We start from the raw sequence: 225,603 nt of genomic DNA on the forward strand, positions 1-225,603 counted from the left end.
CTTCGCGGGCGAGCTGGATGCCGTCCGCGATCGACTCGGCGACGTTCGCCGCATAGAGCGCGGTGCCCGCGTTCAGCGTGACGATTTCGCGTGCGACGCCCGGCTGGTTGTCCAGCGCGCCGAGCAGCATCGTGCGCGATTCGTCGGCATTTTCGACCTTCAGCGTGCGGTTCGACACCATCTGCAGGCCGAAGTCTTCCGGATGGATCTCGTATTCGTGCACCTTGCCGTCGCGCAACTCGCCGACGAGCGTCGCGGCGCCGAGCGACACCTCGTCCATGCCGTCCTTGCCGTACACGACGAGCACGTGCTGAGCGCCGAGGCGCTGCATCACGCGCACCTGGATGCCGACGAGGTCGGGGTGGAACACGCCCATCAGCTGGTTCGGCGCGCCGGCCGGATTGGTCAGCGGGCCGAGGATGTTGAAGATCGTGCGCACGCCGAGCTCGCGGCGCACGGCCGCGATGTTCTTCATCGCCGGGTGATGGTTCGGCGCGAACATGAAGCCCATGCCGGTTTCGGCGATCGACGCCGCGACCTGCTCTGACTGCAGGTCGATGTTCACGCCGAGCGCCTCGAGCACGTCGGCGCTGCCGGATTTGCTCGACACGCCGCGATTGCCGTGTTTCGCGACCTTCGCGCCGGCCGCGGCCGTGACGAACATGGACGCGGTCGAGATGTTGAACGTGTGCGAGCCGTCGCCGCCGGTGCCGACGATATCGACGAAGTTCGAGTTGTCCTGCACCTCGACGTGGTGCGCGAATTCGCGCATCACGGTCGCGGCGGCGGCGATCTCGCCGATCGTCTCCTTTTTCACGCGCAGCCCGGTGATGATCGCGGCCGCCATCACGGGCGACAGGTCGCCGCGCATGATGAGCCGCATCAGGTGCAGCATTTCGTCGTGGAAGATCTCGCGGTGTTCGATCGTGCGCTGCAGCGCTTCCTGCGGGGTAATCGTCATCGTGAGGCTCCCGTCAGGCGGCTTGCGCGGCCGCGGCGCGGGCCAGCTTCAGGAAATTCTCGAGCAGCGCATGGCCGTGCTCGGACAGGATCGATTCCGGGTGGAACTGCACGCCCTCGATCGGCAGCGTCTTGTGGCGCACGCCCATGATTTCGCCGTCGTCGGTCCAGGCGGACACCTCGAGGCAGTCGGGCAGCGATTCGCGCTCGATCGCGAGCGAGTGGTAGCGCGTGACGTCGAAATGCTTCGGCAGGTCGGCGAACACGCCGAGGCAGTCGGTTTCGATCCGGCTCACCTTGCCGTGCATGATGGTCGTCGCGCGCACGACGCGGCCGCCGAACGCTTCGCCGATCGCCTGATGGCCGAGGCAGACGCCGAGGATCGGCTTCTTGCCCGAAAACTCACGCAGCACGTCGAGCGTAATGCCTGCGTGTTGCGGATTGCTCGGGCCCGGCGACAGGCAGATCGCGTCGGGATTCAGGCGCGCGATCTCGTCGAGCGTGATTTCGTCGTTGCGGTAGGTACGCACGTCCTCGCCGAGTTCGCCGAAGTACTGGACCAGGTTGTAGGTAAACGAGTCGTAGTTGTCGATCATGAGCAGCATGGTCAGTCTCCGGTCAGAAGTCGCTATCGAGGCCGTCCTGGACCTGTTCGGCCGCACGCAGCACCGCACGCGCCTTGTTCTCGGTCTCTTGCCATTCGGATTCGGGCACCGAATCCGCGACGACGCCGGCCGCCGCTTGCACATACAGGTTGCCGTTGTGGATCAGGCCCGTGCGGATCGCGATCGCGAGATCCATCTCGCCCGAGAACGACAGGTAGCCGACCGCGCCGCCGTACAGCCCGCGCTTGACCGGTTCGAGCTCGTCGATCAGCTCCATCGCGCGCACCTTCGGCGCGCCGGACAGCGTGCCGGCCGGGAACGTCGCGCGCAGCACGTCGTAGTTCGTCATGCCGGGCTTCAGCTTGCCTTCGACCGAGCTGACGATGTGCTGCACGTGCGAGTACTTCTCGATCACCATCTTGTCGGTCACCTGCACCGAGCCGATTTCCGCGATGCGGCCGACGTCGTTGCGCGCGAGGTCGATCAGCATCACGTGCTCGGCGATTTCCTTCGGATCGTTGAGCAGCTCGGTCGCGAGCTCCGCATCGCGCTCGGGCGTGTTGCCGCGCGGGCGCGTGCCGGCGAGCGGACGGATCGTCACGATCTGGTCTTCGCCGCGCTTTTCCTGGCGCACCAGGATTTCCGGCGACGCGCCGACCACGTGGAAATCGCCGAAGTTGTAGTAGTACATGTACGGCGACGGGTTCAGCGAACGCAGCGCGCGATACAGCGACAGCGGATTGTCGCGATACGGCTTCGTCAGCCGCTGGCCGACCTGGATCTGCATCAGTTCGCCGGCCGCGATGTATTCCTTCGCCTGGCGTACGGCGGCCAGATAGTCGTCCTTCTTGAACTCGCGGAACGTCTCGGTGCGCACGCTCGCCGACGTGACGGGCGGCTGCACGGTCGTGCGCAGGCGCTGCTTCAGCTCACGCAGGCGGTGTTTCGCCTTCGCATACGCTTCGGGCTGGCCCGGGTCCGCGTAGATGATCAGGTACAGCTTGCCGGCGAGGTTGTCGATGACCGCGACTTCCTCGGTCAGCAGCAGCTGGATGTCGGGCAGGCCGAGATCGTCGCGCGGCGCGGTGTTCGCGAGCTTCTTCTCGATATAGCGCACCGCGTCGTAGCCGAAGTAGCCGGCGAGACCGCCGCAGAAGCGCGGCAGGCCCGGGCGCTGCGCGACCTTGAAGCGCCCCTGGAACGATTCGATGAACTGGAACGGGTCGCCGTCGTGCGTCTCGACGACCTGGCCGTCTCGCACGACTTCCGACACGCCGTTGCGGGTGCGCACGAGCGTACGGGCAGGCAGGCCGATGAACGAGTAGCGGCCGAAGCGTTCGCCGCCGACAACCGATTCGAGCAGGAACGAATTGGCGCCCGCGCGTTCGGGCTGGGCCAGCTTCAGGTAGAGGGACAGCGGCGTTTCGAGATCGGCGAGGGCTTCCGCGATCAGCGGGATGCGGTTGTAGCCTTCGTTCGCGAGCGATTGGAATTCGAGTTCGGTCATGTTCCGGTCCTGTTCGGGACGAGCGGCGCGTGCGCCAGGGATCACGTGACGCTGCGCGGGTTGCCGTCGGCGAAAGGGCGGTCGATCGAGAAGTGCCTGTTGCCGGCCGGCACTCCGGGCGTGAACGTCGCGAGCCTGCGGCCGATCCTGAACGCAAGCGTTCGGGCGCGGTGGAACTCGAGGTGGTGCGACGGTCGGCGCGCGGATGCGCAGCGAGATAAAAAACGGCGCTGAAGACGTGCTTCAGCGTACCTCATCGAAGAGGTTAGCGCGACCAGCGACGCCAGGGCCAGGCTCCCCGGTCGATGCTGCTCAGACTCCGTTTTTTATTCAGAAACATGCAGATGGAAGAAATAATCAGAGGGTTGGCCGGCCGGCATTGTGCGCGGAAATGGCGCGAGCCGCGACCAGCAACGAATCGACTATACCATCCGAATTTATCGTTTGTATAGCTTTGCCGTGGTTGTAGCCATACGGCACCGTCAGCGTCGCCATCCCGGCCGCGCGGCCTGCCAGCGCATCGTTTTCCGAGTCGCCGATCGCGACCGCCGCGTCCGGTGCGACGCCGAGCGCATCGCAGGCCGTCAGCATCGGCAGCGGATCGGGCTTCTTGCGCGCGACGCTGTCGCCGCCCAGCACGACGCCGAAGCAGCCGGCCAGCCCGTATTGCTCAAGCAGTTCCACCGCGAAGCGGTGCGGCTTGTTCGTCACGCACGCGAGCCGGATGCCGGCCTCGCGCAGCGCGTCGAGCCCGGCTGCCACGTCCGGATAGAGGCGCGTGTGGCGGCCGTTGATCTTCGCGTACTCGGTCTGGTAGATCGCCAGCGCGTCGTCGAAGCGCATATGCGCTTCGTCGGCCGGGAAGCGCGGCTTCAGCACGCTCTGGATCAGGTGCTCGGAGCCCTTGCCGACGTAGCCGATCACCTCGTCGCGCGACGTGGCCGGCACGCCGAGCTGCGCGAGCATTCCGTTCAGTCCGGCCGTGAAATCGTCGGCCGTGTCGACCATCGTGCCGTCGAGGTCGATCAGCGCCGCGTCGATGCGCGGTGCGGCGAAGCGGATCGGGGCGGCCCCGGCCGGCGCGTGGCCGGCGAACGACGATTCGGCCACGGCGTCAGCTCCGCTCGACGGTGGCGAGCGCGGCGCGCATCTCGTCGATCACCTTGCGATAGTCGGGCTTGCCGAAGATCGCCGAACCTGCGACGAACGTGTCGGCGCCGGCCGCCGCGATTTCCGCGATGTTGTCGGTCTTCACGCCGCCGTCGACTTCGAGCAGGATCTCGCGGCCCGTGCGCTCGGTGTACGCGTCGATGCGTGCACGTGCTTCGCGCAGCTTGTTCAGCGTCTCCGGAATGAACGACTGGCCGCCGAAGCCCGGGTTGACCGACATCAGCAGCACGAAGTCGAGGCGATCCATCACGTGGTCGAGATAGTTCAGCGGCGTGGCCGGGTTGAACACGAGGCCGGCCTTGCAGCCGTGGTCGCGGATCAGCGACAGCGTGCGGTCGATGTGATCCGAGCCTTCCGGGTGGAAGCTGATCAGGTTCGCACCGGCCTTCGCAAAATCGGGCACGATCCGGTCGACCGGGCGCACCATCAGGTGCACGTCGATCGGCACCTGCACGTGCGGGCGGATCGCCTCGCAGACGAGCGGGCCGATCGTCAGGTTCGGCACATAATGGTTGTCCATCACGTCGAAGTGGATCCAGTCGGCGCCGGCGGCGACCACGTTGCGGACTTCTTCGCCGAGCCGTGCGAAATCGGCCGACAGGATGCTGGGAGCGATGCGGAATTGAGTCATGACAAGGGACCGGGGACGGTGCGGCGCAAAACCGCCATTCTACCGTCCGGCGACCCGGTGCGCGGCGGCAGGCCGTGCGGTTGCGGCCCGATTGCGCATAGAATGCCGAACCAATGCGGCGCGCCCGCGGCCCGGCCGCTCGAGTCGGCGCGCGCGGTTACCTACAGCGGAAACACCATGAGTCAGTATCAGTTCACCGTTTCGGTGAAAACCAGCTACTTGCCGGAACAATCCGACCCCGATCACCGTCAATATGCATTCGCGTACACGCTGACCATCCGCAACACGGGGCAGGTCGCGGCGCAGCTGATCGCACGTCACTGGATCATCACGGACAGCGAAAGCCACGTGCAGGAAGTGAAGGGGCTCGGCGTCGTCGGGCACCAGCCGCTGCTGCAGCCGGGCGAGCACTTCGAATACACGAGCTGGGCCGTGATCGCGACGCCGGTCGGCACGATGCGGGGCGCCTACTTCTGCGTGGCGGAGGACGGCGAGCGTTTCGAGGCGCCGGTCGACGAGTTCGCACTGCACATGCCGCGCACGCTGCATTGAGCGTGCGAAGCGCGTCAGCGCGGCTGGCGGTCGTTGTTGCTGCGGGCGTGCTTCTTTCTGCCCGACGACGTCCACACGACGATGAAGATCAGCAGGGCGAGCGCTACGAAGGCTTCGAGCGCGAAGATGAGCATCGGATATTGGTCGAGAAAATCTGACATGGCGGTTTCCATCAAGAACGGACATTGTATGTGGTTTGGGCCCCGGTTGGCCGGGTGGGTGGCGGCGGCGGCTGCGGCGGCGCTGCTTGCCGCGTGCGGCAGCGCACCGACGCGGACGTCGTCGCTGAAGCCGCCGACCGGCGCGGCGATCGTGCCGGGGCAGATCGCCGCGAAGCGGCTCACGCCGGTCGCGTGGCAGCAGGTGCCGGGCTGGCAGGACGATGCGCTGATCGGTGCGACAGCCGCGTTGCGGCAGAACTGCGTGCGGCTCTCGCGCCAGCCGGCCTGGGCGCGCGCCTGCGCGGCTGCCGACCGGCTCGACGAGCTCGACGTCAGCAGCGCCCGCGCATTCTTCGAAACGTATTTCACGCCGTTCCAGCTCGCGAATACCGACGGGACGCTCGACGGGCTCGTGACCGGCTATTACGAGCCGCTGCTGCATGGTTCGCGCGTGCGCCGCGGCCCGTATCAGTACGCGCTCTATCGCTGGCCTTCCGGCTATCGCGCGGGCGCCGCGCTGCCGGTACGCGCGCAGCTCGAGCGCGCGGGCATCCTGAACGGCAACGAACTCGTGTGGGTCGACGACCCGATCGAGGCGTTCTTCCTGCAGGTGCAGGGCTCGGGGCGCGTGCTGCTCGACGACGGTTCGGTGATGCGGGTCGGCTTCGGCGGCACCAACAACCAGCCGTACCGTTCGATCGGCAAGTGGCTGCTCGATCGCGGCGAGCTGACGCCCGCCCAGGCGACGATGCAGGGCATCAAGGCGTGGGCGAAGGCGAACCCGACCCGTGTCGACGCGTTGCTCGACACGAATCCGCGGTTCGTGTTCTTCCGCGACATGCCGACCAAGGAAGATGCGCCGCATGGCGGCGCGGACGGTCCGATCGGCGCGCTTGGCGTGCCGCTGACGCCGGAGCGTTCGATCGCGGTCGATCCGTCGTCGATTCCGCTCGGTACGCCCGTGTTCCTGCAGACCACGCGTCCGCTGACGAATACGCCGATGAACCGGCTCGTCTTTGCGCAGGATACGGGTTCGGCGATCAAGGGCGGCGTGCGGGCCGACTATTTCTGGGGGCTCGGCGACGACGCGGGCGACCAGGCCGGCCGGATGAAGCAGGTCGGCCGGATGTGGCTGCTGTTCCCGAATTCGTGATGCACGGCGGCTGTGTTGGCCGCCCGCGTGCCGCAGCGCAGGCGGTCGAAGTGCAGTAACTGACGTGATGCGACGGGGCCATGCCCGAAACGAAACAGCCCGACCGGTTTTGGCCGATCGGGCTGTTTTCATTGGGTGCGGCGGATTGGCTGGCTTCGCGCGGGCGATGCCCGGCGTCAGCCCTTGCGCTTGTCGACGACGCGGCGCGCCTTGCCGACCGAGCGCTCGATCCCGTTGACGGGCAGCACGTTGATCACGGCCGTCACGCCGATCAGCGACTTGATGTCGTACGCGAGCGCCTGTTTTGCCGCATGGATCGCCGCGGTATCGGGCGCGGTCTCGGGGCAAGGCTCGACGTTGAGCGTCAGCACGTCGAGCGGGCCTTCCTTCGTCAGCACGATCTGATAGTGCGGCGCGAGCGCACGCTGCTTGAGCAACTGCTCCTCGATTTGCGTCGGGAACACATTGACACCGCGCACGATCATCATGTCGTCCGAACGGCCGGTGATCTTTTCCATCCGGCGCATCGTGCGGGCGGTGCCCGGCAACAGGCGCGTGAGGTCGCGGGTGCGGTAGCGGACGATCGGGAGCGCTTCCTTCGTCAGCGACGTGAACACGAGCTCGCCAAGTTCGCCGTCCGGCAGCACTTCGCCGGTTTCAGGATCGATGATTTCCGGATAGAAGTGGTCTTCCCAGATGGTCGGGCCGTCCTTGGTCTCGACGCATTCGGACGCGACGCCGGGGCCCATCACTTCGGACAGCCCGTAGATGTCGACGGCATCGATGCCCATGCGCTGTTCGATCGCGACGCGCATGTCGTTGGTCCACGGCTCCGCACCGAAGATGCCGATGCGCAGCGAACTCTGCACCGGGTCGAGGCCCTGACGTTCGATTTCATCGGCGATCGACAGCATGTAGCTCGGCGTGACCATGATGATGTCGGGCCGGAAATCCTGGATCAGTTGCACCTGCTTTTCGGTCTGGCCGCCGCCGAACGGGATCACGGTCAGCCCCGCGCGTTCGGCGCCGTAGTGCGCGCCGAGCCCGCCGGTGAACAGGCCATAGCCGTAGCTGATGTGCACCTTGTCGCCGCGGCGCGCACCGGCGGCGCGGACCGAGCGCGCGACCAGATTCGCCCACGTGTCGATGTCGCCGGCCGTATAGCCGACGACTGTCGGCTTGCCGGTCGTGCCCGATGACGCGTGGATGCGCGAGATCTGGTCCTGCGGCACCGCGAACATCCCGAACGGGTAGCTGTCGCGCAGGTCGCCTTTCGTCGTAAACGGGAAGCGCGACAGGTCGGCGAGCGTCTTCAGGTCGTCCGGGTGCACGCCCGCGTCGTCGAACTTTCGGCGATAGACGGGCGAGTGGTCATACGCATGCCGGAGCGACCACTTGAGGCGCTCGAGCTGCAGCGCGGTCAGCTCGTCGCGTGAGGCGGTCTCGATCGGCTCGAGCGGTAGCGGGGTAGTCATGCCTGTCTCCAGTGTTTGTTATGTGCGAGCCGTCGACGTCAGCGGTCTTCCGGGATGACCGTGCCCTTGATCTGGGCGGATTTGCCGCGAAACATCGCGACCGTTTCGCCCGTCTGATTCGTGACGCGGATGTCGTAGATGCCGTGGCGGCCGGCGCGCGCCTGTTCGATCGCCTCGGCCGTCAGCTCGTCACCGCCGTGCACCGGGCGCAGGAATTCGATCGAGCAGCCGGCCGCGACCGTATTCAGGTTGTACGAATTGCATGCGAATGCGAACGTCGAATCGGCGAGCGTGAAGATGATCCCGCCGTGGCAGGTCTGGTGTCCGTTCAGGAATTCGGGGCGCACGCGCATCTGCAAGCGGGCGTAGCCGGCGCGGACTTCGGCGATTTCCATGCCGAACGCGCGACTGCAGGCGTCGGCGTCGTACATGGCCTGCGCCGTGGCGCGGGCCAGCGAATCGGGATCGAGCGTGGCGGTGGCGTTCGTCATGTCAACGCCCCTCGAAGCGCGGCGCGCGCTTCTCGATGAATGCCCGCACGCCTTCCGCGTAGTCGTGCGACTGGCCGAGCTTGCGCTGAAGGTCGCGTTCCTGGTCGAGTTGCTGGTCGAGCGTGTTCGTGACGCTGTCGCGCATCGATTGCTTGATCGACGCGATCGCGAGCGTCGGCTGCTGCGCGAGCTGGGTAGCGAGCTGACGGACCGTCGCGACGAGCGCGTCGTCGTCGACCGCGCGCCAGATCAGGCCCCATTGCTCGGCCTGTTCGGCACCGAGCTTGTCGCCGGTCAGCGCGAGCCCCAGCGCGCGTGCCATGCCGACGCGTTGCGGCAGGAACCACGTGCCGCCTGAATCCGGTACGAGCCCGATCTTGACGAAGGCCTGGATGAAACTGCTCGAGCGGGCGGCGAACACGAGATCGCAGGCGAGTGCGAGATTCGCGCCGGCGCCGGCCGCCGTGCCGTTGACGGCGGCGATCACCGGAATGGGCAGACGCTGCAGGCGGCGGATCAGTGGATTGAAGTGCTCGTCGATCAGCGTGCCGAGGTCGGTGGACGCGCCTGGCGTGAAGTCGAGATCGGCCAGGTCCTGGCCTGCGCAGAAGCCGCGCCCCGCACCCGTCAGAATCAGCGCACGTGCGCCGGCTGCTTCGACTTCATCGAGCGCCGACTGCAGTTCGCGATGCATCGCCCGCGTGAAGCTGTTCAGCTTGTCGGGGCGGTTGAGGGTGATCGTGGCCACGCGCGCGGCCTGATCGATATCCAGCTGAATCGCCTGATAGGACATGCAGTGTCTCCTTCATGACTTCGTTATAGGCGCGCGGCGCGTCGGTTACACACGTTCGATCGCGATCGCGATGCCCTGGCCGACGCCGATGCACATCGTACAGAGCGCAAAGCGGCCGCCCGTACGCTCGAGTTGATGAAGCGCCGTGGTCACGAGCCGTGCGCCCGATGCGCCTAGCGGGTGACCCAGGGCAATGGCGCCGCCGTTCGGATTCACGCGCGGGTCGTCGTCGGCGACGCCCAGCATGCGCAGCACGGCGAGGCCCTGCGACGCGAATGCCTCGTTCAGCTCGATCACGTCGAACTGGTCGATGGTCATGCCGAGCTGGCGCAGCAGTTTCTGTGTGGCTGGCGCGGGGCCGATGCCCATCACGCGCGGCTCGACGCCGGCGGTTGCCATGCCGACGACACGCGCGCGACGGCGCAGGCCATACTGGTCGGCGGCCTGCGCATTGGCGAGCAGCAGCGCGCACGCGCCGTCGTTGACGCCCGATGCATTGCCGGCCGTGACCGAGCCGTCCGGTCGCACGACGCCCTTCAGCTTCGCGAGTGCTTCGAGCGACGTCTCGCGCGGGTGTTCGTCGCGCGACACGACGATGGCGTCGCCTTTCTTCTGCGGAATCGTGACCGCGACGATTTCGTCGGCCAGCGTGCCGTCCTGCTGTGCCCGCGCGGCCTTCTGCTGGCTGCGCAGTGCGAACAGGTCCTGGTCGGCACGGCTGATGTTGTAGTCGACCGCGACGTTCTCGGCCGTTTCCGGCATCGAGTCGACGCCGTACAGCTGTTTCATCAGCGGATTGACGAAGCGCCACCCGATCGTCGTATCGAAGATGTCGGCCTGGCGTGCGAATGCGCTCGCGGCCTTGCCCATCACGAACGGCGCGCGCGTCATGCTCTCGACGCCACCCGCGATCATCAGGCGCGCTTCACCCGCCTTGATCGCGCGCGCGGCCGTGCCGACCGCGTCCATCCCGGAGCCGCACAGCCGGTTCAGCGTCGTGCCCGGCACGTCGGTCGGCAGGCCCGCGAGCAGCGCCGACATGCGCGCGACGTTACGGTTGTCCTCGCCGGCCTGGTTCGCGCAGCCGTAGATCACGTCGTCGATCGCCGCCCAGTCGACGTTCCGGTTGCGCTCGATCAGCGCCTTGAGCGGCACCGCGCCGAGGTCGTCGGCGCGGACGTCTTTCAGGGCGCCGCCGTAGCGGCCGATGGGGGTGCGAATCGCGTCGCAGATGTAGGCGTCTGTCATGGGCGTATCGATGAGCAACGAACCCGCCGGGTGGCGGATTCGTTCATGGTAGAGAACGTGGCGGCGTTTGCACGTCGGCCATTCGGGTTATGCCGTCTGGCCAGCTTCCGCAGGGACTGCCTTCGGGGCAACATGGACGCGGCTTTGCACCACACGGAACCGGTTGGCGACGAACGCCGGGTCGGCTAGCGCCGCGTTGGCCGCCGGGTTTGCACCGGTGCCGTGGAAATCGGAGAACGCGGCCGACTGGTTGACGAATACGCCGCCCGTCAGGTTGATCGACAGCGCGACACCGCCGCGCACCGCTGCGTCATGTGCAGCGTCGACGATTGCGTCGTCGGTGCTGTAGACGGAGAGGGTCAGCGCGCCATGTTCTGCCGCGACTTCACCGGCGAGATCGAGCGACTGCGCTGTCGAATCGGTTGCGATCACGAACGAGATCGGGCCGAACCACTCCTGCGTGAATTTCGCGCGGTCGGCCACGTCGAGTTGCAGCACGAGCGGTGTGCGCACGCGGGCATCGGGGAAGGCCGGGTGCTGGAGCGTCAGGCTGTCGGCGAGCACGCGACCGAGCTTGCGCGCGTCGTCGATGCGCGCGGACACGCCTTCGTTCTGGATCGCGCCGATCAGCTCGACCGAGCGTGCCGGGTCGCCGGTGAGCTTTTGCACGGCAACCGCGATGGCTTGTGCGACTTCGTCGAAGCTCGCATGGCCGTCAGCCGTGCGGATGCCGTCGCGGGGCACGTAGATGTTTTGCGGGGCCGTACACATCTGGCCGGAGTACAGCGCCAACGAGAACGCGATGTTCTTGGCGGCGGCCTTCAGGTCGTCGGTCGAGTCGATCACGATCTGGTTGACGCCTGCCTTCTCGGTGTAGACCTGTGCCTGATGGGCATGGCGTTCGAGCCACGTGCCGTTCTGCGTGCTGCCGGTGAAGTCGATCAGCTTGATCTCGGGGCGCAGCGCGAGATCCTGGACGAGGGCGCCGTCGTTGGGTTCGGTCGCGAGGAGCGTGACGACGTTCGGGTCGAATCCGGCTTCGCGCAGCACGTCGCGGGCGATCCGGACCGTGATGGCGAGCGGCAGGATCGCGCCCGGATGCGGTTTGACGATCACGGTATTACCGGTTGCCAGGTCGGCGAACAGGCCCGGGTAGCCGTTCCAGGTCGGGAACGTGCAGCAGCCGAGCACGAGGCCGGTGCCGCGCGGCACGATCGTATAGCGCTTGCGCATCGCGAGCGGCGGGTTCTTGCCTTGCGGTTTTTCCCAGTGCGCATCGGCCGGGATGCGGCGCAGTTCGTCCCATGCATAGGCGACCGCCTCGAGCGCGCGGTCCTGCGCGTGCGGGCCGCCGGCCTGGAACGCCATCATGAAGGCCTGCCCGGTGGTGTGCATCACGCTGTAGGCGATTTCGAAGCTCGCACGATTCAGGCGCGCGAGGATTTCGAGGCTGACACCGACCCAGGCGCTCGGGCCGGCTTCGCGCCACGTGCGTTGCGCGGCCGCTGCGGCAACGATCAGCGCGTCGGGCGTCGACTTCGGATACTGGATGCCCAGGGCGATGCCATACGGCGAGCGCTCTGCGCCGATCGTTTCACCGGACGCCGGCTGGTCGAGCACGAAGGTCTTGTCGAGGTGCGACTTGAACGCGGCTTCGCCGTCTGCGCTTGCGCTTTCCCCGTACACTTTGGGACTCGGCATTTCGGCGAACGGGCTCCAGTACCCGCGGCTCTCGATGGCGGCGAGTGCGTGCTTCAGCGTGTCTTCGTGCTTCGTGAACAGTGCATGGGTCATGGCGGCAGCCTGATGAACGTTGAGAGGGATCGGATCGATTAATTAACCGACCGGTTGGTCGGAGAATGGTAGCATCAAACTATTCGCATGTGCGAGGCGTTTCTCATTTCATTGATCGAGGAGAAATAGATGGCTTACGAGAACATCCTGGTGGAGACCCGGGGGCGTGTCGGTCTGGTGACGCTGAACCGTCCGAAGGCGCTGAATGCGCTGAACGATGCGCTGATGGACGAGTTGGGTGCTGCGCTGAAGGCGTTCGATGCGGATGACGGCATCGGCGCGATCGTCGTGACCGGGAGCGAGAAGGCGTTCGCTGCGGGCGCGGATATCGGCATGATGGCGACCTACTCCTATATGGATGTTTACCGGGGCGACTACATCACGCGCAACTGGGAGACGGTCCGCGAGATCCGCAAGCCGATCATTGCTGCGGTATCGGGCTTTGCCTTGGGTGGCGGCTGCGAACTCGCGATGATGTGCGACATCATCTTCGCGGCGGACACGGCCAAGTTCGGCCAACCGGAAATCAAGCTGGGCGTCATGCCGGGCGCAGGCGGAACGCAACGTCTGCCGCGTGCGGTGTCGAAGGCGAAGGCGATGGACATGTGCCTGACCGCGCGCTTCATGGACGCCGCCGAGGCCGAGCGTGCAGGACTCGTGTCGCGGGTGCTGCCGGCCGACAAACTGCTCGACGAGGCGATTGCCGCTGCGACGACGATCGCCGAGTTTTCGCTGCCGGCGGTCATGATGGTCAAGGAGTCGGTGAACCGGGCGTACGAGACGACGCTGGCCGAGGGCGTTCACTTCGAGCGCCGGCTGTTCCATTCGCTGTTCGCGACCGAAGACCAGAAGGAAGGGATGGCGGCATTCGTCGAGAAGCGGAAGCCGGAGTTCAAGCACCGTTGATTGTGCAGTGTGGCGGTAGGCGCCTGGCGATTGGTTGGCGGCGGTTGCCAGCATGATCGCCGGGCCCGTCGAGCCCCAAGCCCCCGTGCGCGTGAGCGCACGGGGGCTTTTTCAAATTTCTTCACAAAGGGGCTTGCGTAGATCGGGGCAGATGCTTAGAATCACGCCTCTTTCGCGCTAACGGAAACGCGGCGCGGGAGGGAAGGGAAGCGGTGCTGTTGAGGTCCGGTAGTAGCGGCCTCGGCGGTACAGGAAGTTGAGCCCCGCAGTCGCAACGATGTAGTAAAAAAGTTGTTGACGAGCTGCGAAACACGGTTCATAATCTCGCTTCTCTGCTGCTGAAAACGCAGCGCTGCTGAGAAACACGAAGTTCCTCGCAGAAATGCTCTTTAAAAATTAACAGCCGATAAGTGTGGGCGCTTGATGGAAGCGAGCTGATCCTCGGATCAGATAGCGAAAGTATCAAGAGTCTCACACTAAAGTAAGTCAGGTTTATGAAGCAATTCATATTCCTGTCAGCTTTGAGTGAGCGACCGGTTCTTAACCGAACCGAAAACAGTAACAGGTTTAAACTGAAGAGTTTGATCCTGGCTCAGATTGAACGCTGGCGGCATGCCTTACACATGCAAGTCGAACGGCAGCACGGGTGCTTGCACCTGGTGGCGAGTGGCGAACGGGTGAGTAATACATCGGAACATGTCCTGTAGTGGGGGATAGCCCGGCGAAAGCCGGATTAATACCGCATACGATCTATGGATGAAAGCGGGGGACCTTCGGGCCTCGCGCTATAGGGTTGGCCGATGGCTGATTAGCTAGTTGGTGGGGTAAAGGCCTACCAAGGCGACGATCAGTAGCTGGTCTGAGAGGACGACCAGCCACACTGGGACTGAGACACGGCCCAGACTCCTACGGGAGGCAGCAGTGGGGAATTTTGGACAATGGGCGAAAGCCTGATCCAGCAATGCCGCGTGTGTGAAGAAGGCCTTCGGGTTGTAAAGCACTTTTGTCCGGAAAGAAATCCTTGGCCCTAATACGGTCGGGGGATGACGGTACCGGAAGAATAAGCACCGGCTAACTACGTGCCAGCAGCCGCGGTAATACGTAGGGTGCGAGCGTTAATCGGAATTACTGGGCGTAAAGCGTGCGCAGGCGGTTTGCTAAGACCGATGTGAAATCCCCGGGCTCAACCTGGGAACTGCATTGGTGACTGGCAGGCTAGAGTATGGCAGAGGGGGGTAGAATTCCACGTGTAGCAGTGAAATGCGTAGAGATGTGGAGGAATACCGATGGCGAAGGCAGCCCCCTGGGCCAATACTGACGCTCATGCACGAAAGCGTGGGGAGCAAACAGGATTAGATACCCTGGTAGTCCACGCCCTAAACGATGTCAACTAGTTGTTGGGGATTCATTTCCTTAGTAACGTAGCTAACGCGTGAAGTTGACCGCCTGGGGAGTACGGTCGCAAGATTAAAACTCAAAGGAATTGACGGGGACCCGCACAAGCGGTGGATGATGTGGATTAATTCGATGCAACGCGAAAAACCTTACCTACCCTTGACATGGTCGGAATCCTGCTGAGAGGTGGGAGTGCTCGAAAGAGAACCGGCGCACAGGTGCTGCATGGCTGTCGTCAGCTCGTGTCGTGAGATGTTGGGTTAAGTCCCGCAACGAGCGCAACCCTTGTCCTTAGTTGCTACGCAAGAGCACTCTAAGGAGACTGCCGGTGACAAACCGGAGGAAGGTGGGGATGACGTCAAGTCCTCATGGCCCTTATGGGTAGGGCTTCACACGTCATACAATGGTCGGAACAGAGGGTTGCCAACCCGCGAGGGGGAGCTAATCCCAGAAAACCGATCGTAGTCCGGATTGCACTCTGCAACTCGAGTGCATGAAGCTGGAATCGCTAGTAATCGCGGATCAGCATGCCGCGGTGAATACGTTCCCGGGTCTTGTACACACCGCCCGTCACACCATGGGAGTGGGTTTTACCAGAAGTGGCTAGTCTAACCGCAAGGAGGACGGTCACCACGGTAGGATTCATGACTGGGGTGAAGTCGTAACAAGGTAGCCGTATCGGAAGGTGCGGCTGGATCACCTCCTTTCCAGAGCTATCTCGCAAAGTTGAGCGCTCACGCTTATCGGCTGTAAATTTAAAGACAGACTCAGGGGTCTGTAGCTCAGTCGGTTAGAGCACCGTCTTGATAAGGCGGGGGTCGTTGGTTCGAATCCAACCAGACCCACCAATGTCTTGTCTGACTGTAGGTACCTGAGGTCATCTGTACATGGGGGCATAGCTCAGCTGGGAGAGCACCTGCTTTGCAAGCAGGGGGTCGTCGGTTCGATCCCGTCTGCCTCCACCAATCCTCAATGCTAAGAGTTTGCTGAAAATTCAGCGAGCGCTTTGCATTGGCGATTGAGCCAGTCAGAGGATATCAACAGATATCGGCTGTCGTTCTTTAACAATCTGGAAGAAGTAAGTAATTTGGATAGCGGAAGCGTCTTGAGATGGACGTGAAAACTATCCGGGTTGTGATTGTATCGATGTATCTCAAGATGATTCGAACTCTATGTTTGACTCAATTGGAATACGGCACAAATGCGAGAACTCAACCTGTAGCGACTGTAGCGTCGAAAGATGAGACAGACTCGTTATAGGGTCAAGCGAACAAGTGCATGTGGTGGATGCCTTGGCGATCACAGGCGATGAAGGACGCGGTAGCCTGCGAAAAGCTACGGGGAGCTGGCAAACGAGCTTTGATCCGTAGATGTCCGAATGGGGAAACCCACTCCTTTTGGAGTATCCATGGCTGAATACATAGGCCATGCGAAGCGAACGCGGTGAACTGAAACATCTAAGTAACCGCAGGAAAAGAAATCAACCGAGATTCCCAAAGTAGTGGCGAGCGAAATGGGATGAGCCTTGCACTCTTTATTTGTATTGTTAGCCGAACGCTCTGGAAAGTGCGGCCATAGCGGGTGATAGCCCCGTAGGCGAAAACGGTATGAAAGAACTAGGTGTGCGACAAGTAGGGCGGGACACGTGAAATCCTGTCTGAAGATGGGGGGACCATCCTCCAAGGCTAAATACTCGTGATCGACCGATAGTGAACCAGTACCGTGAGGGAAAGGCGAAAAGAACCCCGGGAGGGGAGTGAAATAGATCCTGAAACCGCATGCATACAAACAGTCGGAGCCTCGTAAGGGGTGACGGCGTACCTTTTGTATAATGGGTCAGCGACTTACGTTCAGTAGCAAGCTTAACCGTATAGGGCAGGCGTAGCGAAAGCGAGTCCGAATAGGGCGTTCAGTTGCTGGGCGTAGACCCGAAACCAAGTGATCTATCCATGGCCAGGATGAAGGTGCGGTAACACGTACTGGAGGTCCGAACCCACTAACGTTGAAAAGTTAGGGGATGAGCTGTGGATAGGGGTGAAAGGCTAAACAAACTTGGAAATAGCTGGTTCTCTCCGAAAACTATTTAGGTAGTGCCTCGTGTCTCACCTTCGGGGGTAGAGCACTGTCATGGTTGGGGGGTCTATTGCAGATTACCCCGCCATAGCAAACTCCGAATACCGAAGAGTGCAATCACGGGAGACAGACATCGGGTGCTAACGTCCGGTGTCAAGAGGGAAACAACCCAGACCGCCAGCTAAGGTCCCCAAATATAGCTAAGTGGGAAACGAAGTGGGAAGGCTAAAACAGTCAGGAGGTTGGCTTAGAAGCAGCCACCCTTTAAAGAAAGCGTAATAGCTCACTGATCGAGTCGTCCTGCGCGGAAGATGTAACGGGGCTAAGCTATATACCGAAGCTGCGGATGCGTGCTTTGCACGCATGGTAGGAGAGCGTTCCGTAAGCCTGCGAAGGTGCGTTGAAAAGCGTGCTGGAGGTATCGGAAGTGCGAATGCTGACATGAGTAGCGATAAAGGGGGTGAAAGGCCCCCTCGCCGTAAGCCCAAGGTTTCCTACGCAACGTTCATCGGCGTAGGGTGAGTCGGCCCCTAAGGCGAGGCAGAAATGCGTAGCTGATGGGAAGCAGGTCAATATTCCTGCACCATTGTTAGATGCGATGGGGGGACGGATCGCGGAAGGTTGTCCGGGTGTTGGAAGTCCCGGTCGCTGCATTGGAGAAGGCGCTTAGGCAAATCCGGGCGCGGAATTCAAGGGTGTGGCGCGAGCTCCTTAGGGAGCGAAGCAATTGGAAGTGGTTCCAAGAAAAGCCTCTAAGCTTCAGTCTAATGATGACCGTACCGCAAACCGACACAGGTGGGCGAGATGAGTATTCTAAGGCGCTTGAGAGAACTCGGGAGAAGGAACTCGGCAAATTGGTACCGTAACTTCGGGATAAGGTACGCCCTTGTAGCTTGATGCCCCTGCGGGCAAAGGGTGAAGGGGTTGCAATAAACTGGTGGCTGCGACTGTTTAATAAAAACACAGCACTCTGCAAACACGAAAGTGGACGTATAGGGTGTGACGCCTGCCCGGTGCCGGAAGATTAAATGATGGGGTGCAAGCTCTTGATTGAAGTCCCGGTAAACGGCGGCCGTAACTATAACGGTCCTAAGGTAGCGAAATTCCTTGTCGGGTAAGTTCCGACCTGCACGAATGGCGTAACGATGGCCACACTGTCTCCTCCCGAGACTCAGCGAAGTTGAAGTGTTTGTGATGATGCAATCTACCCGCGGCTAGACGGAAAGACCCCATGAACCTTTACTGTAGCTTTGCATTGGACTTTGAACCGATCTGTGTAGGATAGGTGGGAGGCTATGAAACCGGAACGCTAGTTTCGGTGGAGCCGTCCTTGAAATACCACCCTGGTTTGTTTGAGGTTCTAACCTTGGCCCGTGATCCGGGTCGGGGACAGTGCATGGTAGGCAGTTTGACTGGGGCGGTCTCCTCCCAAAGCGTAACGGAGGAGTACGAAGGTACGCTAGGTACGGTCGGAAATCGTGCTGATAGTGCAATGGCATAAGCGTGCTTAACTGCGAGACCGACAAGTCGAGCAGGTGCGAAAGCAGGTCATAGTGATCCGGTGGTTCTGTATGGAAGGGCCATCGCTCAACGGATAAAAGGTACTCTGGGGATAACAGGCTGATACCGCCCAAGAGTTCATATCGACGGCGGTGTTTGGCACCTCGATGTCGGCTCATCTCATCCTGGGGCTGTAGCCGGTCCCAAGGGTATGGCTGTTCGCCATTTAAAGAGGTACGTGAGCTGGGTTTAAAACGTCGTGAGACAGTTTGGTCCCTATCTGCCGTGGGCGTTGGATATTTGAAGGGGGCTGCTCCTAGTACGAGAGGACCGGAGTGGACGAACCTCTGGTGTACCGGTTGTCACGCCAGTGGCATCGCCGGGTAGCTATGTTCGGAAGAGATAACCGCTGAAAGCATCTAAGCGGGAAACTCGCCTTAAGATGAGATATCCCTGGGGACTAGATCCCCTTGAAGGGTCGTTCGAGACCAGGACGTTGATAGGTCAGGTGTGTAAGCGCAGTAATGCGTTCAGCTAACTGATACTAATTGCCCGTAAGGCTTGATCCTATAACAAGTCTGCCTTGTAGATGAGCGCCGTGCGATGCACGTGCAGCCATCCGAGAGACTGGTTGGATTCTCGTGTGTGATACACACAACTCAAAATTACTGCTTCTTCCAAGATTGGTTGTGCTGCGAAGCCAGCACAACAACCCTCTTTGCCTGATGACCATAGCGAGTCGGTCCCACCCCTTCCCATCCCGAACAGGACCGTGAAACGACTCTACGCCGATGATAGTGCGGATTCCCGTGTGAAAGTAGGTAATCGTCAGGCTCCCTAAGCCAGAAACCCCCGCCCGAAAGGCGGGGGTTTTTGCATTTGAGCGACGGAAATGTGCGATGCCGGCCACGCGAAATGCGCCCGGCGCTGCCAGCGTCACCTTCCCGCCAATGCTATCAAGCAATAGCGGCGTCGAATTCTCTCCATTGCCGCTATCTTTCGCGATTCAATCGATTATTGATCGTATCTTCGATTAAGACCGCAACTCCTTCTCCGTAGACCACCGGCAAACGCAATCGTGTGACCAGCTTTTCGCTCGCCACGACCCGCTGTTTCCTCCACTGGATCTTCGGTCAGAGAACCGGGAATCGACGCGAAATGAGCGCTTTATTCGGCGCGTCCACGTAAAATTTGCGAACCCCCATCTCTGCATTCAAAACGATGAACGCCGCCATTCAGGTAGCCCGGGCCGTCTGCCCGCATGATTGTCCGGACACGTGCGCAATGCGTGTGACCGTCGAGAACGGCAAGGCGATCAAGGTCACGGGCGATCCCGACCATCCGCCGACGCAAGGCGTGTTGTGCACGAAAGTCAGCCGATATGCGGATCGCGTTCATCATCCCGATCGCCTCACTGTCCCGCTCAAGCGCGTCGGCGCGAAGGGCGAAGGGCGCTTCGTGCCGATCAGCTGGAGCGAGGCACTCGACGAGATCGGACGCCGCCTGGGTGAAATCGCTGCGCGTTCGCCGGAAGCGATCGTGCCGTACAGCTACGCGGGAACGATGGGGCTCGTGCAGGGCGAGGGCATCGCCCAGCGCTTCTTCCACAAGCTCGGCGCATCGCGGCTCGAGCGTGCGATCTGCGCGGCCGCCGGCGCGGCAGGGCTGCGATACACCTATGGCGGCAGCCTCGGCATGCACCTCGAGCACTTCGAGGAAAGCGAGCTGATTCTGATATGGGGCGCGAATCCAATCGCGTCGAGCCTGCACTTCTGGACGCGCGCACAGGAAGCGAAGCGCCGTGGCGCGCGGCTTGTCGCGATCGACCCGTATCGTTCGCTGACCGCAGAGAAGTGCCATCAGCACATTGCACTGAAGCCCGGTACCGATGGCGCATTTGCGCTCGGCATGATGCATGTGCTGATCACCGAAAACCTGCTCGATCACGACTACATCGCGGACCACACGCTTGGTTTTGATGCGCTGAAGGCCCGCGCGATGTCCTATCCGCCGGAACGCGTTGCGCAGATCTGCGGCGTCGACGCGTCGGAGCTGATCGATCTTGCGCGCCGCTATGGGGCGACCCGCAAGGCATCGATCCGTCTCAACTACGGCATGCAGCGCGTTCGCGGCGGCGGTAATGCGGTGCGCGCGATTGCGAGCCTGCCTGCGTTGACGGGGGCGTGGCGGGACCGGGCCGGCGGGGTGTTGCTGTCGTCGTCGGAGTCCGCGCCGGTCAACCAGGCTGCGCTGTTGCGTCCGGATCTGATGCCGGGCTGGCCACACAAGCTGCCGCGCATCATCAACATGAACGCGATCGGTGACGCACTGCTGCATCCGGGTGACGCGACGTTCGGGCCGAAAGTCGAAGCGGTGATCGTGTACAACTCGAATCCGGTCGCGGTCGCGCCGGATTCTTCGAAGGTTGCAGCCGGTTTTGCACGTGACGACCTGTTCACCGTCGTTCTTGAACATTTCAAGACAGATACGGTCGATTTCGCCGACCTTGTGTTGCCGGCGACCACGCAGCTCGAACACCTGGATGTCCATAAATCGTACGGCCATACCTACGTGATGGCGAACCTGCCGTCGATTCCGCCGGTCGGCGAGGCGCGACCGAATACGGAGATCTTCCGTGGTATCGCGCGCAGCATCGGGCTCGACGAGCCCGCGCTGTATCACAGCGACGAAGATGTCGCGCGTGCGGCGCTTCGCTGGGACGATCCGGCGCTCGATAGCGACTGGGACACGTTGAAGCGGGAAGGGTGGCTGAAGCTCAAGCTGCCGGAGGCGCCGTTCGCGAACGGCGGTTTCCGTACGCCATCGGGCAAGTGCGAGTTCTACAGTCCGCGGCTCGAGCAGATGGGCATGGACCCTGTTCCCGACTACCTGCCGCCGTTCGAATCGGCCGAAGCGGCGCCCGAGCTCGCCGCACGCTATCCGCTCGCGATGATTTCGCCGCCGGCCCGGCACTTCCTGAACAGCACGTTCGTGAACGTCGACAGCCTGCGGACGACGGAAGGGGAACCGCACCTCGATATGCACCCGTCTGACGCGGATGCGCGCGGCATCGCGGAGGGCGACATCGTCCGCATCTTCAACGACCGCGGCTCGATGCAGGCGCTCGCCCGGATCACCGATCGCGCACGCGCGGGGCTCGTCGTCGGGCTGTCGATCTGGTGGAAGAAACTGTCGCCGGACGGCAGGAACGCGAACGAGGTCACGAGCCAGGCGCTGACCGATCTGGGTAATTCGGCGACGTTTTACGATTGTCTTGTGGAAGTTGAGCGAATTTGATCGAATATCACCGTATGATCAGACAAATCGACGCGGAAGTTCGAAGTGGACATCTAACCCTGTTGTCTCGGGGCGGGGGAGCCGTTACGATGCGTTTTAGCACGACCATTCGAAAATCTGTGAGGAGACGCGCAGTATGGACAAAATTTGGCTGAAATCGTACCCACCCGGCGTTCCAGCCGAAATTGACTCGTCTCCTTATCCCTCTGTCCCGGACCTGCTCGACGAGAGCTTCCGGCAGTATCGCGACCGTACCGCGTTCGTCTGCATGGGCAAGGGCATCACGTACGGCGAACTCGACAAGCTGTCCCGCCAGTTCGGCGCCTGGCTGCAATCCCGCGGTCTGGCCCGCGGCGCACGCGTCGCGATCATGATGCCGAACGTGCTGCAGTACCCGGTGACGATCGCCGCGGTACTGCGTGCCGGCTACACCGTCGTCAACGTCAACCCGCTCTATACGCCGCGCGAGCTCGAGCATCAGCTGGAGGACAGTGGTGCCGAGGCGATCGTCATCCTCGAGAATTTCGCGTCGACGCTGCAGGCCGTCATCGCCAATACGGCTGTCAAGCACGTCGTCGTCGCCTCGATGGGCGACCTGCTGGGTATCAAGGGGTGGCTCGTCAATTACGTCGTGCGCAACGTGAAGAAGATGGTGCCCGCGTGGCAGTTGCCGTCGTTCACGCGCTTCAAGGCTGCGCTGTCGGAAGGCGCGCGGCAGACGTTCAAGCCGCAGAAGATCGGCCCCAACGACGTCGCGTTCCTGCAATACACGGGGGGTACGACGGGTGTTGCGAAGGGCGCGACGCTGCTGCACCGGAACATCGTGTCGAACGTGCTGCAGGCTGGCGCCTGGCACCATCCGGCGCACGAGAAGTACCCGGACGTGAAGCAGTTCGTGACGGTTGTCGCGCTACCGCTGTATCACGTGTTTGCGCTGACCGTCTGCGGCTTCCTGACGATGCGCACGGGTGGCATGGGCATCCTGATCCCGAACCCGCGCGACATCGCCGGCATGATCAAGGAGCTGAAGGGCTACCAGATCTCGACGATTCCGGCGGTCAACACGCTGTACAACGCGCTGCTGAACCATCCCGAATTCAATCAGCTCGACCTGTCGAAGCTCGTGATCGCCAATGGCGGCGGCATGGCGATCCAGGAGGGCGTCGCGAAGCGCTGGTATGAAAAGACCCGTACCGCGATCATCGAAGGATACGGGCTGTCCGAAACGTCGCCGGTGGCGACCTGCAACCCCGTGACGGCAACCGAGTACAGCGGGACGATCGGCCTGCCGCTGCCGTCGACCGAAGTCGCGATCCGCGACGATGCCGGTAACGACGTTGCGCTCGGCGAGCCGGGCGAGATCTGCATCCGCGGGCCGCAGGTGATGGCCGGCTACTGGAACCGGCCGGACGAGACCGCGAAGGTCATGTTCCCGGACGGCTTCTTCAAGACGGGCGATGTCGGCGTGATGGACGCGCGCGGTTACGTGAAGATCGTCGACCGGAAGAAGGACATGATCCTTGTGTCCGGCTTCAACGTGTATCCGAACGAAGTCGAGGACGTCGTGGCGTCGCATCCGGGCGTGTTCGAGGTGGCAGCGGTCGGGGTGCCGGACGAGCATTCCGGCGAGGCAGTGAAGCTGTTCGTCGTGAAAAAGGATCCGGCGCTGACCGACAAGGACATCCTTGCCTACTGCAAGGAGCGGCTCACCGGGTACAAGCGGCCGAAGCTGGTCGAGTTCCGCACGGAGCTGCCGAAAACGAACGTCGGCAAGATCCTGCGGCGCGAATTGCGCGACGGTCGCGCGTAACGAAGACGGTTGAACGAAAAAAGCCCGGTAGAAGCCGGGCTTTTTTGTTTGCGGCTACCGGCGGGTGTCCGGGAGCGGTTGCTTCCCTTCCTGCGGAGATCGGCAGCCTTGCATTTCAATCTGATGGCGGTCGCAGCGCGCATGCGCTGCGACCTGCCGACCTGCCGACCTGCCGACCTGCCGACCTGCCGACCTGCCGACCTGCCGACCTGCCGACCTGCCGACCTGCCGACCTGCCGACCTGCCAACCTGCCAACCTGCCAACCTGCCAACCCGCCAACCCGCCAACCCGCCAACCCGCCAACCCGCCAGCCCGCCGGCGTTGCCGCCACTCCGGAAAAGAAAAAGGCGCCCGAAGGCGCCTTCAATATGCTGCGGCTTGTCAGGCAAGCTGATTAGAACTTGTGACGGATACCGACGCGCGCTGCGACCTGGTTGGCGGAGCTCGAACCTGCGAGACCGTTGATCGCTGCGGTTGCCTTCAGGACGTTGCCGTCCGCGTCGAGCACGCTGCCCGAAGCGTGTTGGTACACGCCGATTGCGTAGACGTCCGTGCGCTTCGACAGGAAGTAGTCGACGCCCAGCGAGCCTTGGTGGTACTTGGCTGCCGAGTTACCGTCGATCTTGCTGCCTTGCGTGTAGTCGTACGCTGCGCCGAGAATCAGCGCCGGGGTCAGCTGATACTTGAAGTTGATTTCGCCGTTGTTGAACGTCGCGGTCTGGTTCACGAACGGGCCTGCCGAGAAGCCCTTGAACTTCGTGTTCGAGTACGTCGCGCCGATCGTTGCTGCGCCGAACGTGTAGGCGCCGCCTGCACCGATGACCTGGTACGTGTTCGCGTTGTTCGCGTACGCGCCGTAGATCGGCGACGAAACCGACGACGATGCCGAGCCGTTGTTGAACATGCCGCCGAACTGGTTCGGCGTACGTGCGTTCAAGTAACCGACGCCGAGGACCAGCGGGCCGTTGTTGTAGCCTGCGCCGAGCGACCAGACCTGGTTCTTCGAGAACTGGCCTGCCTGGCCGCCGAAGCTGTACAGGCCGCCGAACGTGATGCCGCCGTAGCTCTGGCTCGTGAACTTGACCGCGTTGTTCACGCGATACGCGTTGTTGAAGTTGTCCAGGTCGCCCGGGTGAGCGGCGATGTAGCCGCCCCACTGGTCGCCTGCCTCGAGCGGGCCGACGAAGTCGACGACGGAGTCGTACTGGCGACCCAGCGTGACCGTGCCGTACGGGCTCGACAGGCCGACGTAAGCCTGGCGACCGAACATCAGGCCGCCCTGACCGAGCTTGCCGCTGTTCACGTCAAAACCGTTTTCGAGAGTGAAGATCGCCTTCAGGCCGCCACCGAGGTCTTCGGTGCCGCGCAGGCCGAAGCGGCTGCCTTGCATCACGCCGCTTGCCATGCTGTAGAGGTGCTTGCCGCCTGCGTTGTTGTTGAAGAGCAGGCCTTCATCGATGATGCCGTAAAGCGTCACGCTGCTTTGCGCTTGGGCAGCGCCAGCGAACGCGCCCAGCGCGACGAGCGCGAGAAGCGACTTTTTCATTAACGGATCTCCAAGAATCACTGAATTTTTTTGGCGGGGCAGATAGTTATGTTCTGTTGACGGGCCCCATCAACTTCGCAAGAAGTCGGACGTAATGTAGCAAAACCGTTTTTTGCCACAAAGCGAAATGCCGCAGCTCAAGGCCGCCATGTTTCCTTTATGCAACAATGGTTAAAATCACGGGTTAACCGCAATTTCCGCTGAATAATCAAGTCGGTTACGCAGCGGACTCGTGCCCTTGCCGCTCGCGGCGGCACCAGCAGCCAGGAGAACAGGAACGTGTTGGATGAACTGATCAGCGAATTCGATCGCGGCTTGCGATCGCTGACCGGCATTAGCCGGATGAGCCGCCCGGTGCCCGCGCCGGCCGTGGTGCCGGACGTCGAGCTGACGCCCGCGGAGCGCACGCATGCCGCCGGGCTGATGCGCGTGAACCACGTTGGCGAGGTCTGCGCGCAGGCGCTTTACCAGGCGCAGAAACTCACTGCGCGCACGGCGTCGGCGAAGGCGATGTTCGAGGAGGCCGCGCGCGAGGAGGAAGATCACCTCGCATGGACCGCGCATCGCCTGAAGGAGCTCGACTCGCGCCCGAGCCTGCTGAACCCGCTGTGGTATGCCGGCGCGCTCGCGATCGGCGTGGCGGCCGGCACGCTCGGCGACAAGGTCAGCCTCGGCTTCATGGCCGAGACGGAGCGGCAGGTCGAGAATCACCTGGAAGGCCACATGTCCGAGCTGCCGGCGACCGACGCCGCGTCACGCGCGATCGTCGACCAGATGCGGATCGACGAGGTGAAGCACGGCAAGGCCGCGACCGATGCCGGCGGCATCGAGCTGCCGCTGCCCGCGCGGATGCTGATGCGCGCCGCGTCGAAAGTCATGACGAGCACTGCGTACTATCTCTGAGATTTGCGCCGGGGTGGCGTGGGACGCCGCCCCGGTTCGCCACCCCCGATACCGCCCGCGTACTCCTCGTTTTCCCGCCCCCGAAAGCCCCGTCCGCACGCCTGTCTGGCTCGTCTTTCTCACGTATCACCTTCACAAGTTGCACTAGCTCATTCATTTATAACGGTTTTTGAAATGAGGGGCCGCATGAGCATGTGCGCGTAAGTCCTTGTTCTAACTAACAAAATTCGTCAAAAAAGCGGGCCGCTCCCTTGACCGTGCCACACCCTTCCTCTAAAGTGGGAGACAGTGTGAGAAAGTGTATTTTTGTGTGATTTAGCGGGCTGTTCCGGCTAAATTCTCAGCATTGAGCGGGTGCTTCGGTGCCCTGAACGGGAGAGCGGAAAGTGTTCCAAGGGGCGTCGGCGCTGACGCTCGATGCGAAAGGGCGGATGTCGGTGCCGGCTCGCTATCGCGAAGCGCTGCAAGGACAGGCAGAAGGACGGGTGACTGTGACCAAGCACCCGGACGGCTGCCTGTTGCTGTTTCCGCGCCCCGAATGGGAAGTATTCCGCGCCAAGATCGCCGCGCTGCCGATGGACGCGCACTGGTGGCGGCGAATTTTTCTCGGCAATGCGATGGATGTCGATCTCGACAGCGCGGGCCGGATTCTTGTATCGCCCGAGCTGCGCATGGCAGCCGGACTGGAAAAGGAAGTCATGTTGTTGGGAATGGGTAGTCACTTCGAGCTGTGGGATTCGCAAACCTACAACGCGAAGGAGCAGGCGGCGATGGCGCAGGGCATGCCCGACGCGCTGAAGAATTTCACGTTCTGATTGCGGTGACGGAGACGCCCGCGATGGGAAATGAACTGCGGCATCGGACGGTGCTGTTGGATGAGGCGGTCGAGTCGCTCGTGACGCGGCCGGACGGCGTGTACGTCGACGGAACGTTCGGGCGGGGCGGTCATAGCCGCGCGGTGCTCGCGCGGCTGGCGTCGGCCGGACGGCTGATCGCGTTCGACAAGGATCCGAGGGCGATCGAGACGGCGCAGGGCATCGAGGATGCGCGCTTCTCGATCGTGCATGACAGCTTTGCATCGATGCGCGACGCGCTTGCGGCGCGCGGCGTCGAGAAGGTGTCGGGTGTGTTGCTGGACCTGGGCGTGTCCTCGCCGCAGGTGGACGATCCGGCGCGCGGCTTCAGCTTCCGCGCCGATGGTCCGCTGGACATGCGAATGGATCCGACGCGTGGCGAGTCGGCGGCCGAATGGCTCGCGCGGGCTTCGGTGCAGGAATTGACGGAGGTGATACGGGATTATGGGGAAGAACGGTTTGCTTTTCAGATTGCAAAGGCGCTTGTTGCTCGCCGGGCAGAGTCCGACCGTCTTGGGCCTCTCGACACCACGGGCGAGCTTGCCCAAATCGTGGGTCACGTCGTCAAAACCCGTGAGAAGGGCAAGGATCCGGCAACCCGCACCTTTCAGGCTATACGGATTCACGTCAATCAAGAGCTTGCGGACCTGCAAGTCGTACTAGACGCGGCACTGTCGTTGCTGGAGCAAGGGGGGCGGCTGGTGGTCATCAGCTTTCATTCACTCGAGGACCGGATCGTCAAGCGATTCATGCAGGCGCACGCGAGTGCGCCTGCGGTCGATCGCCGCCTGCCGATCCGCGCCGTCGACCTCCCGAGCCCGCCGCTCAAGATCATCAGCCGCCAGTTTCCGAGCGACGCGGAAGTCGCGGAGAATCCGCGCGCCCGCTCGGCCGTGATGCGCATCGCGGAGCGCGTCACGCCATGAGCCGCTTCAATATCTTCCTGCTGATCATCGTGATGGGGTGCGCGCTGTCGGTCGTCAACTCGACGAACCAGCAGCGGCAGATCTTCATCCAGCTGCAGCGCGCGCAGTCGCAGGAGCGTCAGCTCCAGCAGGACTACGCGCAGCTTCAATATCAGCAGAGCGCGCTGTCGAAGACGTCGCGCATCGAGCAGCTCGCGAACGATTCGCTGAAGATGCAGCCGATCTCGACCGGCCGCACGCAATACCTGACGCTGGCGCCGGGCGCCGCGAAGGCGATCGACGCGCCGATCCCGGCTTCGGCCGACACGGCAGGCAAGGGCAAGGGGGGCGCGCGATGAAGCCATCCCAGAAGCGCCAGAACGTGAAGTTCTCGTCGAGTCCCGTGCTGGGCGTGCATCTGCCGATGTGGCGCTCGAAGTTTGTCGTGTTCCTGCTGTTCATGGCGTTCGTCGCGCTGGCCGCGCGGGCGTTCTGGATCCAGGGGCCCGGCAACGCGTTCTACCAGAAGCAGGGCGAGAGCCGCTACCAGCGCACGCTCGAACTGCCCGCGACGCGCGGCAAGATCCTCGACCGTAACGGGCTCGTGCTCGCGACGAGCCTGCCCGTGCGCGCGATCTGGGCGATTCCCGACGCGGTGCCGGACGATCTCGACACCGACAAGGTCAACCAGCTCGGCAAGCTCCTCGGCATGACGCCGAAGGAACTGCGCGTGAAGCTGTCGGAAGACAAGGGGTTCGTGTACGTGAAGCGCCAGGTGCCGCTCGACGTCGCGGACAAGGTCGCTGCGCTCGACATCCCCGGCATCTACCAGCGCAACGAATACAAACGTTTCTATCCGGAAGGCGAGATCACCGCTCACCTGATCGGCTTCACGAACGTCGAGGACGAAGGGCAGGAAGGCGTCGAACTCGGCGACCAGAAGATGCTGTCCGGCACGTCGGGCGTGCGTCGCGTGATCAAGGACCGGATGGGGCACATCGTCGAGGACGTCGCCGAGCAGATCCCGCCGCACAACGGCACCGACGTCGACCTGTCGATCGACAGCAAGATCCAGTACATCGCGTACGCGAACCTGAAGGCCGCCGTCGAGAAGTTCAAGGCGAAGGCCGGCGCGGCGATGGTCGTCGACGTGCGTACCGGCGAAGTGCTCGCGCTCGTCAACTATCCGACGTACAACCCGAACGACCGCTCGCGCATGACGGGCGAGCAGCTGCGCAACCGGATCATGACCGACGTGTTCGAGCCGGGCTCGATCATGAAGCCGTTCACGGTGTCGCTCGCGCTCGACCTGCATCGCGTGACGCCGAACACGCTCGTCGAAACGGGCAACGGGCACTTCGTGCTCGACGGCGCGCCGATCACCGACGACGCGGGCTTCGGCACGCTGACGGTCGGCGGCGTGATCCAGAAGTCGAGCAACATCGGCGCGACGAAGATCGCGATGACGATGCGGCCCGAGGAAATGTGGAATATGTATACGAGCATCGGCCTCGGCCAGGCGCCGAAGGTCGGGTTCCCGGGCGCGGTGGCCGGCCGCCTGCGTCCGTGGAAGAGCTGGCGCCGCATCGAGCAGGCGACGATGTCGTACGGCTACGGCCTGTCGGTGTCGCTGTTCCAGCTCGCGCGTGCATACACGGCGATCGCGCACGACGGCGAACTGATGCCCGTGACCATTTTCAAGACCGACCCCAATCAGCCGATCGTGGGTACGCAGGTGTTCAACCCGACCACCGCGCGCGAAGTGCGCGCGATGCTCGAGACGGTGGTCGCGCCGGGCGGCACGTCGCCGGACGCGGCCGTGCCGGGCTATCGCGTCGGCGGCAAGAGCGGTACCGCGTACAAACATGAAGGGCACGGCTATACGCGCAAGTACCGCGCGTCGTTCGTCGGGATGGCGCCGATGCCGAATCCGCGCATCGTCGTTGCGGTGTCGGTCGACGAGCCGACCGCCGGCAGCCACTTCGGCGGCCAGGTGTCCGGCCCCGTATTCTCGGCGATCGCCGGCGACACGATGCGGGCACTGAACGTGCCGCCGAACATGCCGATCAAGCAACTCGTCGTGTCTGACGATTCGCCGGCAGCGCCGACCGCAACCGGGCCGCAAAAGCTGGCCGCGGGGAGCGGTGCGAAGCATATGATCGTGTCCAGCACGACGCGTAATTCACCAGGAGTTGTTCGATGAGCGCCGCCCGCAGTTCCCATCCGGCGCATCAGCAGATCGCAGCCGCGCTTGCGTGGCTGCGTCAGCATGTGACCCCCGCGGCGCACCTGCATGCCGACACGCGCAGCCTCAAGGTGGGCGACGTGTTCGTCGCGTATGCGGTCGACGGGGCAGACAACCGTGCTTTCATCGGCGACGCCATTGCACAAGGTGCGGCCGCCGTGCTGTATCAGCCGGAAGGGCTGGCCGCCGCGCCGGCCGCGCCCGTCGCGTTCGCGGTGCCGGCGCTCGACCAGCTCGCCGGCGAGATCGCCAGCGGCTGGTACGGCGATCCGAGCGACAGCCTGCTCGCGGTCGGCGTCACCGGCACGAACGGCAAGACGTCGTGCACGCAATGGATCGCCGCCGCGCTGACGGCGCTGCACCAGCCGTGCGCGCTGATCGGCACGCTCGGCACCGGCATGCCGGGCCATCTCGTGCCGACCGGTTTCACGACGCCCGACGCGTCGCAGCTTCAGCGCAGCCTTGCGCAGTTGCGCGACGCGGGCGCGAAGGCCGTGGCGATGGAAGTGTCGTCGCACGCGCTGCATCAGGGCCGCGTGAACGGCACGTCCTTCGATATCGCGGTGTTTACGAACCTCACGCAGGATCACCTGGATTATCACGGCACGTTCGATGCGTACGAAGCCGCCAAGGCGAAGCTGTTCGCGTGGCGCGGCCTGCGCGCGGCGGTGATCAACCGCGACGATGCAGCCGGCCGGCGCCTGCTCGAAAAGCTGGCCGGCCGCGTGCGCACGATCGCGTACGGAATCGGCGACGCATCGGCGCCCGAGGCCGATCGTGAGTTGACTGCGCTCGACGTGCGCGCCACCGCGACCGGCACGGCGTTTCGCCTGCGTTCGTCGTGGGGCGACGCGGACGTCGAAGTCGGTACGCTCGGCACGTTCAACGTCAGCAACCTGCTTGCCGTGCTCGGCTCGCTGCTCGCGGCCGACGTGCCGTTCGATGCGGCGCTCGCCGAGATCGAGCGGCTCGAGTCCGTCAACGGCCGGATGCAGCGGCTCGGCGGCCGGCTGCAGAACGACGAGCCGCTCGTCGTGATCGACTACGCACACACGCCCGACGCGCTCGAAAAGACGCTCGACGCGCTGCGCCCGATCGCCACGGCGCGCGGCGGCCGGCTCGTCTGCATGTTCGGCTGCGGCGGCGATCGCGATGCGACGAAGCGCCCGCTGATGGGCGCGATCGCGGAACGGCTCGCCGATGAAACCGTCGTCACCAGCGACAACCCGCGCAGCGAGGATCCGCAGCGCATCATCGACCAGATCGTCGCGGGCATGACCGCGCCCGGTCACGCACGCCGCATCGAGGATCGCGCGAGCGCGATCCTGCAGGCCGTGCGCGGCGCCGCACGCGAGGATGTCGTCGTGCTGGCCGGCAAGGGCCACGAGGCCACGCAGGAAATCATGGGCAAGAAGCGTACGTTCTCCGACCAGGATCACGCGCGGCTCGCGCTGGCAGCGCGCGCAACGCACGGCAAGGGAGGCGGCGAATGACGATGCTCGGTCTCGGCGAAGCCGCCCGCCTGATTCCCGGCGCCACCGTCCACGGCGACGCGGGCGTCACGTTCGACCGCGTGTCGACGGACAGCCGCACGGCCGGCCCGGGCGACCTGTTCGTCGCACTGAAAGGCGAGCGCTTCGACGCGCACGACTTCCTTGGCGACGTCGCCGCGCGCGGCGCTGCCGCGGCGCTCGTCGCGCACGTGCCGGCGGGTGTCGCGATGCCGATGATCGTCGGCGGCGAAACGCGTGCCGCGCTCGGCGCGCTTGCACACGGCTGGCGCATGCGATTTCCGCTGCCGCTCGTCGCGGTGACGGGCAGCAACGGCAAGACGACCGTCAAGGAAATGATCGCGTCGATCTTCGCGGCGGCGGTCGGTGCCGATGCGCGGCTCGCGACGGCCGGCAACCTGAACAACGATGTCGGCCTGCCGCTGACGCTGCTGCGCCTGTCGGCCCAGCATCGTCTCGCGGTGATCGAGATCGGGATGAACCACCCGGGCGAGACCGAAGTCCTCGCGCGCCTCACGGCGCCGACGGTCGCGCTCGTGAACAACGCGCAGCGCGAGCACCAGGAATTCATGGCGACGGTCGAAGCCGTCGCGCTCGAACACGCGGCCGTGATTCATGCGCTGCCGCCTGACGGCGTCGCGGTGTTCCCGGCCGACGATGCGTACGCGGGCATCTGGCGCGTCGCGGCGACCGGCAACCGGATCCTCGATTTCGCGCTGCACGACGCCGACCGGCAGAACGACGCGCAGGTCATCGGCCGCCTGCACGGCGGCGAACTCGCGATCGACACGCCGGCGGGCGCCGTCACGGTGCGGCTGCGCGCGCTCGGCGAGCACAACGCACGCAACGCGCTGGCCGCGACGGCCGCGGCGCTCGGCGCCGGCGTCGCGCTGCCGGCGATCAGGCAGGGTCTCGAATCGTTCGAACCGGTCAAGGGCCGGCTGCAGGTGAAGCAGGCGATTGCCGGCGGCCTCGCGGGCGCGACGGTCGTCGACGATACGTACAACGCGAATCCCGATTCGATGCGGGCCGCGATCGACGTGCTCGCTGCACATCCGGCGCCGCGCGTGCTGGTGATCGGCGACATGGGTGAAGTCGGTGACGAAGGGCCGGCTTTCCATCGCGAGATCGGCGCCTATGCGCGCGATCGCGGAATCGACGCGCTGTTCGCGCTCGGCGACGCATCGCGCGACGCGTGCACGGCGTACGGCGCAACCGCCCGTCACTTCGACGACGTCGGTGCGCTCGTGCCGGCGCTGCTCGCGGCCGGCTACGGCGCGCAGGCGACGGTGCTCGTCAAGGGCTCGCGGTACATGAAGATGGAGCGCGTGGTCGACGCGTTGACGAACCAACCCGCGGCGGGCACGGCGCCCGCGGCACACTGAGTAGAAGGAAGGAAGCATGCTGCTGGCGCTGGCGCAATGGCTGCAAGGAGACGCAAGCTTTTTGCGCTTGTTCACGTACCTCACGTTCCGGGCGGTGATGGCCACCATCACCGCGCTCGGGATCGGGCTCGTGTGCGGACCGTGGGTGATCCGCAAGCTGACGCAGATGAAGGTCGGGCAGGCCGTGCGCAAGGACGGCCCGCAGACCCACCTCGTCAAGTCCGGCACGCCGACGATGGGCGGCGTGCTGATCCTGATCGGCATCGCGGTCGCGACGCTGCTGTGGGGCGACCTGACGAACCGTTTCATCTGGATCGTGATGCTCGTCACGTTCGGCTTCGGCGTGATCGGCTGGGTCGACGATTACCGCAAGGTCGTCCACAAGGACCCGCGCGGGATGTCGTCGCGCGAGAAGTATTTCTGGCAGTCGGTGATCGGGCTGTTCGCGGCCGTCTACCTGGCCTTCAGCGTGTCCGAGGCGAACAACGTGCGCGTGTTCGACCTGTTCATGGCGTGGGTGAGGAGCGGGCTGTCGATGGGGTTGCCGGCACGCGCCGACCTGATGCTGCCGTTCCTGAAGTCGATCAGCTACCCGCTCGGCGTATGGGGCTTCATCGTGCTGACCTATTTCGTGATCGTCGGCGCGAGCAACGCGGTGAACCTGACGGACGGCCTCGACGGCCTCGTGATCATGCCGGTCGTGCTGGTCGGCGCGTCGCTCGGTGTGTTTGCGTACGTGATGGGCAGCGCGGTCTATTCAAAATACCTGCTGTTTCCGCACATCCCGGGCGCGGGCGAACTGCTGATCTTCTGTTCCGCGATGGGCGGGGCAGGGCTCGCGTTCCTCTGGTACAACACGCACCCCGCGCAGGTGTTCATGGGCGACGTCGGCGCGCTGGCGCTCGGCGGCGCGCTCGGCACGGTCGCGGTGATCGTGCGCCAGGAAATCGTGCTGTTCATCATGGGCGGCATCTTCGTCGCGGAAACGCTGTCGGTGATGCTGCAGGTTTCGTGGTTCAAGTACACGAAGAAGCGTTACGGCGAAGGGCGGCGCCTGCTGAAGATGGCGCCGCTGCATCACCATTTCGAATTGTCCGGCTGGAAAGAAACGCAGGTGGTCGTGCGTTTCTGGATCATCACGCTGATGCTGTGCCTGTTCGGTCTGACCACCCTCAAGCTGCGGTAAAGGAAAGGTAACAAGGATGTCTGGCGAGATGTTTGGAGATCGGCAACGGCCGATGGTGCTCGTACTGGGGCTCGGTGAATCGGGTCTCGCGATCGCGCGATGGTGCGCGAGGCACGGGTGCCGGCTGCGTATTGCCGATACCCGCGAGGCGCCGCCGAACCTTGCCGCACTGCAGGCCGAAGGCATCGATGCGGAATTCGTCGGCGGGGCGTTCACGCCCGCGCTGCTCGACGGCGGTGTCGAACTCGTCGGCCTGAGCCCCGGCCTGTCGCCGCTCGAACCGGCGCTCGCGGCGCTGGTCGCGGCCGCGCACGAGCGCGGGATCGCGGTGTGGGGCGAACTGGAATTCTTCGCGCAGGCGCTGCGCGCGCTCGGCACGAGCGGCTACCAGCCGAAGGTGCTCGCGATCACCGGCACCAACGGCAAGACCACGACGACGAGCCTCACGGGCCTGCTGTGCCAGCGCTCGGGCAAGAAGGTCGCGGTCGCCGGCAACATCAGCCCGGCGATGCTCGACCGGCTCGCGAACGCGATCGACGAAACCGCGCTGCCCGACGTCTGGGTGCTCGAACTGTCGAGCTTCCAGCTCGAGACCGCGCGCACGTTTGCGCCCGACGCGGCCGCGATCCTCAACATCACGCAGGACCACCTCGACTGGCACGGCAGCTTCGACGCGTACGCGCAGGCAAAGGGCCGGATCTTCGGCGCGACGACGACGCGTGTGCTGAACCGCGACGATTCGGCCGTGATGAAGTTTGCGCCGGCGGCCGGCGCGGCCGATGCGCCGCGCACGGTCACGTTCGGCCTGAACGAACCGGTGCAGGACGGCGACTACGGGCTGTCGCGCGACAACGGCATCGCATGGCTGGTGGAAGCCGTCGATCGCGACGCGCCCGATGAAGTGACGACGACCCGCCGCCGCAAGCGCGACGCCGCGCATACGCCCTACATCGCGCAGAAGCGCCTGATGCCGGCCGACGCGCTGCGGATTCGCGGGCTGCACAACGCGGCGAACGCGCTGGCCGCGTTCGCGCTCGCACGCGCGATCGACCTGCCTGCCGCACCGCTGCTGCACGCGCTGCGCGAATACCGCGGCGAAGCGCATCGCGTCGAAGTGATCGCGACGATCGACGACGTCGACTACGTCGACGACAGCAAGGGCACCAACGTCGGCGCGACGGTAGCCGCGCTCGACGGGCTCGCCCAGAAGATCGTGCTGATCGCGGGCGGCGACGGCAAGGGGCAGGATTTCGCGCCGCTGGTCGCGCCGGTCGCGCGCTGGTGCCGTGCAGTGATGCTGATCGGCCGCGACGCGCCGGCGATCCGCGACACGCTTGCCGAAACGGGCGTGCCGCTCGCCGACCACGCGACGCTCGAAGGCGCAGTGCACGCGGCGGCCGGTCTCGCGGAGCCGGGCGACGCGGTGCTGCTGTCGCCCGCGTGCGCGAGCCTCGACATGTTCAGGAACTACGCCCATCGCGCGGATGTGTTCCGCGCGGCGGTCGACGAAATCGCCATCGACAAAGGAGCGACGCCATGAGCTGGTCCGATCGCCTCGTCTCCCGTTTCAACGACCGGCGCGACACCGGCGGCAATGCCGCGGGCGGTCGCGTCGCGTCGGCCACGCGCGCCGCGACGGGCGGCCTCGCGAGCGTCGTCAACGGCGTGCGCCCGAGCCGTTCGCGGATGCTCGACTTCGACTACTCGCTGTTGTGGGTCGCGATCGCGCTGCTCGGGCTCGGCGTCGTGATGGTGTATTCGGCGTCGATCGCGATGCCCGATTCGCCGAAATACGCGTCGTATCACGATTACGCGTTCCTGATGCGCCACTGCATCTCGCTCGCCGTCGCGTTCGTCGCGGCGGTGATCGCGTTCCGCGTGCCGGTGTCGACGTGGGACAAGTACGCGCCGCATCTCTTCCTGATCGCGCTCGTCGGCCTCGTGATCGTGCTGATCCCGCACGTCGGCAAGGGCGTGAACGGTGCGCGCCGCTGGATTCCGCTCGGCATCACGAACATGCAGCCGTCGGAAATCATGAAGCTCGCGGTGACGATCTACGCGGCGAACTACACGGTGCGCAAGCAGGAATACATGCAGAGCTTCGCGAAGGGCTTCCTGCCGATGGCGTTCGCGGTCGGTCTGGTCGGCGCGCTGCTGCTGCTCGAGCCGGACATGGGTGCGTTCATGGTGGTCGCCGCGATCGCGATGGGCGTGCTGTTCCTCGGCGGCGTGAACGGCAAGCTGTTCGGCGGTCTCGTCGCGACGGCGGTCAGCACGTTCACGATGCTCGTGTGGCTGTCGCCGTGGCGTCGCGAGCGGATCTTCGCGTATCTCGACCCGTGGGACGAGCGCTACGCGCAGGGCAAGGCATACCAGCTCACGCATTCGCTGATCGCATTCGGCCGCGGCGAGTGGTTCGGCGTCGGTCTCGGCGGCAGCGTCGAGAAGCTGAACTACCTGCCGGAAGCGCATACCGACTTCATCCTCGCGGTGATCGGCGAGGAACTCGGTTTCGTCGGCGTGCTGGTCGTGATCCTGCTGTTCTACTGGATCGTGCGCCGCGCGTTCGAGATCGGCCGCCAGGCGCTCGCGCTCGACCGCACGTTCGCGGGCCTGATGGCGAAAGGCATCGGCATCTGGTTCGGCGCGCAGACGTTCATCAACATGGGCGTGAACCTCGGGCTGCTGCCGACCAAGGGCCTGACGCTGCCGCTCGTGAGCTACGGCGGCTCGGGCATCCTGCTGAACTGCGTCTCGCTCGCGGTGCTGCTGCGGGTCGACTACGAAAACCGGGTGCTGATGCGCGGAGGGAAGGTATGACCGCGTCGCAACGCACGCTGATGGTGATGGCAGGCGGCACCGGGGGCCACGTGTTCCCGGGGCTCGCGGTCGCGCACCGGATGGAAGCGGCGGGCTGGCGCGTCGTATGGCTCGGCAATCCGGCCGGGATGGAAGCGACGCTCGTGCCGAAGCACGGCATTCCGATGGAATACGTGCGGTTCGGCGGGCTGCGCGGCAAGGGCCTGAAGACCAAGCTGACGCTGCCGGTCAACCTGCTGCGCGCATGCTGGCAGAGCCTCGGCGCGCTGCGCCGCGTGCGGCCGGACGTCGTGCTCGGGATGGGCGGCTACATCACGTTCCCGGCGGGCGTGATGACCGCGCTGTCGGGGCGTCCGCTCGTGCTGCATGAACAGAATTCGATCGCGGGCCTGACGAACAAGGTGCTCGCGAAACTCGCGAAGCGCGTGCTCGTCGCGTTCCCCGGCGCGCTGCCGCACGCGGAATGGACGGGTAACCCGATTCGCGCGGAACTTGCGCACACGGAGCCGCCCAAAGCACGCTATGCGTCGCGCAGCGGCCCGTTGAACGTGCTGGTCGTCGGCGGCAGCCTCGGTGCCGCCGCGCTGAACGAAGTCGTGCCGCGCGCGCTGGCGCTGCTGACGCCGGGCGAGCGCCCGCGCGTCGTGCACCAGGCCGGCGTGAAGCACATCGAAGCATTGAAGTCGAATTACGAAGCGGCCGGTTTCGCGGCCGGCGAAGACGTGCGGCTCGTGCCGTTCATCGACGACATGGCGGCCGCGTATGCGGCGGCGGATCTGGTGATCTGCCGGTCGGGTGCGATGACGGTGTCGGAGATCGCGGCGGTGGGCGTGGCGGCGCTGTTCGTGCCGTTCCCGTACGCGGTCGACGATCACCAGACGACCAACGCCGCGTTCCTCGCCGATGCGGGTGCGGCCGTGCTGGTGCAACAACGCGACCTGTCGGCGGAACTGCTTGCCGACTGGTTGCGCGGCCAGTCGCGGGCGTCGCTCGCGGACATGGCGGAACGTTCGCGCTCGCTGGCGAAGCCCGAGGCCACCGACGAAGTCGCGCGCGTGTGCGCGAAAGCGGCCGGCGCGAACCTGGAAACACTGCAATGAAACACATCGTCAAACACATTCATTTCGTCGGGATCGGCGGCGCGGGCATGAGCGGCATCGCCGAAGTGCTCGTCAATCTTGGCTACGAGGTCAGCGGCTCGGACCTGTCGCGCAATGCGGTGACCGATCGTCTCGAGGCGCTCGGCGCACGGATCGCGATCGGCCACGACGCGGCGAACATCGCGGGCGCGAACGCGGTCGTCGTGTCGACGGCCGTGCGTTCGGACAACCCGGAAGTGCTCGCCGCGCGCCACCAGCGCGTGCCGATCGTGCAGCGCGCGGTGATGCTCGCGGAACTGATGCGCCTGAAGCAGGGGATCGCGATCGCCGGCACGCATGGCAAGACCACGACGACGAGCCTCGTCGCGAGCGTGCTCGCGGCGGGGGGCCTCGATCCGACCTTCGTGATCGGCGGCCGGCTGATCAGCGCCGGCGCGAATGCGCGACTCGGCACGGGCGACTTCATCGTCGCCGAGGCCGACGAGTCGGACGCGTCGTTCCTGAACCTGTATCCGGTGATCGAAGTCATCACGAACATCGATGCCGACCACATGGACACCTACGGCCACGATTTCGCGCGGCTCAAGCAGGCGTTCATCGAATTCACGCAGCGCCTGCCGTTCTACGGCAGCGCGGTCGTGTGCGTCGACGATCCGAACGTGCGGCAGATCATCCCGTTCATCTCGAAGCCGGTCGTGCGCTACGGCCTGTCGCCGGACGCGCAGGTGCGTGCGGAAGACATCGACGCGCGCGACGGCCGGATGCACTTCACGGTAGTTCGCGAAGGGCGTGCGCCGCTCGCGATCGTGCTGAACCTGCCGGGCCTGCACAACGTGCAGAACGCGCTCGCGGCGATCGCGATTGCGACCGATCTCGGCGTGGCGGACGACGCGATCCAGCAGGCGCTCGCGGAATTCAACGGCGTCGGCCGGCGCTTCCAGCGCTACGGCGAGGTGCCGACCGCGGACGGCGGCCAGTACACGCTGATCGACGACTACGGCCATCACCCGGTCGAGATGGCCGCGACGATCGCAGCCGCGCGCGGCGCGTTCCCGGGCCGCCGCCTCGTGCTGGCGTTCCAGCCGCACCGCTACACGCGCACGCGCGACTGTTTCGACGATTTCGTCAACGTGCTGTCGACGGTCGATGCGCTGGTGCTGACGGAAGTCTACGCGGCCGGCGAGGCTGCGATCCCGACGGCGAGCGGCGACGCGCTGTCGCGTGCGCTGCGCGCGGTGGGCAAGGTTGACCCGGTGTTCGTCGCGACGGTCGACGACGTGCCGGCTGCATTGGCGAAGGTCGCGCAGAACGGCGACGTGGTGATCACGATGGGTGCGGGCTCGATCGGCGGCGTGCCGGCGAAGCTCGTGCAACACATTCAACAGAAGGCATGACATGAGCGGGATCGATCCGAAACGTTTCGGCAAGGTGGCGGTGTTGTTCGGCGGCGAATCCGCCGAGCGCGAGGTGTCGCTCACCTCGGGCCGCCTCGTGCTGCAGGGCCTGCGTGACGCGGGCGTCGATGCACATCCGTTCGACCCGGCCGAGCGGCCGCTGTCGGCACTGAAGGACGAAGGCTTCGTGCGCGCGTTCAACGCGCTGCACGGCGGCTACGGCGAGAACGGCCAGATCCAGGGCGCGCTCGATTTCTACGGCATTCGCTACACGGGCAGCGGCGTGCTCGGGTCCGCGCTCGGCCTCGACAAGTTCCGCACGAAGCTCGTGTGGCAGCAGACGGGCGTGCCGACGCCGCCGTTCGAGACGGTGATGCGCGGCGACGACCTGGCCGCACGCGCGACCGACATCGTCGCGAAGCTCGGCCTGCCGCTGTTCGTGAAGCCGGCGAGCGAAGGCTCGAGCGTCGCGGTGCTGAAGGTGAAGACGGCCGACGCGCTGCCGGCCGCGCTCGAGGAAGCCGCGACGCACGACAAGATCGTGATCGTCGAGAAGAGCATCGAAGGCGGCGGCGAATACACCGCGTGCATTGCCGGCGATCTCGACCTGCCGCTGATCAAGATCGTGCCGGCGGGCGAGTTCTACGACTACCACGCGAAGTACGTCGCCGACGACACGCAGTACCTGATTCCGTGCGGCCTGCCGGCCGAACAGGAAGCGGAACTGAAGCGCATCGCGCGCCGCGCGTTCGACGTGCTCGGCTGCACCGACTGGGGCCGGGCGGATTTCATGCTCGACGCGGCCGGCAATGCGTATTTCCTGGAAGTGAACACGGCCCCCGGGATGACCGATCACTCGCTGCCGCCGAAGGCCGCGCGCGCGGTCGGCATCAGCTATTCGGAGCTGGTCGTGAAGGTGCTGTCGCTCACGCTCAACGACTGACGCAGGAACGGAACGACGTATGTGGAACAACGTTCGCCAACTCAACCTTGCCGCCAGCGCGTTGTACGCGCTGCTGCTGCTCGTGTTGGCGGCGGCCGGTTGCTACTGGCTGATCCAGCGCCCGACGTTCGCGCTGCGGGAAATCCGGATCGACGGCGACACCGAGCACATCAACTCGCCGACGGTGCGCGCGGGCGTGGTCGGCCGGCTGAAGGGCAATTTCTTCACGGTCGATCTCGATACGGCGCGCGCCGCGTTCGAGCAGATGCCGTGGGTGCGCCATGCGAGCGTGCGCCGGGTATGGCCGAATGCGCTGGCTGTCACGCTGGAGGAGTACAAACCGCTCGGGACCTGGGGCAGCGACCAGCTGGTGAGCGTCGATGGCGAGCTGTTCACCGCGAACCAGGGCGAGCTGGAGCAGGAGCTGCCGGCGTTCGACGGCCCGGAAGGCAGTGCGAAGGAAGTCGTCACGCGGTATCGCGACTTCGGGAAATGGTTTGCGCCGCTAAAGGCGGCGCCGGAAGAAGTGACGCTGTCGGCGCGGTACGCGTGGACGGTGAAGCTGTCGAACGGCATGCAGGTCGAGCTGGGCAAGGAACGCAACAGCGACACATTGCATGACCGGAGCCAGCGCCTGGTCGCCGCGTGGCCGGCCGTCACGGAGCGTTGGGGCAACGACATCGAGTACGCGGACCTGCGTTATCCGAACGGATTCGCGATTCGTGCGGCAGGCATGCGGTTCCTGACCGATACCGACAAGCGCAAGAAGTAACGAGAGATCACACGCAAGAGCACTTTATGAGCAAAGACTACAAGGATCTGCTGGTTTCCCTCGACATCGGCACGTCGAAGGTGGTGGCCATCGTCGCCGAGCTGAAGGGCGAGGGTCACTACGAGGTGATCGGTCTCGGCCAGAGCGAGTCGAAGGGTCTGAAGAAAGGTGTGGTGGTCAACATCGAGGCCACCGTGCAGTCGATCCAGCGCGCGCTCGAGGAAGCCGAGCTGATGGCCGACTGCAAGATCACCAACGTGTTCACGGGGATCGCCGGCAGCCACATCCGCAGCTTCAACTCGAGCGGGATGGTCGCGATCAAGGACAAGGAAGTCACGCAGACGGACGTCGCGCGCGTGATCGAGACCGCGAAGGCGATCAACATCCCGACCGACCAGCAGGTGCTGCACATCCTCACGCAGGAATTCATCATCGACGGCCAGGAAGACGTGCGCGAGCCGATCGGGATGAGCGGTATCCGCCTCGAAGTGAAGGTCCACATCGTGACGGGCGCGGTGAGCGCCGCGCAGAACATCGTCAAGTGCGTGCGCCGCTGCGGGCTGGAAGTGAACGACCTGATCCTGCAGCCGCTCGCGTCGTCGCTGGCCGTGCTGACGGAAGACGAAAAGGATCTCGGCGTGGTGCTGGTCGACATCGGCGGCGGCACGACGGACATCGCGATCTTCGCCGAAGGCGCGATCCGCCACACCGCGGTGATTCCGATCGCCGGCGACCAGATCACGAGCGACATCGCGATGGCGCTGCGCACGCCGACGCCGGATGCGGAAGACATCAAGGTCGGTTACGGGATCGCGAAGCAGGCGCTCGCCGATCCGGACGAAATGGTCGAAGTACCGGGCCTCGGCGAACGCGGCCCGCGCACGCTGTCGCGCCAGGCGCTCGCAGCCGTGATCGAGCCGCGCGTCGAGGAGCTGTTCTCGCTCGTGCAGCAGGTCGTGCGCGAATCGGGTTACGAAGAACTGTTGAGCTCCGGCGTGGTCATTACCGGCGGTGCGTCGATGATGCCCGGCATGGTCGAGCTCGGCGAAGACATTTTCCTGAAACCGGTGCGCATCGGCGCGCCGGAATATGCAGGCGGCCTCTCCGACGTCGTGCGCAATCCGCGCTACTCGACGGCGATGGGGCTGCTCGTCGAAGGCAGTGCCCAGCGCATGCGCGGCCGCAAGGTCGCCGTGCAGTCCGGCAACGCGGGGCAGGTGTTCTCGCGGATGAAGGAATGGTTCCTGAGCAACTTCTGACGTAACGAATCGAAATTCGCGCCGGTGCCGGCGGCTGGCGCGCGACAGGGGGTTGCCCGATCTCCTGCCGAATAACGGCCGAGTAGTAGTCATTCTCTTGACGGAGGCAACAATGGAATTCGAAATGCTGGAAACCGAAACCAACGGCACCATCATCAAGGTGGTCGGCGTTGGCGGCGCTGGCGGCAATGCCGTCCAGCACATGATCAACCGCGGCGTGCAGGGCGTCGACTTCATCGTGATGAACACGGACGCTCAAGCGCTGTCGCGTTCGCGTGCATCGTCGGTGATCCAGCTTGGCAACACGGGCCTCGGCGCCGGTGCGAAGCCGGAAATGGGTCGTGCGGCAGCGGAAGAAGCGCGTGAGCGCATCGCCGACGCACTGCGCGGCGCGCACATGGTGTTCATCACCGCCGGCATGGGTGGCGGCACGGGCACGGGCGCGGCACCGGTGGTCGCGCAGATCGCGAAGGAGATGGGCATTCTGACGGTGGGTGTCGTCAGCAAGCCGTTCGAGTTCGAAGGCGGCAAGCGCATGCGCGTCGCTGAAGCAGGTTCGCAGCAACTGGAGGATCACGTCGACTCGCTGATCGTCGTTCTGAACGACAAGCTGTTCGACGTGATGGGCGACGACGCCGAGATGGACAAGTGCTTCCAGTGCGCAGACGACGTGTTGAACAACGCGGTTGCAGGCATCGCGGAAATCATCAACGTCGATGGCCTCGTGAACGTCGACTTCGAAGACGTGAAGACGGTGATGGGCGAGCAGGGCAAGGCGATGATGGGCACGGCGACGGTCGCCGGCGTCGATCGCGCGCGCCTCGCGGCGGAACAGGCCGTGGCGAGCCCGCTGCTCGAAGGCGTCGATCTGTCGGGCGCGCGCGGCGTGCTGGTCAACATCACGTCGAGCCGTTCGCTGCGCCTGTCGGAAACGCGCGAAGTGATGAACACGATCAAGAGCTACGCGGCGGAAGATGCGACGGTGATTTTCGGTGCGGTGTACGACGACGCAATGGGCGATGCACTGCGCGTGACGGTCGTGGCAACGGGTCTGGGCCGTGCGGCGAAGAAGCAGCAATCGGCACCGATGACGCTGCTGCGCACGGGTACGGACAACCAGCCGGTCAGCGCGGTGTCGCACGGCTATGCACCGGCCCATCACGTCAGCACGGCAGACTACGGCGCGCTGGATACGCCGGCAGTGTGGCGCAATTCGCGCGAAACCGCGGCATCGCACGTGCAGGCGCTGCAGGAGAAGGGTGTCGACACGTACGACATCCCGGCTTTCCTGCGCAAGCAGGCTGACTGACGCAAACACAGGCGAAGCCGCGGCGACACTGCCGCGGTATCGCCGGCGTGACGGATGCTACGGACCACGACAGGCCGCGTCGGCTGCGACGCCGGGCCGGGAAACGTGCCCTCTTCGCTTAGGCGGAGCGGGATGGGCCGTGCTGTCCGCGACACGCTGAAAAACCGTATCGCTATGAGGGACCAGCCATGATTCAAGTGGGCGACGCGCTGCCCGACGCGCAACTGTTCGAGTTCATCGACGACGCGCGCGAAGGGTGCACGCTGGGGCCAAATGCCTACAGCGTGCGCGACCAGGTTGCGGGAAAGCGTGTGGTGATCTTCGGATTGCCGGGCGCTTTCACGCCGACCTGCTCGGCGCAGCATGTGCCGGGCTACGTCGAACACGCCGAGCCGTTGCGCGCGGCGGGGATCGACGAGATCTGGTGCGTGTCCGTCAACGACGCATTCGTGATGGGCGCATGGGGACGTGATCTGCACACCGCGGGCAAGGTGCGCATGATGGCGGACGGCAGCGCGGCTTTCACTCATGCGCTGGGGCTGACGCAGGATTTGTCCGCGCGTGGCATGGGAATTCGTTCCCTGCGCTACGCGATGGTGATTGACGGCGGTGTGGTCAAGACGCTGGCCGTCGAGGCGCCGGGCAAATTCGAAGTGAGCGATGCGGCGAGTGTTCTCGCGACGTTGACGTCCTGATCGTGCGGTGCGCCGTTGCCTTCCGGCAACGTTGCTCACCGGCCTCAGGGCAGTTGTAACACGGGCTGATGACCGGAAACGCCTCCGTTCCGGGCATCGGCCCGTCCCGTATCGGCGTGGGTAAACTGTCGAAACAGATTGATACGCAGTTTCAAACAGCGTTGAATAGGGAATTACGCTATAATCCCGTCTATCGAATATAACTCCTGATTGATATCTTCAATCAAGACGAAGAACACCATGTTGAAGCAGCGCACCATCAAATCCATCGTGAAGACCGTGGGTATCGGTGTCCACTCGGGCCGCAAGATCGAGTTGACGCTCCGTCCCGCCGCGCCCGGCACGGGCATCGTCTTTTCACGCGTCGACCTGCCCACGCCCGTCGACATTCCCGCATCGGCGATGTCGATCGGTGACACGCGGCTTGCATCGGTGCTGCAGAAGGATGGCGTGCGCGTGTCGACCGTCGAGCACCTGATGTCGGCGTGCGCGGGTCTCGGCATCGACAACCTGTATGTCGACGTGACGGCCGAGGAAATCCCGATCATGGACGGCAGCGCGGCTACGTTCGTGTTCCTGATCCAGTCCGCCGGCATCGAGGAGCAGAACGCGCCGAAGCGCTTCATCAAGGTGAAGAAGCCGGTCGAAATCCGCGATGGCGACAAGTTCGCGCGTCTCGATCCGTATTTCGGCTTCAAGCTGAAGTTCTCGATCGACTTCCGCCACCCGGCCGTCGACAAGACGGGCCAGGAGCTCGAAGTCGATTTCGCGACCACGTCGTACGTGCGCGAGATCGCGCGTGCGCGCACGTTCGGCTTTGCGCACGAAGCCGAGATGCTGCGCGAGATCGGCCTGGCACGCGGCGGCAGCATGGACAACGCGATCGTGCTCGACGAGTACCGCATCCTGAACAACGACGGGCTGCGCTACGACGACGAATTCGTGAAGCACAAGATGCTCGACGCGATCGGCGACCTGTACGTGATCGGTCATCCGCTGCTGGCGTCGTACACCGCGTACAAGTCGGGCCACGGCCTGAACAACGCGTTGCTGCGCGAACTGCTCGCGCATGAAGACGCCTACGAGATCGTGACGTTCGACGATCCGCAGGCGGCGCCGAAGGGCTTCGCGTTCGACGCGCAGACGGCCTTCGCGTGACCGGCGTTCAGCGCAAGCGATGAAAAAAGCGGCCTTCGGGCCGCTTTTTTGTTGACTGGCCGCCGCCGGGGGCGCGTGCCGGTCAGCGCGACTTCGCGCCGTGCCGGGCCGCCATCCGCGCGAGCGCGTCCTGCAGCGGTGACGGTTCGAGGTGTTCGGCGAGGTCGCGCAGTGCGGCGGCGCCGACCGAGGTCATCCGCGCCTGCTTCACGTGCGGCGGCTCCGGCGCGTCCTTCGGACGCACGCGCACGCGCAGCGTGGTCACGGGCCAGCCGCGCTTCTGGAGATCGCCGAGCAGGCGCGGCTCGACCTGCCGCAGCCGGGCGGCCAGCGCATTGTGCGCGGCAAAGAGGGTCAGGGTGCCGTCCTTGATGAAGCCCGGCTCGATGTGATTGGCCAGGTAGTCGGGCAGGAACTCGCCCAGGTCGCGTTGCAGCGACGCGATCTGCTCGACGCCGGCGCGCAGCGCCGCGAACGCGTCGGTGCGACCGAGCACTTCGGACACGGGTTGCGGGCGATAGACGGCGAGCGGGCCGAAACGCTTGGAAAATCGGTTCATCGAGGCATTCTTCGGGCGCGCACGCGCGCGGACGTTGCTGCCGATTGTACCCGCGCCTGCCCGTGCCCGGGCGGCTTTCGCCCCGCCAGCCCGGCCGTCGGCGTGCAGCGCCCGTCCCGCGGAGACACGGGCGCATGCTTCCCCGCGTGCTAAAATTCGACGTTTGAGTCCACTAATTCGCTAAGCCGCCGAGGCTCGGGCGCCGGGGCGCGCAACACGCGCCGGGCGCCGGTGCTGCGACGCAGGATCCGATCCGATGACAACCGGTTTTCTCCAGAAAATTTTTGGCAGCCGCAACCAGCGGCTCGTCAAGCAATACCAAAAGACCGTCACGACGATCAATGCGCTCGAAACGCAGATCGAGAAGCTGACGGACGACCAGTTGCGCGGCAAGACGGACGAATTCCGCCAACGGGTCGCGGCCGGCGAGTCGCTCGACAAGCTGTTGCCCGAGGCGTTCGCGGTCTGTCGCGAGGCGAGCCGTCGCGTGCTGAAGATGCGGCACTTCGACGTGCAGATGATCGGCGGCATGGTGCTCCACTACGGCAAGATCGCGGAAATGCGCACCGGCGAGGGCAAGACGCTTGTCGCGACGCTGCCCGTGTACCTGAATGCGCTGGCCGGCCGCGGCGTGCACGTCGTGACCGTCAACGACTACCTCGCGCAGCGCGACGCCGAATGGATGGCGCGCCTCTACAACTTCCTCGGTCTGTCGGTCGGCATCAACCTGTCCGGCATGGAGCACGACCAGAAGCAGCAGGCGTATGCCGCGGACATCACGTACGGCACGAACAACGAGTTCGGCTTCGACTACCTGCGCGACAACATGGTCTACGAGACCGATGCGCGCGTGCAGCGGGCACTGAATTTTGCAGTCGTCGACGAAGTGGACTCGATCCTGATCGACGAGGCGCGTACGCCGCTGATCATCTCGGGTCAGGCCGAGGATCACACCGAGCTGTACGTGCGGATGAACGCATTGCCGCCGCTGCTCGAGCGCCAGATCGGCGAAGAGAAGGCCGACGGCACGGGCGTCGAGAAGCCGGGCGACTACACGCTCGACGAGAAGGCACGCCAGGTGTTCCTGACGGAATCGGGCCACGAGAAGGCCGAGCGCCTGCTCGCCGAGTGGGGCCTGATCGGCGAGGGCGAGAGCCTGTACGCACCGCAGAACATCACGCTGATGCACCACGTGTACGCGGCGCTGCGCGCACACACGCTGTTCCACAAGGATCAGCATTACGTCGTGCAGAACGGCGAAGTGGTCATCGTCGACGAATTCACGGGCCGCCTGATGGCCGGCCGCCGCTGGTCCGACGGCCTGCACCAGGCGGTCGAGGCGAAGGAGCACGTGAAGATCCAGAGCGAGAACCAGACGCTCGCCTCGATCACGTTCCAGAACTACTTCCGGATGTACGCGAAGCTGGCCGGCATGACCGGTACCGCAGACACCGAAGCGTACGAATTCAACGAGATCTACGGTCTCGAAACGGTCGTGATCCCGACCAACCGTCCGCCGAAGCGGATCGACAAGCAGGATCAGATCTACAAGACGGCCAAGGAGCGCTACGACGCGGTGATCCGCGACATCCGCGACTGCTACGAGCGTGGCCAGCCGGTACTGGTCGGCACGACGTCGATCGAGAACTCCGAACTGCTGTCGCACCTGCTGAAGCAAGCGGGGCTGCCGCACGAAGTGCTGAACGCGAAGCAGCACGAGCGCGAAGCGGCGATCGTCGCGGAAGCCGGCCGTCCGAACCGCGTGACGATCGCGACCAACATGGCCGGTCGCGGTACCGACATCGTGCTCGGCGGCAACGCCGAGAAGCAGGCTGCGTTCATCGAGGCCGACGATGCGATTCCGGCCGACGAAAAGGCGCGCCGCATCCAGCAGCTGCACGACGAGTGGGAAACGCTGCACGAGCAGGTGAAGGCCGCGGGCGGCCTGCACATCATCGGCACCGAGCGCCACGAATCGCGCCGGATCGACAACCAGCTGCGCGGCCGTGCGGGCCGCCAGGGCGATCCGGGCTCGTCGCGCTTCTACCTGTCGCTCGACGATCCGCTGCTGCGCATCTTCGCGGGCGACCGCGTGCGCTCGATCATGGATCGCCTGAAGATGCCGGAAGGCGAGGCGATCGAGGCGGGCATCGTCACGCGCTCGATCGAATCGGCGCAGCGCAAGGTCGAAGCGCGTAACTTCGACATCCGCAAGCAGCTGCTCGAATACGACGACGTGTCGAACGACCAGCGCAAGGTGATCTACCAGCAGCGTAACGAGCTGCTCGAAGCGCACGACATCACCGAGACGATCACCGCGATGCGTCATGGCGTGGTGACCGAAGTCGTCCGCCAGTTCGTGCCGGAAGGCAGCATCGAAGAGCAGTGGGACGTGCCCGAGCTCGAGGAAGCGCTGCGCAACGACTGGCAGCTGGACCTCGCGATCCAGGAAATGGTGAACGAGTCGTCGTCGATCACGGCCGAGGAAATTCTCGACGCCGTGATGACCGCTGCCGACGAGCAGTACGAAGGCAAGGTCGCGATGGTCGGCCGCGAATCGTTCAGCGCGTTCGAGCGCTCGGTGATGCTGCAGACGGTCGACCGCCTGTGGCGCGAACACCTCGCGGCGCTCGACCACCTGCGCCAGGGCATCCACCTGCGCGGCTATGCGCAGAAGAATCCGAAGCAGGAATACAAGCGCGAGGCGTTCGAACTGTTCGCCGCGATGCTCGAGGCGATCAAGCAGGAAGTCACGCGCGTCGTGATGAACGTGCAGATCCAGTCGCCCGAGCAGCTCGAGGAAGCGGCCGAGCAGATCGAGGAGCGCGGCGCCGGTCATCTCGAGAACGTCGAGTACCAGCACGCCGACTACGCGGAATCCGGTGCGCCGGTGGCGAACGTCGCGGTTGCCGCGGCCGCCACGGCGACGGCCGACATGGTCGGCAGCGCGATGACCCACAGCGGCCCCGGCGGCGAGATGCCGAAGGTCGGCCGCAACGACCCGTGCCCGTGCGGCAGCGGCAAGAAGTACAAGCAATGTCACGGGAAGCTGTCATGATCGACGGCGGCGCGCATCGCGCGTGCCGCTTCGTTCGCAGTTTCAAGTCAGTGACGTGAGTTGCGGCGGCCCGCGCGTGCGGCCGCCGGTTCTTCCAATCGATGCCGGCGCATGCCGGCATTTTCCATCCGGCAGGTGTGCCCCATGGCTGTCAATTTTCCGTCGATCGATCCCGCCCAACTGCATCCCGTCGCCGGCGTCACGCTCGGCTGGGCGGAAGCGAACATCCGCAAGCCGAATCGCAAGGACGTGCTGGTCATTTCCGTCGACGAAGGCGCGACGGTCGCGGGCGTGTTCACCGAAAACCGTTTCTGCGCCGCGCCGGTCACGGTCTGCCGCGAGCATCTGGCGAAGGTGCGTGCGGGCGGCGCGGGCATTCGCGCGCTCGTCGTGAATACGGGCAACGCGAACGCCGGCACCGGCGAGCCGGGCCTCGTGAACGCACGTGAAACCTGCACGGAACTCGCGCGCCTCGCGGGCATCGAGCCGGCGCAGGTGCTGCCGTTCTCGACCGGCGTGATTCTCGAGCCGCTGCCGATCGACCGCCTGAAGGCCGGCCTGCCTGCCGCGCTCGCGAACCGCAAGGCCGCGAACTGGTTCGACGCCGCGCAGGCGATCATGACGACCGACACGCTGCCGAAGGCCACGTCGCGCCAGGTGACGATCGACGGTCACACGGTCACGCTGACGGGCATCAGCAAGGGCGCGGGCATGATCAAGCCGAACATGGCGACGATGCTCGGCTTCCTCGCATTCGATGCGAACGTCGCGCAGCCGGTGCTCGACACGCTCGTGAAGGAAGTCGCCGATCGCTCGTTCAACTGCATCACGATCGACGGCGATACGTCGACGAACGATTCGTTCATCCTGATCGCGTCGGGCAAAAGCACGCTGCCGGCCATCACGTCGACCGATTCGCCGGCCTATGCGGCGCTGCGCGACGCGGTGACGGAAGTCGCGCAGGTGCTGTCGCAACTGATCGTGCGTGACGGCGAAGGCGCGACGAAATTCATGACGGTGCAGGTCGAGGGCGGCAAGAGCGTCGCGGAATGCCGCCAGATCGCCTATGCGATCGGTCATTCGCCGCTCGTGAAGACGGCCTTCTACGCATCCGACCCCAACCTCGGCCGGATTCTCGCGGCGATCGGCTATGCGGGCGTCGCGGATCTCGACGTCGGCAAGATCGACCTCTATCTCGACGACGTGCTCGTCGCGAAGGCGGGCGGCCGCAACCCGGCCTACCAGGAAGAGGACGGCCAGCGCGTGATGAAGCAGAGCGAGATCACGATCCGCGTGCTGCTCGGCCGCGGCGACGCGCAGGCGACCGTCTGGACGTGCGACCTGTCGCACGATTACGTGAGCATCAACGCGGACTACCGCTCCTGATCGGGGGCGCTCGAACGACATGGACAAGCTTGAACAGTTTCTGACGCGCGCCGAAGCGCTGCTCGGCCGTCTCGAGGGGATGCTGCCGCCCGCACCGGCGGCCATCGACTGGAACGCCGCCCACGCGTTCCGCTGGCGCAAGCGCCAGGGGCGCGGCTATCTGCAGCCGGTGCCGGCCGTGTCGTCGATCACGCTCGGCGACCTGCACAACATCGATCGCCAGAAAGGGCTGATCGACCAGAACACGCGGCAGTTCGTGCAGTGCAAGCCGGCGAACAACGTGCTGCTGACCGGCGCGCGCGGCACCGGCAAGTCGTCGCTGATCAAGGCGTGCCTGAACGCCTATGCGAACGACGGGCTGCGCCTGATCGAAGTCGACAAGGACGACCTGCACGATCTCGGCGACATCGTCGACCTGATCTCGCAGCGTCCGGAGCGGTTCATCGTGTTTTGCGACGACCTGTCGTTCGAGGACGGCGAATCGGGCTACAAGGCGCTGAAGGTCGCGCTCGACGGTTCGATCGCCGCGCAGTCGGATAACGTGCTGATCTACGCGACGTCGAATCGCCGTCATCTGCTGCCGGAGTACATGAGCGACAACGAGTCGTACAAGCATCTTCCGGACGGCGAGATTCACCCCGGCGAAGTCGTCGAGGAGAAAATTTCGCTGTCGGAGCGTTTCGGCCTGTGGGTCAGCTTCTATCCGTTCAAGCAGGACGACTACCTCGACATCGTCGGGCACTGGCTGCGTCACTTCGGTTGCCCGGACGCGGAGATCGAGACCGCGCGCGGCGACGCGCTCGTGTGGGCGCTCGAGCGCGGTTCGCGGTCGGGCCGCGTGGCGTGGCAGTTCGCGCGTGACTGGTCGGGCCGCAAGGAGCAGGCATGAGCGCGGATCTCGCACAAGGCGCCGTGCACGCGCCGGACGGCCGCAAGGTGACGGAAGTCGCGGTCGGCGTGATGGTGCAGCCGGACGGCCGGTATCTGCTCGCGCAACGCCTGAAGGGCAAGCCGTATGAAGGTTACTGGGAATTCCCGGGCGGCAAGCTGGAGGCCGGCGAAAGCGTCGAGGATGCGCTGGCGCGCGAGCTGCACGAGGAGCTCGGCATCGAAGTCACGGCCAGCCATCGCTGGCACACGCTCGAGCACGACTATCCGCATGCGTACGTGCGGCTCTATTTCTGCAAGGTGACGGGCTGGACGGGCGAGCCGCACAGCAAGGAAGGGCAGGCGTTCGTGTGGCAGCAACTGCCGGTCGACGTCGCGCCGCTGTTGCCGGCGGCGCTGCCGGTGCTGGAGTTGCTCGAGAAGGAAGCGGCGTCGAACTGACGCCGTGACGGCCTGCCGGAAAGGCGGGCCATATCGCTTATCGCCGGCGAGCGGTGCTGCGCGCCGCTCAGCTGTCGCGGCGGCCGTCCGTGCCGTCTTCTTCCGACGAAGGGCCTTCGTCGGAGGCTCCCCCGATCCGGTACTTTTCCGCGGCCCATGCGCCGAGGTCGAGCTGCTTGCAGCGGGCCGAACAGAACGGGCGGAACTGATTTTCAGGCGTCCAGCGCACATCGGCGCCGCACGACGGGCATTTCACAACGGTAGTCATACGAAAGCGATCCGGCACGCGGCCGTTACAGATTGCACAGTGTCAAATGGAACGGCACGTCGATGTCCACCGCGCGCGGCCGTACATCGCCGTCCTGCATGGTGAACCGTACCCACAGCATGTATTTGTTGGCGCTCGCTTCGGGAATGACGCGCAACTCCGGCGGCACGCGTACCTGCATCAGCTGGTAGGTGCGGCCCGACAGCATCTGCTGGTAGCTGCCCTGCATCGCCATGACCTTCGACGCCTGACCCGATTCGCGCGCGAGCCGCAGCACGATCGCCGCGGCGTCGCGCAGCGGCAGCATCGGCAGGATCCACTTCGCGATGTCCTGACGGCGCTGCTCCGCAGGCCATTGTTGCCACGCATAGTACGACGGCAGGTCGAACTTGCACGTGCCGCCGGGAATCACCGCACGGCTGCGGATGCTGGCGAGCCACTCGTTGTCGACGAGGTGCTGGCCGGTCTTGCCCTGCATCTGCGCGAGATTCGCGAGCGTCTGCTCGATTTCGCCGAGCACGGCTTCGAGCGCGTTCTGCTCGATGCCCGGATTGCCGCGAAAGGGGGCGAGCGTCTGGCGTTGACGTTCGAGCTCCTTCATCAGATCCGATTTCAGGTCCGCGCGGCCCGTTACCTCGGCGATTTCGAACAGCGTCGTCAGCGCGACGTGGTGTTCACGCGGGTCCTCCTGAGCCAAAAAGAACGCAAAGCGCTCGAAGAGATCTTCGAGGCGCAACAGCGTGCGAATTCGCTCGTTGAACGGATACTCGTAAAGAATCAAGCGCGCTCGCCTCTTGGGTAGGGATTGAAACAATGCAGGACATTCTAATGCCCACTCTCTACCCTAGCAACGCGCCAATTTCGTACACCATCACGATCGGGCGCGAGTCTCAGTGTGCGGCGGCCGCGAATCCGACATAGCGTTGGTGCAGTGCATCGACCTGCGCGGCGAGCGCGCCGGGCGTGACTGCGTCGTTGACGATCACGTCGTCGGCCGCCGCGAGGCGCGCTTCGCGCGTCGCCTGTCGCGCGATGATCGCTTCGACCTGCTCGCGCGTGAAGCCGTTGCGCCGCATCACGCGTGCGATCTGCGTTTCGACCGGGCAATCGACGACGAGCACGCGATTGCTGCGCGCCTTCCAGTTGCCTGACTCGACGAGCAGCGGCACGACGAACATCACGTACGGGCCCCGCGCCTCGCGGGCCTCGCGATCGGTTTCCGCCCGGATCAGCGGGTGCGTGATTGCTTCGAGCCGCCGGCGTGCAGCGTCGTCGCTGAAGATCAGCGCGCGCATCTTCGCGCGATCGAGCGAGCCGTCGGCGGCAACGAAGTCGCGGCCGAACGCCTGTTCGACTGCCGGCATCGCGAGGCCGCCGGGGGCGGTGATGCGGTGGGCGATCAGGTCGGTATCGACGAGCGACGCGCCGCGGGCGCCGAACAGGTCGGCGACGGTCGTCTTGCCGCTGCCGATGCCGCCCGTGAGTCCTACTGCGAACATGTCAGCCTCCGAGCGCCGAATAGAAAGGGGTGCCGAAAAACAGTGTCGCGACGCCGCCGGCCGCGAGGAACGGGCCGAACGGAATCGGCTCCTCGAAGCGCATGCGGCCGCGCCAGGTCGCGACGAGCCCGACGAGCGCGCCGCTCACCGCGGCGAACAGCACGACTTGCGGCAGCGCGGCCCAGCCCATCCACGCGCCGAGCGCGGCAAGCAGTTTCAGGTCGCCGAAGCCGATGCCCTCGATGCCGCGCAGCCACTTGAACAGCCAGTAGATCGACCACAGGAACAAGTAGCCCGCCATCGCACCGATCACGGCCGAGCGCAGCGACGTGAACGTGCCGCCGAGGTTCAGCACGAGCCCGGCCCACAGGAGCGGCAGCGTCATCGAGTCGGGCAGGTAGCCGGTGCGGATATCGATCGCGCTCATCGCGAGCAGTGCCGCACACAACGCAAACGCGGCGAGCGCGGCGACGGTCGGGCCGAATGCCGCGAGCGAGCCGGCGGCGAGCAGCGCGCAGGCGATCTCGACGAGCGGATAGCGGATGCCGATCGCGTGGCCGCAGCGCCGGCAGCGCCCGCGCAACACCAGGTAGCTGACGAGCGGGATGTTTTCCCATGCGCGCAACACGTGGCCGCAATGCGGACAGGCGCTGCGCGGGCGCCACAGATCGTAGCGCGGCGGATAGCCGTCGTCGGGCGCGGCAGCAGCGTTGCCCGTCGCTTCGGCGATGTCGGCGTGCCACGCGCGCTGCATCATCACGGGCAGCCGGTGCACGACCACGTTCAGGAAGCTGCCGACGCACAGGCCGATGACGACCGCGAACGCGTACTGCACCGCGAGCGGCAGCATTGCCAGCGCGAGCAGCGTGCTCTCGGGCGAATCGGGAACGGCGGACAGGGGCGCTGGCGTCATGAGGCTCACGGTTCGGACTAAAAGGCGACAGAATCGGTTGCGATGCTACACCACGTTGCCGAGCTGAAGGATGGGCAGGTACATCGCGATCACGAGGCCGCCGACGAGTGCGCCCAGGACGATCACGATCAGCGGTTCGCCGAGCGCGGCGAGCGTATCGAGCCGCGCGTCGAGCTGGCGTTCACACAGGGCGGCGATGTCGGCAAGCATCGTGTCGAGCGTGCCGGTTTCCTCGGCGACGGCGATCGGTTGGACGACGTCATCCGGAAAGCAGCCGGCCGAGCGCATCGCATCGGCGAGACGCACGCCGCGCAGCACGCGTGCTGCGATCTGCGCGGTGGCGTGCGCGAACACCGGATGACCGGCCGTGCGCTCGAGCGTGGCGAACGCATCGGCGAGCGGCACGCCGGCGCCGAGCAGTGTCGCAAGCGAGCGGCACCAGCGTGCGGCCGCGTACTGCTCGATCGCGCTGCCCGCGAGCGGCGCATGCAGCAGGTGTCGTGCGGCCGCATGGCGCAGCGGTGCCGACCGTCGAAGCGCGTGTTGCACGGCGAGCCCCGTTGCGGCGGCCGCTCCCGCGAGCATGCCGCCCCACGCCGACAGCGCTGAGGACAGGGCAAGCAGCACGCGGGTCGGCGCCGGCAGGGCGGCGCCGAAGCCGTCGAAGATCTGCCGGAACGTCGGCACGACCCACACCATCAATGCTGCCGAGATCGCCAGTGCGAACAGGATGACGGCAGCCGGATACGCGAGGGCGGCGCGCAGCTTGCGCCACTGTGCGTCGGCGCGCTCGCGGTGCTCCGCGACCCGTGTCAGCACGATGCCGAGTGAACCTGACGCCTCGCCGACCTCGATCAACTGGCGATACAGCGTGCCGAACTGCGCCGGATAGCGTGCGAGCGCGTCCGCGAAGCGGCAGCCGCCGACGATCTCGCGGGCGAGGCCGGCGGCAATGCGCGGCACGCCGTCGCGCGTACGGGTGCGCGCGAGCATTTCGAGTGACGGTGCGAGCGGCAGCCCGGCCTGCAGCAGGCTTGCGAGCTGGCGCGTGAAGCGTGTGATGTCCCGGGCGCCGGCTGCCGGCGGCCGGGCCGGCCCGCGGACGTCGAGCGACAGCACCGCGGTGCCGTCGCGCGCGAGCGCGGCGCGCGCGGCCGAGGCGTCGAACGCGACGACTGTCCCGCGGCACGGCGCGCCGTCGCGACGGCGGCCGCGCCAGGCGAAGCGGGTTTCGCGCGGCGGCATGGGCATGTTCACGCGGCGGGCGTGGCGGAGATGGCTTCCGCGATGCTCGTCGTACCGTCCAGGACGCGCGCGAATGCGGCGTCGCGGAGGTTGCGCACGCCCTCGGCCGTCACGCATCGCGCGAGCTCGCCGACGCTTGCCCGCGCGACGATGCGCTCCGCCAGCGCGCGCGATACCGGCATCGTCTGATGCAGCCCGATGCGGCCGCGATAGCCGATCCCGTGACAGGCGGAACAGCCGCGCGCGACGAACGGCCGCCACCCGGCTGCCAGGGCCGCCGGGTCGCAGCCGGCTTCCCGCAGCGTGCGCGCCGGTGCATCCGAGTGCGCGCGGCAGGTGACGCACAGGCGCCGGACGAGACGCTGCGCGGTGACGAGGTGCAATGCGGCCGCGAGGTTGTACGGTGCGACGCCGATGTCGAGCAGTCGCGCGACGGCGGCCGGCGCGTCGTTCGTATGCAGCGTCGACAGTACGAGATGGCCGGTCTGAGCGGCCTTGATCGCGACGTCGGCTGTCTCCGCATCGCGAATCTCGCCGACCATGATGATGTCCGGATCCTGCCGCAACAGCGCACGCAGCGCCGTCGCGAACGTGAGCCCGGCCTTGTCGGCGACCCCGACCTGGTTGATCCCTTCGAGCTGGATCTCGGCGGGATCCTCGACCGTGCAGACGTTGTGCGCGTCGCGATCGAGCATCTGCAGCGCGCAGTAGAGCGACAGCGTCTTGCCGCTGCCGGTCGGGCCCGTGACGAGCACGAGGCCGTGCGGTGCGCGGATCGCGGCCTCCATCGCGGCCGCCTGCTGCGCGTCGAAGCCGAGGCGGGCGAGCGTGAGATCGGGCGGCAGCGTTTCGAGGCGTCGCAGCACGAGCTTTTCGCCGAACAGCGTGGGCAGCGAACTGACGCGGTAGTCACCGCGCGTGCCGCCGTCGATCGCGATGCGCAGCCTGCCGTCCTGCGGGAGCCGCCGCTCGGCGATGTCCATGCGCGCGAGCACCTTGATTCGCGTGACGAGCGCGTCGCGCAGGTGCAGCGGCGGCCGCGCGTGTTCGTGCAGCACGCCGTCGATGCGCAGGCGGATGCGCCAGCCGGCTTCGAACGGCTCGACGTGGATGTCGGACGCGTCACGCACGCGCGCCGCGTGCAGCGTGTCCGTCAACAGCCGCACGGCCGGTGCGTCGTCGAGTTGAGCCGCATCGAGTGCGTGGGGCGCGGCGGCAGGCGGCGCGTCGGAGCGGGTGGGTGACGACTGCGTGCGCAGCGGCGCCCCGGAGGGAGGGAAATGCATGTGAGCCGGCACGCGGGCCGCCTGTTGACGTGACCGGCAGATGATCGCGCGTCGCGGGCGGCGCCGGCAGTCGGCCGTTCGGCTAGCGCGTCGTGGTGCGTGCGGTGCGCGTGCCGCGCGGCTTGAAGAGCTTGACGGTGCGCACGGCCTGATCGTCGCTGCGCATCACTTCGAGCGTCACGTCGCCGATCTTCAGGCACACGTCGTCTTCCGGAATTTCCTCGAGGATTTCGAGCACGAGTCCGTTCAGCGTTTTCGGCCCGTCCGTCGGCAGCTTCAGATGCAGCCAGCGGTTCAGCTCACGCAGCGGCATGCTGGCCGAGACGATACATTCGCCGTTCTCGTCCCAGCCGCCCGCACGTTCGCTGCGCGGCATCGACGTCGTGAATTCGCCGATCAGTTCCTCGATGATGTCTTCCGGCGTCACGAGCCCTTCGAGCTCGCCGTACTCGTTGACGACGAGCGCGGTGCGCTGCCGCGTTTCCTGGAAAAACTGGAGCTGCTGGACCACCGGCGTGCCCGACGGCACGTAGTACGGCTCGGCGAGCAGCGTACGCAGCGTCTCGCGGTCGAACTCCTGGTTGTGCAGCGCGGTGAGCGTCTTGCGCACGTGCAGCACGCCGAGCACCTTGTCGATGTCGCCTTCGTAGACGACGAGCCGGTTGTGATAGCAGGTTTCGAGCTGGTGCAGGACGTCGTCGAGCGGCGCGTAGAAGTTGAGCGACTCGATCTGGCGGCGCGGCACCATCACGTCGTCGACCGTGATGTTCTCGAGGTCGAACAGGTTGAGCAGGATGCTGCGGTGCTTGGTCGGCATGAAGCTGCTCGATTCGAGCACGATGGCCCGCAGCTCGTCGGCGGACATCCGCTGGTCGCGGCCCTTCTTCGTGTTGATGCGCAGCACCCACAACACGCCGTTCGCGAGCGCGTTGACGAACCAGACGACCGGCTTGAACACGCGCATCAGCGGTGCGATCACGAGGCTCGCGGGCAACGCGATGCGTTCGGGGAAGGTCGCGCCGACGATCTTCGGCGCGATTTCCGCGAACACGATGATCAGGAACGCGACGATGCCGGTCGCGATCGACAGCGCGAGGTTGTTGCGGCCGAACGTATGGAGCGCCAGCGACGTCGTCAGGACCGGGATGATCGTGTTGAACAGGTTGTTGCCGATCAGGATCACGCTGAGCAGCAGGTCAGTGCGCGTGAGCAGGCCTTGCGTGGTTTTCGCGCCGAGCGCGCCCTGGCCGGCGAGATGCTTCAGCCGATGGCGGTTGAGCGCCATCATCGCGGTCTCGGAAATCGAAAAGAAGCTGGAACAGAGGAGAAGCAGGAAGACGGCGCCGATTTGCGCCCATAAGGGAATTTGGTCCACGCGTCGGAATGGGCAGTGAAGGACAGGAATGGAGGGAATATAGCAGAGGCCGGCGACCGCGATGTGTCGTGCGCGACACGCGGGGCCTGCGGCGGCCGGGCAAAAAAAAACCGTGCACATGGTGCACGGTTTTTTACAAATCTGGTCGGGGTGAGAGGATTCGAACCTCCGGCCTCTACGTCCCGAACGTAGCGCTCTACCAGGCTAAGCTACACCCCGATTTGGACTCTTCCGATTTCGCAGTCTTCTTCAAGACCGCTGCGTCGTCGAGCAAGAACATAACTATAACGACGTTTCTTCAGAAAGGGAAGACCTTGGAGAAGAAAATTTTCGAGACAGGTGATTTTCCCGTGTCGAACGTGCGTCGTCGCAGTCTTGGCGGCGACACACGACATGCACTTACGACTGTCGCGACGTCGAATACGAGCACAGCGCGAGCAGGCTCTCCTTGTAGATCGAATCGGGGAATGCCGCGATTGCAGCCGCAGCGGCCTGCGCTTCCTGGCGTGCGCATTCGAGCGTGTGATCGAGCGCGCCCGAGCGCGTGATCGCTTCGAAGATCGTGTCGAAGCGATCGGTGCCGCCCTGTTCGATCGCCTCGCGGGCGAGCGCCGCCTGTTCGGGCGTGCCGCGTTCGATCAGATAGATGAGCGGCAGCGTCGGCTTGCCTTCGCGCAGGTCGTCGCCGGCGTTCTTGCCCATGGCCTCGACGGTGCCCGCGTAGTCGAGCCAGTCGTCCATGATCTGGAATGCGGTGCCGATCCGGCGGCCGTATTCGGCGGCGGCGGCCTCGGTCGGCGCATCGGCGCCCGCGAGTACCGCGCCCAGGCGGGCCGACGCCTCGAACAGCTTGGCCGTCTTGTAGCGGATCACCTGCATGTAGCGCGTTTCGTCGACGTCCGCGTCGTGCATGTTGAGGAGCTGCAGCACCTCGCCCTCGGAAATGATCGTCGTTGCTTCGGACAGGATCTCCATCACGCGCATCTTGCCGACGCCGACCATCATCTCGAACGAGCGCGAGTAGAGGTAATCGCCTACCAGCACGCTCGCCGCGTTGCCGAACAGCGCATTGGCGGTCTGGCGGCCGCGGCGCAGCTCGGATTCGTCGACGACGTCGTCATGCAGCAGCGTGGCCGTGTGGATGAACTCGACGACGGCGGCCAGCACGTGCCGCTGGTGCGACGTTTCACCGAGCGCGCCGGCGACGAGCAGCAGCAACGCCGGACGCAGCCGCTTGCCGCCCGCGCCGATGATGTACTCGGCGATCTGGTTGATCAGCAGGACGTCGGACGCGAGGCTTTGCCGGATAACGCGATTCACCTGCTCCATGTCGCTGGTGATCGGAGCGAGCAGGTGGGCGGCGCTGAGGGTGGGGGAGGCGGTGGACGACGACATGATGATGGAATTGGGTGATGCCGCGGATTATAAGTCGAATCCGCGAAATCCCGGTCTGTCAGACGCGCCGCAGCGCGATTTTGGCCGTTCGGCCGAGGCCCGCGCGCGGCAATCGTCGATCGGTTTTGACTTCGGTGCTAACCCCATGTATAATCACGTGTTTTCCGCGCGTGGTGTGCGGAAAATTTGGATCCAGAGTGAGGTTCTCAATGTACGCGGTCATAAAAACCGGCGGCAAGCAGTACAAAGTTGCCGTTGGCGAAAAACTCAAAGTAGAACAGATACCGGCTGACATTGACGCTGAAATCACGCTCGACCAGGTTCTCGCAGTGGGCGAAGGCGAATCGATTAAGTTCGGTACGCCGCTGGTCAGTGGGGCTTCCGTCAAGGCCACCGTTGTGTCGCACGGTCGTCATGCCAAGGTCACCATCTTCAAGATGCGTCGCCGGAAGCACTACCAAAAGCACGGCGGCCACCGCCAGAACTACACTGAGCTGCGCATCGACGCGATCAACGCGTAAGCGCCTCGGTAAAGGAGCAATCAGATGGCACACAAAAAGGCAGGCGGCTCTTCCCGGAACGGCCGCGACTCCGAGTCGAAACGTCTCGGCGTGAAAGTGTACGGCGGCCAGGCAATCAATGCCGGCGGCATCATCGTGCGTCAGCGCGGTACGCGCATGCACGCAGGCGAGAACGTCGGCATGGGCAAGGATCACACCCTGTTCGCGCTGGTTGACGGTCACGTCAAGTTCGCGACCAAGGGCGCGGACAAGAAGCATCTGGTCATCGTCGTCCCGGCGGCTGCCTAAGTCAGGCACCCACGGGCTTCGTAGCCGAAAGGCCCCGCAGTCTTCGCGGGGCCTTTTTTTATTTGGTCGCCGGGCGCAGGTGCGTGCCGGCGACCCTCGCGCAACCGGCGTACGATCGGCCGAATGGCAGATTGTTCAAGCGTGCCGGCGCGCGGCACAATAGCGGAAATACTGGGCGGAGTGACGAATGAAGTTCATTGACGAAGCACGAATCGAAGTCATCGCCGGAGACGGGGGTGATGGCAGCGCGTCGATGCGCCGCGAGAAGTTCGTCCCGTTCGGCGGGCCGGACGGCGGCGACGGCGGCCGGGGCGGCAGCGTCTACGCGATCGCCGACCGCAACATCAACACGCTGATCGACTACCGATACGCGAAGAAGCATCTGGCGCGCAACGGCGAGAACGGCCGCGGCTCGGATTGCTACGGCAAGGGCGGCGACGACGTCACGTTGCGCATGCCGGTCGGTACGATCATCAACGACATGGATACCGGCGAGCTGATCGCCGACCTGACCGAGCACGACCAGCAGGTGATGCTCGCGCAGGGCGGCTCCGGCGGCCTCGGCAACCTGCATTTCAAGTCGAGCACGAACCGTGCGCCGCGCCAGAAGACGGACGGCAAGCCGGGCGAGCGGCGCATGCTGAAGCTCGAGCTGAAGGTGCTCGCCGACGTTGGCCTGCTCGGCATGCCGAACGCAGGCAAGTCGACGTTCATCTCGTCGGTGTCGAATGCGCGGCCGAAGATCGCCGACTACCCGTTCACCACGCTCGCGCCGAACCTCGGCGTGGTGCGCGTGGGCCCGAGCAAGAGCTTCGTGATCGCCGACATTCCGGGGCTGATCGAGGGCGCGGCCGAAGGCGCGGGCCTCGGGCATCAGTTCCTGCGCCACCTGCAGCGCACCGGCGTGCTGCTGCATCTGGTCGATCTCGCGCCGTTCGACGAAACCGTCGATCCGGTCGCGGAAGCAACCGCGATCGTCGGTGAGCTGCGCAAGTACGACGAAGCGCTGTACGAGAAGCCGCGCTGGCTCGTGCTCAACAAGCTCGACATGGTGCCGGAAGACGAGCGCGAGGCACGCGTTGCCGATTTCCTCGACCGTTTCGGCTGGGACGGCCCCGTGTTCGAGATTTCGGCGTTGACGGGCCAGGGCTGCGAAGCGCTGTGCTACGCGATCTACGATTACCTGTCCGAACATTCGGACGCGCACCGTGCGGCGGAGGCGGAAGATCTCGCGGCCGACGTGCGATTCCGCGATGCGCCGCCGGCGAAGGGCGATGCGGTGCCGGGCGACGACGCCTGAGCGGTGCCGTCATGCGCCGGGCGTGCCGCCCGGCGTCGGCGTTCAATCGCGCCCGGCCGGGCAGGCATCAGATACAGGAGACAGTGCAGGATGCGTTCGATCATCGCGGATTCGAAGCGATTGGTGGTGAAGGTGGGTTCCAGCCTCGTGACCAACGACGGCAAGGGGCTCGATCATGCTGCAATCGGTCGCTGGGCAGCCCAGATCGCCGCGTTGCGTGCGCAGGGCAAGGAAGTCGTGCTCGTCAGTTCGGGCGCGATTGCCGAGGGGATGCAGCGGCTCGGCTGGAGCAAGCGGCCGCGGGAAATCGACGAGTTGCAGGCCGCTGCGGCGGTCGGCCAGATGGGGCTCGCGCAAGTCTACGAGAGCCGCTTCACCGAGCATGACATCCGCACCGCGCAGATCCTGCTCACGCATGCCGACCTGGCCGATCGCGAGCGCTACCTGAATGCGCGGTCGACGCTGCTCACGCTGCTGCGGCTCGGCGTCGTACCGATCATCAACGAGAACGACACCGTCGTCACCGACGAAATCAAGTTCGGCGACAACGACACGCTCGGCGCGCTCGTCGCGAACCTGATCGAAGGCGATGCGCTGATCATCCTGACCGACCAGTCGGGGCTGTTCACGGCCGATCCGCGCAAGGATCCGAACGCGACGCTCGTCGCCGAGGCCAATGCGGGCGCGCCCGAACTTGAGGCGATGGCCGGCGGTGCCGGTTCGAGCCTCGGCCGCGGCGGGATGCTGACGAAGATCCTCGCGGCGAAGCGTGCGGCACATAGCGGCGCGAATACCGTGATCGCGAGCGGCCGCGAATCCGACGTGCTCGTGCGCCTGGCGGCTGGCGAGGCGATCGGCACGCAGCTGATCGCGCGCACTGCGCGGATGGCGGCGCGCAAACAATGGATGGCCGATCATCTGCAGGTGCGCGGCCATGTCGTGATCGACGCCGGCGCGGTCGAAAAGCTGACGGATGGCGGCAAGAGCCTGCTGCCGATCGGCGTGATCGACGTGCAGGGCGCGTTCGCGCGCGGCGAGGTGATCGCGTGCGTCGGGCCTGACGGGCGCGAAGTGGCGCGCGGGCTCACGAACTACAGCAGCGCGGAAACGAAGCTGATTCACCGCAAGCCGAGTGGCGAGATCGAGACCGTGCTCGGCTACATGCTGGAGCCCGAACTGATTCATCGCGACAACCTCGTGCTGGTGTGATCGCCGGCCACGGTATCGGTAGTCCCGGCAGTCCAATAAAAAAGCCCGCGTGATGCGGGCTTTTTTCATGCGGCGGGACGATGCGGGCGACCCGCATCGCGCACCGTCAGCGCAACTGCGTCATCGCGGTGCGATGGAACCGGATGTTTTCCAGGATCTGCCGGGTCGAGCCCTGCGGCATCTTGTTCGCGCAGAAGTAGTCCTGATAGAGCGCCGAGTGATAGGCGTTCAGCTCGCCGTTCTCGATGCGTCGCCAGTCGTTCTCGACCGTGCGGTCCCAGCCGTTGTGATCGGAGTCCAGGCCGGCGTACTGGCGCCATTCGTACGTGTCGCAGCGAATGCCTTCGTAGTTCACGTTGCGCGCGCCGGCCGGGCTCGTGATGACGACTGCGTAGCGCACGACGCCGTCGGTGCCGACGTCGAGCGACTTCGCATCGACGAAGAACTTGAGCGGTGTGTTCTGCGAGACGTTGAACGGCAGCAGGTCGCCTGTTTGCGGCAGCGGCGGCAGCGTGTCGACCGTGTTTTCCTTCCAGGTCCCCTGGCGGTCGAGCAGGTACACGAATTCGCTGTCATCCTTGTTGGACGGCGCTTTCGAATTCGCGCAGCCGGCCAGGGCAGCCATCGCGGCGATCGATGCGAGCGCGAGAGCAATCGCTTTCAATATGCATTCCTCGTAAAAAAAGGGCGCGACACCAAGGTCGCGCCCGGTCATGCAGTCCGACTCGTCATTTGCCGACGATCACGTGGGGCGGCATCTCGTCGAGCGTGCCCGCTTCCACTTCGATCTCCGAACAGACTACCGATGTGTCGACAATCGTCAGCGTCTGCTGGGCCTGTACGCCAATGACGCGCGGATAGCGCGACATTCGCGGCCCGCGCGGCTTCTCGGCTCGCTGCGCCGGGCGGCGCAGGAAGCGCGACAGTTCCGTCAGCGCCAACTGATAGACATCCCGCTTGAACTCGATCACCGCATCGAGCGGCACCCAGTACTCGTTCCAGCGCCACGCATCGAACTCCGGGTGGTCGGTCGCGCGCAAGCAAATGTCGCAATCGCGTCCAACCATCCGCAGCAGGAACCAGATCTGCTTCTGGCCGCGGTAATGACCGCGTACTTCGCGTTTAATGAACTTGTCAGGCACCTCGTAACGCAACCAGTCGCGAGTGCGGCCGATTATCTTGACGTGTTCCGGATGCAGGCCCGTTTCCTCGTGCAACTCCCGGTACATCGCCTGCATGGGGGTCTCGCCATACTTGATCCCACCTTGAGGAAACTGCCAGGAATGCTCGCGGAGCCGCTTGCCCCAAAACACCTCGTTGCGCGCGTTCAAGAGGATGATGCCGACGTTCGGGCGAAAGCCTTCACGATCCAGCATACAACCACCTTCGAATCCTTTAAAATTGCTTTGATTATAAACAGATAACGGGCGCTGCGCACCGTGACGGAGCGAATCCGCGCGGGGTACACCGGCTGAATTGTCCCTGATTAGTCTGCTACGTCATCTGCGCCATCGTCGTTCGTCGCGCGCAGCTTTTTCACCTTGAAACTTTTTCGGGCGCCCCGCCTGGGGGCGCCGTTTTTGGAACCGTCCGCATGAAAGCTTCCCGTTTCTTTATCGGCACCCTGAAAGAAGCTCCCGCCGACGCAGAGATCGTCAGCCACAAGCTGATGGTCCGCGCCGGCATGATCCGTCGCGTCGCCGGCGGCATCTATAACTACCTGCCGGTCGGCCTGCGTTCGATTCGCAAGGTCGAGGCGATCGTGCGCGAGGAAATGAACCGGGCGGGCGCCATCGAGCTGCTGATGCCAGCCGTGCAGCCGGCCGAGCTGTGGCAGGAATCGGGCCGCTGGGAACAGTACGGCCCCGAGCTGCTGCGCTTCAAGGACCGCAAGGACAACGACTTCGTGATCGGGCCGACGCACGAGGAAGTCATCACCGACATCGCGCGCAACCAGATCAAGAGCTACCGGCAGATGCCGGTGAACTTCTACCAGATCCAGACGAAGTTCCGCGACGAGATCCGTCCGCGCTTCGGCGTGATGCGTGGCCGCGAATTCATCATGAAGGACGCGTATTCGTTCGACAAGGACGCGGCCGGCCTGAACGAGTCGTATCGCAAGATGTACGACGCGTACGTGCGCATCTTCACGCGCCTCGGCCTCGAATTCCGTGCGGTCGCGGCCGACAGCGGCTCGATCGGCGGCAACTTCTCGCACGAGTTCCACGTGATCGCCGATACCGGCGAGGACGCGATCGCCTACTGCCCGACCTCCGAGTTCGCAGCGAACATCGAGGCGGCTGAAGCGCTGCCGCTGACGCCCGAGCGCGCGGCGCCGGCCGAAGCGATGGAAAAGGTCGCGACGCCCGGCAAGGCGAAGTGCGAGGCCGTCGCCGAACTGCTGGCGATCCCGCTCGAGCGCACGATCAAGTCGATCGTGCTCGCGACCGACAACGAAGGCGCCGAGCCGACCATCTGGCTGGTGATGCTGCGCGGCGACCACGACCTGAACGAGATCAAGGTATCGAAGCTGCCGGGCCTGAAGAACCACCGCTTCGCGACCGAGCAGGAAATCGTCGAGTGGTTCGGCACGCCGCCGGGCTACCTCGGCCCGGTCGGCACGAAGAAGCCCGTGAAGGTGATCGCGGACCGCACGGTCGCGAACATGAGCGATTTCGTCGTCGGTGCGAACGAGGTCGACTATCACATCGCCGGCGTGAACTGGGGCCGCGACCTGCCGGAACCGGACGTCGCCGACGTGCGCAACGTGAAGAAGGGCGACGCGTCGCCGGACGGCAAGGGTGTGATCGACATCTGCCGCGGCATCGAAGTCGGCCACGTGTTCCAGCTCGGCACCAAGTACTCGGAAGCGATGGGTGCGACGTTCCTCGACGAGTCGGGCAAGCCGCAGCCGATGCTGATGGGCTGCTACGGCGTCGGCGTCACGCGCATTCTCGGCGCGGCGATCGAACAGAACTTCGACGACAAGGGCATCATCTGGCCGGAGTCGATCGCGCCGTTCGAAGTCGTGCTGTGCCCGATGGGCTATGACCGCAGCGAGATGGTGCGCGAGACTGCCGACAAGCTGTACGCGGAACTCGTCGCGGCCGGCATCGACGTGATCCTCGACGATCGCGGCGAGCGCCCGGGCGTGATGTTCGCCGACTGGGAACTGATCGGCGTGCCGCACCGCCTCGTGATCGGCGAGCGCGGCCTGAAGGAAGGCAAGATCGAGTACCAGGGCCGCCGCGACGCCGAAGCGACGCTGCTGCCGGCCGACGCGGCCGCGGCGACGGTCGCGGAGAAGATCCGCGCCGCGCTCGCACGCTAAGCACGGCGACCGGGGGACACGATGGAATACACGTTCCTGTCGGCCACCGTGCTCCTGGTGCTGATCACCGATCCGCTCGGCAACATCCCGCTGTTCATTTCGGCGATGCGGGATGTGCCGCGCGAGCGGCGCGTGAAGCTGATCCTGCGTGAAGTGGGGATCGCGTTCGTGATCCTGCTGTTCTTCATGGTGGTCGGCGACCGCTTCCTGCGGATGATGAACCTCACCGACCTGTCGCTGCGGCTCGGCGGCGGGATCGTGCTGTTCCTGATCGCGCTGCGGATGATCTTCCCGCACCCGGATGGCGCACTCGGCAGCGATCCGCGCGCGGGCGGCGAGCCGTTCATCGTGCCGCTCGCGATTCCGGCGCTCGCCGGGCCGTCCGCGCTGGCGACGGTGATGCTGCTGACGTCGCAGGCGCCCGGCAAGATGCTCGAGTGGGTTGGGGCGCTGACGGTCACGATGATCGTCTGCGCGATCACGCTGGTGCTGGCCGAACGGATCCAGCAGTGGCTCGGCGAGCGGACGGTCGCGGCGTTCGAGCGGCTGATGGGCCTCGTGCTCGTCGCGATCTCGGTCGAGATGCTGCTGGCCGGCATTCGCGCGTTCGTGCACCAGCTATAGGGCGGGCGGCGTACGCACAAAAAAAGCGGCGCTCCGGGAAACCGGAGCGCCGCTTTTCTTATATAGCGGGCAGGGCGGCGATCAGACGTGGGTGGTCAGCGCGCGGATCGTCGGCAGGTTGCGCCAGTAGCCCTTTGCGTCCATCCCGCAGCCGAACACGTAGCGGTCGGGCACCGAGAAGCCGCAGAAGTCGGGGTGCAGCGGCTTCGCCTTCGCGAGCGTCTTCTCGCACAGCACGGCCGACATGAAGCGTTGCGCGCCCATGTCGAGGATGCGGTCGCGGATCGCGGCCATCGTCTCGCCTTCGTCGAGGATGTCGTCGAGCACGAGCACGATGCGATCCTTCACCGATTCGCGCGGCGCGACGCGCCAGTGCATTTCCGGGCTGCCCTGCGTCGTGTTGCGGTAGCGGGTCAGGTGGATGTAGTCGAATTCGAGCGGGAAATCGAGATGCGGCAGCAGCATCCCGGTAAACACCGCGGCGCCGCCCATCACCGAGAGAACGAGCGGAAACGCGTCGCCGATCTCGGCGCGGATCGCGTCGGCCATCTTGGAGATCGACGCGTTGACGGCATCGGCCGACACGATCTCTTCGGAGTGGTTGAAAATGTGGAGGGCTTCTTCGCGGTTCATGTGTTCTGGCGGGCAGTCGGTATACAAATAAGAATGAAGCAGAACGGCAGGCGCGCGCTACAGCAAAAACCCGCGCGCCGGCCGACGGGCGGAATCAGCGCATGCCGGGCATCATGCCCTTCAGGCCGCGCATCATCTTCTGCATGTTGCCGCCCTTCAGCTTCTTCATCATCGTACGCATCTGGTCGTACTGGTTCAGCATCCGGTTGACTTCCTGCACCGGCACGCCCGCGCCGGCTGCAATGCGGCGCTTGCGCGTCGCCTTGATGATTTCGGGTTTCGCACGCTCGGCCGGCGTCATCGAGCTGATGATGCCTTCCATCCGGCGGATCTGCTTCTCGGCCTGGCCCATGTCGGCGCCGGCGGCCGCCTGCTGGAATTGCGCGGGCAGCTTGTCCATCAGCGACGACAGGCCGCCCATGTTCTTCATCTGCGAGATCTGCGCGCGGAAATCGTTCAGGTCGAAGTCGCCGCCTTTCTTGACCTTGTCCGCGAGCTTCTGCGCAGCTTGAACGTCGACGCCGCGCTGCGCCTCCTCGACGAGCGCGAGAATGTCGCCCATGCCGAGGATCCGGTTCGCCATCCGGTCCGGGTGGAACACTTCCAGGCCGTCGAGCTTCTCGGCGACGCCGACGAACTTGATCGGCTTGCCCGTGATGTGGCGCACCGACAGCGCGGCGCCGCCGCGCGAGTCGCCGTCGAGCTTGGTCAGCACGACGCCGGTGAGCGGCAGCGTGTCGTTGAACGCCTTCGCGGTGTTGACCGCGTCCTGGCCGAGCATCGCGTCGACGACGAACAGCGTTTCCGCCGGCTTCAGCGTGCCGTGCAGCGCGGCGATTTCCTGCATCATCGCCTCGTCGATACCGAGGCGGCCGGCCGTGTCGACGATCAGCACGTCATGGTAGTGGCGCTTCGCCCAGTCGACGGCCGCGATCGCGATGTCGACGGGTTTCTGGTCCGGCGTGGACGGGAAGAAGTCGGCGCCGACCTGTTCGCTCACCGTTTTCAGCTGCATGATGGCGGCCGGGCGATACACGTCGCACGACACCGTCAGCACCTTCTTCTTGTACTTCTCGCGCAGCAGCTTCGCGAGCTTGCCGGCGGTCGTGGTCTTGCCCGCGCCCTGCAGGCCGGCCATCAGGATCACGGCAGGCGGCGTGACTGCCAGGTTCAGCTCGGCGGCCTTGCCTTCGTAGTCGCCGCCGATCACGGCGGTCAGTTCCTTCTGGACCACGCCGACGAGCGCCTGGCCCGGCGACAGGCTGCTGATCACTTCTTCGCCGAGCGCCTTTTCCTTGACCTTGGCGATGAATTCGCGGACGACCGGCAGCGAGACGTCGGCCTCCAGCAGCGCGAGACGCACCTCGCGGAGCATCTCCTGGGTGTTCGCCTCGGTAAGCCGGGCCTCGCCGCGCAGCGTCTTGACGACGCGCGCCATCCGTTGAGTGAGATTGTCGAGCATGGGGAGCGTTGGACAGTGGGGCCCGAAGACGCGGCGGAACCGAACAAAGGGAGCCGTCGCGGGAAGGGGGCCTAGTGTAAACTTCGAACATGGATATTGTACTGTATGCCCTCACCGCATTCCTGTACGGCGGCCTCGCCGTCGCAGGCTGGCGCACGCATCGCCAGGGCGCGACGCCGCTCGTCGCGAGCGTGCCGGCCGTGCCGGTTCCCGCGTCCGCCGCGTCCGGGATGAGCGGGGCCGGCCGCGCGCTGCTGTTCGCCGCGCTCGTCGCGCACGGCGTACTGCTCCACATGACGATCTTTCCGAACGACTCGATGGTGTTCGGCTTCGCGTTCGCGCTGTCCGCGATGTTCTGGCTCGGTGCCGGCATCTACTGGATCGAGAGCTTCTTCTTCCCGCTCGACAGCCTGCGCCTGCTGGTCCTGCCGCTCGCGTGCGGCGCGTCGCTGCTGCCGCTCGTGTTCGGCGGCGTGCGGGTGCTTCCTTATGCCGCAGCACCGCTGTTCAAGCTGCACTTCCTGATCGCGAACATCGCGTACGGGCTGTTTGCGATCGCCGCGCTGCATGCGGTCCTGATGCTGATGGTCGAGCGGCGGCTGCAGTCGCTGAGGAGCGGCGGGCGCGACGGCTCGACGGGCTGGATCGCGAGCTGGCTCGAAACGCTGCCGCCGCTGCTCACGCTCGAGAAGCTGCTGTTCCGCCTGATCGGCGCCGGCTTCGTGCTGCTCACGCTGACGCTCGCGTCGGGCATCCTGTTCAGCGAGCAGGTCGACGCGCGCGCGCTGCGGCTCGACCACAAGACCGTGTTCGCGATCCTGTCGTGGCTGATGTTCGGCGGCCTGCTGGTCGCCCGCAAGACGTCGGGCTGGCGTGGCCGCGGCGCCGCGCGCTGGGTGCTCGTGTCGTTCGCCGCGCTGCTGCTCGCGTATGTCGGCAGCCGGTTCGTTTTCGAGGTGCTGCTGCACCGTTCCGTGGTTTGAACGCAGGTTTCCGATGCGACAGATTCTTCTCCTGATTCTTCTCTTCTTCGCGGGTTCGTGGCTCGCACGCAAGCTGCGCCAGGCGCAGGAGCACGCGCAGGCGCGCACCGGCCGCGGCGCCGGTCACGACGGCGCGCCCGGTGCCGGCGGCCCCGGGGCTGCGCGGCCGAACGGCGACATGCGATCGCTGCCCGAGCCGATGGTGCGCTGCGCCGAATGCGGCGTGCATGCGCCGAAGGGCGATGCGGTCGCCGCAGGCGGCGAATACTTCTGCAGCGCCGAGCACGCGCAGCGCCACGCCGCACGTGCAAGCGGTCGCGACGCGCGATGAGCGACGCGCGGGTGTTGTCGGTCGACGCAAAGGGCTGGGTGCGCGAAGCGCGCCATGCGCCGTCGCCGAACTTCGAGATGCGGCCCGCGGGTGCGGTGCCGACGCTCGTGGTCGTCCACAACATCAGCCTGCCGCCCGGTGAATTCGGCGGCGACGCGATCGAGTCGCTGTTCCTGAACCGCCTCGACTGCGATGCGCACCCCTATTACCAGAGCCACCTGCGCGGCGTGCGCGTGTCCGCGCACTTCCTGATCCGCCGCGGCGGCGAGCTCGTGCAGTTCGTGTCGTGCGACGAGCGCGCGTGGCACGCGGGTTCGTCCGAGTTCTTCGGCCGGACGCGCTGCAACGACTTCTCGATCGGCATCGAACTCGAAGGTGCCGACGACGTGCCGTTCGACGATGCGCAATACGCGGTCCTGGCTGCGCTCTCCCGCGCGCTCGCGGCGCGCTATCCGGTCGACGCATTCGCGGGGCACTCGGACGTCGCGCCGGGCCGCAAGACCGATCCGGGCCCGCACTTCGATTGGCAACGCTTCGCGAGCGATGCCGGTTTTTCCGGCGAATACTTTCCTTTCCGTCAGCACTGATCGCGGGGTTTTTGAGCCGGGAAAAAATTTTTTTCCGACCAATGCCTTGTCACGTCTGAGCCTGCGCGGGGCGGGGGTGATGTCAATACCTTCAGTGCAAATTATCCGTTTGGACGTCCTCCGAATGTCCACTATACTTGGTGCCAGTTGAGCGGTTCTGCACTAGATATAGTGTGTGTCGCAGGGGAAACCCGAGCGGCACCGGCCGGCGGGCAACGCCGGCGGACAGGGTTCTCAGGGCGGCGCGTCAGGCCGGGCGGTCCGGGCGTCGCGACCAGCGCAGCGAACATCGACGGGGCAGGGGATACATGACGAAGCACACGACCGGCCAGGTTGTCGCGCATCGACCGAACCGGCTTCCCCGGCGCATCGCTCGCCTCTTACCGCTCGCGCACCGCATTGCGCAGCGTTCGTTTTAATCCGCGGTTCTCTCCGCACCATCCAACACCAGGAGCTTTGCACATGCAAACCACCGACAACGCGACGTCCCAGTACGAGAGCGCCTCGAGCCGTCCGCTCGGCGGGACCGAACAGGGCGCGAAGGCGCTCGCGCCGCAGGCCACGTTCGCCGACTACAAGGTGATCCGCCGCAACGGCAGCGTCGTGTCGTTCGAACCCTCGAAGATCGCGATCGCGGTGACCAAGGCTTTCCTGGCCGTCAACGGCGGGCAGGGCGCGGCATCGGCGCGCGTACGCGAGCAGGTCGAACAGCTGACGCACAACGTCGTCCGCGCGCTCGTGCGCAGCCGCCCGAACGGCGGTACGTTCCATATCGAAGACATCCAGGACCAGGTCGAACTCGCGCTGATGCGCGGCGGCGAGCACAACGTCGCGCGTGCGTACGTGCTGTATCGCGAGAAGCGTCACCTCGAGCGCCAGAATGCGGGCGAGGACGCAGCGGCAGCGGGCGCCGAGTCGAGCACCGGCATCAATGTCGTCGACAACGGCGTGACGCGCCCGCTCGATCTGAACGCGCTGCGCGCGCTGATCGTGTCGTCGTGCGACGGCCTTGGCGCTGCGGTTAACCCTGACCCGATCGTCGCGGAGACGGTGAAGAACCTGTACGACGGCGTGCCGATGAGCCAGGTCTACGACTCGGCGATCCTCGCAGCGCGCACGATGATCGAAAAGGATCCGGCATACAGCCAGGTCACGGCCCGCATCCTGCTGCACACGATCCGTCGCGAGATCCTCGGCGAGGAAGTCGTGCAGGCCGAGATGTCGGCCCGCTACACGGAATACTTCCCGCAGTTCCTGAAGCGCGGCGTCGACGCCGGCCTGCTCGACGACAAGCTGCTGCAGTTCGACCTGAAGCGCCTCGGTGAAGCGCTCGACGCGAACCGTGACCTGCAGTTCGGCTACCTCGGCCTGCAGACGCTGTACGACCGCTACTTCCTGCACGTCGAAGGCACCCGCATCGAAATGCCGCAGGCATTCTTCATGCGCGTCGCGATGGGCCTGTCGCTGAACGAGATCGACCGCGAAACGCGCGCGATCGAGTTCTACAACGTGCTGTCGAGCTTCGACTTCATGAGCTCGACGCCGACGCTGTTCAACTCGGGCACGCACCGCTCGCAGCTGTCGTCGTGCTACCTGACGACGGTCGCGGACGATCTCGACGGCATCTATGAAGCGCTGAAGGAAAACGCGCTGCTGTCGAAGTTCGCCGGCGGTCTCGGCAACGACTGGACGCGCGTGCGTGCACTCGGCTCGCATATCAAGGGCACGAACGGCAAGTCGCAAGGCGTGGTCCCGTTCCTGAAGGTCGTGAACGACACGGCCGTCGCGGTGAACCAGGGCGGCAAGCGCAAGGGCGCGGTCTGCGCGTACCTCGAATCGTGGCACCTCGACATCGAGGAGTTCCTCGAGCTGCGCAAGAACACCGGTGACGACCGCCGCCGTACGCACGACATGAACACGGCGAACTGGATTCCCGACCTGTTCATGAAGCGCGTGATGGAAGGCGCCGACTGGACGCTGTTCTCGCCGTCGACCTGCCCGGACCTGCACGACAAGTTCGGCACGGAGTTCGAGGCGGCTTACACGGCTTACGAAGACAAGGTCGCGCGCGGCGAGATCAAGCTGTTCAAGAAGATCCCGGCGGCGCAGCTCTGGCGCAAGATGCTCGGCATGCTGTTCGAGACGGGCCACCCGTGGATCACGTTCAAGGATCCGTGCAACGTCCGCTCGCCGCAGCAGCACGTCGGCGTCGTCCACTCGTCGAACCTGTGCACGGAAATCACGCTGAACACGAGCGACACCGAAATCGCGGTGTGCAACCTCGGCTCGGTGAACCTCGTCGCCCACCTGGTGAAGCAGGCCGACGGCAGCTACGCGCTCGACCACGACAAGCTGAAGCGCACGATCAGCGTCGCGATGCGCATGCTCGACAACGTGATCGACATCAACTACTACGCGGTGGCGAAGGCGCGTAACTCGAACCTGAAGCACCGCCCGGTCGGCATGGGCATCATGGGCTTCCAGGACTGCCTGCACCTGCTGCGTACGCCGTACGCGTCGGAAGCGGCGGTCGAGTTCGCCGACCGTTCGATGGAAGCCGTCTGCTACTACGCGTACTACGCGTCGACCGAGCTGGCCGAAGAGCGCGGCCGCTACTCGAGCTACCGCGGCTCGCTGTGGGATCGCGGCATCCTCCCGCAGGACACGCTGAAGCTGCTGGCTGAAGCGCGCGGCGGCTACGTCGAGGTCGACACGTCCGAGTCGCTCGACTGGACGACGCTGCGTTCGCGGATCGCCGCGCACGGCATGCGCAACTCGAACTGCGTCGCGATCGCGCCGACGGCGACGATCTCGAACATCATCGGCGTGTCGGCCTGTATCGAACCGACCTTCCAGAACCTGTACGTGAAGTCGAACCTGTCGGGCGAATTCACGGTGGTGAACGAGTTCCTGGTTCGCGACCTGAAGGAACGCGGCCTGTGGGACGAGGTGATGGTCTCCGACCTGAAGTACTTCGACGGCATGCTGTCGCGCATCGACCGCATCCCGGCCGACCTGCGCGCGATCTACGCGACCGCGTTCGAAGTCGACCCGACGTGGCTGGTCGAAGCGGCATCGCGCCGCCAGAAGTGGATCGACCAGGCGCAGTCGCTGAACATCTACATGGGCGGCGCGTCGGGCAAGAAGCTCGACGAGGTCTACAAGCTCGCATGGCTGCGCGGCCTGAAGACGACCTACTACCTCCGCACGATGGCGGCGACGCACGTCGAGAAGTCGACGGTCGCACACGGTGCGCTGAACGCAGTGCCGACGGGCGGTTCGAGCGGCGGCGGCGCGCAAGGCGCAGCCGGCGGCTTCGGCGCGGCGGGCGGCGCAGCATCGTCGTCGGGCGCAGTCGACGCAGCACCGGCACTCGCGCCGGTCGAGGCAGACGGTCCGGTGTGCACGATGCGTCCGGGCGATCCGGGCTTCGACGAGTGCGAAGCGTGCCAGTAACGCAGTGCGCCTGACCTGAGAAGCAGGCAAGGGCGGCGCACACGACAACCGATCGAGGTTGAAGTGTGCGCCGCTCTCAACTAAAAAAATGATAAGGAATCTGTAACGCGACACCTGCGTTGCAGGCAGTGACAAGCGATCGAAACATCCCCGACGGCGTCGCGTTTCGATCAGCGTTCGATGCGTCGAGCGCACCTCGCGATACAAGCGCGACTCACATCGCGCGCTGCATGAACGACGATGCGTTGCTCAAAGTGTTGTATCGAGGTCGCAACGCGAATCGAAAAAAGGATTTTTCGTGAGCGAACCCTTTTATCGCTCAGGAAAAGATGGTACAAACCGTTCTAAATTGATGGTGAGAATTTATGCTCAACTGGGATGACGAGAAGACTGCCGTAACCCCCGCGAGCGGAGCGCAGCAAAACGCGATGCGCACCTCCGCCGGGATGGCTGTCGGAATGCAGGCTGCTGCGCCTGCCGCCCATCAGGTCCGTGACATTTTCGAAGGCGATCTTGCGGTGCCGCCGCAAGCATCGGCTGTTCCCGCCGGCGGTTCGGAAGCGCGGGTCAATGTCGCCGACAAGCGCATCATCAACGGCCAGACTGACGTGAATCAGCTGGTGCCGTTCAAGTACAAGTGGGCGTGGGAAAAGTATCTGGCCGGTTGCGCGAACCACTGGATGCCGCAGGAAATCAACATGTCCCGCGACATCGCACTGTGGAAGGACCCGAACGGTCTGACCGAGGACGAGCGCCGCATCGTGAAGCGCAACCTTGGCTTCTTCGTGACGGCCGATTCGCTCGCGGCGAACAACATCGTGCTCGGCACGTACCGCCACATCACGGCGCCCGAGTGCCGGCAGTTCCTGCTGCGCCAGGCGTTCGAGGAAGCGATCCACACGCACGCGTACCAATACATTGTCGAATCGCTCGGTCTCGATGAAGGCGAGATCTTCAACGCGTATCACGAGGTCTCGTCGATCCGCGCGAAGGACGAATTCCTGATCCCGTTCATCCACACGCTGACGGATCCGGCCTTCAAGACCGGCACGCTCGACGCGGATCAGAAGCTGCTGAAGTCGCTGATCGTGTTCGCCTGCATCATGGAAGGCCTGTTCTTCTATGTCGGGTTCACGCAGATCCTCGCACTCGGCCGCCAGAACAAGATGACGGGTGCTGCAGAGCAATATCAGTACATCCTGCGCGACGAGTCGATGCACTGCAACTTCGGCATCGACCTGATCAACCAGATCAAGCTCGAGAATCCGCATCTCTGGACCGCGGAATTCCGCGCCGAGATCCGCGAGCTGTTCAAGCAGGCTGTCGAACTCGAATACCGCTACGCCGAAGACACGATGCCGCGCGGCGTGCTGGGTTTGAACGCGTCGATGTTCAAGAGCTATCTGCGCTTCATCAGCAACCGCCGTTGCCAGCAGATCGGCCTCGATCCGCTGTACCCGAACGAGGAAAACCCGTTCCCGTGGATGAGCGAGATGATCGACCTGAAGAAGGAACGCAACTTCTTCGAGACGCGTGTGATCGAGTATCAGACGGGGGGCGCGCTGTCCTGGGAATAACCCGCAGCAGCGAATCCGTCACATGATGTGAGCAGCCGGTGGCCTCTCGGCCCCGGCCCAAGGTTTAGGAGCAAGAACGCCTGATGCAAAGCATGCCCGGTGCCTTAACGGCCCAACGATACGACAGGCACTTTGCGAACCCTTCAGTGGGATGGGCAAACTTCCCTCCGGATAAAGCGGACGGCCGTGTGGTAGTCCGCTTGATCAAGCGATTAGGGGTAGCGGCGCGAGGGGCGCCGGCTACCGACTTGATTTGGCGCGCGAGGCCGAGTGGTCACGCGCGCCATACCGTATTCATTAGCGTAAGCGCGTGGTATCCGCGTACGCCGATGAATAGCCCGCTTCGAAGCGCACGTCCTGAACAGCGTCCGCGGGAAGCGGGTTTTGACGAAGGGTGTAGTTTGAACTGACTCTCATCTGAACCTGAAGGAGAACAACATGGCACTTGCCAAGAAGAAACCGGCTGCTAAGAAGGTTGCTGCCAAGAAGACCGTTGCGAAGAAGGCTGCTGCTCCGGCGAAGAAGGCCGCTGCAGTGAAGAAGGTCGCAGCGAAGAAGGTCGCCGTGAAGAAGGTTGCTGCGAAGAAGGCAGCACCGGCGAAGAAGGCTGCTGCAAAGAAGGTTGCTGCGAAGAAGGTCGCGGTGAAGAAGGTTGCAGCCAAGAAGGTCGCAGCGAAGAAAGTCGCCGTGAAGAAGGTTGCTGCGAAGAAGGCAGCACCGGCTAAGAAGGCCGCGGCGAAGAAGGTTGCAGCGAAGAAAGTCGCCGTGAAGAAGGTTGCTGCGAAGAAGGCAGCACCGGCGAAGAAGGCTGCAGCGAAGAAGGCCGCGCCTGCCAAGAAGGCTGCAGCGAAGAAGGCTGCGCCTGCCAAGAAGGCCGCTGCGAAGAAGGCTGCGCCTGCTAAGAAGGCCGCCCCTGCGAAGAAGGCTGCCCCTGCGAAGGCGGCTGCTGCTCCGGCGAAGAAGGCCGCTGCACCGAAGAAGGCTGCTGCTCCGAAGAAGGCCGTCGTGAAGAAGGCTGCGCCGGCAACGACCGCGTCGACCGCATCGGTTGCGCCGGCATCGGGCGTGAAGACCGCGCTCAACCCGGCAGCGGCATGGCCGTTCCCGACCGGCAGCCGTCCGTAATCGCGGCTGACCAGCACCACCCGGACACTCACGTGGTGTCCGTGGGTTGAGTAGCGCTACTCAATCAGTCCCGCCATCTGGCTCAGGTGGCGGGATTTTTTTCGTCCGTATTCGCCCTCGAAGCCGAACGCGACGACGCGAGTACGGACGAAAAAAAACGCATGTGCAGCTTCGCACATGCGTTCGACCGCGGCTTGCGCCGCGTGCTGAGGATACCGGTTAGTGCGTGACGCGCGTGACGCCGCCGCTCGACAGCAGCCGCACACGCTCGCCGGCGCGGAACGCTTCACCGCTGGCTGCCTGCGTGATCGAGCGCAGGTCGCCGTTGTCGAGACGCACGGTGATTTCGACACCGTTCGCCGTGCTGAGGTTTTCGCCGACCGCGTTACCCGCGACCGCGCCGACGAGGCCGCCGGCGATCGCCGTCAGGATCGAGCCCTTGCCGCCGCCGATTGCGCTGCCTGCGACAGCGCCGAGTGCGCCGCCGCCGAGCGTGCCGATCGCGCTGCCGCCGCCGTCGGACTGGATACGCACCGCACGGACGCTTTCGACCGTGCCCATGCGGACCGTCTGTTCGCGCTGCGCCTGGCCGACGCTATAGACATCGGCCGAGCCGGGTGCCGTGAAGCAGCCGGCGAGCGTCAGCGTGGCCGTCAGCATGGCCGCGAGCGTGAGGGTTTTTTTCGTCAACATCTTTGCTCTCCCACAATATTCATTTGAGACTGTAACCGAATGCAGTCTCGAAGCGTGCGTCGATTTCGGCGCGCGTCAGTACGTAAGTCTGAGGCCCCTGGTGGGCGATCTTGATCGAGCCCATCAGGCTCGCGAGGCGCCCCGTGGTCGCCCAGTCGAGGCCATGCTCGATGCCGTACAGCAGGCCGCCGCGGAAGGCATCGCCACAGCCGGTCGGATCGGAGATGCGCTCGGCCGGTACGACCGGAATCTGTTCCGTGCCCTGCTTGTGGCGGATGGTCGCGCCGTGCTCGCCACGCGTGATGACGAGGGCGTCGACCCGGCTGGCGATTTCATCTTCGGACCATCCCGTCTTGTCGCTCACCAGCTTGGCCTCGTAGTCGTTGACCGCCACATAGGTCGCAAGTTCAATGCTGCGGCGCAGCGTCGCACCGTCGAACAGCGGCAGACCCTGGCCCGGGTCGAACACGAACGGCACACCGGCCTTGGCGAGCTCTTCCACGTGCTGCACCATCCCGTCGAAGCCGTCCGGGCCGACGATCGCCAGCTTGATGTCCGGTGCGTCGCCCGCGTGGTTCAGGTGCGACTGCATCATCGCGCCCGGGTGGAACGCCGCGATCTGGTTGTTGTCGAGATCGGTCGTGATCATCGCCTGCGCGGTGTACGTATCGGGCAGTACACGAACGTGGTCGCGGCGCAGGCCGAGCTGGTCGAGCCGGTCGAGATACGGCTGCGCGTCGAGCGCGCCCATCGTCCCCATCATGCGCGCATCGCCGCCGAGCAGGTGCAGCGCGTACGCGATGTTGCCCGCGCAGCCGCCGAATTCGCGGCGCATCGTCGGCACGAGGAAGCTCAGGTTGATGAGGTGCACCTGGTCGGGCAGGATGTGCTCGCGGAACCGCCCTTCGAAGGTCATGATGGAGTCGTAGGCGATCGAGCCGCAAATCAGCGTAGCCAAGGTGTGCGTTCCTGTAGAAATGAGGGGCCCTGCGCGACAACGCCGCGCGAAGGGCGCGGCGCGGCAGGGGAAAGCGGTGGAAAGCTTACTTCAGTGCGGCGAGCGCTGCATCGTAGTTCGGCTCGTCCTTGATTTCGCCGACGAGTTCCGCGTGGATCACCTTGTCCTGCGCGTCGAGCACGACGACTGCACGTGCGGTCAGGCCGTTCAGCGGGCCGCTCGTCACGTCGACGCCGTACGCGTTCGCGAACGCGCGGCCAGTGCGGAACGTCGAAGCCGTCACGACGTTCTCGAGGCCTTCGGTCGTGCAGAAGCGCGTGGCGGCGAACGGCAGGTCGGCGGACACGACGACCACGACCGTGTTGTCGAGCGCCGACGCGGCTTCGTTGAACTTGCGGGTCGACGTCGCGCAGGTCGGCGTGTCGAGGCTCGGCACGATGTTCAGCACCTTGCGCTTGCCGGCGAAGCTGGCGAGCGACAGGTCGGCGAGGTCCTTGCCGACCAGCTTGAAATCGGCGGCTTGGGCGCCGACGGCCGGGAACGTGCCGGCGAGATCGATCGGGTTGCCACCCAGCGTAACTTTGCTCATGTTCGTGCTCCGAAATAGCGCGCCAATGGAGGCGCGCGGGTTGAGACGGGCGCGCATGCGCGCGCCGCGGCGCGTCACGGATAGAAGATCTGGACGCGGAAATTCGAGGCGGGCGTGCCGTTCGTTTCGAGGCGGACGACCATCGTCTGCGTCGTGCCGGGCGGCAGCCCGGCGTCGATCGACGTGCCCGGGCGCACGTAGTCGCGCGGCGCGAGCACGCGGCGCACGGTGACGTGATTGGTATCGTCGAGCAGCGTGAGTTCGAGCGACGGGTACGCGAGCGGGACGCGGTAGCGGTTCGTCAGCGGGACCTTCAGTTCGAGCTCGCGCGGGCCGTCGAGCTGGCGCAGGTCGGTTGCGTCGAGCCGCAGCCCGTCGATCGCGCGCGGCGGCGCGACCGTGCAGCCGAGCGGCGCGCAAGCCTGCCGGAACCAGCCTTGCGTGACGGGCCAGCCGATCATCAGCGCTTCGCGTTGCCACCACGCGAGTTGCGCGACCAGCAGCACGGCCAGCACGGCGGCGACGAGGCCGCCGAAAAAGCCGCCGAGCATCCCGCGCGGCTGCGGCGCGCGCGTCTCGCGCGTGACGGCGAAGTGCGGGCGGTCGTCGTCGGTCAGGGCGGCAGGGAACGGTGGGGCCGGTTCGGTTGCTGCCGCGGCCGGCGTCTTGTCGTGCCGGACGAAGGCATCGGGTTCGGATCCGCTTTCGGCTTCGGCGACGGCCGGTGCCGGCGTGAAAGCGAAACGCGGTTCGCGCGGTGCGCTTTCGTCGTCGGGCACGGCGAAGTGCGCGCGGCCGACGGGTTCGGCGGCATCGGGCGTTGCTTCCGATTCCGACGGAATGTGGGCGACGAAGCGGGGCTCGCGCGGGTCGCGCTCGACCGGCGCGTGCGACGCTTCTTCGGTTTCGAGTGATTCGTGTGCTTCGTGCTGCGTTGGCGGCGCAGGCGGTTCGTCCGCATGCGCGACGGCAGCCGACGGCTCCAGCTCGGCCGGGGAGGACGCGAACGACGCGGGCGTACCGGACAGGTGAACGACGCCGGCTTCCACTGACGGGAGCGCGAGCGGTACCAGCGGCTCGGTGCGCACGGTCTCGACGCTGTGCTGCAGCGACGGATCGACGCCGGCGTCGAGCCACGGCGCCCACATGTCCCAGCCTTCCGGCTTGTAATCGGAGTCGGACGGCGACCCGGCCGGTGCGTCGGCGGCGAACAGCCGCGCTGGCGGTGCCTGATGGTGTGCGTCGTGGCCGTCCGCCGCGGCAGCCGTCCCGGTCAGGGCCGGTTCGGGCTGCTGCGCGTGCTCGGGAACGAGCGACTCGGCTGCATTGAAGACTTCGTGGCAATGCCCGCAGCGCACGAGCCCCTGATGCAGCGAGAGCTGTTCCTGCTGCAGCCGGAAGACGGTTTCGCAATGAGGGCAGCGCGTCGCAAGAAGCATGTCGAGCCGGGCGGCCTGCTGGCCAGAGTGAAGGACAGCGCTATTCTAATGGCTTTCCCGCCGGGTTCCGGCGAGGCATACCCAACCTTCGTGTTCGCGCCAGACCGAGATGTCGACGTAGCGCGCGTAGACGGCCGCGACTTCGTCCGCCTGGCGCGCGAGCACGCCCGACAGCGCGATGCGCCCGCCCGGTTTGACCTTCGACGCGAGCATCGACGCCATCAGCTTCAGCGGGTTCGACAGGATGTTCGCGACGACGATGTCGAATTCGCCGTCCGGGCATGCATCGGGCAGCCCGTACGTGACTTCCGCACGGTTGCGCTCGCTGTTCTGCCGCGCCGATTCCACCGCCTGCGGATCGATGTCGATGCCGATCACGGGGTTCGCCCCGCATTTCTTCGCGAGGATCGCGAGAATGCCGGAGCCGCAGCCGTAGTCGAGCACCGACTGGCCGGGCTTCACCGACTGTTCGAGCCACTCCATGCACAGACGCGTCGTGGGGTGGCTGCCGGTGCCGAATGCGAGGCCCGGATCGAGTTCGAGGACGAGCGCGCCGGGATCGGGCGCATCGTGCCACGACGGCACGACCCAGATCCGCTCGCCGATCGGGATCGGCTCGAACTGCGACTGCGTGAGCCGCACCCAGTCCTGTTCCTCGACTTCGCGGACGACGAACTTCGGCGTGTCGGCGATACCGATCTCGTTCGCGGCGGCCGCGAGCAGCACGGCCGGCTCATGGTCGGCCGACAGCAGCGCGACCACACGCGAGTGCTGCCACGCGGTACGGTCGGGCACGAGGCCCGGCTCGCCGAAGAGCGGCTGTTCGTCGGGCGTGTCGGCGTCGGCGTCCTCGACGGACACCGACAGCGCGCCGAGATCGAGCAGCGCGTCGGACAGGGCCTCCGCATGCTCGCGGGCCAGCTCGACGACGAGTTCGCGATAGCTCATGCTTACGCTTCTTCCGGTGCGACCTGCTGCTTCTGCGCGAGCCGGTTTTCGAGGTAATGGATGCTGGTGCCGCCTTCGACGAACTTCGAGTCGATCATCAGCTCGCGGTGCAGCGGGATGTTGGTCTGGATGCCTTCGACGACCATTTCCGACAGTGCGATGCGCATCCGGCGGATCGCCTGCTCGCGCGTCGCGCCGTAGGTGATCAGCTTGCCGATCATCGAATCATAGTTCGGCGGCACGAAATAGCCATTGTAGGCGTGCGAATCGACGCGCACGCCGGGGCCGCCCGGCGTATGCCACGACGTGATCCGGCCCGGCGACGGCGTGAACTTGAACGGATCTTCCGCGTTGATCCGGCATTCGATCGCATGTCCGCGGAACTGGATGTCGCGCTGGCGCAGCGTGAGCTTCTCGCCGGCCGCGATGCGGATCTGTTCCTGCACGATGTCGACGCCCGTGATCAGCTCCGATACCGGATGCTCGACCTGCACGCGCGTGTTCATCTCGATGAAGTAGAACTCGTTGTTCTCGTACAGGAATTCGAACGTGCCCGCACCGAGGTAGCCCATCTTCTTGCACGCGTCGGCGCAGCGGTCGCCGATGCGGTCGATCAGGCGGCGCGGAATGCCGGGCGCCGGCGCTTCCTCGATCACCTTCTGGTGGCGGCGCTGCATCGAGCAGTCGCGCTCGCCCAGCCAGATCGCGTTCTTGTACGCGTCCGACAGCACCTGGATTTCGATGTGACGCGGGTTCTCGAGGAACTTCTCCATGTACACCTGCGGGTTGCCGAACGCACGGCCGGCTTCCTCGCGGGTCATGTTGACCGCGTTGACGAGCGCAGCCTCGGTGTGCACGACGCGCATCCCGCGCCCGCCACCGCCGCCCGCCGCCTTGATGATGACCGGATAGCCGATCGCGCGCGCAATCTTGACGATCTCCTTCGGATCGTCCGGCAACGCGCCTTCCGAACCCGGCACGCACGGCACGCCGGTCTTGATCATCGTCTGCTTCGCGGTGACCTTGTCGCCCATCATCCGGATCGTTTCCGGGCGCGGGCCGATGAACGTGAAGCCGGACTGCTCGACGCGTTCCGCGAAATCGGCGTTCTCCGACAGGAAGCCGTAGCCGGGGTGGATCGCCTCGGCATCGGTGACTTCCGCGGCGCTGATCAGCGCCGGCATGTTCAGGTAGCTCAGGTTCGACGGGGCCGGGCCGATACAGACGGCTTCGTCTGCGAGGCGCACGTACTTGGCTTCCTTGTCGGCTTCCGAGTAGACGACCACCGTCTTGACGCCGAGTTCGCGGCACGCGCGCTGGATGCGCAGCGCGATTTCACCGCGGTTGGCAATGAGAATTTTTTCAAACATAGCGAGTATTCGTCTCTTCGAGGGGCGCGCGAACGGCGCCTGGCGAGCATCGGCGGCGCGCGGCCGACAGGGCCGCGCGGCGGGCTTAGCCGATCACGAAAAGCGGCTGGCCGTATTCGACGGCCTGGCCGTTCTCGACGAGGATTTCCTTGATCACGCCGGCCTTGTCCGACTCGATCTCGTTGAGCAGCTTCATCGCTTCGATGATGCAGATCGTCTGGCCTTCCTTGACCGTGTCGCCCACCTGGACGAACGGGTCCGCGCCCGGCGACGGCGCGCGATAGAACGTGCCGACCATCGGCGACGTCACGACGTGGCCCTGCGGGACGGCCGGTGCGGCAGCGCCGCCTGCGGCCGGCGCGGCAGCGCCTTCGGTCGGCAGCGCGGCCGACGGAGCGGGCGCGCTGACTTGCGGGGCATACCCAGCCGTCGGCTGCACGTAGACCGGCGGTGCGTTCTTGACGATGCGCACCTTGCCTTCGCCTTCCGTCACTTCCAGCTCGGAGATGCCGGATTCGGAAACGAGGTCGATCAGAGTTTTCAGCTTACGAAGATCCATCGGGAATTCCCCTTTCAATACGTGAAAGCGCCGGTTAGGGGCCGGCGCTGAATCTAGATCGCGAAATCAGCCGCGCGACGTGCCTTGCAGCTTGTCCAGCGCGTACTCGAGCGCGTACAGATAACCTTTCCATCCGAGCCCGCAGATCACGCCTTCGGCCTGGTCGGAAAAGTAGGAGTGGTGCCTGAACGCTTCGCGGCGATGCACGTTCGACAAGTGAACCTCGACGAACGGGATGCCAACGCCGGCGATCGCGTCCCGGATCGCAACGCTCGTGTGCGTATATGCGGCCGGATTGATCAGGATGAAATCGGTCTGTTCCTCCCGCGCCGCCTGGATGCGGTCGACCAGTGCGCCTTCATGGTTGCTCTGGAACGACGACAGTTCGGCGCCGGCTTCCCGGGCGCGCGCGGCAAGCGCCTGATCGATCTGCGCGAGCGTGACGCGGCCGTACACCTCCGGTTCCCGGGTGCCGAGAAGGTTCAGGTTGGGGCCGTGCAGCACCAGCAATCGTGTCATGGTCGCTTCTATTTCTGCGGAATTGCGCGAACTTTAGCGCTATTTAGAGAAATTTGTCTAGTTTTGCCGAACGGCCAGCGGCGGCGAATCTGCAAGAATTACCGGCGCGCCGGCAAAGTATCGGCGAATTCACGCGAAATTGCGGTGATCGACCCGCAAATCGCCGCCAACGTGCGGGCCGCCGTTCGGGCAGGTTACAGCGCGTCGAGCGTCTTTTTCAGCTCGGCCGGCTGGATTTGTCCCAATTTTGTCTCGCGAATCTTGCCGGTTTCGTCGATGACGACCGTGAACGGCAATGCGCCGGCGGTATTTCCGAAATTACGGGCCAGATCGGCGCCCGCATATCCGCTGACGAAAACCGGATAGTCGACCTTCACCTTCTGCAGAAAGTTCTTCACGTTCTGTTCGGAATCAACGCCGATCCCGACGAAACGGATGCCTTTCTGCTTGTATTGATGCGACAGCGCAACGAGCTCGGGCATTTCTTCGACGCACGGGCCGCACCACGATGCCCAGAAGTTGACGACGACCTTCTGGCCCTTGAAGGCGGCGAGCGTGACGGGCTTGCCGTCGGTGCCCGTCAGCGATGCGGCCCACAGCTGGTCGACCGGGTTGCCCTGCGCGGCGGGCGCGGCGACGGCGACGCCGTCGTCGGCACTGCCACGGAACCAATGGCCGGCGGTGAGCCCGCCGGCAACGGCGGCGGCCGCGACGACCGCGAGCGCCAACATGCGTTTCATCATCATCGTTGAATCATTCCGGTTCGGAAGGGGCCTTGCCTGCTTCGACGAGCGCGCGCAGCGTCGCGGCATCCGCGCGGGCGACACGGCCGCGTGCATCGGCCTTGACCGCGCCGCGCAGGTCGTCGCTCGCATAGAGCGCGAGGTGGATGCCGATTGCGTCCATGTCGCGCCGCGGGCGCCACAGGAAACTGAGCGTCTCGACGTCGGCGCGACCCGCGAAGTGCCGCGTCTCGGACACGTCGTACTGGACGTTCTGGTTCAGCAGGTAGATGGCGACATCCTTCGGGTTGTCGGTGAATGCCTGCAAATGGATATCCGAATGCGCGTTCGCGGTGCCGTTCAGCACGGCGCCCGTCACATAAGGATGGAACTCCGCGAGCCGGCGCATCCAGTCGAGCGCGATTTCGCGCAGGCGGCGCAGTTCGTCCGGCTGCGTATCGCTCTGGAACAGCACGAGGTACTCGCGCAGTTCTTCCTCGATCTGGTCGTTATCCGGCAGCCATTCGCCGGCAATGCGGGAATCGCCCAGCAACTGGCGCGCGGCTTTGCGTTTCGCGCCGGCGTAGTCGAGGCCGTCCTCCGCGATCAGGCGGGCGGCGGACTGGGCGATTTCCTCGCGGACGCGCCGCGGGTCGAGAAGGGATTTGCGAGACATGATCCGGCAATCATACTCGATCGCCGAAGCGCCCGAGCGCGGGTACGGCGGGCTGCCGCCCGGCGCGCGGGTGGCGTTCGCCCGCATCGTTCGGGCCGCCGGGCAGCGCAGGCCGTCAGTTACAATAGCCATCTTTGTGTCGCGGCAAAAGCCGTTGGCCGGGCGCCGGCCGCACGGCCTGTCCGGCGCGACGCACACGCATCCTTTCCGAATCGACGGCGCCCGGCGGCGCGAAAGCATTCATCTATGCACATCCACATTCTTGGCATCTGCGGCACCTTCATGGGCGGTCTCGCCGTACTCGCGCGCGAGGCGGGCCACACGGTGACGGGTTGCGACGCGGGCGTCTATCCGCCGATGAGCACGCAGCTCGAGGCGCAGGGCATCACGCTGATCGAGGGCTACGGCGCCGACCAGATCGACCTGAAACCGGACCTGTTCGTGATCGGCAACGTCGTCACGCGCGGCAACCCGCTGATGGAAGCGATCCTCGATCGCGGCCTGCCGTACGTGTCGGGCCCGCAGTGGCTCGGCGAGCACGTGCTGGCCGGTAAATGGGTGCTCGCGGTCGCGGGCACGCACGGCAAGACGACCACGTCGTCGATGCTCGCCTGGCTGCTGGAAGACGCGGGCCTGAACCCGGGTTTCCTGATCGGCGGCGTGCCGCTGAACTTCGGCGTGTCGGCGCGGCTCACCGATTCGAGCTTCTTCGTGATCGAGGCCGACGAGTACGACACCGCGTTCTTCGACAAGCGCTCGAAGTTCGTCCACTACCGGCCGCGTACCGCGGTGCTGAACAACCTTGAATTCGATCACGCCGACATCTTCCCGGATCTCGCCGCGATCGAGACGCAATTCCATCATCTCGTGCGCACCGTGCCCGGGGTCGGCCGGATCGTCACGAACGGCCGCTCGGACGCGCTCGAGCGCGTGCTGGCGCGCGGCTGCTGGAGCGAGGTCGAACGCTTCGGCGTCGACGGCGGCTGGCAGGCGCTGCCGGCCGAGGACGGCGTACCGGTCGACGAGCGCTTCGCGGTGTACTCGCAGGCCGGGCGCGTCGGCGAAGTCGCGTGGCAGGTGCAGGGCGATCACAACCGGATGAACGCGCTCGCGGCGATCGCCGCTGCGCGCCACGTCGGCGTGCCGCCCGCGCAGGCTGCCGAATCGCTCGCGTCGTTCCGCAACGTGAAGCGCCGGATGGAAGTGCGCGGCAGCGTCGACGGCGTGACCGTCTACGACGACTTTGCGCATCATCCGACCGCGATCGAAACCACGATCGCCGGCCTTCGTGCACGCATCGGCAGCCAGAATGCCCGCATCCTTGCCGTACTCGAGCCGCGCTCGAACACGATGAAGCTCGGCGTGATGAAGTCGCAATTGCCGGCGAGCCTCGCCGACGCCGATCTCGTGTTCGGCTACGGCGCGCCGGCGGGGCGCGACGCGCTCGGCTGGAATCTTGCCGAGGCGCTGGCGCCGCTTGGCGACCGTGCCCGCGCGTTCGACGATCTGCATCTGCTGGTGAAGGCGGTGGTCGAGGCCGCGCGTCCGGGCGACCACGTGCTCGTGATGAGCAACGGCGGCTTCGGCGGCGTGCACCAGAAGCTGCTCGACGCGCTCGGGAGCCGCACGTGATCCTGTATCTGCACGGCTTCCGGTCGTCGCCGGAATCGCAGAAGTCGCGGCTGCTCGCCGCCCGCATGGCCGAACTCGGCCGCACCGGCGAGTGGCGGTGCCCGTCGCTGTCGGTGTCGCCGCTCGAAGCGATCGCGGTCGCGGAGGCCGAGGTGGCCGGTGCGCGCGACGTGACCGTCGTCGGCAGCTCGCTCGGCGGCTATTACGCGACGTGGCTGGCCGAAAAGCATGGCTGGAAGGCCGTACTGCTGAATCCGGCCATCGTGCCGCAGCGCGATCTCGAGCAGCATCTCGGCGAACAGCCGCTGTGGCACGGCGGCGGCACGATCGTCGTCGAGCGTCATCACCTGCACGAGCTTGACGCGTTGCGCGTGCCGAACGCTACTATCTGTTCGCGGCGACCGGTGACGAAGTGCTCGATTACCGCGAAATGCTGGCCCATTACCCGGGCGCGAAAACGCGCGTGATCGAAGGCAGCGATCACGGGATCAGCGAATTTGCCGACTATGTCGACGACGTTCTCGCCTTTTGCGACGGAAAGACGTCATAAACCGGCCGTGTGCCGATTGAATTCCCATCATCATGCGGTGCCGCCGATGCGGCGCCGGGCAGTCTGAACGAGAGTACTGAGTGAACGTTTTCTTCGAGGAATCGGGCAGTTTCAAGGCGGGCAGCGTGCTGTCGCGCCAGGGCGATGCATTTCAGGTCGAGTTGCCCGGCGGGCGGCGGGCGAAGGTGCGCGCGAAAGACGTGTTGATCGAATTCGAGAAGCCGGCCGCGGGCGAGCTGATGCAGGAGGCCGACACGGCCGCGCAGCAGATCGACCTGGATTTCCTGTGGGAATGCGCGCCGGCCGACGAGTTTGCGTATACGGCGCTGGCCGCCGAGTACTTCGGCGCGACGTACGGCCCGGTCGAGCGCGCGGCGCTGGTGCTGCGGCTGCACGGCTCGCCCGTCTACTTCCGCCGCAAGGGGCGCGGCCAGTACCAGCGCGCGCCGGAAGAGCAGCTCAAGATGGCGCTCGCGTCGCTCGAGCGCAAGCGCCAGCAGGCGCTGGTGCAGGTGCAGTATGAAGAGGAACTGAAGGCCGGCAAGCTGCCGGAGGCGTTCGCGGGCAAGGTGCTCGGGCTGCTGACGCGGCCGGACAAGAACGCGATCGAATACAAGGCGATGGAAGCGGCGGCCGGCGCGCGCGGCGTGTCGCCGGCGCGGCTGATGCTCGACTGCGGCGGCATAGCGTCGCCGCGTGCGCTGCACGAAGCGCGCTTCCTCGCGGAATTCTTCCCGCACGGCACGGGCTTTCCGTCCGTCACGGTCGGCGCGCTGCCGGACGATCTGCCGCGCGCGGACGTCGAGGCGTTCTCGATCGACGACATCACGACGACCGAAATCGACGACGCATTCTCGGTCGAGCACCTGTCGGACGGCCGTGTGCGGATCGGCGTGCACATCGCGGCGCCGGCGCTCGGCATCGTGCGCGGCGACGCGGTCGATGCGATCGCGCGCACGCGCCTGTCGACCGTCTACATGCCGGGCGACAAGATCACGATGCTGCCGGACGACGTCGTCGACGTGTTCACGCTGAAAGAGGGCGACTACCGCCCGGCGCTGTCGCTGTACATCATCGTCAACCGCGAGACGCAGGACATCGTCGCGAACGAGACGCGCGCCGAGCTCGTGTTCGTGAAGAACAACCTGCGCCACAACACGCTGGACGAGCTCGTCAACGAAGAGACGCTCGCAGCCGGCACCGGCGACTATCCGCACAAGGACGACATCGCCGTGCTGTGGCCGCTCGCGCAGGCGCTGTTCGAGAAGCGCCAGGTCGCGCGCGCGGGCTACGGCCTGAAGCGCGAGGTGCAGCGCAACACCGACTACAACTTCTACGTCGAAGGCGAGCACGTGTCGATCACGCCGCGCCGCCGCGGGTCGCCGCTCGACCTGATCGTGTCGGAGCTCGCGATTCTCGCGAACTCGACCTGGGGCGCGTTCCTGCACGACCACACGGTGCCGGGCATCTACCGCTCGCAGCGCGGCTTCGGCGCGCCGGGCCCGAAGCGCACGCGGATGCAGACGACGGCCGCGCCGCACGAAGGCCTCGGCGTGCCGCAGTACGCGTGGAGCACGTCGCCGCTGCGCCGCTACGTCGACCTCGTGAACCAATGGCAGCTGCTCGCGTGCGTGCAGCACGGCGTCACCGCGAAGCTTGCCGCGCCGTTCAAGCCGAAGGACGCCGACTTGTACGCGGTCGTGCAGGGCTTCGACGATACGTACACGGCCTACGCCGACTACCAGCGCCGGATGGAGTACTTCTGGTGCCTGCGCTGGCTCGCGCAGGAGCAGAAGAAGCACGTCGTCGCGAGCGTCGTGAAGGGCGATCTCGTGCGCCTCGAGGAAATTCCGCTGCTGCTGCACGTGCCGGGGCTCGGCGTGCATGCGCGCGGCACGCGCGTGCTGCTCGACGTGATGTCGCTCGACGAGCTGACGATCGAGGCGTCGGTGCGTCTGCTGAACGTGCTCGATGCGCCGACCGTGACGAGCGGCGACGCGGCCGAGGAAGAGGATGACGCCGAAGGCGGCGACGACACGCTGGTCGATGCGGAAGACGCGTCGGCGGAAACCGAGGCGGAAGCACTGGCCGAGGCCGACAGCGCGGACGCAGGTGCGGGCGGCGAAGCCGCGGGCGGTAACGACAGCGAAGAGGGGCGCGCATCATGAACGCGATTGCGTCGACGAGCGGCGCCGACCGCTATGTCGTGTTCGGCAACCCGGTGGCGCACAGCAAGTCGCCGTTCATCCACGCGCAGTTCGCCGCGCAGACGGGCGAGCCGATCGAGTACGCGCACCGGCTCGCGCCGGTCGACGGGTTTGAAGCGGCCGTGCGCGCGTTCGTCGCCGAAGGCGGCCGCGGCGCCAACGTGACGGTGCCGTTCAAGCTCGACGCGCATGCGCTGGCCGACACGCTGTCGCCGCGCGCGGCGGCGGCAGGCGCGGTGAACACGCTGCGCATCGATGCCGACGGCCGCATCCACGGCGACAACACCGATGGCGTCGGCCTCGTGCGCGACATCGAAGCGAATCTCGGCGTGTCGCTCGCGGGCGCACGCATCCTGCTGCTCGGCGCGGGCGGTGCGGCGCGCGGCGTCGTGCTGCCGCTGCTCGACCGCGCGCCGCTGTCGATCGGAATCGTGAACCGCACCGCGAGCAAGGCCGAAGCGCTCGTCGGCCAGTTCATGCAGGCCGCGCACGATGCGGGCTGCACGCTCGCGGGCGGCGGTCCCGACGTGGTGCGCGCGGAGCCGTACGACGTGGTGATCAATGCGACGGCCGGCAGCCTCGACGCTGCGCTGCCGGAATGCGACGCGGCCGCGTTCGGCGCGGGTACGCTCGCGTACGACATGATGTACGGCGCGCAGCCGACCGTGTTCATGCAGCATGCGGCGTCGCTCGGCGCGCGCACGGCCGACGGGCTCGGGATGCTCGTCGAGCAGGCGGCGGAGTCGTTCTTCATCTGGCGCGGCGTGCGTCCGGACGGCGCACCGGTGCTGGCCGCGCTGCGCCAGGCGCTCGCGGCGAGCTGACCGGAGCGCGGCACGTGGTGGCGGTGAGCGGCACGCAGCAGCGCACGCGATCGGTGAGCCTCGCTCGCTGGATCGTCTATGCGGGATCGGTGTTCGCGGGCGCGTGGCTCGCGACGCAGCTGTTCTATCTCGCGCAGATCGCGTTGTGGTCGTTCGTGAACCCGGGCTCGACCGCGTTCATGCGCACCGACGCGTGGTGGCTGTCGCGCGCCACGCCGCCCGCGCAGATCCAGCACCAGTGGGTGCCGTACGACCAGATCTCGCGCAACCTGAAGCGTGCGCTGATCGCGTCCGAGGACTCGACCTTCGCGACCAACAACGGCTACGACGTCGACGCGATCCTGCAGGCGTGGGAGAAGAACAAGGCGCGCGGCAAGATCGTCGCGGGCGGCTCGACGATCACGCAGCAGCTCGCGCGCAACCTGTTCCTGTCGCGCGAGAAGAGCTACATCCGCAAGGGGCAGGAGCTGATCATCACCTGGATGCTCGAAGCGGTGCTCGACAAGGAGCGCATCTTCGAGATCTACCTGAATTCGGTCGAATGGGGCCGCGGCGTGTACGGCGCCGAGGCGGCCGCCCGCTATTACTACAAGATTCCCGCGAGCCGGCTCGGCGCATGGCAGTCGGCGCGTCTCGCGGTGATGCTGCCGAAGCCGCGCTGGTTCGACGCGCATCGCGGCTCGGCCTATCAGGCGCAGCGCGCGGCGGTCATCGCGCGCCGGATGGGCGCAGCCGAACTTCCGCAATCCGAATGAACGGCGCGCCCGCGCCCGCGCCGTCGCATTGTCCGTTGCGCCGCCCGTGCGGCATTGCTGCGCTGCAGCGCATTCGTGTCGAACGCATTTCGGGCCACATCCTTTAGACGAATCCGTCTATTTCGCTTTGCTGAGCAATGCGGGTAGCCGTGCGATTTTCCTGGACGATATGGCGCGAAATCCGCGCATTTTTAGTTTTTCCGGGTAAACGCGAAAGTCGATGAAAGCGATGTGAAATGCAACGTTTCGCGAATCGAAGCATTCCTGAAAGGTGTGCGCCGCACCGTCTGCCCGCCAAATATTTCAAAATTTTTCAAAGCTGACTCGCTCGCGTATATTGGCCAGCGCCTCGGCTTGTCGGCCGCAATCGAGGCGGGGGGTGGCTTATCCGGCTGCTCGACACAAAAAACATCCGAAAGAAGGAACGCAACGATGCCAGCGAGCAAAGCGAAGCTGTTGTTGGGAGTGGTGTTTTCTTCGCTGATTCTGACGGCCTGCAACGACGACGTGACATCGTCCGCCGCTGCGAGCGCCGACAATTCAGCCGATCCCGCCGGTCAGGTGGACAGGGCATACAACGATCCGAACAGCTATTCGTCGAGCGCGAACGCGTCGCTCGACGCCTCCGCCGCGGTTGAAAAGGCCGCTATCACGCATCACCAGATCACACTGAACGGCAAGACGATCCGCTACACGGCGACGGCCGGCCACCTCGTCGCGCGCAATCCGCAGACGGGCGCACCCGAAGCATCGTTCTTCTACGTCGCCTACACGGCCGACAACCAGCCGGCGGCGAAGCGGCCCGTCACGTTCCTGTACAACGGCGGCCCGGGCTCGGCATCGGTGTGGCTGCACCTCGGCTCGTTCGGCCCGCGGCGGATTCAGACGGGCGACCCGAACGCGAACACGTCGAATTTCCCGTTCGTCGACAACCAGGAAAGCCTGCTCGACACGACCGACCTCGTGTTCGTCGATGCGATCGGCACCGGCTTCTCCGAGGCGATCGCACCGAACACGAACCAGACGTTCTGGGGCGTCGACCAGGACGGCGGCGCGTTCCGCGATTTCGTCACGCGCTACCTGACCGTGAACCAGCGCACCGGTTCGCCGAAATACCTGTTCGGCGAATCGTACGGCACGCCGCGCACCGACGTGCTCGCGAACCTGCTCGAGACGGCCGGCGTGAAGCTCGACGGCATCGTGCTGCAATCGTCGATCCTGAACTACAACACGAACTGCGACATGGCGAGCGACTACATCGGCAACTCGAACAACGGATCGAGCCCGGTGAGCTGCGCGGGCTTCGTGCCGTCGTACGGGACCGTCGGCGCCTACTACCAGCTCGACAATCCGAACCCGTCGAACCTGCCGCAGTACGCGGACCAGATGCGCCTGCTGACGGCCGGCAGCTACGCGCCCGCCGTGAACGCGTACCTGGCGAGCCATACGCCGCCGCCGCCGAACCTCGTCACGACGATGGCGAATGCGACCGGCGTGAAGCAGTCGCTGTGGAATGCGAACTTCAACGTGATCCCGACCTTCTTCGACAACAGCTTCCAGCTGTCGCTGGTCCCGGGCACGCTGATCGGCCGCTACGATGCGCGCGTGAACGTGCCGGTGTCGAGCCCGCTTGCATCGGGCGGCGACCCGTCGAGCACGTACATCACGCAACCGTTCACCGACACGATCGGCAAGTACCTGCCGAACGAGCTGAAGTACACCGCGCAGTCGGCCTACTCGTTGAGCAGCAACGCGATCAACACGTGGGACTGGACGCACGACGGCCTCGCGATGCCCGACACGATCCCCGACCTCGCCGCGGCGCTGACGCTGAATCCGCAGCTGAAGGTGCTGTCGCTGAACGGGTATCACGACATCGCGACGCCGTTTTACCAGACCGAGCTCGACCTCGCGCGGCTCGGGACGCAACCGAACCTGACGATCAAGGACTATCAGGGCGGACATATGGTCTATCTCGACGATACGTCGCGTCCGCAGGAGAAAGCCGACCTCGTGACGTTCTACAACACGGCCGCGCACTGATGCGCCGGGCCGGCGACGGGCGCCTTCGGTGGCGCCGCCCGCTGGCCGTCGACGACCTCATTCCAGACTGGAGCCTGATATGAAGAATCGTTTCATCGTCGTTGCCGCGGCGCTCGCATGCGTCGGCGCAGCCGCATCCGTATCCGCGTTCGCGCAGGCGAGCGACACCGCCGCACCGGCGCGTGCGCGCCAGGCGCAGCTCGGCGATCCGTACGTGCCGCCGGCCGCGCGCAAGGCGACCGCCGGCACGCAGACGACCGGCGCCGCGCTGCATGCGCAAGTGGTGCGCAAGCTCGCCCAGCAGTTCGGCGCGGCCGACACGCAGAACACGGGTTCGATCACCGAGTCGCAGGCGCGGGCGGCCGGCCTCGGCTATGTCGCCAACCACTTCCGGCAGATCGACGCGAGCGGCAACGGTCGCGTGTCGTTCGCGGACGTGCAGCGCTACATGCAGGCACGCAGCACGAGCAGCCAGCAGTAAGCGCGACAAGAAGTGCACAAACGGGGGCGGAACCTGCGACACGGCGGGTTCCGCCCCCGTGCACATGGTGCGTCCGCCGAGTCGAGCGCGCGGCGGATCACCCCTGAATTCTCATTATCTGGACAACGCATTCAAATATTGGAGACGAGTGCGTGCGCTCCTACAATCCGAAGCACATCGACAGCTTCGGACCCACGCATCGCGCGGCGCCCGTCGCACACGGAGACACCTTCCATGAAGTTTGCCGGGCGCTTTACTCGGTGCATCGACCGCCGCCACGCCGCAGCACCGGACGCAGTTCCGGCGCCGCGCGAGCGGCTTCACCGATTCCGTTGAAGAAGCCCGCCCCATGACCAAGATGCCCGACACCCTTGCCCTCGACGCCCGGCGCGTGACGCCGGACGATGTGTCGCTGACCGACAGCATCGGCGCGACCAGCACGCCGCTCGATCTCGCCGCGCAGCAGGCCGGCACGCAGACGCTGCTGCGCGGCCTCGCGATCCTCGAGGCGATCGCGAACGGCGCGCGCGACATGCGTGCGATCGGCGCCGCGCTCGGCACGACGCGCAGCACGACGCACCGTCTCGTCAGCAGCCTCGTGCAAGCCCGCTATCTGCGCCAGGTGCAGGGCGGCTACCTGCTGGGCCCGAAGCTGATCGAACTCGGCACGATCGCGCTCGAGCAGATGCCGCTCACCGCGGTGGCGCGACCGCATCTCGAAGCGCTCGCGGAAGCGACGCTCGACACGATCCATCTCGGCGTGCGCGACGGCGACGACGTGTTGTACATCGACAAGATTCCCGGCACGCGCGGCCTCGAGATGCGCTCGCGCGTCGGCCACCGGATGCCGCTCGCGTCGACCGGCATCGGCAAGGCGATGATGCTCGACCTCGATCCGGACCTGTGGCGCTCGCTGTTCGAGGCCGCGCGGCGCGCGCTGGCCGGCGTCAATTTCAAGCCCGACAACCGACCCGAGACGAGCGCGTTCCTGCAGCGCATGGCCCATTACGCGGCCGGCGGCTACACGTTCGACCTCGAGGAAAACGAGGCGTCGATCCGCTGCGTGGCCGCACCGATCCGCGATGCGTCGGGCGCGGTCGTCGCGGCGGTGTCGGTCGCAAGCACCATTCCGTACATGCCGCACGACCGGATGGACGAACTGATTCCGCTCGTGCAGCGCGAAGCGCGAGCCATTTCCGCGGAGCTGGGCTGGAGCCCGCCGCAGGGTACCCGCAGGATCAAACGATGACGACTTCGACCCGGCCCGTTCCGGATGCCAGTTCCACCTCCCCGTCGCTGATCGCGCTCGACTGGGGCACGACGTCGCTGCGCGCGTATCTGTACGACGCGCAGGGTGCGTTGCTCGACACGCGCAGCCGCGCGGCGGGCGTGATGCACGTGCCAGGCGGCGGTGCGCGCGCGTTCGACGCGGTGTTCGAGGAAGCGTGCGGCGACTGGCTCGACCGCACGCCCGGCCTGCCGGTGCTCGCGGCCGGGATGGTCGGCAGCGCGCAGGGCTGGCGCGAGGCGCCGTACGTCGCGGTGCCGGCCGGCGCCGATGCGCTCGTCACGGGCCTGATCACCGTGACGACGTCACGCGGCGCAACGGTCTCGATCGTGCCGGGCGTGATTGCGACGGGCGAACTGCCCGACGTGATGCGCGGCGAAGAAACGCAGATCGTCGGCGCACTCGCAAGCGATCCCACGCTTGGCACCGATCGTTCAGGGGTACTGATCGGATTGCCGGGTACCCATGCGAAATGGGCGTGGGTGAAGGACGGGTTGATCGAACGCTTCCAGACCTTCATGACGGGCGAGCTGTTCGCGGTGCTGCGCGATCACACGATCCTCGGCCGTACGATGCGCACTGGCGCATCGCCCGATCGCGCGGCGTTCGTGCGCGGCGTGTCGGTTGCGCGCGGTGCGCAGCGCACGGGGTTGCTCGCGACGATTTTCAGCACGCGCACGCTCGGCCTGACCGACCGGCTCGCGCCCGATGCGCAGGGCGACTACCTGTCCGGCCTCCTGATCGGCCATGAGCTCAATGCGCTCGACGCGATGCTCGCGGAGCGCGGCATCGCGCTCGCAGACCAGCCGCTGCTGCTGATCGGCGACGACGGCTTGTGCGCGCGCTACGTCGATGCGCTCCAGGAATTCGGCCATGCGCATGCGCGCGTTGCCGCACACGCAACCGAGCGTGGCCTGTGGCGGATCGCGTCGCGTGCCGGGCTCGTGCGCGCGGACGGCGAGCCCGTCTGCGCCGACCAATGAACTGCTTGCAGAGGAATCCTCGATGCCGTCCGACCTGACCTTGCCCGCGCCGTACGTGCCCCACGCCGCGCTGATGCGTGCGTTCGACGCGTGTCCGCTGATTGCGATCATGCGCGGCATCGCGCCCGCCGAAGCGGCCGACCACGGCCATGCGCTGTACGAAGCCGGCTTCCGGATCGTCGAGGTGCCGCTCAATTCGCCGGATCCGTTCGACAGCATCGCGGCGCTGCGGCGCGCGCTGCCCGACGACGCGATCGTCGGCGCGGGCACCGTGCTGCGTGCCGAGTACGTCGATCGCGTGCAGGGCGCGGGCGGCGCGCTGATCGTGATGCCGCACAGCGACGCAGCGGTGATTCGCCGCGCACGCGAGCGCGGCCTGGCGAGCGCACCGGGTGTCGCGACGCCGACCGAAGCATTCGCGGCGCTCTCGAACGGCGCCGACGTGCTGAAGATGTTTCCGGCCGAACAGCTCGGCGTGCCGGTCGTGAAGGCGTGGCGCGCGGTGATCGACCGTGCAGTGCCACTGATCCCGGTGGGCGGGATTGCGCCGGACAACATGGAGCCGTTCCTCAGCGCCGGCGCGAACGGCTTCGGGCTCGGCTCGGCGCTGTACCGGCCCGGCCAGTCGGCCGACACGACGGCGGCGAACGCGCGCGCGTTCCAGGCCGGCTTGCGCGTCGCGCGCGGCGGAGCCGCATGATGGGCCGCCTCGCGGACAAGGTCGCGATGGTGACGGGCGCGGGCCGAGGTATCGGCGCCGCGATCGCCCGCGCGTTCGTTCGCGAAGGCGCGGCCGTCGCGCTCGTCGATCTCGACTTCCCGCAGGCGCAGCACACGGCCGCCGCGATTGCGCATGAATTCGACGGCGCGCGCGTGCTGCCGCTGCAGGCGGACGTCGCGCGGCAGGATGCGGTACGCGATGCGCTCGCGCGGACCGAAGCGGCATTCGGCCCGCTCGACGTGCTCGTGAACAACGCGGGCATCAACGTGTTCGCCGATCCGCTGACGATGACCGACGACGACTGGCGCCGTTGCTTCGCGGTCGACCTCGACGGCGTGTGGCATGGCTGCCGCGCAGCGCTCGAGGGCATGGTCGAACGCGGCCGCGGCAGCATCGTGAACATCGCGTCGACGCACGCCTTCAGGATCATTCCGGGCTGCTTTCCGTACCCGGTCGCGAAGCACGGCGTACTGGGTCTCACGCGTGCGCTCGGCATCGAATACGCGGCGCGCAACGTGCGCGTGAACGCGATCGCGCCGGGCTACATCGAGACGCAGCTCACGCGCGACTGGTGGGACGCGCAACCCGATCCGGCCGCCGCGCGCGCCGGGACGCTCGCGCTGCAGCCGATGAAGCGGATCGGCCGGCCGGAGGAGGTCGCGATGACGGCCGTGTTCCTGGCGTCCGACGAGGCGCCGTTCATCAATGCCGCATGCATCACCGTCGATGGCGGGCGTGCGGCGCTGTATCACGACTGACGCAACGATTCGAAAGACCGCACGTGCGACGGCCGCGCGCACGCTGCGTCGAAACCAACAAGCGGCTGCATCCTGTTCGATGAAGACAAGGAGACACTGGAGATGAAACGCAGAACGTTCGTAACGCTGGCCGCTGCGGCCGCGGTGGTGATGGGCAGCCCGGTCGTGCACGCGGCCGACCCGGTCAAGATCGGCTTCCTGGTGAAGCAGCCGGAAGAGCCGTGGTTCCAGGACGAGTGGAAGTTCGCCGAGATGGCGGCGAAGCAAAAGGGCTTCACGCTCGTGAAGATCGGCGCGCCGTCCGGCGAAAAGGTGATGAGCGCGATCGACAACCTGTCCGCGCAGAAGGCGGAAGGCTTCATCATCTGCACGCCTGACGTGAAGCTCGGGCCGGGCATCGTCGCGAAGGCGAAGTCGCACAACCTGAAGATGATGACGGTCGACGACCGCCTCGTCGACGGCGCGGGCAAGCCGATCGAGGCGGTGCCGCACATGGGGATTTCCGCGTACAACATCGGCAAGCAGGTCGGCGACGGCATCGCGGCCGAGATCAAGAAGCGCGGCTGGGACATGAAGGACGTCGGCGCGATCGACATCACCTTCGAGCAGCTGCCGACCGCGCATGACCGCACGAGCGGCGCGACCGACGCGCTGGTGGCCGCCGGTTTCCCGAAGGCGAACGTGATCGCGGCGCCGCAGGCGAAGACCGACACGGAAAACGCATTCAACGCGGCGAACATCGCGCTCACGAAGAACCCGCAGTTCAAGCACTGGGTCGCCTACGGCCTGAACGACGAGGCCGTGCTCGGCGCGGTGCGGGCGGCCGAAGGGCGCGGCTTCAAGGCCGACAACATGATCGGCATCGGCATCGGCGGTTCCGATTCGGCGCTGAACGAGTTCAAGAAGCCGCAGCCGACGGGCTTCTACGGCACCGTGATCATCAGCCCGAAGCGCCACGGCGAGGAAACCTCGGACCTGATGTACACGTGGATCACGCAGGGCAAGGCGCCGCCGCCGCTGACGCTGACGACGGGCATGCTCGCGACGCGCGACAACGTGTCGAAGGTGCGCGAGGAGATGGGGCTCGCGTCGAAGTAAGCGGCCCGCCGGCTGCCGCGGCGATGCGGCGGCCGGCGGTCGATCGATTCGGAAGTGGGGAGACGACGTGTCAGCGGCACTGCGTTTTGACAATATCGGCAAGGTATTTCCCGGCGTGCGCGCACTCGACGGCATTTCGTTCGACGTGCATGCGGGCGAGGTGCATGGCCTGATGGGCGAGAACGGCGCGGGCAAGTCGACGCTGCTGAAGATTCTCGGTGGCGAATACCAGCCCGATGCGGGCAGCGTGCTGGTCGACGGCCAGCCCGTGCAGTTCGCGAATGCGGCCGCGTCGATCGCGGCCGGCATCGCGGTGATTCACCAGGAGTTGCAGTACGTGCCCGACCTGACGGTCGCGGAAAACCTGCTGCTCGGCCGCCTGCCGAACGCGTTCGGCTGGGTGAGGAAGCGCGAGGCGAAGCGCTACGTGCGCGAGCGGCTCGCGGCGATGGGAGTCGATCTGGATCCCGACGCGAAGCTCGGGCGGCTGTCGATCGCGCAGCGGCAGATGGTCGAGATCTGCAAGGCGCTGATGCGCAATGCACGCGTGATCGCGCTCGACGAACCGACCAGTTCGCTGTCGCATCGCGAGACCGAGGTGCTGTTCAAGCTCGTCGACGACCTGCGCGCGCAGGGCCGTGCGCTGATCTACATCTCGCACCGGATGGACGAGATCTACCGGCTCTGCAATGCGTGCACGATTTTCCGCGACGGGCGCAAGATCGCGTCGCACGAATCGCTCGGCGACGTGCCGCGCGAACGGCTCGTCGCCGAGATGGTCGGGCGCGAGATTTCGGATATCTACCATTACGCGCCGCGCGCGCTCGGCGACGTGCGGTTCTCCGCCGAAGGCGTCGATGGCCATGCCCTGCGCGAACCGGCGAGTTTCTCGGTGCGCGCGGGCGAGATCGTCGGCTTCTTCGGGCTGGTGGGCGCGGGCCGCAGCGAACTGATGCGGCTCGTGTACGGCGCCGACCGCCGGCGCGCGGGCGTGCTGACGCTCGACGGCGCGCGCATCGACGTGAAGCGCACCGGTGACGCGATCCGCCACGGCATCGTGCTGTGTCCCGAGGACCGCAAGGAAGAAGGGATCATCGCGATCGCGTCGGTGGCGGAGAACATCAACATCAGCTGCCGCCGTCATTCGCTGCGGGCGGGGCTGTTCATCAACCGCAAGGCCGAAAGCGAAACGGCCGACCGCTTCATCCAGCGGCTGAAGATCAAGACGCCGAACCGGCGCCAGAAGATCCGCTTCCTGTCGGGAGGCAACCAGCAGAAGGCGATCCTGTCGCGCTGGCTGGCGGAGCCCGACCTGAAGGTCGTGATCCTCGACGAGCCGACGCGCGGGATCGACGTCGGCGCGAAGCACGAGATCTACGACGTGATCTACCGGCTCGCGGAGCGCGGCTGCGCGATCGTGATGGTGTCGTCGGAGCTGCCGGAAGTGCTCGGCGTGTCCGACCGCATCGTCGTGATGCGTGAAGGCCGGATCGCCGGCGAGCTGCCGCGCGAACAGGCGAACGAACACGCGGTGCTGAACCTCGCGCTGCCGCAGACGAGCGCGGTCGAGGCGGCCTGACGCGATACACGACATTCGAATCGAACACGCGCGGCGCGGGCCGCGCGATGCAGGAGCAGGAGACACCATCATGCAAGTCAACGAAAACCTTGCCAGCGCCGCCGTGAAGCCCACGGCCGACACGCTGGTTCCGCAGCAAAGCGACCGCCAGAAGTGGTGGCAGCATCTGACCGAATACAGCCTGATCGCGATCTTCGCGGTGATGTTCGTCACGATGTCGCTGACCGTCGATCACTTCTTCTCGATCGACAACATGCTCGGCCTCGCGCTGTCGATCTCGCAGATCGGCATGGTCGCGTGCACGATGATGTTCTGTCTCGCATCGCGCGACTTCGACCTGTCGATCGGCTCGACCGTTGCGTTCTCCGGCGTGTTGTGCGCGATGGTGCTGAACGCGACCGACAACACGTTCGTCGCGATCATCGCGGCGGTCGCGGCCGGCGCGGCGATCGGCTTCGTGAACGGCGCGGTGATCGCGTACCTGCGCATCAACGCGCTGATCACGACGCTCGCGACGATGGAGATCGTGCGCGGGCTCGGCTTCATCGTGTCGAAAGGGCAGGCGGTCGGGGTGTCGTCGGATACCTTCATCGCGCTCGGCGGATTGTCGCTGTTCGGCGTGTCGCTGCCGATCTGGGTCACGCTGCTGTGCTTCATCGCGTTCGGCGTGCTGCTGAACCAGACCGTGTACGGCCGCAACACGCTCGCGATCGGCGGCAACCCGGAAGCATCGCGGCTCGCGGGGATCAACGTCGAACGCACGCGCGTGTACATCTTCCTGATCCAGGGCGCAGTGACGGCACTGGCGGGCGTGATTCTCGCGTCGCGCATCACGTCGGGCCAGCCGAATGCCGCGCAGGGCTTCGAGCTGAACGTGATCTCCGCGTGCGTGCTCGGCGGCGTGTCGCTGATGGGCGGCCGCGCGACGATCTCGGGCGTCGTGATCGGCGTGCTGATCATGGGCACCGTCGAGAACGTGATGAACCTGCTGAACATCGACGCGTTCTACCAGTACCTCGTGCGCGGTGCGATCCTGCTCGCGGCCGTGCTGCTCGACCAGTTGAAGAACCGCGGCGTACGCGACTGACCCGACCTGTTCCCACGGAGACGAACCGCATGACCATCGATACTTCCGCGTCCGGCCCGCACGCAACGAGCCTCGAGCGCTACGCACGCTACCCGAGCCTCGAGGATCGCGCGGTGCTGATCACGGGCGGCGCGACCGGCATCGGCGCGGCGTTCGTCGAACACTTCGCCGCGCAGGGCGCGCGCGTCGCGTTCGTCGACCTCGACGCGGCCGCCGGCGCCGCGCTGGCGGACAGCCTCGCACACGTGCGCCACGCACCGCTGTTCCTCCAGTGCGACCTGACCGACGTCGACGCGCTGCGCCATGCGATCGACGCGATCCGGGCACGGATCGGCGCGATCGCGGTGCTCGTGAACAACGCGGCGAACGACGCGCGCCATGCGATCGGCGACGTGACGCCCGCATCGTTCGACGCGGGCATCGCGGTGAACCTGCGCCACCAGTTCTTCGCCGCGCAAGCGGTGATCGACGACATGAAGCAGCAGGGCGGCGGCGCGATCGTCAATCTCGGCTCGATCAGCTGGATGCTGAAGAACGGCGGCTATCCCGTCTACGTGATGGCGAAGGCGGCCGTGCAGGGGCTGACGCGCGGCCTCGCGCGCGACCTCGGCCCGTTCGGCATCCGCGTGAATTCGCTGGTGCCCGGCTGGGTGATGACCGACAAGCAGCGCCGGCTGTGGCTCGACGACGCGGGCCGTGCGTCGATCAAGGCCGGCCAGTGCATCGACGCCGAACTGCTGCCGGCCGACCTCGCGCGGATGGCGCTGTTTCTCGCGGCCGACGACAGCCGGATGATCACCGCGCAGGACGTGATCGTCGACGGCGGCTGGGCCTGACCGTTCGCACCGACCTGCATCGTTTCTTCGACGAAGGAAAGGAGCTCACCATGACCGCCACGTCCTCGCGCGCATCGTCGTCCACCAGCCAGTCGCGCCGCGCGCGCCTGGCCGCTGCCGCGCAGCCGGTCAGCCCCGGCCCGCAGACGGCCGCGTTCGCGCAGGGTGTCGGCGCCGCGCATGCGGCAGCCGTCACGCTGTCGAACGCGTCGTTGCGGCTCGACGTGCTGCCGCACCTCGGCGGCGGCATCGCGCGCTTCGACTGGCGCGGCGACAACGGCGCGCTGGTGCCGGTGTTCCGCCGCTGCGAGCACCCGGAGACGGCGACGGACCCGAACGAACTCGCGTGCTATCCGCTGCTGCCTTATTCGAACCGGATCGGCGACGGACGCTTCGAATGCGACGGGCGCAAGGTCGCGGTGCCGCGCAATCGCCGCGACGAGCCGCTGCCGATCCACGGCGACGGCTGGCTCGCACCGTGGCAGGTGGACGATGCGACCCGCACGTCGCTGCAACTGTCGCTCGACCGGGCCGCCGGCGCGCCGTATGCGTTCCGCGCGATCCAGTCGTTCGAACTCGACGACGCGACGCTGTCGATCGCGCTGACGATCGAGAACGCGGGGCGGGCGCGGCTGCCGTTCGGGCTCGGCGTGCATCCGTTCCTCGTGCGCGATCCGGTGACCGAGCTGGCCGCGGCGGCCGGCGGGCTGTGGCTGTCGGGCGCCGACTTCCTGCCGGTGCGGCACGTGAGCGTGCCGCCGGCCTGGCAGTTCGGCGTCGCGTATCCGCTGCCGGCCGCGCTCGTCAATCATGCGTTCACCGGCTGGGGCGGCCACGCGACGGTGAGCTGGCCGCGCCGCGGGCTGTCGCTGACCGTCGCGGCGGACGCCGATTCGTACGTGCTCTACACGCCGCCGGGCGAGGATTTCTTCTGCTTCGAGCCGGTCGATCATCCGATCAATGCGGTGAACCTGCCGGGCGGCGCGACCGCGCACGGGATGACGCTGCTCGCGCCCGGCGAGCGCCTCACGCGGCGTTTCGCGTTCACCGTCGAACGCGCCGATGCGCGCAGCAATGCCGCGACCCGCGAGGGACGCCGGCGACGCGGGTAAAATACGCGGTCTATCAACGGTTTGCCGCGAGTACCCGCCATGTCTTCCCCGCTTACTTTCATTGAATCGCTGCGCGCCGCGTGGCAGCGCACGAATTCGCTGCTGTGCGTCGGCCTCGATCCCGAGCCGTCGCGCTTCCCGGTGCAGTTCGACGGCCAGCCCGACGCGATCTTCGAATTCTGCCGGCAGATCGTCGACGCGACCGCGCAGTACGCGAGCGCGTTCAAACCGCAGATCGCCTACTTCGCCGCGCATCGCGCGGAAGACCAGCTCGAACGCCTGATCGCGCACATCCACCTCCAGCATCCGGGCATGCCCGTGATCCTCGACGCGAAGCGCGGCGACATCGGCAGCACGGCCGAGCAGTACGCGCGCGAAGCGTTCGAGCGCTATCGCGCGGACGCTGTCACGGTGAACCCGTACATGGGCTACGACTCGGTCGAGCCGTACTTCGAGCACGAAGGCAAGGGCGTGATCGTGCTGTGCCGCACGTCGAACCCGGGCGGTTCCGACCTGCAGTTCCTGGAAACCGGCGGCCGCCCGCTGTACCAGGTCGTCGCGGATCTCGCGGCGAACAAGTGGAACGCGAAGAACGGCCAGCTCGGCCTCGTGGTCGGCGCGACGTTCCCGAAGGAAATCGAGATCGTGCGCGGGATCGTCGGCGACATGCCGCTCTTGATCCCCGGCATCGGCGCGCAGGGCGGCGATGTGCAGGCGACCGTCAACGCGGGCCGCACGGCCGACGCGACCGGCATGATGATCAACTCGTCGCGCGCGATCCTGTATGCGAGCAAGGGCGAGGATTTCGCCGAAGCCGCGGCGCTCGCCGCGCAGAAGACGCGCGACACGATCAACGCGCATCGCTGAAATGGCGGCCGCCCGCCCGGGCGGCCTTGCCTCGCCGGGCCCGCGCTCGCGGGCCGCGCACCGGCCTTCCCCGGCGTGCGCCGCATTGACGCGCGCGGACAACTTCCCGTCGCTTCCGTATCGCATGCTTGCAATTTAGTCGCGCGATGCTCCCGCTTGTCATCGATCCGTCATCACAATGTCAAGAAAGGGAGCGACGCCATGCCCAAGCTGTCCCGCCATCTTCTGAGCGCACTTGCCGCGTCGTTGTGCATGACGTTCGCCCATGCGGCGGACCTGTCGCACTGGCCGGCCGACAGCGCGAAGGCGCTGAACGCGATGATCGCCGCGCACGCGAACCGCGGCGACTACGCGGTGTTCGACGCCGACAACACGACCTACCGGTACGACCTCGAGGAATCGCTGCTGCCGTACCTCGAGAACCACGGCGTGCTGACGCGCGACACGCTCGACCCGTCGCTGAAGCTGATCCCGTTCAAGGATTCCGCCGACTACAAGGAATCGCTGACGAGCTATTACTACCGGCTGTGCGAGATCGACGATCTGGTCTGCTATCCGTGGATCGCGCAGGCGTTCGCCGGGCAGTCGCTCGCCGACCTGAAGCGCCACATCGATGCGATGCTCGCCGACGGCAAGCCGATCCCGATCCGCTACTGGCAGGGCGACAAGGTGGTCGACGGCACGGTGAATCCGCCGCGTTTCTTCCGCGGGATGCAGGAGCTGTACAACGCGCTGCGCGAGAACGGCATCGACGTCTACGTGATGACGGCCGCGCACGAGGAGCTCGCGCGGCTCGTGCTGTCCGACCCGAAGTACGGCTACAACGTGAAGCCGCAGAACGTGATCGGCGTGACGACGCTGCTGCGCAACCCGGCAACCGGCGCGCTGACGACGTCGCGGCTGCAGATCAAGGCCGGCAAGTACGACGAGGCCGCGAACCGCAGCCTGGTGATCACGCCGTTCCTGATGAACCCGATGACGTGGTACGAAGGCAAGCTCGGCTCGATCGTCGGCTGGATCGACCAGTGGAAGAAGCCGGTGCTCGTCGCGGGCGACACGCCGACGTCCGACGGCTACATGCTGCTGAACGCGACCGACGTCGCGCGCGGCGGCGTGCGCGTGTGGGTGAACAAGAAGGACAAGCAGATGGCGCAGATCCGTGCGTGGTCGGACGAATCGGCCGCGCAGCAGAAATCGCTCGGCCTGCCGGTGACGGCAGACAAGAACTGGATCGTCGTGAAACCCGACGCGATCCAGTAAGCGGGTGAGCGGGGCGTGTCATGCGCCCCGGCCCGATCAGCCTTCGCGTTCGTCGAGCAGCTTCAGCAGCCCGCGCAGCGCATGCGCGGCCGCCTGCGTGCGGATCTGCTCGCGGTCGCCCTTGAACACGAGCGTCTCGACGTCGGTATGCAGCCGGTTGCTCCAGCCGAACGACACGGTGCCGACCGGCTTCTTCTCGCTGCCGCCGGCCGGGCCCGCGATGCCGGTGACGGACAGCGCGACCTGCGCGCGGCTGTTGCGCAGCGCGCCTTCGGCCATCGCGCGCGCGACGGGCTCGCTGACGGCGCCGTGCTTGTCGATCAGGTCGGGCGGCACGCCGATCATCTCGATCTTGGCCTGGTTCGAATACGTGACGAAGCCGCGCTCGAACCACTGGCTGCTGCCGGAGATGTCGGTGATCGCGGCGGCGATCATGCCGCCGGTGCAGGATTCGGCGGTGGCGAGCGTGAGGTGCTCGTCACGCAGCTTGTTGCCTGCGCGGATCGCAAGCTGATGGACGACGGAATCGGTTGGCATGCGCGTCGGGAAACGGGAGTCGGGAAATCGGTCAGCCGATGACGGAGCGCCACAGGGCGATCACGAGCAGCGTCATGAACGCGGCGACCAGGTCGTCGACCATGATGCCGGGCCCGCCTGTCAGGCGGCGGTCGAAGTAGCGGATCGGCGGCGGCTTGAGCATGTCGAAGAAGCGGAACGCGACGAACGCCCACAGCTGGCCGATGAAGGTCGCGGGCGTGACGAACAGCATCACGAGCCAGATCGCGACGATCTCGTCCCAGACGATGGCGCCCGGATCGGACGTACCCATCTTCCTCGCGGTGAAACCGGTGATCCACGTGCCCGCCACGAGGCCGGCCGCGATCAGCGCCCACCATTCGGGCACCGTCAGGTAGCGGTTGAGCACGACGAACGAGAGCCAGCCGAACAGCGAGCCGAATGTGCCGGGCATGATCGGCGCAAGCCCGCTGCCGAAGCCGAGCGACACGATGTGCGCCGGGTGCGACAGCATGAAGCGCGCGGTCGCGCGCTTCGGCGCATGGGATGCGGCGCCGGTCTCGGCCGCGGCGTGCGCGGGCGTCGGGTCAGTCTGCATGGAAATGGTCGAAGCCGTGCAACGTGAGAGCGAGGGGCGCGCCGGTGGCGTCGCGCCACGAGATGGCGGGTTGTGCCGACGGTGCGGACAACCCGCGTATTGTACCGATTCGCGTGACCGGCACGCCGGCCGTTGCGCCGGCCGCTTCGACCGCCGTGCGGGCTGCGACCGGCGCGGTGAAGCACAGTTCGTAGTCGTCGCCGCCCGCCAGCGTGCAGCGGCGCTGCACGTCGGGCGGCAGCGTTGCGAGTGCCGCCGAACGCGGCACCGCGTCGGCGTCGATCTCGGCGCGCACGTTCGAGCGCGTCAGGATGTGCTGCAGGTCGCCGGCGAGCCCGTCGGAGAGGTCGAGCGCCGCGTGCGCGACGCCCGCGAGCGCCAGGCCGAGCGCGACGCGCGGTTCGGGCCGCTCGAGCGCGCGCCGGAACGCGGCCGCTTCGTCCGCGCCCGCCGTCCATTCGCCGCGGGCGACGCCGAGGCCGGCTCGCGCATCGCCGAGCGTGCCGGACACCCACACGTCGTCGCCGTCGCGCGCGGCGTCGCGCCGCAGCGCCGCGTCGGGCGCGACTTCACCGAACACGGTCACGCACAGGTTCAGCGGCCCGCTCGTCGTGTCGCCGCCGATCAGCTCGCAGCCGTAGCGCTCGGCGAGCGCGAACAGCCCGTTGCTGAAGGCCTCGAGCCATGCCGCGTCGGCGCGCGGCAGCGCGCACGCCAGTGTGAACGCGCGCGGCTCGGCGCCCATCGCCGCGAGATCGGACAGATTGACCGCGAGCGTCTTGTGGCCGAGCGCGTCGGGCGCGACGTCGCGGAAGAAGTGGCGGCCTTCCACCAGCATATCCGTCGAAATGGCCAGCAACTTCCCGGATCGCGGCGCGATCAGCGCGCAATCGTCGCCGATGCCGAGCGTCGACGCGCGGGCGCCCAGCGCGGCACGGCGCGTGAAGAAGCGTTCGATCAGCGAAAACTCGGAAAGGGCGGCTGGCACGGCGGGTGATCCGAAACGATTGAAGGAACGGCATTGTACGAGGCGAGCGGCAACGTTCCTGCATCGTTCGGCCCATTTTTGTCGCGGCTGTTGCACCCGAATCGCCGGTCTGGCGGCCGATGATTGGCGCTACAATGCCGTCGAACAGTTATTCTAATCCGCCCGCCAAGAGACACATGTCTACTCAAGCCTCTTCCAAAGCCAAGCTCCGCGAAGCCGCACTCGACTATCACGAATTCCCGACCCCCGGGAAGATCGCGATCGCCCCGACCAAGCAGATGATCAACCAGCGCGACCTCGCGCTCGCGTACTCGCCGGGTGTGGCGTATGCGTGCGAAGAGATCGTCGAGAATCCGCTCAACGCGGCGCGCTTCACCGCGCGCAGCAACCTGGTCGGCGTCGTCACGAACGGTACGGCGGTGCTGGGTCTCGGCAACATCGGCCCGCTCGCGTCGAAGCCGGTGATGGAAGGCAAGGCCGTGCTGTTCAAGAAGTTCGCGGGCATCGACGTGTTCGACATCGAGCTGAACGAGTCGGACCCGCACAAGCTCGTCGACGTGATCGCCGCGCTGGAGCCGACCTTCGGCGGGATCAACCTGGAAGACATCAAGGCGCCGGACTGCTTCATCGTCGAGCGCGAAGCGCGCAAGCGGATGAAGATTCCGGTGTTCCACGACGACCAGCACGGCACCGCGATCGTCGTGGCCGCGGCCGTCACGAACGGCCTGAAGGTCGTCAACAAGGACATCAAGAAGGTCAAGCTCGTCGCCTCCGGCGCGGGCGCGGCCGCGCTCGCGTGTCTCGACTTGCTGGTCGACATCGGCCTGCCGCTCGAGAACATTATCGTGACCGACCTGGCTGGTGTGGTCTACAAGGGCCGTGCCGAGCTGATGGATCCGGACAAGGAGCGTTTCGCGCGCGAAACGGAAGCCCGGACGCTGGCCGAAGTGATCGACGGCGCGGACATCTTCCTCGGCCTGTCGGCCGCGGGCGTACTGAAGCAGGAGATGGTGAAGGGCATGGCCGAGCGCCCGCTGATCCTCGCGCTTGCGAACCCGACGCCGGAAATCCTGCCGGAACTCGCACTCGAAGTGCGTCCGGACGCGGTGCTCGCCACTGGCCGTACCGACTACCCGAACCAGGTCAACAACGTCCTGTGCTTCCCGTTCATCTTCCGCGGCGCGCTCGACGTCGGCGCGACGACGATCACGCGTGAAATGGAGATCGCGGCCGTGAACGCGATCGCCGAGCTCGCACAGCACGAGCAGAGCGACATCGTCGCGACCGCGTACGGGATCCAGGACCTGTCGTTCGGGCCCGAATACCTGATTCCGAAGCCGTTCGATCCGCGCCTGATCGTGAAGATCGCGCCGGCCGTTGCGCAGGCCGCGATGGACGGCGGCGTCGCGACGCGCCCGATCGAGGACATGGAGGCGTACCGCGTCCACCTGCAGCAGTTCGTGTATCACAGCGGCACGACGATGAAGCCGATCTTCCAGATCGCGCGCGCCGCGCCGGAAGAGAAGAAGCGCGTGGTGTTCGCGGAAGGCGAAGAAGAGCGTGTGTTGCGTGCCGTTCAGATCATCGTCGACGAGAAGCTGGCCAAGCCGATCCTGATCGGCCGCCCGTCGGTGATCGAGCACCGTATCCAGCGCTACGGCCTGCGCCTGACGCCGGGCGCCGATTTCACGGTCGTCAACACCGAGCACGACGAGCGCTACCGCGACTTCTGGCAGACGTACTACAAGATGATGGCGCGCAAGGGCATCAGCGAGCAGCTCGCGCGTGTCGAAATGCGCCGCCGCACGACGCTGATCGGCTCGATGCTGGTGAAGAAGGGCGAAGCGGACGGGATGATCTGCGGCACGATCAGCACCACGCACCGCCACCTGCACTTCATCGACCAGGTGATCGGCAAGCGCCCGGGCTGCAGCGTGTACGCGGCGATGAACGGCCTCGTGCTGCCGGGCCGCCAGATTTTCCTCGTCGATACGCACGTGAACGTCGATCCGACCCCGGAGCAATTGGCCGAGATCACGATCATGGCGGCGGAAGAAGTGCGCCGCTTCGGCATCGAACCGAAGGTCGCGCTGCTGTCGCACTCGAACTTCGGCACGAGCAATGCACCTTCGGCGAAGAAGATGCGCGATACGCTCGCGATCCTGCAGGAACGCGCGCCGGAGCTGAAGGTCGACGGCGAGATGCACGGCGACGTCGCGCTCGACGCGGCGCTGCGCAAGGAAATCCTGCCGGAATCGACGCTGGAAGGCGAAGCGAACCTGCTGATCCTGCCGAACATCGACGCCGCGAATATCGCGTACAACCTGCTGAAGACGGCCGCCGGCAACAACATCGCGATCGGGCCGATCCTGCTCGGCGCCGCGCAGCCGGTGCACGTGCTGACCGAATCGGCGACCGTTCGCCGCATCGTCAACATGGCGGCGCTGCTGGTCGCCGACGTGAACGCGACGCGCTGAGCCCAAACGAACGCGCCAGGCCGGTCGAACCGGCGTGGCGCGTCGGGAAAAATTGTAAACAAAAGCAAAAAGAGGCGTGCCCGCAATGGGCACGCCGCCGGGCAGGACGCAAACGCGCTTCCCGCAAGCAACAAGCAGCATCTCTCCACTCCAGACGGCGAGCGAGGCAGGGAGGCAGTTCCTGCCATCAGCGAGATGCCGGCTCCATTTTAGCCTATGTAAGATAAATGTAGTGTAATTTCGGTAAGAAATGCGCCATTCCGGGTATCACGGCGCTTTCGATTCCCAAACGGACATTGATTCGCGCGGCCAATAACGCTACGCTAACGCCTTTGTTGGTCGTCAACTACTTGATTTAACAGCGGGAACCCTGGTTCATGGCACGCAAGTGGCTCCGCAACGGCGCGCTCGCGTCCGTCTTCGCGATGTTCGCGATGGGTATCGTCGGCACGCCGACGGGCAGTCTGGTTTCCGCCGCTTACGCACGGGAGGCCGTTCCGGCCGACGTGGCCGCCAGCGGGCTCGATACGATTCCGGCCGCCAGTCTTCCGCGCGAGGCCGTGACCACGCTGGGCCTGATCGGCGCGGGCGGTCCCTATCCGTACGAGAAAGACGGCGTCGTATTCGGCAACCGAGAGCGGATCCTGCCGAAGGCGAAGCGCGGCTACTACCATGAGTACACGGTGCCGACGCCGCGTGCCCGCAATCGCGGGGCGCGCCGGATCGTCTGTGGCGGGCCTTTGCGCCGGATCGACAACTGTTATTACACGGGCGACCACTACAACAGTTTTAAACGTATTGTTGAATGACTTCGGGACGAATGGCATGAGCGACTCCATCTACGCGCACGATACGGCGGCGGCGGAACTGTTCGCGGCCGGCGACGGCAATCTGTTTCAGCGCGTGATTCAACTTCACGCGGCGGCGCAGGCTGGCGGTACGCTGGAGCAACAGGAAGCCGAACCCGGGCTTTCATCGAACGAGGAGCCTATGAGCCTTTTCACGACCGTGCGACCCAATCTCGTGCAGTCGATCCGCGCGTTCCGCGTGCAGGATCTCGCAGACGAAGCCACCCGGCTCGGCCAGCACTTCCTGTTCGCGTATTGCGGCGCCGCGCAGTCGAAGCAGGAAGTGATGGAAACGATCGCGACGTCGTTCCTGTTTCCGAAGCATTTCGGGAAGAACTACGACGCGCTGTACGACTGCCTGACCGACCTCGTCGCGAAGGCCGGCGCGCAGCCCGGCTTCGTGATCGTCCTCGAAGGGCTGCCGATCGCGCAGAAATTCGACAAGGAAGGGCGCGAGACGCTGCTCGACGTGTTCCGCGAGGCGGCCGAGTTCTGGGCCGAGCGCAAGGTCGCGTTCCGCGTGTTCTACTCGTTCGCGTAAGCACGCATCGGCTAGCGGCCGATTCGGCAAGAAGCCCGCCTCGAGCGGGCTTTTTTGCGCCTGCGCGATGCGCAGGCACCGCCGCCGCATGGCACTTGCTGACATTGGCCTTTCATCTGGCGCCATTTTTCGAGACAATCTCGGTCGGCCCGGCTGCGGCAGCCGCCGTATCGGGTGCGTACAACAAACCATCGAGAGAGGGCTGTCTTCCCATGAGCATTTCCCGTTCCGCGCGCGCCGTCGTGCTGCCCCTGCTGGTCGCGGCCGGCGCCGCGCATGCCGCGCCGCTGACGCCCGAACAGACCGTCGATCTTTATATCGGCGCACTCGTCAACGGCGACGTGTCGAAAGCCCGCGAATTCAACGACGCGGTACGCACGAGTTACAGCGGCAAGGACGCGCTCGATATCGACGTGCTGTCGAACATGGGCGAGTCGATGCGCAAGGACATGGCCGACGGGATGCTGGCGTCGATGCCGCCGAAGGCGAGTGCCGCGTTGCGTCCGTCAGTCGAGAGCATGGCCGCCGCGTATCAGCGAGCGCTCAATCGCTCGGAATGCAAGACGACCGGGTCGTCGTTGCGACCGAATTCGGCCATCGAGGGCGAGACGATCGCGACGGTCGAATTCGCTTGCCGTGTGCCGGATGCGGGGCCCGGCGGGAAGGCGCTGGAGGCGAAGCTGGGGCCGAATCGGCGCCTGAAGAACGAGGCGGCACGCATTGCCGCGTTCAAGACGGTCTTCTCGGGCATCGCGCAGGTGCTGGACGACGCGCCGGTGACGCGCCCGGTGACGGGCAAGATCGACGTCTACAGCCTGAAGGACGGCGGCTGGACGACCGGTAGCCCGCAAGACGTGCTGACGCCGGTGCTCGATACGTTGTCCGATGCGATGCCGCAAGGTTCGTCGAGCGACAAGTAACGCGCGATCAAGCGCGGCGTCAGCGTCGCGTGCGGGCGGGGCAGTGCCGTGCCACCGCGCGGTGGCATGCCCCGCTCGTCACCACCCGCCCCAGCGTGCGGCGAGCGCCGCGAGCACGGCCGCGCCGGCCGTCTCGGTGCGCAGCACGCGCGGCCCGAGCGACAGCGCGGTGAAGCCGCGGGCGCGCGCCGCGTTTTCCTCGTCGGGCGACAGCCCGCCTTCAGGGCCGATCAGCAGGGTGACGGTTGCGGCGGGCGGCACGTCGGGCAGCGACGCGAACGGGATGCTCGCACGCGGCGACAGCAGCAGCCGCAGCTCGCCGTCGGCCGGTGCGGCCGGCAGCGTATCGAGCCACGCGTGGAAACCGGCGACCGGCGCCACGTCGGGCACACGGTTGCGTCCGCACTGTTCGCACGATGCACGCACGACACCGCGCCAGTGCGCGACGCGTTTGTCGGCGCGTTCGCCGGACAGCTTCACGACGCCGCGCGCGGTCGACAGCGGCACGACCGCCGCGACGCCGAGCTCGACGGCCTTCTCGATTACCCAGTCCATCTTGTCGCCGCCGGCGATCCCTTGCGCGAGCGTCACGCGATAGGGCGGCTCGGCTTCGGCGGGTTCGAACGTTTCAATCTGCGCGATCGCGCTGCGCTTGTCGATCTCGACGAGCCGGGCCCGGTACTGGCCGCCGGTGCCGTCGAACAGCGCGAGCACGTCGCCGGGCTGCAGGCGGAGCACCTGGGCGTGGCGTGCGACGTCGGCGGGCAATGCGAGCGTGGTGTCGACGCGCAAAGCGGCGTCGACGAAAAAGCGCGGCACGGCCGCGGTGGTGGTGGCTTCGTTCATGCGTGTTGCGGTGTCGGTCATGCGTCGAGACGGTGTCCAAGCGCCCATCGGTAGCCGTCGAGATCCTCGATCTGCGCGAAGCGGTCGCCCCAGAACTGGTCCTGCGGCGCACTCAGCGATTTCGCGCCCGCGTCGAGCGCGCGCTGCCAGGTGGCGTCGACGTCGTCGACATACAGATAGAACGATTGCGGCGCGGTCGTGTTCGCGCTTTTCGGCGTGAGCGCGGTCGAGCCGAACGCGCCTTCGGGCGCGAACATCACGATCAGCTGGCCGCGATAGGTCATCTCGACATGCATGATCGCGCCGTCCTCGTCGTGCACGTCGCGCAGCTCGAAGCCGAACGCGGCCTTGAAGAAATCGATGGCCGCGCGTGCGTTGCGGACGGCCAGGTAGGGCGTCAACCAAGGCACGTTGGCCGGACGTGGATCGGTCATGAAAATCTCCTGTGAAACCAGGGTGGCACGGCATCCGGGGCGTTCCGATTCCGTGTTTCGCACGGCGAACCATGCGGAACCTCGGTGGGAAAACGGAACGATGCGGCCGCCCGGACGCTCAGCGGCGAACGCCCAGTGTATCGCGCAGCGCGCACGGCAGGGCAAACAGGGACGCATGCAGCCGCGCATCGTAGTAGCGCAGTCCGTGGACGCGGCGGGCCGCGAGCCGATCGTCGATGTCGTGCGCGAACAGTGCGGCCGCGTCGAGCGTGTCGCTCGCGATCGCCATCAGCCACTGCGAGCCGTACAGCGGGACGTGCGCGGACAACGGATCGACGACCGCGAAGCTGGCGCGCAGGTCGTCGAGCAGCGCGGCGATGCGCGCTGCGTGGAACACCGGCGAGCCGAGATGCATCGAGATCGCGCCGCACGGCGTGAGAATGCGCTTGAGCCGCGCGTAGAACGCCCGCGTATAGAGGCCGGCCGCCGGCGAATCGGGCGGCGTGAGATCGAACACGACGAGATCGAAATGCTCGACGGTCGACTCGACGAAATGTGCGGCATCGCCGATCACGACCTCGACGCGCGGGTCGTCGAGCGCGCCCTGGTGCACGTCGTCGAGATAGCGGCGCGCCATCCCGACCACCTCGTCGTCGAGTTCCGCGATCACGATCCGCTCGATGCACGCGTGCTTGAGCAACTGGCGTGCCGCGCCGCCGTCGCCGCCGCCGAGCACGAGGGCCTTCTTCGGCGACGGGTGCGCGAGCGCGGCCGGGTGCGTCATGCACTCGTGATAGACGTACTCGTCGCCGACCGACGTCATCGGCCGGCCGTCCAGCGTGAACAGGCGGCCGAGCTGCGGGGTTTCCCAGACTTCGATCTGCTGGTGCGCGGACGCGACGTGCGCGAGCCGCCGGGCATTCGGGAAGCCGTAGGTGGCGTGGGGCGTAGGGTGAAAGAGAAGCGTGGTGCTCACGGGCGGGCCATTGGGGCAGGCAGTTCCGACGTCTGAATTATAGGAGGCGGGCGGTTTGACGGAAAACCGTGCCTGAACACTACGCGCCGACAAGGGAAATGTCAGCCCATCTGTTAAAATGACGAGCTTTGCAGCCCCGTCCGTAGGCTCCGTCCGCTTCGCGTCCGTCAGGCGCCGCACCGCGCGCCGGGAACGATTGACGCTCGAGCTTCCGGATGCCGCCGTGCCCCCGTTTCCTCGACTCGTTCTCCGGACTCGACATGACGACTTCGTCTCCCGCCTCCACCACTCTGATGGCCAACGCGATCCGTGCGCTCGCAATGGACGCCGTCCAGCAAGCGAACTCCGGCCACCCCGGCATGCCGATGGGCATGGCCGAAATCGGCGTCGCGCTCTGGTCGCGCCATCTGAAGCACAACCCGACGAACCCGCACTGGGCCGACCGTGACCGCTTCGTGCTGTCGAACGGCCATGGCTCGATGCTGCTGTACTCGCTGCTGCACCTGACCGGCTACGACTTGCCGATCGAGGAGCTGAAGAACTTCCGCCAGCTGCACTCGAAGACGCCGGGCCACCCGGAATACGGGATCACGCCGGGTGTCGAGACGACCACCGGCCCGCTCGGCCAGGGCCTCGCGAACGCGGTCGGCATGGCACTCGGCGAAGCGCTGATGGCCGACGAATTCAACCGTGACGGCGCGAAGATCGTCGATCACCACACGTACGTGTTCCTCGGCGACGGCTGCCTGATGGAAGGCATCTCGCACGAAGCCTGCTCGCTCGCGGGCACGCTGAAGCTGAACAAGCTGATCGCGCTGTACGACGACAACGGCATCTCGATCGACGGCGACGTCGTGAACTGGTTCCACGACGACACGCCGAAGCGCTTCGAAGCGTACGGCTGGAACGTGATCCCGCACGTGAACGGCCATGACGTCGACGCGGTCGACGCTGCCATCGCGAAGGCGAAGCTGTCGGACAAGCCGACGCTGATCTGCTGCAAGACGGTGATCGGCCAGGGCGCAGCCACGAAGGCCGGCGGCCACGACGTGCACGGCGCGGCGCTTGGCGCGGAAGAAATCGCGAAGACGCGCGAAGCGCTCGGCTGGAAGTGGGAGCCGTTCGTGATTCCGCAGGAAGTCTACGCGGCCTGGGATGCAAAGGAAGCCGGCAAGCGCGCTGAAACCGAATGGGACGCGACGTTCGCTGCATATCGCGCCAAGTTCCCGGCAGAAGCCGCCGAATTCGAGCGCCGGATGGCCAACCAGCTGCCGGCCGACTGGGCCGAGAAGGCTGCGGCGATCATCGCCGGCGCGAACGAGCGCGGCGAGACGGTGGCGACCCGCAAGGCGTCGCAGCAGGCGATCGAAGGCCTGGCTGCCGCACTGCCCGAACTGCTCGGCGGCTCGGCCGACCTGACCGGCTCGAACCTGACCAACTGGAAGGCGTCGAAGGCGGTTCGCGCGAATCCGGAAGGCCCGGGCGTCGCGCTGGGCAACCACATCAACTACGGCGTGCGCGAATTCGGCATGAGCGCCGCGATCAACGGCCTCGCGCTGCACGGCGGCCACAAGCCGTTCGGCGGCACGTTCCTGACGTTCTCCGACTACAGCCGCAACGCACTGCGCGTCGCCGCGCTGATGAAAGTGCCGTCGGTCTTCGTGTTCACGCACGATTCGATCGGCCTCGGCGAAGACGGCCCGACGCACCAGTCGATCGAGCACGTGTCGAGCCTGCGCCTGATCCCGAACCACGACGTATGGCGTCCGGCCGACACGGTCGAGACGGCCGTTGCCTGGACCCACGCGATCGCCGCAGACCGTCCGTCGAGCCTGATCTTCAGCCGCCAGAACCTCGCGTTCAACCCGCGTACCGATGCGCAGATCGCGAACATCGCGAAGGGCGGCTACGTGCTGAAGGACTGGGACGAAGAGATCGTCGCGCGCAAGATCATCCTGATCGCGACGGGCTCGGAAATCGAACTCGCGATGAAGGCCGTCGAGCCGCTCGCGCAGCAGGGCATCGCGGCCCGCGTCGTGTCGATGCCGTCGACCAACGTGTTCGACCGCCAGGACGCCGAATACCGCGAACGCGTGCTGCCGCACGGCGTGCGCCGCGTCGCGATCGAGGCGGGCGTGACGAGCTTCTGGCACAAGTACGTCGGCCTCGAAGGCGGCGTCGTCGGGATCGACACGTTCGGCGAATCGGCGCCGGCCGGCGTGCTGTTCAAGTACTTCGGCTTCACCGTCGAGCACGTCGTCGAGACCGCGAAGGCCGTACTGGCCTAAAAGCATTCGCGACGCGCGTCACCCCTCGCGCGCGTCGCACCGTGAAGCTGCACGAAACGAATTTTTTCAGCCATCAGGAGATAGACCATGACGATTCGCGTCGCAATCAACGGCTACGGCCGTATCGGCCGCAACACGCTGCGCGCGTTCTATGAAAACGGCAAGAAGCACGATCTCGAGATCGTCGCGATCAACGACCTGGGCGATGCGAAGACCAACGCGCACCTGACCCAGTACGACACCGCGCACGGCAAGTTCCCGGGCGAAGTGTCGGTCGACGGCGACTACCTCGTCGTGAACGGCGACAAGATCCGCGTGCTGGCGAACCGCAACCCGGCCGAACTGCCGTGGGGCGAGCTCGGCGTCGACGTCGTGATGGAATGCACGGGCTTCTTCACGACGAAGGAAAAGGCGAGCGCGCACCTGAAGGGCGGCGCGAAGAAAGTGATCATCTCGGCACCGGGCGGCAAGGACGTCGACGCGACGATCGTCTACGGCGTGAACCACAACGTGCTGAAGGCCGAGCACACCGTCATCTCGAACGCATCGTGCACGACGAACTGCCTCGCGCCGCTCGTCAAGCCGCTGAACGACAAGATCGGCCTCGAAACCGGCCTGATGACGACGATCCACGCGTACACGAACGACCAGGTGCTGACGGACGTCTATCACGAAGACCTGCGCCGCGCGCGTTCGGCTACGCACAGCCAGATCCCGACGAAGACGGGCGCGGCTTCGGCCGTCGGCCTCGTGCTGCCGGAACTGAACGGCAAGCTCGACGGTTACGCGATCCGCGTTCCGACGATCAACGTGTCGGTTGTCGACCTGTCGTTCATCGCGAAGCGCGACACGACGGTCGAGGAAGTCAACGCGATCATGAAGGAAGCATCGGAAGGCGCGCTGAAGGGCATCCTCGGCTACAACGACGCACCGCTGGTGTCGATCGACTTCAACCACAACCCGGCTTCGTCGACGTTCGACGCGACGCTGACCAAGGTGTCGGGCCGCCTCGTCAAGGTGTCGAGCTGGTACGACAACGAGTGGGGTTTCTCGAACCGCATGCTGGATACGGCTGTCGCATTCGCGAACGCGAAGTAATCCCGCACGTTGCGCGGCCGCCGCGAGGCGGTGCGCGCAGCGAACGAGCCCGGCCGGGTTTTCCGGCCGGGCTTTTTTATGGCCCCGATGCCGCCGTCACCTGCTCGAGCGCGGCGACGAACGCCCGCTTCAGCGGGCTGTCGAGGTCGGTCCACGCAAGGCCGATGCCGGTACGATGCCCGGCCAGGTCGAGCGGCCGCGCGAGCACGTTCGGCGGCAGCGCGCTGGCCGCTTCCGCCGGGATCAGCCCGATCCCCATCCCCGCCGCGACGAGCGCGAGCATCGTCGTGAATTCCCCGAACTCCTGCGCAATCTCGAGCGTCGTGCCCGCGCGGCTCAGCGCGAGCAGCATGTCGTCGTGAAAGCCCGGCGCGTAACGGCGCGCGAGCACGAACGCCGGCTGGCCGCGCAGCGCGGCCGGTGAAATCGCGTCGTGCGCGGCCAGCGGATGGTCGAGCGGCAGCGCGACGACGAACCCTTCCTCGAGCACCACGCGCGTGTCGATGCCCGCATACGCGGCCGGCAGCCGGATCATCCCGAAATCGATCCGCCGGTCGCGCAGCGCGGCGATCTGGTCGGGCGTCGGCATGTCCTTCAGTTCGAGCGTGATCAGCGGATAGCGCTCGCGCATCGTGCGCAGCACGGCCGGCAGCAGCGTGGGCAGCACCGACGACACGAACGCGATCCGCAGCGTGCCGATTTCGCCGCGGCTCGACAGCCGCGCCATCTGCTCCGCGCGCGCGGCCTGCTGCAGCGTGGCGCGTGCCTCGGGCAGGAACACGCGCCCCGTGTCGCTCAGTTCGACCTTGTGCCGGTCGCGCTCGAACAGGCGCGCACCCAGTTCTTCCTCGAGTGCCTTGATCTGCATGCTCAGCGCAGGCTGCACGATGAACAGGCGCTGCGCGGCGCGCCCGAAATGCAGTTCCTCCGCGAGCGTGACGAAGGCGCGCAATTGCTTGAGTTCCATGGTCGGCGGGCACCCGTGGGCGGTAATCAGATTTCATGATAACCGGATCAAAAACAACCATTGGCGCGATGCCCGGCGGCGAGCCGAAGATAGCGTCAACGCGAGACCGGCCGCGACGGGCCGCCGGCTCGACTGGCACGAGGAGACCTCCATGACCCACGCGCTTGACCGGTTCCGCCTCGACGGCCGCCGCGCACTGATTACCGGTTCCGGACGCGGGATCGGGCTGACGCTCGCCCGCGGGCTCGCCGAAGCCGGCGCCGCGATCGTCATCAACGATCGCAATGAGGAGAAGGCCGCGACGCTCGCGCGCCACTTCCGCGAGGAAGGTTTTGCTGCCGACCATGCCGTGTTCGACGTCACCGAGCATGCGCAGGTGCGCGCGGCGATCGACGATGTCGAGACGCGCATCGGCGCGATCGACATCCTCGTGAACAACGCCGGCATCCAGCGCCGCGCGCCGCTCGACACCTTCGAACCGGACGACTGGCAGGCACTGATGCGCGTGAACCTCGACGGCGTGTTCAACGTCGCGCAGGCCGTCGCGCGGCACATGATCGCGCGCGGCCGCGGGAAGATCATCAACATCTGCTCGGTGCAGAGCGAGCTCGCACGGCCGACGATCGCGCCGTATGCGGCGACCAAGGGCGCGGTGCGGATGCTGACGAAAGGGATGTGCGCCGACTGGGCGCGCCACGGCATCCAGGCGAACGGCCTCGCGCCCGGCTATTTCGAAACCGAACTGAATCGGGCGCTGGTCGATGACGCGGCGTTCTCGGACTGGCTGTGCAAGCGTACGCCGGCCGGCCGCTGGGGGCGCGTCGACGAGCTGTGCGGCGCGGCGATCTTCCTCGCGTCGGCCGCATCCGATTTCGTGAACGGCCAGACGCTGTTCGTCGACGGCGGCCTGACCAGCGCCGTCTGAGCGGCGGCGCTTGCGCCGTGTGCGCAGCGCCGTTGCGCCGGCTCGCGCCGGCATCCGAATTCCCAAAAGAGCCCGCCATACGAGCGGGCCGATGTCCCGGCGCATCGCGCCGGGTTCCGGAACGGAAGGCAGGAGACAGGAGACAACGATGGATCGCATTTCCCCGCCGCCCGCGCGGCACGATGCAGGGTCCGGCACGCCGGCCGACACCGTCGAGCGCCGCGGCGTCGACACGAAGCAGCTCAACCGCGCGGCATGGACGTGCTCGCTTGGCAGCGCGCTCGAATACTACGATTTCGCGCTGTACACGCTTGCGTCGGCGCTGGTGTTCGGGCCGCTGTTCTTTCCCGCGCAGACCGCCGAGATGCGGCTGATCGCGAGCTTCGGCACCTATTTCGTCGGCTTCGCGGTGCGCCCGCTCGGCGGCGTCGTGTTCGGCGTGCTCGGCGACCGGATCGGCCGCAAGTTCGTGTTGACCGCGACGGTGCTGCTGATGGGCATCGCGAGCACGCTGATCGGCGTGCTGCCGACCTTCGCGACGGCCGGCTACTGGGCGCCCGCGCTGCTGATCCTGCTGCGCATCCTGCAGGGGCTCGGTGCCGGCGCGGAGCAGGCCGGCGCCGCGGTGCTGATGACCGAATACGCGCCGCCGGGCAAGCGCGGCTTCTATGCGTCGCTGCCGTTTCTCGGCATCCAGCTCGGCACGGTGCTCGCGGCCGCCGTCTATTTCCTGTTGCTCGCGAACATCGACCGCGTGACCGACGGCTGGGGCTGGCGCGTGCCGTTCCTGTTCAGCGCGGCGATCGTCGCAGTCGGGATCTACATGCGCGTGCGGCTGCACGAGTCGCCGACCTTCGTGCGGCTCGAGAAGCGTGCGCAGGTCTCCGCGAATCCGCTGAAGAGCGCCGTCCGGCATTCGAAACGCTCGCTCCTGATCGGCATCGGCCTGCGGATGGCCGAGAACGGCGGCTCGTCGATCTACCAGGCGCTCGCGGTCAGCTATCTCGCCGGCGTGATCGGGATGAAAGGGCCGATCGGCGCGCTCGCGCTGGTGTGCGCGGCAACCGTCGGCGCGGGCACGGTGCCGCTGGCCGGCTGGCTGAGCGACCGCTTCGGCCGCGTGCGCGTGTATCGCACGTTCGCATGGCTGCAGCTCGCGCTCGCGTTCCCGGTGTGGTGGATCTTCAGCCACGGCAACGTGGTCGCGAGCGTGATCGCGATCTCGGTCGCGCAAGGCTTTGCGAACTGGGGGATGCTCGGCGCGCAGGCCGCGCTGCTGCCCGAACTGTTCGGCGCGCGCCATCGCTACATGGGCGTGTCGTTCTCGCGTGAAGTGTCGGCCGTGCTGGCGGGCGGGATCGCGCCGCTCGTCGGCGCCACGATCATCGCGACCGTGATCGCGCTGCACGGCGGCGACCACGCGGCCGGCGTGCGCGCCTGGGTGCCGATCGCCGCGTACCTGGTGCTGCTGACGCTGATCACGCTGTTCACGACGTCGCGGATGCCCGAAACGCTGAACCGCGATCTCGACGATCCGCTCGACGCGGCGCAGGCCGCACCGGCGCCGGACGCCGATGCGCTCGCCCGGCACGCATGAACGCGCCGGGCGGCTGATGCGGCCCGGCATGCATTCGCATTCCACTCATTTCGACAGGAGCAAGCGCAGATGGCGCACGAATCGACCCAGCGGCCCGACCTGCTGATGACGGGCCCTTACCAGCCGTGGGACGACGCATGGCTGGCCGGCTATGACGTCCACCGGTTGTGGGAAGCCGCCGACCGCGCGGCGTTCCTCTCGGAACACGGCGCCGGCGTGCGCGCGATCGCGACCCGCGGCGATCTCGGCGCGAATGCCGAACTGATCGCCGCGCTGCCGAAGCTCGAGATCATTGCATGCTATGGCGTCGGCACCGACGCGATCGATCTCGCCGCTGCGCGCGAGCGCGGCATTCGCGTGACGAACACGCCCGACGTGCTGACCGGCGACGTTGCCGACCTCGGCGTCGGGCTCGCGCTCGCGATGCTGCGCCGGATCGGCGCCGGCGATGCGTACGTGCGTTCCGGCGCGTGGCGCGACGGCGATATGCCGCTCGTCACGCGGCTCTACGGCAAACGGGTCGGCGTGGTCGGGTTCGGCCGGATCGGTGCGACCATCGCGCGCCGGCTGTCCGGTTTCGACGTCGAACTCGGCTACTTCGACGTCGCACCGCGCGCGGACAGCCCGCACCGTTTCTTCGGCGATCTCGCCGGGCTGGCCGGCTGGTGCGACCTGCTGATCGTCACGCTCGCGGGCGGGCCGGCGACGCGTCACCTCGTCGGCGCGGCCGTGCTCGACGCACTCGGGCCGCAAGGCTATCTCGTGAACGTGTCGCGCGGCACGACCGTCGACGAACCGGCGCTGCTCGACGCGCTCGAACGCAACGCGATCGCCGGCGCCGCGCTCGACGTGTTCTGGAACGAACCGCGCATCGACCCGCGTTTCCTCGCGTTGCCGAACGTGCTGCTGCAGCCGCACCATGCGAGCGGGACGATCGAGACGCGCCAGGCGATGGGCTGGCTCGTGCGCGACAACCTCGCCGCGCACTTCGCCGGCGAGCCGCTGCTCACGCCGGTCGTTTGAGGAGGCTGTCATGCGTATGCGTTGCATGTGTGTCGTGATCCACGGGCCGAACGACCTGCGGGTCGAGGAACAGGACGCGGGCGAGATCGGTCCGGGCCAGGTGCGCGTCGCCGTCGCGATGGGCGGCATCTGCGGCTCCGACCTGCATTACTTCCGGCATGGCGGCTTCGGCGCGATACGGTTGCAGCAGCCGATGGTGCTCGGCCACGAGGTGGCCGGCACGGTCGCGGAAGTCGCGCCGGACGTGACGTCGGTGAAGGTCGGCGACCGCGTCGCGGTCAATCCGAGCCGCCCGTGCGGTGCGTGCCGCTATTGCCTCGAAGGCTTGCCGAACCAGTGTCTCGACATGCGCTTCTACGGCAGCGCGATGCGGATGCCGCACGTGCAGGGCGCGTTCCGCAACGCGCTCGTGTGCGACGCGGTGCAGTGCGTGAAGGTCGCCGAGCACGTGCCGCTGTCGCTCGCGGCGCTCGCCGAGCCGTTCGCGGTCGGGCTGCATGCGGTGTCGCGCGCGGGCCCGCTGATCGGCAAGCGCGTGCTCGTGTCCGGCTGCGGGCCGATCGGCGTGCTCGCGGTCGCGGCGGCGCGTGTGCACGGGGCGGCGGAGATCGTCGCGACCGACGTCGTCGAGGCGCCGCTGGCAGTCGCGAGCGCGCTCGGCGCCGACCGCACGGTCAATGCGGCGGCCGATGCCGGCTGGGTCGAGCGTTACGCCGCCGACAAGGGCACGTTCGACGTGATGATCGAGTGTTCGGGCAATGCGCGTGCGCTGCGCGACGGGCTGGACGTGATGCGGCCGCGCGGCGTCGTCGTGCAGCTTGGGCTCGGTGGCGACGTCAGCCTGCCGCAGAATGTCGTGGTCGCGAAGGAGTTGTCGATCTGCGGATCGTTCCGCTTTCACGCGGAATTCGCGCTTGCGGTGCAGTTGATCAATGCGGGGCGCGTCGACCTGCGGCCGGCCGTCACGCGCGTGTTCCCGGTGCGCGACGCGAATCTCGCATTCGAGCTGGCCGGCGACCGGCAGCGCGCGATGAAGGTGCTGATCGATTTCGCGGACGCGAACGCGGCCGCGTGACGGTCCGGCGCTAGCGCGCGACGGGATCGACGTCGTCAAAAAGGCACGCCCGCGATTCGCGCGGCGTGCCTTTTTTCGTCGTGCTGCGGAACCGGACTACCGCATCACTGCGTGACCTGCCGCGTGCCGACGCGCTGCGATGCGAGCCACAGCGCGATCAGCACGCCCGACAGCGCCGCACCGGCGATGCATACGCCGCGCCAGCCGTCGATGCCGTACGCGACGCTTGCCGCGAACGACCCGAGCGCGCCGCCGATGAAATAGCTCGTCAGGTAGATCGTCGTCACGCGGCTGCGCGCGTTGCCGGCGAGCGCATAGATCACGCTCTGGTTCGAGATGTGCATGCCTTGCACGCCGACGTCGAGCAGCAGGATGCCCGCGATCAGCGCGGCGAGCGAGTGCGCGCCGGTTGCGATCAGCGCGAACGACGCGAGCACGGCCGCCGCGAACAGCCCGGTCGCCGCATTGCCGTGGCCGCGATCGACGAGCCGGCCGGCCGACGTTGCCGCGAGCGCACCCACTGCGCCGACGACGCCGAACAGGCCGATCTGCCCTTCGGAATAGCTGTAAGGCGGCTGGCTCAGCAGGAACGTGAGGCCCGTCCACAGCAGGCTGAAGCACGCGAACACGAGCGCGCCGTAGGTCGAGCGCAGCGCGATCAGCGGTTGCGCACGCACCAGCGCGACGAGCGACTTCATCAGTGCCGCATAGTCGAGGCGTGCGTCGCGGCGATCCTTCGGCAGCTTCACGGCGAGCACGGCGGTCAGTGCGAGCACCATCACCGCGGCGATGCCGTACACCGCGCGCCAGCCGAACCCGTCGGCGATCGCGCCGGCCGCGACGCGCGCGAGCAGGATGCCGAGCAACAGGCCGCTCATCACGGTGCCGACCGCGCGGCCGCGCGAGCGTGCATCGGCGAGCGATGCCGCGAACGGCACGAGCAGCTGCGTCGAGCAGGTGACGAAGCCGACCGCGATGTTCGCGACGACGAACATCGTGAAGTTCGTGCTGAAGGTGACCGCGACCAGCGCGACGACGTTGAGCATCAGCAGCCGCACGATCAGCGTATGGCGGTTGACCGCGTCGCCGAGCGGGACGATCAGCAGCAGGCTCGCCGCATAACCGAGCTGCGTCAGCGTGACGAGATAGCCGAGTTCGGTCGGCGCGCGGCCGAAGCTGCGCGCGATCGCGGCGAGCAGCGGCTGCGCATAGTAGATGTTGCCGATGACGATGCCGCACGCGCAGGCGAACAGCAGCGTCATGCCGCGGGTCAGGGGAGGGTGGTTGTCGTGATGCGGTTCCATGGTCGCGAAAAACAGCGGCGCCGGCCGGCGGCACGGGGCCGTCGGTTGCGCGGGGTGACGGAAATCGGGGCCGGCGTCAACGGATCGGCGGTGAACCGATGCGCGCCGGGCGGATCGCGGCCGGGCCCCGTTCGGGCGGGCGGCGGATCGCCGTGCGGCGGGCGGAGGCAGGGCGGGCCCGGGCGGGCCGCTCCGGTGCGGGAGGCAGGTGCGATACACCGGAGCGGATGTGCGTATGATGCGGGAATCGTCCCATAGCGTCCAAGACTGGATCGTTATGGTATCCATTGGTGAAACCAATACGTCGGCCGCGATGCTTCTCCGCCACATCCGCTATTTCCTGGCCGTCGCCGAGCAGCGCAGTTTCACGCGCGCGGCCGACGCGCTGCACGTGTCGCAGCCGACGCTGTCGCAGCAGGTGCGCCAGCTCGAGGAAACGCTCGGCGTGCAGTTGTTCGACCGCTCGGGCCGCACGGTGCAGCTCACCGAATTCGGCGAGGTCTATGCGCGCCATGCACGCGCCGCGCTGCACGAGCTTGAGACGGGGCAGCGCGCGCTGCACGACGTCGCCGATCTCGGCAGCGGGTCGCTGCGGCTCGCGATGATGCCGACCTTCGCGGCCTACCTGAGCGGCTCGCTGATCGATGCGTTCCATGCCGATTACCCGAACGTCGCGCTGACGATCGACGCGATGCCGCAGGCGCGCATCGAGGCGCTGCTCGCCGACGACCGGCTCGACGCGGGTTTCGCATTCATGCCGCCGCGCGCGCCGGACATCGACGCGCTGCCGCTGTGGGACGAGCCGCTTGCGCTCGTGACGGGCCGCACGCACCGGCTCGCGCGGCGCCGCCGCGCACTGAGCCCGGCGGAGCTGGGTGGCGAGCCGCTGGTGCTGCTGAGCCGCGCATTCGCGACGCGCGAGAGCATCGACCGGTATTTCATCGAGCATGGCGCACAGCCGGAGATCGCGATCGAGACGAATACGATCAGCGCGGTGCTGGCGCTCGTGCGATGCGGCCGGCTCGCGACGGTGCTGCCCGACGCGATCGCACGCGAGAGCGGCGACCTGTGCGCGCTGGAGATCGATCCGCCGCTGCCGACGCGCACGGCCGCGCTGCTCACGCGCAAGGGCGCTTACCGCAGCGTCGCGGCGCGCGCGTTCATCGAGCGCGCGCTGGCGTATCGCGATCCGTCGGGCGGGTGACCGGTACGACCGGGTGGCGGCCGGGCGCCGGGCGCGTTATGCGCGCGGCGTCGGGAAGAAGATGCCCGCGCGCTGCGCGGCGTTCGCGATGTGCGTTTCGATCGCGGTGCCTGCGGCGGCCGCGTCGCGCGCGATCAGCGCATCGACGATCGCGCGATGCTCGTGCCACGTCGACAGCAGCAGCTCGCGCCGGTAGAACGGCATGCGCTGGCTTTCCTTCATGATGTCCGCGCTGCTGCGCAGCACCGATTCGATCGCCGCGTTGCCGGCCAGATGGATGATCCGCATGTGGAAGTCGAAGTCGAGCTGCGACGCTTCGTCGATTGCGTTTTCGGTCAGGGCGACGTGCAGGGCGGCGAGGTTGTCCTCGAACCACGCGATGTCCGTGTCGCTGACGACATGCGCGGCCATCCGCGCGGCGAACCCCTCGAGCGCATAACGCATCTGGTACGTATCGGGCGGCGACGACTGCTCGGCGAATTGCCACGGATGCGCGGCCGACGCCTGCGCGCTTTCGACGTACACGCCCTTGCCCGCCCGGATGCGCAGCATCCCGAGCGCTTCGAGCGTCGACAGCGCCTCGCGCAGCGACGCGCGGCTGATCTCCAGCTCCTCGGAGAGCTGGCGCTGGGCCGGCAGCAGGCTGCCGACCGGATAGACGCCTGCCTCGATCCGGTCTCGGATCGTCGCGATGGCGGCGTCGGTCACGGTATGCGGAACGCTTTTCATGATGTGAACTTTGGCCGGTCTGACCGGCATTGTAATCCGCACGCAGGCGGTGCATGACTGCCCTACGGGAAAGCCACGATCCGCCCCTTTCCAGTGCACCGGAACCGGGCGCGCAGGGGGCGGGAAATCCCTATTTCGTCCGTCCTTGACGCCACTATATCGGCTTCCTACTATCCACCATAACATCACTGGTCTTACCAGTATGAACAGACGAAACTGCAACCGTTGGATCGGGAGAGCGCCGTGTCGAAATTCCTCAATTCGCTGTTTGGCCGGGTAGTCGTCGCATTGATCCTGGGGGTCGCGCTCGGCGCGTTCTTCCCGCATTTCGCCGAGTCGTTGCGACCGCTTGGCGACGGCTTCCTGAAGCTCATCAAGATGGTCATCGGCCCGATCGTGTTCTGCGTCGTGGTCAGCGGGATGGCCAATGCGGGCGACCTGAAGAAGGTCGGCCGGGTCGGCCTGAAAGCCGTCATCTACTTCGAGGTCATGACGACGCTCGCGCTCGGCATCGGGCTCGTGCTCGCGTGGCTCACGCGCCCGGGCGTCGGGATGAACATCGACCTGCGCTCGCTCGACGCAGCGTCGCTCGCGTCGTACGCGAAGAACGCCGAAAGCCTGAAGGACACGGCCGGCTACCTGATGAAGATCATCCCCGAGACCGCGATCGACGCGTTCGCGAAGGGCGACATCCTGCAGATCCTCGTGTTCGCGGTGCTGTTCGGCTCGGCGCTGTCGCTGCTCGGCGACAAGGCGCAGCGCGTCAACGCGCTGGTCGAGGAACTGTCGCACGTGTTCTTCCGGATCATCGGCTTCATCATCAAGCTCGCGCCGCTCGGCGTGCTCGGCGCGATCGCGTTCACGACCGGCAAGTACGGCGTCGCGTCGCTCAAGCAGCTCGGCTACCTCGTCGCGGTGTTCTACCTGAGCTGTTTCGTGTTCGTCACGGTCGTGCTCGGCACGGTGATGCGGCTCGCGGGCTTCTCGGTGTTCAAGCTGATCCGCTACCTGCGCGAGGAACTGTCGATCGTGCTCGGCACGGCGTCGTCGGACGCGGTGCTGCCGCAGGTGATGAGCAAGCTCGAATACATGGGCATCAAGGATTCGACGGTCGGCCTCGTGATCCCGACCGGCTATTCGTTCAATCTCGACGGCTTCTCGATCTACCTGACGCTCGCGGTGCTGTTCATCGCGCAGGCCACCAACACGCCGCTGTCGACGCACGACCTGATCGTCGTGCTGCTCGTGTCGCTCGTCACGTCGAAGGGCGCGCACGGCATTCCGGGTTCGGCGATCGTGATCCTCGCGGCGACGCTGTCGGCGATCCCCGCGATTCCGGTGCTCGGCCTCGTGCTGATCCTGCCGGTCGACTGGTTCGTCGGCATCGCCCGCGCGCTGACCAACCTGATCGGCAACTGCGTCGCGACGGTCGTCGTCGCGGTGTGGGAGAACGACATCGACCGCGCCCGTGCGAAGCGCGTGCTGAACCGCGAGCTGCGCTACGTGCCGGCCGACGAGGCAGGCAATGCGGCGCCGGTCGCCGGCGACCAGGCCCACGCGCTCTGAGCGCGGCCCCGCGCGTATCGGCTTCCCCGGCCGTTTCGCGCGATCGAATTTCCTGCGGCCGGCCCGACGATGCGCCGGCCCCTCACAAGATAGTGGAGACGACATGGCAGCCCCCATCCTCGATCCGAACGCGCCGGCCTTCACGCGGCGTTACATGAACCTCGCCGACCCGCGCCTCGGTGCGCATGCGCTCTTTGCCAGCGACGAATTCTTCGCGCCGAAGGAGCGCATGCTGAATCCCGAGCCGGCCGTGTTCATCCCCGGCAAGTACGACGACCACGGCAAGTGGATGGACGGCTGGGAAACGCGCCGCAAGCGCACGACCGGCCACGATTTCTGCGTGGTGCGTCTCGCGCGGCCGGGCGTGATCTACGGCGTCGATCTCGATACGAGCCACTTCACCGGCAACTTCCCGCCGGCCGCGTCGATCGAGGCGTGCGCCGTCGACGGCGACACGCCGCCCGACGACGCCGAATGGCGCCCGATCGTCCCCGCGACGACGCTGCAGGGCAATGCGCATCACTACGTGAGCGTCGACGACGCGCAGCCGGTCACGCACCTGCGCGTGAACCTGTATCCGGACGGCGGGCTCGCACGGTTGCGCGTGTACGGCCAGCCGCAGCGCGACTGGCGCCGCGTGCCGGCCGGCGAACTTGTCGATCTCGCGGCGATCGAGAACGGCGGCTATCTGGTGGCCGCGAACAACCAGCACTTCGGGCCGGCATCGCAGATGCTGATGCCGGGGCGCGGTGCGAACATGGGCGACGGCTGGGAAACGCGGCGCCGCCGCGAGCCCGGCAACGACTGGGCGATCGTCGCGCTCGCGCGGCCGGGCATCATCCGGCGCGTCGAGGTCGACACGGCGTTCTTCAAGGGCAATTTCCCCGACCGCTGCTCGCTGCAGGCCGCGCACGTCACGGGCGGCACCGACGATTCGCTGGTCACGCAGGCGATGTTCTGGGCCGAACTGCTCGGCGAGCAGAAGTTGCAGATGGATCATGTGCACACGTTCGACTCGCTCGCGGCACACGGCCCCGTCACGCACGTGCGTTTCAACATCTTCCCCGACGGCGGCGTGTCGCGCCTGCGTCTGTGGGGCGAGCCGGCCTGAAGGAGGGCAACGTCATGACCGGATCCCGCATCCTGCGCGTCGAGCGCCTGACCCGCGACGCGTTCGCGCCGTTCGGCGACGTGATCGCGCTCGAAGGCGCACGGCATTTCCCGATCAACGGCGGCACGACCGAGCGCTTTCACGATCTCGCGACGATCGACGTGTGTGCGGACGGCGGCCGGCCGCTCGTCAGCGTGTTTCGCGCACAGCCTCGCGCGCTGCCGGTCGCGGTCACGCTGATGGAGCGCCATCCGCACGGCAGCCAGGCGTTCATCCCGCTCGCGGCCGTGGCGCGCTACGCGATCGTCGTCGCGCCGGCCGGCGACTTCCGGCCCGACGCGATGCGCGCGTTCCTCGCCGAAGGCTGGCAGGGCGTGAATTATGCAAAGGGTGTCTGGCACCATCCGCTGCTCGCGCTCGACGCGGTCAGCGACTTCGTGATCGTCGATCGCGGCGGGCCGCAGCCGAACTGCGACGAGATCCCGCTCGACGGCGCATGGGCGCTCGAATTCGAGCCGGCCTGCGCGAGCGTCGAAGGGCATTCGTAAGCCTTCCGGCGGCCCGCGCGCCGCGCGACGCGATCCGGAAAAGAACACGGCCCGGGCGGCGAGATGCCGGCCGGGCCGTGCTGCGTGCGCGGGTGGCGCGAATCAGTGCTTGCGGTGCGGGCAGTTCTCGGTCGTGCACGAACCGTACATCGCGAGCGAGTGCTCCTGGAGCCGGAAGCCGCGCTCCTTCGCGATCGCCTGCTGGCGGCCTTCGATCTCGGCGTCGAAGAATTCCTCGACACGGCCGCAATCGAGGCACACGAGGTGGTCGTGGTGCGAGCCTTCGTTCAGCTCGAACACGGCCTTGCCGGATTCGAAGTTGCTGCGCGTGAGCAGGCCGGCCTGCTCGAACTGCGTGAGCACGCGATAGACGGTGGCGAGCCCGATGTCGAGCTGCTCGTTGAGCAGGTTCCGGTAGACGTCTTCAGCCGTCAGGTGGCGCACGGGGCTCTGCTGGAAGATCTCGAGAATCTTGAGGCGCGGTAGGGTGGCCTTTAGCCCGATATTCTTGAGATCCGTCGGATTGGTCATGGCTAGGCATCCCTAGAGTACAATGCAGGGCTTCAATGTTACCGGCTTTTCGCCGTTCCAGAAACACGCGCGACCTGTACGCGGGTCAGCACGGTGAAGGAAATGATCCCAGAATCGCTTTCGCACTTTCAGAGGAGTCGCATGCGGAGTGCCATCATCGCTGCCGCCGCCGTCGTCGCGCTGGCGGGTTGTTCGTCGTACGACAGCGTGACGCAGCGCATTGCGCAGAGCATCACGCCCTATCGGATCACCGTCGTGCAGGGCAACTTCGTGTCGCAGGAGAAAGCCGCGCAGTTGCAGGCCGGCATGACGCGCGAGCAAGTCCGCGCACTGCTCGGCACGCCGCTGCTCGCGGACATGTTCCACGCGGATCGCTGGGATTACCTCTTCTACTTCAAGCGCGGCTCGACGTCGATCGTCCAGCAGCGTGACCTCGTGGTGACCTTCTCGGGTGACCGTCTCGCGGGCTGGACCGGCGCCGACAACCTGCCGTCCGAGCTCGACCTGCTGGCCGACATCGACGGCGACCGCGGCGGCAAGAAGGCGAAGGCTGCCGAGGCGGCGAAGAAGGCGAGGGCCGCTTCCGAGGCCGCCGCCGCGAGCGCTGCGCAAGTGGCGAACGCACCGGCGCCGGAAGCCGTCGCCAGCCCGGCCGCCGCGCCGGCGTCCGGCGCAGCGGTCGACCAGGACGCGAACGCACAGGCTGCCCGCGCGGCGAACCGCGCGACCAACCAGGTGTCGGGGCAGGGTTCGGCTTCCCGTCGCTTCACGCCGTCCGCGCAGGCTTCGGGCGGCGCGCCGGTGCCGGGCGGCCAGCCGCCGGGCGCCGCGCCGGCGATCCAGCCGCAGTTCCAGTTCCATCGTCCGCCGCAGCCGAACGTGTCGAACGAGGCGTCGCCGCCCGTCGGCCCGCAAGGCTCGGACAACCTGCAGAACCAGCCGCTCACCGCACCGGCGCAGTAAGCCCGGCTTGCGGAACCAGGGCGGCTCGGGCCGCCCGCCTTTAGACCTGTCGTGTAGAAAGCCATGAAGATTGCGATTGCCGGCGCATCGGGCCGAATGGGCCGGATGCTGATCGAAGCCGTTCTCAACGAACCCGACGCGCAGCTCGTCGGCGCGCTCGACCGCGCCGATTCGCCGTTCCTCGGCCAGGACGCCGGTGCGTTCCTCGGCAAGGAAACCGGGATCAAGCTGACCGACGACCTCGACGCCGTGTTCGCGCAGGCCGACACCCTGATCGATTTCACGCGTCCGGAAGGCACGATGGCCCACATCGAGGCCGCACTGCGCCACGACGTGAAGCTCGTGATCGGCACGACCGGCTTCACCGCCGAGCAGAAAGCCGGGCTGCAGGCTGCTGCGGCCAAGATCGGCATCGTGTTCGCGGCGAACATGAGCGTCGGCGTGAACGTCACGCTGAAGCTGCTCGAATTCGCGGCGAAGCATTTCTCGCACGGCTACGACATCGAGATCATCGAGGCGCATCACCGCCACAAGGTCGATGCGCCGTCGGGCACCGCGCTGATGATGGGCGAAGCCGTCGCCGGCGCGCTCGGCCGCTCGCTCGACGCGTGCGCGGTCTACGGCCGTCACGGCGTGACGGGCGAGCGCGATCCGTCGTCGATCGGCTTTGCGGCCGTGCGCGGCGGCGATATCGTCGGCGACCACACCGTGCTGTTCGCCGGGATCGGCGAGCGCATCGAGATCACGCACAAGTCGTCGAGCCGCGTGTCGTACGCGCAAGGCGCGCTGCGCGCGGTCCGCTTCCTGTCGGCGCGTGGCGCCGGCCTGTTCGACATGCAGGACGTGCTCGGCCTGCGCTGACCCCACGGGGAAACTCCGATGGCGATACCCACCGGCGTTGTCCACTACCTCGAAAGCGGCGATGCGATCACGCATGCGGTCGCCTATGTCCTGCTGGCGATGTCCGTCGCCAGCTGGTGCTTCCTCTTCATGAAAGCCTGGCTCCTGGTCCGCGCGAAGCGGCAGGGGCCGCGTGCGCTCGCCGCGTTCTGGCGCGCGCCGTCGCTCGACGCGGGCATTGCCGCGCTCGCCGGCGCCGATCGCGAGCGCGTGTTCGTGCCGCTCGCCGAAGCCGCACGCGACGCTGCCGACGATCACGACCCGGCCGCGCTGGCCGCGCGCGTCGAGCGCAGCGAACGCGTGCTGCGCGCGCTGCGTCACGCGATGCTGCGCTCGCAGCGGCGTCTCGAATTCGGCCAGGTGCTGCTCGCGTCGATCGGCAGCACCGCGCCGTTCGTCGGGCTGCTCGGCACCGTGTGGGGCATCTACCACGCGCTCGGCAGCATCGCCGCGAGCGGGCAGGCGCAGATCGAGAACGTCGCGGGGCCGGTCGGCGAGGCGCTGATCATGACCGCGTTCGGGCTCGTCGTCGCGATTCCCGCGGTGCTGGCCTACAACATCCTCGGGCGGCTCGTCCGGCAGCTCGCCGAGGAACTCGACGGTTTCGCGCGCGACCTGCACGTGTTCGTGTGCGCAGAGGGCGCCTGACGGACGGGCCCGGGAGAAACGACCATGGCATTCGGTGGGCTCGAGCACCACAAGACGTCCGCGCCGATGGCGGAGATCAACATGACGCCGCTGATCGACGTGATGCTCGTGCTGCTCGTCATCTTCATCATCACCGCGCCGCTGATGACGCACGCGATCCGGCTCGACCTGCCGAAGGTCGCCGCGAGCGTCGCGCGCGACACGCCGCAATCCGTCACTTTGTCGATCGACGACGCGGGCAAGCTGTACTGGGACGATGCACCCGTGGCGCTCGACGCGCTGCCCGCGCGCTTCCGGGCTGCTGCCGCGGGCGCCGCGCCGCCCGAGCTGCGGCTGCGCGCATCGCGCGCGACGCGCTACGACGTGATCGCGCAGGTGATGGGGGCCGCGCAGGCCGCGGGCCTCACGCGGATCGGTTTCGTGACCGACATGCCGCCGCAGGCGGGCGCCGCCGCGCCGGCTGCCGCCGCGGCAAGACCCTGACACGCCGTCGTTGCGGGCCCCGGCCCGCGAGACCGGCCGTGCGAGCCCGCACGGGCGGTATAATCGACGTTTTCCCCGGCGCGGGAACAGCCAGCCTGTTCCCGCGCCGGGCGAGCACGATTTTCGATCCAATCCTGCGCGCGAGCCGTCGCGCCGCTTAAAGCCTAGCCCGAACCACACCATGCACGAGAGATACGTACCCGCCGACGTCGAAGCCGCCGCCCAGGGCGACTGGCGCGCAGCCGATGCCTACAAGACGCAGGAAGATTCGCAGAAGCCGAAGTTCTACTGCGTGTCGATGCTGCCCTACCCGTCCGGCAAGCTGCACATGGGTCACGTGCGCAACTACACGATCAACGACGTGATGTACCGCTATCTGCGGATGAACGGCTACAACACGCTGATGCCGATGGGCTGGGATGCATTCGGGATGCCGGCCGAGAACGCCGCGATGGCGAACGGCGTGCCGCCCGCGAAGTGGACCTACGACAACATCGACTACATGAAGGGCCAGATGCAGTCGATGGGCCTCGCGATCGACTGGTCGCGCGAGATCGCGACGTGCAAGCCCGACTACTACAAGTGGAACCAGTGGCTGTTCCTGAAGATGCTCGAGAAGGGCATCGCGTACAAGAAGACGGGCACCGTGAACTGGGACCCGGTCGACCAGACCGTGCTCGCGAACGAGCAGGTGATCGACGGTCGCGGCTGGCGCTCGGGCGCACTCGTCGAGAAGCGCGAGATCCCGATGTACTACCTGCGGATCACGCAGTATGCGGATGAGCTGCTGAACGACCTCGACGGCCTCGGCTGGCCGGAGCGCGTGAAGATCATGCAGCAGAACTGGATCGGCAAGAGCTTCGGCGTGAACTTCGGCTTCCCGTACGAGCTCGACGGCGAGCAGAAGCTGCTGCGCGTGTTCACGACGCGCGCCGACACGATCATGGGCGTCACGTTCTGCGCGATCGCGGCCGAGCATCCGCTCGCCACGCGCCTCGCCCAGGACAAGCCCGAGCTGCTTGCGTTCATCGACGAATGCAAGCGTGGCGGCGTCGCCGAAGCCGATGTCGCGACGATGGAAAAGAAGGGCGTCGCGACGGGCTTTTCGGTCAAGCACCCGCTGACCGGCGAGCCGGTCGAGGTGTGGATCGGCAACTACGTGCTGATGAGCTATGGCGAAGGCGCGGTGATGGGCGTGCCGGGCCACGACGAGCGCGACTTCGCATTCGCGAAGAAGTACGACCTGCCGATCAAGCAGGTGATCTCGTCCGAAGGTCAGGCGTACTCGCTCGACGCATGGCAGGAATGGTACGGCGACAAGGAAACCGCGGTCTGCGTGAACAGCGGCAAGTACGACGGCCTGCGCTACGCGGAAGCGGTCGATGCGGTCGCGGCCGACCTGAACGCCGGCGGTTTCGGCGACAAGCAGGTCACGTGGCGCCTGCGCGACTGGGGCGTATCGCGCCAGCGCTACTGGGGTACGCCGATCCCGATCATCCACTGCCCGTCGTGCGGCGACGTGCCGGTGCCGGAGCAGGACCTGCCGGTCGTGCTGCCGGAAGACCTCGTGCCGGACGGCTCGGGCAACCCGCTCGCGAAGTCGGAAGCATTCGTGAACTGCGTATGCCCGAAGTGCGGCGCGGCCGCGAAGCGTGAAACCGACACGATGGACACGTTCGTCGACTCGTCGTGGTACTTCTCGCGCTACACGGCGCCGGACGCCGACACGATGGTCGACGCGCGCACCGATTACTGGATGCCGATGGATCAATACATCGGCGGCATCGAGCACGCGATCCTGCACCTGCTGTATTCGCGCTTCTGGACCAAGGTGATGCGCGACCTCGGCCTCGTGAAGTTCGGCGAGCCGGCGAAGAACCTGCTCACGCAGGGGATGGTGCTGAACGAAACGTTCTACCGCGAAGACGCATCGGGCAAGAAGACCTGGTACAACCCGGTCGACGTGACGGTCACGCACGACGACAAGGGCCGCCCGGTCGGCGCGACGCTGAACGCGGACGGCCAGCCGGTCGTGCTCGGCGGCATCGAGAAGATGTCGAAGTCGAAGAACAACGGCGTCGATCCGCAGGTGCTGATCGACCTGTACGGCGCCGACACCGCGCGCCTGTTCACGATGTTCGCGGCGCCGCCCGAGCAGCAGCTCGAGTGGTCGGGCGCGGGCGTCGAGGGCGCGAGCCGCTTCCTGCGCCGCGTGTGGAGCTTCGGCTATGGCAACCGCGAAGCGCTTGCCGTTCGTGCGGGCTTCGATGCCGCTGCGCTCGGCGAAGCCGACAAGGCACTGCGCCGCGAGATCTACAGCGTGCTGAAGCAGGCCGATTTCGACTACCAGCGCCTGCAGTACAACACGGTCGTGTCGGCCGCGATGAAGATGCTGAACGCGATCGACGGCGCGAAGGGCGCGACGCCCGGCGTGCTGCGCGAGGCGTACGGCGTGCTGCTGCGCGTGCTGTACCCGGTCGTGCCGCACGTCACGTTCGAACTGTGGAAGGCGCTCGGCTACGCGGACGAATTCGGCCCGCTGCTCGATGCGCCGTGGCCGAAGGTCGACGAGGCCGCGCTCGAGCAGGCCGAGATCGAACTCGTGCTGCAGGTGAACGGCAAGGTGCGCGGCGCGCTGAAGGTCGCCAAGGACGCGAGCCGCGAGGCGATCGAAGCCGCGGCGGTGGCCGACGAAGCGTTCGCGAAGTTCAGCGACGGCAAGCCGGCGAAGAAGATCGTCGTCGTGCCGGGCCGCCTCGTGAACATCGTCGTCTGACGGCCGCGGCCGTCGGACGTACCCAGAAGGAGCGAAGGTGATCCGCAGATCGTTTTTGATGCTCGCCGGCAGCGCGGTCATGCTGTCGGCATGCGGCTTCCAGTTGCGCGGCCAGCAGGACTACGCGTTCAAGCACCTGATGGTGGCCGGCGCGCCGGCACCCGTCGAGGCGCGGCTCACGCGTCTCGTCGAGGCCGGCAGCGACACGAAGATCGTCAAGTCGGCGGACGACGCCGACGCCGTGCTGACCATGTGGGAATCGCGTGGCCAGAACACGTTGACGCTCAACAAGTATGGTTCCGCGCAGGAATACGCGCTCTTCTACACGCTGCGCTACACGCTGGCGAGCAAGGACGGCACCGTGCTGATTCCGCCGAGCGTGATCGCGCTGAACCGCGCGATGACGTACAGCGACCAGTACACGAACGCGAAGTCGCAGGAAGCCGACATCCTGTTCGGCGACATGCAGAACGACGCGGTCGACCAGCTGATGCGGCGTCTCGCGATCGTCCACTCGCTGACGCCGGCGCCCGAGGACGTGGTGCCGGGCGTTGCGCCGCGCGCACCGCTGCCGCCGCCGCCGCTCTGATCGACGGCGCACGTATCGATGCAATTGCGACTTGATGCACTGGAGCCGCACCTCGCGAAGGGGTTGGCCGGGCTCTATACCGTCTACGGCGACGAGCCGCTGCTCGCGCAGGAAGCGTGCGACCGCATTCGTGCGGCCGCGCGTGCGGCCGGCTTCACCGAGCGTTCGGTGCATACGGTCGAGCGCGGCTTCGACTGGAGCGTGCTGCTCGGCGCGACCCAGGCGATGTCGCTGTTCGGCGAGCGCCAGCTGATCGAGCTGCGCATTCCGTCGGGCAAGCCCGGCAAGGAAGGCGCCGACGCGCTGAAGACGCTCGCGGCCACGCCCAATCCCGACGCGCTGATGCTCGTCACGTTGCCGCGTCTCGATGCGGCCACGCAGAAATCCGCATGGTTTACCGCGCTGCAGAACGGCGGCGTCGCGCTGAAGATCGATCCGGTCGACCGTGCGCAGCTGCCGAACTGGATCGGCCAGCGTCTCGCGATGCAGGGCCAGCGTGCCGCGCCCGGCGACGACGGGCGGCGCGCGCTGCAGTTCATCGCGGAGCGCGTCGAAGGCAACCTGCTTGCCGCACACCAGGAAATCCAGAAGCTCGGGTTGTTGTATCCGCAAGGTGCGCTGTCGTTCGAGCAGGTGCACGACGCGGTGCTGAACGTCGCGCGCTACGACGTGTTCAAGCTGAACGAAGCGATGCTCGCCGGCGACGCCGCGCGGCTCGCGCGGATGATCGACGGGCTGAAGGGCGAGGGCGAGGCAATCGTGCTCGTGATGTGGGCCGTCGTCGAGGAATTGCGCACGCTGTTGCGGATCAAGCGCGGCGCGACGGCCGGCAAGCCGCTGGCGACGCTGCTGCGCGAGAACCGCGTGTGGGGGCCGCGCGAGCGGTTGATCGGTCCCGCACTGAACCGCGTATCGGAAGCCGCGCTCGAGAAAGCGCTCGCGTTTGCCGCGAAGCTCGACCGGCAGGTTAAGGGGCTCACGGCCGTCGCGCCGGGCCGCCGCACGCAGGACGAACCGCCGCCCGATCCGTGGGACGGGCTGTTCCAGCTCGCGATGACGGTCGCGGGGGCGCGCGGCGAGCGACCGCCGACCGCGGGTCGCGTGCGACGCTAAGTCCCGTCCGGGCCTTCAGCGCGCAGTGCGCAACCCGCTTACAATGTCTCGATAGCTGGCGCGGCTTCTCGGCCGCTGCTTTGCCGGATGGCTGTCCCGCGGATGGCCGCCCCACGCTTCCCCCACGAATTCATGCCGCTCCACGCGGCGCGCTTCTCGAGTCACACGATGGATATCGATCAGTACATGACCGACCTGGGCCGTCGCGCCCGGCACGCTTCCCGCGCGATGGCGCGCGCCAGCACGGCCGCGAAGAACGCGGCGCTCGACGCGGTGGCCCGCGCGATCGAACGCGACGCGCAGGTGCTGAAGGACGCGAATGCACGCGACGTCGCCCGTGCCCGCGAAAAGGGGCTCGATGCGGCGTTCGTCGACCGCCTGACGCTGTCGGACAAGGCGCTGAAGACGATGGTCGAAGGGCTGCGCCAGGTCGCGTCGCTGGCCGATCCGATCGGCGAGATCGGCAACCTCAAGTTCCGCCCGAGCGGGATCCAGGTCGGCCAGATGCGTGTGCCGCTCGGCGTGATCGGCATCATCTACGAATCGCGCCCGAACGTGACCATCGACGCGGCTGCGCTGTGCCTGAAGTCGGGCAACGCGACGATCCTGCGCGGCGGCTCCGAAGCGCTCGAATCGAATGCGGCGCTCGCGAAGCTGATCGGCGAAGGGCTCGAGGCGGCCGGCCTGCCGCAGGACGCGGTGCAGGTCGTCGCGACGGCCGATCGCGCGGCGGTCGGCAAGCTGATCACGATGACCGAATTCGTCGACGTGATCGTGCCGCGCGGCGGCAAGAGCCTGATCGAACGCCTGATCAACGAGGCGCGCGTGCCGATGATCAAGCACCTCGACGGCATTTGCCACGTGTACGTCGACGATCGCGCCGATCTCGCCAAGGCGCTGACTGTGTGCGACAACGCGAAGACGCACCGCTACGGCACCTGCAACACGATGGAGACGCTGCTCGTGTCGAGCGGCATCGCGGCCGCGCTGCTGCCGCCGCTCGGCAAGCTGTATCGCGACAAGCAGGTCGAACTGCGCGTCGATGCGGCTGCGCGCGCGGTGCTCGCCGATGCGGGCGTCGGCCCGCTCGTCGATGCGACCGAGGAAGACTGGCACACCGAGTATCTCGCGCCGGTGCTCGCGATCAAGGTCGTCGACGGCCTCGACGCCGCGATCGAGCACATCAACCATTACGGCTCGCATCACACGGATGCGATCGTCACCGAGGATCACGACCGCGCGATGCGTTTCCTGCGCGAAGTCGATTCGGCGAGCGTGATGGTCAATGCGTCGACGCGTTTCGCGGACGGCTTCGAATTCGGCCTCGGCGCGGAAATCGGCATCTCGAACGACAAGCTGCACGCACGCGGCCCCGTCGGCCTGGAAGGGCTGACGTCGCTGAAGTACGTCGTGCTCGGACACGGCGAAGGCCGCCAGTAACCAGCGAGGCGCACCACCAATGGCAATGCTCTGGGTCAAGACGTTCCATGTCGTTCTGATCGCCGCGTGGTTCGCGGGGCTCTTCTACCTGCCGCGCATCTACGTGAACCTGGCCATGGAGACCGATCCGGCCGCGGTGCGGCGCCTGCTGCTGATGGCGCGCAAGCTGTTCCGCTTCATGACGATGATCGCGGTGCCGGCGCTGGCTTGCGGGCTGTGGCTGTGGCTCGTGATCGGCATCGGGCAGGGGCAGGGCTGGATCCATGCGAAGGTGACGGTCGTGCTGTTGCTCGTCATCTACCACGCGTACTGCGGGCATCTGCTGCGGGTGTTCGAGCGCGGCGAGAACCGCCGCACCGACAAGTGGTATCGCGTGTTCAACGAGCTGCCGGTGCTCGGCATGCTCGCGGCGGTCGCGCTGGTCGTGATCAAGCCGTTCTGAGCGGCGCGGCCGGCCACGCACGGCCGGCGGGCGCGTACCGCTTCGAATCATGCAAAACGGCGCCCCGAGGGGCGCCGTTGTTCGTTTACACGCTGTGCCGTTTCGCGCGCGATCCCGGTTCAATCCTTCGTGCCGTCGTCGATCCGGCGCCGCGTGATCGCTTCCTTCGCACGGCCGACCCGCTCCATCAGCGCGGGGCCGCGCGACAGCGCGACGCCGACCGCGAGGATGTCGCCGATCGCGAGATGCGACATGCGTGACGTCATCGGCGAGAACACGTCCGTTTCCTCGGCGACGTTCGACGCGAGGCTGACGGTCGCGAGCTTCGCGAGCGGCGAATGGCTTTGCGTGATCGCGACGACTTTCGCGCCGCACGCGAGCGCGGAGCGCGCGGCGTCGACGATGTCGCGCGTGCGGCCCGTGTTCGAGATTGCGACGACGACGTCGTGCGGCCCGAGCAGCGCCGACGACATCGAGAACGTGTGCGGATCCGAGTACGCGACGCTCGGCACGCCGAGCCGGAAGAACTTGTGCTGGATGTCCTGCGCGGCGATACCCGAGCCGCCGGCGCCGTAGAACTCGATCCGCGACGCATTCGACAGCAGCGCGATCGCGTCGGCGACGCTGCCCGCGGACAGGCTGTTGCGCACTTCGATCAGCGCGCCGATCGTGCGGTCGAACACCTTGCCGATGATGCCGGGCGCCGGCTCGTCGGGCTCGACGTCGCGGTACACCGACGACACGCCCGGCGCGACGCTCTGCGCGAGCCGGATCTTGAATTCGCGAAAGCCGCTGCAGCCGAGCGCCTGGCAGAAGCGCGCGATCGTCGGCTGGCTGACGCCCGCGCGCGTCGACAGCTCGGTCATGGCGAGGTCGAGCACCTCGCGCGGTGCGGCGAGGATGTAGTCGGCGAGCTTGCGCTCGGACGGGCGCAGGTCGGCGCGGATCGCTTCAATGCGAGGCAGCATGGGACGGCATGTGGAAATCGGGTTCGGATGAGCGAGTGTATCGCAATCGAATTGTAGAAAATCTACATGAAAATACTAGCGTTGTTTCGAGGTGTTCGACGTCAAGGCGGGGTGAGTGATTAGGGTTTTCACTAGGTAAAGCCTTGCTGGTGGCGGGAATAAGGGTTGCGCGCCCATCAACCCGCATTGCGCGCTTGTAGTTTTTCTACTAGACTGGCTTCGTTCAGTCGAAGCACTCGACGGTCCCCACGATTCCAACCGCCGGTGTCGGCCGGCATACAGGAGCGCCCAGCATGACGTCGCTGCACCCCACTCTGGCGAAGGTCACCGAACGCGTGATCGCCCGCAGCCAATCGACCCGTTCCGCCTATCTGCAGCGCATCGACGGCGCACAGGGCAAGTTCCCGGCACGCGGCGCGCTGTCGTGCGCGAACCTCGCGCATGGCTTCGCGGGCCTCGAGGGTAACGACAAGTTCTCGATCAAGGCAATCCGCGAGCCGAACATCGGCATCGTGTCCTCGTACAACGAGATGCTGTCCGCGCATGCGCCGTACAAGGATTTCCCCGAGATCATCAAGGCGGCCGCGCGCGAGAACGGCGGCGTCGCGCAGTTCGCGGGCGGCGTGCCGGCGATGTGCGACGGTGTCACGCAGGGCAACCCGGGGATGGAGCTGTCGCTGTTCTCGCGCGAAGCGATCGCGATGGGCACGGCGATTGCGCTCACACACAACATGTTCGACGCGGCGCTCTGCCTCGGCATCTGCGACAAGATCGTGCCGGGCCTCCTGATCGGCGCGCTGCAGTTCGGCCATTTGCCGACCATCTTCGTGCCGGCCGGCCCGATGACGAGCGGCCTGTCGAACGACGACAAGGCGAAGATCCGCCAGCAGTTCGCGACCGGCCAGGTCGGCCGCGACGCGCTGCTCGAAGCCGAATCGGCCGCATATCACGGCCACGGCACCTGCACGTTCTACGGCACCGCGAACAGCAACCAGATGCTGATGGAGCTGATGGGGCTGCACCTGCCGGGCTCCGCATTCGTTCATCCGCACACGCCGCTGCGTACCGCGCTGACCGCCGAGGCCGCGCGCCGCGTGCTCGACCTGACGGTCGAGCGCGGCCACTACACGCCGATCGGCCATGTGATCGACGAGAAGGCGATCGTCAACGGGATCGTCGCGCTGCTCGCGACGGGCGGCTCGACCAACCACACGCTGCACCTTGTCGCGATCGCGCGCGCGGCCGGCATCCTGATCGACTGGAACGACTTCGACGAACTGTCGGCCGTCGTGCCGCTGCTCGCGAAGATCTACCCGAACGGCAAGGCCGACGTGAACCACTTCCACGCGGCGGGCGGCGTCGCGTTCCTGGTGCGCAACCTGCTCGAGGGCGGGCTGCTGCACGAGGACGTGACGACGGTTGCCGGCAAGGGTCTCACGCACTACACGAAGGAGCCGAAGCTGATCGACGGCAGGCTGACGTGGGTCGACGGCACGGCCGAGAGCCACGACACGAAAGTGCTGCGCGGCATCCGCGACCCGTTCCAGCCGGACGGCGGCCTGCGCCTGATGCAGGGCCGGCTCGGCCGCGGCGTGATCAAGATTTCGGCGGTCGCACCCGAGCACCGCAAGGTGACGGCGCCCGCGATCGTGTTCGATTCGCAGGAAGCCGTGCAGGAAGCCTTCGATCGCGGCGAGCTGAAGCGCGATTTCGTCGCGGTCGTGCGCTTCCAGGGCGCGCGCGCGAACGGGATGCCCGAGCTGCACCGTTTGACGCCGCTGCTCGGCGTACTGCAGGATCAGGGCTTCCACGTCGCGCTGGTCACCGACGGCCGCATGTCCGGCGCGTCGGGCAAGGTGCCGGCCGTGATCCACGTGTCGCCGGAGGCGCTGCTGGCCGGCCCGCTCGGCAAGGTGAAGACGGGCGACACGCTCGTGATCGACGCGGAAGCCGGCGTGCTCGACATCGAGGTCGACGACGCCGAGTGGCACGCGCGCCCGGTCGCGCAGCCGCTGCACCAGGCCGAGAACGAAGTCGGTTTCGGGCGCGAACTGTTCGGCGTGTTCCGCGCGGCCGCGGCGCCGGCCGAGCAGGGCGCATCGGTTTTCGGGACGCTGGTCGGCGAAACGGCCGCCCACGTCGCCGCATGAATTTCAAGGAGCCAATTCAATGAAGACGATTGCTGAAATCGTGAAGCTGGGCCCGGTCATTCCGGTGCTCGCATTCGACTCGGTCGAGCAGGGTGAAAACGTGTCGCGCGCGTTGCACGCGGGCGGCGTGAAGGTACTCGAGATCACGCTGCGCACGCCGGCCGGCCTGGAAGCGATCCAGCGCGCGAGCCAGCTCGCGGACGACATCGTCGTCGGCGTCGGCACGATCACGAAGCCCGAGCACTGCGCGCAGGCGAAGCGCGCGGGCGCGAAGTTCGGCGTGTCGCCGGGCCTGACGAAGGAGCTGCACCTCGCGTCGCTCGACGCGGGCCTGCCGCTGCTGCCGGGCGTGATGACGCCGAGCGACATCATCCAGGCGCTCGAATTCGGCTACGAGATCGTGAAGTTCTTCCCCGCGCAGCAGGCGGGCGGCGTGCCGATGCTGCAGGCGTTCCACGGCCCGTTCCCGGCGCTGAAGTTCTGCCCGACGGGCGGCATCACCGTCGAAACCGCGCCGAACTTCCTGAAACTGCCGAACGTCGTGTGCGTTGGCGGCTCGTGGCTCACGCCGAAGGCCGCGCTCGCCGCGCAGGACTGGGCCGAAGTCACGCGCCTCGCGCAAGCCGCGAGCCAGTTGCCCCGCTGATGCTTGTATGAAATGAAGGATCGACCCTCGGTGACAAGCGCTTAGTGCTTGTTTTACCGAGGGTTTTTGCTGATGGAACCGGTTCTATCCGCAGGCCGCAAAGATAAGTAAAATTCAGCGTCCTGACGGGGTGGGTACCCCCCGTGTTTCGGAGACCTGCATAGCCGGGCATACTCGCAACAACTCGCCCGGTTCGAACAATTCTAGGAGGAGTGCCACATGGGGGCTGTTCAAGGCAGCATGCTGCTCGTATTCACGCTGATCGCGATTGCCGCGCTGATCCTGATGATCGCGCGCTACAAGATCTACCCGTTCCTGGTGCTGATCATCGTGTCGCTCGGCCTCGGTCTCGTCGTCGGCATGCCGATGGACAAGATCGTCAAGTCGTTCGAGGCGGGCACCGGTGGCACGCTCGGCCACATTGCGATCGTCGTCGGCCTCGGCACGATGCTCGGCAAGATGATGGCCGAATCGGGCGGCGCCGAACGGATCGCGACCACGCTGATCGACTGGTTCGGTGAAAAGAACATCCACTGGGCGATGATGTTCGTCGCGATCATCGTCGGCCTGCCGGTGTTCTTCGAAGTCGGCTTCGTGCTGCTGATCCCGATCGCGTTCAACGTCGCGAAGCGCACCGGCAAGTCGCTGCTCGTCGTCGGCCTGCCGATGGTGGCCGGCCTGTCCGTCGTGCACGGGCTGATCCCGCCGCACCCGGCCGCGCTGCTCGCCGTTCAGCAATACGGCGCCGATATCGGCAAGACGATCGCGTTCGGCCTGCTCGTCGGCGTGCCGACCGCGATCATCGCGGGCCCGCTGTTCGCGCTGACGATCTCGAAGTTCGTGAAGCTGCCGGAAAACAACCCGCTGGCGTCGCAATTCGTCGATTCGCACGCGGACGGCCGCAAGCGCGAACTGCCGAGCTTCGGCATCACGCTGTTCACGATCCTGCTGCCCGTCGTGCTGATGCTCGTCGGCAGCTGGGCCGACCTGCTGTTCACGCCGAAGTCGCTGCCGAACAACCTGCTGCGCTTCGCCGGCAACTCGGACGTCGCGCTGCTGATCGCCGTGCTCGTGAGCTTCTTCACGTTCGGCAAGCTGCAGGGCTTCAACCGCGACCAGATCCAGAAGTTCTGCAGCGAGTGCCTGGCACCGATCGCCGGGATCACGCTGATCGTCGGCGCGGGCGGCGGCTTCGGCGGCGTCCTGCGCGACAGCGGGATCTCGCAGCAGATCGTCGAGACCGCGAAGCACGCGCACCTGTCGCCGCTGCTGCTCGGCTGGTTCGTCGCGGCGCTGATGCGTCTCGCGACGGGTTCGGCGACGGTCGCGATGACGACGGCCTGCGGCATCGTCGCACCGATCGCCGCGGCGGCCGGCACGACGGTCAGCCCGGAGCTGCTGGTGCTCGCCACGGGCTCGGGCTCGCTGATCTTCTCGCACGTGAACGACGGCGGCTTCTGGCTGATCAAGGAATACTTCGGGATGACGGTCGGTCAGACGTTCAAGACCTGGTCGCTGCTTGAAACCATCATCTCGGTGCTCGGTCTCAGTTTCACGTTGCTGCTGAGCATGGTTCTGTAACAAGGGGTAGTCAATGATTCTGATCGCAATGGGCGTGTCGGGCGCGGGCAAGTCGCGAATCGGCGAAATGCTGGCGGAACGCCTGTCATGCACCTATACCGACGGCGACGCGTTTCACAGCGCGGCGAACAAGGAAAAGATGCATCAAGGCATTCCGCTGACCGACGACGACCGCTGGCCGTGGCTGCGCACGATCCGCGCGGCCATCGAGGAAAAGCAGCGTGCCGGCGAGACGGCCGTGTTCACGTGCTCGTCGCTGAAGCGGTCGTACCGCGACGTGCTGCGCGGCACCGACACCGACGTGCGGTTCGTGTATCTGAAGGGCTCGTTCGAGGTGTTGCACGAGCGCCTGAAGAGCCGCACCGGCCATTTCTTCGATCCGTCGCTGCTGAAGAGCCAGCTCGACACGCTCGAGGAGCCGGGCCCGGACGAAGCGATCGAGGTCAGCATCGAGCTGACGCCCGAGCAGATCGTCGATCAGGTCATGCTGAAGATCGGCATCGCGCAGCAGCCCTGAGCTGCGGTTCGCGGCAATCGTCATGAAAAAGGCGCCCCTCGGGGCGCCTTTTTCGTTGGCGGCGAGCGCGTCGGTCAGGCCGCATGCGCGCGCCGTGCGATGCCGTCGAGCAGCACGTCGAGCATCGTGTCGTGCACGGCCGCCGGGTCGAGCTGCGCATAGAGCGGGGCGGCCGACTTGACGAGCGGATGCTCGGCGTCGGACAGCGCGTTCATCTCCGCGAGCTCGACGTCGTTGGCCGCGCGCGTAAGACCGCCGGCCTCGGCGGCGGCCAGGCCGATCACGCTCGCATACCAGCCGACGCACACCGACGGCAGCGCCGCGCGCGGGATGCCGGCATCGGTCAGCGCGCGATGCACGGCCTCGATATGCGCGAGATCGGCCGGCCCCGTGCTCATGTGTCGCTGCAACAGCGCAAACGCGGCAGGGTAGCGCAGCGCGAGCGCGCGGTACTGGCGCGCGAGATCGCGCAGCCGCTCGCGCCACGGCTGTGCGGGATCGACCGGCACGAGCGAGCGCGACAGCGCGTTCGCGATCGCGCGGCTCAGGCCTTCCTTCGACTTGAAGTGATACAGCACGCTCATCGGGTCGCAGCCGACCGATTGCGCGAGCTTGCGCACGCTGAACGCGGCTTCGCCGACGTCTTCGAGCAGCGCGAGCGCGGCCGCGACGATCGCGTCCTTGTCGAGGCCGCGCGGGCCCTGGGCGGGTTTGTCTTTCATCGAGGCGGGCTGGCATGCCGGCGCGGTGCCGGCTGTAAACTTGACGAAAGCTTATTCTACACTGTAGAATTATTTCTGCGGTGTAGAAATTGGGTGTCCCGGCACCTTTCAATACGTGCTTTCGCACAGTCCGGGATCCAGGCGGCACGAGCGTGCCCGCCGTCAACACGGGCCATTGCGCCCTTTATCTCGTTGACACCCATGTGGAACCGGCTGCCCCACCCGCGAAGCCAGAAGGCTCTTCGACAGGCGGCCCAAGACCATGCAAGTGCAATCATGACTTTCAACCATCAACCCCTGATCCAGGGCGAATCGCGTTTCGAGCAAACGCAACTGAACATCGAAAAAGACAACTGGAACTGGTGCGACCCGGCCCGCTACGACGGCGAGCGCCCGGCGAACTGGTACGAGGCGTCGCTGTCGCGCCACGCGAACGGCGCGCCGCTCGCGCACGACGTCGTATGCGACGTGCTCGTGATCGGCGCGGGGCTGCTTGGCGCATCGGCCGCGCTGCATCTCGCGGAAGCGGGCGTCGACACGATTCTCGTCGACAAGCATCACGTCGGCTCGGCCGCGTCCGGCCGCAACGGCGGGCAACTGACGCCCGGCCTCGCGCGCTGGGAAGCGGCCGACATGATCGACCACCTGTCGCACGACGATGCGAAGCGGCTGTGGCGCTTCGCATCGGCCGAGTCGATGGACCTGATCGATGCGATCGGCGCGCGCTACGCGCTCGAACTCGACCGCAAGCGCGGCCACGTCACGGCGGCCGTTCACCCGGGCCACATGAGTGCGCTGCTCGACGGCGCGGATGCGCGCCGCCATCTCGGCGACGCGGGCGTGACGCTCGTCGGCCGCCATCAGCTGCACGACGAATACGTGCGCTCGGGGCTTTACCACGGTGCGGCGATCGACGCGATCGGCGGGCAGATCCATCCGCTCGCGCTGGTGCGCGGCCTCGTGCACGGCTTCCGGCTGAATGGCGGCGCGCTGTTCGAGGGCACCGAGGTGCTCGAGCTCGACGAGACGCCGGCGGGCGTCGTCGCGACGACGCCGGGCGGCACGATCACCGCGCGCAAGGGTGTCGTGCTCGCGCTGCACAACGCGACGTTCCGGCTGCTCGACGACGGCGCGGCGACGACCGTGCCGTTCTTCACGTACGTGAGCGTGACGGCGCCGCTCGACGTCGATGTCGCAACGCTGATGCCGGCCGGCATGCCCGTGTACGACACGCAGTTCCAGATCGACTACTACCGGCCGGTGCGCGGCAACCGGCTGCTGTTCGGCGGGCAGGGCACCGGTACCTGCTGGGCGCAGCCCGACGTCAACGCGTATCTGCTGACGCGGCTGAACACGGTGTTTCCGCAGGCCGACGGCAGCTTCGCGCTCGACTACTGCTGGAGCGGCGTCAGCGATTTCACGCTGAACGGCGCCACCGATAGCCGCAAGACCGACGGCCGCGTGCCGATGTACATGGTGCAGGGCTGGAGCGGCCACGGCGTCGCGCAGACGGTGCGGATCGGCAAGGCGATCTGCGACGATTTCGTCGGCCGCAACGACGATTTCTCGATGCTCACGGGCATCGATCACCGTGCGATTCCGCTCGGCCGGCAGTTGTCGCCGATCGCGATTCCCGCCGCGAAGGCCGCGATGAGCGTGATGAGCGCGCTGAACCCGGGGCGGATGATCTCGTTCTGACTGGCTGCGGCCTGCGGCAGCCAACAAAAAAGCCCGATGCGATTGCTCGCATCGGGCTTTTTCTCGTCTGGAGACGGCGGCGCTTACGCGATCCGCTTCGCGAGTTCGACGGCCTTGCCGATGTACGACGCGGGCGTCATCGCGAGCAGCAGATCCTTCGCGTCCTGCGGGATCGCGAGCGTGCCGACGAATTCCTGCAGCGCTTCGCGCGTGATGCCCTTGCCGCGCGTCAGTTCCTTCAGCTGCTCGTACGGATTCTCGATGCCGAACCGGCGCATCACCGTCTGCACCGGCTCGGCCAGCACTTCCCAGCAGTTGTCGAGATCTTCGTTCAGGCGCTGCGGGTTCACTTCGAGCTTGTCGAGGCCGCGGATCAGCGAGTCGTACGCGAGCAGCGAGTAGCCGAGCGCGACGCCCATGTTGCGCAGCACCGTCGAGTCGGTCAGGTCACGCTGCCAGCGCGACACCGGCAGCTTGTCGGCGAGGTGGCGCAGCGTCGCGTTTGCGAGGCCCAGGTTGCCTTCCGAGTTCTCGAAGTCGATCGGATTGACCTTGTGCGGCATCGTCGACGAGCCGATTTCGCCGGCCTTCGTCTTCTGCTTGAAGTAGCCGACCGAGATGTAGCCCCACACGTCGCGGTCGAGGTCGAGCAGGATCGTGTTCGCACGCGCCACGGCATCGAACAGCTCGGCCATGTAGTCGTGCGGCTCGATCTGGATCGTGTACGGGTTGAACGCGAGCTTCAGGCGGTTTTCGATCACGTCGCGCGAGAACGCTTCCCAGTCGAATTCCGGATACGCGGACAGGTGCGCGTTGAAGTTGCCGACCGCGCCGTTCATCTTGCCGAGGATCTCGACCTTCTCGATACGGGTGATCGCACGCGCGAGACGTGCGGCGACGTTCGCGAGTTCCTTGCCGAGCGTCGTCGGGCTGGCCGGCTGGCCGTGCGTGCGCGACAGCATCGGCTGCTCGGCGTGCGCGTGCGCGAGGGCGACGAGGCGCTGGTAGACCGTGCGCAGCGCCGGCAGGATCACGTGTTCGCGCGCGCCGGCGAGCATCATCCCGTGCGACGTGTTGTTGATGTCCTCGGACGTGCACGCGAAGTGGATGAATTCGCTGGCCTTCTCGAGTTCGGCCTGGCCCTTCACCGATTCCTTCAGCCAGTATTCGACGGCCTTCACGTCGTGGTTCGTCACGCGCTCGATTTCCTTGATGCGGGCGGCGTCGTGCGCGGTGAAGCGCTCGGCGAGCTGCAGCAGGAACTGCTCGGACGCATCGGAGAAGCGCGGGACTTCCGCGAAGCCGGCGCGCGACAGCGCGATCAGCCAGTGCACCTCGACGGTGACGCGGTGGCGCATGAAGGCGGCTTCGGAGAGCCAGTCGCGCAGCGCTTCGGTCTTGCTGGCGTAGCGGCCGTCGATGGGCGAGAGCGCGGTGAGGGCGAAAAGCGTATCGGGACGAGTGTCGGACATGATCGGGCGGGCCTTGGGGCCGGGTCGAGCGAGGGGAGGAGAATCCGGCATTTTACCATTGGCGCGCGACGATCCCGGGGACCGGCGGCCGGCCGCCGTTGCCGCGTGCCGCCGCCGCGCCGGCGCGGGTTCGCCGCGGGCTTGCCGGGCCGTGCGCGCTGCCGCCGGCCGGGCCCGCCCGCCGGTAGAATGCAGGCTTCTTCCCGACCGCCGCCCGCCGCGCCCGCCTGCATGGAACTGAAATGGCTCGAAGACTTCGTCTCGCTCGCGGAAACGCGCAGCTTTAGCCGGTCCGCCGAGCTGCGGCACGTGTCGCAGCCCGCGTTTTCGCGGCGGATCCAGGCGCTCGAGGCATGGCTCGCGACCGAACTGATCGATCGTTCGGTCTATCCGACGCGGCTCACGCAGGCCGGCCAGATCTTCTACGAACAGGCGCTGACGATGCTGTCGCAGGCGCACGAGGCACGCACGCTGCTGCGCGGCCACGTCGGCGCGCCGGTGCCGACGATCGAGTTCGCGGTGCCGCACACGCTGTCGCTCACGTATTTTCCGCGCTGGCTGCAGCGGATCGAGGCGAAGATGGGCCCGGTCCACACGCGGCTGCGCGCGCTGAACGTGCACGACGCGGTGCTGTCGCTCGTCGAGGGCGGCTGCGATCTCGTGATGGGCTATCACCACCCGAGCCACCCCGTCGCGCTCGACCCGGCGCGCTACGACATGCTGATCCTCGGCAGCGAGCCGATCAGCCCGTTCTCGGCGCCCGGCCGTGCGGGCCGCCCGCGCTATACGCTGCCGGGCGCGGCCGACGCGCGCGTGCCGTACCTGTCGTACACGCCGAACGCGTATCTCGGCCGGATGACCGAAGTCATCATCGCGAACGCGCCGACGCGGCTGTTCCTCGATCGCGTCTACGAAACCGACATGGCCGAAGGGCTGAAGGCGATGGCGCTCGCGGGCCACGGCGTCGCGTTCCTGCCGCACAGCGCGGTCGAGGATGCGGTTGCGGGCGGCCGGCTGATCCGGCTCGACCGGTCGGTGCGCGGCGGCGCGCATCCGTTCACGCTGACGATGGAAATCCGGCTGTACTGCGACAAGCTCGCGCTGCAGGGCGACGATCCGCGCCAGAAGCTCGTGCGTGCGCTGTGGGACGTGGTGCGCGACGAACTGCGCGACCCCGCGAATTAACCGCCGGCGGTTAATTTACCGCGGCCGGTCGGGCCCGGGCGGCTGACGGCGGGCTTGCAGCGCCTGTCGGACGCCTGTCCGGCGGCCCGCCCGCACCCATTCCGTGCGATTTTTCCCGGGCGCGATGCACGGCCGATCGCGGGCGTTCTTGCGCAAATCGACCGCAGATTTGCGAAAAATCGCGATCATGCAAGAAACGCATAATCGAATAAGCAAACGGCATTGGATAAAAAAAACGGGTTTTTCGACAATGTGCGCACTTCGTTGAACGTTGGAGCATCCATGTCTTCGCAACAGCAGTCCATCCCGTCCTACCTGCACGCCGACGATCTCGGCCCGTGGGGCAACTACCTTCAGCAGGTCGATCGCGTCGCGCCGTACCTCGGTTCGCTGTCGCGCTGGCTCGAAACGCTGAAGCGCCCGAAGCGCATCCTGATCGTCGACTGCCCCATCGAGCTCGACAACGGTACCGTCGCGCACTTCGAAGGCTATCGCGTGCAGCACAACGTGTCGCGCGGCCCGGGCAAGGGCGGCGTGCGCTACCACCAGGACGTGACGCTGTCGGAAGTGATGGCGCTGTCGGCATGGATGTCCGTGAAGAACGCAGCAGTGAACGTGCCGTACGGCGGTGCGAAGGGCGGCATCCGCGTCGACCCGCGCAAGCTGTCGCGTGGTGAGCTCGAGCGCGTGACGCGCCGCTACACCAGCGAAATCGGCATCATCATCGGCCCGAACACCGACATTCCGGCGCCGGACGTCAACACCAACGAACAGGTGATGGCGTGGATGATGGACACGTACTCGATGAACCAGGGCCAGACGTCGACCGGCGTCGTGACCGGCAAGCCGATCGCGCTCGGCGGTTCGCTCGGCCGCAAGGAAGCAACGGGCCGCGGCGTGTTCGTCGTCGGCTCCGAAGCGGCGAAGAAGAAGGGCCTGGAAATCGAAGGCGCGCGCATCGCGGTGCAGGGCTTCGGCAACGTCGGCGGCATCGCGGCGAAGCTGTTCCAGGAAGCGGGCGCGAAGGTGATCGCGGTGCAGGATCACACGGGCACGATCTACCAGCCGGCCGGCCTCGATTCGAACCAGCTGCTCGACCACGTGGCACGCACGGGCGGCGTCGCGGGCTTCGAAGGCGCTGAACCGATGCCGAACGACGAGTTCTGGACGGTCGAGACCGACATCCTGATCCCGGCGGCACTGGAAAACCAGATCACCGAGAAGAACGCAGCGAAGATCCGCACGAAGATCATCGTCGAAGGCGCGAACGGCCCGACGACGACGGCGGCGGACGACATCCTGAGCGCGAACGGCGTGCTCGTGATCCCCGACGTGATCGCGAACGCAGGTGGCGTGACCGTGTCGTACTTCGAGTGGGTGCAGGATTTCTCGAGCTTCTTCTGGACGGAAGACGAGATCAACCACCGTCTCGAGCGCGTGATGCGCGAAGCCTTCGCCGGTGTGTGGGCGGTCGCGGAAGAGCACAAGGTGACGGTGCGTACGGCGGCGTTCATCGTTGCGTGCAAACGCATCCTGATGGCGCGCGAAATGCGTGGCCTCTACCCCTGATCGTTGACTATGATCAATTCATGACGCAATCCACCCGATTGCGGATATGAACCCTCGCGGGCGGTGCCGGATCCGGCATCGCCCGCGCGCGCATTCGGGGCGCCTGGAGCCGGGAGGAAGGCTTCGTGCAGGGCGATTCGTAGTGCGGTAAACAACCAGTACTTTCAAAAATATTACTTTGATACACTGGCGCGGGTTTTAGCCAAGGAGATGACCAAAATGAAATACCACAAGGCAGTCCTGATGGTCGCGGCGCTTTGCGCGTTCGCAAGCGGCGCGCATGCTCAGGAGACGGGCACGCTGAAGAAGATCAAGGACACGGGCGTGATCGCGCTGGGCCACCGCGAATCGTCGATTCCGTTCTCCTACTATGACGAAAAGCAGCAGGTGGTTGGCTATTCGCGCGAATTCCAGATGAAGGTGGTCGACGCGGTGAAGAAGAAGCTGAACCTGCCGAACCTGCAGGTGAAGAACATCCCCGTCACGTCGCAAAACCGCATTCCGCTGGTGCAGAACGGCACGGTCGACATCGAGTGCGGCTCGACGACCAACAACGCCGAGCGCCAGCAGCAGGCTGCGTTCTCCGACACGATCTTCGTGATCGGCACGCGCCTGATGACGAAGAAGGATTCGGGCGTCAAGGATTTCGCCGACCTCAAGGGCAAGACGGTCGTGACGACTGCCGGCACGACGTCGGAGCGCCTGCTTCGCAAGATGAACAACGAGAAGCAACTGGGCATGAACATCATCAGCGCGAAGGATCACGGCGATTCCTTCAACACGCTGGAATCGGGCCGCGCGGTCGCGTTCATGATGGATGACGCACTGCTCGCGGGCGAGCGCGCGAAGGCGAAGCAGCCGGGCGAATGGGTGATCGTCGGCACGCCGCAATCGGAAGAGGCCTACGGCTGCATGATGCGCAAGGGCGACACCGACTTCAAGAAGCTCGTCGACGACGCGATCTCGCAAGTCGAGAAGTCGGGCGAAGCCGCGAAGATCTACGCGAAGTGGTTCGAGAACCCGATCCCGCCGAAGGGGCTGAACCTGAACTTCCCGCTGTCCGATTCGATGAAGAAGCTGTACGCGAACCCGAACGACAAGGCGCTCGACTGACCACACGGCCGTTGATGCAGAAATGACGCTAATGAGACGGAAGAGGCCACGCTTCTTCCGTCTCTTTTTGCTGGAGTCTTGCCCATGTCTTACCACTGGAACTGGGGCATCTTCCTGAGCCCCGTGTCGACCGGCGAGCCGACGACTTATTTCGGATGGCTGATGTCCGGCTTCTGGGCGACGATCGAAGTGTCGCTCGTCGCCTGGGTCATCGCGCTGATCGTCGGATCGCTGTTCGGCGTGCTGCGCACGGTGCCGAACAAATGGCTGTCCGCGCTCGGCACCCTGTACGTGTCGATCTTCCGGAACATTCCGCTGATCGTGCAGTTCTTCGTCTGGTATCTCGTGATACCCGAGCTGCTGCCCGCATCGATCGGCACCTGGATCAAGCAGTTGCCGCCGACCACGCAGTTCTTCACCGCGTCGATCATCTGTCTCGGCCTGTTCACGGGCGCGCGCGTGTGCGAACAGGTGCGCTCGGGGATCAACGCGCTGCCGAAGGGCCAGCGCGCGGCCGGCCTCGCGATGGGCTTCACGCAATGGCAGACGTATCGCTACGTGCTGCTGCCGGTTGCGTACCGGATCATCGTGCCGCCGCTCACGTCGGAATTCCTGAACATCTTCAAGAACTCCGCCGTCGCGTCGACGATCGGCCTGCTCGACCTGTCCGCGCAGGCGCGCCAGCTCGTCGACTACACCGCGCAGACCTATGAGTCGTTCATCGCGGTCACGCTCGCGTACGTGATCATCAACCTCGTCGTGATGTCGTTCATGCGCTGGATCGAAGGCCGCACGCGGCTGCCCGGCTATATCGGAGGCAAGTGATGCATCAGTTCGACTGGAGTAGTATTCCCGGCGCGCTGCCGACGCTGTGGACGGGGGCGGTCGTCACGTTCCAGATCACGCTGATCGCGATCGTGGTCGGGATCGTCTGGGGCACGCTGCTGGCGCTGATGCGGCTGTCGGGCGTCAAGCCGCTCGCGTGGTTCGCGCAGGGCTACGTGACGGTGTTCCGCTCGATTCCGCTCGTGATGGTGCTGCTGTGGTTCTTCCTGATCGTGCCGCAGCTGCTGCAGGGCGTGCTCGGGCTGTCGCCGACGATCGACATCCGCCTCGCCTCGGCGATGGTCGCGTTCTCGCTGTTCGAAGCCGCGTATTATTCCGAGATCATCCGCGCCGGCATCCAGGCGGTGCCGCGCGGGCAGGCGAACGCCGCGTTCGCGCTCGGCATGAACTACGCGCAGGCGATGCGCCTCGTGATCCTGCCGCAGGCGTTCCGGGCGATGGTGCCGCTGCTGCTCACGCAGGCGATCGTCCTGTTCCAGGATACGTCGCTCGTGTACGTGATCAGTCTCGCGGACTTCTTCCGCACGGCGGCCAACATCGGCGATCGCGACGGCACGACCGTCGAGATGGTCCTGTTCGCCGGCGCATGCTATTTCGTGATTTGCTCGTTGGCGTCTGCTCTCGTCAAGGGTCTCCAGAAAAAGGTCACAAGATGATTTCCATCAAGAACGTTTCGAAGTGGTACGGTCAGTTTCAGGTCCTCACCGAATGCACGACCGAGGTCAAGAAGGGTGAAGTGGTCGTCGTGTGCGGCCCGTCGGGCTCGGGCAAGTCGACGCTGATCAAGACCGTGAACGGCCTCGAGCCGTTCCAGCAGGGCGAGATCCTCGTGAACGGCCAGTCGGTCGGCGACAAGAAGACGAACCTGTCGAAGCTGCGCTCGAAGGTCGGGATGGTGTTCCAGCATTTCGAGCTGTTCCCGCACCTGTCGATCACCGAGAACCTGACGCTTGCGCAGGTCAAGGTGCTCGGCCGCGGCAAGGACGAAGCGAACGAGAAGGGCATGAAGCTGCTCGATCGCGTCGGCCTGAAGGCGCACGCGCACAAGTTTCCGGGCCAGTTGTCGGGCGGTCAGCAGCAGCGTGTCGCGATCGCGCGCGCGCTGTCGATGGACCCGATCGCGATGCTGTTCGACGAGCCGACGTCCGCGCTCGATCCCGAGATGATCAACGAAGTGCTCGACGTGATGGTCGAACTCGCGCAGGAAGGGATGACGATGATGGTCGTCACGCACGAGATGGGCTTCGCGAAGAAGGTCGCGCATCGCGTGATCTTCATGGACAAGGGCGCGATCGTCGAGGACGACCGCAAGGACGATTTCTTCTCGAATCCGAAATCGGAACGCGCGAAGGACTTCCTCGCGAAGATCCTGCACTGAGCGTGTGCGCGTTTTACGCGCGCCCATGCGAAAACCGCCCGGCTGACCGCCGGGCGGTTTTTTTTCGTCCGCGTGCGACGGCGTTACCGGCGCGTTACCAGCTGTACCGGTAGCCGACCTGCCCGACGATCCCGCGCCGGTAGTCGCCGCCGATGTTGCGCGCGATCTTCGCGTTCGCGTACAGCTCGCCCGACTTGCCGAAGCCCGCGGTCACGCCGACGCCGAGCTCGTACCAGGTGCGGCCGAGATGCGTCGCGAACGGCGTGCCGCCGACGACGGTCTGGCCCGGCGACAGGAAGTCGTGCAGCACGTCGGCCGTGAAGTACGGCGTCGCGGCGCCGCCGCCTGCGTCCGACTGGAGGTTCGGCCGGAAGATGCGCACGCCGACGCGGCCGCGCAGCGCGTTCGTCGCCGTGCCCGAGACGGCCGATACGTTGTCGTTGAACCCGTTGAGCTTCAGGTACTGATACATCAGCTGTGCCTGGGGCTCGACCGCGACGGGCAGGCTGCCGATCGCGAACGGCTTGCCGACTTCCTGCGACAGCGCGACGCCGAAGCCGTTCTGCGACGCCTCGTTGCCGTAGCTGTCGCGATAGCGGTTGCCGTAGTGCGTGACCTGCCCGACGCTGTCGAAGTAGGTGCCGTCGGACAGGTAGCGGGTCCAGTAGCCGCCGACGCTCTGCGCGTGCATCTCGACCGAGCCCGTCGACGTCGACAGGCCCGGCGTGCCGGCGCGCGCCATGTCGCTGAAGCTCGCATTCGACACGCCGATGCTCGCCGTCACGCCCGCATGCGTGCTGCCGGCGCCGTTCGGCGCCTGCTCGAGCGTCCAGTCCTTGCCGAACTGTGCGAAGAACGTGCGTTCGTCGGCCGAGAAGCGGCCCGCGTTTGCGTCGAGGCTCTGGCCGCCGATGCGCCCCCACACGCCGTCGCGGTTGCCGGGCTGCTGCTTCTCGAGGTTGTAGAAGTCGCCGACGCGCTCGTGCAGCTTGCCGAGTGTCGAGAAGCCGTAGTCGGCGTTCAGCAGCGGCGTCAGCGCGTAGCCGGCGACGCCCGGGCGATACGCGAGCGTGCCGCCGTTCCCGTTCCCGCCGCCGTCACCGCCGCCGGACGGGTGGATCGGATCGCCGGGGTCGGACTGGTCGAGCTGCGAACGCAGGTACCAGCCGTTCGCGTCGCCTTGGCCGCCGCGATAGAGCCGGTATTCGTACGCGCCGGCCTGTACCGGGCCCGCGAGATGGAATGCCGATGGGGCGGTCGTGCCGCCGTTGGCCGTGACGACCACGGGAATCCCGTCGCCGGTCGTCTGCGCGCCGGTGCCGGCCGTGTTGGCGATCTTCAGGCCGGTCGTGCCGCTCGCGGTGCCGCCGTTCACGATCAGCCGGTCGGTCGGCGACGCATCGGCGCCGAGGTACGTGTTCAGCGCGATCGTGCCGCCGTTGCCGACGTAGCTGCCCATCGTCAACGTCTTGTAGCTGCCGGTGAGCGTCGGCGAGCCGGCCGGCGCGGTGAAGGCGACGAGGCCCGCGTTGTTCAGGCTGCTCAGGGCCGAGTTGCCCGTCATGCGCCACGTGCTCGTGCCGTCGATGGTCAGCGCGACCGGATCGATCCTGCCGGTCAGCGTCGTGCCGTTCGCGAGGAGCACGGTGCCGGTGCTCGATGCGTCGGAGACGATGTCGCCCGCGAGGTTGACCGCCGATGCATTGAACGTCACGTTGCTGCCGTTCGCGAGGTTCAGCAGCGTGCCGTTGCCGGCCGTGACGACCGTGCCGTTGCGCACGGCGATGTCGGCGGTGCCGCCGCGCGCGGCGAAGGCCGGCCCGGCGGTGGAGGCCACGCTGCCGCCGTCGACGAGCACCGAACTCGTCGTGCCGTTCGCGAGCGTGTCCGACGTCAGCACGCCGGCCGTCGCGCCCGCGAGCGTCGTGCCGGTCAACGCAAGCACGCCGCCGCTGTTCGCGGTCGCGCCGTTGCCGGCCGCGCTGGCGATCGACGAACCCGCATCGGCGATGCGGCCGCCGTTCTGCGCGACGACGCCATCGGCTGCGGCACCCGATGCGGTGACTTTCGCGCCCGACAGCATGGCCGTCGCCCCGCCGTCCATGAAGACCGCATGCGCGCCGGCGCCCGTCGTCGCGACGGTCGTGCCGCTGGCCGAGAGTGTCGAATCCGCGCCCGATACGAACAGGCCGCGCGCGTTGGCGCCGGCGGTGCGCACGAGCGCTGCCGCATCGGCCGCGATGCGCGCGCCCGCACCGGTCGACGCGAGGCCGTCGGCGCCGCTGCCCGTCGTGGCGATCTGCGTGCCGGCCAGCGCGATCGTGGCGTTCGCCCCGAGGTTGCGGATCCCGCTGCCCGATCCGCCGACCGCGATCGACGTCGCGCCGGCCGCGATGCCGCCGCCCGTGACGGTCGAATCGATCAGCACGCCGTCGGCGCTGCCGTTCGCGATCACGGTGCCGGCGCCCGACAGCGCGACCGATGCACCGGCGCCCGTGAGGCGCACGCCCGCGACGCCGTCGTCGGCTTCGATCGAGCCCGCATTGGCGAGCGTTGCCGCCGCACCCTGCACGAGTGCCCCCGTACCGTTGGACACGCGGATCGTCGACGCGTTGTTCACCGTGCCTTGCGTGCCGACGACGACGCCCGTCGAGCCGGCGCCGGTCAGCAGCACCGTGCTGCGGTTGTCGAGCGTGCCGAGGTTTTGCGCGACGAAGCCCGTCACGCCGGCGGTCGACGACGTGACGGCGGCGTGGTTGGTCAGCGTCGTCGCGACCGGCGCACCCGCATTTGCACCGGCGAGGTCGTGCGCCTGGCCGTCGACGATGCCCGCGGTCGCGCCGGCCGCGTTCAGGTTGATCGTCGCACCCGCGTCGATCGTGCCTGTCGCGCCGCCTTCTACCGCGATCGCGATGCCGTTCGCGCCGTTGACGTTGTAGATCGCGTTGCCGGTCGACAGCGTGGTGCCGGCGTCGGTCGCGAGCACGCCGCGCGCACGCTGGCCGTTGACGTCGGTTGTCAGCGTGCCGGCCGTCGACGTGCCCGTATAGGCCGCGCCGCCTGCGACGCGGAACAGCGTCGAATCGTCGGTGTCGACGCTGAGGTGCTGCGCGGCGACGTTGATTTTCGAGCCCGCGCCGTACGCGTAGAAGCCGATCTGGTTCGTGCCGGACATGAAGGCCGGCACCGCGTTGGCGCCGACGTCGATCGTCGCGCCCGCGCGTGCGTGCACGCCGATTGCGCCGGTGCCCGTCAGGTTGAGCGCGCCGTCGAGCGTGGCTTTCGCGAGCGGCCCCTCGGCCCAGACGCCGTAGTTGCGCGTGCCCGAGGCGGGATCGAGGCCGCCGGCCACGTTGATCGTGCCGGTCGACGTCGCGGCCGTCGCGTGCGTGCCGGTCCCGACGACCATGATGCCGATGCCGTTGACACCGTTCAGCGTGATGGTGCCGGTGTTGGTCACGGTCGCGGCGGTATCGGCCGCGAGCATGCCGACGTTGGCGAGTGGCGTGCCGGTCGCCGCGCCGTTGACGACGATCGAGCCCGCATTGGTCAGCGAGCCGGAGGTCGAGCCGATGCTCGCCAGTGCGGCGCCGTTCTGCGTCTGCGAGCCGATCACGATCGTGCCGAGGTTGCTTGCGGTGCCCGACGCGCCGAGCAGGATGCCGTACGCATGCGCGGACAGCGCAACGTCGTTCGCGGCTTCGGGCGACGCGGCGTCGTACTGGGCCGCGCGCCCGAGATAGATCGTGCCGCCGGCTTCGTTCGTGAAGCTGCCGCCGGCGACGAGGCCGCCGATCACCTGGCTGTCGAGCGTCGTCGCATTGACGCCGACGTTGATCGTGCCGGCGTTCGAGGCGTACGCGCCGTCCGTCGCGGCCACCGCGTAGTTCTGCAGGTCGGGGCGCGTGCTGTTGTTGAAGGTCCATGCGCCGACGTTCATCACGCCGTTGTTGACGAAGCGCGTGCCGGCGCCGTTCGCGTAGATGCCGCTGCCCTCGGTGTACGCGTTGAGGCTGAAGTTGTAGGGCAGCGCGGTGCCGCCCGTGTCGAAGTTGTCGCCGGCCGCGTAGCCGGACGAGATCACGCCGTTGTTCACGCCGCTCGCGCCGGTCAGCAGGCGCACGAGCGTGAAGTCGCCCGACAGGCGCCCGTCGTTGACGAAGTGCGCGCCGTTCTCCGCGAGGACGGCCGAGCTCGAGTCGATCGTATTGGTGCCGCGGAAGTCGATCTGGCCGTCCTTGCCGATGTGCAGCGTCGCGTTGGCGCCGGTGCCGTGCATGACCGTCAGGTAGTCCATCTGCAGCGTGTTCTTGTCGCCCGGCGACACGTTGTTCGCATACTCGAACGATTGCGTGGAGAACGTGACGGCCTGGCTGAAAGCGTGGTCGTACGCGGCCTGCGAGCCGAGCGCGCCGCTCTGGACCGAGCGCACGAGAAAGGTGTTGTACGCGGCGAGCGACGCGGCGTCGGTGACCGTCCACGCGCTACCGTCGAAGGCGGTGAAGGTGCCCGCATACGCCGGCACGTCGAGCAGCACATGGCTGACGGGGCCGCCGCTCGCCAGATAGTCGCCGGTGCCGAGCCACACCTGGTTGCGCGAGTTCCAGTTGACGACGCTTTGCGCCGTGCCCGTGCCGTCCGCGACGAACAGGTCGGTCTGCTTCGGCGCCATCGTGATCGCGTTGCCGGCCGCCGCGGGCGACCCTGCCGGACTGCCGATCGACACGTCGAGCGTGCCGCCGGAGCGCTCGACGGTGCCGATCCGCGTGTTCACGTACTGGTTGCCGTTCACGTCGTGATAGACGGGCACGCTGGTCGAGCCCGCATTCGAGGCGGCGAACGCGGCCGAATCGTAGGTCGCGACCGAGCTGTGGCTGCCGGTGATCGAGTCGGGCGTGCTGACGCTTTGGGTCTTGCCGCCGATCGACAGCAGCGGCTGGTCGGGGTTGCCCGACACGACGGACGTGCTGCCGAGCGGCGTCAGCGTGTAGCCCATATCGCCGGTCGCGCCGGTCCATGCGCCCGTCAGTCCGACCCGGTCGCCGCCCGACACGGTCGTGGCGCCGGCCAGGTTGTCGTTGACGGTCGGGCTGAAACTGTCGAGTGCGCAGGCGCCGCCGTTCGCGACTGCCGCGCCGCTGCCGCACGTCGAAGCATGCGCGGCGCCGGTCGACAGCACGGCCAGTGCGGCACCGAGCGCCGCGACGCGAAGTGGCGACCGGCGCGCGGTCGCGCGTGCCGCACGGTGGCCGGTGCCCGATTCGCCGCGCGAGCGTTTGCCGCGCGCCCGTGCCGTTTCCGCAACCGCGACCCAGCAGCCGGCGGTTTCGCTCCATATCGATCGAAATGAGTGATTCACGACATACCCCTCTTTCTTCTTTTTGAAGTGGCATTCGCCGCCATTCGGCGAATTCGCATTCCGCGGTGCTGCAATCGATCGAAAGGGCGTGCGGCGGCTATGGCTGCGTAGCGCGCCAATCGTGTTTCGTTACACCGAGGATGGGCGGAGTCTACTGACTCGGGTGGCTGCCGATTATCAAGAAAATGGAAACTGTAATGATGCGAACCGTAACGGCCGGTATTTTTGATTTGTGTGGCTAATCGAACCGAAAGCTATGCTGGAGAAGGGTTTGACGGGTTTTGTGAAAGATCTTGAATGGCTGTCGGGGTAGGTGGGATAGCGCACGGTTCGGGTGAAGGCGGCGCGCTAAAATAAGAATCCGGGATTTTTTGATTTAGGCGGATGGTATTTTTTGTTTCGCCTGCGATTTATTTTCGCTTGTGAATGAATAAAATCAAGCGAATGTTGGGTGGCATCGAAGCGTTGCGCCGATGGCGGGGCCAACATGAATCCGTATCGGCCGGAGCGGGGCGATTTCCGCCGGTGACGGGCATCGTCGTGCGTCTCGCGCGAGGTTCGCGCAAGCGGGCAGGAAGCGGGCAGGAAGCGGCCGCGGCCGGTGCCGCGCCGGGCTCAGAAGTCGATTGCGTCGTCGGAATCGCCGTCGGCCGCCGTGGCGAGCGCTTCGCGGGCCGTGCGCGGCGCGGACGCCGACGCGTCGAGCGCCGGATTGCGCAGCTTCTCGAGCACGCGCTCGGGCACCGGGATCTGCATCCGCGCGGCGACGTCGCCGCACTGGAACATGATCAGCTCGCCCGGCTCGAACGCGGTCCAGACTTCGTCGTCGGTGAGCGGCTGCGTCGCGATCACCGCGACGCGATCCTCGGGCGTCGTGTATTTCGCGAAATCGATCGACAGGTCTTCGTCGACCAGATGCGCGGTCGAAAACGGCCAGCGGCGCACGAGATAGTGCAGCCGCGTCGAGCAATGCGCGAACAGCGCCTGGCCGTTCGACATCAGGAAATTGAACACCCCGTGATCGGTGATCCCGCGCGTGAGCTCGCCGACGCGCTCGAACAGCTCGGGCAGCGGCGGCTGCGCGCCGGGAAAGGCCTCGCGCAACCCCTGCATCAGCACGCAGAACGCCTGTTCGCTGTCGGTCGTGCCGACCGGGTGGTAGACGCTGCCGTCCATGTTCGGCGCGTAGTCCTGCAGGTCGCCGTTATGCGCGAAGATCCAGTGCCGGCCCCACAGCTCGCGCATGAACGGATGGCTGTTCTCGAGCAGGATGTGCCCTTGCGTCGCCTTGCGGATGTGCGCGATCGTGTTCTTGGACTTGATCGGGTAACGCTTCACCATTTCGGCGATCGGCGACGTAGCCGATGCCTGGTGATCGATGAACAGGCGGCAGGCCTTGTCCTCGAAGAATGCGATGCCCCAGCCGTCGGCATGGTGATCGGTGAGCCCGCCCCGGGCCGCGAAACCTGTGAAGGAGAATGTGACGTCCGTCGGTGCGGCGCAGTTCATTCCTAGGAGTTGGCACATTTTACTTGGGGCGGCAGGCTGAAGCGGGGGGGTAACGAACCGGGCGAACCCCGGTACAATGCGGCTTCTAGCATATCACCGAGCCCTGAGCGGTAAAAAGCGGATTCCGCTGGCCAAAGGTCCCGTGTTGCGGTTTGCCGTCAGTCGGCCCGCGCACGCGCGTTCCGGCCCCGCCGATGGCAAGCCTGTTCCTCACGACGCCTCCTATGACTGCCTCGAACGCTTCTTCCCCGGCGACGCTCTCGCTCGCCCGTCCCGACGACTGGCACCTGCACCTGCGAGACGGCGACATGCTGGCCGCCGTGCTGCCGCACACCGCCCGCCAGTTCGGCCGCGCAATTGTCATGCCGAACCTGAAGCCGCCGGTCACGACCACCGCGCAGGCGCAGGCCTACCGCGAGCGCATCCTTGCCGCGCTGCCGGCCGGGATGACGTTCGAACCGCTGATGACGCTGTATCTGACCGACAACACGCCGCCCGACGAGATCCGCCGCGCGCGCGAAAGCGGCTTCGTGCACGGCGTGAAGCTGTATCCGGCCGGCGCGACGACGAACTCCGACCACGGCGTCACCGATCTCGCGAAATGCGCGAAGACGCTCGAGGCGATGCAGGAAACCGGCATGCCGCTGCTCGTGCACGGCGAGGTGACCGATGCGTCGATCGACCTGTTCGACCGCGAGAAAGTGTTCATCGACCGCGTGATGACGCCGCTGCGCCGCGATTTCCCGGGCCTGAAGGTCGTGTTCGAGCACATCACGACGAAGGACGCGGCCGACTACGTGCGCGACGCCGATGCGGCGCCCGGCCTGCTCGGCGCGACGATCACCGCGCATCACCTGCTGTACAACCGCAACGCGCTGTTCGTCGGCGGGATTCGCCCGCATTACTACTGCCTGCCGGTGCTGAAGCGCGAGACGCATCGCGTGGCGCTGGTCGAGGCCGCGACGTCGGGCAACCCGCGCTTCTTCCTCGGCACCGACAGCGCGCCGCATGCGCGCGACGCGAAGGAAACCGCATGCGGCTGCGCGGGCTGCTACACGGCGCTGCACGCGCTGGAGCTGTACGCGGAAGCGTTCGACACGGCCGGCGCGCTCGACAGGCTGGAAGGGTTCGCGAGCTTCTTCGGCGCCGATTTCTACGGGCTGCCGCGCAGCGCCGAGACAGTCACGCTGCGCCGCGAGGCGTGGGAACTGCCGCGCGAGATCTTCGCGGGCGACACGCCGGTCGTGCCGCTGCGCGGCGGCGAGACGATCGGCTGGAAACTGGCGTGATCGATGCGCCGCCGCGCGAGCCCGGCCATGCGGCCGGCCGCGCGGCGGCGGATTTCGCGCGGATCGACGGGGCCGCGCCGTGGTTCGCGCCCTATGCGGTGCCGGACCGGCCAGGCGGCCGCATTGGCGGGTGACGCCCGGTGCGATGCGCTGAACGGCGCGTTGCGCGACGGTGCGCGTGTCAGCGGTCGCGGCCGAACGCGCGACGCGCACTGACGAGCCGCGATTTCGCGCCGCTCCCGGCGCTTGGGGTACCGGGCGGGTGCGCCTCGGATGCCGATGCCGCGTTCTACGACGGTCCGGCCGAATTTCGCGGCGGCCGCCCCACGCGCGCTGCCGGCGGCGGCGCGCAGTGCTAGAATGCGCGTCGCAAAGCAGGCTAGGCAGTCGCGGCCTCGCCGCCTTCGGGCGCGCGGGGGCGAGGAAAGTCCGGACTCCACAGGGCAGGGTGATGGCTAACGGCCATCCGTGGCGACACGCGGAACAGGGCAACAGAAAGCAAACCGCCGATGGCCCGGCGCAAGCCGGGATCAGGTAAGGGTGAAACGGTGCGGTAAGAGCGCACCGCGGCGACGGCGACGTTCGCCGGCACGGTAACCTCCACCCGGAGCAATTCCAAGTAGGCAGGCGCGCATTTTCGGATGCAGGACGGGGCCCCCGTCTCGTCTGCGGGTAGGAAGCTTGAGCGCGTCAGCAATGGCGCGCCTAGAGGAATGGCTGCCACGCGCTGTGCGCTTCGGCGCGCAGTGTGCACAGAATCCGGCTTATCGGCCTGCTTTGCCGTTCGAATGCGAAAGGGCCGGCGTCTCCTTGCGGAGCGCCGGCCCTTTTTTCATGCGCGCGCCGCGCGATCAGACGGCGACGATGTCGAACGAATGCGTGAGTTCGGCCGTTTTCGCGATCATGATCGACGCGGAGCAGTACTTGTCGTGCGACAGGTTGATCGCGCGCTCGACCGTGGCCGGGTTCAGGTTGCGGCCGGTGACGGTGAAGTGGAAGTGCACCTTCGTGAACACCTTCGGATCTTCGCTGGCGCGCTCGGCCTTCAGCGTGACCGAGCAGCCGGTCACTTCCTGGCGGCTCTTCTTCAGGATCAGCACGACGTCATAGGCCGTGCAGCCACCGGTGCCGAGCAGCACCATTTCCATCGGGCGCGGCGCGAGGTTGTGGCCGCCGCCTTCGGGGGCGCCATCCATCGTGACGAGATGCCCGCTGCCGGTCTCGGCGGAAAACGCCATGCCGTCCTGGCCCATCCAGCTTACTTTGCATTCCATGCTTGCACTCCAGCGTTGCCTGATTCGGATTCGATCCGGCATTGTAGCTCGCTGCGCAACGGCCGGCTGATGCGCTGCACGACGTGCAATGCCGGCGCCGCTCGGGCAGGGCGCCGGACGGCAATTTCCTCGCGTCTTTTAGGGGTTTTGCTCTAGACGAGGACGATTTCCGCTCATGCCTTGCAGTGGCATGTAATTGATTTTAAAGAAGAAGATGGTTTCTAGCGTGCTCCGCTCGAAATTTCGCATTATGGTTTTTGATTTCGTAATGCAAATTTTCTTGTGAAGTCGGCAGTGCATTCGTATAATGAGCCTCATTGGTTGTCGCGCTGCGGCAACCTCCGAATGTCTCCTCCACCCTCCTCCTAAGGTGGATTAAGCCCGAACCAGCCGTTCGGGCTTTTTTTCGTCCCATGCAAACATCGGCGCGCGGTTTGCGCACGCTGGCAGCGTCACGCGGGCTGCCGTGCGGCCGGTTGCGATGTCGCATCGGGCGCCGTGGCGCGCGAGCGTGCGTCAGGCGCCGGTGCGTGGGCGGCCGACGCATGGCCGTGGCCGCGAGCGCAGAAATGGCGGACGCGTTCGCGCACCGCGCGCAGGCGGGCGACGCGATCCTCCGCATGGGCGTTCCGGGCTTCGGCGATGCGCGCATCGAGCGCGTCGAGCTTGGCTTCGCAGCCGGCGTGGGCGGCGACGGCGGGCGCCGCGGCGGCCAGCAGCGCGGCCGCGAGGAAGGGCGTAAGTCGTTGTTTCTTCATGCTGGTTTGTTGTTTTCCGTGTTCGGCCGGTCGGGCGCGGCAAGGTCAGGTGCCGCGTGTCGATGGGTGCCTCCCCGGGCGCTCGGATCGCCTGGTCAGTTGGGGCACGACCGGATTTTGGCCCATTTCGGCCGCCACGGGCACGGGACGTGGATTCCCTTTGACCGCGTTGCCGTATTTCCTTTATAATTCAGGGCTTTTCCGCATTCATGCCCACGGAAAAAGAACAGGGAGAGCCTGCACCGCGCCTTGAAGCGCACATAGACAAGCAGGAAGAACACATCGGGCAAAGCATTTTTTTTGGATCGATCATGAAGACGTTTTCCGCAAAAGCCCATGAGGTGACGCGCGAATGGTACGTGATTGACGCGACGGATAAGGTTCTCGGCCGTGTTGCCAGCGAAGTGGCACGCCGTCTGCGCGGCAAGCACAAGCCTGAGTTCACCCCGCACGTCGACACTGGTGATTTCATCATCATCATCAACGCGAGCAAGTTGAAGGTCACGGGCAACAAGACTCTGGACAAGAAGTACTACCGTCACTCGGGCTACCCGGGCGGTATCTATGAAACGACGTTCGGCAAGATGCAAGAACGCTTCCCGGGCCGTGCGCTCGAGAAGGCGGTCAAGGGCATGCTGCCGAAGGGCCCGCTCGGCTACGCGATGATCAAGAAGCTGAAGGTCTACGCTGAAGCTACGCATCCGCATTCGGCTCAACAGCCGAAGGCGCTCGAGATCTAAGGGGAGCCCACATGATCGGTAACTGGAACTACGGTACGGGCCGCCGCAAAAGCGCAGTCGCACGTGTCTTCATCAAGGCTGGCAAGGGCGACATCATCGTCAACGGCAAGCCCATCGCTGACTACTTCTCGCGCGAAACGTCGCTGATGATCGTGCGTCAACCGCTGGAACTCACGAACCACGGCCAGACGTTCGACATCAAGGTCAACGTCAACGGCGGCGGCGAAACGGGTCAGGCAGGCGCAGTTCGCCACGGCATCACCCGTGCACTGATCGACTACGACGCGACGCTGAAGCCGTCGCTGTCGAGCGCAGGCTTCGTCACGCGCGATGCGCGTGAAGTCGAGCGTAAGAAGGTCGGTCTGCGCAAGGCACGCCGCGCAAAGCAGTTCTCGAAGCGTTAATTCCGCTTCATGGCCTCGCCGCCTTCGGGTGGCGTCCGCCGGAAAAACCGCCAGCTTTCATGCTGGCGGTTTTTTTATGGCCGCTTGTTTGCCCGCGCCCAGGCCGCCGCTGCGGCAGCCCGCGCGGGCACGTTTGATGAAATCGACAAGAACCTATTGATTTCATGGACTTCAGCACGATCTTCTGATCGGCCCTACAATAGCGGCTAAAGCTTCTTGGAGAGTTCGAATGAACGCTGTTACCGAATCCGCAGCAACGACGACCGATATGCCGCTGCCGTTCGTCTTCACCGACGCCGCGGCCGACAAGGTCAAGCAACTGATCGACGAAGAGGGCAACCCCGACCTGAAGCTGCGCGTGTTCGTGCAGGGTGGCGGCTGCTCGGGCTTCCAGTATGGCTTCACGTTCGACGAGGAAGTCAACGAGGACGACACCGTGATGAACAAGAACGGCGTCCAGCTCCTGATCGACTCGATGAGCTACCAGTACCTGGTCGGCGCCGAGATCGACTACAAGGACGACCTCAACGGCGCCCAGTTCGTGATCAAGAACCCGAACGCGACCACCACCTGCGGGTGCGGTTCGTCGTTCTCGGTCTGAGCGCACGACAGTTTCGCGCCGGTTCGCCGGAATGAAAAACGGGGCTTCATGCCCCGTTTTTTTACGTCCGTCTGCCATGCGGCACCCGCCATGCGGCGGGCGTCGCATCAGCGCGGATAGAGTGCGCCGAGCACGCGGTTGCCGTCCGCGCCGGTGACCGTCGCGAGATTGCCGGGCTGGCGCGCGGTGAAGCGGTAGGCGAGCCACGCGAACGCGAGTGCCTCGACCTGCTGCGGCGGCACGCCGAGCGCGGCCGTCGTATCGACGGTGGCCGGTACGCCTGCCTCGCGCAGCGCGTGCCTGATCGCGTCGAGCAGCACCGGATTGCGTGCACCGCCGCCGCAGACGAAGACGGCCTTGCAGCCCGGAGCATGCGTGGCGATCTCGCGCGCAACCGACACGGCGGTGAGCGCCGTGAGCGTCGCCTGCACGTCCTCCGGCGCGATCTGCGCGAACGCGGCGAGCTTTGCGTCGAGCCACGCAGGGTTGAACAGGTCGCGTCCGGTGCTTTTCGGCGGCGGCGCGGCGAAATACGGTTCGTCGAGCAGCGCGTCGAGCAGCGGCGCATGCACGGTGCCGCGCGCGGCGAACTTGCCGCCGTCGTCGTACGGCTTGCCCAGATGGCGGGTCGCCCATTCGTCGATCAGCGCATTCGCGGGGCCGCAGTCGAAGCCGCGCACGTCGCCGCCTTCGCCGGGCAGGATCGTGATGTTGCTGATCCCGCCGAGATTGCAGACGACGCGAGTTTCGCCGGGCGCACCGAACACCGTCGCATGGAACGCCGGCGCGAGCGGTGCGCCGTGGCCGCCGGCGGCGACGTCGCGGCTGCGGAAATCGGCGATCACGTCGACCTGGGCCAGCTCGGCGAGCAGCGCCGGGTTGTTGAGCTGCCGCGTATAGCCGCGCTCGGGGCGATGGCGCACCGTCTGGCCGTGCACGCCGATCGCGCGGATCTCGTCGCGCGACAGCCCGGCCGTGCGCTGCAGCTCATGGCAGCACACCGCATAGCGCGCGACGAGCGCATTCGCCGCGAGCGATTCGCGGTCGATTTCGTTGTCGCCCGGCTGCTGCAGCGCGAACAGCGCGTCGCGCAGCGATTGCGCGAAGCCGACGAACGCTTCCGCGAGGACGACCGGCGCCTTGCCGGCCTCGAAACGCACGGCGACGCCGTCGACGCCGTCCATGCTGGTTCCCGACATCAGCCCGAAGTAGATGCCGTCGGCCGGATAGGCGTGTTGCGGCTGTCGTTGCGGCACGTTGGGTTCTCCTGGATCGTGCGGCGCGGGCCGGTGCCGCGCGCCTTGTGCCCGATTATCCGCGCAACCTGACGTGTCGTTAAGCGATGCGCGCGCAAGTTATGGGAAAATCCCTGTTTTTGCGACATTCTTCCTGGCACCGATGAGCACCGAACCCAGTTCCAAGCCTGTTTTCCCGATCACCGACGAAGTCCGGCATGCGCTCGCCGTCACGAAGCGCGGCGTCGACGAGCTGCTGATCGAGGAAGAGTTCGCGCAGAAGCTCGCGCGCAGCGCGGCCACGAACACGCCGCTTCGCATCAAGCTCGGCCTCGACCCGACCGCGCCGGACATCCACATCGGCCACACGGTCGTGCTGAACAAGATGCGCCAGCTGCAGGACCTCGGCCACACGGTGATCTTCCTGATCGGCGATTTCACGTCGCTGATCGGCGATCCGTCGGGCCGCAATGCGACGCGCCCGCCGCTCACGCGCGAGCAGATCGAATCGAACGCGAAGACCTACTTCGAGCAGGCTGCGCTCGTGCTCGATCGCGACAAGACCGAAATCCGCTACAACAGCGAATGGTCGATGCCGCTCGGCGCGGACGGGATGATCAAGCTGGCGTCGCGCTACACGGTCGCGCGGATCCTTGAGCGCGAAGACTTCACGAAGCGCTTCCAGGGCGGCGTGCCGATCTCGATCCACGAATTCCTGTACCCGCTGATGCAGGGCTACGATTCGGTCGCGCTGAACGCCGATCTCGAACTTGGCGGTACCGACCAGAAGTTCAACCTGCTGGTGGGCCGCGAACTGCAGAAGCAGTACGGCCAGGAACAGCAGTGCATCCTGACGATGCCGCTACTCGAAGGCCTCGACGGCGTCGAGAAGATGTCGAAGTCGAAGGGCAATTACGTCGGCATCAGCGAGAAGCCGACCGACATGTTCGGCAAGCTGATGAGCATCTCGGACACGCTGATGTGGCGTTACTTCGAGCTGCTGTCGTTCCGCAGCCTCGACGAGATCGCCGGCTTCAAGCGTGAGGCCGAAGGCGGTCGCAACCCGCGCGACTTCAAGGTGCTGCTCGCGCAGGAAATCGTCGCGCGGTTCCATTCGCAGCCCGACGCCGAGCGCGCGCTCGAAGACTTCAACCACCGCGCGAAGGGCGGTGTGCCGGACGACATTCCGTCGGTCACGCTCGCCGGTGCGCCGCTCGCGATCGGCCAGCTGCTGAAGCAGGCGGGCCTCGTGCCGTCGACCAGCGAAGCGCTGCGCAACATCGAGCAGGGCGGCGTGAAGATCGACGGCGCGACGGTGTCGGACAAGGGGCTCAAGGTCGAAGCCGGCGAATTCGTCGTGCAGGTCGGCAAGCGCCGCTTCGCACGCATTACGCTGACCGCATGATCGCGCTGATCCAGCGCGTCAGGCGCGCCGACGTGCGCGTCGGCGACCGCACGACGGGCGAGATCGGTGCGGGCCTGCTCGCGCTGGTCTGCGCGGAGCGCGGCGACACCGAGGCCGCGGCCGACAAACTGCTTGCGAAGCTGCTCGGCTACCGGGTGTTCAGCGATGCGGCCGGCAAGATGAACCTGCCGGTGTCGAACATCGACGGCGAGGGCCGCGCAGGTGGCCTGCTGCTCGTGTCGCAGTTCACGCTGGCGGCCGATACCAACAGCGGGTTGCGTCCGAGCTTCACGCCGGCCGCGCCGCCCGACGAAGGCGCGCGGTTGTTCGACTATTTCGTCGCGGCCGCGCGGGCGCGTCATCCGGTCGTCGAGACGGGCGAGTTCGGCGCCGACATGCAGGTGTCACTCGTCAACGACGGCCCCGTGACGTTCTGGCTGCAAGTGCGGCCCTGATTCTTTCCCGGAGACGCGCCGCGATGGCCACCACGCAGATTCTTTTCATCCGCCATGGCGAGACCGCCTGGAACCGCATCAAGCGCATCCAGGGCCATATCGACATTCCGCTGGCCGACACGGGGCTCGCGCAGGCAAAGCGGCTGGCTGTCCGGCTCGAGCGAGAGGCGCGCGAGGGCGCGCGGATCGATGCCGTGTATTCGAGCGACCTGATGCGCGCGCAGCAGACCGCACAACCCTTTGCCGATGCGCTCGGTCTGCCGCTGCAGCTCCGCGAAGGGTTGCGCGAACGCTCGTACGGCGCGTTCCAGGGACACGACAGCCCCGAGATCGAGACGCTGTTTCCGGACGCATATGCGGCCTGGCAGACGCGCGACCCGGGCTTCGCGCCGGAAGGCGGCGAGTCGCAGCGCGCGTTCTATCACCGCGTGCTGCATGCGCTCGAGCCGATCGTCGCCGCGCATCCGGGCGGCCGGATCGCGTGCGTCGCGCACGGCGGCGTGCTCGACTGCGTGTACCGCTTTGCGAACGGGATCGAGCTGTCGGCGCCGCGCACTTATCAGCTGCTCAACACGAGCATCAACGTCGTCGATTACGTGGACGGCCGCGCGCAGGTCGTGCAGTGGGCCGACGTGTCGCATCTGGAAGCCGCGAGCGACGACGACGGGTACCGCAAGGTCCTCTGAACCCCTGCGCCCCGGCCGGCCCCGCCGGCCGGGGTTTCTGCGACTGCGTGACGCTTATTGCGGCAACGCGTGGCGCGTCTTGTAGTCGAGCGCGTACGCGATCTTGCCGGGCTTGTCGGCCGTGACCGGCTGGCGCAGCTTGTCGAATTCCCCCTTGTTGTACTTCTTCCCGCCGTTGATCGCGTCGGCACGCCCGAGGTCGGCGCCCGTCTTGCCGTCGATCACCGGGTCCGTCGCCGCGACCATGCGCGTCGACGCATTCCAGACTGCATTCACGTAGCCCGTGTCGGCTTTCGCCGGATCGGGATCGGTCGTGCCGCCGCGCGTGAGGTCGTAGTTCGCCAGCGCGAACGTGCCCGGCTGCGCGCGCAGCCAGTCGGCCCAGTAGAACTCGAGATAGTCGGTGGCTTGCGCGGGCTTGCTGTAGCCGATGTCGCGCGTGAAATAGACGAGCGACCGGTAGCGGTCGTTCGTCATCCCGAGTTTCAGGCCAAGCCCGGCCGGCAGTTGCGCGGTCGTGATCGGCTTGCCTTCGCCGTTCTTCAGGCGCAGGTAGCCGCGGCTTTGCATCTGTTGCCAGAACGCGTCGCCCGAGTAGTTGCTGAGGTTGTCCTTGACGACGACGTGCACGTGCAGCGCCGGGCCACCGTCGGGCGTCTCGTAGTAGGTCGACAGGCCGTGGTGGCCGTCGGTCAGGTACAGCGCATCGCCGTTCGGGCCGATCACGACGGGATTCAGCACCGAGCGGTCGCGGGCGTTCGCGTCGGTCGTCGTGCACGTGTAGCTTGCGGGCTCGCGCAGCGACGATTTGGCCGTGTAGCCGCTCGATGCGACGCCGCCGAGCCCTTCGTCCGCGCAGAAGTCGTCGAATTTCTTGTCGGGCTGCAGTTCGTAGCGACCAAGCTTGTAGTAGATCTGGTCGTAGCCGATCGCGCCCTGCGTCGGATGGAGATCGCCGAGCGTGACGTCGATCAGGTCGCCTGCGCGGGCGGCCTTCCACTTGCCCGGTTGCGGCGTGGTGGTCGCGGGTGGCGTGGCGGGCGGCGCGGTCGTCGTGCCGCCGGCAGGCGTCTGCGCGTCCGTGCGCGCAACGGCGGCGACATCGTCGCCCCCGCACGCAGACAGGGCGAGCAAGGTGGACAGGCTGGCGGCAAGGGCGAGACGGATCGGCAGGCGTGGCATCGCGGGTATCGGGTGTCGGTCGGGTGGGCGGGGCACTGCGCGGGTATCGGACGGGGCGCACGGGACGTGCAGCACGTGCGACCGCGCGCGGGTGCAAGCCCGTCAGCTTGTCACAGGTATTTGACAGTAAATTGAAATGATCGGAGGAAGCCGATCGTCAGGCGGGCGGCGTGCCGTCGGAAGGGAGTGCGGTGGCACGGCGGCGCGCGCGCTTCGACGCGCCGTTGACGAGCGCCCAGCGCAGCACGGGGGCGACGGCGCGTATGCCGGGCCGGACCACCGCGCGCCGCAACGGCGCGAACGTCGACACGCCGAGCATGCGCTGCGCCCAAGGCGGCAGCAGGTCGATCCCCGCATGCACCATCAGCGACGCGGCCGGCCGCAGCGCAGGCTTCGCGACCGGTACGTTCAGCAGGATCGACATCACGTCGAACGTGTGCGGTCCGGCTTCGAGTTCGGGCTGCATGCGCGCGAAATACGCGGCAACCTCGGCGCGCGAACGGGGCACCTCGTGTGCGCCGAGCAGCTCGGCGATCAATGCCGTTTCGGCGTAGTAGCGATCTTGCTGCTCGCCCGACAGCGCCGGATTCACATAACGCAGATGCGCGACGAGGAAACTCGACACTTCCGCGACATGCACCCAGGTCAGCAGCGCCGGATCGTCGGCGCGGTACGGCCGCCCGTCGGGCGCGGCGCCCGAGATGCGCGCATGGATCGTCTTCACGCGCTCGATCAGCGCGAGCGCGTCTGCGCGGCTGCCGAACGTCGTGCCCGTGATGAACGTGGCGGTGCGCCGCAAGCGGCCGAGGATGTCGGTGCGAAAGGAAGAGTGATCCCAGACGCCCGCGAGTGCGAGCGGATGGAGCGCCTGCAGCAGCAGCGCGGCGATGCCGCCCGTCATCATCGACGTGAAGTCGGCATGGACGCGCCAGCAGACGGCGTCGGGGCCGAACAGCCCCGGGTCGCCAGGTGGCGACGAAAGATCGATCGACGGGCCGCCGCCGCCCACCGTCAGGTGCGTGATGCCGGCCACGAGCCGCTTGCGAATCGGCTCGGCCCAGCGCGGGCCCGGTGCGGGTGCGGCGGGGTGGCGGGCAGGCGGCGTGGTCATGGCGGGGTGGCGCGGGCGACGGGTTACTTCCCGTCCGGGGTATTCCACTCGTCGCGTTCGGGGCGGCGGGCGTCGGGCACCGAAAGTCCGAAATGCCGATACGTGAGCAGCGTCGCGACGCGCCCGCGCGGCGTGCGCTGCAGGAAGCCCTGCTGGATCAGGTACGGTTCGAGCACGTCTTCGATCGTGTCGCGCTCCTCGCCGATCGCCGCCGCGAGGTTGTCGATGCCGACCGGGCCGCCGTCGAACTTGTACAGGATCGCTTCGAGCAGCTTGCGGTCCATCAGGTCGAAGCCGACCGGATCGACGTCGAGCATCGCGAGCGCGGCATCGGCCACGGCCGAGGTGATCTGGCCGTCGGCCTTCACTTCCGCGAAATCGCGCACGCGGCGCAGCAGCCGGTTCGCGATCCGCGGCGTGCCGCGCGAGCGCTTCGCGATTTCCAGCGCGCCGTTCGGATCGATCTGCGCGTTCAGCAGCGACGCCGAGCGCCGCACGATGCGCGACAGCTGATCGGCATCGTAGAACTCAAGCCGCGCGACGATCCCGAAACGGTCGCGCAGCGGGTTGGTCAGCATCCCCGCGCGGGTGGTCGCGCCGACCAGCGTGAACGGCTGCAGGTCGAGCTTCACGCTGCGCGCGGCCGGGCCTTCGCCGATCATGATGTCGATCTGGTAATCCTCGAGTGCCGGATACAGGATTTCCTCGACGACCGGCGACAGCCGGTGGATCTCGTCGATGAACAGCACGTCGTTGGCTTCGAGGTTCGTCAGCAGCGCGGCGAGATCGCCTGCGCGCTCGAGCACGGGGCCCGAGGTCTGGCGCAGGTTCACGCCCATCTCGCGCGCGATGATGTGCGCGAGCGTCGTCTTGCCGAGACCCGGCGGCCCGAACAGCAGCACGTGGTCGAGCGGCTCGGAGCGGCGCTTCGCGGCTTCGATGAAGATCTCGAGCTGGCCGCGCACCTTTTCCTGGCCGACGTAGTCGTCGAGCTGGCGCGGCCGCAGCGCACGTTCGAACACCTCCTCGTGCGACGAGGTGGGCGTGGCGGCGATGATCCGCTGCTCGGTGGCGAGTTTGTCGGTTTCAATCATGCGGCCATTGTACCGCGCGCCGACGTCCGGCCTACCTGGCCGAACGGCCGACTGGCGGGTGCCGCGCCGCGGCGCGACACTGGCTTCGACGGCCGGATTGCCGAACGTGCGTTACACCTTCGACAGCGCCTTCAGCGCGAGCTTGATGCCTTCGGACACGCCGGTGCCGGCCGGCACGTTCTTGATCGCGGCCAGGCCTTCCTTCTCGGAGTAGCCGAGCGCGAGCAGCGCGTTGAGGATGTCGGTCGCGTGATCGGACGGCGATGCGGCCCCGGCAAGCGCACCGAGGTCGGCGCCGAGCTTGCCCTTCAGTTCGAGCAGCAGGCGCTCGGCGGTTTTCTTGCCGATGCCGGGCAGGCGCGTGAGGCGCGCGGCGTCCTGCATCGTCACGGCCTGCGCGAGCTCCTGCACGCTCATGCCGGACAGCACGGCGAGCGCCATGCGCGCGCCGATGCCGGTGATCTTCAGCAGTTCGCGGAAGGTCGTGCGCTCCTGCGGTGTCAGGAAGCCGTACAGCAGGTGCGCGTCCTCGCGGACGATCTGCTGCGTGAGCAGCACGATGCGCTCGCCCGTGTGCGGCAGGTTGTAGAAGGTGCTCATCGGCACGTCGATTTCGTAGCCGACGCCGTTGCAGTCGACGAGCAGATGAGGCGGGTTCTTTTCGAGCAGGATGCCGGCGATGCGACCGATCATGGAGGGCGGGATGCGAGGAATAAAGCGCGAGTGTAGCGCACGTGCGGCGCAATGCCGATGGGGCGGGACATCAGGCCGAAACGATGCGTGTCGCGGGTGCGCCGCGCGCGGTGGAAACGCTCACGGCGACCGGCCCGGCGTGCCGGGCGACTGCATACGCCGGCGTCAGCCGACCAGCCGCCCGCGCCGCACGCGCAGCCCCTTCTTCGCGAGCGCCGGCGCGAGGCCGCCGAGGGTGCTGAGCGTGTCGCCGCCGTGCGCATGGCAGATCGCCATGCCGAGCGCGTCGGCCGCGTCCGAGCCCGGTTGGCCGGACAGGTTGAGCAGGCGCGTGACCATTTCCTGCATCTGCGTCTTGGTCGCGCGGCCGTAGCCGACCACCGCCTGCTTCAGTTGCAGCGCCGTGTATTCGGCAACCGGCAGGCCGCCCGCAACGAGGCCGCAGATCGCGGCGCCGCGTGCCTGGCCGAGCAGCAGCGTCGACTGCGGGTTCACGTTGACGAACACCTTTTCGATCGCGGCCTGGTCGGGCGCATGTTCGCGCACGATCGTCGAGACGCCCTGGAAGATCGTGCCGAGCCGGGTGGCCAGGTCGGCCGTCGGCGTGCGGATCACGCCGCTCGTGACATAGGCGAGCCGGTGGCCGCTGACGTCGATGACGCCGAAGCCGGTGACGCGCAGGCCGGGGTCGATGCCGAGAATTCGCATGAGTGAGGAGAATTGCCTGATGCAGCGATACTACAACGAATGGTGCGCCGCGCCGGCCGCACGGTTGCGTGCGGAGGCGCCGCGCAATAAAAAACCCGGCGGGTGCAACGCCGCCGGGCTTTCATGTTGCAGCCACGCGGGCCGCACGCGATCAGTGACGGAAGTGGCGCACGCCCGTCAGGACCATCGCGATGCCGTGCTCATCGGCTGCCGCGATCACTTCGTCGTCGCGCATCGAGCCGCCCGGCTGGATCACGCAGGTCGCGCCTGCCGCCACGACGACGTCGAGGCCGTCGCGGAACGGGAAGAACGCATCCGACGCGACGGCCGAGCCGGCCAGCGTCAGGCCCGCGTTCTGCGCCTTGATGCTCGCGATGCGCGCGGAATCGACGCGGCTCATCTGGCCGGCGCCGACGCCGAGCGTCATGCCGCTGCCGCAGAACACGATCGCGTTCGACTTCACGTACTTCGCGACGCGCCATGCGAACAGCAGGTCGTCCATTTCCTTCGCGGTCGGCTGGCGCTTCGTGACGACGCGCAGCTCGCTCGGCTGCACGTTCCGCGAGTCGAGCGACTGCACGAGCAGGCCGCCGCCCACGCGCTTCAGGTCGAATGCGTTATGGCCGTCGCCCAGTGCGATTTCGAGCAGGCGCACGTTCTGCTTCGCGGCGAACACCTGCTTCGCGGCGTCGGAGAACGACGGGGCGATCAGCACTTCGACGAACTGCTTCGCGACAGCCTGCGCGGCCGCTTCGTCGACTTCGCGGTTGAACGCGATGATGCCGCCGAACGCGGAAGTCGGATCCGTCTGGAATGCCTTTGCGTACGCGTCGGCCGAGTCGTTGCCGACCGCGACGCCGCACGGGTTCGCGTGCTTGATGATCACGCAGGCCGGCGCGTCGAACGTCTTCACGCATTCCCACGCCGCGTCCGAATCCGCGATGTTGTTGTACGACAGTTCCTTGCCCTGCAGCTGGCGGTAGTTCGCCAGTGCGCCGGCCGGCGTCGCGAGGTCGCGGTAGAACGCCGCGCTCTGGTGCGGGTTCTCGCCGTAGCGCAGGTCCTGCACCTTGTCGAACGCCATGTTCAGCGTGGCCGGGTACGCGCTGCGCGACGCGTGCTTCAGCTCGTCGGTCAGGCTCGTCAGGTAGTTCGTGATCGCGCCGTCGTATTGCGCGGTGTGCGCGAACACCTTCGTCGCGAGGCGGAAGTTGGTCGGGTAGCCGACCGTGTTGCCGTTCGCCTTCATTTCATCGAGCACGATCGCGTAGTCGGCCGGGTCGACGACGACCGTCACGTCGCGGTGGTTCTTCGCAGCGGAGCGCAGCATCGTCGGGCCGCCGATGTCGATGTTCTCGATCGCGTCGGCGAGCGTGCAGTCGTCCTTCGCGATCGTCGCGACGAACGGGTACAGGTTCACGACGAGCAGGTCGATCGTCGGGATGCCGTGCTGTTCCAGCGCCTGCATGTGCTCGGGCAGGTCGCGGCGCGCGAGGATGCCGCCGTGCACCTTCGGGTGGAGCGTCTTCACGCGCCCATCGAGCATTTCCGGGAAGCCCGTGTAGTCGGCCACTTCGGTCACGGGCAGGCCCGCGTCGGCGAGGAGTTTCGCAGTGCCGCCGGTCGACAGCAGCTTGACGCCGAGGTCGGACAGCGACTTCGCGAAGTCGACGATGCCGGTCTTGTCGGAAACGGAAATGAGCGCTTGCTTGATCATGATGGAACCACCAATAGCCAGGGAAACGGGGACGGGACGGCCGGCTTACAGCAGGCCGTGCTGCTGCAGCTTCTTGCGCAGCGTATTGCGGTTGATGCCGAGGTACTCCGCGGCGAGCGACTGGTTGCCGCCTGCCTGTACGAGCACGACCTCGAGCATCGGCTTTTCGACGCAGGACATCACCATTTCATAGACGTCGTGCGGATTGGAGCCGTCTAGATCCCGGAAATACACGTCCAGGCTCTCGCGGACACATTGTTCGATGTTGTGCTTGCTCATGCTGCTAACTGGTTATGGTCGTCCGACTCGCCCTGGCCGTTTTCCTCTTCGTCATCGACGTAGACGAGGTGGTCCGACAGCGCTTTTTGCGCCTCGAAGAATGCATTGACGGCGGCGAGCTGCTCGCGGGAGGAATCGAGCGTGTTCATCCTGTGCCGGAACCCGTTGGCACCGGAAAGGCCGCGAGTGTACCAGCCGATGTGCTTGCGCGCAGTACGGACACCCGTGAATTCACCGTAGAAAGCGTAGTGGTCTTCCAGGTGTTCGTTCATCACGTGCTGGATCTCGTCGATCAGCGGCGGGGGCAGCAGTTCACCGGTTTGCAGGAAATGATCGATTTCGCGGAACAGCCACGGCCGGCCTTGCGCGGCACGACCGATCATCAGCGCGTCGGCGCCGGTTGCGTCGAGCACGGCCTTCGCTTTCGCGGGCGACGTGATGTCGCCGTTCGCGACGACCGGAATCCGAACGGCTGCCTTCACGGCCGCGATGGTGTCGTACTCGGCGTCGCCGCGGTACAGGTCGGCGCGCGTGCGGCCGTGCACGGTGAGCATCGAGATGCCGGCGGCTTCGGCCAGGCGCGCGACCGTGATCGCGTTCTTGTGCTCGCGGTCCCAGCCGGTGCGGATCTTCAGCGTGACGGGCACCGCATCGGGCCCCGTACCGACCGCCGCGACGACGGCATCGACGATCCGCTGCACGAGCGGCTCGTTCTGCAGCAGCGCGGAGCCGGCCGCGACGTTGCAGACCTTTTTCGCCGGGCAGCCCATGTTGATGTCGATGATCTGCGCGCCGTTGTCGACGTTGTAGCGGGCCGCTTCGGCCATCATCGCCGGATCGGCGCCGGCGATCTGGACCGCGATCGGCTCGACTTCGCCTTCGTGGTTCGCGCGCCGCATCGTCTTTGCGCTTTTCCACAGCTGCGCGTTGGACGCGACCATCTCGGACACGGCGTAACCGGCCCCCAGCCGCTTGCAGAGCTGGCGGAACGGACGATCCGTCACCCCAGCCATCGGGGCGACGAACAGGTTGTTACGCAATACGTGAGGACCGATAGCGGGCATCGCAATGGCACCGCCCGCGACCGGCGCGGGCAGGGGAAGGGAAGACGGAAAACGAGCATTTTACCGTATTCCCATGCCCCGCCGATTTGACCCGGTTTGCCTGGCATGCCCGGGCAAACCGGGCGGCGCGCCCGCGTGTCAGTTGCGCTGGCCGAACATCATCTGGCGCGCGATCGCCTTCTTGAGCGGCGGCACGAATTCGAGTGCGGTCAGCGCCGCGCCGCGCAGCAGCGGAAGCGGGCCCGAGTCGATCGTAAACAGGCGGGCCAGCGTGTCGGTCGCACCGATCGTGAAGCGCCGGTCGAGCGCGCGGCGCGCGTTGAAGGTCGCGAGCGCGGTTGCTTCGAAGCCTTGCGCGGACAGCGTGTCGACGAGCGTATGCGCATCGCGCAGCCCGAGGTTGAGCCCCTGGCCCGCGACGGGGTGCAGGGTTTGCGCGGCATTGCCGACGATCGCGACGCGGCCGCTGACGAGCGTCGGCGCGGCGTTCAGCCCGAGCGGGAACGATGCGCGCCCGGCGATCGCGACGAACTCGCCCATGCGTGCGCCGAATACGCTGCCGAGTTCGCGCAGGAACGCGTCGTCGGGCAGCGCCGCGCGGCGTGCCGCTTCGTCGGGCGTACAGCACCAGACGAGCGAGTAGTCGGCCTGGCGCGGCCCGCCGAGCGGCAGCAGCGCGAGCGGGCCTTCGTGCGTGAAGCGTTCCCATGCGACGTTCGGGCGCGGCGCCGATACCGTGACCGTGCCGACGAGTGCGGTCTGCCCGTAATCGCGGCGATGCTTGGCCGTATCGGCCTGCTGTTCATGGAACAGCCCGCCTTCGGCATTGATGACGATCCGCGCGCGCAGCGTGCGCTCGCCCTGCGGCCCGTCGAGCGTCAGCGTGACACCGTCGGCGTCCTGCTGCGGCGCGCGTGCGGTGGTCGACGTGAGCCAGTCGACGCGCGTGCTGCGCACGGCGCCGGCGAGCGCCTGCACGATCGAGCCGTAGCGCACCACATAGCCGAGCGCGGCGAGGTCGTGCTCTTCGCGGTCGATCAGCGTGCGGCCGAAATGGCCGCGTTGGGACACGTGGATATGTTCGATCGGCGTCGCGTCGGCGGGCCACGCGAGCGTGTCGAGCAGCACGCGGCTGCCGTGCGACACGGCGATCGCGCGTGGGTCGTTCGCATTCGCGGCCGGTTCGCGCGCGTCGATCAGCGCGATCGATGCGTGCTGCGTCGCGCTGCGGCGTGCGAGCCAGCCGGCGAGCGCGAGCCCGACGGGGCCCGCGCCGACGATGGCGAGGTCGTAGTCCGGCGTGGCCGGGGAGGAAGCGGTCGTCATCTTGATTCGTGAAACGGTGGTAACGGTCGGCGGCCGGTCATGCGCCCGCGCGCATCAGCGCTTCGATCTCGTCGGCCGCGACGGGCACGCCGCGCGTGATCAACTCGCAGCCGTGCTCGCGCACGATCGCGTCGTCCTCGATGCGGATGCCGATGTTCCAGTATTCGGACGGCACGTCGTCGGCCGCGCGCACGTACAGGCCGGGTTCGACCGTCAGCGTCATGCCGGGCTTCAGCGTGCGCCACGGCAGCGCGCCATTGTCGTCGCGCTCGGCGAGCCGCTCGCGGTAGTCGCCGCAGTCGTGCACGTCCATCCCGAGCCAGTGGCCGGTGCGATGCATGTAGAAGCGCGAATAGGCGCGCTCGGCGATCACGTCGTCGACGGTCGAGAAGCGCGCTTTCGGGATGATGCCGGTGTCGAGCAGGCCCTGCGCGAGCACGCGTACCGCCGCATCGTGCGGCGCCTCGAACGGCACGCCCGCGCGCGTTGCATCGATCGCGGCCTGCTGCGCGGCGAGCACGATGTCGTACAGCGTGCGCTGCGCGGGCGAGAAGCGCCCGTTGGCCGGGAACGTGCGCGTGATGTCCGATGCGTAGCCGTCGAGTTCGCATGCGGCGTCGATCAGGATCAGGTCGCCGTCCTGCGCGGCCGCGTTGCCGGCCGGGTAGTGCAGCACGCACGCATTCGCGCCGGCCGCGACGATCGAACCGTACGCGGGCGATTGCGCGCCGTGCTTGCGGAACAGGTACAGCAGTTCGGCCTCGAGTTCGTATTCGCGGATGCCGGGGCGGCACACCTGCATCGCGCGGCGGTGCGCGAGCGCGGAGATGTGCGCGGCGCGCATCATGATCGCGAGTTCGTGTTCGTCCTTCACGAGCCGCATGTCGTCGAGCAGCGGCGTGAGGTCGAGCAGCGCGTCCGGCGCGGCGACGCCCGTGCGTGCCAACGCACGCACCGCATCGATCCAGCCGGCAAGCTGGCGCTCGAAGTCGGCCGATGCGCCGAACCGGTAGTGCACGGTGCCCGCGTCGGCGAGCAGGCGCGGCATCTCGGTATCGATCACGTCGACCGCGAATGCCGCGTCGAAACCGAACGCGTCGCGCGCGGCGTCGGGCCCGTAGTGAAAGCCTTCCCAGATCTCGCGGTCGACGTTCTTGCCGCGGCAGAACAGGATCGACTCCGGCGCGCCGTGCGGTGCGGCCGCGTTCAGCACGAGCACGGCATCCGGCTCGGTGAAGCCCGTCAGGTAATGGAAGTAGCTGTCGAACCGGTACGGGTAGGCCGTATCGCGGTTGCGCAGCAGTTCCGGCGCGGTGGGGACGATGGCGACGCCGCCGCCCGCGGCACGCAGTGCGGCAAGCACGCGTTCACGGCGCTGGCGGTAGACGTCGACGGCGATGGCGGTATCGAGGGGCGCATTCATCGTGCGATTGTAGCGCCGCGCGACGCGGTGCGTGAGAGTGGGGCCGGAAGCCGCGCCGGAAGGCCCGCGCGGCGGCTGTTGCAAACCATCCACAGGCCGGACGGCCGATTTTCTGTCACGCGACGCTGGCCGGTTATGATCGACGACAACGTATACTCTCGGCGGTTCCCCAAAAAAGGCAGATGATGAAATTAATCGGTTCGCTCGGCAGCCCGTACGTCCGCAAGGCGCGGATCGTGCTCGCTGAAAAGAAGATCGACTACAAGCTGGAGCTCGAGAACGTGTGGGCGCCGGAGACGGATATTCATGCATCGAATCCGCTCGGCAAGGTCCCGTGCCTCGTGATGGAGGATGGTGCCGCGGTGTTCGATTCCCGCGTGATCTGCGAATACGTCGACACGCTGTCGCCGGTCGGCAAACTGATTCCGCCGTCGGGCCGCGAGCGTGTCGAGGTCCGTTGCTGGGAAGCGCTGGGCGACGGCGTCCTCGACGCGGCGGTCGCGATTCGCATCGAACACACGATGCGCGACGAGGCGCAGCGCAGCGCGAGCTGGATCGCGCGCCAGCAGCGCAAGATCGACGACGGTCTCGTCGCGATGTCGCAGGGTCTCGGCGGCAAGACGTGGTGCGTCGGTAATCATTACACGCTCGCCGACATCGCACTCGGTTGCGCGCTCGGCTATCTCGACTTCCGGATGCCCGAGCTCAACTGGCGCGATCGCCACCCGAACCTCGACAAGCATTTCGTGAAGCTCCAGCAGCGGCAATCGTTCGCCGATACGCTGCCGCAGAACTGAGCGGTTGCCGGCCGCGCGTACGCGCATTCGGCAGACGAAAGAAAAGCGCCCCGCGGGGCGCTTTTCTTTTTGTCGCGCAGGCCGCCGCCGGAGCGGGGCGGCAGCGCGTCACTCGATCGACGCGTACACGGCTTCGCCAAGCGTGAACGAATCGCTGCGCGCGATCGGCCACCACTTGTCGTACAGCGTGAAGCCGCAGGTCTGGCCGTCGAGCAGCGCACCGGGCTTCAGGTACTTCAGCAACTGCGACATCAGCCGCACCTCGTGCGGCGCGACCCGCTGCACGATGTGATGCGCGCGCAGCTCGGACGGATGCCCGAGGCCGGCGGCCTGCACGAGTTCCTGCAGCGCATGCAGCGTATTGCGGTGGAAGTTGAACACGCGCTCGGCCTTGTCGGGCACGACGAGTGCGCGCTGGCGCACCGGGTCCTGCGTCGCGACGCCGGTCGGGCAGCGGTCGGTGTGGCAGTGCTGCGCCTGGATGCAGCCGACCGCGAACATGAAGCCGCGCGCCGAGTTCACCCAGTCCGCGCCGATCGCGAGCGTGCGCGCGATGTCGAACGCGGTGATGATCTTGCCGCTCGCACCGATCTTCACGCGATCGCGCACGCCGATCCCGACGAGCGTGTTGTGCACGAGCAGCAGCCCTTCCTGCAGCGGCACGCCGACGTGGTCGGTGAATTCGAGCGGCGCCGCGCCCGTACCGCCTTCCGCGCCGTCGACGACGATGAAGTCGGGCACGATGCCGGTCTCGATCATCGCCTTCGCAATGCCGAAGAATTCCCACGGATGGCCGATGCACAGCTTGAAGCCGGTCGGCTTGCCGCCGGACAGCGTGCGCAGCCGCTCGACGAATTCGAGCAGCCCGCGCGGCGTCGAGAATTCCGAGTGCGTCGCGGGCGAGATGCAGTCCTTGCCCATCGGCACGCCGCGCGTTTCGGCGATTTCCGGCGTGATCTTCGCGGCCGGCAGTACGCCGCCGTGGCCGGGCTTCGCGCCCTGCGACAGCTTCACCTCGATCATCTTGACCTGCGGATCGGCAGCCTGCTTCGCGAACTTGTCGGGGTTGAACGTGCCGTCGTCGTTGCGGCAACCGAAGTAGCCGGACGCGATTTCCCAGATGATGTCGCCGCCGTTCTCGCGGTGGTACTTCGACAGCGAGCCTTCGCCGGTATCGTGCGCGAACCCGCCTTTCTTCGCGCCGAGGTTCAGCGAGCGGATCGCGTTCGCGGACAGCGAGCCGAAGCTCATCGCCGAGATGTTGAAGATCGAAATGTCGTACGGTTGCGCGCGATTCGCGCCGACGCGGATGCGGAAATCGTGGTTCGGCAGTTTCGTCGGCGCGAGCGAGTGGCTGATCCATTCGTGCGCGACGGCTTTCACGTTCAGCTCGGTGCCGTACGGCCGGTTGTCGGCGACGTTCTTCGCGCGCTGGTAGACGAGGCTGCGCTGCGCACGCGAGAACGGCTTCTCGTCGGTGTCGTCCTCGACGAAGTACTGACGGATTTCAGGTCGGATGAATTCGAACAGGAAGCGGAAGTGGCCCCAGAGCGGGTAATTGCGCAGGATCGCGTGACGGTCCTGTTTCAGGTCGTACACGCCGAGCGCGACGAGGGCGACGGGGATGATGATCCACAGCCAGGAAAGCATATGGGCCGACGCGAGCGCGGCCGCCGCGACGAGCAGCAGGACGGCACACCACATCGCCAGGTAGCGTCGGGAAAACATGGGGACTCCATCGTCATTATTCGGATGATGGCCGCTGCGCGAGACGCGCGGCGGCCGGCAGGCCGGCACGGGCGGCGTCGCGCCGGGCCGGCGGGCGTGGTGCCGGTGCCGTACCCGGCCGCTGCCGGCGCCCGCGATGGTCGAGAGTCTACTACGGGTCCCGTGAAGCCAGCGTTGCCGAGCGATCGCTCAGCAGTCGGCGCCGGCGTGGCGGATGAACGGGCCGTAGGCGGGCGCGTCGGGCTTCAGCTTGCCGCCGGCTTCGAAATCCCTGTCGCGGTTGAACGGTACCGACGGCCACGCATCCCACTCGACCAGCCGCGCGCAGTAGTCCGCAAGCTGCCGCGCGAGGCGCGCGTCGCGTTGCTGCGCGCCGTCGCCGGCCAGATCGCCGCGAACGTCGTGGATCAGGTGCGGCTCAAGCACGTCGAAGCCGATATAGCGTAGCGCGTACATGATCGGCCATAGCAGCAGGCGGGTATCGCCCTCCCGGCCGTCGGGCGCGCATGCGGCAGCCGACGAGCCGGTCGTGACGCTCAGCAGCGCGCGGCGGCCGTGCAGCACGCCGCGGTCATGGCGCCGGCTGCTGCTGTACAGGCCCCCGTAGACGAACACGCGGTCCATCCAGCCTTTCAGGATCGCGGGCGCGCCGAACCACCAGAGCGGGAACTGCAGGATCAGCGCGTCGGCCTGCCGCAGCAGGCCGACGTGACGCTCGACCTCCGGTGCGAGCGTGCCGCGCTCCCAGTGATGGCGCTGTTCGCGTTGCGCATCGAAGCGCGACGCATCGAGCCGGTCCGCGTAGTGGCGCGGCGCCTCGCCCGGATCGAACGCGTCGGCGTACAGGTCCGCGATCGTCGCGATGTGGCCTGCCGCGCGGCACGTCTTTGCCGCCGCGCAGGCGAGGGCGGCGTTGAACGAGCGCGGTTCGGGATGGGCGACGACGATCAGCACCTGCATGACGGGCTCCGTGAGTGTGAGACGATGATGGCGCGCAGCGGCGGGGCGGCGCAATCACGTACCCGGAGGTAACCATGGCATTTCCCGGCAACGTCTATGCGGCGGATTGCTCGGCGCGCGACGCGCTGGCCCTGATCGCCGGCAAATGGACGCTGCTGATCCTGCCGGCGCTGGCCGAGCGGCCGTTGCGCAACGGCGAGCTGCTGCGGCGCATCGGCGGGATTTCGCAGAAGGTGCTCACGCAAACGCTGCGCGAACTGGTGCGCAACGGGCTGATCGAGCGTGTCGAGATCGACGCCCGGCGCGTGCATGTCGAATACCGGCTGACACCGGTGGCAGGATCGCTGGTGCAGACGCTGGTGGCGCTCGACCGGTGGGCGGAGCGGCATTTCCCCGCGCTCGACGCGGCACGCGAGCGCTACGATGCGGCGTTGCAAAGCATGCGCTGAACGAGGGGCGGCGGCGCTCGCGCGCCGCCGGTGTGTCAGCGTGCGTCGGCGAGCGCCGGCGCGTGGCCTTCCGCGGGCGTGGCCTGACCGGGCTGGCCGGTTGTCGCGAGTTCGATGATGCCGCCGCCGAGGCATATCTCGCCGTCGTACAGCACGGCCGACTGGCCGGGCGTGACGGCCCACTGCGCGTCGTCGAATGCGAGCGAGAAGCGGGCTTCGCCTGCCGGGCCGGCGGGCGCGGCGCCGAATGCGCATGCCGCATCGGCCTGCCGGTATCGCGTCTTCGCGCCGCACGCGAAGCCGTCGGCCGGCGGCTCGCCGGCGACCCAGCTGACGTTGCCGGCGACGAGCTGGCGCGACAGCAGCCACGGATGATCGTGGCCCTGCACGACGTACAGCGTGTTCGACGCGATGTCCTTCGCGGCGACGAACCATGGTTCGCCGCTGCCGCTCTTGCTGCCGCCGAGGCCGATGCCCTTGCGCTGGCCGAACGTGTAGAACGCGAGGCCGATGTGTTCGCCGACCACCTTGCCGTCGGGCGTCTTCATCGGGCCGGGCTTCGTCGGCAGGTAGCGGTTCAGGAAATCGCGGAACGGCCGTTCGCCGATGAAGCAGATGCCGGTCGAATCCTTCTTCTTCGCGTTCGGCAGCCCGATCTGCGCGGCGATCTCGCGCACCTTCGTCTTCGGGATCTCGCCGAGCGGGAACATCGTCTTCGACAGTTGCGCCTGGTTCAGCCGGTGCAGGAAGTACGACTGGTCTTTCGTATGATCGAACGCCTTCAGCAGTTCGAAACGCCCGTCGCGTTCGCGCACGCGCGCATAGTGGCCGGTCGCGATCATTTCCGCGTCGAGCGACATCGCGTGGTCGAGGAACGCCTTGAACTTGATCTCGGCGTTGCACAGCACGTCCGGGTTCGGCGTGCGGCCGGCCGAGTATTCGCGCAGGAACTCGGCGAACACGCGGTCCTTGTATTCCGCGGCGAAGTTGACGGCTTCCACGTCGATGCCGATCAGGTCGGCCACCGACACGACGTCGATCCAGTCCTGGCGCGTCGAGCAGTACTCGCCGTCGTCATCGTCTTCCCAGTTCTTCATGAACAGGCCGACCACGTCGTAGCCCTGTTCCTTCAGCAGCCACGCCGTCACCGACGAATCGACGCCGCCCGACATGCCCACCACCACACGGCGCTTGCTCATTTGTTGACCGCCTGACGTTCGAATGCCTCGGGGCGCGGCGCGACCGAATGCGTATGCACGAAATCGAGCGGAATGCGCCGCCCGGCGAGATAGTCGTCGACGCAGCGCATCACCGCGGGCGAGCGATGGCGCTCGCTGCACGCGCGCAGTTCGTCGGCCGTCATCCACAGCGTGCGGACGATGCCTTCGTCGAGCACATGGCCCGCGACCGGTTCGCCGGCCCTGCCGCAGAACGTGAAGCGCAGGTAGGTCGCGCCGGCGGTGCCGGGGCGGTCGTAGTGCGCGAGATAGACGCCGACGAGCGCGTCGGGCGTGAACGGGTGCGCGGTTTCCTCGAGCGTTTCGCGGATCACGGCGTCGGCCAGCGTTTCGCCGGCCTCGAGATGACCGGCCGGCTGGTTGATGCGCAGGCCCGTCGAGGTTTCTTCCTCGATCACGAGAAAGCGGCCGGCGTGCTCGACGAGCGCGGCGACCGTCACATGCGGGGTCCAGATTTCGGGTTTCATGGTTCGGCATTTTACCGGTTGCGCCCGAACGCTGCCGGCCCTCTCGTTAGACGAATCCGACCCCGTAAGCGCTGCATCCTGCCGATGTGCTGCGGCACGGGTCCGGTTCGCGCCGCGTTCATGCACGATCGATCGTGCGGAACGCGGCTGCACGGCCGTCGTCCCGGGTGAAGAGCGGCGTCCATGCGGTTGTAGGACTCGGCACACGCCGGCGGCGCGGCAGGCAGCGCTGACGCGCCGTCGTTCATGGCGCGACGAGGCGCGTGACGCACGCGGCGATCGTGTCGCGCACACGCACGATTGCCGGGTCGCGCTGCGTACTCGTGCGCCAGCCGATTTCGACCGGATAGCGCGGCAGGTCGACCGGGCACGCGAGCGCGCGCAGCGGCGTCGATTGCGCGATCGTGCGCGCTGCATGCGCGGGAATCGTTGCGACCGCGTCGGAGCCGGCGAGCAGGTACGGCAGCGCGGCGAAATGCGTGGTCGATGCGGCGACGCGCCGCTTGTGGCCGAGCGCGGCCAGCGCCTCGTCGACGATCCCGATCACGCCGCCCGACGACACGAGCAGGTGGTCGCGCCGCAGGAAGTCGGCGAGCGTCAACGTGCGCGGCCGCTGAGCGCGGGCGCCCGGGTCGATCAGGCACGCATAGCCGCCCGTCGCGACCGCGCGCCGGCTGAGCCCGTTCGCCGAGAACCCGCCCGACGCGATCGCGAGATCGACACCGTGCCGCAGCAGCGCATCGCCGGCGATGCCGCTGTGGGTCTGCCGGAAGATCAGCCGGATGCCCGCGGCTTCGCGCGCGACCGCATCGATCAGCGCGCGACCGAGCGCGATCTCGAAGTCGTCGGACAGCCCGACCGAGATCGTGCGGCCAACGCGCTCGCCGCTGTCGGCCGCGATCGCGAGGCTTTCGCGGCAGCGGTCGAGCGCGTCGGACAGGATCGGCTTCAGTTCGTCCGCGCGCGGCGTCGGCGCGAGCCCGCGGCCGGTGCGCACGAACAGCGGATCGGCGTAGATCACGCGCAGCCGCGCGAGTGCCGCGCTGACGGCCGACTGCGTGAGGCCGAGCCGCAGCGCCGCCCGGCTCGCGCCGCCTTCCTCGTACAGCGCCTCGAACACCTTCAGCAGGTTCAGGTCGAGGCCGGAGATATCATCCGCATTCATGACAGATATCTTTCTATCGATTTGATCGATGACATCTTATCGATAAAGATGGCGGCATCCCATTCACCGGAGTCGCCACCATGTCCACGTCAGTCATCGCCGCCTTGCAGATCGGCGCGTCGCCCGCCGGCACGCGCGCTACGCTCGACACGATCCTCGGCTACGAAACCGCGATTCGCGACAGCGGCGCGTCGCTCGTCGTGCTGCCCGAGGCCGTGCTCGGCGGCTATCCGAAAGGCGAAATCTTCGGCACGCGGCTCGGCTTCCGGCTGCCCGAAGGCCGCGACGCGTATGCGCGCTATGCCGCGCAGGCGATCGACGTGCCGGGGCCCGAGACCGACGAGCTGGCCGCGCTGTCGCAGCGTACGGGAGCGAGCCTCGTGGTCGGCGTGATCGAGCGCGGCGGCAGCACGCTGTACTGCACGGCGCTGTTCTTCGATCCGCGCGACGGGCTCGTCGCGAAGCACCGCAAGCTGATGCCGACCGGCACCGAGCGGCTGATCTGGGGGCAGGGCGACGGCTCGACGCTGCCCGTCGTCGAAACGGCAGCCGGCCGCGCGGGCGCCGCGATCTGCTGGGAGAACCACATGCCGCTGCTGCGCTGCGCGATGTACGCGAAAGGCGTGCAGATCTGGTGTGCGCCGACTGTCGACGAGCGCGACCTGTGGCAGAGCTCGATGCGCCACATCGCGCATGAAGGGCGTTGCTTCGTCGTGAGCGCGTGCCAGGTGCAGCCGTCGCCGCGTGCGCTCGGCATCGACGTGCCGGGCTGGGATCCCGAGCGGCCGCTGATCCGCGGCGGCAGCGTGATCGTCGGGCCGCTCGGCGACCTGCTGACGGAGCCGCTGATCGGCGAGGCCGGGCTCGTGACCGCGCACATCGATACCGACGAGCTGGTGCGGGCCCGCTACGATTTCGACGTCGTCGGCCACTACGCGCGGGCGGACGTGTTTTCGCTGCACGTCGACGAGCGGCCGAAGCGGCCGGTGGTGTTCGGCGGATAACGCGGGAAGGGCCGGGCGCCGAACGGCGGTCGGGCAACGAATGACGGCGGCGCGCGGCTTCGCGCCCGCCGCCGCAGAGCGTCAGCGCATCGGCGCTTCCGCGATCCGCATGTAGTCGGCGATCCGCCGTCCTTCCATGTCCGGAAACTGCTCGTGCACGGTGATGTCGCCCATTCGCGCGATGTCGAAGGTGCGGAAATCGCCGCGCAGCTCGCACCACGCACCGATCGTCCAGCGCCCGCCCCAGTAGACGAGACCGAGCGGCCATACGCGGCGTTGCGAATGCGCGCCGAGCCGGTCGCGATAGTCGAAGCTCACGATGTGGCGCGTGTCGATGGCCTGGTGGATCGCGTCGACCTTTGCGCAGAACGTCTCGTCGATGTGGAACGACGGCGCGAACACCGGCAGGCGGTCGAGCGCCGTGCGCTTGTCGGCCGGCATCGCCGACGCGATCTTCGCGAGCGCCGAGCGCGCGCCACTCGCGAAGCGCGCGCCGCCCCAGGTCTCGAGCATGCGCGCGCCGGTGGCGAGCGCCGAGAGCTCCTCGGCCGTGAACGTGAGCGGCGGCAAGCTCGCGTTGCGGTTCAGCCGGTAACCGATGCCGGCCTCGCCTTCGATCGGCACCCCTGACAGTTGCAGGTCGCGCACGTCGCGATAGACCGTGCGCGGTGACACCGACAGCCAGTCGGCCAGCTGCTGCGCGGTCGTGAGACGACGCCCGCGCAGCAGCTCGGCGATCTGGAACAGGCGGTCGGCACGGCGGGTCATGACAGCACCTCGATTCCTTCCGTTACGGGGACTTCGCGATGATAGCGCCGCGCCCGCCCGCTGACCGGTGCGCTCAGTGGCATTTCGGCGCGTGCAGACCGACGCGGTTGCCTTCGGTGTCGATCAGGTAGCCGACGTAGCCGTAGTTGTTCGGCAGCTCGACGACCGTGCCCTGCACGACGCCGCCCGCGCGCTTCGCACGTTCGAGCGCCGCGACGACCGATTCGCCTGCGTTCAGGTAGACGAGCACGCCGTTCGCGCTCGGCTTCATCTGCTGCGGATCGAACACGATGCTGCCGCCCGTGCTCGACGCCTCGCGATCGAACGTGGCCATCGGCACGCCGCCGAAGATTTCGCGCCGCAACGTGGTCTGCAGCACGGTTTCGTAAAAGCGGATCGCCCGTTCGAAATCGAGGGACGGAATGTCGAACCAGGCGATTGCGCGTTCCAGGGTTGCGGTGGCAGTTGCGGTCGTCATGACGAGCTCCTTGTTGCGTTGTTATTCGGGTTCGGTGCGGAAACCAGCCTGCATTGCGCCGGGATTGCAGTGTGAGCGCGGGCTGCTGACACCGTATTGTCAGTAGAGTTGTCACCCTTGACATGCAACCATTTGGTTGCATAATAAAGCCATTGACCCGGGAGTGGCATGGATCTCGTTTTCAGGGCGCTGGCCGATGCCACGCGCCGTCAGTTGCTGGACCTGCTGCACGCAAAGAGCGGCCAGACGCTGTCCGAGCTGTGCGACGGGCTCGCGATGAGCCGGCAGGCCGTGAGCAAGCATCTCGCGCTGCTCGAGGCCGCGAATCTCGTCGCGACGACGTGGCGCGGCAGGGAGAAGCTGCATTACCTGAATCCGGTGCCGATCCACGACATCGCGGAACGCTGGATCGGCAAGTTCGAGCGTCAGCGCCTCCAGGCGCTGGCGGATCTCAAGCGCGGGCTCGAAGCGGCCAGCGAAACAGGAGACGACGATGGGTAATCCCGCCTTTGTGTACGTGACCTTCATCGCAGCGACGCCCGAGCGCGTGTTCGACGCGTTGACCAACGCCGAGCTGACGAAAGACTACTGGGTGCGGCATCGCAATGCGTCACCCGACTGGCGGCCGGGCTCGCGCTGGGAACATCAGGACTACGACGATCCGTCGCGGGTCGACATCGTCGGCGAAGTGGTGGAGAACGATCCGCCGCACCGGCTGGTGGTCACGTGGCGCACGCCGTCGGGGGAGGGCGAGGAATCGCGCGTGACCTACCTCGTCGAGCCGCATGAAGGCGTCGTGAAGCTGACCGTCACGCACGACGGGCTCCTGGCCGGTTCGGAGATGGATCGTGGCATTCGCGGCGGCTGGCCGGTCGTGCTGTCGAGCCTGAAGACGCTGCTCGAGACGGGGCACGCGCTGCCGTTCACGATGGGGCGCTGGTCGAAATCGAAGCACTGACCGGCTGCGAAATGGCACAGGGGCCGCGATAGCGGCCCCTGAGACGTCGTCGCTTGTGGAAGCGGACGGATGCTTATGCGTCGCCTTCCGGCGCGGCCGGGCGTGCCTTCACGCTGCCGGCGATCAGGTCGAAGCGGAACAGCCGGCATTCGAGCGCGCCGTTGAACAGCGGCGTCTTGGCCGATTCGCGCAGGCGCAGCAGGCCCGGCAGCGAACGGTCGGACGTCAGCAGGAACGCCTGCCAGCCCGTGAAGCGCTGCTTCAGCGCATCGCCGAGCACGTTGAAGAACTCGCTGTCCGGCGCGTCGGTGTGCGTGCGGCGGAACGCGTCGTCGTTGCCGCGGTTGCGGCCGGTTTCGCGCACTTCGCCGCGCGCGCTGCGGCCGCGCACTTCGATCCGCTCCCCGTACGGCGGGTTCGCGAGGATGATGCCCGGCGCGTCGCACGGCGGCGTCATCCCGCGTGCGTCGACCTGCTTGAGCCACACCGACGGCACGCCCGCGCGCTCGAGGTTCGCGCGGGCCTTCTCGAGCATGTCGCCGGAAATGTCGCTGCCGTACACGCCGAGCGCGTCGTTGCGCTTGGCGCGCGCCGCGCGCTTCGCGTCCAGCGCCGGGACCTTCAGCCCCTGCCACGCGGTGATGTCGTACTGCTTGAGCTTTTCGAAGCCGAACCGGCGTTCGCAGCCGGGCGCCACGCCGAGTGCGATCTGCGCGGCTTCCGCGAGGAACGTGCCGCTGCCGCACATCGGGTCGTACAGCGCGGTGCCGGGCGTCCAGCCCGTCAGGCGCAGGATGCCGGCCGCGAGGTTCTCGCGCAGCGGCGCCGCGCCCTTGTCGAGACGCCAGCCGCGCTTGAACAGCGGCTCGCCCGACGTATCGAGGTACAGCGTGCACTCGTTGGCGGTCAGGAACGCGAACACGCGCACATCCGGCGCACCGGTGTCGATGCTCGGGCGCGCGCCGGTCTTGTCGCGCATCCGGTCGCAGATCGCGTCCTTCACGCGCAACGTCGCGAATTCGAGGCTCTTCAGCGGCGACTTGATCGCGGTGATGTCGACGCGCAGCGTCTGCGTGGCCGCGAACCAGCGCTCCCACGGCTGCTCGAGCGCGAGCGCGTAGACGTCCTGCTCGTTGCGGTACGCGCGATGCGCGATCTTCAGCAGGATCCGGCTCGCGATCCGCGAATGGAGGTTCGCGGCCATGCCGGCGGCCCAGCCGCCGCTGAAATGGACGCCGCCCGGCACCTGCGCGCCCGCGGTGAACGGCGCGCCGTTCAGGTGGCGGCCGGCGATTTCGGCCAGCTCGGCGGCAAGCGCCGCTTCGAGGCCGCGCGGGCAGGGGGCGAAGAATTCGAACAGGGTGGGCGAGGACATAAGGCGGGTGAGGACGTGCAAAAGTCCACCATTGTACGCGGCGCGGGCGGCCGGGGCCGGCGTTTCGGTGTGGCAGCGCCCGCAGGGCGGCTGCTTTCGCGTGCCGGGAGGCAGGCGCGGCGACACCCGGCCGGGCGCCGCCGCACCGCCGCGGGCTCAGTGCGAGCCCGTCTGACCGGCGCGTTCGGCCTGGCCGCCGGCCGGCCAGAACAGCGCGAGCGGATTCGACAGCACCGTGCGGACGATCGCGGCGACGAGCGCGCGCACCTTGGTGCGGCGCAGGCTGCGCGAGCGCACGGCCATCGTGAACGCGAGCGCGAAGCTCACCAGCACGTTGAGGATCGCCATGCTGAGCACGCCGGCGCCGGCCCACCACAGTTCGGGCGTCGTGAGCGCATCCTTGCCCAGCACGCCGAGCGCGATCCCGATCGAGCCGGCCGACAGCGTCACGTGGCGCACCTCGAACGGGAACATGAATACGGTGACGATCGCCGGCACGAGGCCGAGCATCAGGCCGAGGCCGACGTTCGCGACCACGCCGGCGACGTTCGAGCGGCAGAAGTGCGCGAGCTTCGCGGCGCCGGCCGCGCCGAGCGTGAGGCGCAGCCGGCGGTTGTACGCGAGCGCGTCGCCGACCCGGTGCAGCACGAACCAGTTGTCGGCCCAGCCCGCGAGCAGGCTCGACGCCCACAGCAGCACGCCCGTCAGCGCAGCGTAGAGCGGCGTCGGCCCGAGCAGCGAGAACGAGTGGAGTGTCGCGTGCGCCTTGTCGGGCGAGATCAGATTCGCGTGCAGCACGTTGCCCGCGAACAGCTGCACGAGCAGGCACACGGGCAGCACGACGAGCACGTTGCCGGAAATCGCGGCAGCCTGGGTGCGGATCAGCGCGATCACCGACGACACGAACGCCTTCACGCCTTCCTCGTGGCCGGTGTCGTCGAGCTCGCGCGCAAGCGTCGGCGCGGTCATCGCGGGCTGCTTGGTCGCGAGCGTGAAGTGCAGGAAGTGCATCAGCATGAAGCTGGCCGCGTAGTTGACGCCGGCGAGCAGCCCTTCGAGCATCGACTGCAGGTGCGCGCCGGTGATCGCGAACTTCACGCACACGGTCGCGACGGTGACGAGGCCGCCGCCCGCGGCCATCCGCAGCATCTTCAGGTACTCGGCGCGGCCGCGCGAGATGTAGTGCTCGCCGGTGTCCGCGTTGGTCTCGACGAGCTTGCGCGCGAACAGCGAGAAGTTGCTGCGCACGAGGTGCGTGACGCTCTGGCTGTTCTGGTTCGCGTCGACGAGTTCGGCCGTCAGGTGCGCCATCCCGCGCAGGTCGTCGCGCGCCATCCACGCGTTCAGCAGTGTTTCCGCACGCAGGATGCGCATGCGCATCCGCTCGACCTGGAACACGATGTCGACCGACACGCCGTTGCGGTACAGGTGCGAAAACACGTCGTCGACGGCGATCCGGCATTCGTCGAGCAGCACGCGCAGATAGTTCACCTCGTGCAGCAGCTTGCTCGGGTCGCCGCCGTCCTCGACGGCCGCGTGCGCGGTCTCGACCGCGAGCATCGCGCGCGTGAGCCGGTAGAACGGCTGCGATTCGAGCGGCTTGCGCGCGTCGTCGTCGGACAGCCGGCTGCGTACCGTCTGCGACAGGCCGGTCGAGCTGATCTGGCAGGTCAGGTTATGCAGTGCGGCCAGCAGGTCGCGCGAGAACGAGCCGGGTTCGTGGCGCTCTTCCTCGGTGACGTCGAACGAAATCAGCTCGGCGAGGCGCGCGAGCAGGTCGTCGGGCAGCGCGTCGATCCACTTCGCGTCTTCCGGCGCCGGGAACATCAGCGTGAACAGCGCCGACAGCTCGCGGCGGTTCGGCGCGGGCGGGATCAGCGACGAGTCGATCCGCTCGAACAGCGCGCCGAAGAAGCCCGAGTGCACGGGCATGCCGGCGTCGCACAGCAGCGAGATGCCGTCGCACTCGCGCAGGATGCCGCGCAGGATGCGCGCGGCATGCGCTTTCCAGGCGGGGTTGCGGTCGAGCACGTGGAACAGGTAGCGCAGCCGCGCATGAGCCGGATACGCGCGCGTGTCGACGTCGCGATCGGCCGGGGTGTCCTGCGCGGCCTGCATCGTGCCGTTGCGGTGCAGCCAGTGCGCGAGCTCGATCAGCCATTCGCTGCGCTCGGCATACGACGCATCGGCGTCGGCATGCGCGAGCAGCGCATCGAGCTGGTGACCGGCATTGCGCGACGCGCGCCACTTCTTGATCAGGGTCGTCAGGGAACGAAACATAAACGGAATAGCGAAAGCCCTGGACGGGCGGGTTCGGGAAGCCTGCCGGGGAAACGGCACGGCGCCGGGGAGAACGGATGAGACGAGGCGGTTGCCGGACGATGCGCGGCGACCCGCGATGCGGCTGCCCCGCTGCGGTGCACGCGGTGTGCGTGCGGGCGCAGGGCGTCACGGCGGTCGGACCGAACGCGGCCCGGCGTCGCCGGCCGGCGCGTACGACGAACGGCGCGAGCCGGAAAGTGCGTAGGATCGTCAATCGGGCCGGAAAACGCAAGCCGACCGTGTGGCGTGGCGCCGGTTCCGGCCGACTTTGACAAACAATGCAAAGTCGCCGTTCGGCCGATGAAGATGAGGCGCGGTGCAGGTCGTGGCGGCGCGATGCCGCCTGTCACGGCCGGCGATCGCTCTCGGATACGCCACGCAGGCGAGCGCCGCTTCGAGCGCTCGCCTGCGCGCTGCCCGCTTACGCGCCGGACTTGCCCGTCGCGCCGGCGTCGCCGCCGGACGCCGGGTTGGCCGGGCACGGCACGACCGGCGCGGGCGTGGCCGCCGTCTTGCTGCCGGCCGCGGGCGCTGCGCCGCGGCGGGCGGCCATTGCGCGCACGCCGGCCGCAGCCTGCGTCGCAATCACGTCGAGCGCGCGCCGGTGGCCGGCGACGAGCGCGTCGTAGCCGTCGGCGACCGGTTCCGCGACGCTCGTGCGGCAGGTCATCACGGCCTGCGTGGCAAGCGAGCGCACGCTCCACACCGCGTCGACCGCCGCGCGTTTGCCGGGCCACGACTCGAAGCGCTGCACGTTCACGCTGACGCGGTACACGGGCACGCCGGGCGGGTACGCGGAATTCGCGACGTCGATCGTGCCGAGCTGCGCGGCGAGGTCGTCCGATAGCGCGCGGCGGATCTCGTCGGCGGGCGGCGACGCCCAGCGTTCCTGCTCGAGCACGTCGACCTGCGCGGCGTTCTTCTGCACGACCAGCTGGTTTTTCGCGACCTGTTCGGGCACGCCGACCGATGGCACCTCGATCAGGAACGCCGGGTTGGCCGGCGCGGTGCGCACCGGCGCTGCGGCGTCGGCCGGGCTGAGCGTGTAGAACCGCGCGGGCGGCGAGCTGCACGCGGCGAGCGCGAGTGCGGCGAAGGCCGCCGCCGCGCCGCTCGCGAAACCGTTCACGCGTGTCGTCATTGTTTATCTCCTGGCTTGCCCTTGAGCAGCGATTCGGGGTGGCGCTCGAGGTAGTCGGCGAGCGCGTTCAGCGATTGCAGCGTGCGCGTGAGCTCCTTCAGCGCGCCGCGCACGTCGGACTGCAGCGGCGAATCCTGCTGCAGCGTCGCTTCGGCGGTCGAGAAGGTCTGCTTCGCGGCCGACAGCGTGTCGCGCGCTTCCGGCGCGACCTGCGTGTCGAGCTGCTTGAACAGCTTGTCGGCGTTCGCGAGCGCGCTGTTCAGGTTCGCGCCGATCTGGTCGAACGGCACCTTGTCGAGCTTCTTCGCGATGTCGGCGACCTGCAGCTGCAGCTCGTCGAGCGAATTCGGCACGGTCGGCAGTTCGAGCGGCTGGCGCGTCGTGTCGATCTTCACGGTCGGCGCCTTCGGGAAGAAGTCGAGCGCGACGTACAGCTGGCTCGTCAGCAGGTTGCCGGTGCGCAGCTGGCCGCGCAGCCCGTGCCGGACGAGCCGCTCGACGATCTCGCGGCGGGCCGGTTCGCCCTTGCTCTCGATCGTTTCGCGGAAGCGGCGGCCGAGGCGTTCCGGATACACGTTCATCGTCACCGGCATCAGGAAGTTCTTCGTCTTCGGATCGAAGTCGATGCCGATGTTCGTCACTTCACCGAGCACGATGCCGCGGAAGTCGACCGGCGCGCCGACGGCGAGCCCGCGCAGCGACTGGTTGAAGTTCATCACGACCTGCAGCGGCTGGCCGTCCGGGTCGCGCATCGCGTCGGCCTCGTCGGAGCCGAGGCGGAACGTCGTGTTGTTCGCTGCCGTCGCACCGCTGCCCTGGTTCGGCGGCGTCTGGAACGCGATGCCGCCGAGGATCACCGTCGCGAGCGACTGCGTGTTCAGCTTCAGGCCGCTCGAATCGAGCCGCAGGTCGACGCCGCTCGCCTGCCACCAGCGCGAGTTGATGCCGACATACTGGTCGTACGGCGCATTGACGAACACGTTGAACGTGACGCCCGTGCCGTCCTTGTCGAGCGAGAAGCCGACCACCTGGCCGACCTGCACGCGGCGGTAGTAGACCGGCGAGCCGATGTCGACCGAGCCGAGCGAATCGCCGCGCAGCACGTATTGCGTGCCTTTCTGGTCGCCCGTGACGGCGGGCGGTGTTTCGAGGCCCGTGAAGTCGGTCAGCGTGTCCTGTCCGCGGCCGGCGTCGACGCCGATGTACGCGCCGGACAGCAGCGTGCCGAGCCCCGACACGCCGGTCGCGCCGACGCGCGGCCGCACGATCCAGAAGCGCGAGCCGTTGACCGCGAAGTCCTCGGCTTCCTTCTTCAGCTGCACCTGGACGAGCACGCGCGACAGGTCTTTCGACAGCTTGATCGTCTTGACCATGCCGATCTCGACGTCCTTGTACTTGACCTGGGTCTTGCCGGGCTCGAGCCCTTCGGCGCTGTGGAAGCTGATCGTGATTTCCGGGCCGCGCTCGCGCACGGACTTGATCACGAGGCCGATGCCGATCAGCGCGGCGATCAGCGGCACGAGCCAGACGAGCGACGGCAGCCAGCCGCTTTTCGTCGAGATCGTCGGATCGGGCGGCCGGGGCGCGTCGTGCTGCGGGCCTTGTGGACTATTCATGGTGATTCCCTGAGGTTTCGACTGGATCCCAGATCAGGCGGGGATCGAACTGCATCGACGCGAGCATCGTCAGGATCACGACCGAACCGAACGCGAGCGCGCCGGGGCCGGCCGTGATGATGGCGAGCGAACGGAAATGGACGAGCGCGACGGTCAGCGTCACGACGAAGATGTCGAGCATCGACCAGCGGCCGATGCGCTCGACGATCCGGAACAGACGCGTGCGCTGCAGCGGCCGCCATGCGGCGCGGCGCTGCGCGCTGATCACGAGGATCGACAGCACGCCGAGCTTGAGCATCGGCACGAGGATGCTCGCGACGAACACGACGACGGCGAGCGGCCAGTCGCCGGAGGTCCAGAACAGCACGACGCCGCTCATGATCGTGTCTTCCTGCGAGCCGACGATCGACGACGTGCGCATGATCGGCAGCAGGTTCGCCGGAATGTACAGGATCACGGCCGCGATCAGCAGCGCCCACGTGCGCATCAGGCTGTTCGGCGTCCTGAAATGGAGCGTGGCGCCGCAGCGGGCGCAGTGCGCGTGCGGATGGTCGAGCGTCTGCACGAGCCCGCACGTGTGGCAGCTGACATAGCCCTCGCGGGCGGCGGTCGGGATCGTCATCGGCGGGCGGCTTCCGGCAGCGGCGCGGCCGGGTCGGGCTGTCCGGGCGAGCGCCCGGCGCGCAGGTCGTCGGCGATGTCCCACAGCGTACGGGGATCGAACATCAGCACGACGGCGATCATCAGCGTGAGCGCGCCGAACGCGAACAGCGCGGCATCGGGAACGACTCTTGCGAGACTCACCATCTTCACGATCGTGACGAGGATCCCGAGCATGAACACTTCGATCATGCTCCACGGCCGCGCGAGCTCGATCGCGCGCAGCACGAAGTTGAACCCGGGCGGCACGACGCCGCGCCGCATCGGCAGCAGCAGGTACAGCAGCGCGGCCATCTCGACGAGCGGAAACAGCACGGTCGAGCAGAACACCATCACGCCGACGACGGCCATGTCCTGGTGCCACAGCGCGTCGATCGCGCCGATCAGCGTCGTCTGCACGCGGTTGCCGTTCACGTCCATTTCGAGGATCGGGAACGCCTGCGCGATCGTGAACGTGATCAATGCCGCGAGCGCGAGCGCGCAAATCCGCTCGATCTGCGCGGCGCTGTTGCGATACAGGAGCGCGCCGCAGCGCGGACAGCGCGCGACTTCGCGGCCGCTCAGGCGCGGTTTGTGCAACAGTGCGTCGCACTCGTGGCAGGCAATCAGGTCGTTTCGTTGCATGGAAAAGGCAGTTGTGCGACGGCTGGGGGAACGCGTCGACGGGGCCGGAACCCGCGCCAATCTTACCAAAAGGCCTTTTTCGGTGTGTCAAGGATCGCGCGCTTGGTGACCGAGCGGTAACATGACAGGAAACCGTCAGCCGGCTGGCGTGCCTGTCCTCAGAGTCCGCGCGTGTCAAAAGGTTGCGGTAGCATGGCGCCCTTGACAAGCGTCGGATGCATGGCCGGCGCAGCTGTTCGCTGAACTGAGGAATCCAAGATGGTATCGAAATCGCCGCCGGCCGCGCCGGTACGTTATGCGCATACCGCGATCGCGCTGCACTGGCTGATCGCGCTGCTGATCGTCTGCGGCTTCGCGCTCGGCTGGGTGATGACCGACATCCCCGGCTTCACGCCGACGAAGCTGAAGTACTTCTCGTGGCACAAGTGGATCGGCGTGACGGTGTTCGCGCTGGCCGTCATCCGCGTGCTGTGGCGGGCGACGCACGTGCCGCCGCCGCTGCCGGACAATACGCCGGCGTGGCAGCGCGCGGTATCGCACGGCGTGCACATGCTGCTGTACGTGCTGATGATCGTGATCCCCGTGACGGGCTACCTGTACAGCTCGGCATCGAACATTCCGGTCGTCTACCTCGGCATCGTGCCGCTGCCGCGGCTGATCGACCCCGATCCGGTGCTCAAGGAAACCTTCAAGACGCTCCACGTGTCTTTGAATTACATTCTGCTTGCGCTCGTCGCGATGCACGTGCTCGCGGCGCTCAAGCACCAGTTGTTGGACCGCGACGGCCTGCTGTCGCGGATGCTTCCCTCTGCCAAATGAAGGATCTCATGAAAGTGTCTTTCTCCCGCTCCATGCTGACCGCGTTCGCCGCGGCGGCACTTGTCGCGTCGGGCGCGGCGCACGCCGATGTCGATCTCGCGAAGAGCAAGGTGTCTGCCGTGTCGAAGCAGATGAACGTGCCGACCGAAGGCGCGTTCAAGAAGTTTTCCGCGCAAGTGAAGTTCGACCCGGCGAAGGCCGCGCAGGGCACCGCGCAAATGACCATCGACATCGCGAGCTTCGACCTCGGCGACAAGATGTACAACGACCAGGTCGCAGGCAAGGACTGGTTCGACGCGAAGGCGTATCCGCAGGCGACGTTCGTGTCGTCCGCGATCGCGCCGGCCGGCGGCAACAAGTACAACGTGACCGGCAAGCTGACGATCAAGGGCAAGTCCGAGACCGTTACGGTGCCCGTCACGGTCGCGCAAAGCGGCGCGACGCAGACGTTCGACGGCGTGCTGCCGATCAAGCGTTCGGCCTTCAACGTCGGTACCGGCGAGTGGAAGGACACGTCGATCGTCGCCGACGAAGTGCAGATCAAGTTCCATCTCGTCGCCACCAAGTAAGCGGCGGGCTGTCGCCTCACCAGAATGCCGCGCGAGGGCGCGGCGCCGTTCCAAGGAGAAAGAGTTTGAAAAAGCAACTGATCATCGCCGCGGGCGCGCTGGCAGCATCGCTGTCGTTCTCGGCCTTCGCCGAAAGCGTCACGTACCAGTTCGACCCGAGCCACACGTACCCGAGCTTCGAAGCGGACCACATGGGCGGCCTGTCGGTCTGGCGCGGCAAGTTCGACAAGTCGAGCGGCACCGTGACGCTCGACCGTGCGGCGAAGACGGGTACGGTCGACGTGACCACCGACATCGCGTCGATCCACACCGGCAGCGCGAAGCTCGACGAGCACCTGCAGACGGCCGAGTTCTTCGACGCGGCGAAGTTCCCGCAGGCGAACTACAAGGGCGCGATCAAGTTCGACGGCGACAAGCCGGTGTCGGTGGTCGGCAACCTGACGCTGCATGGCGTCACGAAGCCGGTGACGCTGAAGATCGACGGCTTCAAGTGCATGCCGCATCCGATGCTCAAGCGTGAAGTGTGCGGCGTCGACGCCGTCGGCGAATTCGACCGCAGCGACTTCGGCCTCGACTACGGCAAGCAGTACGGCTTCAAGATGAAGACGAAGCTGCTGATCACGGCCGAAGCGCTCAAGCAGCAGTAAGGCCGCCGGCCTGCCGCGAGCAAACCGCCGCGCTCCCGTTGCCGGGAGCGCGGCGGTTTTTTTTGCGCGCCTATAATCGCCCGAGCGTCGCGTGCGGCGCCGGGCAGGCCGACGGCGCGAGCACGGCCGCTTCGAACAGAACGTACAACGACAAGGAGATCGCCGATGCATGCCGTCACGCAGTCCCGTTCCATTGCCTCGTCGCCGCGCGTGTGGCGCGCGGTGGTCGCCGCGTCGATCGGCAACGCGCTCGAGTGGTTCGATCTCGTCGTCTACGGCTTCTTCGCGGTGACGATCGCGAAGCTGTTCTTCCCGGCCGGCAACGACACCGTGTCGCTGCTGCTCACGCTCGGCACGTTCGGCGTGTCGTTCTTCATGCGGCCGCTCGGCGCGATCGTGCTCGGCGCGTATGCCGACCGTGAGGGCCGCAAGGCGGCGCTCACGCTGTCGATCCTGCTGATGATGGCCGGCACGCTGATCATCGCGGTGCTGCCGACCTACGAGACGATCGGCGTCGCCGCGCCGGTGATCCTCGTCGCCGCGCGGCTGATGCAGGGCTTCTCGGCCGGCGGCGAGTTCGGCAGCGCGACGGCGTTTCTCGCAGAACACGTGCCGGGCCGGCGCGGCTTCTTCGCGAGCTGGCAGGTTGCGAGCCAGGGGCTCACGACGCTGCTCGCGGCGGGCTTCGGCACCGTACTGAACGCGCAGCTCTCGGCCGCGCAGATGGCATCGTGGGGCTGGCGCGTGCCGTTCTTCTTCGGGCTGCTGCTCGGGCCCGTCGCGTACTACATCCGCACGAAGGTCGACGAGACGCCCGAATTCCTCGCGGCCGAAGGCACCGCGAACCCGCTGCGCGATACGTTCGCGTCGCACAAGGCGCGCCTGGTTGCCGCGATGGGCGTGGTCGTGCTGGGCACCGTCGCCACCTATCTCGTGCTGTTCATGCCGACCTACGGCGTGAAGCAGCTCGGCCTCGCGCCGTCGGCCGCGTTCGCGGCGATCCTCGTCGTCGGCGTGATCCAGATGGCGTTCGCACCGCTCGTCGGCCACTGGTCGGATCAATACGGCCGCGTGCGCGTGATGATCGCGCCGGCCATCGGCATCCTCGTGCTGATCTATCCGGCGTTCGCGTATCTCGTCGCGCATCCGGGTTTCGGCACGCTGATCGCGCTGCAGGTGCTGCTCGCGCTCCTGATGACCGGCTATTTCGCGGCGCTGCCGGGGCTGTTGTCAGAAGTGTTTCCGGTGCAGACGCGTACGACCGGGATGTCGCTTGCGTATAACGTCGCGGTGACGATTTTCGGCGGGTTCGGGCCGTTCATCATCGCGTGGCTGATCCGCGCGACCGGGATGAAGACCGCGCCGAGCTTCTACCTGATGTTCGCGGCCGTGCTGAGCCTCGCGGCACTGATCGTGCTGCGCAAGCGCTTCGGTTTTCGATAAAACGGCGGCGCGTCAGTTGTCGGCGCGCTCGCAGACCGGCTGCGCCGGCATTAGTTGCGCCGGCGCGTCGATGGTCCGCACCGGGCGCCCCGCGAGCGCGGCGAGCGCCTGTTGAAGCTGCCAGTCGGCGGCCGTGCCGAATGCGCGCTGCGGTAGCGCCGCGCTGTTCGCCGTATCGACCTTTGCGCGCACGCGTTTGTCGCGCAACTGCTGCCGGGCCTTGCGCACCTGCACGAATGGATCGGGCGCCTGCCGGTCCGCATACGGCGCGCGCGCGAGATCGACTTCCCGATACCACATCAGTACACCGTCGACGTCCGAGTCGCGGCGCGGCGGCACGAGCCAGTCCGGCACGACGCCGTAGCCGTCCATCGGGCAGCCGTTCGGCCGCAGGTTGCGTGCGTACGTGAAATTCAGGCGCGTGCCGTCGATCAGGTCGACGCCCGTCTGCGCGAGCCCCTTCCCGTAGGTCGGCATGCCGAGCAGTTTCGCGCGGCCGAGATCCTTCAGCGCGGCGGCGGTCGCTTCTGCGGCCGACGCGCTCTGTCCGTCGACGAGCACGACGAGCGGCACGGTGCGCCACCAGTCGTCGGCCTGCAGCGGTGCGAGCGGATCCTGCCCGTGCATGACGGGCAGTGCGTAGTCGGGCCAGTTGGTCGTGTAGCGGCGGCGGTGCGTGTCGCCGCGCTCGACCGTCACCATCGCGGTACGGTCGCGTCCCGCGAACAGTGCGGTGATGCCGATCGCCGCATTCAGCGCGCCGCCGCCGTTGATGCGCAGGTCGAGAATCATCCCTTTCACTGGCGGGCCCGCGCGGCGCGCGGCCTGTACGGCGTCGATATAGTCGCCGACCGCCGGCTCGGGGAAGCTCGACAGCCGCGTGTACAGGATGTCGCCGTCGAGCCGCTTCGCGATCGCCGGATGCGGCTTGACGATCGCGCGCACGGGCGCGAAGGTCAGCACCGCATGCGTCGGGCCGCGCTGCACCGTGAGCTTCAGCGGCACGCCCGCAGCGCCCTTTGCCAGTTTCACGAGTTCGCCGCTGTCGATGCCGACGACGCTCCTGTCGTTCATCGCGACGACGAGATCGTCGGGCCGTACGCCGGCTTTCTCGGCGGGGGCGTCGGGAATCACGTCGATGATGTGCAGTCCGTCGGGGCGCGTCTCGAACACGATCCCGATGCCCGGCGTGCCGTCGCGCGCACGCTGCTCGTCGTCGCGCCGTTCCTGCTCTTCCTTCGCGTTGAAGAAGCGCGCGTACGGCAGCGTCTTGATCCCGTCATGGGTGGCGGCGTCGAGCAGCGCGCCGATGTCGATGTCGGTCAGGTGCTGCTGCTTCAGCACTTCGACGGCCGCCTTCAGTTCGCAGAGCTGCGGTTCCCAGTCGGGTGGGCAGGGCGATGGCGGCTGGGTGACGGCGGGTGAGGCGGTGGCGGGTGAAGCGGCGACGGGTGAAGCGACGGCGGGCGACGCGACGGCGGGTGAAGCGGCGGCGGGCGGCGCGGATGCCGGTTGCGCACCGGCGCGAGGCGCACACGGCAGCAGCACGGCCGCGACGGTGGCGCAGGCGGCAAGGCGACGAACGACACGCATGGGAGGCATCATCGGGACGGCACGTTCGGACGGGGGGGCGACGGTGCCTGCCTGCCGGCGCGCGGCCGGCAGGCAAACGGGGCAGGGCGGTGACGATTGTAGCCGACGCCTGCGACGGTGCAGGTCGGTTCCGCCGCGCGCCGCATCGCGGCGGCCTGCGCATAAAAAAAGCCGGCCCGATGGGCCGGCTTTTCTGCGATGCCGAAACGGCGGGGCGCTTAAACCTGCGCGCCTGCGTTCGGATCGTCCGGATCGTGCGCGGTCTTCTTGTCCTTGATCAGGTCTTCGCGCTTGATGCCGAGCCACATCGCGAGCGAGCCCGCGACGAACACCGACGAGTAGATGCCGAACATGATGCCGACCGTCAGCGCGAGCGCGAAGTAGTGCAGCGTCGGGCCGCCGAAGAAGAACATCGACAGCACCATCATTTCCGTCGACGTGTGCGTGATGATCGTACGCGACATCGTGGTCGTGATCGCGTGGTTGATCACTTCCTGCACGCTCATCTTGCGTTCGCGGCGGAACGTTTCGCGGATCCGGTCGAAGATGACGACCGACTCGTTGACCGAGTAGCCGAGCACTGCGAGGATTGCCGCGAGCACCGCCAGCGAGAACTCCCACTGGAAGAACGCGAAGAAGCCGAGAATGATCACGACGTCGTGCAGGTTGGCGATGATGCCCGCCACGGCGTACTTCCATTCGAAGCGGAACGACAGGTAGATCACGATGCCGATCACCACGCACGCGAGTGCGAGCAGACCGTCGGTCGCGAGCTCGCGGCCGACCTGCGGGCCGACGAACTCGACGCGTTGCAGCGTGACGTCCGGATTCTGGGCCTTCAGCGCGCCCATCACCTGGTCGCTCTGCTGCGCGGACGTGAGGCCTTCCTTCAGCTGCAGGCGGATCAGCACGTTGCGCGACGTGCCGAAGTTCTGCACCTGCGCGTCGGCGTAGCCGAGCTTGCCGAGCGTTGCGCGCACGGGTTCAAGCTCCGCGGCCTGCTGGTACTGCACCTCGATCACCGTACCGCCGGTGAATTCGACGGACAGGTGCAGCCCGCGGTGGAACAGGAAGAACACGGCGGCGAGGAACGTGACCAGCGAGATCACGTTGAACACCAGCGCGTGCCGCATGAACGGAATGTCTTTACGGATGCGGAAAAATTCCATGGTCTCGTCTCCGGGGCCTTATTGGGTCGAGCCCGGTTTCTTCGGCGACACGCCTTGCTGCGCGCGGTTGCGCAGCTGCGGCTTGCCGGCGCGCGGCGCGTTGCCCTTCGCCGGGGCGGCGAGCTTCGCGGCGCGTGCGGTGTCGGTCGATTCGTCCGCGTCGGTGAACGACGCGGTGGCGGCGGCGCCTTCCGGCTTCCACACCTGGCCGATCGCGAGCGACTTCAGCTTCTTGCGGCCGCCGTACCAGAGGTTGACGATCCCGCGCGAGAAGAACACCGCGGAGAACATCGACGTCAGGATACCGAGGCAGTGCACGATCGCGAACGCGCGAACCGGGCCCGAGCCGAACGCGAGCAGCGCGAGGCCGGCGATCAGCGTCGTGACGTTCGAGTCGAGAATCGTCGCCCACGCATGTGCGTAGCCGGCCTGGATCGCGAGCTGCGGCGGCTGGCCGGCGCGCAGTTCTTCACGCACGCGCTCGTTGATCAGCACGTTCGAGTCGATCGCCATACCGAGCGCGAGTGCGATTGCCGCGATACCGGGCAGCGTCAGCGTCGCCTGCATCAGCGACAGCACGGCGACGAGCAGCAGCAGGTTCACCGACAGGCCGATCACCGAGACCACGCCGAACAGCATGTAGTACGCGATCATGAACACGGCGATCGCGCAGAAGCCCCAGATCACCGAGTGGACGCCCATCTTGATGTTGTCGGCGCCGAGGCTCGGGCCGATCGTGCGTTCCTCGATGATGTCCATCGGTGCGGCGAGCGAACCGGCGCGCAGCAGCAGCGCGAGGTCGGCCGCGGCCTGCGGCGTCGGCTGGCCCGTGATCTGGAAGCGGTCGCCGAGTTCGGACTGGATCGTCGCGACCGTCAGCACTTCGCCCTTGCCCTTCTCGAACAGCACCATCGCCATCGGCTTGCCGATGTTGTCGCGCGACACCGTGCGCACCGCGCGGCCACCGGCCGAGTCGAGGCGGATGTTGACCGACGGGCGCTGGTGTTCGTCGAAGCCGGCCGATGCATCGATGATGCGGTCACCGGTGAAGATCACGTCCTTCTTCAGCAGCACGGGCGCCTGGATGCCCTGCGTGAACAGCTCCTCGCCCGGCGGAACGGGGTCGTTCGGGTTCGGGTGCGTGTTGATCGGATCGGCGAGGCGTGCCTCGAGCGTCGCGGTGCGGCCGATGATGTCCTTCGCCTTCGCGGTGTCCTGCACGCCCGGCAGTTCGACGACGATGCGGTCGCTGCCTTGCTGCTGCAGGATCGGCTCGGACACGCCGAGTTCGTTCACGCGGTTGTGGAGCGTCGTCAGGTTCTGCTTGAGCGCTGCGTCCTCGACGGATTTCTGCACGGCCGGCGTGAACGTGCCGACGACCTGCGTGCCGCCGCCGCCGGGCTGGGTCGCCCACTGCAGTTCGGTGATCGACGCGGCGAGCACCTTGCGGGCGTCTTCCGCCGTTTGCGCATCGCTGAAGTTGACGACCACGGACTGGTCGACGCGGCTCACGCCGCCGTCACGGATGTTCTTGTCGCGCAGCAGCGAGCGCGCGTCGGAAGCGTCGGAGTCGAGCTTCTTCGTGAGCGCGCCCGTCATGTCGACCTGGAGCAGGAAGTGCACCCCGCCGCGCAGGTCGAGGCCGAGATACATCGGCAGCGCGTGCAGGGCCGTCAGCCAGCGCGGCGACGCGCTCTGCAGGTTCAGTGCGACGACGTACTGCGGATCGTTCGGGTCGGCATTCAGCGACTTCTGCAGCAGGTCCTTGACGCGCAGCTGCGTATCGGTGTCCTTCAGGCGCACGCGGATGTTCGCGTTGGTCGCCGTGTTCTCGAAGGTGACGTCGTCCGGCGTGATCTGCGCGGACGCGAGCGCCGATTCGACCTGGGTCAGCGTGGTCGAGTCGAGCTTGACCGTGGCCTTGCCGCTCGACACCTGCACCGCCGGCGCTTCGCCGAAGAAGTTGGGCAATGTGTACAGAAGGCCGATGGCGAGCGCCACGACCATCACGACATATTTCCAGAGTGGATAACGATTCATGAGGGGGCCGAACGGGTGGTTGGCGTGAAAGCGTCGCGTCCGGCGCCGCGGCGGCCCGCTCTCTCAGGCGGGCACGGCGCGGGGAGCCGGACGCTCGGTGAAGGGCTTACAGCGACTTGATCGTGCCCTTCGGCAGAATGGTCGTGACCGCAGCCTTCTGCACGGTGATTTCAGTGCCTTCGGCGATTTCGACTCCGATGTAGCCTTCGGTAACCTTCGTCACCTTGCCGACGAGGCCGCCGCTCGTGACGACTTCGTCGCCCTTGGCCATGGCCGACAGCATGTTGCGGTGTTCCTTCTGGCGCTTCATCTGCGGACGGATCATGATGAAGTAGAGCACCGCGAACATCAGGATGAGCGGCAGGAAGCTCATCAGGCTCGATTCGGCGCCACCGGCACCTTGCGCGAAGGCATTGGAAATGAACGGCACGTTGGTCTCTCCGTAGGGGAAGATCGAAAAATAAGCCGGTTATTCTACCACCGGCCCCATGCGCAAACGGATCGGCAAATGCGCTTTCGGATCAAGCTGTTAAAGCGCGAACCGATACCGTTGCGACTTGTTTGGAAAGGCAATTGTAATATTTGGCGGTCACGCCTGGCGATTCGAACGCGTCAATTTGTACACGGCCTATGTGACCGGGCGCGGTGCGGCCCGCCGGCCGGTCAGTCGACCCCTCTTGCACGATCCTCCGCGAAGCGCTGGCGGAACGCGTCGAACGTGTGCGTTTCGATCGCCTCGCGGATCTCGCTCATCAGCTGCAGGTAGTAATGCAGGTTGTGGATCGTGTTGAGCTGCGCGCCGAGGATTTCGCCGACGCGGTGCAGGTGATGCAGGTAGCCGCGCGAGAAGTTCTGGCACGTGTAGCACGTGCAGCTCGCGTCGAGCGGCTTCAGCGAGTTCTTGTGCGTCGCGTTGCGGATCTTCACGTCGCCGAAGCGCGTGAACAGCCAGCCGTTGCGCGCGTTGCGGGTCGGCATCACGCAGTCGAACATGTCGACGCCGTTCGCGACGCCCTCGACCAGGTCCTCCGGCGTGCCGACGCCCATCAGGTAGTGCGGCTTGTTGGCCGGCAGCTTCGGGCCCACGTGCCGCAGCACGCGCATCATGTCTTCCTTCGGCTCGCCGACCGACAGCCCGCCGATCGCGAGGCCGTGGAAGCCGAGTTCCGCGAGGCCCGCGAGCGATTCGTCGCGCAGGTCCTCGAACATCCCGCCCTGGACGATCCCGAACAGCGCGTTCGGGTTGCCGAGCCGGTCGAACTCGTCGAGCGAGCGCTTCGCCCAGCGCAGCGACATGCGCATCGAGTCGGCCGCTTCCTTGTGCGTGGTCGGCACGCCGTTGGTCGCGTACGGCGTGCACTCGTCGAACTGCATCACGACGTCGGAGTTCAGCACCTTCTGGATCTGCATCGACACTTCCGGCGACAGGAACAGCTTGTCGCCGTTGATCGGCGACGCGAACGTGACGCCGTCCTCGGTGATCTTGCGCAGATCGCCGAGCGAGAACACCTGGAAGCCGCCCGAGTCGGTCAGGATCGGCTTGTTCCAGCCCATGAAGCCGTGCAGGCCGCCGTGCGCGTCGATCGTGTCGAGGCCCGGGCGCAGCCACAGGTGGAACGTGTTGCCGAGGATGATCTGGGCCTTGATCTCGTGCAGCTCGCGCGGCTGGATCGCCTTCACGGTGCCGTACGTGCCGACCGGCATGAAGATCGGCGTCTCGACCACGCCGTGGTTGAGCTTCACGCGGCCGCGGCGCGCGTGGCCGTCGGTCGTCAGCAGTTCGAATTCGAGCCCGCCCGCCGGGCGGTCTTGCACGGGCGCGTGCGTATCGTGGGATGAACCTTCGGTCATCGCGTCATTCTCCTTGCTACCGAAGAACAGTTCGGCGCATGTTGGAAACGCCGCCGGGTATCCGGCGGCGGTGAAAAAAACGGGTGCGCGGCGGCGCGACGCTTACGCGTGCGGCGCCTCCGGCGTGTCGCGCCGCGTGAGCAGCATCGCGTCGCCGTAGCTGAAGAAACGGTAGCGTTCGTCGATCGCGTGCCGGTAGGCGGCGCGGATCGTCTCGACGCCCGCGAACGCGGACACCAGCATCAGCAGCGTCGACTTCGGCAGGTGGAAGTTCGTGACGAGCCGGTCGACCACGCGGAACCGGTAGCCGGGCGTGATGAAGATGTCGGTCTCGGCCTGCGTCGCCGCAAGCGGGCGGCCCGCTTCGTCGGCCGAGCGCGCGGCGGCTTCGAGCGCGCGCATCGACGTCGTGCCGACCGCGATCACGTTGCCGCCGCGTGCGCGGGTTGCGGCGATCCGGTCGACCAGCGACTGTGGCAGGTCGTACCACTCGCTGTGCATCTTGTGCTCGGCGATGTTGTCGACGCGCACCGGTTGGAACGTGCCGGCGCCGACGTGCAGCGTCAGCGTCGCGCGCTCGACGCCCATCGCGTCGAGCCGGTCGAGCAGCGGCTGGTCGAAGTGCAGCCCGGCCGTCGGTGCGGCGACCGCGCCCGGGTTGCTCGCATAGACGGTCTGGTAGCGCGTTTCGTCGGTCGCGTCGGGATCGTGCTCGATATACGGCGGCAGCGGCAGGCGGCCGAACTGCTCGATCAGGTCGAGGCACGGCGCCGGGAAGTGCAGCGTGAAGAACGGCTCGACGCGCTCGCCGACCGTCACGTCGAATGCGTCGGCGAGGCGCAGCGTCGTGCCGGCGCCCGGCGACTTGCTCGCGCGGATTTGCGCGAGCGCCGTGTGCGTGCCCGTCACGCGCTCGATCAGCACCTCGATCTTGCCGCCGCTGGCCTTCTGGCCGAAGAAGCGCGCCTTCAGCACCTTGGTATCGTTGAAGACGAGCAGGTCGCCGGGCGCGATGCACGACGGCAGCTCGGTGAAATGACGGTCGACGAGGCGTGCGGGCTCGACGCCGCGGTCGACCTCGAGCAGGCGGCTCGCGGTGCGATCGGGCAGCGCGGTTTGTGCAATCAGCTCGGGCGGCAGATTGAAATCGAAATCGGAAAGCGTGAACATGCGGGCTGGTTCGAAGCGGCCGGCGGGCGTCGCCGGCAGGGCGGAAACGCGTAATTGGGGCGCGCGAGCCGCTATGATGGCGGGATGCGCGGCCTGGCCGGCGTCGTTCGTTCGGACGACGTGAAAGCCGCTATTGTACTTGCCTTGCGAAGCACCCAGACGATCCGATGCCTGTGTCACCACGCCGTTCCCCCGCCGCCGTAGCCGATTCCGCCGATCCGTTCGACGCGGACGATACCGCATCGTCCGCACCGCCCGCGTCGGGCACCGGTGCGCGCCGTGCCGGCCCGAAGCGCGGCGCCGACGGGCGGCTCGCGCAGCCGGCCGCCGCCGCGCCCGATGCCGAAGGCGCCGCGGCGGGCGACGATGCGGGCGCGGCGGGCGCGAAACGCAAGAAGAAGGCGGCCGCCGACAAGCCGGTGAAGACCGTCGACAAGCTCGCGAAGCTCGGCCTCACGCGTTCGATCGATCTCGTGCTGCATCTGCCGATGCGCTACGAGGACGAAACCACGCTCACGCCGATCGGCGAGCTGCTGCCGGGCGGCATCGCGCAGGCCGAAGGCGTGGTGTTCGACAACGAGGTCGCGTTCCGGCCGCGCCGCCAGCTCGTCGTGAAGATCCAGGACGACGACGGCGAGCATCTCGTGCTGCGCTTCCTGAATTTCTACGGGTCGCAGGTCAAGCAGATGGCCGTCGGCCAGCGGCTGCGGGTGCGCGGCGACGTGCGCGGCGGCTTCTTCGGGATGGAGATGGTGCATCCGGCCGTGCGTGTCGTCGAAGCCGATGCGCCGCTGCCGCAGGTGCTCACGCCCGTCTACCCGAGCACGGCCGGCGTGTCGCAGGCGTATCTGCGCAAGGCGATCGAGAACGCGGTCGAGCGCACGCCGCTGCCGGAGCTGTTGCCGCCGGAGATCGAGCGCGACTACCTGCGGCCGCTCGACGTGCCGACGCTCGAGCAGGCGGTACGCATCCTGCACCACCCGCGCGTCGATTCCGACGAAGCCGCGCTGATGGACGGCTCGCATCCGGCGTGGACGCGCATCAAGTTCGAGGAGCTGCTCGCGCAGCAGCTGTCGCTCAAGCGGGCGCACGAGGAGCGCCGCACGCGCGCCGCGCCCGCGATGCCGCGCCGCACCGCGAGCGATGCCGAGGCGCTGACGACGCGGCTCTATGCGGCGCTGCCGTTCACGCTGACGGGCGCGCAGGCGCGCGTCGTCGACGAGATCGCGCACGACCTCACGCTCGCCCATCCGATGCAGCGCCTGCTGCAGGGCGACGTCGGTAGCGGCAAGACGGTCGTCGCGGCACTGGCGGCCACGCAGGCGATCGACGCCGGCTACCAGGCCGCGCTGATGGCGCCCACCGAAATCCTCGCGGAACAGCACGCGCGCAAGCTGCGCGCGTGGCTCGAGCCGCTCGGCGTCACGGTCGCGTGGCTCGCGGGCAGCCTGAAGGCGAAGGAGAAGCGCGCGGCGATCGAGGCGGCGGCGCTCGGCACCGCGCAACTCGTGATCGGCACGCACGCGATCATCCAGGATACGGTCGAATTCGCGCGGCTCGGCCTCGTGATCGTCGACGAACAGCACCGATTCGGCGTCGAGCAGCGTCTCGCGCTGCGCGCGAAGGCCGCGAACGCGGCCAACGGCGCGCGCGACTTCCAGCCACACCAGCTGATGATGTCGGCCACGCCGATCCCGCGCACGCTCGCGATGACGTATTACGCGGATCTCGAGGTCTCGACGATCGACGAGCTGCCGCCGGGCCGCACGCCCGTGCTGACGCGCCTCGTCGGCGATGCGCGGCGCGAGGAGGTGATCGCCCGCGTGCGCGAGGCCGCGCTGACCGGGCGTCAGGTGTACTGGGTGTGCCCGCTGATCGAGGAGAGCGAGACCTTGCAGTTGCAGACGGCCGTCGAGACCTACGAGACGCTGGTCGCCGCACTCCCCGAGCTGAAGGTCGGGCTCGTGCATGGCCGGCTGTCGACGACCGACAAGGCGGCCGTGATGGAGGCGTTCACGCGCAACGACGTGCAGCTGCTGGTCGCGACGACCGTGATCGAAGTCGGCGTCGACGTGCCGAACGCGTCGCTGATGGTGATCGAGCATGCGGAGCGTTTCGGCCTCGCGCAGTTGCATCAGCTGCGCGGCCGCGTCGGGCGCGGCACCGCGGCGTCGGTGTGCGTGCTGCTGTACACGGGGCCGCTGTCGCTGACCGGCCGCGAGCGGCTGAAGACGATGCGCGAGACGACCGACGGTTTCGAAATCGCGCGGCGCGACCTCGAAATCCGCGGCCCCGGCGAATTCCTCGGCGCACGCCAGTCGGGCGCGGCGATGCTGCGCTTCGCGAACCTCGAGACCGACGGCTGGCTGATCGACCCGGCCCGCGACGCCGCGACGCGGCTGATTGCCGCGTATCCCGAGGTCGTCACGCAGCATCTCGCACGCTGGCTCGGCGCGCGGGAGCAGTACCTGAAGGCCTGATTTACCGGCTTGGGGCCGGATCAAAATGCCACCCATCGACGCATCGCGATGCAGAGAAACTTGGCGAACCGGTGCCAGAGGGTGTATAAATTAAACCTATCGCCTGTATATCTCTGATTGACCCACAATGACGCTGACTGAATTGAAATACATCGTCGCGGTCGCACGCGAACGGCATTTCGGCCGTGCGGCCGAAGCCTGCTTCGTGAGCCAGCCGACGCTGTCGGTGGCGATCAAGAAGCTCGAAGACGAGCTCAACGTGCAGATTTTCGAGCGTGGCGCGAGCGAAGTGAGCGTGACGCCGATCGGCGACCAGATCGTCACGCAGGCGCAGCGCGTGCTCGAGCAGACCTTCGCGATCAAGGAGATCGCGAAGCAGGGCAAGGATCCGCTGGTCGGCCCGTTCCGCCTCGGCGTGATCTACACGATCGGGCCGTACCTGCTGCCGACGCTTGTCAAGCAAATGATCCAGCGTGTCCCGCAGATGCCGCTGATGCTGCAGGAGAACTACACGCTGAAGCTGCTCGAACTGCTGAAGCAGGGCGAGATCGACGCCGCGATCATGGCGCTGCCGTTCCCGGAAACCGGCCTGATGGTGCGGCCGCTGTACGACGAGCCGTTCGTCGTCGCGCTGCCGGCCGGCCATCCGTGGGAGAAGCGCGAGGAAATCGACGCCGAGGACCTGAAGCAGGAAACCATGCTGCTGCTCGGCAACGGTCACTGCTTCCGCGATCACGTGCTCGGCGTGTGCCCGGAGCTGATGCGCTTCTCGCAGACGGCCGACGGCATCCAGAAGACCTTCGAGGGCTCGTCGCTCGAAACCATTCGCCACATGGTCGCGAGCGGTGTCGGCATCACCGTGCTGCCGCGGATGTCGGTCACCGAGGTCGGCCCGCGCGCGAACGGCCCCGATGCCGAGCTGCTGTCGTACGTGCCGTTCAACGAACCGGTGCCCGACCGCCGCGTGGTGCTCGTGTGGCGCAAGAGCTTCACGCGGATGCCTGCGATCGACGCGATCAGCGACGCGATTTCCGCGTGCGAGCTGCCGGGCGTCGCGAAGCTCGACATGCCGGCCACGATGAACTGACGCACCCGCCATGCGTGCGTGGCAGCATGATGAACGGGGTCCTGCGACCCCGTTTATTTTTCGCTATTGCATAGATGAAATTTATCAATTTCAAATAATCGATAGATGTAAATAGAATTCATTACAGAGATTGGCGACACGCCGACGCGCGATCCGCACGTTGGATGCAAGCGTCAAAGGAGGATGTCATGATGCGGTCGGTATTGCAGCACGCGCAGCGGAACATCCCGTCGCGCAATGCGGTCGTACATCGCGCCAGGGCCGCGGTTCGCAGCCTGCGCCCGATTGCGTTCGCGTACCTGGCGGACCGTGTGTATGGCGGATGAGTGCCGCCGCGCGCCGGTTCTGTGTGCCCCCGATTTCCCTGCCGTCACGCCATGAGGGAGCATTGCATGTCCGAAAGCTGGAACACCCCACGCATCGCCGGCACGACGACGGCCGGCAGCCGCTTCCCCGAGCGCCCCGCCTGCGGCGCGTCGCAGCGGGAACGCGTGCCGAACGCCGCGCACGACATCCCGTAGTACGACAGGAGGATCTACCTGTTCTGTTTCCCATCCCTGCAATGACACTCCACGAACCGCGCCCGGCATGCCGCCGGAGCGAACCGGTGGAGGCATACGAGCAAGCCAAGGAGAAAACGCATGTCGAACGAAACGAAGTGCCCGTTCAACCACACCGCAGGCAGCGGCACGACGAACAAGGACTGGTGGCCGAATCAGCTGAACCTGAACATCCTGCATCGGCATTCGGCGCTGTCCGATCCGATGGACAAGGATTTCGACTACGCAGAGGCGTTCAAGAAGCTGGACCTCGCGGCGGTGAAGCAGGACCTGCACGCGCTGATGACGACGTCGCAGGACTGGTGGCCGGCCGACTTCGGCCATTACGGCGGCCTGTTCATCCGGATGGCATGGCATAGCGCCGGCACCTACCGCACGGCCGACGGCCGCGGCGGCGCGGGCGGCGGGCAGCAGCGCTTCGCGCCGCTCAACAGCTGGCCGGACAACGTGAGCCTCGACAAGGCACGCCGGCTGCTGTGGCCGATCAAGCAGAAGTACGGCCGCAACATCTCGTGGGCCGACCTGCTGATCCTGACCGGCAACGTCGCACTCGAATCGATGGGCTTCAAGACCTTCGGCTACGCCGGCGGCCGCGTCGACACGTGGGAGCCGGACGACGTGTACTGGGGTTCGGAAAAGATCTGGCTGGAACTGAGCGGCGGCCCGAACAGCCGCTACTCGGGCAAGCGTGACCTCGAAAGCCCGCTCGCCGCGGTGCAGATGGGCCTCATCTACGTGAACCCGGAAGGCCCGGACGGCAACCCCGACCCGGTCGCTGCCGCGCACGACATCCGCGAGACGTTCGCGCGGATGGCGATGAACGACGAAGAGACGGTTGCGCTGATCGCGGGCGGCCACACGTTCGGCAAGACGCACGGCGCCGGTCCGGCGTCGAACGTCGGCGCCGAGCCGGAAGCCGCGGGCCTGGAAGAGCAGGGCCTCGGCTGGAAGAGCACGTTCGGTACGGGCAAGGGCAAGGATGCGATCACGAGCGGCCTCGAAGTCACGTGGACGTCGACGCCGACGCAGTGGAGCAACGACTTCTTCAAGCACCTGTTCAGCTATGAGTGGGAGCTGACGAAGAGCCCGGCCGGCGCGCACCAGTGGGTCGCGAAGGACGCCGGCGACGTGATCCCGGATGCGTTCGACGCGTCGAAGAAGCATCGCCCGACGATGCTGACGACCGACCTGTCGCTGCGCTTCGACCCGGCCTACGAAAAGATCTCGCGCCGCTTCTACGAGAATCCGGCCGAGTTCGCCGACGCGTTCGCACGCGCGTGGTTCAAGCTCACGCACCGCGACATGGGGCCGCGTGCCCGCTATCTCGGTACGGAAGTGCCGGCGGAACACCTGCTGTGGCAAGACCCGATCCCGGCCGTCGATCACAAGCTGATCGACGACGCGGACGCCGCGGCGCTGAAGGCGAAGGTGCTGGCCGCGGGCCTGTCGGTGTCGCAGCTCGTGTCGACCGCCTGGGCGTCGGCAGCGACGTTCCGCGGTTCGGACAAGCGCGGCGGCGCGAACGGTGCGCGCATTCGCCTCGCCCCGCAGAAGGACTGGGAAGTGAACCGTCCGGCTGAACTCGCGAAGGTGCTCGCGACGCTCGAAGGCGTGCAGAAGGCGTTCAACGACGCGCAGACGGGCGGCAAGAAGGTGTCGCTTGCCGACCTGATCGTGCTGGCCGGCGCGGCCGGCGTCGAGCAGGCGGCGAAGAACGCGGGTGTGGCGGTGACGGTTCCGTTCGCACCGGGCCGCGCGGATGCAACGCAGGAAGAGACCGACGTCGAGGCAATGGCCGTGCTCGAGCCGCTCGCCGACGGTTTCCGCAACTTCCTGAAGCACGCGTACAAGACGCCGGCGGAGGCGCTGCTGGTCGACAAGGCCCAGCTGCTGACGCTGAGCGCGCCGGAGATGACGGTGCTCGTCGGCGGTCTGCGCGTGCTCGGCGCGAATGCGGGCGACGCGAAGCACGGCGTGTTCACCGATCGTCCGGAAGCGCTGACGAACGACTTCTTCGTGAACCTGCTCGACATGAGCACGGAATGGAAGCCGGCGTCGGCCGCGAACGACGTGTTCGAAGGGCGCGATCGCGCGACGGGCAAGGTCAAGTGGACGGGTACGCGTGTCGACCTGATCTTCGGCTCGCATGCGCAACTGCGTGCGCTGGCCGAGGTGTACGGCAGCGCGGATGCGAAAGAGAAGTTCGCACGCGACTTCGTCGCGGCCTGGAACAAGGTGATGAACCTCGACCGCTTCGACCTCGCATGAACGCCGCCGTGCAGTAGCACGGTGAGGCAGTAACGGGAAACGGCCGGTCGTCCGACCGGCCGTTTCTACTGGATCACGGATTTCGTTGAAGGAGTGACGATCATGTCGCAAATGATATTGAACATGCGCGCCGCACTGGCGGCGCCGAAGGTGCGGGCGCCGGCCGAGATCGCGCGGTACGTCGTCGGATTCGCGATTGTCATCGGCGGTGTGGCCGAACTGGTGTCACAAGCGCTGCACGCGATCGCGGCCGCCTGAGCGCGGCGCGGCATCGACAGCAGGTAGCCCGATTCGCTTTCATTGCCCTGGGTCATTGAATCAGGAGTCCGGAACATGCCGGGAATGACTCGTGCCGCGCCGATCAACATCGGCATCGGCGACAAGGGCCGCAAGAAGATCCCGGACGGCCTGTCGCGGCTGCTCGCCGATACGTTCTCGCTGTACCTGAGGACCCACAATTTCCACTGGAACGTCACGGGCCCGATGTTCAACACGCTGCACCTGATGTTCGAGGCGCAGTACAACGCACTGCGGCTCGCGGTCGATTCGGTCGCCGAGCGCATTCGCACGCTCGGCGTCGTTGCGCCGGGCACGTTCGCCGATTTCGCGAAACTGTCGTCGGTGCCGCAAGCGAAGGGCATGCCGGCCGCCGAGGAGATGATCCGCCAGCTCGTCGAAGGGCACGAGACGGTCGTGCGCACCGCACGCGACAGCGTCCCGATCGCCGACGCGGCGAGCGACGAGCCGAGCGCTGACCTGCTGACGCAGCGCCTGCAGACGCATGAAAAGACCGCGTGGAGGCTGCTGTCGCTGCTCGCGTAAGCACGGCACGGCCGCGAACGGCTGCCTTTCGGTCCGACCCGCCGAGATGTCGAACCTGTCCCTTGATTGATGCGCACGACGGCACAGCCGCCTGCAGCGGGCCCGGGCGGCGTATGCCCGCCCGCCGGCAGCCGGCTGCGGGCTGCCCCGACATGACGCGAAGCGCCGCTCGGCTCTAAAATGCCGGGGTTATCTTCCCGGTGCTTCGCCATGCTTGCCCGCTTTCCCCTGTATCTGCGGCTCGTCCGGATGGACAAGCCGATCGGCAGCCTGCTGCTGCTGTGGCCGACGCTCAACGCGCTGTGGATCGCGTCGGACGGCCACCCGCGCTGGCCGCTGCTCGTGATCTTCACGCTCGGCACGCTGCTGATGCGCTCGGCCGGCTGCGCGATGAACGACTACGCCGACCGCGATTTCGACCGTCACGTGAAGCGCACGGCCGACCGGCCGCTGACGTCGGGCAAGATCCGCGCATGGGAGGCCGTCGCGATCGCGGTCGGGCTGTCGTTCATCGCATTCCTGCTGATCCTGCCGCTGAACACGCTGACGAAGGAGCTGTCCGTCGTCGCGCTGTTCGTCGCGGGCTCGTATCCGTTCATGAAGCGCTTCTTCGCGATTCCGCAGGCGTATCTCGGCATCGCGTTCGGCTTCGGGATCCCGATGGCGTTCGCGGCCGTGCAGGACACGGTACCGGTGATCGCGTGGATCATGCTGATCGCGAACATCTTCTGGTCGGTCGCGTACGACACCGAGTACGCAATGGTCGATCGCGACGACGACATCAAGATCGGCATCCGTACGTCCGCGCTGACGTTCGGCCGCTTCGACGTCGCGGCCGTGATGGCGTGTTACGCGGTGACGCTCGGTATCTACGTGTGGGTCGGCGTGACGCTCGGCTTCGGTCTCGTGTACTGGGCCGGCTGGGCCGCCGCGGCCGGCTGCGCGCTGTATCACTACACGCTGATCAAGGACCGTGAGCGGATGCCGTGCTTCGCGGCGTTCCGGCACAACAACTGGCTCGGCGGCGTGCTGTTCGCGGGGATCGCCGCGCATTACCTGCTGGCGGGTAACTGAACGAAGCCGCGCGCCCGGCGCGCGCTGCCAATAAAAAAGCGGCCTGATGGCCGCTTTTTTTACGTCGCGTGCCGGAGACCCGGCGGGCGCGACCGTGCTTACGCGCGGCCGAGTTCGTCGCCCATTTCCTTCGCACGCGCTTCGGCCGCGAGCGCGCCGCGCACGATCGCTTCCTTCACGCCTTGCGCGTCGAACGCCGCGAGCGCAGCGGCCGTCGTGCCACCCTTCGACGTCACGCGCTCGCGCAGCACGCTCGCCGGCTCGCCCGATTGCGCGGCCAGTTGCGCGGCGCCCGTGAACGTCGCGACCGCGAGCGCGCGACCTTGCTCGTCGTTCATGCCGAGGCGGCGCGCGGCTTCCTGCAGCGCTTCGATGAAATAGAACACGTACGCGGGGCCGCTGCCCGAAATGGCCGTGACGGCGTCGAGCTGCGATTCGTCGTCGAACCACACGATCTCGCCGACCGCGCCGAGCACGTTCGATGCGAGTTCGCGGCCCGCCGCGTCGACGCCCGGCAGCGCGGCGAGGCCCGTCACGCCCATGCCGACCAGCGCAGGCGTGTTCGGCATCGTGCGCACGACGCGCGCGTAGTCGCCGAGCCAGCGCGCGAGATCCGTGCCGCGGATGCCCGCCGCGATGCTGATCACGAGCTGCGACGTCAGGTGCGGCGCGAGCGCCTGTGCGACGTCCTTCAGCACCTGCGGCTTCACCGCGAGCACGATCGCGTCGTACCCGGCGAGCGTCGCGTCGGTGGCCGCGCCGGTGCGCACGCCGAATTGCTGCGCGGCGCGCGCGCGGACGTCTTCGTTGACGTCGATGGCATACAGGCCGTCAGCGGCGACGCCGCGCTTGATCAGGCCGCCGATCAGGGCCGCGGCCATGTTGCCGCCGCCGATGAATGCGATTTTCATGATGTCCGAATGAGCAGGTGAGTGAACGGAAAGGCGGAAATGGCGCGGCGCTCAGTGCGAATAATCGCGCGCGCCGAAGATCGCGGTGCCGACGCGCACGATCGTCGCGCCTTCGAGCACGGCCGCGTCGAGATCGGCGGACATGCCCATCGACAGCGTGTCGAGCGGCAGGCCGCCGGCGCGCAACGTGTCGAACAGCGCGCGCAGCGCACGATGCGGCACGCGTTGTGCATCGGTATCGCCGGCCGGTTCGGGAATCGCCATCAGGCCGCGCAGCCGCAGCGACGGCAGCGCGGCAACCGCGCGCGCGACCTCGGCCACGTCGGCCGGCGCGACGCCGCTCTTCGACGCCTCGCCGCTGATGTTCACCTGCACGCACACGTTGAGCGGCGGCAGGTGGGCGGGGCGCTGTTCCGACAGGCGCTGCGCGATCTTCAGCCGGTCGACCGAATGGACCCAGTCGAAGCGCTCGGCGACGGGGCGCGTCTTGTTCGATTGCAGCGGCCCGATGAAATGCCATTCGAGGCTTGCGCGCAGGTCGGCGAGCGCGTCGATCTTGTCGATCGATTCCTGCACGTAGTTTTCACCGAACGCGCGTTGTCCGGCTTCATGCGCGGCGCGCACGTCGTCGGCGGGGAACGTCTTCGACACGGCGAGCAGCGAGATGGTGGCGGGATCGCGGCCGGCCGCGCGGGCGGCGTCGGCAATGCGGCGATGAACGGAGTCGAGACGGGCGGCAAGATCGGACATGACGGGCACGAAAGCAGGCACGGAAGCGGGCAAGGAAGCGGGCATGAAGCCGATGCGCCGCGACACGCGGCGCATCGATCCGCTCATTATACGGACGCCGCGCACACGCCCGTCATTGGCGGGAGCAGGGCTCAGCCGTACAGCAAATGCTCGACCAGCTGGACCCAGTGGGCGACCGGAATCTGCGTGCCGCTCTGCAGGTGTGCGATGCAGCCGATGTTGCCGGACACGATCATCTGCGGTTCGAGGGCCTGCAGCTTCAGCAGCTTCTGCTTGCGCAACCGGTACGACAGCGACGGCTGCGTCAGCGAATAGGTGCCGGCCGAGCCGCAGCACAGATGGCTGTCGGCCGGCAGCCGCACGTCGATGCCGAGCGTCTCGAGCAGCCGTTCGACCTTGCCGCGCGACTGCTGGCCGTGCTGCAGCGTGCACGGCGGGTGGTACGCGACCGTATGAATCGCGCGACGCCGCGCGAGCGTCGCGAGTTCCGCCTCGAACGCGAGCAGCACGTCGGAGATGTCGCGCGTCAGCGACACGATGCGCTGCGCCTTTTCCGCGTAGGCCGGATCGTCGCGCAGCAGATGTGCATATTCGAGCACCGTCGCGCCGCAGCCCGACGCATTCATCACGATTGCCTCGGCGCCCTGTTCGACGTGCGGCCACCACGCGTCGATGTTGCGGCGCGCGTCGTCGAGCGCTTCGTCGTGATAGTTCAGGTGCAGGCGGATCGCGCCGCAGCAGCCCGCGTCGGGCGCGACGACCGTCTCGATGCCGAGCGCGTCGAGCACGCGCGCGGTCGCGATGTTGATGTTGGGCAGCATCGACGGCTGCACGCAGCCGCCGAGCATCAGCATCTTGCGCGTATGCGTGCGGTGCGGCCATTCGAGCAGCCGCGTGCGCGGCGGCACCTTGTCGCGCAGCCGCTTCGGCAACAGCGGCCGCACGTGCTGGCCGAGCCGCATCACCGGCGAGAACAGCGCGGCGTTCGGCACGAGGCTCGCGAGCACGCGGCGCATCAGGCGTTGCTGCACGGGGCGCTGCACCTGTGCTTCGACGTGCTTGCGGCCGATCTCGACGAGCCGGCCGTACTGGACGCCGGACGGGCAGGTCGTCTCGCAGCTGCGGCACGTGAGGCAGCGGTCGAGGTGCTGCTGCGTGCTGCGCGTGACGGGCGCCCCTTCGACCATCTGCTTGATCAGGTAGATGCGGCCGCGCGGGCCGTCGAGTTCGTCGCCGAGGAGCTGGTAGGTCGGGCAGGTCGCGGTGCAGAACCCGCAGTGCACGCACTTGCGCAGGATCGCGTCGGCCTCGTCGCCGTCGGGCGTGTTGCGGATGAAATCGGCGAGGTTCGTTTGCATCGATCCCTCAGAGATCAGGGTAGAGCCGGCCGCGGTTGAAGATGCGCGCGGGATCGAACGCGGCCTTCAGCCCGCGGTGGATTTTCATCATCGGGGCGGGGAGCGGCGTGAACACGCCCGCGCTGCGGTCGTACGCGTCGCCCGCGCGGAACAGCGTCGCGTGGCCGCCAGCCTGCTTCGCGCTCATGCGCACGGTCTGCGCATCGGCGTCGGTGATCCACCAGCGCTGCGCGCCGCCCCATTCCATCAGCTGGGTGCCGGGCAGGTGCATCGGTTCGATGATCGACGGCAATGCGAGGCGCCACAGCGCGTAGCCAGGCGGGATGCCGTTGAAGAACGGGTCGGTATGCTCGCGCAGGCCGGCCCAGAAGCGCTCGGCTTCGACCGCGTCGACGACTTCGCCGCCGAGCAGCGTCTTCGCGGATTTCACGGCCGCTTCGGCGCCCGACAGGCGCAGCACGAGCGTGCCGTTGCGCCAGGCGCTGGCGCTGACGGGCAACGGATGGCCGCCCCATTCGTTGAGCTTGCGCACCGCGTCGGTCGCGGTCATCTCGAACTTCAGCGTGACCTCGGCGACGGGCATCGGCAGCACCTTGATCGACAGGTCGAGCATCAGCCCGAGCGTGCCGAGCGCGCCGGCCATCAGCCGCGACACGTCGTAGCCGGCGACGTTCTTCACGACCTGCCCGCCGAACCGCAGCAGCTCGCCGCGGCCGTTCATCAGCGCGACGCCGAGCACGAAATCGCGCGGGGCGCCGCAGGTGGCGCGGCGCGGGCCCGCGAGGCCGGCCGCGACGCAGCCGCCGACCGTGGCCGCGCGGCCGAAATGCGGCGGCTCGAACGGCAGCATCTGGCCGCACTCGGCGAGGACGGTTTCAAGCTGCGCGAGCGGCGTGCCCGCGCGGACCGTGACGACGAGTTCGGCCGGGTCGTACGACACGACGCCCTGAAACGCGCGCGTGTCGAGAATTTCGCCTTCGAGCGCCTGGCCGTACCAGTCCTTGGTGCCGCCGCCGCGAATCCGCAGCGGCCGGCCATCGGCACTGGCCGCGCGGATGCGCTCGGCCCATCCGGCGACGATGTCGTCCTCTTCCATGTTCTGTTGCTGCCTCGACTTGTTGTTCGGTCGATTGTACCGGGGTGGCGCGATTCCACATCGCGACTATCCCTAAGCCCCGTATTGCATACCGCATGCCCGTGCGGACGCGCGCGGGGGCCGCGGCCCCCGCGCGACGCTCAGAAGCGCGGCAGGTCGGGGTGCGGCAGCAGCCCGCCGCGCACGTGCTGGCGGCCGTATTCGGCGCAGCGCGCGCGGGTCGGGATCCCCTTGTCCGGATTCAGCAGCCCGGCCGGATCGAATGCGCGCTTGACCGCGAAGAATGCATCGCGCTCCTGCGGCGAGAACTGTACGCACATCGAATTGAGCTTCTCGATGCCGACACCGTGTTCGCCCGTCACGCTGCCGCCGAATTCCACGCAGCATTCGAGGATTTCCGCGCCGAACTGCTCGGCACGGTGCAGCTCGTCCGGATCGTTCGCGTTGTACAGGATCAGCGGATGCATGTTGCCGTCGCCCGCATGGAACACGTTGATGCAGCGTAACCCGTAGCGCGTCTCGAGTTGTTCGATGCGCGCGAGCAGCGGACCGATCGCGCGGCGCGGCACGGTGCCGTCCATGCAGTAGTAATCCGCGGAAATGCGGCCGGCTGCCGGGAACGCGTTCTTGCGGCCCGACCAGTAGCGCAGCCGCTCCTGTTCGTTGCGCGACACCTGGATGCGCGTCGCGCCGTGTTCGCGCAGCACGGCCGTCATCCGCACGATCTCCTCGGCGACTTCTTCCGGCGTGCCGTCCGATTCGCACAGCAGGATCGCCTTCGCATCGAGGTCGTAGCCCGCGTGCGTGAACGCCTCGACGGCCTGTGTGGCCGGCTTGTCCATCATCTCGAGCCCAGCGGGGATGATGCCCGACGCGATGATCGCCGCGACGGCCTCGCCGCCCTTGACGACGTCGTCAAAGCTCGCCATCACGAGCTGCGCGGTCTGCGGCTTCGGGATCAGCCGCACCGTCACTTCGGTGACGATCGCGAACATCCCTTCGCTGCCGATCATCACGGCGAGCAGGTCGAGGCCGGGCATGTCGAGCGCGAGCGAGCCGAATTCGACGACCTCGCCGTCGATCGTCACCGCGCGCACACGCATCACGTTGTGTACGGTCAGTCCGTATTTCAGGCAATGGACGCCGCCGGAATTTTCCGCGACGTTGCCGCCGATCGTGCACGCGATCTGCGATGAAGGATCGGGCGCGTAATACAGGCCGTACGGCGCGGCGGCTTCCGAGATCGCGAGGTTGCGCACGCCGGGTTGCACGGTCGCCGTGCGCGCGTACGGATCGACTTCGACGATGCGCGTGAAGCGCGCGAGCGACAGCACGACGCCGAGTGCGATCGGCAGCGCGCCGCCCGACAGGCTCGTGCCTGCGCCGCGCGGCACGATCGGCACTTCCATGCGGCGGCAGATCTGCACGATCCGCTGCACCTGCGATTCGGTTTCCGGCAGCGCGACCGCGAGCGGCAGGCGGCGGTACGCGGACAGGCCATCGCATTCGTACGGCGCCGTGTCTTCGTCGCGGTACAGCAGGCAGTGCGTCGGCAGCACGGCCATCAGCGCCTGCACCACTTCGCGCTGGCGCTGCGCGCGGGCCGCGCTCGACAGTTCGACGGGAGCGTTCATGAGGTCTCCTGCAGCAGGCGGCGCGATGGTGCGCCGCCGTGTCAGCACGTGAAAATCTTGCCCGGATTCATCAGGTTGCGCGGATCGAGC

General features: G+C 66.8%; 203 protein-coding genes, 3 tRNA genes, 3 rRNA genes, 1 other RNA gene and 2 pseudogenes (2 of these 212 running past the window's edge). 123 read left to right on the forward strand and 89 right to left on the reverse strand.

The window, feature by feature from the left end:
* The 5 genes from trpD to rpe form a co-directional block, all read right to left on the reverse strand.
* Window positions 1–961, reverse strand: partial view of an anthranilate phosphoribosyltransferase gene (trpD, locus tag OHZ10_RS02455; protein WP_059236366.1) — the 5' portion only. The gene continues 71 nt to the left of window position 1, outside the view; only the first 961 of its 1,032 coding nucleotides appear in the window; it begins with the start codon at window positions 959–961; its stop codon lies beyond the left edge, outside the window.
* A 13-nt stretch (window positions 962–974) separates the two neighbouring features.
* A complete protein-coding gene (locus tag OHZ10_RS02460) occupies window positions 975–1,565 on the reverse strand; it encodes an aminodeoxychorismate/anthranilate synthase component II (protein WP_059236364.1) in 591 nt (196 codons plus the stop codon).
* Window positions 1,566–1,578: 13 nt separating this feature from the next.
* On the reverse strand, window positions 1,579–3,072 hold the full coding sequence (gene trpE / locus OHZ10_RS02465; protein ID WP_174993796.1) for an anthranilate synthase component I: 1,494 nt from the start codon (window positions 3,070–3,072) through the stop codon (window positions 1,579–1,581).
* Window positions 3,073–3,429: 357 nt separating this feature from the next.
* Window positions 3,430–4,182 (reverse strand): phosphoglycolate phosphatase, encoded by a 753-nt coding sequence (locus OHZ10_RS02470; protein WP_256085528.1) that lies wholly within the window; start codon window positions 4,180–4,182, stop codon window positions 3,430–3,432.
* A 4-nt stretch (window positions 4,183–4,186) separates the two neighbouring features.
* Entirely contained in the window at window positions 4,187–4,873 is a 687-nt protein-coding gene (gene rpe, locus OHZ10_RS02475) for a ribulose-phosphate 3-epimerase (protein WP_011883156.1), read from the reverse strand.
* A gap of 177 nt (window positions 4,874–5,050) precedes the next feature.
* Here rpe and apaG point away from each other — a divergent pair, with 177 nt between their 5' ends.
* Both apaG and mltA read left to right on the forward strand, forming a co-directional pair.
* On the forward strand, window positions 5,051–5,425 hold the full coding sequence (gene apaG / locus OHZ10_RS02480) for a Co2+/Mg2+ efflux protein ApaG (RefSeq protein WP_006477037.1): 375 nt from the start codon (window positions 5,051–5,053) through the stop codon (window positions 5,423–5,425).
* 81 nt (window positions 5,426–5,506) lie between these two features.
* Window positions 5,507–6,739, forward strand: a complete 1,233-nt coding sequence (gene mltA, locus OHZ10_RS02485) for a murein transglycosylase A (protein ID WP_059236922.1) — start codon at window positions 5,507–5,509, stop codon at window positions 6,737–6,739.
* Between the two features lie 176 nt (window positions 6,740–6,915).
* On the opposite strand, the gene paaK is transcribed toward mltA, so the two are convergent.
* The 5 genes from paaK to paaN form a co-directional block, all read right to left on the reverse strand.
* Window positions 6,916–8,214, reverse strand: a complete 1,299-nt coding sequence (paaK, locus tag OHZ10_RS02490) for a phenylacetate--CoA ligase PaaK (RefSeq protein WP_174993798.1) — start codon at window positions 8,212–8,214, stop codon at window positions 6,916–6,918.
* 38 nt (window positions 8,215–8,252) lie between these two features.
* Window positions 8,253–8,705, reverse strand: a complete 453-nt coding sequence (gene paaI, locus OHZ10_RS02495) for a hydroxyphenylacetyl-CoA thioesterase PaaI (RefSeq protein WP_174993799.1) — start codon at window positions 8,703–8,705, stop codon at window positions 8,253–8,255.
* 1 nt (window position 8,706) lies between these two features.
* Window positions 8,707–9,498 carry a 2-(1,2-epoxy-1,2-dihydrophenyl)acetyl-CoA isomerase PaaG gene (paaG, locus tag OHZ10_RS02500; RefSeq protein WP_059236353.1) on the reverse strand — a complete coding sequence of 264 codons (792 nt, stop codon included), beginning with the start codon at window positions 9,496–9,498 and terminating at the stop codon, window positions 8,707–8,709.
* 45 nt (window positions 9,499–9,543) lie between these two features.
* Entirely contained in the window at window positions 9,544–10,746 is a 1,203-nt protein-coding gene (gene pcaF / locus OHZ10_RS02505; protein WP_256085529.1) for a 3-oxoadipyl-CoA thiolase, read from the reverse strand.
* A gap of 87 nt (window positions 10,747–10,833) precedes the next feature.
* Window positions 10,834–12,540 carry a phenylacetic acid degradation protein PaaN gene (paaN, locus tag OHZ10_RS02510; protein WP_342703520.1) on the reverse strand — a complete coding sequence of 569 codons (1,707 nt, stop codon included), beginning with the start codon at window positions 12,538–12,540 and terminating at the stop codon, window positions 10,834–10,836.
* 129 nt (window positions 12,541–12,669) lie between these two features.
* On the opposite strand from paaN, the gene OHZ10_RS02515 reads away from it, so the two are divergent.
* From OHZ10_RS02515 to OHZ10_RS02555, 9 genes are all read left to right on the forward strand, one after another.
* On the forward strand, window positions 12,670–13,446 hold the full coding sequence (locus tag OHZ10_RS02515; protein ID WP_059236348.1) for an enoyl-CoA hydratase: 777 nt from the start codon (window positions 12,670–12,672) through the stop codon (window positions 13,444–13,446).
* Window positions 13,447–14,015: 569 nt separating this feature from the next.
* Window positions 14,016–15,548, forward strand: a 16S ribosomal RNA gene (locus OHZ10_RS02520).
* Window positions 15,549–15,612: 64 nt separating this feature from the next.
* Window positions 15,613–15,689 (forward strand) — tRNA-Ile (locus OHZ10_RS02525).
* Between the two features lie 41 nt (window positions 15,690–15,730).
* Window positions 15,731–15,806, forward strand: a tRNA-Ala gene (locus tag OHZ10_RS02530).
* 295 nt (window positions 15,807–16,101) lie between these two features.
* Window positions 16,102–18,983: ribosomal RNA gene (locus OHZ10_RS02535) — 23S ribosomal RNA — on the forward strand.
* A gap of 152 nt (window positions 18,984–19,135) precedes the next feature.
* Window positions 19,136–19,248 (forward strand): 5S ribosomal RNA (rrf, locus tag OHZ10_RS02540).
* Together the 16S, 23S and 5S rRNA genes with 2 tRNA genes alongside form the textbook arrangement of a ribosomal RNA operon.
* Window positions 19,249–19,635: 387 nt before the next feature.
* Complete coding sequence (locus OHZ10_RS02545; RefSeq protein ID WP_342703521.1) at window positions 19,636–21,711, forward strand: molybdopterin oxidoreductase family protein; 2,076 nt, start codon at window positions 19,636–19,638, stop codon at window positions 21,709–21,711.
* A 136-nt stretch (window positions 21,712–21,847) separates the two neighbouring features.
* Entirely contained in the window at window positions 21,848–23,521 is a 1,674-nt protein-coding gene (locus tag OHZ10_RS02550) for a long-chain fatty acid--CoA ligase (protein WP_342703522.1), read from the forward strand.
* Window positions 23,522–23,629: 108 nt separating this feature from the next.
* Window positions 23,630–23,920: a hypothetical protein gene (locus OHZ10_RS02555; RefSeq protein ID WP_342703524.1), complete on the forward strand. Its 291-nt coding sequence runs from the start codon at window positions 23,630–23,632 to the stop codon at window positions 23,918–23,920.
* On the opposite strand, the gene OHZ10_RS02560 is transcribed toward OHZ10_RS02555, so the two are convergent.
* The gene (locus OHZ10_RS02560; RefSeq protein ID WP_174993302.1) at window positions 23,917–25,068 is read right to left on the reverse strand and encodes a porin; all 1,152 of its coding nucleotides are present in this window, start codon (window positions 25,066–25,068) and stop codon (window positions 23,917–23,919) included. The genes OHZ10_RS02555 and OHZ10_RS02560 overlap by 4 nt on opposite strands.
* Before the next feature lie 279 nt (window positions 25,069–25,347).
* Between OHZ10_RS02560 and coq7 the strand changes: the two genes are divergently transcribed.
* The 18 genes from coq7 (at window position 25,348) to lpxC (ending at window position 45,507) form a co-directional block, all read left to right on the forward strand.
* Window positions 25,348–25,971, forward strand: a complete 624-nt coding sequence (coq7, locus tag OHZ10_RS02565; RefSeq protein ID WP_059236340.1) for a 2-polyprenyl-3-methyl-6-methoxy-1,4-benzoquinone monooxygenase — start codon at window positions 25,348–25,350, stop codon at window positions 25,969–25,971.
* Window positions 25,972–26,357: 386 nt separating this feature from the next.
* Window positions 26,358–26,786 carry a division/cell wall cluster transcriptional repressor MraZ gene (mraZ, locus tag OHZ10_RS02570; RefSeq protein WP_006487094.1) on the forward strand — a complete coding sequence of 143 codons (429 nt, stop codon included), beginning with the start codon at window positions 26,358–26,360 and terminating at the stop codon, window positions 26,784–26,786.
* A gap of 23 nt (window positions 26,787–26,809) precedes the next feature.
* A complete protein-coding gene (gene rsmH, locus OHZ10_RS02575; protein ID WP_059236338.1) occupies window positions 26,810–27,751 on the forward strand; it encodes a 16S rRNA (cytosine(1402)-N(4))-methyltransferase RsmH in 942 nt (313 codons plus the stop codon).
* A complete protein-coding gene (gene ftsL / locus OHZ10_RS02580) occupies window positions 27,748–28,089 on the forward strand; it encodes a cell division protein FtsL (protein WP_059236336.1) in 342 nt (113 codons plus the stop codon). Before rsmH ends, ftsL begins: the two co-directional genes overlap by 4 nt.
* The gene (locus OHZ10_RS02585) at window positions 28,086–29,933 is read left to right on the forward strand and encodes a penicillin-binding protein 2 (protein ID WP_342703531.1); all 1,848 of its coding nucleotides are present in this window, start codon (window positions 28,086–28,088) and stop codon (window positions 29,931–29,933) included. The genes ftsL and OHZ10_RS02585 overlap by 4 nt, the downstream gene beginning before the upstream one ends.
* Complete coding sequence (locus OHZ10_RS02590) at window positions 29,930–31,468, forward strand: UDP-N-acetylmuramoyl-L-alanyl-D-glutamate--2,6-diaminopimelate ligase (RefSeq protein ID WP_342703532.1); 1,539 nt, start codon at window positions 29,930–29,932, stop codon at window positions 31,466–31,468. Before OHZ10_RS02585 ends, OHZ10_RS02590 begins: the two co-directional genes overlap by 4 nt.
* Window positions 31,465–32,871, forward strand: a complete 1,407-nt coding sequence (locus OHZ10_RS02595; RefSeq protein WP_059236329.1) for a UDP-N-acetylmuramoyl-tripeptide--D-alanyl-D-alanine ligase — start codon at window positions 31,465–31,467, stop codon at window positions 32,869–32,871. Before OHZ10_RS02590 ends, OHZ10_RS02595 begins: the two co-directional genes overlap by 4 nt.
* 16 nt (window positions 32,872–32,887) lie before the next feature.
* A complete protein-coding gene (gene mraY / locus OHZ10_RS02600) occupies window positions 32,888–34,057 on the forward strand; it encodes a phospho-N-acetylmuramoyl-pentapeptide-transferase (protein WP_006477019.1) in 1,170 nt (389 codons plus the stop codon).
* 28 nt (window positions 34,058–34,085) lie between these two features.
* A complete protein-coding gene (gene murD, locus OHZ10_RS02605) occupies window positions 34,086–35,597 on the forward strand; it encodes a UDP-N-acetylmuramoyl-L-alanine--D-glutamate ligase (RefSeq protein ID WP_342703536.1) in 1,512 nt (503 codons plus the stop codon).
* Window positions 35,594–36,877 carry a putative lipid II flippase FtsW gene (gene ftsW / locus OHZ10_RS02610; RefSeq protein ID WP_342703537.1) on the forward strand — a complete coding sequence of 428 codons (1,284 nt, stop codon included), beginning with the start codon at window positions 35,594–35,596 and terminating at the stop codon, window positions 36,875–36,877. The genes murD and ftsW overlap by 4 nt, the downstream gene beginning before the upstream one ends.
* Window positions 36,874–37,977, forward strand: coding sequence for an undecaprenyldiphospho-muramoylpentapeptide beta-N-acetylglucosaminyltransferase (murG, locus tag OHZ10_RS02615; RefSeq protein WP_059236322.1), 1,104 nt, complete (start codon window positions 36,874–36,876; stop codon window positions 37,975–37,977). Before ftsW ends, murG begins: the two co-directional genes overlap by 4 nt.
* The gene (murC, locus tag OHZ10_RS02620; protein ID WP_174993297.1) at window positions 37,974–39,371 is read left to right on the forward strand and encodes a UDP-N-acetylmuramate--L-alanine ligase; all 1,398 of its coding nucleotides are present in this window, start codon (window positions 37,974–37,976) and stop codon (window positions 39,369–39,371) included. Before murG ends, murC begins: the two co-directional genes overlap by 4 nt.
* A gap of 1 nt (window position 39,372) precedes the next feature.
* Window positions 39,373–40,314 (forward strand): D-alanine--D-alanine ligase, encoded by a 942-nt coding sequence (locus OHZ10_RS02625; protein ID WP_059236317.1) that lies wholly within the window; start codon window positions 39,373–39,375, stop codon window positions 40,312–40,314.
* A 19-nt stretch (window positions 40,315–40,333) separates the two neighbouring features.
* Window positions 40,334–41,086: a cell division protein FtsQ/DivIB gene (locus OHZ10_RS02630; RefSeq protein ID WP_006477014.1), complete on the forward strand. Its 753-nt coding sequence runs from the start codon at window positions 40,334–40,336 to the stop codon at window positions 41,084–41,086.
* A gap of 26 nt (window positions 41,087–41,112) precedes the next feature.
* Entirely contained in the window at window positions 41,113–42,345 is a 1,233-nt protein-coding gene (ftsA, locus tag OHZ10_RS02635) for a cell division protein FtsA (protein WP_006487138.1), read from the forward strand.
* A 112-nt stretch (window positions 42,346–42,457) separates the two neighbouring features.
* Window positions 42,458–43,654, forward strand: a complete 1,197-nt coding sequence (gene ftsZ / locus OHZ10_RS02640; protein WP_021159911.1) for a cell division protein FtsZ — start codon at window positions 42,458–42,460, stop codon at window positions 43,652–43,654.
* A gap of 188 nt (window positions 43,655–43,842) precedes the next feature.
* Entirely contained in the window at window positions 43,843–44,349 is a 507-nt protein-coding gene (locus OHZ10_RS02645; protein WP_059236314.1) for a peroxiredoxin, read from the forward strand.
* Window positions 44,350–44,589: 240 nt separating this feature from the next.
* Window positions 44,590–45,507 (forward strand): UDP-3-O-acyl-N-acetylglucosamine deacetylase, encoded by a 918-nt coding sequence (gene lpxC, locus OHZ10_RS02650; protein ID WP_006487145.1) that lies wholly within the window; start codon window positions 44,590–44,592, stop codon window positions 45,505–45,507.
* A gap of 82 nt (window positions 45,508–45,589) precedes the next feature.
* On the opposite strand, the gene OHZ10_RS02655 is transcribed toward lpxC, so the two are convergent.
* A complete protein-coding gene (locus OHZ10_RS02655) occupies window positions 45,590–46,066 on the reverse strand; it encodes a DUF721 domain-containing protein (RefSeq protein WP_059236310.1) in 477 nt (158 codons plus the stop codon).
* Between the two features lie 256 nt (window positions 46,067–46,322).
* Here OHZ10_RS02655 and secA point away from each other — a divergent pair, with 256 nt between their 5' ends.
* From secA to OHZ10_RS02675, 4 genes are all read left to right on the forward strand, one after another.
* Window positions 46,323–49,124, forward strand: a complete 2,802-nt coding sequence (gene secA / locus OHZ10_RS02660; RefSeq protein WP_059236308.1) for a preprotein translocase subunit SecA — start codon at window positions 46,323–46,325, stop codon at window positions 49,122–49,124.
* A 144-nt stretch (window positions 49,125–49,268) separates the two neighbouring features.
* Window positions 49,269–50,510 (forward strand): bifunctional glutamate N-acetyltransferase/amino-acid acetyltransferase ArgJ, encoded by a 1,242-nt coding sequence (gene argJ, locus OHZ10_RS02665; protein ID WP_006496770.1) that lies wholly within the window; start codon window positions 49,269–49,271, stop codon window positions 50,508–50,510.
* 19 nt (window positions 50,511–50,529) lie between these two features.
* On the forward strand, window positions 50,530–51,399 hold the full coding sequence (locus OHZ10_RS02670; RefSeq protein WP_059236306.1) for an ATP-binding protein: 870 nt from the start codon (window positions 50,530–50,532) through the stop codon (window positions 51,397–51,399).
* Window positions 51,396–51,839, forward strand: a complete 444-nt coding sequence (locus OHZ10_RS02675) for an NUDIX domain-containing protein (RefSeq protein ID WP_059236304.1) — start codon at window positions 51,396–51,398, stop codon at window positions 51,837–51,839. The genes OHZ10_RS02670 and OHZ10_RS02675 overlap by 4 nt, the downstream gene beginning before the upstream one ends.
* 67 nt (window positions 51,840–51,906) lie before the next feature.
* Here OHZ10_RS02675 and OHZ10_RS02680 read toward each other — a convergent pair whose 3' ends face one another.
* The 9 genes from OHZ10_RS02680 to OHZ10_RS02720 form a co-directional block, all read right to left on the reverse strand.
* Window positions 51,907–52,107, reverse strand: a complete 201-nt coding sequence (locus OHZ10_RS02680) for a DNA gyrase inhibitor YacG (RefSeq protein ID WP_059236301.1) — start codon at window positions 52,105–52,107, stop codon at window positions 51,907–51,909.
* 25 nt (window positions 52,108–52,132) lie between these two features.
* Window positions 52,133–52,888 (reverse strand): cell division protein ZapD, encoded by a 756-nt coding sequence (zapD, locus tag OHZ10_RS02685; RefSeq protein WP_027783465.1) that lies wholly within the window; start codon window positions 52,886–52,888, stop codon window positions 52,133–52,135.
* A 109-nt stretch (window positions 52,889–52,997) separates the two neighbouring features.
* Window positions 52,998–53,606: a dephospho-CoA kinase gene (coaE, locus tag OHZ10_RS02690; protein WP_059236299.1), complete on the reverse strand. Its 609-nt coding sequence runs from the start codon at window positions 53,604–53,606 to the stop codon at window positions 52,998–53,000.
* A gap of 1 nt (window position 53,607) precedes the next feature.
* On the reverse strand, window positions 53,608–54,519 hold the full coding sequence (locus OHZ10_RS02695; RefSeq protein WP_059236297.1) for a prepilin peptidase: 912 nt from the start codon (window positions 54,517–54,519) through the stop codon (window positions 53,608–53,610).
* 45 nt (window positions 54,520–54,564) lie between these two features.
* Entirely contained in the window at window positions 54,565–55,770 is a 1,206-nt protein-coding gene (locus OHZ10_RS02700; protein ID WP_059236294.1) for a type II secretion system F family protein, read from the reverse strand.
* Window positions 55,771–55,772: 2 nt separating this feature from the next.
* Window positions 55,773–57,050: a GspE/PulE family protein gene (locus tag OHZ10_RS02705; RefSeq protein ID WP_342703544.1), complete on the reverse strand. Its 1,278-nt coding sequence runs from the start codon at window positions 57,048–57,050 to the stop codon at window positions 55,773–55,775.
* Between the two features lie 82 nt (window positions 57,051–57,132).
* Window positions 57,133–58,425: an HlyC/CorC family transporter gene (locus tag OHZ10_RS02710; RefSeq protein ID WP_059236290.1), complete on the reverse strand. Its 1,293-nt coding sequence runs from the start codon at window positions 58,423–58,425 to the stop codon at window positions 57,133–57,135.
* 142 nt (window positions 58,426–58,567) lie between these two features.
* A tRNA-Pro gene (locus tag OHZ10_RS02715) sits at window positions 58,568–58,644 on the reverse strand.
* Between the two features lie 180 nt (window positions 58,645–58,824).
* Window positions 58,825–59,820, reverse strand: coding sequence for a polyprenyl synthetase family protein (locus OHZ10_RS02720; RefSeq protein WP_059236288.1), 996 nt, complete (start codon window positions 59,818–59,820; stop codon window positions 58,825–58,827).
* Window positions 59,821–60,029: 209 nt separating this feature from the next.
* On the opposite strand from OHZ10_RS02720, the gene rplU reads away from it, so the two are divergent.
* The 4 genes from rplU (at window position 60,030) to proB (ending at window position 63,138) form a co-directional block, all read left to right on the forward strand.
* Complete coding sequence (gene rplU / locus OHZ10_RS02725) at window positions 60,030–60,341, forward strand: 50S ribosomal protein L21 (RefSeq protein ID WP_006025184.1); 312 nt, start codon at window positions 60,030–60,032, stop codon at window positions 60,339–60,341.
* 24 nt (window positions 60,342–60,365) lie between these two features.
* Window positions 60,366–60,629, forward strand: a complete 264-nt coding sequence (gene rpmA / locus OHZ10_RS02730) for a 50S ribosomal protein L27 (RefSeq protein WP_006476999.1) — start codon at window positions 60,366–60,368, stop codon at window positions 60,627–60,629.
* 187 nt (window positions 60,630–60,816) lie between these two features.
* Window positions 60,817–61,929, forward strand: a complete 1,113-nt coding sequence (gene obgE, locus OHZ10_RS02735) for a GTPase ObgE (protein ID WP_059236285.1) — start codon at window positions 60,817–60,819, stop codon at window positions 61,927–61,929.
* A gap of 90 nt (window positions 61,930–62,019) precedes the next feature.
* Window positions 62,020–63,138 carry a glutamate 5-kinase gene (gene proB, locus OHZ10_RS02740; protein ID WP_059236283.1) on the forward strand — a complete coding sequence of 373 codons (1,119 nt, stop codon included), beginning with the start codon at window positions 62,020–62,022 and terminating at the stop codon, window positions 63,136–63,138.
* A gap of 106 nt (window positions 63,139–63,244) precedes the next feature.
* On the opposite strand, the gene OHZ10_RS02745 is transcribed toward proB, so the two are convergent.
* A complete protein-coding gene (locus tag OHZ10_RS02745) occupies window positions 63,245–63,853 on the reverse strand; it encodes a CNP1-like family protein (protein ID WP_059236281.1) in 609 nt (202 codons plus the stop codon).
* Between the two features lie 13 nt (window positions 63,854–63,866).
* Entirely contained in the window at window positions 63,867–64,514 is a 648-nt protein-coding gene (locus OHZ10_RS02750; protein ID WP_059236279.1) for an RNA pyrophosphohydrolase, read from the reverse strand.
* A 218-nt stretch (window positions 64,515–64,732) separates the two neighbouring features.
* Here OHZ10_RS02750 and OHZ10_RS02755 point away from each other — a divergent pair, with 218 nt between their 5' ends.
* Window positions 64,733–66,469 (forward strand): proline--tRNA ligase, encoded by a 1,737-nt coding sequence (locus OHZ10_RS02755; RefSeq protein WP_059236277.1) that lies wholly within the window; start codon window positions 64,733–64,735, stop codon window positions 66,467–66,469.
* A 21-nt stretch (window positions 66,470–66,490) separates the two neighbouring features.
* Window positions 66,491–67,093, forward strand: a complete 603-nt coding sequence (locus OHZ10_RS02760; protein ID WP_059236275.1) for a MarC family protein — start codon at window positions 66,491–66,493, stop codon at window positions 67,091–67,093.
* Between the two features lie 81 nt (window positions 67,094–67,174).
* Here the strand turns inward: OHZ10_RS02760 and OHZ10_RS02765 are convergent, their stop codons facing one another.
* Window positions 67,175–67,726, reverse strand: coding sequence for a hypoxanthine-guanine phosphoribosyltransferase (locus OHZ10_RS02765; RefSeq protein ID WP_059236272.1), 552 nt, complete (start codon window positions 67,724–67,726; stop codon window positions 67,175–67,177).
* 94 nt (window positions 67,727–67,820) lie between these two features.
* Window positions 67,821–69,188 carry a signal recognition particle protein gene (ffh, locus tag OHZ10_RS02770; protein WP_034186376.1) on the reverse strand — a complete coding sequence of 456 codons (1,368 nt, stop codon included), beginning with the start codon at window positions 69,186–69,188 and terminating at the stop codon, window positions 67,821–67,823.
* 89 nt (window positions 69,189–69,277) lie between these two features.
* Here ffh and OHZ10_RS02775 point away from each other — a divergent pair, with 89 nt between their 5' ends.
* The 7 genes from OHZ10_RS02775 to OHZ10_RS02805 all read left to right on the forward strand — a co-directional run bounded on the left by OHZ10_RS02775 (window position 69,278) and on the right by OHZ10_RS02805 (window position 77,247).
* Window positions 69,278–70,171, forward strand: a complete 894-nt coding sequence (locus OHZ10_RS02775) for a cytochrome C assembly family protein (RefSeq protein ID WP_059236271.1) — start codon at window positions 69,278–69,280, stop codon at window positions 70,169–70,171.
* A gap of 13 nt (window positions 70,172–70,184) precedes the next feature.
* A complete protein-coding gene (locus OHZ10_RS02780; RefSeq protein ID WP_059236269.1) occupies window positions 70,185–70,502 on the forward strand; it encodes a PP0621 family protein in 318 nt (105 codons plus the stop codon).
* A complete protein-coding gene (gene ampD / locus OHZ10_RS02785) occupies window positions 70,499–71,089 on the forward strand; it encodes a 1,6-anhydro-N-acetylmuramyl-L-alanine amidase AmpD (RefSeq protein ID WP_342703548.1) in 591 nt (196 codons plus the stop codon). The genes OHZ10_RS02780 and ampD overlap by 4 nt, the downstream gene beginning before the upstream one ends.
* Before the next feature lie 462 nt (window positions 71,090–71,551).
* Window positions 71,552–74,545, forward strand: coding sequence for a ribonucleoside-diphosphate reductase subunit alpha (locus OHZ10_RS02790; protein WP_059236265.1), 2,994 nt, complete (start codon window positions 71,552–71,554; stop codon window positions 74,543–74,545).
* A gap of 365 nt (window positions 74,546–74,910) precedes the next feature.
* Complete coding sequence (locus OHZ10_RS02795) at window positions 74,911–76,122, forward strand: ribonucleotide-diphosphate reductase subunit beta (protein WP_059236263.1); 1,212 nt, start codon at window positions 74,911–74,913, stop codon at window positions 76,120–76,122.
* An 83-nt stretch (window positions 76,123–76,205) separates the two neighbouring features.
* Complete coding sequence (locus OHZ10_RS02800) at window positions 76,206–76,532, forward strand: hypothetical protein (RefSeq protein WP_081051883.1); 327 nt, start codon at window positions 76,206–76,208, stop codon at window positions 76,530–76,532.
* A 28-nt stretch (window positions 76,533–76,560) separates the two neighbouring features.
* Window positions 76,561–77,247 carry a histone H1-like DNA-binding protein gene (locus OHZ10_RS02805; protein WP_059236261.1) on the forward strand — a complete coding sequence of 229 codons (687 nt, stop codon included), beginning with the start codon at window positions 76,561–76,563 and terminating at the stop codon, window positions 77,245–77,247.
* A gap of 219 nt (window positions 77,248–77,466) precedes the next feature.
* On the opposite strand, the gene OHZ10_RS02810 is transcribed toward OHZ10_RS02805, so the two are convergent.
* The 10 genes from OHZ10_RS02810 to OHZ10_RS02855 all read right to left on the reverse strand — a co-directional run bounded on the left by OHZ10_RS02810 (window position 77,467) and on the right by OHZ10_RS02855 (window position 85,720).
* Window positions 77,467–77,940, reverse strand: coding sequence for a glycine zipper 2TM domain-containing protein (locus tag OHZ10_RS02810; RefSeq protein WP_006476977.1), 474 nt, complete (start codon window positions 77,938–77,940; stop codon window positions 77,467–77,469).
* Window positions 77,941–77,959: 19 nt separating this feature from the next.
* Window positions 77,960–78,898, reverse strand: a complete 939-nt coding sequence (locus tag OHZ10_RS02815; RefSeq protein WP_059236259.1) for a carbohydrate kinase family protein — start codon at window positions 78,896–78,898, stop codon at window positions 77,960–77,962.
* 85 nt (window positions 78,899–78,983) lie between these two features.
* Window positions 78,984–79,487 carry a thiol peroxidase gene (tpx, locus tag OHZ10_RS02820; protein WP_059236257.1) on the reverse strand — a complete coding sequence of 168 codons (504 nt, stop codon included), beginning with the start codon at window positions 79,485–79,487 and terminating at the stop codon, window positions 78,984–78,986.
* Between the two features lie 74 nt (window positions 79,488–79,561).
* Window positions 79,562–80,926, reverse strand: a complete 1,365-nt coding sequence (locus tag OHZ10_RS02825; protein ID WP_342703553.1) for a zinc-ribbon and DUF3426 domain-containing protein — start codon at window positions 80,924–80,926, stop codon at window positions 79,562–79,564.
* 45 nt (window positions 80,927–80,971) lie between these two features.
* Window positions 80,972–81,874: a 50S ribosomal protein L11 methyltransferase gene (prmA, locus tag OHZ10_RS02830; protein WP_059236252.1), complete on the reverse strand. Its 903-nt coding sequence runs from the start codon at window positions 81,872–81,874 to the stop codon at window positions 80,972–80,974.
* A 2-nt stretch (window positions 81,875–81,876) separates the two neighbouring features.
* Window positions 81,877–83,244: an acetyl-CoA carboxylase biotin carboxylase subunit gene (accC, locus tag OHZ10_RS02835; protein WP_059236250.1), complete on the reverse strand. Its 1,368-nt coding sequence runs from the start codon at window positions 83,242–83,244 to the stop codon at window positions 81,877–81,879.
* A gap of 85 nt (window positions 83,245–83,329) precedes the next feature.
* On the reverse strand, window positions 83,330–83,803 hold the full coding sequence (accB, locus tag OHZ10_RS02840) for an acetyl-CoA carboxylase biotin carboxyl carrier protein (RefSeq protein ID WP_046544894.1): 474 nt from the start codon (window positions 83,801–83,803) through the stop codon (window positions 83,330–83,332).
* Between the two features lie 66 nt (window positions 83,804–83,869).
* Complete coding sequence (gene aroQ / locus OHZ10_RS02845; protein WP_011350880.1) at window positions 83,870–84,322, reverse strand: type II 3-dehydroquinate dehydratase; 453 nt, start codon at window positions 84,320–84,322, stop codon at window positions 83,870–83,872.
* Between the two features lie 194 nt (window positions 84,323–84,516).
* On the reverse strand, window positions 84,517–85,068 hold the full coding sequence (locus OHZ10_RS02850; protein ID WP_059236246.1) for a TlpA family protein disulfide reductase: 552 nt from the start codon (window positions 85,066–85,068) through the stop codon (window positions 84,517–84,519).
* 7 nt (window positions 85,069–85,075) lie between these two features.
* Complete coding sequence (locus tag OHZ10_RS02855) at window positions 85,076–85,720, reverse strand: hypothetical protein (RefSeq protein WP_059236917.1); 645 nt, start codon at window positions 85,718–85,720, stop codon at window positions 85,076–85,078.
* 246 nt (window positions 85,721–85,966) lie between these two features.
* On the opposite strand from OHZ10_RS02855, the gene mpl reads away from it, so the two are divergent.
* From mpl to OHZ10_RS02945, 18 genes and pseudogenes are all read left to right on the forward strand, one after another.
* Window positions 85,967–87,352 carry a UDP-N-acetylmuramate:L-alanyl-gamma-D-glutamyl-meso-diaminopimelate ligase gene (gene mpl, locus OHZ10_RS02860; protein WP_059236244.1) on the forward strand — a complete coding sequence of 462 codons (1,386 nt, stop codon included), beginning with the start codon at window positions 85,967–85,969 and terminating at the stop codon, window positions 87,350–87,352.
* A pseudogene (locus tag OHZ10_RS02865) lies at window positions 87,349–87,902 on the forward strand (YqiA/YcfP family alpha/beta fold hydrolase). Before mpl ends, OHZ10_RS02865 begins: the two are co-directional and overlap by 4 nt.
* A gap of 80 nt (window positions 87,903–87,982) precedes the next feature.
* On the forward strand, window positions 87,983–90,070 hold the full coding sequence (locus OHZ10_RS02870) for an RNB domain-containing ribonuclease (protein WP_059236240.1): 2,088 nt from the start codon (window positions 87,983–87,985) through the stop codon (window positions 90,068–90,070).
* Window positions 90,067–90,933 (forward strand): shikimate dehydrogenase, encoded by an 867-nt coding sequence (aroE, locus tag OHZ10_RS02875; RefSeq protein WP_059236238.1) that lies wholly within the window; start codon window positions 90,067–90,069, stop codon window positions 90,931–90,933. The genes OHZ10_RS02870 and aroE overlap by 4 nt, the downstream gene beginning before the upstream one ends.
* Before the next feature lie 14 nt (window positions 90,934–90,947).
* Entirely contained in the window at window positions 90,948–91,688 is a 741-nt protein-coding gene (gene mtgA / locus OHZ10_RS02880) for a monofunctional biosynthetic peptidoglycan transglycosylase (protein ID WP_059236236.1), read from the forward strand.
* Between the two features lie 432 nt (window positions 91,689–92,120).
* Complete coding sequence (locus OHZ10_RS02885; RefSeq protein WP_342703559.1) at window positions 92,121–93,731, forward strand: S10 family peptidase; 1,611 nt, start codon at window positions 92,121–92,123, stop codon at window positions 93,729–93,731.
* 79 nt (window positions 93,732–93,810) lie between these two features.
* Complete coding sequence (locus tag OHZ10_RS02890) at window positions 93,811–94,212, forward strand: EF-hand domain-containing protein (RefSeq protein ID WP_059236232.1); 402 nt, start codon at window positions 93,811–93,813, stop codon at window positions 94,210–94,212.
* Window positions 94,213–94,561: 349 nt separating this feature from the next.
* Window positions 94,562–95,461: an IclR family transcriptional regulator gene (locus tag OHZ10_RS02895; RefSeq protein ID WP_059236230.1), complete on the forward strand. Its 900-nt coding sequence runs from the start codon at window positions 94,562–94,564 to the stop codon at window positions 95,459–95,461.
* Complete coding sequence (locus OHZ10_RS02900) at window positions 95,458–96,483, forward strand: 2-dehydro-3-deoxygalactonokinase (RefSeq protein ID WP_342703561.1); 1,026 nt, start codon at window positions 95,458–95,460, stop codon at window positions 96,481–96,483. Before OHZ10_RS02895 ends, OHZ10_RS02900 begins: the two co-directional genes overlap by 4 nt.
* A gap of 22 nt (window positions 96,484–96,505) precedes the next feature.
* Window positions 96,506–97,183, forward strand: coding sequence for a 2-dehydro-3-deoxy-6-phosphogalactonate aldolase (locus tag OHZ10_RS02905; RefSeq protein WP_342703563.1), 678 nt, complete (start codon window positions 96,506–96,508; stop codon window positions 97,181–97,183).
* On the forward strand, window positions 97,183–97,962 hold the full coding sequence (locus OHZ10_RS02910; RefSeq protein WP_174993303.1) for an SDR family oxidoreductase: 780 nt from the start codon (window positions 97,183–97,185) through the stop codon (window positions 97,960–97,962). The genes OHZ10_RS02905 and OHZ10_RS02910 overlap by 1 nt, the downstream gene beginning before the upstream one ends.
* Window positions 97,963–98,064: 102 nt before the next feature.
* Entirely contained in the window at window positions 98,065–99,060 is a 996-nt protein-coding gene (locus OHZ10_RS02915; protein ID WP_059236223.1) for an arabinose ABC transporter substrate-binding protein, read from the forward strand.
* 67 nt (window positions 99,061–99,127) lie between these two features.
* Entirely contained in the window at window positions 99,128–100,639 is a 1,512-nt protein-coding gene (araG, locus tag OHZ10_RS02920) for an L-arabinose ABC transporter ATP-binding protein AraG (protein WP_059236221.1), read from the forward strand.
* A gap of 70 nt (window positions 100,640–100,709) precedes the next feature.
* Complete coding sequence (araH, locus tag OHZ10_RS02925) at window positions 100,710–101,726, forward strand: L-arabinose ABC transporter permease AraH (protein ID WP_059236219.1); 1,017 nt, start codon at window positions 100,710–100,712, stop codon at window positions 101,724–101,726.
* Between the two features lie 29 nt (window positions 101,727–101,755).
* On the forward strand, window positions 101,756–102,562 hold the full coding sequence (locus OHZ10_RS02930; RefSeq protein ID WP_174993283.1) for an SDR family NAD(P)-dependent oxidoreductase: 807 nt from the start codon (window positions 101,756–101,758) through the stop codon (window positions 102,560–102,562).
* A gap of 50 nt (window positions 102,563–102,612) precedes the next feature.
* Entirely contained in the window at window positions 102,613–103,674 is a 1,062-nt protein-coding gene (locus tag OHZ10_RS02935) for an aldose 1-epimerase (RefSeq protein WP_256085550.1), read from the forward strand.
* 39 nt (window positions 103,675–103,713) lie between these two features.
* On the forward strand, window positions 103,714–104,541 hold the full coding sequence (pyrF, locus tag OHZ10_RS02940) for an orotidine-5'-phosphate decarboxylase (RefSeq protein ID WP_342703565.1): 828 nt from the start codon (window positions 103,714–103,716) through the stop codon (window positions 104,539–104,541).
* A gap of 201 nt (window positions 104,542–104,742) precedes the next feature.
* The gene (locus OHZ10_RS02945) at window positions 104,743–105,801 is read left to right on the forward strand and encodes a haloacid dehalogenase-like hydrolase (RefSeq protein ID WP_174993282.1); all 1,059 of its coding nucleotides are present in this window, start codon (window positions 104,743–104,745) and stop codon (window positions 105,799–105,801) included.
* A 36-nt stretch (window positions 105,802–105,837) separates the two neighbouring features.
* On the opposite strand, the gene OHZ10_RS02950 is transcribed toward OHZ10_RS02945, so the two are convergent.
* From OHZ10_RS02950 to thiL, 3 genes are read right to left on the reverse strand one after another with little or no spacing between them, the layout of a single operon-like run.
* Window positions 105,838–106,338, reverse strand: a complete 501-nt coding sequence (locus tag OHZ10_RS02950) for a CinA family protein (RefSeq protein ID WP_034186407.1) — start codon at window positions 106,336–106,338, stop codon at window positions 105,838–105,840.
* A 31-nt stretch (window positions 106,339–106,369) separates the two neighbouring features.
* On the reverse strand, window positions 106,370–106,915 hold the full coding sequence (locus OHZ10_RS02955; protein ID WP_059236208.1) for a phosphatidylglycerophosphatase A family protein: 546 nt from the start codon (window positions 106,913–106,915) through the stop codon (window positions 106,370–106,372).
* The gene (gene thiL, locus OHZ10_RS02960) at window positions 106,905–107,903 is read right to left on the reverse strand and encodes a thiamine-phosphate kinase (protein ID WP_340623787.1); all 999 of its coding nucleotides are present in this window, start codon (window positions 107,901–107,903) and stop codon (window positions 106,905–106,907) included. Before thiL ends, OHZ10_RS02955 begins: the two co-directional genes overlap by 11 nt.
* Window positions 107,904–108,079: 176 nt before the next feature.
* Here thiL and OHZ10_RS02965 point away from each other — a divergent pair, with 176 nt between their 5' ends.
* The 4 genes from OHZ10_RS02965 to OHZ10_RS02980 all read left to right on the forward strand — a co-directional run bounded on the left by OHZ10_RS02965 (window position 108,080) and on the right by OHZ10_RS02980 (window position 112,689).
* On the forward strand, window positions 108,080–110,380 hold the full coding sequence (locus OHZ10_RS02965; protein WP_059236204.1) for an NADP-dependent malic enzyme: 2,301 nt from the start codon (window positions 108,080–108,082) through the stop codon (window positions 110,378–110,380).
* Between the two features lie 377 nt (window positions 110,381–110,757).
* Window positions 110,758–111,189 carry a ribonuclease domain-containing protein gene (locus OHZ10_RS02970; protein ID WP_174993280.1) on the forward strand — a complete coding sequence of 144 codons (432 nt, stop codon included), beginning with the start codon at window positions 110,758–110,760 and terminating at the stop codon, window positions 111,187–111,189.
* 16 nt (window positions 111,190–111,205) lie between these two features.
* A complete protein-coding gene (locus tag OHZ10_RS02975; protein ID WP_059236200.1) occupies window positions 111,206–111,769 on the forward strand; it encodes a barstar family protein in 564 nt (187 codons plus the stop codon).
* Window positions 111,770–111,981: 212 nt separating this feature from the next.
* Window positions 111,982–112,689: a hypothetical protein gene (locus OHZ10_RS02980; protein WP_174993279.1), complete on the forward strand. Its 708-nt coding sequence runs from the start codon at window positions 111,982–111,984 to the stop codon at window positions 112,687–112,689.
* A 78-nt stretch (window positions 112,690–112,767) separates the two neighbouring features.
* Here OHZ10_RS02980 and OHZ10_RS02985 read toward each other — a convergent pair whose 3' ends face one another.
* The 3 genes from OHZ10_RS02985 to speE all read right to left on the reverse strand — a co-directional run bounded on the left by OHZ10_RS02985 (window position 112,768) and on the right by speE (window position 114,945).
* Complete coding sequence (locus OHZ10_RS02985; RefSeq protein WP_174993278.1) at window positions 112,768–113,535, reverse strand: 16S rRNA (uracil(1498)-N(3))-methyltransferase; 768 nt, start codon at window positions 113,533–113,535, stop codon at window positions 112,768–112,770.
* Window positions 113,536–113,552: 17 nt separating this feature from the next.
* Window positions 113,553–113,969: a VOC family protein gene (locus tag OHZ10_RS02990; RefSeq protein ID WP_059236196.1), complete on the reverse strand. Its 417-nt coding sequence runs from the start codon at window positions 113,967–113,969 to the stop codon at window positions 113,553–113,555.
* Between the two features lie 118 nt (window positions 113,970–114,087).
* Window positions 114,088–114,945 carry a polyamine aminopropyltransferase gene (gene speE, locus OHZ10_RS02995; protein WP_059236194.1) on the reverse strand — a complete coding sequence of 286 codons (858 nt, stop codon included), beginning with the start codon at window positions 114,943–114,945 and terminating at the stop codon, window positions 114,088–114,090.
* A gap of 215 nt (window positions 114,946–115,160) precedes the next feature.
* Between speE and tkt the strand changes: the two genes are divergently transcribed.
* Entirely contained in the window at window positions 115,161–117,233 is a 2,073-nt protein-coding gene (gene tkt, locus OHZ10_RS03000; RefSeq protein ID WP_342703569.1) for a transketolase, read from the forward strand.
* Between the two features lie 87 nt (window positions 117,234–117,320).
* Window positions 117,321–118,331, forward strand: a complete 1,011-nt coding sequence (gap, locus tag OHZ10_RS03005) for a type I glyceraldehyde-3-phosphate dehydrogenase (RefSeq protein WP_014898111.1) — start codon at window positions 117,321–117,323, stop codon at window positions 118,329–118,331.
* A gap of 76 nt (window positions 118,332–118,407) precedes the next feature.
* Here gap and OHZ10_RS03010 read toward each other — a convergent pair whose 3' ends face one another.
* Window positions 118,408–119,298, reverse strand: a complete 891-nt coding sequence (locus OHZ10_RS03010) for a LysR family transcriptional regulator (RefSeq protein WP_059236188.1) — start codon at window positions 119,296–119,298, stop codon at window positions 118,408–118,410.
* 151 nt (window positions 119,299–119,449) lie between these two features.
* Between OHZ10_RS03010 and OHZ10_RS03015 the strand changes: the two genes are divergently transcribed.
* The 4 genes from OHZ10_RS03015 to OHZ10_RS03030 all read left to right on the forward strand — a co-directional run bounded on the left by OHZ10_RS03015 (window position 119,450) and on the right by OHZ10_RS03030 (window position 123,918).
* Window positions 119,450–120,223, forward strand: coding sequence for an SDR family NAD(P)-dependent oxidoreductase (locus OHZ10_RS03015; protein WP_059236186.1), 774 nt, complete (start codon window positions 119,450–119,452; stop codon window positions 120,221–120,223).
* 148 nt (window positions 120,224–120,371) lie between these two features.
* A complete protein-coding gene (locus tag OHZ10_RS03020; RefSeq protein WP_059236185.1) occupies window positions 120,372–121,820 on the forward strand; it encodes an MFS transporter in 1,449 nt (482 codons plus the stop codon).
* A gap of 69 nt (window positions 121,821–121,889) precedes the next feature.
* Window positions 121,890–122,843, forward strand: coding sequence for a 2-hydroxyacid dehydrogenase (locus OHZ10_RS03025; RefSeq protein WP_174993277.1), 954 nt, complete (start codon window positions 121,890–121,892; stop codon window positions 122,841–122,843).
* A 10-nt stretch (window positions 122,844–122,853) separates the two neighbouring features.
* Window positions 122,854–123,918 carry an L-idonate 5-dehydrogenase gene (locus OHZ10_RS03030; RefSeq protein ID WP_342703572.1) on the forward strand — a complete coding sequence of 355 codons (1,065 nt, stop codon included), beginning with the start codon at window positions 122,854–122,856 and terminating at the stop codon, window positions 123,916–123,918.
* 104 nt (window positions 123,919–124,022) lie between these two features.
* On the opposite strand, the gene OHZ10_RS03035 is transcribed toward OHZ10_RS03030, so the two are convergent.
* Window positions 124,023–125,222 (reverse strand): MFS transporter, encoded by a 1,200-nt coding sequence (locus tag OHZ10_RS03035; protein WP_174993276.1) that lies wholly within the window; start codon window positions 125,220–125,222, stop codon window positions 124,023–124,025.
* Window positions 125,223–125,535: 313 nt separating this feature from the next.
* Between OHZ10_RS03035 and cynR the strand changes: the two genes are divergently transcribed.
* Window positions 125,536–126,426, forward strand: coding sequence for a transcriptional regulator CynR (gene cynR / locus OHZ10_RS03040; RefSeq protein ID WP_059236177.1), 891 nt, complete (start codon window positions 125,536–125,538; stop codon window positions 126,424–126,426).
* 36 nt (window positions 126,427–126,462) lie between these two features.
* Here the strand turns inward: cynR and OHZ10_RS03045 are convergent, their stop codons facing one another.
* Window positions 126,463–127,185, reverse strand: coding sequence for a FadR/GntR family transcriptional regulator (locus OHZ10_RS03045; RefSeq protein WP_174993275.1), 723 nt, complete (start codon window positions 127,183–127,185; stop codon window positions 126,463–126,465).
* A 213-nt stretch (window positions 127,186–127,398) separates the two neighbouring features.
* On the opposite strand from OHZ10_RS03045, the gene OHZ10_RS03050 reads away from it, so the two are divergent.
* The 3 genes from OHZ10_RS03050 to OHZ10_RS03060 all read left to right on the forward strand — a co-directional run bounded on the left by OHZ10_RS03050 (window position 127,399) and on the right by OHZ10_RS03060 (window position 130,380).
* The gene (locus tag OHZ10_RS03050; RefSeq protein ID WP_174993274.1) at window positions 127,399–128,721 is read left to right on the forward strand and encodes a C4-dicarboxylate transporter DctA; all 1,323 of its coding nucleotides are present in this window, start codon (window positions 127,399–127,401) and stop codon (window positions 128,719–128,721) included.
* A gap of 103 nt (window positions 128,722–128,824) precedes the next feature.
* Window positions 128,825–129,832 (forward strand): allantoicase, encoded by a 1,008-nt coding sequence (alc, locus tag OHZ10_RS03055; RefSeq protein ID WP_342703576.1) that lies wholly within the window; start codon window positions 128,825–128,827, stop codon window positions 129,830–129,832.
* A 14-nt stretch (window positions 129,833–129,846) separates the two neighbouring features.
* Window positions 129,847–130,380, forward strand: coding sequence for an ureidoglycolate lyase (locus OHZ10_RS03060; RefSeq protein WP_174993273.1), 534 nt, complete (start codon window positions 129,847–129,849; stop codon window positions 130,378–130,380).
* 102 nt (window positions 130,381–130,482) lie between these two features.
* Here OHZ10_RS03060 and fur read toward each other — a convergent pair whose 3' ends face one another.
* Window positions 130,483–130,911 (reverse strand): ferric iron uptake transcriptional regulator, encoded by a 429-nt coding sequence (gene fur / locus OHZ10_RS03065; protein ID WP_011350926.1) that lies wholly within the window; start codon window positions 130,909–130,911, stop codon window positions 130,483–130,485.
* Window positions 130,912–131,052: 141 nt separating this feature from the next.
* Here fur and OHZ10_RS03070 point away from each other — a divergent pair, with 141 nt between their 5' ends.
* From OHZ10_RS03070 to OHZ10_RS03110, 9 genes are all read left to right on the forward strand, one after another.
* Entirely contained in the window at window positions 131,053–131,874 is an 822-nt protein-coding gene (locus OHZ10_RS03070) for an outer membrane protein assembly factor BamE (RefSeq protein ID WP_342703581.1), read from the forward strand.
* A gap of 63 nt (window positions 131,875–131,937) precedes the next feature.
* Window positions 131,938–132,735, forward strand: coding sequence for a 4-hydroxy-tetrahydrodipicolinate reductase (gene dapB / locus OHZ10_RS03075; RefSeq protein WP_059236167.1), 798 nt, complete (start codon window positions 131,938–131,940; stop codon window positions 132,733–132,735).
* Window positions 132,736–132,753: 18 nt separating this feature from the next.
* Window positions 132,754–133,422, forward strand: a complete 669-nt coding sequence (locus OHZ10_RS03080) for a MotA/TolQ/ExbB proton channel family protein (protein WP_174993271.1) — start codon at window positions 132,754–132,756, stop codon at window positions 133,420–133,422.
* A 24-nt stretch (window positions 133,423–133,446) separates the two neighbouring features.
* Window positions 133,447–133,905 carry an ExbD/TolR family protein gene (locus OHZ10_RS03085; protein ID WP_059236163.1) on the forward strand — a complete coding sequence of 153 codons (459 nt, stop codon included), beginning with the start codon at window positions 133,447–133,449 and terminating at the stop codon, window positions 133,903–133,905.
* A gap of 181 nt (window positions 133,906–134,086) precedes the next feature.
* Complete coding sequence (gene leuS / locus OHZ10_RS03090) at window positions 134,087–136,681, forward strand: leucine--tRNA ligase (RefSeq protein WP_342703585.1); 2,595 nt, start codon at window positions 134,087–134,089, stop codon at window positions 136,679–136,681.
* Between the two features lie 37 nt (window positions 136,682–136,718).
* Window positions 136,719–137,270 carry an LPS assembly lipoprotein LptE gene (gene lptE / locus OHZ10_RS03095; protein ID WP_340623792.1) on the forward strand — a complete coding sequence of 184 codons (552 nt, stop codon included), beginning with the start codon at window positions 136,719–136,721 and terminating at the stop codon, window positions 137,268–137,270.
* Between the two features lie 18 nt (window positions 137,271–137,288).
* Window positions 137,289–138,383, forward strand: coding sequence for a DNA polymerase III subunit delta (holA, locus tag OHZ10_RS03100; RefSeq protein ID WP_059236156.1), 1,095 nt, complete (start codon window positions 137,289–137,291; stop codon window positions 138,381–138,383).
* A 168-nt stretch (window positions 138,384–138,551) separates the two neighbouring features.
* Window positions 138,552–139,823 (forward strand): glutamate-5-semialdehyde dehydrogenase, encoded by a 1,272-nt coding sequence (locus tag OHZ10_RS03105; protein WP_059236909.1) that lies wholly within the window; start codon window positions 138,552–138,554, stop codon window positions 139,821–139,823.
* A gap of 19 nt (window positions 139,824–139,842) precedes the next feature.
* On the forward strand, window positions 139,843–140,265 hold the full coding sequence (locus OHZ10_RS03110) for a CopD family protein (protein ID WP_128841871.1): 423 nt from the start codon (window positions 139,843–139,845) through the stop codon (window positions 140,263–140,265).
* Between the two features lie 119 nt (window positions 140,266–140,384).
* Here OHZ10_RS03110 and OHZ10_RS03115 read toward each other — a convergent pair whose 3' ends face one another.
* Complete coding sequence (locus OHZ10_RS03115) at window positions 140,385–141,233, reverse strand: MurR/RpiR family transcriptional regulator (RefSeq protein ID WP_059236154.1); 849 nt, start codon at window positions 141,231–141,233, stop codon at window positions 140,385–140,387.
* Between the two features lie 293 nt (window positions 141,234–141,526).
* Between OHZ10_RS03115 and edd the strand changes: the two genes are divergently transcribed.
* The 4 genes from edd (at window position 141,527) to OHZ10_RS03135 (ending at window position 146,127) form a co-directional block, all read left to right on the forward strand.
* Window positions 141,527–143,383, forward strand: coding sequence for a phosphogluconate dehydratase (edd, locus tag OHZ10_RS03120; RefSeq protein ID WP_342703587.1), 1,857 nt, complete (start codon window positions 141,527–141,529; stop codon window positions 143,381–143,383).
* Window positions 143,384–143,402: 19 nt separating this feature from the next.
* Window positions 143,403–144,029, forward strand: coding sequence for a bifunctional 4-hydroxy-2-oxoglutarate aldolase/2-dehydro-3-deoxy-phosphogluconate aldolase (gene eda, locus OHZ10_RS03125; protein WP_059236150.1), 627 nt, complete (start codon window positions 143,403–143,405; stop codon window positions 144,027–144,029).
* A 219-nt stretch (window positions 144,030–144,248) separates the two neighbouring features.
* A complete protein-coding gene (locus tag OHZ10_RS03130; protein WP_059236147.1) occupies window positions 144,249–145,610 on the forward strand; it encodes a GntP family permease in 1,362 nt (453 codons plus the stop codon).
* Between the two features lie 13 nt (window positions 145,611–145,623).
* Window positions 145,624–146,127: a gluconokinase gene (locus OHZ10_RS03135; protein WP_059236145.1), complete on the forward strand. Its 504-nt coding sequence runs from the start codon at window positions 145,624–145,626 to the stop codon at window positions 146,125–146,127.
* A 74-nt stretch (window positions 146,128–146,201) separates the two neighbouring features.
* Here OHZ10_RS03135 and OHZ10_RS03140 read toward each other — a convergent pair whose 3' ends face one another.
* Window positions 146,202–146,849 (reverse strand): TetR/AcrR family transcriptional regulator, encoded by a 648-nt coding sequence (locus OHZ10_RS03140; RefSeq protein ID WP_256085557.1) that lies wholly within the window; start codon window positions 146,847–146,849, stop codon window positions 146,202–146,204.
* Window positions 146,850–147,125: 276 nt separating this feature from the next.
* On the opposite strand from OHZ10_RS03140, the gene OHZ10_RS03145 reads away from it, so the two are divergent.
* Window positions 147,126–148,547, forward strand: coding sequence for an FAD-dependent oxidoreductase (locus tag OHZ10_RS03145; RefSeq protein ID WP_342703590.1), 1,422 nt, complete (start codon window positions 147,126–147,128; stop codon window positions 148,545–148,547).
* 83 nt (window positions 148,548–148,630) lie between these two features.
* Here OHZ10_RS03145 and purB read toward each other — a convergent pair whose 3' ends face one another.
* A complete protein-coding gene (purB, locus tag OHZ10_RS03150; protein WP_059236139.1) occupies window positions 148,631–150,019 on the reverse strand; it encodes an adenylosuccinate lyase in 1,389 nt (462 codons plus the stop codon).
* Between the two features lie 231 nt (window positions 150,020–150,250).
* Here purB and OHZ10_RS03155 point away from each other — a divergent pair, with 231 nt between their 5' ends.
* The 6 genes from OHZ10_RS03155 (at window position 150,251) to OHZ10_RS03180 (ending at window position 156,110) form a co-directional block, all read left to right on the forward strand.
* Window positions 150,251–151,204 (forward strand): LysR substrate-binding domain-containing protein, encoded by a 954-nt coding sequence (locus OHZ10_RS03155; protein ID WP_059236137.1) that lies wholly within the window; start codon window positions 150,251–150,253, stop codon window positions 151,202–151,204.
* Window positions 151,205–151,486: 282 nt separating this feature from the next.
* Window positions 151,487–152,773, forward strand: coding sequence for a Glu/Leu/Phe/Val family dehydrogenase (locus tag OHZ10_RS03160; RefSeq protein ID WP_059236135.1), 1,287 nt, complete (start codon window positions 151,487–151,489; stop codon window positions 152,771–152,773).
* Window positions 152,774–152,992: 219 nt separating this feature from the next.
* Window positions 152,993–153,886: a glutamate/aspartate ABC transporter substrate-binding protein gene (locus OHZ10_RS03165; RefSeq protein WP_059236133.1), complete on the forward strand. Its 894-nt coding sequence runs from the start codon at window positions 152,993–152,995 to the stop codon at window positions 153,884–153,886.
* 84 nt (window positions 153,887–153,970) lie between these two features.
* Entirely contained in the window at window positions 153,971–154,711 is a 741-nt protein-coding gene (locus OHZ10_RS03170; protein WP_342703592.1) for an amino acid ABC transporter permease, read from the forward strand.
* Window positions 154,711–155,388 (forward strand): glutamate/aspartate ABC transporter permease GltK, encoded by a 678-nt coding sequence (gltK, locus tag OHZ10_RS03175; RefSeq protein ID WP_011350948.1) that lies wholly within the window; start codon window positions 154,711–154,713, stop codon window positions 155,386–155,388. Before OHZ10_RS03170 ends, gltK begins: the two co-directional genes overlap by 1 nt.
* Window positions 155,385–156,110 carry an amino acid ABC transporter ATP-binding protein gene (locus OHZ10_RS03180; RefSeq protein WP_059236129.1) on the forward strand — a complete coding sequence of 242 codons (726 nt, stop codon included), beginning with the start codon at window positions 155,385–155,387 and terminating at the stop codon, window positions 156,108–156,110. The genes gltK and OHZ10_RS03180 overlap by 4 nt, the downstream gene beginning before the upstream one ends.
* Window positions 156,111–156,204: 94 nt before the next feature.
* On the opposite strand, the gene OHZ10_RS03185 is transcribed toward OHZ10_RS03180, so the two are convergent.
* On the reverse strand, window positions 156,205–161,469 hold the full coding sequence (locus OHZ10_RS03185) for an autotransporter outer membrane beta-barrel domain-containing protein (protein ID WP_342703595.1): 5,265 nt from the start codon (window positions 161,467–161,469) through the stop codon (window positions 156,205–156,207).
* A gap of 615 nt (window positions 161,470–162,084) precedes the next feature.
* Window positions 162,085–162,996, reverse strand: a complete 912-nt coding sequence (locus OHZ10_RS03190; RefSeq protein WP_059236127.1) for a class II glutamine amidotransferase — start codon at window positions 162,994–162,996, stop codon at window positions 162,085–162,087.
* Window positions 162,997–163,202: 206 nt separating this feature from the next.
* Between OHZ10_RS03190 and pyrC the strand changes: the two genes are divergently transcribed.
* From pyrC to rnpB, 4 genes and pseudogenes are all read left to right on the forward strand, one after another.
* Window positions 163,203–164,267 (forward strand): dihydroorotase, encoded by a 1,065-nt coding sequence (pyrC, locus tag OHZ10_RS03195; RefSeq protein ID WP_059236125.1) that lies wholly within the window; start codon window positions 163,203–163,205, stop codon window positions 164,265–164,267.
* Window positions 164,264–164,401 carry a hypothetical protein gene (locus OHZ10_RS03200; protein WP_174993266.1) on the forward strand — a complete coding sequence of 46 codons (138 nt, stop codon included), beginning with the start codon at window positions 164,264–164,266 and terminating at the stop codon, window positions 164,399–164,401. Before pyrC ends, OHZ10_RS03200 begins: the two co-directional genes overlap by 4 nt.
* 66 nt (window positions 164,402–164,467) lie before the next feature.
* Window positions 164,468–164,626, forward strand: a pseudogene (locus OHZ10_RS03205) (DUF3025 domain-containing protein); the annotation flags it as partial.
* A gap of 12 nt (window positions 164,627–164,638) precedes the next feature.
* An RNA gene (rnpB, locus tag OHZ10_RS03210) (RNase P RNA component class A) lies at window positions 164,639–165,050 on the forward strand.
* Window positions 165,051–165,118: 68 nt separating this feature from the next.
* On the opposite strand, the gene OHZ10_RS03215 is transcribed toward rnpB, so the two are convergent.
* Window positions 165,119–165,583 carry an OsmC family protein gene (locus OHZ10_RS03215; RefSeq protein ID WP_081051880.1) on the reverse strand — a complete coding sequence of 155 codons (465 nt, stop codon included), beginning with the start codon at window positions 165,581–165,583 and terminating at the stop codon, window positions 165,119–165,121.
* Between the two features lie 410 nt (window positions 165,584–165,993).
* On the reverse strand, window positions 165,994–166,299 hold the full coding sequence (locus tag OHZ10_RS03220; protein WP_256085561.1) for a DUF1090 family protein: 306 nt from the start codon (window positions 166,297–166,299) through the stop codon (window positions 165,994–165,996).
* Between the two features lie 311 nt (window positions 166,300–166,610).
* On the opposite strand from OHZ10_RS03220, the gene rplM reads away from it, so the two are divergent.
* From rplM to erpA, 3 genes are all read left to right on the forward strand, one after another.
* Window positions 166,611–167,039, forward strand: coding sequence for a 50S ribosomal protein L13 (rplM, locus tag OHZ10_RS03225; protein ID WP_009687896.1), 429 nt, complete (start codon window positions 166,611–166,613; stop codon window positions 167,037–167,039).
* A gap of 11 nt (window positions 167,040–167,050) precedes the next feature.
* Window positions 167,051–167,443, forward strand: a complete 393-nt coding sequence (gene rpsI / locus OHZ10_RS03230) for a 30S ribosomal protein S9 (RefSeq protein WP_006476904.1) — start codon at window positions 167,051–167,053, stop codon at window positions 167,441–167,443.
* A 229-nt stretch (window positions 167,444–167,672) separates the two neighbouring features.
* Window positions 167,673–168,044 carry an iron-sulfur cluster insertion protein ErpA gene (erpA, locus tag OHZ10_RS03235; RefSeq protein ID WP_006759918.1) on the forward strand — a complete coding sequence of 124 codons (372 nt, stop codon included), beginning with the start codon at window positions 167,673–167,675 and terminating at the stop codon, window positions 168,042–168,044.
* Between the two features lie 107 nt (window positions 168,045–168,151).
* Here the strand turns inward: erpA and OHZ10_RS03240 are convergent, their stop codons facing one another.
* Window positions 168,152–169,300, reverse strand: coding sequence for an anhydro-N-acetylmuramic acid kinase (locus tag OHZ10_RS03240; RefSeq protein ID WP_342703600.1), 1,149 nt, complete (start codon window positions 169,298–169,300; stop codon window positions 168,152–168,154).
* A gap of 142 nt (window positions 169,301–169,442) precedes the next feature.
* Between OHZ10_RS03240 and tyrS the strand changes: the two genes are divergently transcribed.
* The 3 genes from tyrS to OHZ10_RS03255 are packed head-to-tail and all read left to right on the forward strand — an operon-like array spanning window position 169,443 to window position 171,825.
* The gene (tyrS, locus tag OHZ10_RS03245; RefSeq protein WP_059236118.1) at window positions 169,443–170,684 is read left to right on the forward strand and encodes a tyrosine--tRNA ligase; all 1,242 of its coding nucleotides are present in this window, start codon (window positions 169,443–169,445) and stop codon (window positions 170,682–170,684) included.
* Window positions 170,681–171,139: a D-aminoacyl-tRNA deacylase gene (gene dtd, locus OHZ10_RS03250; RefSeq protein ID WP_059236116.1), complete on the forward strand. Its 459-nt coding sequence runs from the start codon at window positions 170,681–170,683 to the stop codon at window positions 171,137–171,139. Before tyrS ends, dtd begins: the two co-directional genes overlap by 4 nt.
* A gap of 23 nt (window positions 171,140–171,162) precedes the next feature.
* Window positions 171,163–171,825, forward strand: a complete 663-nt coding sequence (locus tag OHZ10_RS03255; RefSeq protein WP_059236114.1) for a histidine phosphatase family protein — start codon at window positions 171,163–171,165, stop codon at window positions 171,823–171,825.
* Between the two features lie 54 nt (window positions 171,826–171,879).
* Here OHZ10_RS03255 and OHZ10_RS03260 read toward each other — a convergent pair whose 3' ends face one another.
* The 10 genes from OHZ10_RS03260 to OHZ10_RS03305 form a co-directional block, all read right to left on the reverse strand.
* On the reverse strand, window positions 171,880–173,007 hold the full coding sequence (locus OHZ10_RS03260) for a ParB/Srx family N-terminal domain-containing protein (RefSeq protein ID WP_174993262.1): 1,128 nt from the start codon (window positions 173,005–173,007) through the stop codon (window positions 171,880–171,882).
* 157 nt (window positions 173,008–173,164) lie between these two features.
* Window positions 173,165–174,118, reverse strand: a complete 954-nt coding sequence (locus tag OHZ10_RS03265; RefSeq protein ID WP_256085564.1) for an oxygenase MpaB family protein — start codon at window positions 174,116–174,118, stop codon at window positions 173,165–173,167.
* A 23-nt stretch (window positions 174,119–174,141) separates the two neighbouring features.
* Window positions 174,142–175,212, reverse strand: coding sequence for a Holliday junction branch migration DNA helicase RuvB (ruvB, locus tag OHZ10_RS03270; RefSeq protein ID WP_059236108.1), 1,071 nt, complete (start codon window positions 175,210–175,212; stop codon window positions 174,142–174,144).
* 111 nt (window positions 175,213–175,323) lie between these two features.
* Entirely contained in the window at window positions 175,324–175,905 is a 582-nt protein-coding gene (gene ruvA, locus OHZ10_RS03275; RefSeq protein ID WP_059236106.1) for a Holliday junction branch migration protein RuvA, read from the reverse strand.
* A 165-nt stretch (window positions 175,906–176,070) separates the two neighbouring features.
* Entirely contained in the window at window positions 176,071–176,613 is a 543-nt protein-coding gene (ruvC, locus tag OHZ10_RS03280) for a crossover junction endodeoxyribonuclease RuvC (RefSeq protein WP_039361444.1), read from the reverse strand.
* A 151-nt stretch (window positions 176,614–176,764) separates the two neighbouring features.
* On the reverse strand, window positions 176,765–178,330 hold the full coding sequence (gene purH / locus OHZ10_RS03285; RefSeq protein WP_342703604.1) for a bifunctional phosphoribosylaminoimidazolecarboxamide formyltransferase/IMP cyclohydrolase: 1,566 nt from the start codon (window positions 178,328–178,330) through the stop codon (window positions 176,765–176,767).
* Between the two features lie 45 nt (window positions 178,331–178,375).
* On the reverse strand, window positions 178,376–178,609 hold the full coding sequence (locus tag OHZ10_RS03290) for a Fis family transcriptional regulator (protein ID WP_006476892.1): 234 nt from the start codon (window positions 178,607–178,609) through the stop codon (window positions 178,376–178,378).
* Complete coding sequence (dusB, locus tag OHZ10_RS03295) at window positions 178,606–179,673, reverse strand: tRNA dihydrouridine synthase DusB (protein WP_342703606.1); 1,068 nt, start codon at window positions 179,671–179,673, stop codon at window positions 178,606–178,608. The genes OHZ10_RS03290 and dusB overlap by 4 nt, the downstream gene beginning before the upstream one ends.
* A 138-nt stretch (window positions 179,674–179,811) precedes the next feature.
* Complete coding sequence (locus tag OHZ10_RS03300) at window positions 179,812–180,999, reverse strand: UbiH/UbiF/VisC/COQ6 family ubiquinone biosynthesis hydroxylase (RefSeq protein WP_256085565.1); 1,188 nt, start codon at window positions 180,997–180,999, stop codon at window positions 179,812–179,814.
* A gap of 37 nt (window positions 181,000–181,036) precedes the next feature.
* Complete coding sequence (locus OHZ10_RS03305; RefSeq protein WP_174993260.1) at window positions 181,037–182,422, reverse strand: aminopeptidase P N-terminal domain-containing protein; 1,386 nt, start codon at window positions 182,420–182,422, stop codon at window positions 181,037–181,039.
* A gap of 182 nt (window positions 182,423–182,604) precedes the next feature.
* Here OHZ10_RS03305 and OHZ10_RS03310 point away from each other — a divergent pair, with 182 nt between their 5' ends.
* Window positions 182,605–183,219 carry a glutathione S-transferase family protein gene (locus OHZ10_RS03310; protein ID WP_059236096.1) on the forward strand — a complete coding sequence of 205 codons (615 nt, stop codon included), beginning with the start codon at window positions 182,605–182,607 and terminating at the stop codon, window positions 183,217–183,219.
* Window positions 183,220–183,327: 108 nt separating this feature from the next.
* On the opposite strand, the gene OHZ10_RS03315 is transcribed toward OHZ10_RS03310, so the two are convergent.
* Both OHZ10_RS03315 and OHZ10_RS03320 read right to left on the reverse strand, forming a co-directional pair.
* The gene (locus OHZ10_RS03315) at window positions 183,328–184,947 is read right to left on the reverse strand and encodes an FMN-binding glutamate synthase family protein (protein ID WP_059236094.1); all 1,620 of its coding nucleotides are present in this window, start codon (window positions 184,945–184,947) and stop codon (window positions 183,328–183,330) included.
* A gap of 189 nt (window positions 184,948–185,136) precedes the next feature.
* Window positions 185,137–185,907, reverse strand: a complete 771-nt coding sequence (locus OHZ10_RS03320) for an NAD(P)H-dependent oxidoreductase (RefSeq protein ID WP_174993259.1) — start codon at window positions 185,905–185,907, stop codon at window positions 185,137–185,139.
* Between the two features lie 74 nt (window positions 185,908–185,981).
* On the opposite strand from OHZ10_RS03320, the gene OHZ10_RS03325 reads away from it, so the two are divergent.
* Window positions 185,982–186,356 carry a winged helix-turn-helix transcriptional regulator gene (locus tag OHZ10_RS03325; protein WP_059236090.1) on the forward strand — a complete coding sequence of 125 codons (375 nt, stop codon included), beginning with the start codon at window positions 185,982–185,984 and terminating at the stop codon, window positions 186,354–186,356.
* 35 nt (window positions 186,357–186,391) lie between these two features.
* Here the strand turns inward: OHZ10_RS03325 and mnmA are convergent, their stop codons facing one another.
* The 3 genes from mnmA to OHZ10_RS03340 all read right to left on the reverse strand — a co-directional run bounded on the left by mnmA (window position 186,392) and on the right by OHZ10_RS03340 (window position 189,226).
* Complete coding sequence (mnmA, locus tag OHZ10_RS03330; RefSeq protein WP_256085568.1) at window positions 186,392–187,555, reverse strand: tRNA 2-thiouridine(34) synthase MnmA; 1,164 nt, start codon at window positions 187,553–187,555, stop codon at window positions 186,392–186,394.
* Window positions 187,552–188,061 (reverse strand): NUDIX hydrolase, encoded by a 510-nt coding sequence (locus tag OHZ10_RS03335; protein WP_059236087.1) that lies wholly within the window; start codon window positions 188,059–188,061, stop codon window positions 187,552–187,554. Before OHZ10_RS03335 ends, mnmA begins: the two co-directional genes overlap by 4 nt.
* Before the next feature lie 244 nt (window positions 188,062–188,305).
* Complete coding sequence (locus OHZ10_RS03340) at window positions 188,306–189,226, reverse strand: LysR family transcriptional regulator (protein ID WP_342703611.1); 921 nt, start codon at window positions 189,224–189,226, stop codon at window positions 188,306–188,308.
* A gap of 80 nt (window positions 189,227–189,306) precedes the next feature.
* Between OHZ10_RS03340 and OHZ10_RS03345 the strand changes: the two genes are divergently transcribed.
* Entirely contained in the window at window positions 189,307–190,230 is a 924-nt protein-coding gene (locus tag OHZ10_RS03345) for a carbon-nitrogen hydrolase family protein (protein WP_342703612.1), read from the forward strand.
* Window positions 190,231–190,311: 81 nt separating this feature from the next.
* On the opposite strand, the gene OHZ10_RS03350 is transcribed toward OHZ10_RS03345, so the two are convergent.
* Both OHZ10_RS03350 and OHZ10_RS03355 read right to left on the reverse strand, forming a co-directional pair.
* Window positions 190,312–190,998: a helix-turn-helix transcriptional regulator gene (locus OHZ10_RS03350; protein ID WP_059236080.1), complete on the reverse strand. Its 687-nt coding sequence runs from the start codon at window positions 190,996–190,998 to the stop codon at window positions 190,312–190,314.
* Window positions 190,999–191,071: 73 nt separating this feature from the next.
* Window positions 191,072–191,476, reverse strand: coding sequence for a VOC family protein (locus tag OHZ10_RS03355; protein WP_059236078.1), 405 nt, complete (start codon window positions 191,474–191,476; stop codon window positions 191,072–191,074).
* A 168-nt stretch (window positions 191,477–191,644) separates the two neighbouring features.
* Here OHZ10_RS03355 and OHZ10_RS03360 point away from each other — a divergent pair, with 168 nt between their 5' ends.
* Window positions 191,645–191,977 carry a winged helix-turn-helix domain-containing protein gene (locus OHZ10_RS03360; protein ID WP_342703613.1) on the forward strand — a complete coding sequence of 111 codons (333 nt, stop codon included), beginning with the start codon at window positions 191,645–191,647 and terminating at the stop codon, window positions 191,975–191,977.
* Complete coding sequence (locus OHZ10_RS03365) at window positions 191,970–192,434, forward strand: SRPBCC family protein (protein ID WP_174993258.1); 465 nt, start codon at window positions 191,970–191,972, stop codon at window positions 192,432–192,434. The genes OHZ10_RS03360 and OHZ10_RS03365 overlap by 8 nt, the downstream gene beginning before the upstream one ends.
* A 73-nt stretch (window positions 192,435–192,507) precedes the next feature.
* Here the strand turns inward: OHZ10_RS03365 and OHZ10_RS03370 are convergent, their stop codons facing one another.
* From OHZ10_RS03370 to OHZ10_RS03395, 6 genes are all read right to left on the reverse strand, one after another.
* Complete coding sequence (locus OHZ10_RS03370) at window positions 192,508–193,809, reverse strand: THUMP domain-containing class I SAM-dependent RNA methyltransferase (protein WP_059236074.1); 1,302 nt, start codon at window positions 193,807–193,809, stop codon at window positions 192,508–192,510.
* 156 nt (window positions 193,810–193,965) lie between these two features.
* Window positions 193,966–196,089, reverse strand: coding sequence for a site-specific recombinase (locus OHZ10_RS03375; protein ID WP_059236073.1), 2,124 nt, complete (start codon window positions 196,087–196,089; stop codon window positions 193,966–193,968).
* 463 nt (window positions 196,090–196,552) lie between these two features.
* Window positions 196,553–197,272 carry a PqiC family protein gene (locus OHZ10_RS03380; protein WP_256085572.1) on the reverse strand — a complete coding sequence of 240 codons (720 nt, stop codon included), beginning with the start codon at window positions 197,270–197,272 and terminating at the stop codon, window positions 196,553–196,555.
* Window positions 197,269–198,888, reverse strand: coding sequence for an intermembrane transport protein PqiB (locus OHZ10_RS03385; protein ID WP_059236064.1), 1,620 nt, complete (start codon window positions 198,886–198,888; stop codon window positions 197,269–197,271). Before OHZ10_RS03385 ends, OHZ10_RS03380 begins: the two co-directional genes overlap by 4 nt.
* The gene (locus tag OHZ10_RS03390; protein WP_059236062.1) at window positions 198,881–199,510 is read right to left on the reverse strand and encodes a paraquat-inducible protein A; all 630 of its coding nucleotides are present in this window, start codon (window positions 199,508–199,510) and stop codon (window positions 198,881–198,883) included. Before OHZ10_RS03390 ends, OHZ10_RS03385 begins: the two co-directional genes overlap by 8 nt.
* Complete coding sequence (locus tag OHZ10_RS03395; RefSeq protein ID WP_059236060.1) at window positions 199,507–200,172, reverse strand: paraquat-inducible protein A; 666 nt, start codon at window positions 200,170–200,172, stop codon at window positions 199,507–199,509. The genes OHZ10_RS03390 and OHZ10_RS03395 overlap by 4 nt, the downstream gene beginning before the upstream one ends.
* Window positions 200,173–200,430: 258 nt before the next feature.
* Here OHZ10_RS03395 and OHZ10_RS03400 point away from each other — a divergent pair, with 258 nt between their 5' ends.
* The 4 genes from OHZ10_RS03400 (at window position 200,431) to OHZ10_RS03415 (ending at window position 203,650) form a co-directional block, all read left to right on the forward strand.
* Window positions 200,431–200,991 (forward strand): cytochrome b, encoded by a 561-nt coding sequence (locus tag OHZ10_RS03400; RefSeq protein WP_059236058.1) that lies wholly within the window; start codon window positions 200,431–200,433, stop codon window positions 200,989–200,991.
* Between the two features lie 8 nt (window positions 200,992–200,999).
* Window positions 201,000–201,560: a YceI family protein gene (locus tag OHZ10_RS03405; RefSeq protein ID WP_059236904.1), complete on the forward strand. Its 561-nt coding sequence runs from the start codon at window positions 201,000–201,002 to the stop codon at window positions 201,558–201,560.
* A gap of 65 nt (window positions 201,561–201,625) precedes the next feature.
* On the forward strand, window positions 201,626–202,207 hold the full coding sequence (locus OHZ10_RS03410) for a YceI family protein (protein WP_059236056.1): 582 nt from the start codon (window positions 201,626–201,628) through the stop codon (window positions 202,205–202,207).
* A gap of 165 nt (window positions 202,208–202,372) precedes the next feature.
* Window positions 202,373–203,650, forward strand: a complete 1,278-nt coding sequence (locus OHZ10_RS03415) for an MFS transporter (protein WP_342703618.1) — start codon at window positions 202,373–202,375, stop codon at window positions 203,648–203,650.
* A gap of 12 nt (window positions 203,651–203,662) precedes the next feature.
* Here the strand turns inward: OHZ10_RS03415 and OHZ10_RS03420 are convergent, their stop codons facing one another.
* The 6 genes from OHZ10_RS03420 to queA all read right to left on the reverse strand — a co-directional run bounded on the left by OHZ10_RS03420 (window position 203,663) and on the right by queA (window position 211,473).
* Window positions 203,663–205,243, reverse strand: a complete 1,581-nt coding sequence (locus tag OHZ10_RS03420; protein WP_342703619.1) for a S41 family peptidase — start codon at window positions 205,241–205,243, stop codon at window positions 203,663–203,665.
* A 218-nt stretch (window positions 205,244–205,461) separates the two neighbouring features.
* Complete coding sequence (gene secF / locus OHZ10_RS03425; RefSeq protein ID WP_059236052.1) at window positions 205,462–206,412, reverse strand: protein translocase subunit SecF; 951 nt, start codon at window positions 206,410–206,412, stop codon at window positions 205,462–205,464.
* Between the two features lie 18 nt (window positions 206,413–206,430).
* Complete coding sequence (gene secD, locus OHZ10_RS03430) at window positions 206,431–208,452, reverse strand: protein translocase subunit SecD (RefSeq protein ID WP_059236050.1); 2,022 nt, start codon at window positions 208,450–208,452, stop codon at window positions 206,431–206,433.
* Window positions 208,453–208,558: 106 nt separating this feature from the next.
* A complete protein-coding gene (gene yajC, locus OHZ10_RS03435; protein WP_048250795.1) occupies window positions 208,559–208,882 on the reverse strand; it encodes a preprotein translocase subunit YajC in 324 nt (107 codons plus the stop codon).
* A gap of 233 nt (window positions 208,883–209,115) precedes the next feature.
* Window positions 209,116–210,303 carry a tRNA guanosine(34) transglycosylase Tgt gene (gene tgt, locus OHZ10_RS03440; protein WP_059236048.1) on the reverse strand — a complete coding sequence of 396 codons (1,188 nt, stop codon included), beginning with the start codon at window positions 210,301–210,303 and terminating at the stop codon, window positions 209,116–209,118.
* Between the two features lie 102 nt (window positions 210,304–210,405).
* The gene (gene queA, locus OHZ10_RS03445) at window positions 210,406–211,473 is read right to left on the reverse strand and encodes a tRNA preQ1(34) S-adenosylmethionine ribosyltransferase-isomerase QueA (RefSeq protein WP_059236046.1); all 1,068 of its coding nucleotides are present in this window, start codon (window positions 211,471–211,473) and stop codon (window positions 210,406–210,408) included.
* Between the two features lie 167 nt (window positions 211,474–211,640).
* Between queA and recG the strand changes: the two genes are divergently transcribed.
* The 4 genes from recG to katG all read left to right on the forward strand — a co-directional run bounded on the left by recG (window position 211,641) and on the right by katG (window position 217,868).
* A complete protein-coding gene (recG, locus tag OHZ10_RS03450) occupies window positions 211,641–213,953 on the forward strand; it encodes an ATP-dependent DNA helicase RecG (protein ID WP_059236044.1) in 2,313 nt (770 codons plus the stop codon).
* A 127-nt stretch (window positions 213,954–214,080) separates the two neighbouring features.
* A complete protein-coding gene (locus OHZ10_RS03455) occupies window positions 214,081–215,040 on the forward strand; it encodes a hydrogen peroxide-inducible genes activator (protein WP_059236042.1) in 960 nt (319 codons plus the stop codon).
* 392 nt (window positions 215,041–215,432) lie between these two features.
* Entirely contained in the window at window positions 215,433–215,561 is a 129-nt protein-coding gene (locus OHZ10_RS03460; protein ID WP_256085575.1) for a hypothetical protein, read from the forward strand.
* A 120-nt stretch (window positions 215,562–215,681) separates the two neighbouring features.
* Complete coding sequence (gene katG / locus OHZ10_RS03465) at window positions 215,682–217,868, forward strand: catalase/peroxidase HPI (RefSeq protein ID WP_342703623.1); 2,187 nt, start codon at window positions 215,682–215,684, stop codon at window positions 217,866–217,868.
* A gap of 65 nt (window positions 217,869–217,933) precedes the next feature.
* Here the strand turns inward: katG and OHZ10_RS03470 are convergent, their stop codons facing one another.
* Window positions 217,934–218,182 (reverse strand): hypothetical protein, encoded by a 249-nt coding sequence (locus OHZ10_RS03470; protein ID WP_155627176.1) that lies wholly within the window; start codon window positions 218,180–218,182, stop codon window positions 217,934–217,936.
* Window positions 218,183–218,201: 19 nt separating this feature from the next.
* Here OHZ10_RS03470 and OHZ10_RS03475 point away from each other — a divergent pair, with 19 nt between their 5' ends.
* Both OHZ10_RS03475 and ubiA read left to right on the forward strand, forming a co-directional pair.
* Window positions 218,202–218,690: a Dps family protein gene (locus OHZ10_RS03475; RefSeq protein ID WP_342703624.1), complete on the forward strand. Its 489-nt coding sequence runs from the start codon at window positions 218,202–218,204 to the stop codon at window positions 218,688–218,690.
* Between the two features lie 210 nt (window positions 218,691–218,900).
* A complete protein-coding gene (gene ubiA, locus OHZ10_RS03480) occupies window positions 218,901–219,764 on the forward strand; it encodes a 4-hydroxybenzoate octaprenyltransferase (RefSeq protein WP_059236036.1) in 864 nt (287 codons plus the stop codon).
* 98 nt (window positions 219,765–219,862) lie between these two features.
* Here the strand turns inward: ubiA and proC are convergent, their stop codons facing one another.
* From proC to OHZ10_RS03510, 6 genes are all read right to left on the reverse strand, one after another.
* Window positions 219,863–220,675: a pyrroline-5-carboxylate reductase gene (gene proC, locus OHZ10_RS03485; RefSeq protein WP_059236035.1), complete on the reverse strand. Its 813-nt coding sequence runs from the start codon at window positions 220,673–220,675 to the stop codon at window positions 219,863–219,865.
* A gap of 51 nt (window positions 220,676–220,726) precedes the next feature.
* Window positions 220,727–221,425: a YggS family pyridoxal phosphate-dependent enzyme gene (locus tag OHZ10_RS03490; protein ID WP_342703627.1), complete on the reverse strand. Its 699-nt coding sequence runs from the start codon at window positions 221,423–221,425 to the stop codon at window positions 220,727–220,729.
* Between the two features lie 131 nt (window positions 221,426–221,556).
* Window positions 221,557–222,783, reverse strand: a complete 1,227-nt coding sequence (gene glcF, locus OHZ10_RS03495) for a glycolate oxidase subunit GlcF (RefSeq protein WP_059236033.1) — start codon at window positions 222,781–222,783, stop codon at window positions 221,557–221,559.
* Window positions 222,784–222,790: 7 nt separating this feature from the next.
* Window positions 222,791–223,879, reverse strand: coding sequence for a glycolate oxidase subunit GlcE (gene glcE, locus OHZ10_RS03500; protein WP_342703630.1), 1,089 nt, complete (start codon window positions 223,877–223,879; stop codon window positions 222,791–222,793).
* A gap of 140 nt (window positions 223,880–224,019) precedes the next feature.
* On the reverse strand, window positions 224,020–225,513 hold the full coding sequence (locus tag OHZ10_RS03505; protein ID WP_059236029.1) for an FAD-linked oxidase C-terminal domain-containing protein: 1,494 nt from the start codon (window positions 225,511–225,513) through the stop codon (window positions 224,020–224,022).
* A 41-nt stretch (window positions 225,514–225,554) separates the two neighbouring features.
* On the reverse strand, window positions 225,555–225,603 hold the end of the coding sequence (locus OHZ10_RS03510) for an FAD-binding oxidoreductase (protein ID WP_059236028.1). The gene runs 1,361 nt beyond the window's last position; the window shows 49 of its 1,410 coding nt (coding positions 1,362–1,410); its start codon lies beyond the right edge, outside the window — the gene reads right to left on this strand; it ends in the stop codon at window positions 225,555–225,557.

This window comes from Burkholderia arboris, assembly GCF_038723655.1.
Classification (GTDB): domain Bacteria; phylum Pseudomonadota; class Gammaproteobacteria; order Burkholderiales; family Burkholderiaceae; genus Burkholderia; species Burkholderia arboris.

Excerpts from the sequence above, each read along its gene's own strand:
- OHZ10_RS02460 (WP_059236364.1), bottom strand. The coding sequence starts at position 1,565 with ATGCTGCTCATGATCGACAACTACGACTCGTTTACCTACAACCTGGTC.
- trpE (WP_174993796.1), bottom strand. The coding sequence starts at position 3,072 with ATGACCGAACTCGAATTCCAATCGCTCGCGAACGAAGGCTACAACCGC.
- rpe (WP_011883156.1), bottom strand. The coding sequence starts at position 4,873 with ATGACTCAATTCCGCATCGCTCCCAGCATCCTGTCGGCCGATTTCGCA.
- apaG (WP_006477037.1), top strand. The coding sequence starts at position 5,051 with ATGAGTCAGTATCAGTTCACCGTTTCGGTGAAAACCAGCTACTTGCCG.
- mltA (WP_059236922.1), top strand. The coding sequence starts at position 5,507 with ATGAAGATCAGCAGGGCGAGCGCTACGAAGGCTTCGAGCGCGAAGATG.
- paaK (WP_174993798.1), bottom strand. The coding sequence starts at position 8,214 with ATGACTACCCCGCTACCGCTCGAGCCGATCGAGACCGCCTCACGCGAC.
- paaI (WP_174993799.1), bottom strand. The coding sequence starts at position 8,705 with ATGACGAACGCCACCGCCACGCTCGATCCCGATTCGCTGGCCCGCGCC.
- paaG (WP_059236353.1), bottom strand. The coding sequence starts at position 9,498 with ATGTCCTATCAGGCGATTCAGCTGGATATCGATCAGGCCGCGCGCGTG.
- pcaF (WP_256085529.1), bottom strand. The coding sequence starts at position 10,746 with ATGACAGACGCCTACATCTGCGACGCGATTCGCACCCCCATCGGCCGC.
- paaN (WP_342703520.1), bottom strand. The coding sequence starts at position 12,540 with ATGACCCATGCACTGTTCACGAAGCACGAAGACACGCTGAAGCACGCA.
- OHZ10_RS02515 (WP_059236348.1), top strand. The coding sequence starts at position 12,670 with ATGGCTTACGAGAACATCCTGGTGGAGACCCGGGGGCGTGTCGGTCTG.
- OHZ10_RS02545 (WP_342703521.1), top strand. The coding sequence starts at position 19,636 with ATGAACGCCGCCATTCAGGTAGCCCGGGCCGTCTGCCCGCATGATTGT.
- OHZ10_RS02550 (WP_342703522.1), top strand. The coding sequence starts at position 21,848 with ATGGACAAAATTTGGCTGAAATCGTACCCACCCGGCGTTCCAGCCGAA.
- OHZ10_RS02560 (WP_174993302.1), bottom strand. The coding sequence starts at position 25,068 with ATGAAAAAGTCGCTTCTCGCGCTCGTCGCGCTGGGCGCGTTCGCTGGC.
- rsmH (WP_059236338.1), top strand. The coding sequence starts at position 26,810 with ATGGGAAATGAACTGCGGCATCGGACGGTGCTGTTGGATGAGGCGGTC.
- ftsL (WP_059236336.1), top strand. The coding sequence starts at position 27,748 with ATGAGCCGCTTCAATATCTTCCTGCTGATCATCGTGATGGGGTGCGCG.
- OHZ10_RS02585 (WP_342703531.1), top strand. The coding sequence starts at position 28,086 with ATGAAGCCATCCCAGAAGCGCCAGAACGTGAAGTTCTCGTCGAGTCCC.
- OHZ10_RS02590 (WP_342703532.1), top strand. The coding sequence starts at position 29,930 with ATGAGCGCCGCCCGCAGTTCCCATCCGGCGCATCAGCAGATCGCAGCC.
- OHZ10_RS02595 (WP_059236329.1), top strand. The coding sequence starts at position 31,465 with ATGACGATGCTCGGTCTCGGCGAAGCCGCCCGCCTGATTCCCGGCGCC.
- mraY (WP_006477019.1), top strand. The coding sequence starts at position 32,888 with ATGCTGCTGGCGCTGGCGCAATGGCTGCAAGGAGACGCAAGCTTTTTG.
- murD (WP_342703536.1), top strand. The coding sequence starts at position 34,086 with ATGTTTGGAGATCGGCAACGGCCGATGGTGCTCGTACTGGGGCTCGGT.
- ftsW (WP_342703537.1), top strand. The coding sequence starts at position 35,594 with ATGAGCTGGTCCGATCGCCTCGTCTCCCGTTTCAACGACCGGCGCGAC.
- murG (WP_059236322.1), top strand. The coding sequence starts at position 36,874 with ATGACCGCGTCGCAACGCACGCTGATGGTGATGGCAGGCGGCACCGGG.
- murC (WP_174993297.1), top strand. The coding sequence starts at position 37,974 with ATGAAACACATCGTCAAACACATTCATTTCGTCGGGATCGGCGGCGCG.
- OHZ10_RS02625 (WP_059236317.1), top strand. The coding sequence starts at position 39,373 with ATGAGCGGGATCGATCCGAAACGTTTCGGCAAGGTGGCGGTGTTGTTC.
- OHZ10_RS02630 (WP_006477014.1), top strand. The coding sequence starts at position 40,334 with ATGTGGAACAACGTTCGCCAACTCAACCTTGCCGCCAGCGCGTTGTAC.
- ftsA (WP_006487138.1), top strand. The coding sequence starts at position 41,113 with ATGAGCAAAGACTACAAGGATCTGCTGGTTTCCCTCGACATCGGCACG.
- ftsZ (WP_021159911.1), top strand. The coding sequence starts at position 42,458 with ATGGAATTCGAAATGCTGGAAACCGAAACCAACGGCACCATCATCAAG.
- OHZ10_RS02645 (WP_059236314.1), top strand. The coding sequence starts at position 43,843 with ATGATTCAAGTGGGCGACGCGCTGCCCGACGCGCAACTGTTCGAGTTC.
- lpxC (WP_006487145.1), top strand. The coding sequence starts at position 44,590 with ATGTTGAAGCAGCGCACCATCAAATCCATCGTGAAGACCGTGGGTATC.
- OHZ10_RS02655 (WP_059236310.1), bottom strand. The coding sequence starts at position 46,066 with ATGAACCGATTTTCCAAGCGTTTCGGCCCGCTCGCCGTCTATCGCCCG.
- secA (WP_059236308.1), top strand. The coding sequence starts at position 46,323 with ATGACAACCGGTTTTCTCCAGAAAATTTTTGGCAGCCGCAACCAGCGG.
- argJ (WP_006496770.1), top strand. The coding sequence starts at position 49,269 with ATGGCTGTCAATTTTCCGTCGATCGATCCCGCCCAACTGCATCCCGTC.
- OHZ10_RS02670 (WP_059236306.1), top strand. The coding sequence starts at position 50,530 with ATGGACAAGCTTGAACAGTTTCTGACGCGCGCCGAAGCGCTGCTCGGC.
- OHZ10_RS02675 (WP_059236304.1), top strand. The coding sequence starts at position 51,396 with ATGAGCGCGGATCTCGCACAAGGCGCCGTGCACGCGCCGGACGGCCGC.
- OHZ10_RS02680 (WP_059236301.1), bottom strand. The coding sequence starts at position 52,107 with ATGACTACCGTTGTGAAATGCCCGTCGTGCGGCGCCGATGTGCGCTGG.
- coaE (WP_059236299.1), bottom strand. The coding sequence starts at position 53,606 with ATGTTCGCAGTAGGACTCACGGGCGGCATCGGCAGCGGCAAGACGACC.
- OHZ10_RS02695 (WP_059236297.1), bottom strand. The coding sequence starts at position 54,519 with ATGACGCCAGCGCCCCTGTCCGCCGTTCCCGATTCGCCCGAGAGCACG.
- OHZ10_RS02700 (WP_059236294.1), bottom strand. The coding sequence starts at position 55,770 with ATGCCCATGCCGCCGCGCGAAACCCGCTTCGCCTGGCGCGGCCGCCGT.
- OHZ10_RS02705 (WP_342703544.1), bottom strand. The coding sequence starts at position 57,050 with ATGCATTTCCCTCCCTCCGGGGCGCCGCTGCGCACGCAGTCGTCACCC.
- OHZ10_RS02720 (WP_059236288.1), bottom strand. The coding sequence starts at position 59,820 with ATGTCGTCGTCCACCGCCTCCCCCACCCTCAGCGCCGCCCACCTGCTC.
- rplU (WP_006025184.1), top strand. The coding sequence starts at position 60,030 with ATGTACGCGGTCATAAAAACCGGCGGCAAGCAGTACAAAGTTGCCGTT.
- rpmA (WP_006476999.1), top strand. The coding sequence starts at position 60,366 with ATGGCACACAAAAAGGCAGGCGGCTCTTCCCGGAACGGCCGCGACTCC.
- obgE (WP_059236285.1), top strand. The coding sequence starts at position 60,817 with ATGAAGTTCATTGACGAAGCACGAATCGAAGTCATCGCCGGAGACGGG.
- proB (WP_059236283.1), top strand. The coding sequence starts at position 62,020 with ATGCGTTCGATCATCGCGGATTCGAAGCGATTGGTGGTGAAGGTGGGT.
- OHZ10_RS02745 (WP_059236281.1), bottom strand. The coding sequence starts at position 63,853 with ATGACCGGGCGCGACCTTGGTGTCGCGCCCTTTTTTTACGAGGAATGC.
- OHZ10_RS02750 (WP_059236279.1), bottom strand. The coding sequence starts at position 64,514 with ATGCTGGATCGTGAAGGCTTTCGCCCGAACGTCGGCATCATCCTCTTG.
- OHZ10_RS02755 (WP_059236277.1), top strand. The coding sequence starts at position 64,733 with ATGAAAGCTTCCCGTTTCTTTATCGGCACCCTGAAAGAAGCTCCCGCC.
- OHZ10_RS02760 (WP_059236275.1), top strand. The coding sequence starts at position 66,491 with ATGGAATACACGTTCCTGTCGGCCACCGTGCTCCTGGTGCTGATCACC.
- OHZ10_RS02765 (WP_059236272.1), bottom strand. The coding sequence starts at position 67,726 with ATGAACCGCGAAGAAGCCCTCCACATTTTCAACCACTCCGAAGAGATC.
- ffh (WP_034186376.1), bottom strand. The coding sequence starts at position 69,188 with ATGCTCGACAATCTCACTCAACGGATGGCGCGCGTCGTCAAGACGCTG.
- OHZ10_RS02775 (WP_059236271.1), top strand. The coding sequence starts at position 69,278 with ATGGATATTGTACTGTATGCCCTCACCGCATTCCTGTACGGCGGCCTC.
- OHZ10_RS02780 (WP_059236269.1), top strand. The coding sequence starts at position 70,185 with ATGCGACAGATTCTTCTCCTGATTCTTCTCTTCTTCGCGGGTTCGTGG.
- ampD (WP_342703548.1), top strand. The coding sequence starts at position 70,499 with ATGAGCGACGCGCGGGTGTTGTCGGTCGACGCAAAGGGCTGGGTGCGC.
- OHZ10_RS02790 (WP_059236265.1), top strand. The coding sequence starts at position 71,552 with ATGCAAACCACCGACAACGCGACGTCCCAGTACGAGAGCGCCTCGAGC.
- OHZ10_RS02795 (WP_059236263.1), top strand. The coding sequence starts at position 74,911 with ATGCTCAACTGGGATGACGAGAAGACTGCCGTAACCCCCGCGAGCGGA.
- OHZ10_RS02800 (WP_081051883.1), top strand. The coding sequence starts at position 76,206 with ATGCAAAGCATGCCCGGTGCCTTAACGGCCCAACGATACGACAGGCAC.
- OHZ10_RS02805 (WP_059236261.1), top strand. The coding sequence starts at position 76,561 with ATGGCACTTGCCAAGAAGAAACCGGCTGCTAAGAAGGTTGCTGCCAAG.
- OHZ10_RS02810 (WP_006476977.1), bottom strand. The coding sequence starts at position 77,940 with ATGTTGACGAAAAAAACCCTCACGCTCGCGGCCATGCTGACGGCCACG.
- tpx (WP_059236257.1), bottom strand. The coding sequence starts at position 79,487 with ATGAGCAAAGTTACGCTGGGTGGCAACCCGATCGATCTCGCCGGCACG.
- OHZ10_RS02825 (WP_342703553.1), bottom strand. The coding sequence starts at position 80,926 with ATGCTTCTTGCGACGCGCTGCCCTCATTGCGAAACCGTCTTCCGGCTG.
- prmA (WP_059236252.1), bottom strand. The coding sequence starts at position 81,874 with ATGAGCTATCGCGAACTCGTCGTCGAGCTGGCCCGCGAGCATGCGGAG.
- accC (WP_059236250.1), bottom strand. The coding sequence starts at position 83,244 with ATGTTTGAAAAAATTCTCATTGCCAACCGCGGTGAAATCGCGCTGCGC.
- accB (WP_046544894.1), bottom strand. The coding sequence starts at position 83,803 with ATGGATCTTCGTAAGCTGAAAACTCTGATCGACCTCGTTTCCGAATCC.
- aroQ (WP_011350880.1), bottom strand. The coding sequence starts at position 84,322 with ATGACACGATTGCTGGTGCTGCACGGCCCCAACCTGAACCTTCTCGGC.
- OHZ10_RS02850 (WP_059236246.1), bottom strand. The coding sequence starts at position 85,068 with ATGATGATGAAACGCATGTTGGCGCTCGCGGTCGTCGCGGCCGCCGCC.
- OHZ10_RS02855 (WP_059236917.1), bottom strand. The coding sequence starts at position 85,720 with ATGTCTCGCAAATCCCTTCTCGACCCGCGGCGCGTCCGCGAGGAAATC.
- mpl (WP_059236244.1), top strand. The coding sequence starts at position 85,967 with ATGCACATCCACATTCTTGGCATCTGCGGCACCTTCATGGGCGGTCTC.
- aroE (WP_059236238.1), top strand. The coding sequence starts at position 90,067 with ATGAACGCGATTGCGTCGACGAGCGGCGCCGACCGCTATGTCGTGTTC.
- OHZ10_RS02885 (WP_342703559.1), top strand. The coding sequence starts at position 92,121 with ATGCCAGCGAGCAAAGCGAAGCTGTTGTTGGGAGTGGTGTTTTCTTCG.
- OHZ10_RS02890 (WP_059236232.1), top strand. The coding sequence starts at position 93,811 with ATGAAGAATCGTTTCATCGTCGTTGCCGCGGCGCTCGCATGCGTCGGC.
- OHZ10_RS02895 (WP_059236230.1), top strand. The coding sequence starts at position 94,562 with ATGACCAAGATGCCCGACACCCTTGCCCTCGACGCCCGGCGCGTGACG.
- OHZ10_RS02900 (WP_342703561.1), top strand. The coding sequence starts at position 95,458 with ATGACGACTTCGACCCGGCCCGTTCCGGATGCCAGTTCCACCTCCCCG.
- OHZ10_RS02905 (WP_342703563.1), top strand. The coding sequence starts at position 96,506 with ATGCCGTCCGACCTGACCTTGCCCGCGCCGTACGTGCCCCACGCCGCG.
- OHZ10_RS02910 (WP_174993303.1), top strand. The coding sequence starts at position 97,183 with ATGGGCCGCCTCGCGGACAAGGTCGCGATGGTGACGGGCGCGGGCCGA.
- OHZ10_RS02915 (WP_059236223.1), top strand. The coding sequence starts at position 98,065 with ATGAAACGCAGAACGTTCGTAACGCTGGCCGCTGCGGCCGCGGTGGTG.
- araH (WP_059236219.1), top strand. The coding sequence starts at position 100,710 with ATGCAAGTCAACGAAAACCTTGCCAGCGCCGCCGTGAAGCCCACGGCC.
- OHZ10_RS02930 (WP_174993283.1), top strand. The coding sequence starts at position 101,756 with ATGACCATCGATACTTCCGCGTCCGGCCCGCACGCAACGAGCCTCGAG.
- OHZ10_RS02935 (WP_256085550.1), top strand. The coding sequence starts at position 102,613 with ATGACCGCCACGTCCTCGCGCGCATCGTCGTCCACCAGCCAGTCGCGC.
- pyrF (WP_342703565.1), top strand. The coding sequence starts at position 103,714 with ATGTCTTCCCCGCTTACTTTCATTGAATCGCTGCGCGCCGCGTGGCAG.
- OHZ10_RS02945 (WP_174993282.1), top strand. The coding sequence starts at position 104,743 with ATGCCCAAGCTGTCCCGCCATCTTCTGAGCGCACTTGCCGCGTCGTTG.
- OHZ10_RS02950 (WP_034186407.1), bottom strand. The coding sequence starts at position 106,338 with ATGCCAACCGATTCCGTCGTCCATCAGCTTGCGATCCGCGCAGGCAAC.
- OHZ10_RS02955 (WP_059236208.1), bottom strand. The coding sequence starts at position 106,915 with ATGCAGACTGACCCGACGCCCGCGCACGCCGCGGCCGAGACCGGCGCC.
- OHZ10_RS02965 (WP_059236204.1), top strand. The coding sequence starts at position 108,080 with ATGTCTACTCAAGCCTCTTCCAAAGCCAAGCTCCGCGAAGCCGCACTC.
- OHZ10_RS02970 (WP_174993280.1), top strand. The coding sequence starts at position 110,758 with ATGGCACGCAAGTGGCTCCGCAACGGCGCGCTCGCGTCCGTCTTCGCG.
- OHZ10_RS02975 (WP_059236200.1), top strand. The coding sequence starts at position 111,206 with ATGAGCGACTCCATCTACGCGCACGATACGGCGGCGGCGGAACTGTTC.
- OHZ10_RS02980 (WP_174993279.1), top strand. The coding sequence starts at position 111,982 with ATGAGCATTTCCCGTTCCGCGCGCGCCGTCGTGCTGCCCCTGCTGGTC.
- OHZ10_RS02985 (WP_174993278.1), bottom strand. The coding sequence starts at position 113,535 with ATGAACGAAGCCACCACCACCGCGGCCGTGCCGCGCTTTTTCGTCGAC.
- OHZ10_RS02990 (WP_059236196.1), bottom strand. The coding sequence starts at position 113,969 with ATGACCGATCCACGTCCGGCCAACGTGCCTTGGTTGACGCCCTACCTG.
- tkt (WP_342703569.1), top strand. The coding sequence starts at position 115,161 with ATGCCGCCGTGCCCCCGTTTCCTCGACTCGTTCTCCGGACTCGACATG.
- gap (WP_014898111.1), top strand. The coding sequence starts at position 117,321 with ATGACGATTCGCGTCGCAATCAACGGCTACGGCCGTATCGGCCGCAAC.
- OHZ10_RS03010 (WP_059236188.1), bottom strand. The coding sequence starts at position 119,298 with ATGGAACTCAAGCAATTGCGCGCCTTCGTCACGCTCGCGGAGGAACTG.
- OHZ10_RS03015 (WP_059236186.1), top strand. The coding sequence starts at position 119,450 with ATGACCCACGCGCTTGACCGGTTCCGCCTCGACGGCCGCCGCGCACTG.
- OHZ10_RS03020 (WP_059236185.1), top strand. The coding sequence starts at position 120,372 with ATGGATCGCATTTCCCCGCCGCCCGCGCGGCACGATGCAGGGTCCGGC.
- OHZ10_RS03025 (WP_174993277.1), top strand. The coding sequence starts at position 121,890 with ATGGCGCACGAATCGACCCAGCGGCCCGACCTGCTGATGACGGGCCCT.
- OHZ10_RS03030 (WP_342703572.1), top strand. The coding sequence starts at position 122,854 with ATGCGTATGCGTTGCATGTGTGTCGTGATCCACGGGCCGAACGACCTG.
- OHZ10_RS03035 (WP_174993276.1), bottom strand. The coding sequence starts at position 125,222 with ATGGAACCGCATCACGACAACCACCCTCCCCTGACCCGCGGCATGACG.
- cynR (WP_059236177.1), top strand. The coding sequence starts at position 125,536 with ATGCTTCTCCGCCACATCCGCTATTTCCTGGCCGTCGCCGAGCAGCGC.
- OHZ10_RS03045 (WP_174993275.1), bottom strand. The coding sequence starts at position 127,185 with ATGCCGGTCAGACCGGCCAAAGTTCACATCATGAAAAGCGTTCCGCAT.
- alc (WP_342703576.1), top strand. The coding sequence starts at position 128,825 with ATGGCAGCCCCCATCCTCGATCCGAACGCGCCGGCCTTCACGCGGCGT.
- OHZ10_RS03060 (WP_174993273.1), top strand. The coding sequence starts at position 129,847 with ATGACCGGATCCCGCATCCTGCGCGTCGAGCGCCTGACCCGCGACGCG.
- fur (WP_011350926.1), bottom strand. The coding sequence starts at position 130,911 with ATGACCAATCCGACGGATCTCAAGAATATCGGGCTAAAGGCCACCCTA.
- OHZ10_RS03070 (WP_342703581.1), top strand. The coding sequence starts at position 131,053 with ATGCGGAGTGCCATCATCGCTGCCGCCGCCGTCGTCGCGCTGGCGGGT.
- dapB (WP_059236167.1), top strand. The coding sequence starts at position 131,938 with ATGAAGATTGCGATTGCCGGCGCATCGGGCCGAATGGGCCGGATGCTG.
- OHZ10_RS03080 (WP_174993271.1), top strand. The coding sequence starts at position 132,754 with ATGGCGATACCCACCGGCGTTGTCCACTACCTCGAAAGCGGCGATGCG.
- OHZ10_RS03085 (WP_059236163.1), top strand. The coding sequence starts at position 133,447 with ATGGCATTCGGTGGGCTCGAGCACCACAAGACGTCCGCGCCGATGGCG.
- leuS (WP_342703585.1), top strand. The coding sequence starts at position 134,087 with ATGCACGAGAGATACGTACCCGCCGACGTCGAAGCCGCCGCCCAGGGC.
- holA (WP_059236156.1), top strand. The coding sequence starts at position 137,289 with ATGCAATTGCGACTTGATGCACTGGAGCCGCACCTCGCGAAGGGGTTG.
- OHZ10_RS03105 (WP_059236909.1), top strand. The coding sequence starts at position 138,552 with ATGGATATCGATCAGTACATGACCGACCTGGGCCGTCGCGCCCGGCAC.
- OHZ10_RS03110 (WP_128841871.1), top strand. The coding sequence starts at position 139,843 with ATGGCAATGCTCTGGGTCAAGACGTTCCATGTCGTTCTGATCGCCGCG.
- OHZ10_RS03115 (WP_059236154.1), bottom strand. The coding sequence starts at position 141,233 with ATGCTGCCTCGCATTGAAGCGATCCGCGCCGACCTGCGCCCGTCCGAG.
- edd (WP_342703587.1), top strand. The coding sequence starts at position 141,527 with ATGACGTCGCTGCACCCCACTCTGGCGAAGGTCACCGAACGCGTGATC.
- eda (WP_059236150.1), top strand. The coding sequence starts at position 143,403 with ATGAAGACGATTGCTGAAATCGTGAAGCTGGGCCCGGTCATTCCGGTG.
- OHZ10_RS03130 (WP_059236147.1), top strand. The coding sequence starts at position 144,249 with ATGGGGGCTGTTCAAGGCAGCATGCTGCTCGTATTCACGCTGATCGCG.
- OHZ10_RS03135 (WP_059236145.1), top strand. The coding sequence starts at position 145,624 with ATGATTCTGATCGCAATGGGCGTGTCGGGCGCGGGCAAGTCGCGAATC.
- OHZ10_RS03140 (WP_256085557.1), bottom strand. The coding sequence starts at position 146,849 with ATGAAAGACAAACCCGCCCAGGGCCCGCGCGGCCTCGACAAGGACGCG.
- OHZ10_RS03145 (WP_342703590.1), top strand. The coding sequence starts at position 147,126 with ATGACTTTCAACCATCAACCCCTGATCCAGGGCGAATCGCGTTTCGAG.
- purB (WP_059236139.1), bottom strand. The coding sequence starts at position 150,019 with ATGTCCGACACTCGTCCCGATACGCTTTTCGCCCTCACCGCGCTCTCG.
- OHZ10_RS03155 (WP_059236137.1), top strand. The coding sequence starts at position 150,251 with ATGGAACTGAAATGGCTCGAAGACTTCGTCTCGCTCGCGGAAACGCGC.
- OHZ10_RS03160 (WP_059236135.1), top strand. The coding sequence starts at position 151,487 with ATGTCTTCGCAACAGCAGTCCATCCCGTCCTACCTGCACGCCGACGAT.
- OHZ10_RS03165 (WP_059236133.1), top strand. The coding sequence starts at position 152,993 with ATGAAATACCACAAGGCAGTCCTGATGGTCGCGGCGCTTTGCGCGTTC.
- OHZ10_RS03170 (WP_342703592.1), top strand. The coding sequence starts at position 153,971 with ATGTCTTACCACTGGAACTGGGGCATCTTCCTGAGCCCCGTGTCGACC.
- gltK (WP_011350948.1), top strand. The coding sequence starts at position 154,711 with ATGCATCAGTTCGACTGGAGTAGTATTCCCGGCGCGCTGCCGACGCTG.
- OHZ10_RS03180 (WP_059236129.1), top strand. The coding sequence starts at position 155,385 with ATGATTTCCATCAAGAACGTTTCGAAGTGGTACGGTCAGTTTCAGGTC.
- OHZ10_RS03190 (WP_059236127.1), bottom strand. The coding sequence starts at position 162,996 with ATGTGCCAACTCCTAGGAATGAACTGCGCCGCACCGACGGACGTCACA.
- pyrC (WP_059236125.1), top strand. The coding sequence starts at position 163,203 with ATGACTGCCTCGAACGCTTCTTCCCCGGCGACGCTCTCGCTCGCCCGT.
- OHZ10_RS03215 (WP_081051880.1), bottom strand. The coding sequence starts at position 165,583 with ATGCCGGATCGAATCCGAATCAGGCAACGCTGGAGTGCAAGCATGGAA.
- OHZ10_RS03220 (WP_256085561.1), bottom strand. The coding sequence starts at position 166,299 with ATGAAGAAACAACGACTTACGCCCTTCCTCGCGGCCGCGCTGCTGGCC.
- rplM (WP_009687896.1), top strand. The coding sequence starts at position 166,611 with ATGAAGACGTTTTCCGCAAAAGCCCATGAGGTGACGCGCGAATGGTAC.
- rpsI (WP_006476904.1), top strand. The coding sequence starts at position 167,051 with ATGATCGGTAACTGGAACTACGGTACGGGCCGCCGCAAAAGCGCAGTC.
- erpA (WP_006759918.1), top strand. The coding sequence starts at position 167,673 with ATGAACGCTGTTACCGAATCCGCAGCAACGACGACCGATATGCCGCTG.
- tyrS (WP_059236118.1), top strand. The coding sequence starts at position 169,443 with ATGAGCACCGAACCCAGTTCCAAGCCTGTTTTCCCGATCACCGACGAA.
- dtd (WP_059236116.1), top strand. The coding sequence starts at position 170,681 with ATGATCGCGCTGATCCAGCGCGTCAGGCGCGCCGACGTGCGCGTCGGC.
- OHZ10_RS03255 (WP_059236114.1), top strand. The coding sequence starts at position 171,163 with ATGGCCACCACGCAGATTCTTTTCATCCGCCATGGCGAGACCGCCTGG.
- OHZ10_RS03260 (WP_174993262.1), bottom strand. The coding sequence starts at position 173,007 with ATGCCACGCCTGCCGATCCGTCTCGCCCTTGCCGCCAGCCTGTCCACC.
- OHZ10_RS03265 (WP_256085564.1), bottom strand. The coding sequence starts at position 174,118 with ATGACCACGCCGCCTGCCCGCCACCCCGCCGCACCCGCACCGGGCCCG.
- ruvB (WP_059236108.1), bottom strand. The coding sequence starts at position 175,212 with ATGATTGAAACCGACAAACTCGCCACCGAGCAGCGGATCATCGCCGCC.
- ruvA (WP_059236106.1), bottom strand. The coding sequence starts at position 175,905 with ATGATCGGTCGCATCGCCGGCATCCTGCTCGAAAAGAACCCGCCTCAT.
- ruvC (WP_039361444.1), bottom strand. The coding sequence starts at position 176,613 with ATGCGAATTCTCGGCATCGACCCCGGCCTGCGCGTCACCGGCTTCGGC.
- purH (WP_342703604.1), bottom strand. The coding sequence starts at position 178,330 with ATGATCAAGCAAGCGCTCATTTCCGTTTCCGACAAGACCGGCATCGTC.
- OHZ10_RS03290 (WP_006476892.1), bottom strand. The coding sequence starts at position 178,609 with ATGAGCAAGCACAACATCGAACAATGTGTCCGCGAGAGCCTGGACGTG.
- dusB (WP_342703606.1), bottom strand. The coding sequence starts at position 179,673 with ATGCCCGCTATCGGTCCTCACGTATTGCGTAACAACCTGTTCGTCGCC.
- OHZ10_RS03300 (WP_256085565.1), bottom strand. The coding sequence starts at position 180,999 with ATGACGACCGCTTCCTCCCCGGCCACGCCGGACTACGACCTCGCCATC.
- OHZ10_RS03305 (WP_174993260.1), bottom strand. The coding sequence starts at position 182,422 with ATGAATGCGCCCCTCGATACCGCCATCGCCGTCGACGTCTACCGCCAG.
- OHZ10_RS03310 (WP_059236096.1), top strand. The coding sequence starts at position 182,605 with ATGATGAAATTAATCGGTTCGCTCGGCAGCCCGTACGTCCGCAAGGCG.
- OHZ10_RS03315 (WP_059236094.1), bottom strand. The coding sequence starts at position 184,947 with ATGTTTTCCCGACGCTACCTGGCGATGTGGTGTGCCGTCCTGCTGCTC.
- OHZ10_RS03320 (WP_174993259.1), bottom strand. The coding sequence starts at position 185,907 with ATGCAGGTGCTGATCGTCGTCGCCCATCCCGAACCGCGCTCGTTCAAC.
- OHZ10_RS03325 (WP_059236090.1), top strand. The coding sequence starts at position 185,982 with ATGGCATTTCCCGGCAACGTCTATGCGGCGGATTGCTCGGCGCGCGAC.
- mnmA (WP_256085568.1), bottom strand. The coding sequence starts at position 187,555 with ATGAGCAAGCGCCGTGTGGTGGTGGGCATGTCGGGCGGCGTCGATTCG.
- OHZ10_RS03335 (WP_059236087.1), bottom strand. The coding sequence starts at position 188,061 with ATGAAACCCGAAATCTGGACCCCGCATGTGACGGTCGCCGCGCTCGTC.
- OHZ10_RS03340 (WP_342703611.1), bottom strand. The coding sequence starts at position 189,226 with ATGAATGCGGATGATATCTCCGGCCTCGACCTGAACCTGCTGAAGGTG.
- OHZ10_RS03345 (WP_342703612.1), top strand. The coding sequence starts at position 189,307 with ATGTCCACGTCAGTCATCGCCGCCTTGCAGATCGGCGCGTCGCCCGCC.
- OHZ10_RS03350 (WP_059236080.1), bottom strand. The coding sequence starts at position 190,998 with ATGACCCGCCGTGCCGACCGCCTGTTCCAGATCGCCGAGCTGCTGCGC.
- OHZ10_RS03355 (WP_059236078.1), bottom strand. The coding sequence starts at position 191,476 with ATGACGACCGCAACTGCCACCGCAACCCTGGAACGCGCAATCGCCTGG.
- OHZ10_RS03360 (WP_342703613.1), top strand. The coding sequence starts at position 191,645 with ATGGATCTCGTTTTCAGGGCGCTGGCCGATGCCACGCGCCGTCAGTTG.
- OHZ10_RS03365 (WP_174993258.1), top strand. The coding sequence starts at position 191,970 with ATGGGTAATCCCGCCTTTGTGTACGTGACCTTCATCGCAGCGACGCCC.
- OHZ10_RS03370 (WP_059236074.1), bottom strand. The coding sequence starts at position 193,809 with ATGTCCTCGCCCACCCTGTTCGAATTCTTCGCCCCCTGCCCGCGCGGC.
- OHZ10_RS03375 (WP_059236073.1), bottom strand. The coding sequence starts at position 196,089 with ATGTTTCGTTCCCTGACGACCCTGATCAAGAAGTGGCGCGCGTCGCGC.
- OHZ10_RS03380 (WP_256085572.1), bottom strand. The coding sequence starts at position 197,272 with ATGACGACACGCGTGAACGGTTTCGCGAGCGGCGCGGCGGCGGCCTTC.
- OHZ10_RS03385 (WP_059236064.1), bottom strand. The coding sequence starts at position 198,888 with ATGAATAGTCCACAAGGCCCGCAGCACGACGCGCCCCGGCCGCCCGAT.
- OHZ10_RS03390 (WP_059236062.1), bottom strand. The coding sequence starts at position 199,510 with ATGACGATCCCGACCGCCGCCCGCGAGGGCTATGTCAGCTGCCACACG.
- OHZ10_RS03395 (WP_059236060.1), bottom strand. The coding sequence starts at position 200,172 with ATGCAACGAAACGACCTGATTGCCTGCCACGAGTGCGACGCACTGTTG.
- OHZ10_RS03400 (WP_059236058.1), top strand. The coding sequence starts at position 200,431 with ATGGTATCGAAATCGCCGCCGGCCGCGCCGGTACGTTATGCGCATACC.
- OHZ10_RS03405 (WP_059236904.1), top strand. The coding sequence starts at position 201,000 with ATGAAAGTGTCTTTCTCCCGCTCCATGCTGACCGCGTTCGCCGCGGCG.
- OHZ10_RS03415 (WP_342703618.1), top strand. The coding sequence starts at position 202,373 with ATGCATGCCGTCACGCAGTCCCGTTCCATTGCCTCGTCGCCGCGCGTG.
- OHZ10_RS03420 (WP_342703619.1), bottom strand. The coding sequence starts at position 205,243 with ATGCGTGTCGTTCGTCGCCTTGCCGCCTGCGCCACCGTCGCGGCCGTG.
- secF (WP_059236052.1), bottom strand. The coding sequence starts at position 206,412 with ATGGAATTTTTCCGCATCCGTAAAGACATTCCGTTCATGCGGCACGCG.
- secD (WP_059236050.1), bottom strand. The coding sequence starts at position 208,452 with ATGAATCGTTATCCACTCTGGAAATATGTCGTGATGGTCGTGGCGCTC.
- tgt (WP_059236048.1), bottom strand. The coding sequence starts at position 210,303 with ATGACCGAAGGTTCATCCCACGATACGCACGCGCCCGTGCAAGACCGC.
- queA (WP_059236046.1), bottom strand. The coding sequence starts at position 211,473 with ATGTTCACGCTTTCCGATTTCGATTTCAATCTGCCGCCCGAGCTGATT.
- recG (WP_059236044.1), top strand. The coding sequence starts at position 211,641 with ATGCCTGTGTCACCACGCCGTTCCCCCGCCGCCGTAGCCGATTCCGCC.
- OHZ10_RS03455 (WP_059236042.1), top strand. The coding sequence starts at position 214,081 with ATGACGCTGACTGAATTGAAATACATCGTCGCGGTCGCACGCGAACGG.
- OHZ10_RS03460 (WP_256085575.1), top strand. The coding sequence starts at position 215,433 with ATGTCCGAAAGCTGGAACACCCCACGCATCGCCGGCACGACGACGGCC.
- katG (WP_342703623.1), top strand. The coding sequence starts at position 215,682 with ATGTCGAACGAAACGAAGTGCCCGTTCAACCACACCGCAGGCAGCGGC.
- OHZ10_RS03470 (WP_155627176.1), bottom strand. The coding sequence starts at position 218,182 with ATGACCCAGGGCAATGAAAGCGAATCGGGCTACCTGCTGTCGATGCCG.
- OHZ10_RS03475 (WP_342703624.1), top strand. The coding sequence starts at position 218,202 with ATGCCGGGAATGACTCGTGCCGCGCCGATCAACATCGGCATCGGCGAC.
- ubiA (WP_059236036.1), top strand. The coding sequence starts at position 218,901 with ATGCTTGCCCGCTTTCCCCTGTATCTGCGGCTCGTCCGGATGGACAAG.
- proC (WP_059236035.1), bottom strand. The coding sequence starts at position 220,675 with ATGAAAATCGCATTCATCGGCGGCGGCAACATGGCCGCGGCCCTGATC.
- OHZ10_RS03490 (WP_342703627.1), bottom strand. The coding sequence starts at position 221,425 with ATGTCCGATCTTGCCGCCCGTCTCGACTCCGTTCATCGCCGCATTGCC.
- glcF (WP_059236033.1), bottom strand. The coding sequence starts at position 222,783 with ATGCAAACGAACCTCGCCGATTTCATCCGCAACACGCCCGACGGCGAC.
- glcE (WP_342703630.1), bottom strand. The coding sequence starts at position 223,879 with ATGGAAGAGGACGACATCGTCGCCGGATGGGCCGAGCGCATCCGCGCG.
- OHZ10_RS03505 (WP_059236029.1), bottom strand. The coding sequence starts at position 225,513 with ATGAACGCTCCCGTCGAACTGTCGAGCGCGGCCCGCGCGCAGCGCCAG.